This is a genomic window from Treponema ruminis (assembly GCF_014201975.1).
GTDB classification, from domain to species: Bacteria; Spirochaetota; Spirochaetia; order Treponematales; family Treponemataceae; genus Treponema_D; species Treponema_D ruminis.
On sequence record NZ_JACHFQ010000002.1, the window covers coordinates 115343 to 346028 of the forward strand.

The 230686-nt window shown below is 43.7% G+C and carries 182 protein-coding genes, 10 tRNA genes and 1 other RNA gene (2 of these 193 cut by a window edge); 85 read left to right on the top strand and 108 right to left on the bottom strand.

The features are described 5' to 3' along the window. Window positions 1–3545, bottom strand: partial view of an Ig-like domain-containing protein gene (locus tag HNP76_RS03020; protein ID WP_184657368.1) — the start only. Its footprint begins 10675 nt before the window's first position; only the first 3545 of its 14220 coding nucleotides appear in the window; it begins with the start codon at window positions 3543–3545; its stop codon lies off the left edge, out of view. A 420-nt stretch (window positions 3546–3965) separates the two neighbouring features. Here HNP76_RS03020 and HNP76_RS03025 point away from each other — a divergent pair, with 420 nt between their 5' ends. Further along, window positions 3966–4922: an Rpn family recombination-promoting nuclease/putative transposase gene (locus HNP76_RS03025; RefSeq protein WP_184657370.1), complete on the top strand. Its 957-nt coding sequence runs from the start codon at window positions 3966–3968 to the stop codon at window positions 4920–4922. A 380-nt stretch (window positions 4923–5302) separates the two neighbouring features. Next, the gene (locus HNP76_RS03030; protein WP_184657372.1) at window positions 5303–6283 is read left to right on the top strand and encodes an Rpn family recombination-promoting nuclease/putative transposase; all 981 of its coding nucleotides are present in this window, start codon (window positions 5303–5305) and stop codon (window positions 6281–6283) included. 194 nt (window positions 6284–6477) lie between these two features. Here the strand turns inward: HNP76_RS03030 and HNP76_RS03035 are convergent, their stop codons facing one another. Both HNP76_RS03035 and HNP76_RS03040 read right to left on the bottom strand, forming a co-directional pair. Next, complete coding sequence (locus tag HNP76_RS03035) at window positions 6478–18117, bottom strand: hypothetical protein (protein WP_184657374.1); 11640 nt, start codon at window positions 18115–18117, stop codon at window positions 6478–6480. A 94-nt stretch (window positions 18118–18211) separates the two neighbouring features. Continuing rightward, complete coding sequence (locus HNP76_RS03040) at window positions 18212–19240, bottom strand: NAD-dependent epimerase/dehydratase family protein (protein WP_306790372.1); 1029 nt, start codon at window positions 19238–19240, stop codon at window positions 18212–18214. 132 nt (window positions 19241–19372) lie between these two features. On the opposite strand from HNP76_RS03040, the gene HNP76_RS03045 reads away from it, so the two are divergent. The 4 genes from HNP76_RS03045 to HNP76_RS03060 are packed head-to-tail and all read left to right on the top strand — an operon-like array spanning window position 19373 to window position 23384. Then, window positions 19373–20557, top strand: a complete 1185-nt coding sequence (locus HNP76_RS03045; RefSeq protein WP_184657375.1) for a nucleotide sugar dehydrogenase — start codon at window positions 19373–19375, stop codon at window positions 20555–20557. A gap of 22 nt (window positions 20558–20579) precedes the next feature. Beyond that, a complete protein-coding gene (locus tag HNP76_RS03050) occupies window positions 20580–21593 on the top strand; it encodes a glycosyltransferase (RefSeq protein WP_184657377.1) in 1014 nt (337 codons plus the stop codon). A 42-nt stretch (window positions 21594–21635) separates the two neighbouring features. Next, window positions 21636–23147 carry an amino acid adenylation domain-containing protein gene (locus tag HNP76_RS03055; RefSeq protein ID WP_184657379.1) on the top strand — a complete coding sequence of 504 codons (1512 nt, stop codon included), beginning with the start codon at window positions 21636–21638 and terminating at the stop codon, window positions 23145–23147. 15 nt (window positions 23148–23162) lie between these two features. Further along, complete coding sequence (locus tag HNP76_RS03060; RefSeq protein ID WP_184657381.1) at window positions 23163–23384, top strand: phosphopantetheine-binding protein; 222 nt, start codon at window positions 23163–23165, stop codon at window positions 23382–23384. A 10-nt stretch (window positions 23385–23394) separates the two neighbouring features. Here HNP76_RS03060 and HNP76_RS03065 read toward each other — a convergent pair whose 3' ends face one another. Together HNP76_RS03065 and HNP76_RS03070 are read right to left on the bottom strand one after the other, a co-directional pair. After that, window positions 23395–24948 carry an MBOAT family O-acyltransferase gene (locus HNP76_RS03065; RefSeq protein ID WP_184657383.1) on the bottom strand — a complete coding sequence of 518 codons (1554 nt, stop codon included), beginning with the start codon at window positions 24946–24948 and terminating at the stop codon, window positions 23395–23397. Between the two features lie 14 nt (window positions 24949–24962). Then, window positions 24963–26282 (bottom strand): hypothetical protein, encoded by a 1320-nt coding sequence (locus HNP76_RS03070; RefSeq protein ID WP_184657385.1) that lies wholly within the window; start codon window positions 26280–26282, stop codon window positions 24963–24965. A 97-nt stretch (window positions 26283–26379) separates the two neighbouring features. On the opposite strand from HNP76_RS03070, the gene HNP76_RS03075 reads away from it, so the two are divergent. After that, window positions 26380–29076 (top strand): membrane protein insertase YidC, encoded by a 2697-nt coding sequence (locus HNP76_RS03075; protein ID WP_184657387.1) that lies wholly within the window; start codon window positions 26380–26382, stop codon window positions 29074–29076. A gap of 68 nt (window positions 29077–29144) precedes the next feature. Here HNP76_RS03075 and HNP76_RS03080 read toward each other — a convergent pair whose 3' ends face one another. Beyond that, window positions 29145–31856, bottom strand: a complete 2712-nt coding sequence (locus tag HNP76_RS03080) for a YidC/Oxa1 family membrane protein insertase (protein ID WP_184657389.1) — start codon at window positions 31854–31856, stop codon at window positions 29145–29147. Between the two features lie 161 nt (window positions 31857–32017). On the opposite strand from HNP76_RS03080, the gene HNP76_RS03085 reads away from it, so the two are divergent. From HNP76_RS03085 to HNP76_RS03160, 16 genes are read left to right on the top strand one after another with little or no spacing between them, the layout of a single operon-like run. Continuing rightward, window positions 32018–33220 carry a CDP-glycerol glycerophosphotransferase family protein gene (locus HNP76_RS03085; protein WP_184657391.1) on the top strand — a complete coding sequence of 401 codons (1203 nt, stop codon included), beginning with the start codon at window positions 32018–32020 and terminating at the stop codon, window positions 33218–33220. Further along, window positions 33217–34302, top strand: coding sequence for a pyridoxal-phosphate-dependent aminotransferase family protein (locus HNP76_RS03090; RefSeq protein WP_184657393.1), 1086 nt, complete (start codon window positions 33217–33219; stop codon window positions 34300–34302). The genes HNP76_RS03085 and HNP76_RS03090 overlap by 4 nt, the downstream gene beginning before the upstream one ends. Further along, window positions 34299–34760: an FAD synthase family protein gene (locus HNP76_RS03095; RefSeq protein ID WP_184657395.1), complete on the top strand. Its 462-nt coding sequence runs from the start codon at window positions 34299–34301 to the stop codon at window positions 34758–34760. The genes HNP76_RS03090 and HNP76_RS03095 overlap by 4 nt, the downstream gene beginning before the upstream one ends. Before the next feature lie 16 nt (window positions 34761–34776). Beyond that, the gene (locus HNP76_RS03100; protein ID WP_184657397.1) at window positions 34777–37482 is read left to right on the top strand and encodes a YidC/Oxa1 family membrane protein insertase; all 2706 of its coding nucleotides are present in this window, start codon (window positions 34777–34779) and stop codon (window positions 37480–37482) included. 1 nt (window position 37483) lies between these two features. Next, window positions 37484–40180, top strand: a complete 2697-nt coding sequence (locus tag HNP76_RS03105; RefSeq protein WP_184657399.1) for a YidC/Oxa1 family membrane protein insertase — start codon at window positions 37484–37486, stop codon at window positions 40178–40180. A 4-nt stretch (window positions 40181–40184) separates the two neighbouring features. Further along, window positions 40185–41447, top strand: a complete 1263-nt coding sequence (locus HNP76_RS03110; protein WP_184657401.1) for a CDP-glycerol glycerophosphotransferase family protein — start codon at window positions 40185–40187, stop codon at window positions 41445–41447. A 13-nt stretch (window positions 41448–41460) separates the two neighbouring features. Then, complete coding sequence (gene aepX / locus HNP76_RS03115; RefSeq protein ID WP_184657409.1) at window positions 41461–42762, top strand: phosphoenolpyruvate mutase; 1302 nt, start codon at window positions 41461–41463, stop codon at window positions 42760–42762. 9 nt (window positions 42763–42771) lie between these two features. Next, complete coding sequence (gene aepY / locus HNP76_RS03120; protein WP_184657411.1) at window positions 42772–43899, top strand: phosphonopyruvate decarboxylase; 1128 nt, start codon at window positions 42772–42774, stop codon at window positions 43897–43899. A gap of 12 nt (window positions 43900–43911) precedes the next feature. Beyond that, entirely contained in the window at window positions 43912–45759 is a 1848-nt protein-coding gene (locus HNP76_RS03125; protein WP_184657413.1) for a 2-aminoethylphosphonate aminotransferase, read from the top strand. A 3-nt stretch (window positions 45760–45762) separates the two neighbouring features. Beyond that, entirely contained in the window at window positions 45763–46845 is a 1083-nt protein-coding gene (locus HNP76_RS03130) for a glycosyltransferase family 4 protein (RefSeq protein ID WP_184657415.1), read from the top strand. Beyond that, window positions 46842–47978: a glycosyltransferase gene (locus tag HNP76_RS03135; RefSeq protein ID WP_184657417.1), complete on the top strand. Its 1137-nt coding sequence runs from the start codon at window positions 46842–46844 to the stop codon at window positions 47976–47978. The genes HNP76_RS03130 and HNP76_RS03135 overlap by 4 nt, the downstream gene beginning before the upstream one ends. Next, entirely contained in the window at window positions 47975–49054 is a 1080-nt protein-coding gene (locus HNP76_RS03140) for a glycosyltransferase family 4 protein (protein ID WP_184657418.1), read from the top strand. Before HNP76_RS03135 ends, HNP76_RS03140 begins: the two co-directional genes overlap by 4 nt. Window positions 49055–49112: 58 nt before the next feature. Further along, window positions 49113–50537, top strand: a complete 1425-nt coding sequence (gene wbaP / locus HNP76_RS03145) for an undecaprenyl-phosphate galactose phosphotransferase WbaP (protein WP_184657420.1) — start codon at window positions 49113–49115, stop codon at window positions 50535–50537. Between the two features lie 49 nt (window positions 50538–50586). After that, a complete protein-coding gene (locus tag HNP76_RS03150; RefSeq protein WP_184657422.1) occupies window positions 50587–52182 on the top strand; it encodes a BamA/TamA family outer membrane protein in 1596 nt (531 codons plus the stop codon). 24 nt (window positions 52183–52206) lie between these two features. Next, window positions 52207–53310, top strand: coding sequence for a flavodoxin-dependent (E)-4-hydroxy-3-methylbut-2-enyl-diphosphate synthase (gene ispG, locus HNP76_RS03155; RefSeq protein WP_184657424.1), 1104 nt, complete (start codon window positions 52207–52209; stop codon window positions 53308–53310). Window positions 53311–53332: 22 nt separating this feature from the next. Further along, window positions 53333–54430, top strand: coding sequence for a tetratricopeptide repeat protein (locus tag HNP76_RS03160; RefSeq protein WP_184657426.1), 1098 nt, complete (start codon window positions 53333–53335; stop codon window positions 54428–54430). 60 nt (window positions 54431–54490) lie between these two features. On the opposite strand, the gene rho is transcribed toward HNP76_RS03160, so the two are convergent. The 14 genes from rho to HNP76_RS03230 all read right to left on the bottom strand — a co-directional run bounded on the left by rho (window position 54491) and on the right by HNP76_RS03230 (window position 68683). After that, the gene (gene rho, locus HNP76_RS03165; RefSeq protein ID WP_184657428.1) at window positions 54491–56404 is read right to left on the bottom strand and encodes a transcription termination factor Rho; all 1914 of its coding nucleotides are present in this window, start codon (window positions 56402–56404) and stop codon (window positions 54491–54493) included. A 184-nt stretch (window positions 56405–56588) separates the two neighbouring features. Next, on the bottom strand, window positions 56589–57008 hold the full coding sequence (locus HNP76_RS03170; RefSeq protein ID WP_184657430.1) for a bactofilin family protein: 420 nt from the start codon (window positions 57006–57008) through the stop codon (window positions 56589–56591). Next, window positions 56995–58554, bottom strand: a complete 1560-nt coding sequence (lnt, locus tag HNP76_RS03175; protein WP_184657432.1) for an apolipoprotein N-acyltransferase — start codon at window positions 58552–58554, stop codon at window positions 56995–56997. The genes HNP76_RS03170 and lnt (HNP76_RS03175) overlap by 14 nt, the downstream gene beginning before the upstream one ends. Then, complete coding sequence (locus HNP76_RS03180; RefSeq protein ID WP_184657434.1) at window positions 58541–58852, bottom strand: HU family DNA-binding protein; 312 nt, start codon at window positions 58850–58852, stop codon at window positions 58541–58543. The genes lnt (HNP76_RS03175) and HNP76_RS03180 overlap by 14 nt, the downstream gene beginning before the upstream one ends. Before the next feature lie 101 nt (window positions 58853–58953). Beyond that, window positions 58954–59232 carry a 30S ribosomal protein S20 gene (gene rpsT, locus HNP76_RS03185; RefSeq protein ID WP_184657436.1) on the bottom strand — a complete coding sequence of 93 codons (279 nt, stop codon included), beginning with the start codon at window positions 59230–59232 and terminating at the stop codon, window positions 58954–58956. 79 nt (window positions 59233–59311) lie between these two features. Next, a tRNA-Glu gene (locus tag HNP76_RS03190) sits at window positions 59312–59383 on the bottom strand. A 120-nt stretch (window positions 59384–59503) separates the two neighbouring features. Then, a complete protein-coding gene (locus tag HNP76_RS03195; RefSeq protein WP_184657438.1) occupies window positions 59504–60883 on the bottom strand; it encodes a sigma-54-dependent transcriptional regulator in 1380 nt (459 codons plus the stop codon). Between the two features lie 2 nt (window positions 60884–60885). Next, window positions 60886–62130, bottom strand: a complete 1245-nt coding sequence (locus tag HNP76_RS03200) for a two-component system sensor histidine kinase NtrB (RefSeq protein ID WP_184657440.1) — start codon at window positions 62128–62130, stop codon at window positions 60886–60888. Between the two features lie 10 nt (window positions 62131–62140). Then, the gene (locus HNP76_RS03205; protein ID WP_184657442.1) at window positions 62141–63361 is read right to left on the bottom strand and encodes a DNA polymerase III delta subunit-related protein; all 1221 of its coding nucleotides are present in this window, start codon (window positions 63359–63361) and stop codon (window positions 62141–62143) included. Next, complete coding sequence (locus HNP76_RS03210) at window positions 63361–63843, bottom strand: CvpA family protein (RefSeq protein WP_184657444.1); 483 nt, start codon at window positions 63841–63843, stop codon at window positions 63361–63363. Before HNP76_RS03210 ends, HNP76_RS03205 begins: the two co-directional genes overlap by 1 nt. Then, window positions 63840–64985 carry an undecaprenyldiphospho-muramoylpentapeptide beta-N-acetylglucosaminyltransferase gene (gene murG / locus HNP76_RS03215; protein ID WP_184657446.1) on the bottom strand — a complete coding sequence of 382 codons (1146 nt, stop codon included), beginning with the start codon at window positions 64983–64985 and terminating at the stop codon, window positions 63840–63842. Before murG ends, HNP76_RS03210 begins: the two co-directional genes overlap by 4 nt. Window positions 64986–65077: 92 nt before the next feature. Next, the gene (locus HNP76_RS03220; RefSeq protein ID WP_184657447.1) at window positions 65078–66073 is read right to left on the bottom strand and encodes a hypothetical protein; all 996 of its coding nucleotides are present in this window, start codon (window positions 66071–66073) and stop codon (window positions 65078–65080) included. Between the two features lie 66 nt (window positions 66074–66139). Beyond that, on the bottom strand, window positions 66140–67603 hold the full coding sequence (murC, locus tag HNP76_RS03225; protein WP_184657449.1) for a UDP-N-acetylmuramate--L-alanine ligase: 1464 nt from the start codon (window positions 67601–67603) through the stop codon (window positions 66140–66142). 24 nt (window positions 67604–67627) lie between these two features. Next, window positions 67628–68683, bottom strand: a complete 1056-nt coding sequence (locus HNP76_RS03230) for a glycosyltransferase family 4 protein (RefSeq protein ID WP_184657451.1) — start codon at window positions 68681–68683, stop codon at window positions 67628–67630. A 167-nt stretch (window positions 68684–68850) separates the two neighbouring features. Between HNP76_RS03230 and HNP76_RS03235 the strand changes: the two genes are divergently transcribed. After that, window positions 68851–68923, top strand: a tRNA-Val gene (locus HNP76_RS03235). 7 nt (window positions 68924–68930) lie between these two features. After that, window positions 68931–69003 (top strand) — tRNA-Pro (locus tag HNP76_RS03240). Window positions 69004–69144: 141 nt separating this feature from the next. On the opposite strand, the gene HNP76_RS03245 is transcribed toward HNP76_RS03240, so the two are convergent. From HNP76_RS03245 to HNP76_RS03285, 9 genes are all read right to left on the bottom strand, one after another. Beyond that, window positions 69145–71598 carry a helicase C-terminal domain-containing protein gene (locus tag HNP76_RS03245; RefSeq protein ID WP_184657453.1) on the bottom strand — a complete coding sequence of 818 codons (2454 nt, stop codon included), beginning with the start codon at window positions 71596–71598 and terminating at the stop codon, window positions 69145–69147. 57 nt (window positions 71599–71655) lie between these two features. Next, complete coding sequence (locus HNP76_RS03250; RefSeq protein WP_184657455.1) at window positions 71656–72906, bottom strand: RelA/SpoT-related domain-containing protein; 1251 nt, start codon at window positions 72904–72906, stop codon at window positions 71656–71658. Window positions 72907–73020: 114 nt separating this feature from the next. Further along, window positions 73021–74160: a flagellar filament outer layer protein FlaA gene (locus HNP76_RS03255; RefSeq protein ID WP_184657457.1), complete on the bottom strand. Its 1140-nt coding sequence runs from the start codon at window positions 74158–74160 to the stop codon at window positions 73021–73023. A gap of 95 nt (window positions 74161–74255) precedes the next feature. After that, a complete protein-coding gene (locus tag HNP76_RS03260) occupies window positions 74256–74726 on the bottom strand; it encodes a GerMN domain-containing protein (RefSeq protein WP_184657459.1) in 471 nt (156 codons plus the stop codon). Between the two features lie 47 nt (window positions 74727–74773). After that, complete coding sequence (locus tag HNP76_RS03265) at window positions 74774–75805, bottom strand: N-acetylmuramoyl-L-alanine amidase (RefSeq protein ID WP_184657461.1); 1032 nt, start codon at window positions 75803–75805, stop codon at window positions 74774–74776. A 14-nt stretch (window positions 75806–75819) separates the two neighbouring features. Next, the gene (locus HNP76_RS03270; protein WP_184657463.1) at window positions 75820–77457 is read right to left on the bottom strand and encodes an ATP-grasp domain-containing protein; all 1638 of its coding nucleotides are present in this window, start codon (window positions 77455–77457) and stop codon (window positions 75820–75822) included. Further along, a complete protein-coding gene (locus tag HNP76_RS03275) occupies window positions 77457–79961 on the bottom strand; it encodes a cytidylyltransferase domain-containing protein (RefSeq protein ID WP_184657465.1) in 2505 nt (834 codons plus the stop codon). The genes HNP76_RS03270 and HNP76_RS03275 overlap by 1 nt, the downstream gene beginning before the upstream one ends. Further along, a complete protein-coding gene (locus tag HNP76_RS03280; protein WP_184657467.1) occupies window positions 79958–80914 on the bottom strand; it encodes a glycosyltransferase family protein in 957 nt (318 codons plus the stop codon). The genes HNP76_RS03275 and HNP76_RS03280 overlap by 4 nt, the downstream gene beginning before the upstream one ends. Then, window positions 80889–82511: a spiro-SPASM protein gene (locus HNP76_RS03285; protein ID WP_184657469.1), complete on the bottom strand. Its 1623-nt coding sequence runs from the start codon at window positions 82509–82511 to the stop codon at window positions 80889–80891. Before HNP76_RS03285 ends, HNP76_RS03280 begins: the two co-directional genes overlap by 26 nt. 73 nt (window positions 82512–82584) lie before the next feature. Between HNP76_RS03285 and HNP76_RS03290 the strand changes: the two genes are divergently transcribed. Next, window positions 82585–83841 (top strand): cysteine desulfurase family protein, encoded by a 1257-nt coding sequence (locus HNP76_RS03290; protein WP_184657471.1) that lies wholly within the window; start codon window positions 82585–82587, stop codon window positions 83839–83841. An 80-nt stretch (window positions 83842–83921) separates the two neighbouring features. Here the strand turns inward: HNP76_RS03290 and HNP76_RS03295 are convergent, their stop codons facing one another. The 3 genes from HNP76_RS03295 to HNP76_RS03305 all read right to left on the bottom strand — a co-directional run bounded on the left by HNP76_RS03295 (window position 83922) and on the right by HNP76_RS03305 (window position 87119). Continuing rightward, on the bottom strand, window positions 83922–84311 hold the full coding sequence (locus HNP76_RS03295) for a DUF3276 family protein (protein ID WP_184657473.1): 390 nt from the start codon (window positions 84309–84311) through the stop codon (window positions 83922–83924). A 90-nt stretch (window positions 84312–84401) separates the two neighbouring features. Beyond that, the gene (gene rnhB, locus HNP76_RS03300) at window positions 84402–85004 is read right to left on the bottom strand and encodes a ribonuclease HII (RefSeq protein ID WP_184657475.1); all 603 of its coding nucleotides are present in this window, start codon (window positions 85002–85004) and stop codon (window positions 84402–84404) included. 21 nt (window positions 85005–85025) lie between these two features. Next, window positions 85026–87119, bottom strand: coding sequence for a hypothetical protein (locus HNP76_RS03305; RefSeq protein WP_184657476.1), 2094 nt, complete (start codon window positions 87117–87119; stop codon window positions 85026–85028). Window positions 87120–87260: 141 nt separating this feature from the next. Between HNP76_RS03305 and HNP76_RS03310 the strand changes: the two genes are divergently transcribed. Together HNP76_RS03310 and HNP76_RS03315 are read left to right on the top strand one after the other, a co-directional pair. Continuing rightward, window positions 87261–88856 (top strand): FumA C-terminus/TtdB family hydratase beta subunit, encoded by a 1596-nt coding sequence (locus HNP76_RS03310; RefSeq protein WP_184657478.1) that lies wholly within the window; start codon window positions 87261–87263, stop codon window positions 88854–88856. Then, window positions 88840–89163, top strand: a complete 324-nt coding sequence (locus HNP76_RS03315; protein WP_184657480.1) for an Hpt domain-containing protein — start codon at window positions 88840–88842, stop codon at window positions 89161–89163. Before HNP76_RS03310 ends, HNP76_RS03315 begins: the two co-directional genes overlap by 17 nt. A gap of 65 nt (window positions 89164–89228) precedes the next feature. Here the strand turns inward: HNP76_RS03315 and HNP76_RS03320 are convergent, their stop codons facing one another. Next, entirely contained in the window at window positions 89229–89825 is a 597-nt protein-coding gene (locus tag HNP76_RS03320) for a phosphoribosyltransferase (RefSeq protein ID WP_184657482.1), read from the bottom strand. Window positions 89826–89880: 55 nt separating this feature from the next. After that, window positions 89881–90558, bottom strand: a complete 678-nt coding sequence (locus tag HNP76_RS03325) for a TatD family hydrolase (RefSeq protein ID WP_184657484.1) — start codon at window positions 90556–90558, stop codon at window positions 89881–89883. A 207-nt stretch (window positions 90559–90765) separates the two neighbouring features. Here HNP76_RS03325 and HNP76_RS03330 point away from each other — a divergent pair, with 207 nt between their 5' ends. Further along, the gene (locus tag HNP76_RS03330; protein ID WP_184657486.1) at window positions 90766–90984 is read left to right on the top strand and encodes a hypothetical protein; all 219 of its coding nucleotides are present in this window, start codon (window positions 90766–90768) and stop codon (window positions 90982–90984) included. Here HNP76_RS03330 and miaA read toward each other — a convergent pair. The 10 genes from miaA to HNP76_RS03380 form a co-directional block, all read right to left on the bottom strand. Next, window positions 90981–91937: a tRNA (adenosine(37)-N6)-dimethylallyltransferase MiaA gene (gene miaA / locus HNP76_RS03335; RefSeq protein ID WP_371733600.1), complete on the bottom strand. Its 957-nt coding sequence runs from the start codon at window positions 91935–91937 to the stop codon at window positions 90981–90983. The genes HNP76_RS03330 and miaA overlap by 4 nt on opposite strands. A 33-nt stretch (window positions 91938–91970) precedes the next feature. Beyond that, a complete protein-coding gene (locus HNP76_RS03340; protein WP_184657489.1) occupies window positions 91971–93215 on the bottom strand; it encodes a class I SAM-dependent rRNA methyltransferase in 1245 nt (414 codons plus the stop codon). Window positions 93216–93233: 18 nt separating this feature from the next. Continuing rightward, window positions 93234–95867: an endopeptidase La gene (gene lon / locus HNP76_RS03345; RefSeq protein ID WP_371733672.1), complete on the bottom strand. Its 2634-nt coding sequence runs from the start codon at window positions 95865–95867 to the stop codon at window positions 93234–93236. A gap of 168 nt (window positions 95868–96035) precedes the next feature. Further along, complete coding sequence (locus HNP76_RS03350) at window positions 96036–96746, bottom strand: tRNA 2-thiocytidine biosynthesis TtcA family protein (protein WP_184657493.1); 711 nt, start codon at window positions 96744–96746, stop codon at window positions 96036–96038. Between the two features lie 152 nt (window positions 96747–96898). Beyond that, a complete protein-coding gene (locus tag HNP76_RS03355) occupies window positions 96899–98572 on the bottom strand; it encodes a serine/threonine protein kinase (protein WP_184657495.1) in 1674 nt (557 codons plus the stop codon). A 103-nt stretch (window positions 98573–98675) separates the two neighbouring features. Next, window positions 98676–99644 (bottom strand): metallophosphoesterase, encoded by a 969-nt coding sequence (locus HNP76_RS03360; RefSeq protein WP_184657497.1) that lies wholly within the window; start codon window positions 99642–99644, stop codon window positions 98676–98678. A 57-nt stretch (window positions 99645–99701) separates the two neighbouring features. Beyond that, window positions 99702–100049 carry an FHA domain-containing protein gene (locus tag HNP76_RS03365; protein WP_184657499.1) on the bottom strand — a complete coding sequence of 116 codons (348 nt, stop codon included), beginning with the start codon at window positions 100047–100049 and terminating at the stop codon, window positions 99702–99704. Between the two features lie 43 nt (window positions 100050–100092). After that, the gene (locus tag HNP76_RS03370; RefSeq protein ID WP_184657501.1) at window positions 100093–101157 is read right to left on the bottom strand and encodes a PTS sugar transporter subunit IIC; all 1065 of its coding nucleotides are present in this window, start codon (window positions 101155–101157) and stop codon (window positions 100093–100095) included. 85 nt (window positions 101158–101242) lie between these two features. After that, window positions 101243–102244 (bottom strand): M23 family metallopeptidase, encoded by a 1002-nt coding sequence (locus HNP76_RS03375; protein ID WP_184657503.1) that lies wholly within the window; start codon window positions 102242–102244, stop codon window positions 101243–101245. 3 nt (window positions 102245–102247) lie between these two features. Beyond that, a complete protein-coding gene (locus HNP76_RS03380) occupies window positions 102248–103756 on the bottom strand; it encodes a CotH kinase family protein (protein ID WP_184657505.1) in 1509 nt (502 codons plus the stop codon). 95 nt (window positions 103757–103851) lie between these two features. On the opposite strand from HNP76_RS03380, the gene HNP76_RS03385 reads away from it, so the two are divergent. Further along, entirely contained in the window at window positions 103852–105837 is a 1986-nt protein-coding gene (locus HNP76_RS03385; RefSeq protein ID WP_184657507.1) for a glycosyl hydrolase 53 family protein, read from the top strand. Window positions 105838–106059: 222 nt separating this feature from the next. On the opposite strand, the gene HNP76_RS03390 is transcribed toward HNP76_RS03385, so the two are convergent. The 4 genes from HNP76_RS03390 to HNP76_RS03405 all read right to left on the bottom strand — a co-directional run bounded on the left by HNP76_RS03390 (window position 106060) and on the right by HNP76_RS03405 (window position 114563). Next, window positions 106060–108471, bottom strand: coding sequence for a glycoside hydrolase family 94 protein (locus HNP76_RS03390; protein WP_184657509.1), 2412 nt, complete (start codon window positions 108469–108471; stop codon window positions 106060–106062). Between the two features lie 235 nt (window positions 108472–108706). Then, window positions 108707–109891 carry a phosphotransferase gene (locus tag HNP76_RS03395; RefSeq protein WP_184657511.1) on the bottom strand — a complete coding sequence of 395 codons (1185 nt, stop codon included), beginning with the start codon at window positions 109889–109891 and terminating at the stop codon, window positions 108707–108709. A 40-nt stretch (window positions 109892–109931) separates the two neighbouring features. Continuing rightward, on the bottom strand, window positions 109932–111686 hold the full coding sequence (locus tag HNP76_RS03400) for a dicarboxylate/amino acid:cation symporter (protein ID WP_184657513.1): 1755 nt from the start codon (window positions 111684–111686) through the stop codon (window positions 109932–109934). A 54-nt stretch (window positions 111687–111740) separates the two neighbouring features. Continuing rightward, a complete protein-coding gene (locus HNP76_RS03405) occupies window positions 111741–114563 on the bottom strand; it encodes an SbcC/MukB-like Walker B domain-containing protein (protein WP_184657515.1) in 2823 nt (940 codons plus the stop codon). A gap of 94 nt (window positions 114564–114657) precedes the next feature. Here HNP76_RS03405 and HNP76_RS03410 point away from each other — a divergent pair, with 94 nt between their 5' ends. Beyond that, window positions 114658–115338 carry a YkgJ family cysteine cluster protein gene (locus HNP76_RS03410; RefSeq protein WP_184657517.1) on the top strand — a complete coding sequence of 227 codons (681 nt, stop codon included), beginning with the start codon at window positions 114658–114660 and terminating at the stop codon, window positions 115336–115338. On the opposite strand, the gene sbcD is transcribed toward HNP76_RS03410, so the two are convergent. The 5 genes from sbcD to HNP76_RS03435 are packed head-to-tail and all read right to left on the bottom strand — an operon-like array spanning window position 115335 to window position 121392. Next, window positions 115335–116621 carry an exonuclease subunit SbcD gene (gene sbcD, locus HNP76_RS03415; protein WP_184657519.1) on the bottom strand — a complete coding sequence of 429 codons (1287 nt, stop codon included), beginning with the start codon at window positions 116619–116621 and terminating at the stop codon, window positions 115335–115337. The genes HNP76_RS03410 and sbcD overlap by 4 nt on opposite strands. Window positions 116622–116624: 3 nt before the next feature. After that, entirely contained in the window at window positions 116625–118718 is a 2094-nt protein-coding gene (locus tag HNP76_RS03420; protein WP_184657521.1) for a hypothetical protein, read from the bottom strand. 36 nt (window positions 118719–118754) lie between these two features. After that, the gene (locus tag HNP76_RS03425) at window positions 118755–119429 is read right to left on the bottom strand and encodes a tetratricopeptide repeat protein (RefSeq protein WP_184657523.1); all 675 of its coding nucleotides are present in this window, start codon (window positions 119427–119429) and stop codon (window positions 118755–118757) included. A gap of 24 nt (window positions 119430–119453) precedes the next feature. Next, entirely contained in the window at window positions 119454–120224 is a 771-nt protein-coding gene (gene surE, locus HNP76_RS03430; RefSeq protein ID WP_184657525.1) for a 5'/3'-nucleotidase SurE, read from the bottom strand. After that, a complete protein-coding gene (locus tag HNP76_RS03435; RefSeq protein WP_184657527.1) occupies window positions 120214–121392 on the bottom strand; it encodes a galactokinase in 1179 nt (392 codons plus the stop codon). The genes surE and HNP76_RS03435 overlap by 11 nt, the downstream gene beginning before the upstream one ends. Before the next feature lie 66 nt (window positions 121393–121458). Here HNP76_RS03435 and lnt (HNP76_RS03440) point away from each other — a divergent pair, with 66 nt between their 5' ends. From lnt (HNP76_RS03440) to HNP76_RS03465, 6 genes are all read left to right on the top strand, one after another. Further along, a complete protein-coding gene (gene lnt, locus HNP76_RS03440) occupies window positions 121459–123282 on the top strand; it encodes an apolipoprotein N-acyltransferase (protein ID WP_184657529.1) in 1824 nt (607 codons plus the stop codon). A 35-nt stretch (window positions 123283–123317) separates the two neighbouring features. After that, entirely contained in the window at window positions 123318–123896 is a 579-nt protein-coding gene (locus HNP76_RS03445; RefSeq protein WP_184657531.1) for a biotin transporter BioY, read from the top strand. Between the two features lie 11 nt (window positions 123897–123907). Then, window positions 123908–124639: an energy-coupling factor ABC transporter ATP-binding protein gene (locus HNP76_RS03450; protein ID WP_184657533.1), complete on the top strand. Its 732-nt coding sequence runs from the start codon at window positions 123908–123910 to the stop codon at window positions 124637–124639. A gap of 6 nt (window positions 124640–124645) precedes the next feature. After that, window positions 124646–125332, top strand: coding sequence for a hypothetical protein (locus tag HNP76_RS03455; protein WP_184657535.1), 687 nt, complete (start codon window positions 124646–124648; stop codon window positions 125330–125332). Between the two features lie 20 nt (window positions 125333–125352). Continuing rightward, entirely contained in the window at window positions 125353–125856 is a 504-nt protein-coding gene (gene nrdR, locus HNP76_RS03460; RefSeq protein WP_184657537.1) for a transcriptional regulator NrdR, read from the top strand. Between the two features lie 71 nt (window positions 125857–125927). Continuing rightward, window positions 125928–126000, top strand: a tRNA-Met gene (locus tag HNP76_RS03465). A gap of 231 nt (window positions 126001–126231) precedes the next feature. Here the strand turns inward: HNP76_RS03465 and HNP76_RS14540 are convergent. The 5 genes from HNP76_RS14540 to HNP76_RS03490 form a co-directional block, all read right to left on the bottom strand. Then, window positions 126232–126594, bottom strand: coding sequence for an ATP-binding cassette domain-containing protein (locus tag HNP76_RS14540; RefSeq protein WP_184657539.1), 363 nt, complete (start codon window positions 126592–126594; stop codon window positions 126232–126234). A 197-nt stretch (window positions 126595–126791) separates the two neighbouring features. Beyond that, a complete protein-coding gene (locus HNP76_RS03475; RefSeq protein ID WP_184657541.1) occupies window positions 126792–127616 on the bottom strand; it encodes a cysteine ABC transporter substrate-binding protein in 825 nt (274 codons plus the stop codon). A 72-nt stretch (window positions 127617–127688) separates the two neighbouring features. Further along, complete coding sequence (locus HNP76_RS03480) at window positions 127689–128441, bottom strand: amino acid ABC transporter ATP-binding protein (RefSeq protein WP_184657543.1); 753 nt, start codon at window positions 128439–128441, stop codon at window positions 127689–127691. Window positions 128442–128533: 92 nt separating this feature from the next. Continuing rightward, a complete protein-coding gene (locus HNP76_RS03485; RefSeq protein ID WP_184657545.1) occupies window positions 128534–129229 on the bottom strand; it encodes an amino acid ABC transporter permease in 696 nt (231 codons plus the stop codon). Next, window positions 129207–129869 carry an amino acid ABC transporter permease gene (locus HNP76_RS03490; RefSeq protein WP_184657547.1) on the bottom strand — a complete coding sequence of 221 codons (663 nt, stop codon included), beginning with the start codon at window positions 129867–129869 and terminating at the stop codon, window positions 129207–129209. The genes HNP76_RS03485 and HNP76_RS03490 overlap by 23 nt, the downstream gene beginning before the upstream one ends. Before the next feature lie 243 nt (window positions 129870–130112). On the opposite strand from HNP76_RS03490, the gene HNP76_RS03495 reads away from it, so the two are divergent. Next, entirely contained in the window at window positions 130113–131327 is a 1215-nt protein-coding gene (locus HNP76_RS03495; protein WP_184657549.1) for a hypothetical protein, read from the top strand. Window positions 131328–131403: 76 nt separating this feature from the next. Here HNP76_RS03495 and HNP76_RS03500 read toward each other — a convergent pair whose 3' ends face one another. The 6 genes from HNP76_RS03500 to HNP76_RS03525 all read right to left on the bottom strand — a co-directional run bounded on the left by HNP76_RS03500 (window position 131404) and on the right by HNP76_RS03525 (window position 137107). Further along, window positions 131404–132306, bottom strand: coding sequence for a hypothetical protein (locus HNP76_RS03500; protein ID WP_184657551.1), 903 nt, complete (start codon window positions 132304–132306; stop codon window positions 131404–131406). A gap of 65 nt (window positions 132307–132371) precedes the next feature. Further along, complete coding sequence (locus tag HNP76_RS03505) at window positions 132372–133535, bottom strand: pyridoxal phosphate-dependent aminotransferase (protein ID WP_184657553.1); 1164 nt, start codon at window positions 133533–133535, stop codon at window positions 132372–132374. 8 nt (window positions 133536–133543) lie between these two features. Then, on the bottom strand, window positions 133544–134914 hold the full coding sequence (locus HNP76_RS03510) for an FAD-binding oxidoreductase (RefSeq protein ID WP_184657555.1): 1371 nt from the start codon (window positions 134912–134914) through the stop codon (window positions 133544–133546). Window positions 134915–134924: 10 nt separating this feature from the next. After that, complete coding sequence (locus tag HNP76_RS03515; RefSeq protein ID WP_184657557.1) at window positions 134925–135761, bottom strand: MetQ/NlpA family ABC transporter substrate-binding protein; 837 nt, start codon at window positions 135759–135761, stop codon at window positions 134925–134927. A gap of 9 nt (window positions 135762–135770) precedes the next feature. Further along, window positions 135771–136274 (bottom strand): peptide-methionine (S)-S-oxide reductase MsrA, encoded by a 504-nt coding sequence (gene msrA / locus HNP76_RS03520; protein WP_184657559.1) that lies wholly within the window; start codon window positions 136272–136274, stop codon window positions 135771–135773. An 8-nt stretch (window positions 136275–136282) separates the two neighbouring features. Beyond that, window positions 136283–137107 carry a MetQ/NlpA family ABC transporter substrate-binding protein gene (locus HNP76_RS03525; protein WP_184657561.1) on the bottom strand — a complete coding sequence of 275 codons (825 nt, stop codon included), beginning with the start codon at window positions 137105–137107 and terminating at the stop codon, window positions 136283–136285. Between the two features lie 202 nt (window positions 137108–137309). Here HNP76_RS03525 and HNP76_RS03530 point away from each other — a divergent pair, with 202 nt between their 5' ends. The 6 genes from HNP76_RS03530 to HNP76_RS03555 all read left to right on the top strand — a co-directional run bounded on the left by HNP76_RS03530 (window position 137310) and on the right by HNP76_RS03555 (window position 149299). Continuing rightward, on the top strand, window positions 137310–139049 hold the full coding sequence (locus HNP76_RS03530; protein WP_184657563.1) for a type I restriction-modification system subunit M: 1740 nt from the start codon (window positions 137310–137312) through the stop codon (window positions 139047–139049). A 184-nt stretch (window positions 139050–139233) separates the two neighbouring features. Next, a complete protein-coding gene (locus HNP76_RS03535; RefSeq protein WP_184657565.1) occupies window positions 139234–140463 on the top strand; it encodes a restriction endonuclease subunit S in 1230 nt (409 codons plus the stop codon). Window positions 140464–140482: 19 nt separating this feature from the next. Further along, window positions 140483–142177: a DUF262 domain-containing protein gene (locus tag HNP76_RS03540; protein ID WP_184657567.1), complete on the top strand. Its 1695-nt coding sequence runs from the start codon at window positions 140483–140485 to the stop codon at window positions 142175–142177. A gap of 91 nt (window positions 142178–142268) precedes the next feature. Next, the gene (locus HNP76_RS03545) at window positions 142269–144572 is read left to right on the top strand and encodes a KAP family P-loop NTPase fold protein (RefSeq protein ID WP_184657569.1); all 2304 of its coding nucleotides are present in this window, start codon (window positions 142269–142271) and stop codon (window positions 144570–144572) included. Between the two features lie 151 nt (window positions 144573–144723). Then, window positions 144724–146022, top strand: a complete 1299-nt coding sequence (locus HNP76_RS03550; RefSeq protein WP_184657571.1) for a Fic family protein — start codon at window positions 144724–144726, stop codon at window positions 146020–146022. 46 nt (window positions 146023–146068) lie between these two features. Further along, the gene (locus HNP76_RS03555; RefSeq protein ID WP_184657573.1) at window positions 146069–149299 is read left to right on the top strand and encodes a type I restriction endonuclease subunit R; all 3231 of its coding nucleotides are present in this window, start codon (window positions 146069–146071) and stop codon (window positions 149297–149299) included. 94 nt (window positions 149300–149393) lie between these two features. On the opposite strand, the gene HNP76_RS03560 is transcribed toward HNP76_RS03555, so the two are convergent. The 3 genes from HNP76_RS03560 to HNP76_RS03570 form a co-directional block, all read right to left on the bottom strand. Beyond that, window positions 149394–150356 (bottom strand): L-lactate dehydrogenase, encoded by a 963-nt coding sequence (locus HNP76_RS03560; protein WP_184657575.1) that lies wholly within the window; start codon window positions 150354–150356, stop codon window positions 149394–149396. 42 nt (window positions 150357–150398) lie between these two features. Then, window positions 150399–151079, bottom strand: a complete 681-nt coding sequence (locus HNP76_RS03565) for a methionine ABC transporter permease (RefSeq protein ID WP_184657577.1) — start codon at window positions 151077–151079, stop codon at window positions 150399–150401. Window positions 151080–151217: 138 nt separating this feature from the next. Next, window positions 151218–152312 carry a methionine ABC transporter ATP-binding protein gene (locus HNP76_RS03570; protein ID WP_184657579.1) on the bottom strand — a complete coding sequence of 365 codons (1095 nt, stop codon included), beginning with the start codon at window positions 152310–152312 and terminating at the stop codon, window positions 151218–151220. A gap of 136 nt (window positions 152313–152448) precedes the next feature. Here HNP76_RS03570 and HNP76_RS03575 point away from each other — a divergent pair, with 136 nt between their 5' ends. The 5 genes from HNP76_RS03575 (at window position 152449) to HNP76_RS03595 (ending at window position 156862) form a co-directional block, all read left to right on the top strand. Then, window positions 152449–153615, top strand: a complete 1167-nt coding sequence (locus HNP76_RS03575) for a M20 metallopeptidase family protein (protein ID WP_184657581.1) — start codon at window positions 152449–152451, stop codon at window positions 153613–153615. An 11-nt stretch (window positions 153616–153626) separates the two neighbouring features. Next, window positions 153627–154265: a TatD family nuclease-associated radical SAM protein gene (locus HNP76_RS03580; RefSeq protein WP_246462715.1), complete on the top strand. Its 639-nt coding sequence runs from the start codon at window positions 153627–153629 to the stop codon at window positions 154263–154265. A gap of 92 nt (window positions 154266–154357) precedes the next feature. Further along, on the top strand, window positions 154358–155311 hold the full coding sequence (argF, locus tag HNP76_RS03585) for an ornithine carbamoyltransferase (protein WP_184657583.1): 954 nt from the start codon (window positions 154358–154360) through the stop codon (window positions 155309–155311). Window positions 155312–155356: 45 nt separating this feature from the next. Continuing rightward, on the top strand, window positions 155357–155788 hold the full coding sequence (locus HNP76_RS03590) for a hypothetical protein (RefSeq protein ID WP_184657585.1): 432 nt from the start codon (window positions 155357–155359) through the stop codon (window positions 155786–155788). A gap of 93 nt (window positions 155789–155881) precedes the next feature. After that, window positions 155882–156862, top strand: a complete 981-nt coding sequence (locus HNP76_RS03595; RefSeq protein WP_184657587.1) for a DHH family phosphoesterase — start codon at window positions 155882–155884, stop codon at window positions 156860–156862. Here HNP76_RS03595 and HNP76_RS03600 read toward each other — a convergent pair. Beyond that, complete coding sequence (locus tag HNP76_RS03600; RefSeq protein WP_184657589.1) at window positions 156846–157214, bottom strand: hypothetical protein; 369 nt, start codon at window positions 157212–157214, stop codon at window positions 156846–156848. The two genes, HNP76_RS03595 and HNP76_RS03600, sit on opposite strands and share 17 nt — an antisense overlap. A 26-nt stretch (window positions 157215–157240) precedes the next feature. Between HNP76_RS03600 and HNP76_RS03605 the strand changes: the two genes are divergently transcribed. The 11 genes from HNP76_RS03605 (at window position 157241) to tsaB (ending at window position 167135) form a co-directional block, all read left to right on the top strand. Continuing rightward, window positions 157241–158224: a helix-turn-helix domain-containing protein gene (locus HNP76_RS03605; RefSeq protein ID WP_184657591.1), complete on the top strand. Its 984-nt coding sequence runs from the start codon at window positions 157241–157243 to the stop codon at window positions 158222–158224. Between the two features lie 48 nt (window positions 158225–158272). Next, window positions 158273–158908, top strand: a complete 636-nt coding sequence (gene rdgB / locus HNP76_RS03610) for an RdgB/HAM1 family non-canonical purine NTP pyrophosphatase (RefSeq protein ID WP_184657592.1) — start codon at window positions 158273–158275, stop codon at window positions 158906–158908. A gap of 234 nt (window positions 158909–159142) precedes the next feature. Further along, window positions 159143–160003, top strand: a complete 861-nt coding sequence (locus HNP76_RS03615; protein WP_184657594.1) for a flagellin N-terminal helical domain-containing protein — start codon at window positions 159143–159145, stop codon at window positions 160001–160003. Window positions 160004–160420: 417 nt separating this feature from the next. Further along, on the top strand, window positions 160421–161269 hold the full coding sequence (locus HNP76_RS03620) for a flagellin N-terminal helical domain-containing protein (RefSeq protein WP_184657596.1): 849 nt from the start codon (window positions 160421–160423) through the stop codon (window positions 161267–161269). A gap of 127 nt (window positions 161270–161396) precedes the next feature. Continuing rightward, window positions 161397–161780 (top strand): flagellar protein FlaG, encoded by a 384-nt coding sequence (locus tag HNP76_RS03625; protein WP_184657598.1) that lies wholly within the window; start codon window positions 161397–161399, stop codon window positions 161778–161780. Between the two features lie 33 nt (window positions 161781–161813). Further along, window positions 161814–163907, top strand: a complete 2094-nt coding sequence (gene fliD, locus HNP76_RS03630) for a flagellar filament capping protein FliD (protein WP_184657600.1) — start codon at window positions 161814–161816, stop codon at window positions 163905–163907. Between the two features lie 92 nt (window positions 163908–163999). After that, complete coding sequence (locus tag HNP76_RS03635; protein WP_184657602.1) at window positions 164000–164590, top strand: DUF8042 domain-containing protein; 591 nt, start codon at window positions 164000–164002, stop codon at window positions 164588–164590. Further along, entirely contained in the window at window positions 164591–165694 is a 1104-nt protein-coding gene (locus HNP76_RS03640; RefSeq protein WP_184657604.1) for a PilZ domain-containing protein, read from the top strand. 39 nt (window positions 165695–165733) lie between these two features. Further along, a complete protein-coding gene (locus HNP76_RS03645; RefSeq protein WP_184657606.1) occupies window positions 165734–166006 on the top strand; it encodes a hypothetical protein in 273 nt (90 codons plus the stop codon). Continuing rightward, a complete protein-coding gene (tsaE, locus tag HNP76_RS03650; protein WP_184657608.1) occupies window positions 165997–166437 on the top strand; it encodes a tRNA (adenosine(37)-N6)-threonylcarbamoyltransferase complex ATPase subunit type 1 TsaE in 441 nt (146 codons plus the stop codon). Before HNP76_RS03645 ends, tsaE begins: the two co-directional genes overlap by 10 nt. A 17-nt stretch (window positions 166438–166454) precedes the next feature. Then, window positions 166455–167135: a tRNA (adenosine(37)-N6)-threonylcarbamoyltransferase complex dimerization subunit type 1 TsaB gene (tsaB, locus tag HNP76_RS03655; RefSeq protein ID WP_184657610.1), complete on the top strand. Its 681-nt coding sequence runs from the start codon at window positions 166455–166457 to the stop codon at window positions 167133–167135. Here tsaB and csrA read toward each other — a convergent pair. The 10 genes from csrA to HNP76_RS03705 all read right to left on the bottom strand — a co-directional run bounded on the left by csrA (window position 167128) and on the right by HNP76_RS03705 (window position 176634). Continuing rightward, window positions 167128–167349 (bottom strand): carbon storage regulator CsrA, encoded by a 222-nt coding sequence (gene csrA / locus HNP76_RS03660; RefSeq protein WP_184657612.1) that lies wholly within the window; start codon window positions 167347–167349, stop codon window positions 167128–167130. The two genes, tsaB and csrA, sit on opposite strands and share 8 nt — an antisense overlap. After that, the gene (gene fliW / locus HNP76_RS03665) at window positions 167349–167792 is read right to left on the bottom strand and encodes a flagellar assembly protein FliW (protein WP_184657614.1); all 444 of its coding nucleotides are present in this window, start codon (window positions 167790–167792) and stop codon (window positions 167349–167351) included. The genes csrA and fliW overlap by 1 nt, the downstream gene beginning before the upstream one ends. 4 nt (window positions 167793–167796) lie before the next feature. Then, complete coding sequence (locus HNP76_RS03670) at window positions 167797–169044, bottom strand: flagellar hook-associated protein 3 (protein WP_184657616.1); 1248 nt, start codon at window positions 169042–169044, stop codon at window positions 167797–167799. 29 nt (window positions 169045–169073) lie between these two features. Further along, window positions 169074–170942 (bottom strand): flagellar hook-associated protein FlgK, encoded by a 1869-nt coding sequence (gene flgK, locus HNP76_RS03675; protein WP_184657618.1) that lies wholly within the window; start codon window positions 170940–170942, stop codon window positions 169074–169076. Between the two features lie 35 nt (window positions 170943–170977). Further along, window positions 170978–171451 carry a hypothetical protein gene (locus tag HNP76_RS03680; RefSeq protein WP_184657620.1) on the bottom strand — a complete coding sequence of 158 codons (474 nt, stop codon included), beginning with the start codon at window positions 171449–171451 and terminating at the stop codon, window positions 170978–170980. Between the two features lie 227 nt (window positions 171452–171678). Further along, the gene (gene eno, locus HNP76_RS03685) at window positions 171679–172998 is read right to left on the bottom strand and encodes a phosphopyruvate hydratase (protein ID WP_184657622.1); all 1320 of its coding nucleotides are present in this window, start codon (window positions 172996–172998) and stop codon (window positions 171679–171681) included. Between the two features lie 274 nt (window positions 172999–173272). Then, window positions 173273–173575, bottom strand: a complete 303-nt coding sequence (locus HNP76_RS03690) for an HMA2 domain-containing protein (RefSeq protein WP_184657624.1) — start codon at window positions 173573–173575, stop codon at window positions 173273–173275. A 9-nt stretch (window positions 173576–173584) separates the two neighbouring features. Further along, complete coding sequence (locus tag HNP76_RS03695; RefSeq protein WP_184657626.1) at window positions 173585–175672, bottom strand: heavy metal translocating P-type ATPase; 2088 nt, start codon at window positions 175670–175672, stop codon at window positions 173585–173587. A 3-nt stretch (window positions 175673–175675) separates the two neighbouring features. Further along, the gene (locus HNP76_RS03700; RefSeq protein ID WP_184657628.1) at window positions 175676–175912 is read right to left on the bottom strand and encodes a hypothetical protein; all 237 of its coding nucleotides are present in this window, start codon (window positions 175910–175912) and stop codon (window positions 175676–175678) included. A gap of 110 nt (window positions 175913–176022) precedes the next feature. Continuing rightward, on the bottom strand, window positions 176023–176634 hold the full coding sequence (locus tag HNP76_RS03705; RefSeq protein ID WP_184657630.1) for a TetR/AcrR family transcriptional regulator: 612 nt from the start codon (window positions 176632–176634) through the stop codon (window positions 176023–176025). Window positions 176635–176795: 161 nt separating this feature from the next. On the opposite strand from HNP76_RS03705, the gene HNP76_RS03710 reads away from it, so the two are divergent. The 6 genes from HNP76_RS03710 (at window position 176796) to HNP76_RS03735 (ending at window position 185871) form a co-directional block, all read left to right on the top strand. Beyond that, the gene (locus HNP76_RS03710) at window positions 176796–177794 is read left to right on the top strand and encodes an AraC family transcriptional regulator (RefSeq protein WP_184657631.1); all 999 of its coding nucleotides are present in this window, start codon (window positions 176796–176798) and stop codon (window positions 177792–177794) included. A gap of 133 nt (window positions 177795–177927) precedes the next feature. Then, window positions 177928–180264, top strand: a complete 2337-nt coding sequence (locus tag HNP76_RS03715) for an efflux RND transporter permease subunit (RefSeq protein WP_184657633.1) — start codon at window positions 177928–177930, stop codon at window positions 180262–180264. A 20-nt stretch (window positions 180265–180284) separates the two neighbouring features. Continuing rightward, window positions 180285–181085, top strand: a complete 801-nt coding sequence (locus HNP76_RS03720) for an outer membrane lipoprotein-sorting protein (RefSeq protein WP_184657635.1) — start codon at window positions 180285–180287, stop codon at window positions 181083–181085. Between the two features lie 38 nt (window positions 181086–181123). Next, on the top strand, window positions 181124–182236 hold the full coding sequence (locus tag HNP76_RS03725; RefSeq protein ID WP_184657637.1) for a DUF1302 domain-containing protein: 1113 nt from the start codon (window positions 181124–181126) through the stop codon (window positions 182234–182236). Between the two features lie 12 nt (window positions 182237–182248). Further along, window positions 182249–184036: an ABC transporter ATP-binding protein gene (locus HNP76_RS03730; RefSeq protein ID WP_184657639.1), complete on the top strand. Its 1788-nt coding sequence runs from the start codon at window positions 182249–182251 to the stop codon at window positions 184034–184036. After that, window positions 184036–185871 (top strand): ABC transporter ATP-binding protein, encoded by a 1836-nt coding sequence (locus HNP76_RS03735; RefSeq protein ID WP_184657641.1) that lies wholly within the window; start codon window positions 184036–184038, stop codon window positions 185869–185871. Before HNP76_RS03730 ends, HNP76_RS03735 begins: the two co-directional genes overlap by 1 nt. A 61-nt stretch (window positions 185872–185932) precedes the next feature. On the opposite strand, the gene HNP76_RS03740 is transcribed toward HNP76_RS03735, so the two are convergent. The 3 genes from HNP76_RS03740 to HNP76_RS03750 all read right to left on the bottom strand — a co-directional run bounded on the left by HNP76_RS03740 (window position 185933) and on the right by HNP76_RS03750 (window position 190613). Further along, window positions 185933–187165, bottom strand: a complete 1233-nt coding sequence (locus tag HNP76_RS03740) for a DUF1302 family protein (protein WP_184657643.1) — start codon at window positions 187163–187165, stop codon at window positions 185933–185935. Then, window positions 187162–187959 (bottom strand): outer membrane lipoprotein-sorting protein, encoded by a 798-nt coding sequence (locus tag HNP76_RS03745; RefSeq protein WP_184657645.1) that lies wholly within the window; start codon window positions 187957–187959, stop codon window positions 187162–187164. Before HNP76_RS03745 ends, HNP76_RS03740 begins: the two co-directional genes overlap by 4 nt. 245 nt (window positions 187960–188204) lie before the next feature. Continuing rightward, window positions 188205–190613 carry an efflux RND transporter permease subunit gene (locus HNP76_RS03750; protein WP_246462714.1) on the bottom strand — a complete coding sequence of 803 codons (2409 nt, stop codon included), beginning with the start codon at window positions 190611–190613 and terminating at the stop codon, window positions 188205–188207. 148 nt (window positions 190614–190761) lie between these two features. Between HNP76_RS03750 and HNP76_RS03755 the strand changes: the two genes are divergently transcribed. The 4 genes from HNP76_RS03755 (at window position 190762) to HNP76_RS03770 (ending at window position 194004) form a co-directional block, all read left to right on the top strand. Continuing rightward, entirely contained in the window at window positions 190762–191388 is a 627-nt protein-coding gene (locus HNP76_RS03755) for a TetR/AcrR family transcriptional regulator (protein ID WP_184657647.1), read from the top strand. Window positions 191389–191450: 62 nt separating this feature from the next. Then, window positions 191451–192866 carry a GGDEF domain-containing protein gene (locus HNP76_RS03760; protein WP_184657649.1) on the top strand — a complete coding sequence of 472 codons (1416 nt, stop codon included), beginning with the start codon at window positions 191451–191453 and terminating at the stop codon, window positions 192864–192866. A 152-nt stretch (window positions 192867–193018) separates the two neighbouring features. Further along, the gene (locus tag HNP76_RS03765) at window positions 193019–193600 is read left to right on the top strand and encodes a DUF3793 family protein (RefSeq protein WP_184657651.1); all 582 of its coding nucleotides are present in this window, start codon (window positions 193019–193021) and stop codon (window positions 193598–193600) included. Beyond that, window positions 193597–194004 carry a flavodoxin domain-containing protein gene (locus HNP76_RS03770; RefSeq protein WP_184657653.1) on the top strand — a complete coding sequence of 136 codons (408 nt, stop codon included), beginning with the start codon at window positions 193597–193599 and terminating at the stop codon, window positions 194002–194004. The genes HNP76_RS03765 and HNP76_RS03770 overlap by 4 nt, the downstream gene beginning before the upstream one ends. Before the next feature lie 98 nt (window positions 194005–194102). Here the strand turns inward: HNP76_RS03770 and HNP76_RS03775 are convergent, their stop codons facing one another. Next, window positions 194103–194888 (bottom strand): ZIP family metal transporter, encoded by a 786-nt coding sequence (locus HNP76_RS03775; protein WP_184657655.1) that lies wholly within the window; start codon window positions 194886–194888, stop codon window positions 194103–194105. 141 nt (window positions 194889–195029) lie between these two features. Here HNP76_RS03775 and HNP76_RS03780 point away from each other — a divergent pair. The 9 genes from HNP76_RS03780 to clpX all read left to right on the top strand — a co-directional run bounded on the left by HNP76_RS03780 (window position 195030) and on the right by clpX (window position 199125). Then, window positions 195030–195101: transfer RNA gene (locus HNP76_RS03780), tRNA-His, on the top strand. Between the two features lie 44 nt (window positions 195102–195145). Continuing rightward, window positions 195146–195219, top strand: a tRNA-Arg gene (locus HNP76_RS03785). A 19-nt stretch (window positions 195220–195238) separates the two neighbouring features. Beyond that, window positions 195239–195311: transfer RNA gene (locus tag HNP76_RS03790), tRNA-Lys, on the top strand. A gap of 60 nt (window positions 195312–195371) precedes the next feature. Beyond that, window positions 195372–195451: transfer RNA gene (locus HNP76_RS03795), tRNA-Leu, on the top strand. 21 nt (window positions 195452–195472) lie between these two features. After that, window positions 195473–195544, top strand: a tRNA-Gly gene (locus tag HNP76_RS03800). Between the two features lie 69 nt (window positions 195545–195613). Next, window positions 195614–195685 (top strand) — tRNA-Gly (locus HNP76_RS03805). A gap of 65 nt (window positions 195686–195750) precedes the next feature. Continuing rightward, on the top strand, window positions 195751–197118 hold the full coding sequence (gene tig / locus HNP76_RS03810) for a trigger factor (protein ID WP_184657657.1): 1368 nt from the start codon (window positions 195751–195753) through the stop codon (window positions 197116–197118). A gap of 124 nt (window positions 197119–197242) precedes the next feature. Next, window positions 197243–197866, top strand: a complete 624-nt coding sequence (clpP, locus tag HNP76_RS03815) for an ATP-dependent Clp endopeptidase proteolytic subunit ClpP (protein ID WP_215905861.1) — start codon at window positions 197243–197245, stop codon at window positions 197864–197866. Beyond that, window positions 197863–199125: an ATP-dependent Clp protease ATP-binding subunit ClpX gene (gene clpX, locus HNP76_RS03820; RefSeq protein ID WP_371733670.1), complete on the top strand. Its 1263-nt coding sequence runs from the start codon at window positions 197863–197865 to the stop codon at window positions 199123–199125. Before clpP ends, clpX begins: the two co-directional genes overlap by 4 nt. Before the next feature lie 35 nt (window positions 199126–199160). Here clpX and HNP76_RS03825 read toward each other — a convergent pair whose 3' ends face one another. After that, complete coding sequence (locus HNP76_RS03825; protein WP_184657661.1) at window positions 199161–200510, bottom strand: aminopeptidase; 1350 nt, start codon at window positions 200508–200510, stop codon at window positions 199161–199163. Between the two features lie 159 nt (window positions 200511–200669). Between HNP76_RS03825 and HNP76_RS03830 the strand changes: the two genes are divergently transcribed. Continuing rightward, entirely contained in the window at window positions 200670–200840 is a 171-nt protein-coding gene (locus HNP76_RS03830) for a hypothetical protein (protein WP_184657663.1), read from the top strand. A 17-nt stretch (window positions 200841–200857) separates the two neighbouring features. Here HNP76_RS03830 and HNP76_RS03835 read toward each other — a convergent pair whose 3' ends face one another. After that, entirely contained in the window at window positions 200858–202237 is a 1380-nt protein-coding gene (locus tag HNP76_RS03835) for a GGDEF domain-containing protein (RefSeq protein WP_184657665.1), read from the bottom strand. A gap of 81 nt (window positions 202238–202318) precedes the next feature. On the opposite strand from HNP76_RS03835, the gene HNP76_RS03840 reads away from it, so the two are divergent. After that, window positions 202319–203161 carry a glycoside hydrolase family 16 protein gene (locus HNP76_RS03840; protein ID WP_184657667.1) on the top strand — a complete coding sequence of 281 codons (843 nt, stop codon included), beginning with the start codon at window positions 202319–202321 and terminating at the stop codon, window positions 203159–203161. Between the two features lie 36 nt (window positions 203162–203197). Here HNP76_RS03840 and ssrA read toward each other — a convergent pair. The 5 genes from ssrA to HNP76_RS03865 form a co-directional block, all read right to left on the bottom strand. Then, window positions 203198–203580: a transfer-messenger RNA gene (gene ssrA / locus HNP76_RS03845) on the bottom strand. A 328-nt stretch (window positions 203581–203908) separates the two neighbouring features. Beyond that, complete coding sequence (ruvC, locus tag HNP76_RS03850) at window positions 203909–204406, bottom strand: crossover junction endodeoxyribonuclease RuvC (RefSeq protein WP_184657669.1); 498 nt, start codon at window positions 204404–204406, stop codon at window positions 203909–203911. 244 nt (window positions 204407–204650) lie between these two features. Continuing rightward, entirely contained in the window at window positions 204651–205394 is a 744-nt protein-coding gene (locus tag HNP76_RS03855; RefSeq protein WP_184657671.1) for a YebC/PmpR family DNA-binding transcriptional regulator, read from the bottom strand. An 83-nt stretch (window positions 205395–205477) separates the two neighbouring features. After that, window positions 205478–207745, bottom strand: a complete 2268-nt coding sequence (locus HNP76_RS03860) for a TIGR03545 family protein (RefSeq protein WP_184657673.1) — start codon at window positions 207743–207745, stop codon at window positions 205478–205480. Window position 207746: 1 nt separating this feature from the next. Continuing rightward, entirely contained in the window at window positions 207747–208259 is a 513-nt protein-coding gene (locus HNP76_RS03865; protein ID WP_184657675.1) for a TIGR03546 family protein, read from the bottom strand. Window positions 208260–208315: 56 nt separating this feature from the next. Here HNP76_RS03865 and HNP76_RS03870 point away from each other — a divergent pair, with 56 nt between their 5' ends. Both HNP76_RS03870 and HNP76_RS03875 read left to right on the top strand, forming a co-directional pair. Continuing rightward, window positions 208316–209410 (top strand): N-acetylneuraminate synthase family protein, encoded by a 1095-nt coding sequence (locus tag HNP76_RS03870; protein WP_184657677.1) that lies wholly within the window; start codon window positions 208316–208318, stop codon window positions 209408–209410. Further along, the gene (locus HNP76_RS03875; RefSeq protein WP_184657679.1) at window positions 209386–210525 is read left to right on the top strand and encodes a CapA family protein; all 1140 of its coding nucleotides are present in this window, start codon (window positions 209386–209388) and stop codon (window positions 210523–210525) included. The genes HNP76_RS03870 and HNP76_RS03875 overlap by 25 nt, the downstream gene beginning before the upstream one ends. A gap of 51 nt (window positions 210526–210576) precedes the next feature. On the opposite strand, the gene HNP76_RS03880 is transcribed toward HNP76_RS03875, so the two are convergent. The 14 genes from HNP76_RS03880 to HNP76_RS03945 all read right to left on the bottom strand — a co-directional run bounded on the left by HNP76_RS03880 (window position 210577) and on the right by HNP76_RS03945 (window position 220725). Next, a complete protein-coding gene (locus HNP76_RS03880; protein ID WP_184657681.1) occupies window positions 210577–211257 on the bottom strand; it encodes a helix-turn-helix domain-containing protein in 681 nt (226 codons plus the stop codon). Further along, window positions 211235–211912 (bottom strand): DUF3990 domain-containing protein, encoded by a 678-nt coding sequence (locus tag HNP76_RS03885; RefSeq protein ID WP_184657683.1) that lies wholly within the window; start codon window positions 211910–211912, stop codon window positions 211235–211237. The genes HNP76_RS03880 and HNP76_RS03885 overlap by 23 nt, the downstream gene beginning before the upstream one ends. A 637-nt stretch (window positions 211913–212549) precedes the next feature. Then, window positions 212550–213500, bottom strand: a complete 951-nt coding sequence (locus HNP76_RS03890) for a hypothetical protein (protein WP_184657685.1) — start codon at window positions 213498–213500, stop codon at window positions 212550–212552. 88 nt (window positions 213501–213588) lie between these two features. After that, window positions 213589–214542, bottom strand: a complete 954-nt coding sequence (locus HNP76_RS03895) for a hypothetical protein (RefSeq protein WP_184657687.1) — start codon at window positions 214540–214542, stop codon at window positions 213589–213591. A gap of 74 nt (window positions 214543–214616) precedes the next feature. Continuing rightward, on the bottom strand, window positions 214617–215909 hold the full coding sequence (locus tag HNP76_RS03900) for an ankyrin repeat domain-containing protein (protein ID WP_184657689.1): 1293 nt from the start codon (window positions 215907–215909) through the stop codon (window positions 214617–214619). Window positions 215910–215961: 52 nt separating this feature from the next. Then, complete coding sequence (locus tag HNP76_RS03905) at window positions 215962–216786, bottom strand: ADP-ribosylglycohydrolase family protein (protein ID WP_184657691.1); 825 nt, start codon at window positions 216784–216786, stop codon at window positions 215962–215964. Between the two features lie 50 nt (window positions 216787–216836). Beyond that, entirely contained in the window at window positions 216837–217019 is a 183-nt protein-coding gene (locus HNP76_RS03910; RefSeq protein ID WP_184657693.1) for a hypothetical protein, read from the bottom strand. A gap of 49 nt (window positions 217020–217068) precedes the next feature. Continuing rightward, on the bottom strand, window positions 217069–217446 hold the full coding sequence (locus tag HNP76_RS03915; protein WP_184657695.1) for a hypothetical protein: 378 nt from the start codon (window positions 217444–217446) through the stop codon (window positions 217069–217071). A gap of 92 nt (window positions 217447–217538) precedes the next feature. Then, complete coding sequence (locus HNP76_RS03920; protein WP_184657697.1) at window positions 217539–218723, bottom strand: ankyrin repeat domain-containing protein; 1185 nt, start codon at window positions 218721–218723, stop codon at window positions 217539–217541. A gap of 16 nt (window positions 218724–218739) precedes the next feature. After that, entirely contained in the window at window positions 218740–219096 is a 357-nt protein-coding gene (locus HNP76_RS03925; RefSeq protein WP_184657698.1) for a hypothetical protein, read from the bottom strand. Beyond that, the gene (locus HNP76_RS03930; protein ID WP_184657700.1) at window positions 219086–219283 is read right to left on the bottom strand and encodes an AC76 family protein; all 198 of its coding nucleotides are present in this window, start codon (window positions 219281–219283) and stop codon (window positions 219086–219088) included. Before HNP76_RS03930 ends, HNP76_RS03925 begins: the two co-directional genes overlap by 11 nt. Window positions 219284–219422: 139 nt before the next feature. Continuing rightward, window positions 219423–219854: a hypothetical protein gene (locus tag HNP76_RS03935; RefSeq protein WP_184657702.1), complete on the bottom strand. Its 432-nt coding sequence runs from the start codon at window positions 219852–219854 to the stop codon at window positions 219423–219425. After that, window positions 219854–220297 carry a hypothetical protein gene (locus HNP76_RS03940; protein WP_184657704.1) on the bottom strand — a complete coding sequence of 148 codons (444 nt, stop codon included), beginning with the start codon at window positions 220295–220297 and terminating at the stop codon, window positions 219854–219856. The genes HNP76_RS03935 and HNP76_RS03940 overlap by 1 nt, the downstream gene beginning before the upstream one ends. Before the next feature lie 254 nt (window positions 220298–220551). Next, window positions 220552–220725 (bottom strand): hypothetical protein, encoded by a 174-nt coding sequence (locus HNP76_RS03945; RefSeq protein WP_184657706.1) that lies wholly within the window; start codon window positions 220723–220725, stop codon window positions 220552–220554. A 106-nt stretch (window positions 220726–220831) separates the two neighbouring features. Here HNP76_RS03945 and HNP76_RS03950 point away from each other — a divergent pair, with 106 nt between their 5' ends. Beyond that, on the top strand, window positions 220832–221857 hold the full coding sequence (locus HNP76_RS03950; RefSeq protein WP_184657708.1) for a helix-turn-helix transcriptional regulator: 1026 nt from the start codon (window positions 220832–220834) through the stop codon (window positions 221855–221857). Window positions 221858–221863: 6 nt separating this feature from the next. On the opposite strand, the gene HNP76_RS03955 is transcribed toward HNP76_RS03950, so the two are convergent. Next, window positions 221864–222220, bottom strand: coding sequence for a DUF2442 domain-containing protein (locus HNP76_RS03955; RefSeq protein WP_184657710.1), 357 nt, complete (start codon window positions 222218–222220; stop codon window positions 221864–221866). A gap of 203 nt (window positions 222221–222423) precedes the next feature. On the opposite strand from HNP76_RS03955, the gene HNP76_RS03960 reads away from it, so the two are divergent. Then, the gene (locus tag HNP76_RS03960) at window positions 222424–225009 is read left to right on the top strand and encodes a helicase-related protein (RefSeq protein WP_221301049.1); all 2586 of its coding nucleotides are present in this window, start codon (window positions 222424–222426) and stop codon (window positions 225007–225009) included. Window positions 225010–225021: 12 nt separating this feature from the next. Here HNP76_RS03960 and HNP76_RS03965 read toward each other — a convergent pair whose 3' ends face one another. The 4 genes from HNP76_RS03965 to HNP76_RS03980 all read right to left on the bottom strand — a co-directional run. Then, window positions 225022–227061 carry a SpoIIE family protein phosphatase gene (locus HNP76_RS03965; RefSeq protein WP_184657712.1) on the bottom strand — a complete coding sequence of 680 codons (2040 nt, stop codon included), beginning with the start codon at window positions 227059–227061 and terminating at the stop codon, window positions 225022–225024. 20 nt (window positions 227062–227081) lie between these two features. After that, window positions 227082–228974 (bottom strand): DMT family transporter, encoded by a 1893-nt coding sequence (locus HNP76_RS03970; RefSeq protein ID WP_184657714.1) that lies wholly within the window; start codon window positions 228972–228974, stop codon window positions 227082–227084. Beyond that, on the bottom strand, window positions 228961–229896 hold the full coding sequence (locus HNP76_RS03975) for a DUF2156 domain-containing protein (RefSeq protein WP_184657716.1): 936 nt from the start codon (window positions 229894–229896) through the stop codon (window positions 228961–228963). Before HNP76_RS03975 ends, HNP76_RS03970 begins: the two co-directional genes overlap by 14 nt. A gap of 105 nt (window positions 229897–230001) precedes the next feature. Next, a protein-coding gene (locus HNP76_RS03980; protein WP_184657718.1) for a HEAT repeat domain-containing protein crosses the window boundary here: on the bottom strand, window positions 230002–230686 show its end. It continues 1016 nt past the right edge of the window; only the last 685 of its 1701 coding nucleotides appear in the window; the start codon falls outside the window, past its right edge — the gene reads right to left on this strand; the stop codon is at window positions 230002–230004.

Consider the following 230686-nt stretch of genomic DNA (forward strand, 5'->3'; position numbering starts at 1 on the left):
CACTTTGGCTCACCGTTTTCAACTTCTGTTGCATAAGCGTAGTAAAGTTCGCTTGTTCCTGTGCCCTGAATAAGTTCAGTAGTTTCGCCATTGACAACTGTCTTTTCATCACACCAGCTTCCGCTTACAAGATAGCGGTTTACCTTTACGCCTTCAATTTCCTTTACGTTGTAGTTTGAATTTGATTCAAGAATCTTTTTGCTACCGGTGAAGTTTTCGTCTTCATCTGGATTAAGTTTGATTGTCGGAGCCTCTTCATCGATTCCGAGGTTTGCGATGATTGTAGAGCTTTGTCCGTAGGCGTCAATTGATGTAATTTCAAGCTTGAAGTTAGTGCCTTCTTCCGGCATGGTGGCAATTTTACCAGTCCAGTTGTAGACTTCGTTTACAGGTGTTTCTTCGTCAATTACAGCATCTGTGAGTTCAACGAGAGGTGTTTTCTTTTTGTCACCGAGCTGGTAGATAAAGCCGGAAATTTTTGTTCCCTTCTTTGAGACAGTTCCCTTGACTCCGCCGTCAACGCCATTGCTTCTTGAGACAAAGGCTCCGTTCTGAGGATTAGAGAGGCTGAGGCTTGGAGCACCGGAATCCACCGCAATATAGAAGGGGCCGATTTCCTTGACTCCATACGGTTCGCTTGCGTCTGTCATTGCATCTGAGCGGATGAAGTCTCGTGCGAGGATTTTTACCTTGTAAACGCCTTCGTTTTCCGGGAGAGTGCAGTTGACTGAAGCCGAAGTTTTATTCGGTGTGGCCGTATAGAATGGGATTTCCCTGCCGTTTTCGTCTTTTTTGAAGTCTTTTCCATCTTCTGCGATGAAAATTTCATATTCAACTACAGAATCATCATCACTGAATGAAACAGAGAGCTTGTTGTTGTTTGTCGTTCCGAAAAGGTTGTGCTCATAGGTGAGGTTATTTTTGTTCAGGCCTTCGGTATCAACGCTCAGAGATTTTTGAGTTTCTCCATCTTTGTAAGAAAGTTCTGCGTTTCCGAGTGTGACTTTCGGGCGGTTTGTTTCCTGATAAATGTAGAAATCTTCGCCGTCATTGCTTTCGATTGAATTATATTCGCCAACGTTACCGACATTATCGATTGCGCGGAAGACGACACGGGCTTTTATCGGCTGATCTTTTGTAATTTTTCCTGTAGCAAGGAAGTAATTTGTGACAAGATCAGTGCGGATTTTTTTGTCGAGAGTACGGATTTTGCCCAATTCACCGTCAATTGAATTTTCTACGCCGAGTTTTGTATAGAATTCCTTAATTTCCCCGAGGACTGAGTATTTTTCATCAGAAAGATCGGCAGTCAAATCTTCACTTGCGCGGACGTCGTATGTTACATTTTCAAGATTGACTTCGTTGATGCTTCCCTGAATTAAGATTGAAGAGTTGATGAATGTGTAATTCTTATATTCTGAATCCTCGCCGAAGTATTCCTTGCCGTAAACAAGCGGAGAAACTGAAGTGATTTGTACGACCGGCTTTGTAGTATCAATATGAACGCTGCGTGACATTTCATAAGAAAGGGCTGAAGTGCCTGTTACCTTGATGTTGACGTTGTAGAGGTACATGAGGCCTTCACTTACCGCCATGATTTTCTGATAGGCTTCACCGCAAAGTGATGGGATGAAAGTCCAGATATTTGTATGACTTTCTTCGTCATAAACACAGCTCAAGCCGCCATCTTTTGTCCACTTATTATTTGCATCGCCCTTGATTGTAACCTGAATTGAGTCAGGAAGTTCCTTTCCAGAACTTTCATCAGAAACTGTGAGTGTGGCAGTGATTTCCCGCAAAGTCATTCCGGCATTGTTCTCTGTAGCCGTACCCGTAAATACGAGTTTGTCAGTCTCTGAGCCTTCGATATATTTTGAATTTGCGAAATATGCAAGGTCTTTTGGTGAAGTGAAGCTAGCGCTTGGCGGAACGGCAGAAACCGTACCGATGAAACCATAATTCTTTGTCTGAGAAAGCTTGATTCCGTCCTTATCACAGCCTGTTACAACGATTGCATAGTAAGCGTTGGCTTCAATGTAGTTGCTGGCAGGAAGTTCTGTTGAAAGGGTTACGGTTTTGTCAGACGGAGTTGGATCCTGAGAATTGTCGAGAAGGAGGTTCCAGCCGTCGATTACGCTAAGCTGGGCCTCGGCTTCTTTTTGAGCGGAAGAATCAGAAGATTCATTTGCATTTGCAAGGTCAATTTCAAGCTCGCTGACTTTTGTAACGAGATTTGCAATGCTCTTGTTGAGGGTATCTTTCGTGATGTGGGCTTTATCGGCATCAATAATCTTTTTGATGTAAACTTTGAGGCTCTTTGGATCGATGTTAACCTGGTCAAGACCGGCACTTACGATAATTGTAAGTGGCTGCTCACCCATGGCCTTGTTGGTGCCGGTTGCGATTGCAGTGCCAGCTTCGTTGTAATTGAGGTTAAAGCCCGAAATATTGTAAGTCGGGTCAGCATTTGGATTAAGGGAGAATGAAAGAGAATCATCTTCCATATTAGTGGTGTCTTTTGCGAATTTATTGAGCGCAGCCCGGACTTTTTCTACGGTAACGTCAGTAGCGATACCCTTACCCGCCAATGATGCGTCGGTAGCAGTTCCATTCAAGACTGAGCGGAAGTCGTTTGCAGAAAGACCGGCACCCTTCTTGGCACTCATGTAGTCCTCATAAATATCATCATAAAGATAAACGACAGAAGTTGAGTTGCCGCCTTCTACGCCTCCGTCGCCAGGATTTTTGTATTCCTTTGTAGAATCAGCAATTGTGATTGTGCAGGAATAGATTTTGTTGCCGGAAGCATCTGCATCACCGACATTATAAATATCATTGTAACGGGTATTTAACTCATCGATGCCGCCCTCAATATAGCGGGCGATGGTGACGCTTGTACCGCCAGTTGTGGAAATATCCTTTTCAGAATATGGCTCAGCAACGAGATTTCCATCTTTGTCGTAAATTGTAATGTCCATAGAAGCAATGCTGTGGTCGTCGGCGATTGTACCTTCAATGGCAAAGAGAGAACCGTATTTTGAAATGGAATTTTCTGAGAGGAAAGTTTTGCGGTTGACGCCAGGTTTAGTGATTACAAAAACAGGAGGCGTGTTGTCAATCTGGAACTGACGAGGAATTGTGCCGGATTTTCGGCCGCTCCTATCCCAGGCAGTTACTTCGAGCTTATAAATACCATCAGGAAGCTCAAAACCGGAATCAGTGGATTTATTGACTTCCATGCTCCATGTGAGGGAATCTTTAATATCAGCCAGCGATGTGCCGTAATCCTTGGTACTGCCATCTTTTTCAAGTTTTTTGACAGAAACCTCAATACGGGTAACGCCTTTATCATCGGAACAAGTTCCCGCAAAGACAAAAGAGCCTTTGACGTAAGCATCATCAGGAGGATATGAGATGGAGAGCTCCGGAGGAAGTGTATCAACGGTGGAACCAAGACCAGCGTCTTCACCGCAGGAAATAAAAGCGAATAAAGAAAGACTTGCCAATACACCTGCAAAAAGTTTTTCAAAAAAGAATCTTTTCATGTAATACTCCGATAAATATATTTTTATATTTATTAAGACAAAAATAGATTTTGCCTTGCCTATATTTACAATTTAATAGCCTTCAAATCCCCAAAAAATAAGAGATTTTAGAGCTTTTAAGATACTTTTTGAAAATTATAGTTATTCTTAAATTAAGTATAAACCCTACCTTAAAAAAAATCAATGTAAATTTAAGTTATTTTTAATTTAAAGGTCATAAGGTGCGAATGGGCCAGCAATCATCGACATCCATAAGGATGTGGCAGATTTTTTTGTAATTTTCTGACTTTTTTCACTCCGCATTGCCGAAAATCGATTTTTTTTGGAAATAAATATGTGTAGGAAAAAGAGAGATTCGTGTTCCGCTACAACACTACAATCTTTCTCCTGCGAAAAATTTATTTCCAAAAGAGGTAAAATATGACCTACCAGATTATTGTCGGTGACGAAATCAAAAAAGAAGCAGCCCAGGCCGTCGCCCAGGGACGACTGCTTAACCTTAAGAACGACATCGTGTTCAAGTCCTTTTTCTCGAAAGAGTGCAAGGAGTCAACCTACTGCAGGAACAAGATGCTTTCTTCTGTGATTGGTCGAAAAGTCAGAGAAACAAAAGTCCTGAATCCAGAACTGCTTCCGAGCAGAACAGACGGAAAGTTCCCGCGACTGGACATCCACTGCAAGCTGGAGGATGGTAGCGAGGTGGATGTGGAGATACAGAATTCAATGTATCAGGACGATCAGATCAAGCGGTCAATCTACTATGCGGCTACACTCACGCACAATTCCTTAAGTTCAGGCGAGCCTTACAGTTCCCTAGCCCACATCTACCAGATAATGTTCATGGATTTTAAGACAATCGAGGACAAAAAGCTCCATCACGCCTACACATTCAAGGAGCGGGACGACCACACCGAGTTGAGCGACATCGTACAGATTCATTACATAGAGCTTCCTAAAATCAAAGAGCTTTTTGACAAGGCGGCCTCAGAGTTGTCAGAACTCGAATTTTGGTCTATTCTGATAATGGCAGGAGAAAACGAGAAAGCAAGGCTTCTGCTCAATAAGCTTACCAAAATGCAGGAGGAAATGGACATGGCGGAAGCACTTTTGAATCAAATGAGCCGGGACCAGCAGGAATGGGAAAACCAGATCGGCTACGAGAGATTTGTCCATGACTGCATATCAAGAGAAAAGTACGCTTTCATGCAGGGCGAAAAGCAAGGAATCCAACAAGGTGAACGCATAAATGCACTTGCTAATGCAAAGAATCTGCTTTGTATGAATCTTGGAACTCCAGAACAAATTGCAAAGGCAGTTTCCCTGCCGCTGGAACAGGTGCTGGCGCTAAAAGATGAACTTTCAAAAGAATTACTGTAAATACACAATTTTATTGCAATGAATGAATTCTTTTATTGCTGTAAATTATCTCTTTTATTTCAATAAAGGAGATTGTTCATTGCCGTAAACGATTACTTTTATTGCAATAAACGACTTTATATACGGCAATAAAGATTTTCTTCTATTGCCGTCTTTTTGTTTGCAAAAGGTACGGCTACTATATAAAATCCACGTCGTAAACAAAAACTCCTCTAACCCACAAAAAATCTTTTGTAATTTTCTGACTTTTTTCACTCCGCATTGCCGAAAATGCATTTTTTTTGGAAATAAATATGTGTAGGAAAAAGAGAGATTCGTGTTCCACTACAACACTACAATCTTTCTCCTGCGAAAAATTTATTTCCAAAAGAGGTGAAAATATGACCTACCAGATTATTGTCGGTGACGAAATCAAAAAAGAAGCAGCCCAGGCCGTCGCTCAGGGCAGATTGCTTAACCTTAAGAACGATATCGTATTCAAATCCTTTTTTTCAAAAGAATGTAAGGAATCAACCTACTGCAGAAACAAAATGCTTTCCGCGGTGATTGGCCGCAAAGTCAGAGAAACAAAAGTCCTGAATCCAGAACTCTTGCCTAGCCGTACCGACGGAAAGTTCCCGCGACTGGACATCCACTGCAAGCTGGAGGATGGTAGCGAGGTGGATGTGGAGATACAGAATTCAATGTATCAGGACGACCAAATCAAGCGGTCAATCTACTATGCGGCTACCCTCACGCACAATTCCTTAAGTTCTGGCGAGCCTTACAGTTCTCTAGCCCACATCTACCAGATAATGTTCATGGACTTTAAGACCGTCGAGGACAAAAGATTGCATCATACGTACACATTTCGTGAAAGGAAAGACAACACCGAGCTGAGCGACATCGTGCAGATTCACTATATTGAGCTTCCAAAAATCAAAGAGCTTTTTAGCAAGCCGGCCTCAGAGTTGTCAGAACTCGAATTTTGGTCTATTCTGATAATGGCAGGAGAAAACGAGAAAGCAAGGCTTCTGCTCAATAAACTTACCAAGATGCAGGAGGAAATGGACATGGCAGAAGCGCTTTTAAACTCAATGAGCCGGGACCAGCAGGAATGGGAAAACCAGATCGGCTACGAGAGATTTGTCCATGACTGCATTTCCCGCGAGAAATACGCCTTCATGCAGGGCGAAAAGCAAGGGATTCAACAGGGATTACAACAAGGTGAACGCATAAATGCAATTTCTAATGCAAAAAATTTACTTAAATTAAACAAACTTTCAGCCGAAGAAATCGCATTATGCTGCTCATTGCCGTTGGATCAGATTCTTGTTCTAAAAGATGAACTTTCTCGGGAAACCGTGTCTTCTGCACAATAATCAACTACGCAATTAATGTCTGTCGCCGAAAAGACGGCGAATAAAAAGAAAACCCGCCACAAAATGTTTCGAACCTTTGTGACGGGCCTAACGCCTGAATAATCAGGCACCCACAATGGAGGCAAGACGCTGGACTGCGTGTTGCCTTTTCTTTTATATATCCTCCCTGCCGGGGTTGGCAAGGGGGATTTTTTTTACTGCAACTCGGCCTTTTCGAAGTATTGATCGGTCATGTAGCCGAGGATGACCTTGTTGGCGAATGTGCCGGCTGTTGGGACACCACCGGAAACGGTTGCATCGTTCGGGATGTTGGCGGTTGGGATTGTCATACATTCCCAGTTACCGGTGAACTTGTCGTTGACGGCACCGTTACCCAAGGTTGACTTTTCCTGCCAAGCAACCTTGATTGAGTTTGTGGTCTGGTTGGCAGACGTGTTGTAATAGTAGATATACGGAACGCTTCCCTTTACATTGATTGTGATGTTGGTACCGACAGAAAGATATGAATCTACTGTTACGACCTTAACTTTGCTTGTATTAAGTTTGCCATTCCTTTTAGCTTCATCATATTTTTCGATATACGCATATTTCAAGTCGCCGGTAGAACTCTTATAGTATGCAATATGAACACCGCCATCGCCGTCAACTGCGAGGTCAACATACCAGCCTGCATAATCTGAATCAATTACTACAGCGTTTGTCTGCCATGCAGTCTGAGCGGCAGTTGTTTCAGCATTAGGGGAGCCATTATTGAATGTTGTTTTAGCGATGTTTGCTGCCGTATTGTAAGAGAACACAAGCTGACGATTACTTGCATCGTACCAGGCAACTACAGCATCTCCATTACTTGCGTAACCGACAGCCGTGTAAGCACCACCTTTATAGGTTGTGCTGCTGGTTGCGATGAGGTGATAACCTGAAGCAGAAGAGGCATTTGTGCCTGAGTCAGTACCGTTGCCAGACAGATCGTTTGCAATACCACCGGTCATTTTGTCATTACGAGTATATGTGTACTCCTGAGAATAATAATTATAATCACGAGTATAGTATTCTGTTCCAGTTACTGTACCATAACGGAATTTCACATTGTTTGCACTGGCATCGTAGTAAGCCATATAGACTTTTGCAGAACTTGTATTTCCCGAGACAGTTAATTTTGGTCGCTGAACACGATTGATGTTGTATGTACCTGTATCATCATCGGTGTTTGAGATACCACCATAATGACTTAGTTCAAGACGACGCTTATTAGAACCATTATAATAATTGCCCGCTTTATAGCTATTATTATCCGTATTTCCATCAATGAGCTTACCTAACGCCCTTGAGAAAAATGTAAAACTTGTTGCGCTACCACTACTTGTATTTATTCGGTCTGTATTAGTTGCGACTCCATAAATGTTTCCGTCTGTGTCATAAGCAACATTCGTATTATGATATTTATTGTAACACATATCCAATGTCCTATCATCATTCTTATAAGTATTTGTTGAATCTTTATAATACTTATTAATTGCAAACAAGTTTGCTCCCTGGCCGTAGCTGATGTAGTAATTTCCGCTTGGGTCAAACTTCATCATCGGGCTGGTTACATTTGCACCGTGTCCGCTCATTATTGTATCGAACACACCTGTCGTCCACAAGTAAATCTTTACATCATCATTCAAGAGATTGTTTGTGATGCCGTTTGCCTGTGAGTTGTATGCCTTTGTATCATTGTCTGTAAAACTTGGGTCAACATTGTCATTGTTCAGGCTGACAACACCATTTACAGTTACTTTTAGAGAACCTTTTGTCGTTGCATTTGCCGCAGCAACTTTGATGTGTGAGCCAAGTTCAGACTTATCAAGAATCTCCTTGTCTTCTGTATCAGTTTCTACTGGTATAGAAACATCAAGGGCTGTTCCTGTTGTTGCACCATCAGGTGTGAATGTAACCGTTGTTTTTACAGTTTTGTTATTACCAACACCTGTTTCAGACTTATCCAAATTGAAGCCGAACAATCTGAAAGTCTCTGCCTTGTTCACCGAATAGCGTCCTGTTGCAGAGCGGGCGAATTCTTCACCGGCGTTATGAGAAAGTCTTGTGTACAGCTTCGTAATATATGGCACGACATCCATCTGATAAACCGGGACATGGTTCGTCTTTGCATCTGTCATACCAGAAGCCGGATAAGAGTTTGTCGATGTAGCATTTGCAGAAGTAAGGTTGCTCAAGTCTGTTGCAGTTACGGTGAGTTTTACATCTTTTGCGGCTACACCATTTATCTGCTCGGTGTCGATTGTAATCGTCCAGTAGATTTTGTGTCCTTTCTGGCTGAGATAGCAGGTGTCACCGTATTTGCGTGCATTAATTTCTTCGGTTGTGCTTGTCCGGCTGATAGTCCATTCATACTTACCACCCGCAGATACTGCACTTCCAGAGTTACCGCTCAAAGCAGACCAGCCTTCATTAGCAACATATGTCGCATCCGTTGAATTCGGGTTGTAAGTTGCCATTGGAACATTTGCAAAACCTGTGAATGCGGTTTCAGTTGTATTGCCATTTGTTGTTACCGGTCTTGAAAGAGTGAACTTAAGGTTTTGGAGTGTGTGGTCATCATAAGCCGTACCTGTGAATATGATTTTTCCTGAGACTTTCGGGTCACGGTCATATTCTGCGTTTTTATTGGCAGCGGTATTATTTGTAGAGTAAGTACTAGTTGTCATCCAGTCGCTTTCAAGTTCGATGTGACCGTTCGTCTTGCTGTTATTGTAAAGACTGTTATTTTCAGCAGAATCCCAGTAGAACGGATTGATTACAACATTTGGCGGAGTTGCATCCACCAAAGCAAGCGTAAGGTCAGAAATATGGAGTACACAGCTCTGGCTTGCACCTTCATCAGTTGAGTCCCAGAATGTGAACGAAGCATTTACACCTGTTAAGTTTCCGTTTTCAGCAGAAAGTGTTTCTGTAGAAGCAAGGCCTGCTACTTCTTCACTTGTCAAAGTAAAGCCTTTAAGACTTGTAGAAGTATTGCTGCTATGATATGAGACCGTTCCAATCTTATCACCAGCTCCAATCAAAGATGTAATAAGAGCGGCAGTTGTTGCGCTGACTTTTGCGTCTGCTGCTGCCAGAGTTCCCGCACCTGTACCAGAAGCAGGAACAGAATCTGTCGTAGCCGCATCTTTTTTGTAGACCATTGAGATGTCACCATTTCCACCTACGAATTCTGAGATTACGGCAAGTTTATCCTTAATCTGGAAAGCAGAGCCGAAATCCGCAGTTTTAATGCTCTGTTTTTCTTTAACTTCGGTGGTTGCTATGACACTTCTAGTCTGGACACCAGTTCCAACAGAGTATGCGTTATAAAGGTTGTAGCCCACAAATTCATCGGCAGCCCAGACATTATTTGAGTTCAAGTCTGTTCCAAGGAAGACTTTTGCAAGACGAGGAGCCCTGTTTTGAATGTTCATTGAGTAAGTTTTTCCGCTTACATTTCCTGCCGCATCAAATGCGAGGACAACAAGGGCACAAGGACCGTCAGGCATGTTGCTTGAATGGACTGTGGCTTCCCAAGAATAGCCGCTTGAAGAGTTACCTTTAACAGCTTCAGGCATTCCGTCGCCGTCGTCAGGAGAATCAGATTTGAATGTGAAATCTTTTCCAGTGCTGTTCTGAACACCCTCGCCGACAGTATTGTCAACAACCTGAGCATATGGGAAGTAGACTGTCGTGCTGGTTTCAGTTCTAACACCTGTGTCCGTATCGAATGTGACTTTTCCATTAGTAGTGTCAATATCATCAATTCTGCGGAGTACACCGCCAGCTTCGATTAAACCGCCTTTTCGGATATGGCTGTTACCAGTAATGTCTGCAGCAGCTGTCGGAGTGAAGGTATATCCGTCTGCACAAAGTTTACCAGCAACCTCTTTTGAATAAAGATGATATTCGGTACTTTCCTGAGTAAAGGTTCGGTCTGTAAGTCCTGAAATAGCCTCTTTTGAATCAGCCTCTCCAGTCGTAATCATAGGATCAAGTACTACAGGTTTTGTATAAGATCTTCCGTCTGTAGCGTTTGCACGTACATAGTAGAATACGAGCCGCTTGAATCCAGAACCGCTTTCAGTAGCCCTTCCACCGAGTGCATAAATATAGTCGTTATCTTCAACAGCATTAATCTTTACATCTTCTGCTTTATACTCAGCAAGATGATTTGCGGTTGCCGTCGAATCTGAGCCTTTGTAGACAGATTCTATTGTTGGGGCTGTATCGTCCCGGTTGAGATAGTAGACATTTTTGACAGTATTCTCGCCATCTGAAACAGAAACTGTATATGTTTCTGAACGTTCAACTTTAATGAAAAGATACTGTTCTTTTGCCTCATTTGTGTCGCCAGTAACAGTTGAAGCATAATAAGTCGGACTTGAATTCTTTCCTGTTACAGTCGTTTTTGTTGTATCAATGGAACTGTTATCCCTTACCTTGATTGCAAGGTACCAGTCGCCTTTGAGATACATATCGCCTTCATAAACATTTCTTGCCTTTATGTTATTTTCCGCAAGAATTGTAGAAGCAACACAACCTGAACTCGGCTGAGTCGTCTCAAACTGATACATTGTTGCAGTCTGGCTTGGAGCATCATTATCAATGTTGATATTGTACCAAGGAGTCCATGTACCAACCTTTCCCTCTTCATTTACAGCACAGGCACGGAATCTGATATATGTCAATTCATTATTAGCAGGCTTCATTTCCTCCTTGGCGTTAATTGTACAGCTCCATGCGGCAGTCTTTTCAGCCTTAATTCCCCACCAGTCTGCTACGCTTGAAGAATCAGCAAACTGGAAAGTTTTTCCTAAATTCGTCTCAGCAGCAGTTTTTTTATAAACTGTATAAACTTTCTGTCCGTTCTTCGTGAGGCTCTCAATATAGTCTTTTCCAGTCGTGTAGTTTATTGTCGTTGTTGAGCCACTTGTTGTAGCACTTCCTTTATCAATCTGAAGGTAAACAGCGGCCACAGTTGTCGTGCCAGAAGGAATGATTGCACTTCCAGAAATTCTAATTGAGCCAGAGAGAGTTACATGATTTTCTGTTTTACCAGCCGCATTTTTACCATAACTTGTTTCATTCGGATAGATGACTTCAGTCTTCGGTCTGTCTCCATCTGGATTATGCATAAACGTGAAGTCTTTTTTAATAGCGATATTTCCAAGCTTATCCTCCGCCATTACATAGAACGGTAAAGTGTACACTCCGTCAGCAATGTTTGAGCCGGCATAATTTGAATTATCATAAGCAATAAGTTCATTTGAGAGAGTAAACTGCCATGTACTTTCAGATTTACCTGCATCATAAGTGTTGTTCCAGAGAGACTTTCCAGAATCATCTACGAGAAGTGCAAGAGCGGTATCACTCGATCCAGCCTGATCTGTAGATGGAATAAGCCATGCTGTTTTTTCAGTTCCACTTTCTAAATCAATAGAAGTTCCAGAGAAACTGATTTTTCCGGTCAGTTCATCAGTTGATTTAGGAGAAGATATGTTAATGTTTGGCGGTGTGTTGTCAACATTGAATGTCGGTGTTGTATTTCCAGGCAAGTCAGACGTATCCATTGCAACAGCTGTACAAGAAACGCTTCCTGTAGCAAACTGTGAAATATCAACTACATCAGAAATCCATTCTGCAGGAGAATCTTTGCTTTTACCATCCTTTCCATTCCAATTTGAAGGTGTTGAAAGTTCAATTTCTTTTTTAGTTGAATCTGCTTTATTGATTCCACTAATCTTAAATTGCATGCTTGCAATTCCGTTTTCATCAAATGCCTGAACTATAAACCTTACATACTGTTTCTTGCTTCCACCGAGATAAACAGAACCGGAAAGTGACTCGTCGGCAACAGCTGTTCCGGATGCATCCGTAAGAACATTATTTCCAGCCGCATCAGAGAATACTCTTACCTTTGTAGAAGAAACGGTCGGAGCCGTTCCGTCTGACTTATAAGTAATGTATGAGGCATTTGAAACCTTATCCTCTGTCTTGAACTGGAAGTAAGGCTGAGCAAGAGCAGTTGATTTTTCACTGACTAATGTTGCATTTCCAGTATAGAAGACTTTATCAAAATTATCTTTTACATAGAAATAAATCTTTTTTTCTCCGTCGACTGTATCACTAGGTTCAAAAGTCCAGTCACCGCTTGAAACAGTCCATACTTTAAATGAACCAGTATTTCCAGAGACAGTTCCATCTTCAGCAAGAGTAATCGGAGAATCAGATACGATAAATTCCTTTACAACAGCAGTTGAAGAAGCATCATCATCTTTAATTGTACCGCTAATCTGGGCCTTTGTACCAAATTTGAGGATATAAACCGGAGCTGACGCTGTTCCAACATTTGAAAGATTATTAATCTGTACCTTCGGTCTGTCCGAATCCTGAGAGATGATTACGGTCTGTGCGTCTGAATAGCCTGTATTGCCTGACTTATCGACAGCAACGGCTCTGAGCTCGTATGTTCCGTCTTCAAGTGTTGTTGTGTCGAAATCTTTAACTTTGAATGTGTAGTTTCCGGAAAGATTGATTCCAGGAACTTCAGCCCATGCTGATTCGCCATCAGACTTTCTGTACTGGATTCCTGCGATTGCTGTTTCCGGCAGGACGTTTTCATCATTGATTGTACCTTCAAGTGAAATCTTGCCGTTGATTTGGCATCCTGGGATGTCAGTATCCCTGTCTGTCGGTGTCTTAAGTTCTACCGTTGGAACTTTGTTGTCGGCAATGATGCTTGCTACTCCGTAAGACTGTGAGTTACCGGCTCCGGCGTTATCTGTTACGGTGGCAGTTACAGAGAATGTCTGTGATGCTGTGTTTGCAGCAAGGCCAGCAAAAATCTTGTCATTTTTGAGGACTGCAGTCCAAGTCCAAGTCGATACGCCGTTTACAACAGTCTTTGAATCTATTGTGAGGGAACCATATGTTTCCGTATTTTCGAGAGTATCGCCAATATTGATTTTCTTGTTGTTTACAGAAATGACGATATCCCTTACTCCGGCAGCCGCGTCCGTTGCCTTTCCTTTGATTTCGGTTGTAGAGTTGGCTTTTCCGTTTGTATATTTTATTCCCAAATCATCGCCACTTGCCTCAGGAACCTGAGTATCGACATTGATTGATGCATTGAGATATTCTTTGTCTGCAATTACTGAATCAAGAGCAGCATTTCCGGCATTATCGACTGCAACGAGAATAAGATAGTTGATGCCTTCAGTAAATCCGGAAAGGACTGAATCATAGTTACTTTCGATTTCAGTGTAGTATTTTGTTTCACCCTTAGAATTTACGATAGATTCCGAGCTTTCGAGGAAATAGACTTTGTTTCCGGCTTCATCTGTCAGGTCTTTTCCATTTCCGTCCGCATCAAGAGTTCGCTCACCGATTTTTCCGTTATCAGATGTGAAGAATACCCGCTTTGTCTCGATTTTGTCTGCAGCCAGAGGTGCGAAATAGCCTGTATAGCCCAAATCATTGCTTTGACTGTAATTTGCAAGGAATGAGTTTGCATGTCCTTTGAGCGTATCGTAATCCAATGCAGAATTACTGCTGATGACCTTGTAGTAAATCATTGCAAGGCCGGTTCCGTCATCCTTGAAGTTGCCGCGGATTTTGATTGTGTTTGCGTTTCCGTAAGTGTTCTCAGAATATTTTCCGCCGACATCTTCATCTTTCGCAGGAACCCAGCTTGAATCAGAAGAAGAAATGTCATCATTGTTGTTTGAGCCTACTCGGAAATACAAATCCTTGTTTGACTTGTCCATTGCGTGCAGACCTTTCGGTGCAACAGTGTCTACAATAGTAGAAAGATTTGTAATCGAAGCAGTTCTGTCAGCCAAATCAGTAACAGTCAGGTCAAATTTCCATTCACCTTCGCTTTTGAGTGAAGCAGGATTTACTGTAATCGAGAAACTTCCTGATTTTCCGTCTTCTGTGCAGGTATCTGCAAGTGTATAACCGTGCTGGCCTGTTGTTACCTCAGCAAAGTCCGTCTCGCCGAATGGTTTGAAGAGAGCTTTTACTGCAAGTGTCTTTATGCCGTAAGAATCTTCGTAGCTTCCGGCAATTGTAAGAGTCTCGCCCTTCTTGACATATTTTGGAAGGTCGCCCGAAGTTTTTGTGATTTTCGGAGCGCCCAAATCGACTGAAATTCCAGAGTATACGACTGGATCAGTCACGTTTCCAGCGACGTCTTTACCCCAGATTTTGTATGCGAAATTGCCGCATTCTGTGAGAGGAATATAGATATTGAATGATGTTTCAGCTGTTGATTTTGCGGTTCCAGAAATTGGAAGTGGCACTTCTTTTGTTGTTTCACCAATTGTAACAGTTTCTGTTCCGTTCAAATAAATCCATTTTGGCTGGTTATTTTCAAGTTCCGTTGCGTAAGCACAGTAGAGTTCGCTTGTTCCTGTTCCCTGAACGGTGCGAGCCTCATCACCTGTACCCTCTTTGTATTCGTCACACCAGGTTCCGCTTACGAGATAGCGGTTTACCCCATCCTTTACACTGTAGTTTGGATTTGTCTCAATGATTCTTGCACCAGTCTTGACCTTTTCTTCTCCGTCAACGATTTCTCCATCAGCGTTAAGAGTGATTGTCGGTGCCGTTTCATCGATTCCAAGGTTTACTGTAACGATTGAATACTGACCGTAAATATCTGTTGCAGTGATTTCAAGCTTAAAGCTTTCGCCCTGTTCTTTTTCCGGCATTTTGTTGATTATGCCGCTCCAGTCGTACACTTCGTTTACGGCTTCTTTATTTATAACGACGGTTTCAAGATTAACCAGTGGCTTCTTCTCCTTGTCGCCAGACTTATAAACAAAGCCTGTGATTGTCGTTCCTTCGCGTTTTGAGACCGTTCCCTTTACGCCGCCGTCAATTCCGTTGGCGCGGGAAACAAATGTTCCGTTCTGTGGATTTGAAAGATTGAGGGTTGGAGCACCAGAGTCTACGGCAATAAGGAATGGCCCCACAGTCATGATGCCTGTAGGATTGTTCTGGTCAGTGTTGATTTCAGAGGCAATGAAGTCGCGGGCAACGACTTTTACCTTGTAGCCCCCTTCTTCCTCAGGGAGGACATAGTTAAGGGCTGCCGAAGTCTTTTTCGGAGTTTCAATCCTGTTTGCTTCAGCGGCGAATTCATCGTCCTCCTTGCAGATGAAAATTTCATAGCTTGCAATATAATCATCATCGCTGACGGAAATTGAAAGCTTGTTGTTGTTTGTAGTTCCGAAGAGGTTTGAATTTACATTGATGCCTGATTTTGCAGTAATTTTTGAGTCGGCGTTTCCAAGAGTAATCTTCGGTCTGTTGGTTTCCTGGTAAATTATCAAGTCTTTACCGTCATTGCTGTCGCTTGAAGAATAATTTCCTTCATTTCCGACGGTATCGATTGCCGTTACTACGATTTTAGCCTGGATAGGCTGATCTTTTTCGATTTTTTCTTTTGAGATGAAGAATTTTGTAATCAGTTCAGTGTCGATTTCCTGGTTAATCGTGTAGATTCTTCCGAGTGAACCGTTAATTTTGCCTTCCGTAAAGGTCTTCAATTCATTGAGGATTGAGTCTTCGGCAGTCAGAGTCTTTTCAAGGTCAGTGCTTGCCCAGATGTCGTATTTGACTTCAGTAAGGTTAGGCTCTTCGATGCTTCCCTTGAGTGAAACGCTTCCGTTGATATAGGTATTTTCGTCCCCTGCACCGAAATATTCAGCACCAGAAACGACTGGAGTAACAGAAGTGATTCTTACGACCGGTTTTGTGGTATCAATATGAACACTGCGGGTCATTTCATATGTAAGGGCTGAAGTACCTGTTACCTTGATATTAACGGTATACATGTACATGAGGCCTTCTGCTTCTGCCATGATTTTCTGATAGGCTTCACCGCAAAGTGACGGAATGAAAGTCCAGAGGTTTGTATGAGTCTGCTCATCATAAACACAGCTCAGGCCGCCGGCTTCTGTCCATTGATTATCTGAATCACCTGTTATTGTAATCTGAATTGAGCCAGGGACTTTCTGGCCAGTGCTTTCATCAGAAACTGTGAGTGTAGCCGTGATTTCACGCAAGGTCATTCCGGCATTGTTTTCTGTAGCCGTACCTGTAAATACAAGCTTGTCAGTCTCTGAGCCTTCGCTGTATTTTGAATTTGCGAAATATGAAAGTTCTTTTGGTGAAGTGAAGTTTGCGCTTGGCGGAACGGCAGAAACCGTACCCATGAAACCATAATTCTTTGTCTGAGAAAGTTTTACACCGTCCTTATCACAGCCAGTAACAACGATTGCATAGTAGGCGTTGGCTTCGATGTAGTTGCTGGCAGGAAGACTTGTTGAAAGAGTTACCGTTTTATCTGATGAACTCGTGTCCTTAGAATTGTCGAGAAGGAGCTTCCAGCCGTCAATTACGCTAAGCTGGGCCTCAGCTTCTTTTTGAGCATCTGAATTTGAAGATTCGACTGCATTTGACAAATTAATTTCAAGCTCGCTGACTTTTGTAACGAGATCTGCAATGCTATTGTTGAGGGCTTTTTTTGTGATGTGGGCCTTATCGGCATCAATAATCTTTTTGATGTAGACTTTAAGGCTCTTTGGATCGATGTTAACCTGGTCAAGACCTGCATTTACGATAATTGTAAGAGGCTGCTCGCCCATAGCCTTGTTGGTGCCGGCAGCGATTGCAGTGCCAGCTTCGTTGTAATTAAGGTTGAAGCCCGAAATAGCGTAAGTCGGGTCAGCATTTGGATTGAGTGAGAATGAAAGAGAGTTGTCTTCTATTTTAGTTGTATCTTTTGCGAAATTTGCAAGAGCCGTGCGGACCTGATTTACAGAAAAGTCTTTAAGGCCCTTACCCTTGATTGAATCATCGCTTGCAGTACCGTTAAGAACTGAGCGGAAGTCATTTACAGAAAGGCCGGCACCCTTCTTGGCACTCATGTAGTCTTCATAAACATCATCATAAAGATAGACGACAGAAGTTGAGTTGCCGCCTTCGCTTCCGCTGTCACCGGGATTTTTGTATTCCTTTGTAGAATCAGCAATTGTGATTGTGCAGGAATAGATTTTGTTGCCTGAAGAATCAGCATCCTCGCTGTAATCGTAGATTTCTTTGTAGCGTTTGTTAACTTCGTCCTGACCGTCGGCAATATAGCGGGCAATTGTAACGCTTGTTCCGCCTGTTGTAGAAATTTCCTGCTCAGAATATGGATCGGTTGAAACAAGATTTCCATTTTTATCATAGACTGTGACATCCATGGTAGCAATGCTGTGGTCATCGGCAATAGTACCGTCAATTGTGAAAAGAGAACCGTATTTAGAAAGGGAACCGTTTGAAACAAAAGCTTTTCGATCGACGCCCGGCTTTGTGATTACGAAGACAGGCGGAGTATTGTCGATGTCAAACTGGCGTGAACTTACGCCGGAAGACCTGCCGCTCTTATCGTAGGCAATCGCCTCAAACTGATATTTACCGTCCGGGAGATCAAATCCGGAATCATTTTCCTTGTTGACGGAAAGTTCCCATGTGAGTGAATTGTTTACGTTGGCAAGAGATTTTCCGTAACTCACACCTGTATCAAGGTTCTTTATTGACACCTCGACACGGGAAATACCTTTATCGTCGGAACATGTTCCCGCAAAGACAAAAGTGCCCTTAACAGCCGCAGCTGCAGGAGGATATTCAATAGAAAGTTTAGGAGCCTCAGTATCTACAGTAGAACCGAGACCGGCACTCTCGCCACAAGAAGCAAGGGCGAGCAAAACAAATGCAATAAAACCAGCAGCAAAAATTTCAGTAAATCTTTTCATGTCGCACTCCATATTCCATGATTTAAAGAGAAAAAACTTTATCTTTATATTATCGGCACTTTTTTAATTTTGTAGACTTTTTGTTATGATTACTTTAATGTTTGTTATAATAGCCCTTGTACCACGCTGCAAATTTTGCAAGGCCGTCGGATAACGGGGTGGCAGGCTTGAAGCCGAAATCACGCTGCAGGTCAGCGACATCAGCATAGGTCTGATAAACGTCACCCGGCTGCATTGGCAAGAGTTCTTTTTTGGCAGGCTCAGTGATGATTTCCTCTTTTAAGAGGCATTTTTCGAGGGTCTCAACGAAGTACATGAGGCTCTCCGGATTGTTGTTTCCGATGTTGTAGACTTTGTAAGGCGCTCCGTCCTCGGTTTCAGCTGGAGTTTTCTGCATTACATTGAGGATACCTGTTACGATGTCGTCAATGTAAGTAAAATCGCGGTACATGTCTCCCATGTTGTAAATCTGAATCGCCTCGCCTTTTACCAGTTTGTTGGTAAATTTAAAATATGCCATGTCCGGCCGGCCCATTGGTCCGTAAACGGTAAAGAAGCGCAGTCCGGTGCATGGAATTTTGTAGAGTTTGGCATAGGCATGGGCAAAAAGCTCATTTGATTTTTTGGTCGCAGCATAGAGGGAAACAGGATTATCGACCTTATCCTCGGTTGAATACGGAACTTTTTTGTTGGTGCCGTAAACGCTTGAAGAAGATGCATAGACCAGGTGCTCTACAGGATAATGCCGGCAGAGTTCCAGAATCGTGTAAAAGCCCAGCATATTTGAATGGATGTAGGCGTCAGGATTGTCGATTGAATAGCGGACGCCAGCCTGAGCCGCAAGGTTCACCACGACGGAGATTTTATTTTCTGAGAAGATTTTTTCCATCGCGCTTCTGTCGGCTATATCGGCCTTGATGAAAGCAAAACGCTCCCCAAAGGAAGAAAGCATTGAAAGACGCTCTTCTTTGAGGGAAATGTCGTAATAGTCAGTTATGCAGTCAACGCCGATGACACGACAGTTCTTTACGGACTCAAGGATTCGTTTTGTGAGAAAGCTACCGATAAAGCCTGCCGCACCAGTGACAAGCAAGGTCTTGTTTTCCAAATCAATGTTCTTCATATCCGCACATTATAGCATAAAAAGGAATCTCTTTCAATTTTCATCTTTTTCTTTTAAATTTAACATATTGCTGATTGTTGGAATTGACAGTAAAATAGAAAAAACTTAACTCTTGTGGAGAATTAAATCATCATGAAAATTGCAGTCGCAGGAACCGGATATGTAGGTCTTTCAAACGCCATTCTTCTTGCACAAAACAATGAAGTTTATGCCGTTGACATCATTCAGGAAAAGGTTGATTTAATCAACAGCAAAAAGTCTCCAATCATCGACAAGGAAATCGAAGAATATCTCGCCACTAAAAAACTCAACCTCACGGCAACCACAGATGCAGAGTCCGCATACAAGGACGCTGATTTCATCATCATATCGACTCCGACCAACTACGACCCGGAAAAAAACTATTTCGACACTTCAAGCGTTGAGGCCGTAGTTGAAATCGTAAAAAAGACAGGCTCAAATGCAACAGTTATCGTAAAATCAACAGTTCCGGTCGGCTATACAGAAAAACTCCGTGCCGAAACAGGCTATAAAAACATGCTCTTCTCGCCGGAATTTTTGCGCGAAGGCCATGCCCTCTACGATAACCTTTATCCCAGCCGTATCGTTGTAAGCTGGCCAAAGGATTCACCAGAGCTCAAGTCCAAGGCAGAAAAGTTCGCATCGCTTTTAAAAGAAGGTGCCATCAAAAAGGAAATCGAAGTTCTCTACCCCAACTGCACTGAAGCCGAGGCAATCAAGCTCTTTGCAAACACTTACCTCGCCCTGCGCGTAGCCTTCTTCAACGAACTTGACACCTATGCCGAAGTCCGCGGGCTTTCAACAAAATCAATAATCCAGGGAATCTGCCTTGACCCTCGAATCGGCGACTTCTACAACAATCCTTCCTTCGGATACGGCGGCTACTGTCTTCCAAAGGACACCAAGCAGCTTCTGGCAAACTACCGGGACGTTCCTCAAAATTTGATTCAGGCTATCGTCGAGTCAAACACAACCCGCAAAGATTTTATCGCCGACACAATCATCGCAAAGCATCCTAAAGCCGTAGGCGTCTACCGACTCACAATGAAGGCAAACAGCGACAATTTCCGCCAGAGTTCCATTCAGGGTGTAATGAAGCGCATCAAGGCCAAGGGAATTCCGGTCATCGTATACGAGCCCACCTACAAAGGCGAAGATTTCTTCAACTCAAAAGTCACAAAAGACCTGGAATCATTCAAAAAGGAATGTGATGTCATCATCGCAAACCGCTACAGCGAAGAACTTGCCGATGTAAAAGAAAAAATCTTCACACGAGACCTCTTCTCTAGAGATTAAAAATAAAAAAGGTGAAAACTGAATGAAATATGTTTATGTTTTAACATCCACACCAAAAGATTTGTACTACGAGCAGGCTTTGATGTCCGCTTACTCACTCAGAAAGACAAATCCTACGGCTCAGATTATCGTTCTTGTCGACAACAAGACCAACGCAAGCTTTACCGAAGAAAACAAGAGGACCGCCCTCAAAAAATACACCAGCCAGATCATCAGCATTGATTTTGCAGACGACGTGCCGAATGTAGACCGTTCCCGCCTCATCAAGACGGCAATTCCGGAATACGTTTCAGGTTCCTTCCTTTATATTGACTGCGACACGATTATCTGCGGCGATTTAAGCGAGATTGAAAAAGAAGAAGCTACAAGCGGCGGTGTTCTTGACGGTCACTGCATGCTCGACGAACACATCCACAAAAAATATTTTCTCGCCCGCGACAAAAAACTCGGCTTTTCAGGCACAAAAAAACTTGGCGCCAACATCAACGGCGGCCTGATTCTCGCAAAAGCCGAAACCGAAGAGCAGAAAGCCGAGACAAAGGAACTTTTCAAGCAATGGAACGAAATCTGGAAATACTCAGCCTATAAAAAGCACGACAAGCACGACCAGAGCGCCCTCAACGAAGCAAATTACCGCACCGGCTTAAAGATGAAATTCCTGGACGGAAAATGGAACTGCCAGCCAAGCCACGGCGGACTTGCTTTTTTAAAGGATGCAAAAATCATTCACTACTATTCAAGTGAGTTCTCTGGCAAAAACTACATTCCATATTATAAGCTTGCCGACAAAGCCCTTCAGGCCCGCATCAAGGAAGCCGGCGACATCCCCGAAGACATAAAAGCAATGATTGACCAGCCGAAATTCCAGTTCAATCCGGTACATTTAATCAACGACTCGCGGATTGTAAGCATAATGCAGTCACCGCTCACCTTCACCCTCGCAGACATCAAGTCTCACTGCCCGCCATTGTTCAATTGCATGGAAGCCATTGTTGGCGGACTGAGGGGACTTGCGAAAAAAGTCAAATTTTTTTAATTTGATTGAAGCAATAAAGGAGATTCACTAAAATACATATATATGACACGCTTAGTAACTGATTATCTTGACAACTCCGTAAAAAACTTTCCAAACAAAATTGCATTCGCAGATGAAAAACGCGAACTTACATTTAATCAACTTTATACTGAAAGCCGTAAAATCGCACAGGTGCTTATTGACCGCAATGTCTTCAAGTCTCCTGTCGTTGTTTACCTTGAAAAATCCGTTGAAGTAATTTCATGCTTTATGGGTGCGGCTTATTCAGGCAATTTCTACACTCCGATTGACGTCACAATGCCGGAAAGCCGTGTCTCAAAAATTATGGAAACGCTTGCGCCTTCTCTTATCATTACTGATTCAGCTCATCAGGATGCAGCAAAGGCTTTTGCCGGAAACACAGAAGTCCTGCTTTACGAAGAGATTCAGAAAGGAAACAGTTCTGACGAAGCAATTGCAAAAACACTTTCGCGTATTGTCGATACCGATGTCCTCTATATTCTTTTTACCTCTGGTTCTACGGGAACTCCAAAAGGCGTCATCATCAACCAGAAGGCTGTAATTGACTATGCCGAATGGGTAACTGAAACCTTTGACATTTCAAGCGAAACAGTTTTCGGCGAGCAGGCTCCATTCTACTTTGACAATTCAATTCTTGACATCTATCAGACGCTCAAAAATGCCGCTACATGCTATATCATTCCTCAGAAATTCTTCATGCTGCCTAAAAATCTTTTCGGCTTCCTTAACGAAAAAAAGGTCAACACGATTTTCTGGGTTCCTTCGGCTCTCTGCATCATGGCAAACCTCAAGGCTGTAGACAAATTCCCTGTTCCTACTCTGAAAAAGATTCTTTTCTGCGGCGAAGTCATGCCTAACAAGCAGCTCAACGTATGGCGAAAAAGCTATCCTGATGCACTTTATGCAAACCTTTATGGACCGACGGAAATCACCGATGTATGTGCATATTACATCGTTGACCGCAAATTTTCCGACGATGAAAGCCTCCCGATCGGATTCCCATGCAAAAATACAGACATCATCGTTCTTGATGAATCAGACAAGCTCGTTCCGCCGACTCTTGCAGACGTAAAGGGCGAGCTCTGTGTCCGAGGCACATGCAATTCACTCGGCTACTACAATAATCCAGAGAAAACAAAGGCGGCCTTCGTTCAGAATCCTCTGAATAAGGTTTACAGCGAAATCATATACCGCACCGGCGATGTAGTTCACTACAATGAGCGCGGTGAAATCATGTATGACTGCCGCAAGGATTTCCAGATTAAGCACATGGGGCACAGGATCGAACTTGGAGAAATCGAAACCGCAATCAGTGCAGTTGAAGGCGTTGAACAGAACTGCTGTCTTTATGACACAGAAAAAAGCAAAATCGTAATGTTCTACACAGGTTCGATAGAAGCTCAGTCCGTAGTCGACGCGATTAAAGAATCCGTTCCTGACTACATGATTCCAAATAAAAAAGTTAAGCTCGATAAAATGCCGATCAACCTGAACGGCAAAATTGACCGGGTTGAACTCAAAAAAATGCTTTAAATACAGGAGAAAAAAATGGATGAATTATTAGAAATCTTAAAGGAAGCAAAGCCGGAAGTTGATTTTTCTACAGAAAAGGCATTGATTGACAACGGTGTGCTCGACTCATTTGATGTCGTTCAGCTCGTAATGAAACTTAACGAAGAATTCGACATTGAAATCGGCGCAGAAGAAATCACTCCGGAAAACTTCAACTCCGCCGACTCAATCTGGGCAATGATTGAACGCCTTCAGTAAATCATGTCGTTTAATACTGCGCGTACATAAATCCTGTGTCGCCGGAACTGAAGCTGAGCGACAGGATTATCAGAATCAGAGGAACATAGTAGGCCGCCCAGCGGAAGGCTATGTTCTTTTTCTGAATCGACTCATAAACATCGATTTTATTTTCCTTCAGCAGGCTCACTATAAAAATAATCAGGGAGCCCAGAGTTATCAGCACGATATGGCTCTGAAAATCCGAAATGTTTCCAAGAATCTGATTTACATAATCCTTTGAGGCAAGCATCAGCGGATTTCCGAAATGAGTGAAAGTGTTTCTCAAATATGCAAATGCCTTAGGCACATCAACAATCCGGTCAAAGTACCAGCCGATGTTCACGATTATGAAAGTGCGGACAATCTGGAAAATGTGCCATCCCCTGCTCTTATCGTTTACATGAAGCTTTTCATTTATCTTTTCAAAAACAGGACTTAAAATGTCGCTCATGGCGATTACAAGACCGTTATACAGGCCCCAGACAAAGAAATGGAATTCCGGGCCGTGCCAGACGCCGACAAGAATGAATACAATGATGTTTGCGACACAGGCAGGCAAAGTCCGTCCGAAATGCTTTCCCAGGTGATTTGTAGCCCATTTGCTTAGATTCTGCATGATTTTAGTGAGGGCAAAAGGATAGAAAATATAGTCGCGCATCCAGCCGCCAAGGGTAATATGCCATCTCTGCCAGAAATTCGCAAGGCTTGTTGAAAAATACGGCTGCTTAAAGTTCTGCGGCAGCTTGATTCCGAAAAGCTCTGCAATACCCAAAACCAAGTCAGTTCCGCCAGAAAAATCCGCATACTGGTAAACGGAATACATGAGGATTCCGAGGACAAGAACGCAGCCCGGATAATTTGTGTAAACGCCGTCAAAAATCGTGCCGACATGTTTGACGAGAAGGTCTGCGACAAGATATTTTTTGAGCGAGCCGTAGAGAATCATCATGAAACCGTGCTTTATGTTCTCAAAATCGAAATTCCTTTCTTCACGGAACTGGAAGCCACTCTGATTGTAGCGGCAAATTGGTCCGAGAATAAGCTGCGGGAAGAAAGAGACGAATACAAAATACTTGAGGAAATTATGCTCACGCTCGTACTTTGAGTTGTAAATGTCCATGAAGTAGCCGATTGTGGAAAGCGTGTAGTATGAAATTCCGAGCGGAAGCAAAAGAGTCTTTGATCCGGCTAAAATTCGCCAGTATTTGAGGTAAAGAAGGATTCCAAGATTGAGGACGAGCATTGCTACAAGCACCAGACGCTTTTTTGACTGAACCCGCTTTTTCTCGATTTTGAAGTCATCTTTTGAAAGGTCCGCCTTTTTCGCCTTGAGGGCAGCATTCATGTCAGACACAATTTTGGCGCCAAAGAAGGTGATAAGGGAGCTTGCAAGGATAAAAATTATGTTGCCGATTCCGCTGTATGCATAAAAAACAGTGTTTGCCAGAAGAAGAATGCACCACTGGAATTTTTTAGGCACGAGATAATAAACAAAAAGAGAAATCAAAAGGAAAATTGCAAATGTAAACGAAAAGAAAGTCATATTATTCTCCAAAACTAGAATGAAGCGAAATTTTCCGAACAGTCGTTCTGTTTAATACCGTCCATGTAGCTGATCACTCGGATTTTTCCAGATTTTCCAGCAGGAAGCTCAACAGTAGTTTGACTTGAATTCTTTGCAAGGAGCATTTTCTCGCTTCCACAGACTGCGTAAACATCGTAAGTAATGCGATTTGAGGCTACATGATTTGCCAGGGGAATGATTTCCATTGATTTTTTGTCGTCGCTTGTAATCATGTAAAGGCCGAAGATTCTGTCAAGCTGAGCCGCCATTTTTTCGGCATAAGAAGAATAGAAATACTTTTCAAGGTTGTTTTCTTCAATATATTTGGCGGAGAAAAAGTCACAGAAACAATCAGTCCACTTATACACGCCTTTTTTGTTAAAATGATTGTCGTCATAATAGTCTGAATCAAGAGCAGAAAATAAATCCGGCCGTGCAAGGTTAAAGTCATAATATGTAAAACCACGCTCAGAAGTAAAATTCCTGCAGAAAGAATAATATTCATCGTAGTTTCCGCGCTCATTCAGGTAAAAATCAGAACAGGGCATTGAATAAAGAATCAGTTCGATGTCATTTTCCCGGCAAAGCTCTATGATTTTATCAACAGTGTTTTTCCAGTCGTCGGTAATTTTAGAAACTTGTATTATTCCTTCCTTAGAATAATTTGAAAAACCACCATTTATCACCTCATCCAGATCAAGAAGACACCCTTTACCCGAATATTCAGCGTCATCAGAGTGATATGTTCCCTTAAAATATTCACCGGCAATAAGAGATATTATTTTTTCTGCCAGTAAAGATGGATTTAATGTTATCAACTTGTCTTTTCCAATAGGCAAAAAAGAATTGAAATAATGTTTTGGAGAAGAACAGTTTAGTAGATAATCAATTTTGATAGAAAAATCCTTAATACGGCTTGCAACAATATATTCAGAAGTCAATCCAGTTCTTTCAAAAAAAGCTGGTGCACAAGTAATGGCAAAATCCAGTTCTAAAAAGACTTTTTCTATTTTATAAAGTTTCACAGCCTGCTTGAGAATCGCATAAGTTCCGTCAATTTTTTGAGAAGGCGTCCCTGTATTGAAAACGCTCTTTCCAAATTTTTGAGAAGCTATGTTTGCCTCAACTCCATGGGAAACATGAGAAGCACCACAAATAAGATAATCAATTTTTTCCTGCCTATAGAATTCATAAAAAAGCGAGCGGGCATAGGAATTCGCATCATCTTTTAGCAAAAAAGCCAGTGGAATCGTAAGAAGGAAGAAAATCACCGTAAAAGCAATAATCTTGAGCAGAACATGAATTTTTTTCATACTCATTACATAATAGAAGAAAAAGCTTTTACTTGCAAGGAATCACAGGGAAGCACGCGCAATTGAATAAAATCTGCAACACGATTATAATTTTTGCATGTTTACCGCATTGTACCAGATTATAATCCAGCCATTAGTTCTTCTTACAGAATTTTTTTACGAACTTATCTACGAATTTACAAACAATGAAGGCATCGCGGTTATCGGTTTAAGTTTTGTAGTTACGATTTTTACCCTGCCTCTTTACATGGTTGCCGAAGAATGGCAGGAAAAGGAAAGAAATATTCAGTCCAAATTAAAAAACGGAATTGAGCGTATAAAATCAACCTTCAAGGGTGACGAGCAGTACATGATAATGAATGCCTATTACAGGGAAAATCATTACCACCCTATTATGGCGCTGCGCTCATCTTTCAGTCTTTTAATCCAGATTCCATTTTTTATGGCAGCCTATAATTTCCTGTCTCATCTGGAACCATTAAAAGAATACTCTTTTCTGTTTATAAAAAGTTTCGGTCATCCCGATGCAACTTTTCAGCTGGCAGGATTTGCAATCAACGTTCTTCCAATTGCAATGACAATAATCAACTGCCTTGCAGGTGCGATATACTCAAAGGGACATCCACTATCCGAAAAAATCCAGATTTATGTCTGTGCCCTTGTATTTCTTGTTCTGCTTTATGATTCTCCGGCAGGACTTGTCGTTTACTGGACAATGAATAATATTCTTTCCCTTGTAAAGAATATCTTCTATAAATTAAAAAATCCCCGCCGCGTACTTTACGTCATTGCATGTATTTTTGCGGGAGTATGTCTTATAAGTTCCATCTTTATTTTAAAAGATACAAAAAAGATTTTCCGGCTTGCACTTGTTCTTTTTGCAATTTTCATTCCTCTTCTTCCACCTTTACTCAAAAAGCTGAATCATATTATTGAAGAGGGAGAAAAATCTGGAAAATTTATTTTTGCAAACATCCAGGATAAAACAAGGCTTTTGCTTTTTATTATTTCGGCTATTTCAATTGTCCTTCTTGCAGGTCTTGTAATTCCAACAATAATTATGGAAAGCGAACCGGAGCAATACTGTTTTGTAGACTCTTATAAATCACCATTCGTTTTTATTTTTACAGTCTTCTGTCAGGCACTGGGACTTTTTGTCTTCTGGCCGGCCTGTTTTTATGCCCTCTTTTCAAAAAAAGTAAAAACCGCATTTGCACTTATCTTTCCATGCATTGCAATACTCGGCATCATCAACTGTTTTGCCTTTTCCGGAGATTACGGACCTTTAAGCCCGGAACTGCTTTTTATGCAGCCTCAGTCTCTTGCCGTTTCTTTCAAGAAGGTTCTCTTTAACGGCGTCATTATGATTGCCTCTACAGCGCTTATTTTTATTTTGCTTTTCAAGCATACAAAAATCATTCAGTCTTTCTGCACAATTCTCTTACTCTCACTTGCAGCCGTTTCTGTAAAGAATATATTTTCAATTCAAACCGCATATTCAAAAATGGAGGCTCCCATTGTAAAAGAGACAATTGAGCCTGTTTTCCATCTTTCTAAAACAGGGAAAAACGTAATTGTTCTTATGCAGGACAGATGTTTTCTTCCTTTTGTTAATGTCTTTTTTGAAGAAAACCCTGAGTATTTAAAGGAATTTGACGGATTCACCTTCTACGCCAACACAATGTCACACGCACGCTTTACCATGCTTGGAACTCCGGGAATTTTTGGCGGTTATGACTATACTCCATGGGAAGTAAATCAGCGCACAGACAAAAGCTTACAGCAAAAACACAATGAAGCAATTCTTTCCATGCCGATTGTCTTTAATGAAAACGGCTGGAACACAACCGTTGCAGACATGCCCTACGAAAATTACCTGGAACAACCGGTTGAAAAAATGTATGAGGGCTACCCTTTTGTAAACCGCGTTATAACACACGGAACCTACTCTGATTTATGGTATAAACAGCACAACATGACAAAGGCCCCCTTCCTTAGCACTCAGATAAAACGAAACTTCGTATGGTTCAGTATATTCAAAATGGTGCCGCCTGTTCTCCGACAGGTTGTCTATCATGGTGAATACTGGCTTTCATGGAATGAATTTGATGACACGGCAAAATTCATAGACAATTACTCAGAAATTGATTATCTTCCTGAGCTTACGGATTTTACTTCTGACAAAAACGCCTTTCTTCTTCTGGATAACGAAGCTACGCATGAGCCGATGTTCCTTCAGGCACCTGATTACGTTCCTGTTCAGGACATTACAAATTATGGAAGCGGAAAATACGCAGATTACGACCAGTACCACACAATTGCAGGAGTCTTTAAACGGTTGCCAGACTTCTTTGATTATTTAAAAGAAAATGATGTTTACGACAACACAAAGATCATCATAGTTTCTGATCACGGCAAGGGATTTTACACAGGCGTTTTTGAAGACACTCCGGATGTTATGATCTGCAAAGACAATTACACTGCAACCTTAATGGTAAAGGATTTTAATTCCCGTGGTTCACTCAAAACAGATTATACTTTCATGACAAACGCTGACACTCCATATCTTGCAACAAAAGATGTAATTGACGGAGCAAAAAATCCGTTCACAAACAGTCCTTTTGAGGTAACTGACAAAAACAGTTATATGAAGATTGCAACAGCACCGGCAGAAAGTACCCGGATCAGACATCATACTCAATTCACAGTTGCTGATGACGAATGGTATACCGTAAAAGACAATATCTATGAAAAGAAGAACTGGGGAAGATTAAATATAAAGGAAAGCAAATAAGCAGAAATTGGCATAAAATATAATTCCACTTTTTTTTGCAATCAGTTATACTAAAAATACGTAGCATGCTATTTCAGCCTTCTCCAGTTATTCTCATCAAAGATGTTTTCTTTTACAGCCCAGCCTCCCTTTGAATCAAGGTCAAAGGTCTTGTTATTGTAGATTTTTGTCTGATTGTGCTGTACGGAGTAATAGGCATGGACTTCTCCATCTTTTTTCTGAGTGAATTCCCTGCCTGTAAATGGATTTATATTGCTTAAATCCAAGCCTTTCTTTGCGAGGAAAATTGTATCGGCATTCATCATGAAGTTTTCGTCAGTCTTTACGCTTCCGCGCTGGTCAAAATCCTTGAACATAAGCATTGCCGAAAAGAAAGCAGGAGCCTCATAATCAGCAAAATTCTTGAATTCTTCAAGGTGAATTCCACGACCGTGATCTGAAACGACAATGATTCTTGTGTTATCGTATGCATGGTTATCCTTCAGGTAATCAAGCCACTTGCCAATTGCTTTTATACAAAGGGCATTTACCCTGTAGTGAACCAGGTCTTTTGAATCCTTATAGTCATAGAGGGGTTTAATTTCTTCTTCTGAAATGAAACAATTTTCGCCCCAGTCAGGAGAATCCGCGTCAGGATGAGTGCCGTCATTTTCAATAAAAAGATAATTATTGTCAGCACTATCAAAATCCGTAAGCTCATTGAAAAAGTAGAGGGATGCATAGTGATTCTCAAAAGTCGTTTCGTTGACCGGATCCTTTACGACATTATAGAAATACATCCTTGCTTTTGGGTACATTGCCTGAATTATGCAGAAATTTCGTGACTGTTTTTTGCAGATTCTATCGATTTCACGCCCCTTTATGTTCATGGCCGCAATGTAATTTGCAGAATACTTTCCTGCAAGCTCAGAAACATTCATTTCCGGGTATTTTTTAAAAGCACTTAAATCAGTTTTGTCTGAATAATTTGGAAGCGGCGGGTCAGTTATCGTAACTTTCCAACCGGCATCCAAAAAGAGTTTCGGCATTACAAGACTTGCCTCATTGTGCTTTTCGCGAAGCAGCTCGTCTTTTCTTGCATTGATTTCTTCCGGGCTATACTCATAACCACCGAGCATTGCAGGACCTCCGGTCGTGGTAAAATCACCAAAACTGAGGGAATTTTTAAACCATGTGAAGCCTTCAAAAGATTTCTGCAAGTCAGAATACTGTGTCAAGATTTTAGGAATGAAGCTGTTGATTCCCCTGTCAAGGAAAATAACGACGACGTTCTTTTTACCGGAATCTTCTTTTGCAAGATGGAAGACCGGCTCAAGTTTTTTTGGCTTTCCGTCATTTTTCGCCGCAAGAAGATTTTCTTTATTGGCATTGTATGTTGAAATTATGATTTTTGATTTGTAGAGTCCAAGTGCACCTTCAGCAATGCAGACAATAACAATGGCAGAGACGACAAATGAACGTAACCGCTGATTTTTCAATAAGAAAAAGAGGCCTGCACAGAAAAGAGCCAGCAAAAGTGGGAGTATAGCGTAGAGAATGCTTTTATTTCTAAAGATTCCGTCATTCTCAAAGGCGAAAATCTGAGAAATATTGCCGTACTCGTATTCGAAAAGGTAGACATTTGCCAGGGCGGAAACAAAAAGAATGAAAAGTATTAGCGAAAGGAAATACTTTACCCTGTTACCAAACATCTTGTAAATTGCAGCAGGCCAGAAAACACAGAAACCGAGGAAAAAGGCAAGACAGCCGGAAACATAGTTGAAAGGAGAATCCGTCTGTCCCAGGCATGAAAACTCAATAGGGCTGGTAGCAATTACGCTTGAAGGAAGAAGGAATCCCATGAAAAGTGCGAGAGCCAGAGCCGAAGTAATAAAAATAGACCAATATGATTTTCGCGCACACTCGTCAATTTTATTGGACAAAGCAAGAAATTGTTTTTTAAGGACAGTCTTGCAGAGAAGAGGCACAAGCAGAAAAAGAATCAGGGCAGACCAGACAACCATGATATTTACAGCAGCGACACGTTTCTGGAATGAAATTGCAAGGCAAACAAGCAAAAGCATTAATGCGAAAATTCCATAGACGACTTTTGAGCCATATCCTGACTTTTGGAAAATATTCTTTGCAAGTGAAAAAAGATTATTGCAGATCCAGTAAATTACAAGACCGCTGGGAGAGTTATAGAGCAAGGCAAGAAAAACAAGGGAAAGTCCGTAAAGCTGTACAAGTTCCTTGCGAGGAGCCCCCCGAGAATAAATCATTGATGAAACGACATTTATAAGGGTCATTGTAATCGGAAGGATATTGATGAAAAATGAGCCAATCTTAAAGACATGATCAGGCTGACCAAGATTAAGGGTTAAAAATCCAAGATTAAGGTTTGCTGACTGCAAGATTTCGTTGTGAGAAAGATAACGGTAAGCTGCGATAAAGAAAGGAATCTCAATTAGGATTGAAAGCGAACTTCTCAAGGAATAGACGGGATGATAGTGATTTTCGGCATACATCGCCTGCATCATCATGAAGCGTTCGTCACCTTTGAAAGCAGATTTGATTCTGTCGGCCTGCTTCTGAAGCTTGAGCTGCACTCCCCGTTCCCTATCCTTGATTGAATCCGCAACTATATAAAGGGGAAGCGCAAGAAAATTTATAATCAGGCTCACACCTACAACGGCTCCAAGAACACCTATGAAAGGCATTTTATCGGTAACAAAAAGGAAAGACCACTCAACGACAGTCTCAATCGGACTGATAATCAAATCATACAAGAATGTGCCCATAACATTAATAAGAATATCGTAAATCAGATAAATGTGCAAAGAGTCAGTAACAATATTATAGAAACAAAGTGAAAAAGCTGAGTATTGAATTTTTTTTAATATAAGTATAAATTTGAAAGCAATTTATTATGCTTTTGTATATTGATCCAGGAACAGGAAGCATGTTGTTCTCAATCCTTATCGGACTTGCCATGACTTCCGTATTCGCAATTCGTGCACTTGTCATAAAAATCAAAACCACAATAAGTTTTGGAAAGCGAACAGAACTCGACAAATCAAAACTCGGAATTGTCATTTATTCTGATTCAAAACGCTACTGGAATGTATTTGCTCCAATTGCCCGTGAATTTGAAAAACGCAGGTTTCCGCTTACCTATTACACTCAAAGCGAAGACGATCCGGCCCTGTCAGAGAAGTTTGAATATGTAAAGACAGAATTCATCGGCGAAGGAAACCGAGCTTTTGCAAAGCTTAATTTCCTAAACGCGGACATCTGTCTTTCCACCACGCCCGGGCTTTCAGTCCTCCAATGGAAGCGCAGCAAGGCCTGCAAATATTACGTACACATTCCACACTCACTGGATGAGATGATGGGCTACCGCATGTTCGGACTTGATTACTACGACTCTGTTCTTCTGACAGGTGATTTTCAGGGAGAATATATACGAAGGCTTGAAGAAATGCGCAATCTTCCAGCTAAAGAACTCGTCACGGTCGGTTATCCGCCAATGGACGAGCAGAAAAATCGCTTGACTTCCTTGCAAAAGACAGAAGATTCTGAAATCACAATTCTCGTTGCTCCAAGCTGGGGAAAAGAGGCAATTCTTTCCAAATTCGGTTCAGATTTTCTTAAAGCCATTCAAAAGACTGGCTGGAAAATAATTGTCCGCCCTCATCCGCAGACCAGGACTAGTGAAAAAGAAATGCTGGATTCCCTGATGAAGGAATTCCCGGAAAGTGAAAATTTCAACTGGAATTTTGACAACGACAATTTTGACTGCATGAACAAGGCTTCAATTTTGATTACTGATTTCTCAGGAATTATTTTTGACTTTGCCCTTCTTTTTGACAAGCCTCTAATTTACGCAGATACAAAATTTGATCCTGGAATTTACGATGCAGCCTGGTTCAAAGACGAAAAACTCTGGCGCTTCAAAGTTCTTGAAAAAATCGGTCTTCCTTTAAAAGAAGATCAGTTTGATCAAATGAAATCTGTAATTAAAGAGGCATTAAAGGACTCTTCGCTCAAGGCAGGCCGTGACCAGGCAAGAAAAGAGGCATGGATGCACCCGGGCGAAAGCGCAAAATTAATCGCTGACTATTTGATTGAAAAAGAAAAATCTTTGGCAGAGGCTTCAAAATGATAAATTTCACAGTTGGCCCGGTTCAGATGGACGAAGAAACCAGAGAACTCGGAAAAGAACAGATACCATATTTTCGCACTCCAGAATTTTCTTCCATAATGAAAGAAAATGAAAGTCTTTTGTGTAAATTCTTTGACGCACCTGAAGGTTCACGCCTTGTATTTATGACCGGCTCGGGAACAGCTTCAATGGAAGGCGGTGTGATGAACTTCTTCAGCAAGGATGACAAAGTTCTCGTCGTAAATGGCGGAAGTTTCGGTCATCGCCTTGTTGAACTTTGCCAAATTCATGAGATTCCATTTACAGAAATAAAGTTAGACTACGGAAAGCCTTTAACAAAGGAGCATCTAGCTCAATTTGAAGGAAAGGGCTACACAGGATTTTTAGTCCAGCTGTGCGAGACTTCAACCGGTGTTCTCTACGATATGAATATGATCGGCGATTTCTGCCAGCGCAACGACATCTTCCTTTTTGTGGATGCTGTAAGCGGCTTCATGGCGGACTATTTTTCCATGAAGGAAATGCATGTAAACGCAGCAATAACAGGAAGCCAAAAAGCACTTGCCCTTCCGCCATCAATGAGCTTTACAGTCCTTGACAAAAAGGCGATTGAACGCTGCCAGAAAATAAATGTAAAGAGCCTCTATTTTAACTATCCTGCTTATTTAAAAGATGGCCAGCGCGGTCAGACTCCATTTACGCCAGCTGTCGGCACGCTTTTACAGCTCAACGAAAAACTCAAGCGCATCGAAGCAGGCGGCGGAATCAAAAATCAGAACAAACTTGCCCGGGAAAGAGCTAAGTATTTCAGATCTTCAATAAAAGACCTTCCATTCAAGCTTTTTTCAGACGAAAAGGATTCATCAAACTGTGTTACGGCCCTCTGCCCAACAAAAGAGGGCGTAAACGCACACAGAATTTTTGAAATCATAAAGGACGAATACAAAATCTGGATTTGTCCGAACGGCGGAGACATGGCAGAAAAGGTATTCCGTGTCGGACATATCGGCTCAATTTCAAACGAAGAGATTGACACTCTCACAGCAGCATTCAGGGATTTAGTCAAAAGGGGGCTCCTATGATAGCAGGTAAAACAGTAGTCTATACAAGCGGAACATTTGACATGCTCCACGCAAACCACATAAAAATGATTGAGTATGCCCGCTCCCTCGGTGACATTCTTATCGTTGGCGTAAACACTGACGAGCTTGTCGAAAGCTATAAGAGCCAGCCGATTATTCCTTTCGATGAGAGAATCGCGCTTGTAAAAGCCCTTAAGTACCCGGACATAGTTATTCCACAGCACTCACTTAATCATGCGGACAAGGTAAAAAAGCTGAACTTTGACGTTTTTGTCGTTGGAGATGACTGGGCCGGAAAATACGACTACCTAAAGGAACAGGGCGTTGACGTCGTCTATTTCCCTTACGGAGCCGGCATAAGCTCAACCAATTTAAAGCAACGCATATATGAGCGCTACGAAAAGTTGCAGCAGGAGGCCAACAGCCACTTTCCGAATGATGCAGACACAGGAAAATAATTTTTAGGGAAGCAAAATGCCTTTTACGACAATTCTTTATGACATAATTCTTTCTCCAATCACACAGATTATTGAAATCACTTACCGCGTATTCAATAAAATGTTCAACAATACTGGAATCGCGATTCTTGGTGTAAGTCTTGCGGTAACATTACTTTGTCTCCCCCTCTACATAATCGCAGAAAGCTGGCAGGAAACAGAACGCTCAATGCAAAAAAGAATGAGCTTCTGGGTAAGTCATATCAAAAAATCTTTCAAGGGTGACGAGCAGTACATGATGCTTAACACCTATTACCGTCAGAATCATTACCACCCCATTATGGCACTGCGCTCAAGCTTTGGCATTTTGATTCAGATTCCATTTTTCCTTGCGGCATACCACACACTCTCTGCCCTGCCGGATTTACAGGGAAGGGATTTTCTTTTCATAAAGGATATGGGAAAGGCTGACTCAGTTTTCACAATCGGAAGCTTCAGCGTAAACATTCTTCCGATTTTGATGACCATGATAAACTGTATTTCTGGTGCAATTTATTCGCGGGGACATGCCATAAAAGAAAAAATCCAGATTTATGGAATGGCTCTTGTTTTCCTCGTAGTTTTATATAATTCTCCGGCAGGCCTGGTTCTTTACTGGACCATGAACAACATCTTTTCTCTCGTAAAAAACATCTTTTACAAGATGAAAAATCCCCTCAAAATCCTTTATCTTTGCGCAGTCTCGGCTATCCTCCTGCTGGCATTTTTCATCCTCTTTTTGTATGATGGCGGTGCCAACCTCAAAAAACGGCTTGCGGCAGTATTCTTCCTTCTTTTCTGGATTCCTCTTCCCTATTATGTCCGCCTTATTATACATCTTTCTGAAAAGACTTTTTCTTCTATTTTTACCGACAAAAAATTGCGTTTTGCACTTTTTGCACTCAGTTCACTCGGCCTCTGTATTTTAACCGGTCTTGTACTTCCTTCCCAGCTTATAACAAGCTCAGTACAGGAATTCTCAAACATCGAAAATTACACAAGTCCGAACGCTTTTCTCCATTCATCATTCTGGATGAGTTTCGGCTTTTTCGTATTTTGGCCGGCCTGTATTTATTTTCTTTTCCAGAAAAGACTTCAAACCCTGATTGCATATTTCTTCTCAGCAGCATTTTTGGGGGCAATCGTAAATTCCTACATTTTTAACGGAAATTACGGCTCAATGGATGTAACCCTCCGCTTTATTGACGGCTTCGTAAATCCGTCAAAGATTTTCATGCTTCTTAACATCCTCTCCCTTGCGGCAATTTTGGTCCTGGTCATTTTCGTCATAAAAATCAAATTAACAAGATTCATGAATTTTGCCCTGCTTGCAACTCTTTCAGTCCTCATAGTGCTTTCATTCATCAACACCAGCAAAATATCAAGTGAATACAAGGCTTTTGCCGCTAGTCACACGCAAAGTACAAGCCAGACTGCAAAATTCTCCCTTTCAAAAACCCAGCCAAACATAGTTATATTTATGCTTGACCGTTTTGAATCTGCATTTATCGAGCCAATTCTTAAAGATCAGAAAAATCTTTCACAAAAACTCAACGGCTTTACATTTTACCCTAACTGTTTGAGTTTCAACGGTCATACCCTCATGGGTTCTCCAGGCCTGTACGGCGGTTTTGATTACACGCCTATGGAAATGAACAAAAGGAATTCCATCAAGCTCAAGGACAAGCACAACGAAGCCCTGATTTTGCTCCCAAAACTCTTGTGCCAGCAGGGTTTTTCTGCGACTGTATCAGATTTGTCATGGGCAAATTACAATTACATTGCCGACATGAATTTTATAAAGAATTTCCCGGCTTCAGAAAATCCAGGTCTGGAAAATTTAAAGGCAATTTCACTTTTCGGCCACTACACGGGCGATTTCAAAAGGGAAAAGCTTAAGGCTGGATTTGATTTGGCATCTTTGAGCCATGTCCTCAACCGAAATTTGTTCTGGGTTAGTATTTTCCGCCAAGTTCCAGCTATTTTACGGGCTGTCGTCTACTACAAGGGTACCTGGTGGGAAAATGGCGTCCAGGAAAATGCCGGCGACTTTGTAAACTGGTATTCAATTCTTTACTATTTGCCGGAAATCATGCAGGTCAATTCTGCAAAACCGACATTATCAATCCTCACGAATGAATGTACCCATGCCTTTGAAGACATTTCAATGTACTCAATCGAACCAGAATATCCATATTCAATAAATGATGACGGTTACAAGGTAAACACAGTCACCTTGATTCAAATCGCTGAATTTGCAGATTATCTCCGCTCTCAGGGAATCTACGACAATACTAAAATCATTGTGGTTTCTGACCACGGCATAGGCCGGGATATCGATAAATTTGAAAGTCCGTCATTCAACGGCTATCAAAAAGACCATTTAAATCCAGTGCTTCTGGTAAAGGATTTCAATTCTGATACAAATGGGATTGTAAAAATCGATGATAGATTTATGACAAATGCGGATGTCCCCTATCTTGCGCTCAAGGGAATTGTTGAAAATCCAGTAAACCCATTCACAAAAAATCCGATTGATGAAAATTATAAAAACGGTGGAATAATTGCCACAAAAGGTGATATATTTATGCCGTACCATTCAAAGAGTGAATATGAATTTACTCTCAGCGATGACGATTGGATTCATATAAAAGACAACATTTTTATCGATTCAAACTGGGAAAAATATACAAAACAGGATTAAAATGGCAAATTTTCTTTACACAATAATAATTTATCCGTTAATTCAGGTAATTGAGTTTTCTTTTTCTCTTTTCAACAGCGTTTTTAAGGAAGAAGGTATTTCCGTAATCGGAGTAAGTATCGCAGTATCCGTGCTCTGTCTTCCTCTTTACATCGTAGCAGAAGGCTGGCAGCAGGTTCAGCGCGACACGGAAAAACGGCTCGACAAGGGAATCAAGCGAATCAAGGAAACTTTCAAAGGCGATGAGCAATATATGATTCTTTCGGCTTTTTACAAAGAGAATCATTACCATCCACTTATGGCCTTGCGTTCTTCTTTCGGTCTTTTGATTCAAGTGCCCTTCTTTATGGCCGCCTATTCATTCCTTTCAAACCTTCCTGTTTTGCGGGGATATTCTTTCGGCTTTATCCGCGATATGGGAGCTGAGGACGCACTTTTTTCAATCGGCTCCTTCAAGGTAAATGTCCTCCCGATTGCGATGACCTTAATCAACATCATTGCAGGTGCAATTTATACAAAGGGCTTCAAATTCAAGGATAAACTCACAATTTACGGAATGGCCCTTGTTTTTCTTGTAATACTTTACAATTCTCCAAGCGGTCTCGTCCTTTACTGGACTATGAACAATGTTTTCTCGCTCGTAAAGAATGTTTTCTATAAAATCAAAAATCCAAAAAAGGTTCTTTACTTTATTCTTGCGGCAGCAGTTCTTTTCGTAGATTACTATGCGCTTTTCCACCACCACGGAATGCTGCACAAGCGCCTGATTCTTGTTTTTGCGGCAAGCATTTTGCTATTGACTCCTCTTGCCGTCAAATTCATGACCTATCTTTTGGACACAGTTTTCTCTCCGCTTACAGAGCACAAAAAGACAAGATTCAGCATCTTCCTCACATCTTCTCTTGCCCTTGCTTTCTTTGCGGGCTTCGTCCTTCCATCCCTTGTAATAAATTCTTCTCCGGTTGAATTTGCAAATATCGACACATACGGAAATCCTCTTTATTTCCTTTACAATTCCACGGTGCAGATGCTGGGTCTCCTTGTTTTCTGGCCGATTTGTATCTATTTTCTCTTTAATAAGCGGGTTCAAACAGCAATGGCACTTTTCTTTTCATCAATTCTCTTTGCCTGCCTGGTTGATGCCTTCTGTTTTGCAGGAGATTATGGTACCCTTTCCCGACTCATCACTTTTGACTCTCTTGTAACTTCAGTAACGCTTCCATATGCTCTCTTAAATACTGTCTCAGTTATTGCAGCACTTTTACTTCCTTTGATTCTTTTAAAATTCAAAAAGCAGAAAATCTTACAGACAGCGCTTTCAATAATTCTCATCGCTTCCCTTGGAATCACAGTGGTCAATTCAGTATCAATTAATTCTGAATATTCCGCCTACAAAAAAGAAATTGCCTCAAAAATCACGGAAGAAGAATCAATTTCGCCGGTTTATCATCTTTCCAAGAATGGCAAGAATGTAGTCCTTATTATGAGCGACCGTGCCGAAGGGGCATATTTCGAGCCTATTTTCGAAGAATTTCCGGAACTCAAAGAAAGTTTTTCCGGTTTTACATATTTCAAGAATACAATTTCCTTCAATCAGGGAACCCTTCTCGGTGCTCCAGCCCTTTATGGCGGCTATGAATACACGCCTTACGAAATCAACCAGCGCAGTAAAGAAAAACTCGTTGACAAACAAAATGAAGCCCTTCTTCTCCTGCCTAGAATTTTTACGGAGCAGGCAGATTTTAACGCAACCGTAACAGATTTGAGCTGGGCAAATTACAGCTGGATTCCAGATATGTCGATTACAAATCAGTATCCAAAAATCAAAGGCTTCAATGTCGAGCGAAAATACACCAGCCTCTGGGTCAAGGAAAATCCTGACAAAGTTAAGGCAAACATCACAAGCGAATCAATCAAGCGCAATCTCGTATGGTACTCACTTTTCAAATTCGTTCCATGCTTCATGCGTGACAGTGTTTATGATGACGGAGCCTGGTGGTCAAGCGATGAAAACACAAGTGACGTCATGGAATTCCTTGATTTTTACACAGCCCTTGCTTATCTTCCCCGCCTGACCGATTTTACAGGCAGCGGAAATCAATATTTCACTATCGTAAACGACACAACTCACTCAACTCAGGATTTGCAGGCCCCTGATTACGAACCTGCAATCACAATAACAGATACAGGCCCTATTCCATATTCAAGCATTTCCGGTAATATCGCCATGTTCAAAAAAGTCGCTTCATGGATTGATTATCTTAAGGCAAATGACTGCTATGACAATACAAGAATCATAATTGTCGCAGATCATGGAATCGGAAAGGACGCTCAAAAAGAAAAATATTTCACAGGCGACTGGGAAGATGATTACAATCCTGACCACAACTGGCCTCTCCTTATGTACAAGGATTTCGGAGCAAGCGGCCAGCCTGTCACAAACGAAGATTTTATGACAAATGCCGACGTTCCGAGCCTTCTTCTTGAAGGACTTGTCGAAAAGCCCAAAAATCCCTTCACCGGCAAGGAAATCAAAAAAATTCCTTCTAGTGAGAAAAAGGCAAGCGGAGTTGTCATTACACACAACTTCCTTCCAGGCATGAACGGACTTTACACATTCAGCGTTCCTGATTCAGACTGGTACACAGTCACAAATAATATTTTCGATAGCAAAAACTGGCAAAAAGGAGTAAAATAAAGCCATGAATACTATTCTTCCTTTGTACATCGATCCGGGTACAGGTTCGATGCTCTTTTCTATTTTGATTGGTGCGGCAGCTACCCTCTTTTTCTTGGGAAAAGCAGCCCTCCTCAAATTAAAAGTCTTTTTCTCCGGCAAAAAAGATGGCGGTGCCCAGCTTGATTCTTCATACAAGCCTTATGTCGTTTACAACGAAGGCAATCAGTACTGGAATACATTCAAACCTGTATGCGATGAATTTGAAGCAAGAAAAATCACTCTCACCTATTACACTTCATCAAAGACTGACCCTGTTTTCGAGCAGAACTATCAGTTCGTAAAGCCGGAATTCATCGGTGAGGGAAACGCCGCTTTTGCAAAACTCAACATGCTTTCAGCGGGCTTTGTACTCATGACAACTCCGGGCCTGCAGGTATATCAGCTTAAACGAAGCAAGCGTGTCGCTCATTACAGCCATGTCCTTCACATGCCGAACGATGCCACAACTTACCGTCTTTTCGGTCTTGATTTCTTTGATTCAGTCCTTCTCACAGGCGACTATCAAAAGACAGACATCCGCTTCCTTGAAAATCAGCGGGGAATCCCGGAAAAAGACCTGGTCACAGTCGGCTGTCCTTATCTTGACGTATACAAAGAAAATATTGCATCTATTCCTGGCGAAGAAAATCATCCTTTCACGGTTCTTGTCTCTCCAAGCTGGGGCGACGTCGGAATCCTCAAAAAGTACGGTGAAAAACTGCTTGATCCTCTTTCAAAAACAGGCTGGCGCATTATCGTCCGCCCTCATCCTCAGTCAAAAAAGAGCGAGGCCGACATGCTTGAGCGGCTTACCGAGCGCTACAAGGACAATCAGAACATCGTCTGGGATTACGAGCGGCAGAACATCTTCTCCCTCAAAAAGGCAGACATCATGATTTCAGACTTTTCAGGAATCATTTTTGACTACACATTCCTCTGTGATAAGCCTGTAATGTACGTCAATGCCGGAATGGATCTCCGTCCTTACGATGCATACGATTTGGGCGACAAGGAATTATGGCAGTATTCTGTCCTCCGCACATTCGGTACCGAATTGAAGGAAGAGCAGTTTGAAAATATAAAGGAAGTAATTCAGACAATGAGAGATTCAAAGGAGCTTGAGAAAGCCCGCCACGAAGCAAAGGCAACTGCATGGATGCACGAAGGCGAAGCCGGCAAGCGAATCGCTGACTATATGATTCAGACTCTTGAAAATCTGAGCAAAAAAGAAGAAAAGACAGCATAAATAGGAGAAAACTATGGCAAAAACAGTTTATCTTGGAATTACAGGTGACATCATTCACCCAGGAATCATCAATATTATCAACGAAGGAGCAAAACTCGGCGACCTTACAGTCGGTTTGCTCACAGACAGTGCAATCGTAAGCCACAAAAGACTTCCTTACCTCACATATGACCAGAGAAAACAGGTTGTTGAGAACATCAAGGGCGTTGCAAAAGTCGTTCCACAGGAAGACTGGAGCTATGTGCCAAACCTCAAGAAATACAAGCCTGACTTTATGATTCACGGCGATGACTGGAAGACAAACTACCTTTCAAAAATCCGCGAGGAATGTTTCGAAGTCGTAAAAGAATGGGGCGGTCAGATTGTCGAGATTCCATACACACAGGGAATCAATTCAACAGCCCTTGCTGAAAACGCATCTACAATCGGAACAACTCCGGACATCCGCCGTGCAACATTGCGCCGCCTCATCGCCGCAAAGCCGGTAGTCCGAATTCTTGAGGCTCATTCAGGTCTTTCAGGCCTTATCGCAGAACACGCACAGGTCACAAAGGAAGACGGAATCCATCAGTTTGACGGCATGTGGTCTTCATCCCTCACAGACTCAACTTCAAAGGGCAAGCCTGATATCGAAGCCGTAGACCTCACTACCCGCCTTCAGTCACTCACAGACATTCTTGAATGTACTACAAAACCAATCATCTATGACGGTGATACTGGCGACATTCCTGAGCATTTCGTTTTCACAGTCCGCACTTTGGAGAGAAACGGCGTTTCTGCTGTCATCATCGAGGACAAAAAAGGCCTTAAAAAGAACAGTCTCTTCGGAACTGAGGCAAAACAGGTTCTCGCCACAGAAGAAGAATTCTGCGAAAAAATCGCGGCAGGAAAAAAGGCCCAGGTTACAAAAGACTTCATGATTATCGCCCGCATCGAGGAAATCATCGCAGGCTACAGCGTTGACGAGGCAATTGCAAAGGCTTTTGCGGCAGTCAAAGCAGGCGCTGACGGCGTTATGATTCACTCAAAAGACAAGAGCGGCATGGACATCAAGGAATTCTGTGCAAAATTCCGTGCAGAATACAAGAACATTCCAATCGTACTTGTTCCTACAACATACAACCAGTTCACTGAAAAGGAACTCGGTGAATGGGGCGCAAACATCATCATTTACGCAAACCACATGCTCCGCGCAAGCTACCCTGCAATGTACAAATGTGCGGAAAAGATTCTTGAGGCAGAGCGCTCTCTCGAAGTAAACGACATGTGTATGCCGATCAAAGAAATTCTGGAACTCATTCCTGGAACAAAATAAGAGGAAATTATGATTAGACCATCTTTTTTTTATGATTTACTGATTAAAAACGGCACAGACTTTTTTGCAGGAGTGCCTGATTCTCTTCTCAAAAACTTTTGTGCCTATGTCACAGACAATGCGCCGGCCTCAAATCACATAATTTCTGCAAACGAAGGAAGCGCGACAGGTCTTGCAACCGGCTACCATCTTGCAACCGGCAAAATTCCTATGATTTACATGCAGAACTCAGGCGAAGGAAACATGGTAAATCCCCTTCTGTCTATTGCAGACCCGGATGTTTACTCAATTCCTATGCTTATCGTAATCGGATGGCGCGGTGAGCCTGGCGTTCACGACGAGCCTCAGCACGTCAAGCAGGGAAAAGTCACATGTGACCTTCTTGATGCCATGAAAGTTCCTTACGAAGTTTTGAGCGATAACGAAGCAGACTTGCCGGCCCAGTTTGAAAAGGCCTACAAATACATCAAGGAAAACAATGCCCAGTATGCATTTGTAATCCGCAATGGTACTTTCGACGAATACAAGCTTCAGAACAATATTCCGGTCGAAGGAAAAATGAGCCGTGAAGAAGCAATCGAAAAAATCATGCTCAGTGCAGACGACAAGACTGCATTCATATCAACAACAGGCATGATCAGCCGCGAACTTTACGAGCTGCGCGACAAGCACAATATGGCCCACGACCGCGACTTCCTTACAGTTGGCGGCATGGGACACGCAAGTCAGATTGCACTCGGAGTAGCCCTCCAGAAAAGAGACCGCCAGATTTACTGTCTCGACGGAGACGGTGCCTCAATCATGCAGATGGGCGGAATGGCTACAATCGGAAGCCGAAAACCTTCAAACTACGTTCACTTTGTCCTCAACAACGGAGCCCATGACTCAGTTGGTGGCCAGCCGACAGTCGGACGTGAAATCGACCTCTGTGTAATCGCAGAAGGATGCGGTTATGAAAACGTCGTGAAGGTAGAGACTCCAGAAGAACTCGATGCAGTTTTACATGATTCAGAAACCAAAGAAAAACTCACCTTTATCGAAGTTCTGGTTAAAAAAGGCGCCAGAAAAGATTTGGGACGGCCAAAGTCAACTCCACAGGAAAACAAAAAGGCTTTGATGGAATTCTTAAAAGACTAAAGGAAGTGCAAAATGATTAAACAGGCAGTAATTATGGCAGGGGGCCTGGGCTCTCGCTTTGGTAACAGAACACAGGCAATGCCGAAAGGCTTTATTGAGATTGACGGCCTTGCAATGGTCGAGCGTTCGGTTCAGAAGCTCATTGCAGCTGGAATCGAAGAAATCATCATTGGAACAGGTCATTGCTCAGAATTTTATGACGAGCTTGCAAAAAAATATCCGATCATCAAAACAGTCCGCAACGACAATTACGAAAATACCAGCAGCATGGGCACTCTCGAAGTCTGTGCTCCCCTCGTAAAGGAAAGCGCCCTTCTCCTTGAAAGCGACCTTCTCTACGATTCAATCGGTCTTTTCGTTCTTCAGAATGAAGAGCGTGACAACGTAATCCTTGCCAGCGGAAAAACAAACAGCGAGGACGAAGTTTACCTTGAATCTGATGAAGACGGCGTTATCTGCAACGTAACAAAGGACAAGGCAAGCGTAAAAAATCTTGCAGGCGAACTCGTAGGCATTTCAAAAGTAACTAAATCTTTCCTCAACAAGATGGTTGCTTACTACGACAAGACAAGAGCCGAAAATGCAAAAATCGACTACGAGACTGTTTTCTGCAGAATCGCACAGGATAAAGAAGGCGGAGAACCAATTTTCATCCGCAAAATCGAATACTACGCATGGACAGAAATCGACGACGAGGCAATGCTTGAAAGAGCAAAGACCCTCATTTATCCACGCATCAAGGAAAATGAATCGCTGCGCTCAGTCCGCCGTGAAGTTCTTTTGAATCCGGGGCCTTCAACAACAACTGACAGCGTAAAATACGCTCAGGTAGTCGCTGACATCTGTCCGCGCGAGCTCGAATTCGGAAAGCTCATGGAAGAAGTTGCGACAGGCCTCACGGAAGTCTGTGCAGATCCAAAAGACTACATCAGCGTTATGTTCGGCTGTTCAGGAACTGGAGCTGACGAGGCAATGGTTTCAAGCTGTGTTCCGCCAGACGGCAAGCTTCTCGTCGTTGACAACGGTTCCTACGGTGCCCGCCTTGCTAAAATCGCTTCCGTATATGGAATCGACATGGACGTTTTCAAGTCTTCTACATACGAGCCGATTGACCTTGAAGAGCTCGAAAAGCAGATGCAGTCAAAAAAATACACGACATTTGCAATCGTATACCACGAAACTACAACAGGTCTTCTCAATCCTCTTGAAAAAATCTGTCCGATGGCAAAAAAATACGGCATGACCACAATCTGTGACATCGTTTCAGCATACGGTGGAATGCCGATTGACCTGGGCAAGCTTGGAATTGACTTTGCCACAAGTACATCCAACAAGCACATCGGCGGCATGGCAGGAGTCGGCTTTGTAGTATGTAAGCGGGACGAGCTTTTGAAGCAGAAAGACTGGCCAATGCGTAACTACTACCTCAACCTTTACGACCAGTACAAATACTTCCTCGAAACAAAGCAGACTCGCTTTACACCACCAGTCCAGACTTTCTATGCCCTTCGTCAGGCAATCATCGAGACAAAAGTTGAGACTGTTGAAAAACGTTTCGAGCGTTTTACAGAATGCTGGGAGATTCTCGTCAAGGGGCTTAAAGACATCGGCCTGAAGATGCTGGTAAAGGAAGAATTCCAGAGCCACTTCATTACGGCAATTCTTATTCCTGAGACACCGAAATACAACTTCAACGAGCTGCACGACTATGCCCGCTCATTCGGATTCACGATTTACCCAGGAAAACTCGGCAACATCGACACATTCCGAATTGCGAACATGGGCGACATCAAACCGGAAGAAATGACTCACTTCATCTGCGTTCTCCGGGACTACATGCACTCAATCGGAGTTTGCTAAGACATGCCTAAGCATATCCTCATCAACGGAAATTTTCTCTGCCGCAACCTGACTGGAATTGAACGCTTCGCTTATGAAACCTGTCATTGTCTTGATGAACTTCTTTCGCAAGAAAATGCGGGCGACATTGAGCTTTCGATTCTAGTGCCGGCAAATGCTAAAGTAATTCCTGACTACAAGAATATTTCTATAATTCCGGCTCTGGCTCTAAAGAGTTTTCCGCGATGGGATTTGCTTTATTTTCCCAAAATTTGCAGGCGCTTTCATGCCGAGGGTTTGAATTTCAGCAATACTGCCCCCTTCGGCAGAAAGTGCGGCTATGCCTTTCTTCACGACATCTATGCATATGATTTTCCGGCCGATTTTACCTCATTCAAAGACAGGTTGATTCGGGCCTACAGCTGCTTTCACTATAAAAACATCGCAAAAAAGGCAAAAAAAATCCTTACGGTATCTGAATTCAGCAAAAAACAGATTCAAAAAGCATATAATGTTGAAGGAAATCGCATCAGCGTGATTCCCAACGGCTGGGATCATTTCAAATCAATCGAAGAAGACGATGGAATTTTCCAGAAATTCCCGGTCCTTACAGAAAAGCCCTTTTTCTTCACGCTCGGAAGCCTTCAAAAGCGAAAGAACCTCAAATGGATTGTTGAATACGCAAAAAATCATCCGGGCCAGACTTTCGCAATTTCAGGCAAGACAATCAGCGGCATGGAATCAGACCAGATCGAAAATCTGGCTTCCCTCAAAAACGTCGTCCTTCTGGGCTATGTCAGTGACGGAGAGGTCAAATCACTGATGAAAAAATGCCGGGCTTTTGTTTTTCCTTCTTATTACGAGGGATTCGGCATTCCGCCCCTTGAAGCGCTTTCAGCCGGGGCTCAGATAATTGTTGCAAATTCTGCCAGTCTCCCGGAAATTTATAAGAAAAGTGCGCATTACATAGCCTGGGATTCGACAAATTGTGATTTGAATGATATTCTTAATGAGCCTGTTGAAGATCCGGCTGCCGTTCTTTCAGAATACACTTACGAGAATGCGGCAAAAAGGCTCTTCGAAGTTCTAAAGGGAGGTTCAAAATGAAAAAAGTTGCGATTGTACATGACTGGCTGGTTAATTACGGCGGTGCAGAAAGGGTCGTCGAGGAACTTCTTAAAATTTATCCTGATGCAGACATTTTCACCCTGGTCTACGACGAAAAAAAGATGGGCAAAATCTTTCCAAAAGAAAAAGTCCACACATCATTCATGCAGAAGTGGCCCCGTGCAACAAAACTCTACACCAAATTCCTCTCTTTCATGCCAAAAGCCTTCGAATCTTTTGACCTTTCAAACTACAAGCTGGTAATCTGTTCATCATCATGCTGTGCAAAAGGCGTAATTACCCCACCCCTTGTTCCTCACGTTGCCTACATCCACACTCCCATGCGCTATGCCTGGGACAAGTATTTTGAATATAAATCACGCAGCGGCCGGCTCACACAATTTTTCATGGACAAATGGATGCCAAAAATCCGTCTCTGGGATTTTGTCTCAAGCCAGAGGGTCGACACTTTAATTGCAAACTCAAACTACATTTCGCGTCGAATCAAAAAATACTGGAACCGCGATTCAATCGTCATCTATCCTCCGGTAAACACAGACCGGCTCACACCAAACTACAAGCCTCACGAAGACTTTTTCGTAGTTTTCAGCCGTTTCGTTCCATATAAGCGCATTGACCTGGCAATCCAGGCCTGCGGCAACCTCAAAAAGAAGCTGGTCGTAATCGGAAGCGGCAGCCAGGAAAAATCCCTCAAAAAGCTGGCCGCAAGTTACCGGGATGTAGACATCACTTTCACAGGAAGAATAAGCGACAAGGAAGTCATGGACTATCTGCAGCGCTGCCGTGCCATGATTTTCTGTGCCGAAGAAGATTTCGGAATCATTCCAGTCGAAGCCCAGTGTTGCGGCCGCCCTGTAATCGCTTTCGGAAAAGGTGGTGCCCTGGAAACCGTCATCAACGGCAAGACCGGCACTTTCTTCAGCCATGCAACAGTAGATTCAGTCGAGCGTGCAATCAACCGCTTCGAAGAACTTGAAAAATCAGGTGCATTCGACACTGACTTCATCTCTCAGCATGCGAAAACTTTCTCAGCAGAGCGCTTCTCCCGCCAAATCAAAGAGGCAATCGACAATACAATCATGAAGCTCGATGAGGAGACCAGCAAAAAATGAGGATTGCGATAGACTGCCGCATGATCGGCTCAGGTGGAATCGGTTCTTTCATTTCCGAGCTTATTCCCTGCTTTCTCGAAGAAAATGAATGTCTTTTAATCGGCACTCACGAACAGTGCACCCCATTTCTCCGCCTGCAGAACGTTGAATTCTGTTATTGCGATGTAAAGCCCTTCTCACTCAAGGAAATTGCCAATTTTCCTGCGGACGTGCTCGAACAGATTCATCACTACGACTATTATTTTACGCCCTACTGCAATATTCCGGGCAAAATAGAACTTCCGATTTTTTCCGTTATTCACGACGTCGTTTTCCTCGATGTTAAGGGAATGACAGGCCTTTTGGGAAGGATAGCCCGCAAGCTCTTCTATAAAAGGGCGGTCAATTTCTCAAACGCCATTTTCACGGTCTCAGAATTCTCAAAAGAAAGGATTATTCATCACCTTCACTGCAAAAAAGATATCGAAGTTGTCTACAACGCAGCTCCAAAATACCTAAGAGAGCCCTTCGAAGGAGAAAAGCCTGCAAAAAAAGACCAGATTCTCTTCGTCGGAAACATTAAAAAGCACAAGGGGCTCAAAAGTCTGCTCGATGCATTTGAAAAGGCAAAAAAAAGCGACAAAGATTTTAAATCAAAGCTTGTTATCGTTGGAAACGCAGAAAATTTCCGTACCGGTGACGAAGAAACTGTCGCAAGGCTCAATGAACTTTCATCACAGGAAGGCTTCATCGAGTTCACGGGCCGCATTTCAAACGACCAGCTAAAATATGCCTATGCAGAATCAAAGTTTCTCGTCCAGCCTTCACTCTACGAGGGTTTCGGAATTCCGCCTCTTGAGGCAATGACCTGCGGCACCCCGGCCTTGATTTCAGACATTCCGGTTTTCAAAGAAATTTACTCAAATCTTCCGGTCACTTTCTTTAAAGCCGGCGACAGCGATGATTTGTGCGAAAAACTGCTTTCACTAAATAAATTCGAGCCAAAAGCCATCGATTTGTCCAAAGTCAGCGAACTTTATTCTTATAAGCGCTCTGCACAGATTATCTGCGATACCATGGCGAAATTCAAAAAATAATACAAAAGTAGACTTTTTTGACTTTTTCGTGTAAAATTATAGAATCTAATAGAAAGCTATGACAGACGAAGAGTTCAAAAAATATTTCAAGAAAAATTTCTGGCGCACAAGCTCATTCACATCCGGTGCAGCACTCATGGTCATCGACTGTATCGGAGTTATGCTCAGTATCGGTATCACTTTCTTCATCATCAATCTCATAAATCATTCATGGATTAATTTCCGCTCATTCGTTACTTATTGGGTCTATCTGCCGCCTACCATGGTTGTTTTTTATGCGGCCGGCCTTTATCCGGGCCTTGTTTATCCGCCTGCTGACGAAGTCAAAAAACTGGGACTCTGCTCTTTCTTTATTTTTGCAGGAATCGCCCTTTCAATCACGGTTGAGGATGTCGAAGACAAGCTTGCCATCGTCGTCGCATTGATTTGTGCGGCCCCGGTTGCCCTCATCCTTCTTCCTGCCGCAAGGGAATTTGCCCGCCATCTTTTTTCAAAAAACAACTGGTTCGGTGTTCCTGCCGTAATTTATGTTTCCGGCAATTCTGGTGACGTCATCATCGACCGTCTCATAAAGCGCAAGGACCTGGGTTACAAGCCCTGCCTCATAATTGACAGCAAATCATGGATTCCGGGCGAAAAAATGGGAATTCCCCTCTATCCGCCTTCAGAACAGACCTTCAACATGATAAAGTCCTTTGGCATCAAAGTCGCAATCCTCTGTGACTACGACCGGGACACCACCTACATAAATTCTTACTACCGCTACACGATTCAGATTCCTCGGCTCAACGATCTCTCAACAATATCGACTAACGTTCGAGATTTCGGCGGTATTCTGGGCTTCTCTTCAACCCACAACCTGACCAAGCCAATCAGCCTCTTCTGGAAAAGATGCATTGATTTGCTTCTTCTCCTGCTTTCGTCTCCAGTTACCATTCCAGTCCTTCTTTTGGTTTCACTTATCGTAAAAATCACCAGTCCCGGTCCGATTTTCTACGGCCACAAGCGAATCGGTAAAAACGGCAAGGAATTCAAGTGCTGGAAGTTCCGCTCAATGGTAATCGACGCTGACAAGCAGCTTGAAAAGATTCTGGCCGAAAATCCGGAAATGCGGGCTGAATGGGAAAAAGACCGCAAATTCACAAACGATCCGCGCGTCACAAAAATCGGCAAGATTTTACGCAAGACAAGCATCGATGAAATTCCTCAGTTCTTCAATATTTTCACAGGCGAAATGAGCTTTATCGGTCCCCGCCCTGTCACAGAGCCGGAGCTTGCAAAATACGGCAAAAAATCAGACTTCATCCTCTCCGTTCAGCCTGGCTTGAGCGGCATGTGGCAGATTTCAGGCCGCAGCGACACAGGTTATGAGGAGCGGGTCACTCTTGACTCTTACTACATTCAGAACTGGTCTGTCTGGCTCGACATTTGGATTATCATCAAGACAGTTTACGTTGTTTTGCGCGGTAAGGGTGCCTATTAAGTTGAATTTTTTCCTACGAACGCATTTTCTCATATTTATCTTATTCTTTTTGGCTTTTACGCTTTTTTCTGAGTCTTATCGGATTTCTGACGTTACTTACACCCTCGACAATACGCGGGAAATGGATTTGAGGCGGGTGGTTCCGGTCAACACAGAAAAGATTTTTGAGAGCAAGGAAGAGCTGGATTTCTATCTTACAGATTTGAAGCAGCGGCTCATGAATACAAGGGCCTTTCAGAATGTAGAAATTGTAAAGGGGGAAGTCTTCCCCTCGGCTACAATGGCTTCGCCATTTCCGCCTACCCCTTCTGCGGGGAGTTCCCTCCCCGCAACGCCCCAAAATGATGAAATAATTCCGGTCTCTCTTCAAATCCGGGCTCAGGATACAAAGCACCTGCTTATTTTGCCCTACCCCAAGTATGACTCCAATGACGGCCTGATATTCAAAATCAAGGTTAAGGATGTCAATTTTCTGGGCACGATGAATACCATGGACATAGGTGCCTTCGCCGGAATCAAGGAAGACATAAAAAGCGGCAAACAGAACCCGACTTTTGGAGCTGAATTCAAGTACAGCTATCCTTTTTACGTCGCCAATTTTTTTGCCAGCTGGAACAATAATTTTGATTTGCAATATACCCATGGCGTTAACGAGCTGGAATTTTATTCAGGTACAGGATTCACATTCGAGCGCCCCTACAAGCGTTTTTCTCTGGTTTTCGACCTGAGCGAGCATGCGAACCGGGATCTGGAATACGAAGATTTTGGAGACACCCAGTTTTTTACCAGCGACATGAAGATTTCACTTCCCGTAAAAGTTTTTGACATCGAAAACTGGGGCTTTGTTTTCTGGACTCCATTTACCGAAGGCAAAGTCAGCTACGACAAAGACAGAATCAGCATTAAAAACGATGACCTGGCAAGTCCTGTAATCTCAGCAGGACAATCCGTCTCCACAAAAAGAATAAACTGGTACGGCAATTTCCGCAGCGGAATTTCTGCAAGCGTCGGCCACACAATCGGCTGGGACTTCATGCAGGAAGAAATCGAGCCTACACTTTTTGCTGAAATTCAGGCCTTCAAAGGCTTTTCTTTCATGGGCATCAATACAAGATTTTCAGCCTTTGTCACAAAGTCAAGGCGTGATAAAATCGGAAAGCTGATCCGAGGTGCCCGGGACAAGCAGAACTACGTTAATATAGAAGAAATTGAGCTTAAGACAAAGAAATCCCTCAAAAGTCCCAGCGCCCTGGTCTTAAACCTCGACCTTCCGATTCACGTCATTACGACTCACTGGCTGGACTGGTCAGATTTCATCTTCGGTCAGGATTCATGGTTCAGCAGGACCTTTGCATGGACTGACAAATTCAATTTTGAGCTTCAGGTCTCTCCTTTTATTGACATAGCCCTGACCAAAAACGAAGTTACAGGCCGGCTTTTCTCCCCCAAAGACGGCTGGTATACCGGCGGCATAGAATTTCTGGCCTTTCCTGAGCGCTGGAAGGGAATCGTAATGAGGGGCAGCCTGGGAATTGACCTGGGAAGAGCCGTCATCGCAAAAAAATATCCGGAAAAAATCGACATGAGCTGGCGTGAGAACATAAAAAAATATGAAATATACGCAGGAATTGGTCTGCACTATTAATCAATTTATGCTATAATATCCGTTATGGAAAAGAAATTTTTAACTCCGCGCGAAGTTACAATCGGCGGTCATAACGGTATCGATAAAATCACAATCGGAGGCTCAGCTCCGGTCACAATTCAGACAATGTGGAAGGAAAGCATCATCGGTGTAAAAGATGATCCTGAGCGCCTGGAATCCATCCGAAACAGAATCGCCCAGATGAAAATGCTGGGCTGCGACATAATCCGCTTTGCCGTTCCAGACATGGAAAGCGCAGAAAGCTTCATCGAAATCTGTAAGTCAACTTCCATGCCATTGGTTGCGGACATTCATTTTGACTACCGCCTTGCATTAAAGTGCCTCGAAGGTCCTGTAGCCGCAATCCGAATCAATCCGGGCAACATTGGTTCCCGCGACCGGGTTGAAGCCGTCGTAAAGGGCTGTCGCGAAAAGGGAGTCGCAATCCGAATCGGCGTAAACTCAGGTTCCCTTCCCCATGACTTGCGTGAAAAGGTCGAAAAAGGCGAAATGAGCCGAGCTGTCGCCTTGAGTGAAACCGCTGCCAGAGAATGTGCGGTATTCAGCGAGCTTAATTTTGACCAGTTTGTAGTCAGCATGAAGGCAAGCTCAGTCCAGGAAACAATCGAAGCAAACGAAGACTTTGCATCAAAATACGACATTCCCCTTCATGTAGGCGTAACTGAGGCAGGTCCCCTCATCACTGGTGTCGTAAAGTCTACCCTTGCTTTCAGCCATCTTTTGCGTGAGGGAATCGGCTCTACAATCCGCGTTTCCCTTTCTTCAACACCGGAAAACGAGGTAATCACAGGACTTGAGATTCTGCGTGAATGCGGCAAAAGAAGCGGCGGAGTCACGCTGGTAAGCTGCCCCCGCTGCGGAAGACAGGGCTTTGACGTTCATGCATTCATGGACCGCTGGCAGAACAAACTCCTTTCAATGAAGAAAAACATCACCGTCGCCGTAATGGGCTGTGTCGTAAACGGTCCTGGCGAAGGAAAGCACGCTGACATCGGAATTGCAGGAGCCGGCGGAAAGGCAATTATCTTCAAAAAAGGTGAAATTATTCGAACGATTGATGAAAAAGATGCCGATAATGTATTTGAAGAAATGTTGAATGAAATTTAGCATTTAAGGAATTGGCATCTTTATGAAAAAAATAATTCTGTCACTTGTTTTGACTTTTGCATCTTTTGCAATCTTTTCTCAGGTTGTTCCCAAAAAGCCTGAGTCATCAGAATTCTCATGGCGCATTTTGCAGGACGCAAAGTTTGCCTATGACAAGGGTGATTTTGCAAAGGCAATGAATCTTGCAAACAAGGCAAAGGCAAACCGCGTGGCAGAAAGCGAATACGAGGTCTACATTCTTGATACAGCCCTCTCACCTCTTGCCGTCCGACGTGCAGGTGAAGATTTCGATGCCGTTCTTGAAGTCCTAAAAGAGCGAGACCAGAGCGAAGCAATCAGCATCATCAAACGATATCTGGAGCTTTACGGGCCAAAGACCTTCCAATATTCAGTCCACAAAATGGAAGACTGGGTAAAGGCAAAGCGCGTTTATCCTGAGGCAGATTTTTTAATCGGAAAGATTTACCGTCTGGAAGGTGAATATAAGACGGCCATTGATTTTTATGAAAAAGCCCGCCTCGAAAGCGATTTCCTTGATATTCCAGAGCAGCTTTTCGACATCCTTTATGAAATGGCAGACTTGATGAAGCATCAGGGTGAAAGCGAAAAATACAAGCAGTCACTTCTTTTGATTCTGGACAATGATCCAAATTACAAAGATACAGTCCTCAGAAAGGCAATGCTCAAAATCATCGATGCAAACAAGGCCGGCAACGTAGACAGATTCTTTGACTTGTTCCGGGTTTCTTCTCCAAAGACACTCAACGCCCTCTACAACATCAGCGTAATTTTTGAGGAAGAAAACGAAGCTGAAAATTCACTTTTTGCCTCAGCCTTGGGAACAGTAGAATCATTCAGCCACATACTGGCCTCAATTTCAGGCAGGGATGCCAATTATGAATTCTCTACCCTGGCCCTTTTCCTCAAAAAAATCGGTGAATACGAAGACATCTGCCAGTGGTGCGATCAGAATCACTTCTGGGACAATTTAATCGCCTTCTGCAAAAAAGTCTCGGCCCGCGGTGACATAATCTATGCAAACGCAATGCTTGACGTTCTGGCAGAAGCTTCATGCGACCCGTACACCCGCTCCGCAGCAAAAGCAAGCATAATCAGATAAAGAAAACTAAAGCCTGGCTCTCTCTCAGCCAGGCTTTATTTCTTTCTATTCTATAAAACTCTATAAAGCAGCACTTCCTGTGTTCATGTTGGTCAGGAAGGCTTCGTTGTTTCGGCTCTTCTTCATCTGCTCAAGGATAAGCTCTGTGATTTCCGCATCTTCCATAGGGTTGATGACTTTTCGCAAAACCCAGAGTTTCTGCAATGTAGCCTCGTCAAGCAAGAGCTCTTCCTTTCTGGTACCTGACTTTTTGATGTTGATTGCAGGGAAAAGACGGCGCTCTGCAAGGCGGCGGTCAAGGTCAATTTCTGAGTTACCAGTTCCCTTGAATTCCTCGAAGATAACCTCATCCATGCGGCTTCCTGTATCGATAAGGGCCGTAGAAATGATGGTGAGGGAACCGCCCTCTTCGATGTTTCGTGCTGCACCGAAGAATCGCTTTGGCTTATGGAGTGCGTTTGAATCAACACCACCGGAAAGAACTTTGCCTGATGTTGGAACGGTGACGTTGTATGCTCGCGCAAGACGTGTGATTGAGTCAAGAAGGATGACTACGTCGCGTTTGTGCTCGACAAGACGCTTTGCCTTTTCAAGAACCATTTCCGCAACCTGAACGTGGCGTGTAGCCTGCTCGTCGAATGTTGAGGAAATAACCTCGCCCTTGATTGCACGCTCCATGTCAGTAACTTCCTCAGGACGCTCGTCGATAAGAAGAACGATGAGGTAAACTTCAGGATTGTTTGCAGTGATTGCGTTTGCGACCTTCTGCAGGATTGTTGTCTTACCGGCTTTTGGAGGAGCAACGATGAGAAGACGCTGGCCCTTTCCGATTGGTGCAAACAAATCAATGATTCGTGTGCTGTATTCTGTAGAAATTGTCTCAAGAGTGAGCTTTTCTTTTGGATAAAGCGGAGTAAGGTTTTCAAAGGGAACGCGTGTCTGTGCAACGCGAGGCTCGTCGAAGTTTACGGTCATGATGCGAAGGAGAGCAAAGAAGCGCTCGCCCTCTTTTGGAGAACGTGTCTGACCGTAGATTGTATCGCCTGTCTTAAGGTTGAAGAGGCGGATCTGGCTCGGTGAAATGTAAATGTCATCAGGACCAGGAAGATAAGAGTTCTGTGGGCTTCGCAGGAATCCGTAGCCGTCCGGCAAAATCTCGAGGGAGCCAGAAGCGAAAATCAATCCGCCCCGCTCTGTATGTGACTTGAGGATTACGAAAATCAAGTCCTGCTTTTTCATTGCAGGAAGCTCTTCCTCAGGATATCCGTACTCAATTGCAAGGTTACGGAGTTCAGGCATGCTCATCTTTGTGAGGTCATTGATAAGAAGCTTTGGCTTTGACTCAAATTCCTCAGGATTTTCGATAATCTGTGCCTGGGCTGTTGCCTCATCGCGGGCTGCATTGCGGGCCGCAATACGCTCACGGTAACTCTGGCGGCGGTCAAAACGGCCCCGCTGATTGTTATAATTGTTGTCGCGGTTATTATTGTAATCGCCGCGATTGTTGTTGTTATTGTTGTAGTTTCGGTAATTGCGGTATGTACGCGGCTGATAGCCCTGGCCTTCCTGAGACTGCTGCTCACCGTTCTCGCTTGTCTCAGAAGCCTCTGCTGACTGCTGGCCTTCTTCTGGATTTGCTTCCTGATTTGTGTAGCTTTCTGTATTCTGATTTTCTTGATTTTGAGGAAGGGATGTTTCGTTTATTTCTGATGAATAGTCTGGAGTTGCAGATGCATAAGATTCAGGCTGTTTTTCTGAGGGTTCTTCTTCTGCCAGTGCCGGCTCTGTCTTTTCTGCTTTGATTGTAATTTTTCTTCGTCTTACGACTTTTGCGGGCTTTTCTTCTTCTGCCCCAGAATTTTCGGCCTGAGAAGGATTGGACTCAGCTGACTGCAAATCCAATTCTGGCTGAGGATTTGTCGCTGCAGGCTCTTCTGAAGCTGCGGCAGCACGGCGTCTTGAAATCAATGCCATTTGAAATTCTCCATGAGATTATATAAAAATGTATAAAAATAATGACAAAAAAACATGAATTTTAATTATTAAATTTTTAATTTTAAAAAGGAAATTTTCTAACAAAAAAAGATATTTCAGTCAAAAATTAGCAATACATTTATTAAATCACGAGTATAAAAAAAAGTCAATATTCTTCAAAAACTTATCTTGGATCGTCTGATTTAAGCAGCAATGCATTTTTGTACTCTTCGGAAGCGACAGAGAAAAGATTTGTCTCCGGCTCCTTTTCGAGCATAGAAATTTCACCTTCAAATTCAACATTTTCAGCGATGCGGATTCTGGCAGTTTTTACATCACCATGAACAAGGCTGCCATTGCACATTTCAACCCGCTCCTGGGCACAGATATCGCCTGTAACAGAGCCTGAAATAACAATGGAACTGGCAGTCATTTTTTCAACCTGACAAACAGCCCCTTTTTCAATTTCCAGATCACCTGTAGCACGGATTTCACCTTTAAATTTGCCTGTGATTACAAGGTTGTCAGTAAATTCAAGAACTCCGTCAAATTCTGTTTCCTGTCCAAAAACTGTAAGGTTCTTCTTCTGTTTATCTTCTGCCATAACACTTTACTTTAACAAATCCAGCGGATAAAATCAACAAGAAAATAAGGGTAAAAATCGTAATCGCCCAAATAAAGACATCCCCGATAATGATATACGGCGTCCGGGAATTTTTCTCAACTTCAATTTTTGCGCATAAAAATCCATCAATACCGCAGGGAATTTCCCCGGTCACTTTTCCCCTGGAATCTATTACGCATGTTTTTCCGTCAATCGTGCTTCTTATGAAGGGGGAAGAATATTCAGCCGCCCTGAAAACCGACATTGATAGATGCATCTTTCTTGCGGCCTCAGACGAAGCCCAGGCATCATCACTGATGTTTACAAAAAACTCTGCCCCCTTCTTTTTCATTTTGCGGATAAGCGGAGAAAATGAATCCTCGAAGCAAATCGGTGAGGCAAAATTCAGCTTTCCTATCTTGAAAATTTTGACTTCACTGCCCTTTTCAAACAAATCACAGTTCAAGTCAGACTTTAAGCCGTCGAAAAATTCAAAATCCAGAAAGGACGGCCAGTATTCAGTAAAGGGAACGAGAATGTTTTTATTGTAGACTTCAGCCCCGCTTTCTTTGGGAGAAAAATAAAGGGCTGAATTGTAAGTTTTTCGCCCATCTCTGTGATTGCTTCCAATCAGAAAGGCAGAATTTTTGCCGCTTATAAAAGAAAGCAGCTTTTCAGAAAGTTCATGCCGCCTTTTATCAGAAGGATTTTGGGCATGAAATAAAAAATCAGGCACGATTGCAGTTTCCGGCCAGACAATGAGTTCAGATTCAGGATTAGAAGCAAGGGCACGGTCAGTCAGCTTTTGAAGCAAAAGGGAATCTCTTTCATAGTCAGAAATATCACGGGAAGAAGACGAAGAGGCATTTTGAATCAGGGCTACAGAAAGGACTGAAGGATTTTTCCCCTGCGGAATAAGAAAGTCTGAGAGCCAGAAAATAAAGACTGCAAGGACCAGGGAAAGGCAGAGAGAAAATTTTTTGAGATTATTGCGGACATTTTTTTCAGAAATTATTTTTGCAAGCAGGGAATTTACAAGCAGAATCAAAAAAGAGACGCCCCAGACACCGAAAAGGGATGAAAATTTCAAAAAGGCAGGAATTTGCCACTGACTGTAGCCGATTACGCCGTATGAAAAGGCAAGAAAACCTTTAGTCCTAAGGAATTCAAGGGCAAGGACAGGAAAAATCCTAAGAATCCAAAGAGAAGAAGAAAATTTTTGAGGGCAATATTTTTGAAAAAAAGAAATCAAGAAAAGTGAGATTGAATTGTAAAAGGCAAAGATACAGGAAACAAATAATAAGGCAATAAGGCCGAACTGAGACAGCCAGGGACACAAAAAAAGACAGAAAAGGAATCCATGGAGGGCTCCAAAAAAGAATGAAGCCTTAAGCGCAAGCCTTGAAGCAAGGATAAAAAAAGGGATATAGGCTATCCAGGCAAAAAATGAACAACCGTCCTCAAAAAGAAAGGACGGCTGGCTCAAAAAAAGAAAAAAAAGGGAAATTAAAAGAAGAATGAAATCTAAAAGATTACTTCTTTTCAACAGGAATCTCCATAAGAGCCTTTTTAAGCTCCTGACCTGCTCTAAAAGCCGCAACATAATGTGGCTCTACAGAAAGGATTTCTCCGGTTTTTGGATTGCGGGCCTTTTCGCGGCCTTTTCTAAGGCGAGGCTCCAAAGTACCAAAACCACGAAGCTCAACAGTTGAACCATCTTTGAGAGCATTTTTAAATTCTTCTACGATGCTTTCAAAAACTTCATGTATCAATTTTTTCTCAACTTTTGTACTCTCATGAACTTTATCAACAATATCACTTTTTGTAACTTTACAAGCAGACATAAATACCAACCATAATAAAAAATTAAAAAAAAAAAAAACGCTATCTGAAGTGCATAACCTTATACAATCAGATAGCTTTAAGCAGTCAAATAGTAAGAAACTTAGTTTGCAGCTGCAAATGTTACATTGAAAAGTTTCTGCATACGTGACTTTTTGCGTGAAACAGCGTTGCGTTTGAGAACGCCCTTGCTGCGAGCAGAATCAAGTTTAGAAGACAAAAGGACAAGTTTCTCCTGAGCAAGTTTTGAGTCCTTTGCATGTACAGCTTCAATGAACTGTCGGACATAAGTGTGGCATTCGCTCTTGATAGCCTTGTTGTGCATGCGGCGAACTTCGCTCTGACGGAATCTTTTTTGTGCAGATGTCTGATTTCTTGCCATAAGAAAATCTCCCAATTATATATTCAATTCTAAATTATAAAAAAACCTTGCAAACGATTTTGTTGCAAGGTATAAGTATCATCTCCTAGCAGAATTGAACTGCTGTTGTCGGGATGAAAACCCGATGTCCTAACCACTAGACGAAGGAGACATCATTGCAACTCAGTAGCGAGCTGACTTTGATATATTACTAAATATGAAAAACTTAGTCAACAGTTTTGAACTAAATTTTTCGATTTTTTTTATTTTTTTTACCAGCTCATTCCCCCAATCATTCATCATTTTCACTTTCAGAATCTTCATTTTCCATGCCGTATTCCTGAAGCTTTCTGTGCAGGGTTTTCCGCCCTATTCCAAGCGTTTCGGCAGTCTTGCTCTTGTTGCCCTTGTTTGCGGCCAGGTTCTCCTGAATGATGATTTTCTCAGCCTCATCAAGAGTAATTCCAATCGGCAGGGAAATGCTCTCAACACCGCTTGCCTTGCTCACCGATGGCGGCAGGTCTTCAAGGGTAATCTCGCTGCCCCCTGCCATGACAACAGAGCTTTCAACGCAGTGCTGCAGCTCACGGATGTTGCCCGGCCAGTCATATTTATAAAGGGCGCTTCTGGCGTGATTGTCAAAGCCGGTGATATTCTTTCCGTTTTCTTCATTGTAGCGCTCAAGAAATGAATTCAGCAAAAGTGGAATATCATCCTTTCGCTCACGGAGAGGCGGCACTTCAATATGGATTCCGTTGAGGCGGAAATAGAGGTCTTCACGGAAACGACCGGCCTTTACTTCTTCCTCAAGATTTTTGTTGGTGGCGGCAATCACCCTGACGTCAACTTCGATAGGAGCCTCACCGCCTACCCGCTCGAATTTCTTTTCCTGAAGGACACGAAGGAGCTTAACCTGAACGCTCTGATTGATTTCACCGATTTCATCCAGGAAAATCGTTCCTCCATGCGCAAGTTCGAATTTTCCCTTGTGCATCGACTCTGCGTTCGTAAAGGCCCCCTTTTCATGGCCGAAAAGCTCGCTTTCAAGCAAGGTCTCGCTCAGGGAAGAACATACAACTGGAATAAAAGCCTTTTCGCTTCGAGAAGAGAGGTTGTGAATGGCATTGGCGACAACTTCCTTGCCTACACCGGTTTCGCCTGTTATAAGCACGGAAATTCGGGCATCAGCGACCTTTTTGACAAGGCTCATGACCTTCTGCATGGCCGCACTCTTTCCGATAACCATGTCGGTCTTTTTCTGAGTGGAAACCTGCTTCAAAAGCTCAGTGTGCTTGATTGAAAGCTCCCTGCCTTCAAGGGCCCGCTTAACGATTACCTCAAGCTGGGCAAGGTTGAGGGGCTTGGTCAGGAAGTCATAGGCTCCGTCCTGCATTGCCTTGACAGCCGCATCAATTGAGCCGTGGCCTGTAAGCACAATCACAGGTATTCCGGGCATTTTTGTGGTGACCTGGCGCAAAACTTCCTCGCCGGAAATCGAGCCAGGCATGCGCAAGTCCGTGATGACAAGATCAATGTCACCGTTAGCGATTAAGTCCAGGCCTTCCTTTCCGTTGGCGGCAATTTTTACATTGTAGCCGTCCATTTCAAAGTCAGCGGCAAGACCTTCGCGGATATTTTTTTCGTCATCGATAATAAGGATGGTGAATTTCATTTTTACTCTCCAGAAAGACCACAGTCCTTGAATTCAAGCAATTTTCGCTCCATCTGAGGAACCGGCAGGGAAATCGTAAAAGTCGTTCCCTCGCCCAATTCAGATGAAAGGGAGATGTCACCGGAAAATTCCTTGATGATTTTGTAGCTCATGGCCATTCCAAGTCCGGTTCCGTTTGATTTTGTGGTGAAATAAGGCTCAAAAACCCGGCTGCAAGTCTCTTCATCCATTCCGGTGCCGTCGTCCGCAAAAGTAAGGATATAGCGGTCACTTTCAATCCTGCTTTTTATGCTGATAGAGCCTTTGATCCGCTCCTCATCGTCATCAAATTTTTTGGAAATTGCAGAAATCGCGTTCTGGGAAAGATTTACGATTACTTCGCGGAAAAGCTTGGCGTCCAGCAAAAGGCGCACGTCACAGCCGCAGAGTTCAGACTGCAGCTTTATGTGCTTTTCGTTGAATTCCGGCATGAAAAAGGAAATGAAATCTTCGAGGATTTTATTTGGGTTCACGAGCTCCAGTTTGGCAGAAATAGGACGAACTGCCATCAAAAAATCCACGACGATTTTGTTGAGGCGCTCAATTTCCTGAGTTATGACATCAAGATAGTCCTCGGAATATTTTGGCGGAGGCAGCATTCCGTCCCCCTCACGCTTTTTACGCAGGGCCTTTTGCATGAGCTGAATGTGAATGGAAATGGCCCCCAAAGGATTTTTGATTTCATGGGCAACGCTTGCAGCCACATTCGTAAGCCCGGCCAGAGTTTCCATGCGGTGAAGAAGAACTTCCTGATTGCGTTTTTCGGTCACGTCGTCAATGCGGATAATCGAGCCGATAAGATTTTTGTTCTGATTCTGATTTTGGACAAGGGGTGTCACATAAAGGTCAAGGAAGCGGACTGAACCGCCTGTCGTGGCAACCGTAAACTCATTTGAAATATTTGTTTTGTCGGCCTCAAAGGCGTTCTGCAAAAAGCGGGCAATTTCCTCGTCATCAATGATGTTCCAGACCGGGGATTTTTCCTTAGCCTCTTCAGGATTACTCTTAAAAGGGAGATAGCGCTCAGCCGCCTTGTTTATTTTCATGAGGCAGAAATTTTCGTCAACGATTATAAGCCCGCTGGGCAGGCTCTGGAAGATGGAATTGAAAATTTCAGTCTGGGAATAGCAGTCTTCAACCAGCTGCTGAATTTGAAGTGGCGTGAGTTTATCAAGTTTTTGCGAAACACGACGTGAAAAATCAGTCATTTTTGCTTCCTCACAAATTTCTTCGGATACCTGCCAAGTCGCGTGAAAGTTTTTCAATCACAGCGGCAGGAGAAATATTGTAGACAGTGACAGAATTGTAGCTTTCCCGGCAGAATTCGGTGATTTTTGCACAGACTTCGGCCCTCTGGGCAGTCAGCTCGCTGCCCCTGGCCTCTTCCATAATTCCAACGAGGAAAATCTTAAGCAGGAAGCGGGGCTCAAAGCCGGAACATTCTTTAATCACTGAATCAGAAAGAGGAATCTGACCGCTAATAATATGACTAAAATAAGAGGAAGCGGCCTTTTTGATTTCAGCAGGCTTAACCGGAAGGAAAAGCTGCAGGTAATCGTTAATCAAAAGATTTTCTTCGCTTTCACGGGCATGGAAAACCCTCTGAACGACTTCCTTTTGCTGAATGGCACTACGCTCTGTAAAAGAGTAAGTCCTTACGCGGGAAAGAATTGTTGGCATTACGGCACCGCGGTTTGATGTCGTGAGGATAAAAACCATGTCCTCAGGCGGCTCTTCAAGAATCTTCAGCAGGGCGTTTCTTACGCTTTCAAGCATGCGCTCGGCATTTTCGATGATAAAAATCTTCTTGCCGGAAACAGACTTCATGTGGGCCCAAACCGAAGCCCGGCGAATCTGATTTATCGGAAGCGAATCGTACATAAAGGATGATTCGAGCTTGTCGCAGTTTTTTACGATTGAGTCACAGATTTTTTCGAGTTTGTCATTGTCAGGCAGGGGCTTTTCTGGATTAAGCTTTTCCATGTCTTCGTCAATCAAGGCAACAATGGGAGCGAGTTTAGAAAGCTTGTCGTCACCCTCCCAAAGAACCTGAGAAAAACGCATGGTAAGTTTTCGGACCGAGCGGATAAAAAGATAGCGCACGGCCGTAAGATAGCGGGAATTATCAAAGGATGCCTGTAAAAAAGCCTTTTTCGCAGCCAGAATTTCTAAAGAACAGTCACGGGGACCCGCCAAAAGCACATTTGTATTGGAAAGTTCCTTGTTTTTTTTGCAGGAAGGACATTCGCAGAGCCAGTGGCCACGCTGTCTGTAGTCGTTTTCACCAGAGCAGGAAAGAATTCTGGCGATTTCCAGCGCGCAGGTCAGCTTTCCGCTAGCAGCAGGACCGCTCAAAAGAATGGCACCCGGCAGACGGTTATTCAAAATGTCGTCTTTTAAAAGAGAAGAAGCGTTCTGATACAAAAGGTTGTCGAACATTAAACGAGCATCCCCCCGATATAGGAAATTGGAGCCTGCAGATAAGGAAGAAGGATTTTTGCCACAGTACTTTTTGAAAGCAGAGGACTAAGATTAAACCAAATCTGAGCTTTCATAAGAATCAGAATACAAGAGACAATCAAAACTCCTTCAATTGCGCCGAAAGCAAATCCCAGCACCCGGTCAAGGCTCTTCATGATTTCACCGGAGAAAATAGCCCCGACGATAATCTGGATTATTTTTACGACAAGGAAAGCCGTGATGAAGATCAGAATGAAGGCAAGGACAACGTCAACGGCAGGAATCTTGATGATTTTTGAGATATGAGGGGCCAGAAGTCCGCAGAAATAGAAGCCTGCGACAAGGCCTACAATAAGGGCAAGTTTTCCAAAAAGTTCCTGGATAAGACCGTGAATCATCGCAAGGAATGCAAAAGAGAATATAATAATTAAAAATACAATATCGATGAAAGTAAATGTCATTTTGCTCCTCCAAAAGCCTTTTCGTAGACAAGTTCGGCAATTTTTTCTGCAGGCCGCTTTCCATCCGAAAGAGATTTTGATGCAAGGGCCGCACTTTCACGGAAAGCTGAGTCAGACATTTTTTCAAGGGCTGATTTTAAATATGATTCTTCGGCATATTCACCCAAAAGAACGATTGCAGCTCCCCTTTCCTCAAAGTAATGGGCATTGTCAACCTGATCACCGCGAGTTCCGGAACCGCACAGAGGAATCAAGACCATCGGCTTACCCAAAACAGAGCACTCCCAGATTGAATTTGCACCAGCCCGGCTCAAAACTATGTCTGAAGCTGAAATAACATCGCTCATCTCTTTGTAAATGAAGGGATGAAGGAAGTAGCCCGGATGATTTTTGGGCATGATATCGGCATCTTTAGCGCCGCACTGATGAACCACGTTGAAACGCTGACAAAGCCAGTCTAAGTTCTGGGCAACAAGCTCGTTAATCTGGTGGGCACCAAGACTTCCGCCCAAAACAAGGAGAATCGGTTTTTCAGGATTGTAGTCCTCCCGCCCGCTGAAAAGGAATTTCTTGCCTTCCTCAGGATTTGTATTATAAAAAACAGGGCGGACAGGATTTCCGGTTACAATTGCCTTAGCCCGCTTGTCTTGAGCAAGATAAGACTTTGTCTCCTCATAGGAAACAAGAATATTCGAAGCAAATTTTGAATTAAGCCGTGTTGCAAGGCCAGGCGTAAAGTCACATTCATGAGTAAAGACCGGAATCCTCAGCAATTTTGCCGCAAGACATGGCGGAACACTGACAAATCCCCCCTTTGAGAAAAGGACGGCCGGCTTTAGCTTGAGCAAAGTGAAAAAAGACTTGACGAGACCGGCGAAAATCTTAAACAAATCGCTGAAATTTTTTAAAGAAAAATATCGCCGCAATTTACCGCTTGGAATTCCAACAAATTCGTCAACAGAAGCTGATTTTTCGACCAGATTCTTGTCCATTCCGCTCGAATTTCCGAGCCAGACAATTTTAATTTCCTGATTATTTTTTGATGCAAGGGAGCGAAGTTCGTCTGCAACAGCAAGGCCCGGGTAAATGTGACCGCCAGTTCCTCCGCCTGCAAAAACGAATGTATTTCTAGATTTTTTCATCATAATGTCCTATAAAAAAAGCCGTGCCAAAATCACAAAAGCAATTTCGACACGGTTCATTATGACACAGTTTTAATTTCTTTACAATGAAATTACAGTTTTGCGCGGAGGCTCAAAGCACCACTCCAGAGATTGTCATCCCCACCGACATGGCGCAAATCAGCACAAACGCTTGCAGTCAACTGAATAAGCATGAAGTTAAAGCCTACACCACCGTAAACCTGTGGCTGGAATCCACCGAAGCCGTCTGAAGAAGCGGTGCCGTCACCATTTAAAGCAGGAATACTTAATTTAGCAATTTTTGCAGCATCCTGAATTTTGCTAAGAGATTCCCCCTTATATTTCCAAGACCAGTCGTTGCTGTAGTTAGAAATTACACCGCGAAGGCCAATAAACGGAGTGAATCCGATTTTTACGACAGGAACATTAAGAGTCTTTGAAATCTGTACCTGTCCATACAAAGTCTTAACATCGTAATCAATATTTGTTTCTGCATCACTATTGCTTGCATTGAATGAACCAGAGTTCATGGAATAACCAACACCTACAGAAATTGCAGGAGTAATAAGTCCGTCTTCAAGAAGAGCATATCTTGCATCAACAGCAAAGGTAAGGAATTCTGCTGAAAATTTTGCATCCATTGGAATCATGCTGCTTACATCGAGGGTCATGAATGAAAAACCGATGTCAAACGGAAGGAATACACCTCCGATTCGAACATCAGCATTCAAGACAGGAAAGTAAAGATCTGATTTAACGCCGTCGATTCCAAGTGTATCAGCTGCATCTGCAAGGCCCTGTGTATTCAAATGTGTGAATCCAGTGTTAAAACCTACTGCAAAATGAGGCGGAACTGCCGGGAACACTTTACCGATAAAAGCCTCGGCATAGACATTCTGCTGAACGGCAGACTGTGGAACAGAAAAACCAAGACTGTCACCAAAATCATTAAGACCGTTACCGACAGTTTTCTGAAGAGAACCGTCTGCCAAACTTGTTGCAAGCTTACCATAATCAACTGCAAAGGTAAAAGAAACAGCACTTGCAAAAAGAATTGAAGCTGCTGCCAGTTTTTTCAAAAGTTTCATAGAAACCTCCATTTAAAAATAATTTAAGAAAACCATTTTTAACTTTTTTTGAATTATAACACAAATTTAAAGTTTTTCAAGAATGAGATTTCCAACTTTCCAGTTGTCACCAGCACCCATTGTAACAAAAACATATCCGTCCGGATATTCTGCCCCGCTCGGCTCAGAAAGGAATTTCAAGCCCAGTTCTGCCGCTTCGTCAAATTCCCCGGCATAATGCAGGTCTTTATGATACTTTTTTGCATGTTCAGCAAGGATTTCGCCTGTAACTTTTGCAGCAGAGGCATCTTCCCTTGCACTTCCGTAAATTTTATTGATGATAACCTTGTCCGCCGAGTCAAAACTTGAGGCAAATTCTTCAAGAAGGGCCGCAGTTCGGGTATAAGTATGGCTCATAAAATCAACAATTATCTTGTGTCCCTTATAAAATTCCTTAAATCCTGCAAGAGTCGTTTTAATGGCAGTAGGATGATGACCGTAATCGTCAATAAAAATCACGTCCTGACCAAGAGGACTTTTTGCACGGCCAACAATTTCACTTCGCCTTTTTCCACCGGCAAAGTTCTTGAGGCCAGCCTTTAACTCTTCGATATAATCAAGAGGATTTTTGCCATCCGTCTTTAAAAGCTCACATGACAGGGCAAGAGCCGCACAGGCGTTCCTAACGTTGTGATCGCCTGGAACACAGACAGCACACTCGCCCAACGATGAAACATTAAAATAATGAAGTCCCTTTTCTACCCGACCAAAAGTAAGCTTATAATCCCCTTCAGCATTCACGCCATAAGGAATTGCAATCAGGTCACTCCTCTTTTGAAGGGCAAGTTCGACAGTCTGGCAGGCACCTTTGTCATCGGCACAATAAATGACCTGTCCGCCCTCCGGCAGTTTGCAGATATAATCAACAAAGGCCGAACGGATATCTTCGTAAGTCGGATAATAATCCTGATGATCGCTTTCTACGCTGGTAAGGATAATCTTTTTGGGAGCAAAAGCCATAAAATGCCGCTGATATTCACAAGTCTCAGCAATAAAATAATCATGCCCCTTTGTCATTGTGCAGGAATCACCAAAACTTTTGATGATGGAACCGGCCAGAACCTGAGAAGAAAGCGGCAATTCCTTTAAAAGAGTGCCGCAAAGGCCTGTTGTAGTTGTTTTTCCATGAACGCCGCAAACACCGCATGAATAAGAAGCCTGACTTATCGCTCCCAAGGCCTCAGAATAAAGCATCATGGGAAGACCACGTTTTTTCGCTTCGATAAGATCAGGATTTTTTTCAATAGAATATGCACTTGAATAAATAACGAACTGAACAGAATCAGTGATATTGCCTTCATCAAAAGGCAGAGCTTTTATCCCAAGTTTTTCAAGAACTTCGTCAGTATAAAAACGCTCGCTGACATCACTTCCAGTAATTACAGCCCCACGCGCATGAAGAATTTCTACAAGCGCGACCATTCCGGTGCCCTTGATTCCAACGAAATGGAAATGAAGGCCAGAAAAAGAATTCGGCAACATAAAACTCATATATAAAAGTCCTATAATTAAAAATTAATGTTCTGCCTGAGGAGCGTCAGCCAAATGACCCGTATGTTTTAAGTTCACCATGCGATTAATATAATGCATCATGATGAAGAAAGCCCAGACCAGAGCAATACAAACACATAAAAGAATAACAGCATCTTTAGTTTTTGTCATTAAAAGAGTGGCGAGAGAAGCCATGCAGATAAAAAGCTGAATGATAAGAAGACAAATCGCCGTAGATGTTTTTGAAAGGCCTACGTTTACGAGTTTGTGATGGATGTGGGCACGATCCGCACTGAAAAAAGAACGGTGCTCCCTTGTTCGCCGCCACACAGCCGCAATAACGTCGGTAACAATAAGGAAAGCAATCAGCAATTTTGTATGCTCCATGCCACCCTGCAGAGGGAAAACAGGAATCATAGCGATAACAAAGCCCAGGGTCTGACTTCCGCCATCACCAAGGAAGATTTTTGCAGGAGGCTTGTTGTAAACGAGAAAGCCCAAAATTGATGCACAGATAATGATATAAGCAAAACCAACGACCTGTCCGCCAACAATCATAAAAATGCCGGCTGTAAGCAATGTGAGGAAAGACAAGCCGCCGCACAAAAGATCAAGGCCGTCAATAAGGTTATAAGCGTTGACAAGAAACAAAATCCAAAAGAAGGTTCCGCTTCGGGCAATAAACTGAGGAAGTTCAAGTCCCAAAAAAGTATTTATGTAAAGAGGACTGCAGGAAACAATGAGTGCAGAAATAATCTGAATGAGGAATTTGAATTTCGCCCTCAGATTCATAAAGTCATCAATAATTCCAAAAAGGAAAATAATCAGACCTGCAAAAAAAACGGGCTTTGCATGAGCAAATTCGAAATGAGAAAAATAAAAAAGATATAAAAATAAAGCAATAAGAAACGAAATAAAAATTCCTACGCCACCAAGACGCGGAATCTGCCCTTTATGAACTTTGCGAGGATCAACCTCATCATACCAATTGAATTTTTTGCACAAAGCAATAATCAATGGAGTCAGCACTAAACAAATCAAAAAGGCAATCAAAGAGCAGACGATCATACCTTCCCCCATTGGAACGATTCTATTAAAAAACTCTAACACAATTACTAAGTATTTTCAATTATTCCCCTAAAAAATTATTCGAAAAAAATTCGATTTTTTTTCATTTTTTTTACATTTACCTATTGCATAATTTTTTCATATTTGTTATATTATTTGAGCGTTGAGCAACAACGCAAGGGCAGTTAGCTCAGTTGGTAGAGCCCCTGGTTTACACCCAGGTTGTCGGGAGTTCGAGTCTCTCACTGCCCACTCTTTTCGGGATGTAGCGCAGCTGGTAGCGCGCTTGGTTTGGGACCAAGATGTCGCAGGTTCGAATCCTGTCATCCCGACTTTAAGACTTGCTAGAAATAGCGAGTCTTTTTTTTTATTTAAATTATATTGCAAAAAAAGCCGCCCAGGATTCGAAGCGGAATGAGCGCCGACCAGCGGGAGGAGTGCACAGGAGGTGCGCGACTGGAAGGCGAATCCTGTCACCTCACGCAATATTCTTCGATTCTATCAAGAATCTCATTTACAGGCCTATAGACAACTTCCGTCCTCGGCACGCTTTCCGTAAAGATTTTTCCGTATGATTTTTCAATGATACGCCTGTCCAGCGCAACCACCGCTCCCCTGTCGTCTCCCCTTCGGATAAGCCGTCCAAAACCCTGGCGGAATTTGATTACCGCATCAGGCACGCTCAGCTCCATGAAAGGAAAACCGCCACGCTTTGCAATCTGCTCGCTTCTGGCCGCAAAAACAGGGTCCCCGGGAACACCAAAAGGCAGCTTAACGATAATTACAAGCGAAAGTGACTGGCCTGGAACATCAACACCTTCCCAGAAAGAATCGGTAGCAAAAAGCACGCTTGAGACATCTTCCTTAAATTGAGACAAAAGCCGGAAACGGTCATCTTCCCCCTGCTTCAAAACATTTATTCCCAATGAACGGAGTCTTGTTCTTGCCGTATCACAGGCATGGCGCAGGGAATCATAAGCCGTAAAAAGCACGAGGGTCTTTCCTCCTGCCCGCTCTATCATCCTTACGATGACGTCCTCAATGCAGGACTGAAAATTTTCGTGGTCAGGGAAAGGAATATCGCTTGGAATTGCAAGAACCATATTCTCTGAATAAGGGAAAGGAGACGCAAATTCTCCGGTTTTTACGCGCTCTTTTTCGACAAAAGAGATTCCAACCCGTTTTTTCCAGAAATCAAAAGTCTTGCTGATGGTGATTGTAGCCGAAGTGCAGACAACGCTCTTCATCGGCTCGAAAACACCCTTATTCATCATGGGGGCTATATCCAGCGGAGTTTCGATATATTCATAATAAAAAGGATTCTCAACATTCTTTGCAATTGAGGGCGGAAGCCTCTTTGCCTGAATCCAAAAGACGCTCTCAGGGTGCTCTTCCCATGACACGAAATTCTGAGCCGTAGCGACCATGGCATCAAGACGACGAAGGACAGCCTTTGCCTCATAAATCACAGAATTATCCAGGTCATCCTCGCTTATGCCCGCAATGATTTCCCGCATGAGGCCGCTGACTGTCGCAAGATGATGCTGAAGAATCCTGACCTTTTCAATTATTTCAGTAAAACGAGGCAAAGTGCCCTGAAAAAGACGGAGGGTAAAATCCCGCCCCAAAACAAGAGCCGTATCGCTTTCCAGGGCTTCAATTGCAGCCTTAGTCTTTCCTATTTCATTTTCAACTTCAGCAGCCTTATCTTCAATCCTTGAAAGAGCGCTCAAGGTAAAAAGATATCCGGTAAAGCTCGACTTTCTCTGCCGGTAAAGAAGATTCAGTTGTTTTAAAATCCTGAAGCGATTGAGGGCATTCGAAAAGAAACTTGTCGCAGCATCCTCAATGCCGTGAGCCTCATCAAAAACAAGGCGCTTATATGGAGGAAGAACAGCCGTGTCATCATAGCCGGCGCCATTCATTCTGGATTCAATATCAGCGAAAAGCATGTGGTGGTTTACGATGAGAATGTTTGCATCAGCCGCCTCTTTGCGAACCTTCATGACAAAGCATTTCTCGCGGAATTTACACCTCATTCCCATGCAGGCGTCCGCCTCGGAATTGACCCGCTGCCAGAGATTTTCCGGAGGCATGAAACTCAAATCACTCCTGCTGCCCGTCTTGCTTTCCTTTGCCCAGGAATTGATTTTATCAAAAATTTCAGTCTCATCGCTGAATAAATCTCGCTCAGCTCCAAGTTCAGAAAGGCGGCGCAAACAGACATAATTCTGCCTGCCCTTCACGAGAATCGACTTCACCTTTCTTCCGATGATTTTCTCCGCAAGGGGGATGTCTTTTTCTGAAAGCTGCTGCTGAAGGTTTATCGTTCCAGTGGAAATTACAACCCGCTCCTTGTTGTTCAAAGCCCAGAGCATGGACGGAACCAGATATGCAAAAGATTTTCCGACACCGGTTCCAGCCTCAAAAACACCTATTGAATTATTGTTAAAACTTGAAGAGATTTCCTTGACAAGCTCTATTTGACTGGGCCTCTCCTCAAAATTTTCATAGATTTTTGCCAGATTTCCATTTTTTGAAAGGTAAAGAGAAGTTTCTTCGCAATCAAGTTTTTTCGTGACAGTCGGCTTTATCGGCTCCATCACGACATAAACTTCACTCACATCATTATTGACGATGTAGAATCCCTGGGCCTTTTCTGAAGCATCACTCGCGACCATCAGGTCCGCATCAGAAGGATGAAGATTTCCGCCCGGATGATTGTGAATCAAAACAGAAGCTACGCGGCTTTCAGCAAAATTAACAGGAACGGTATTTGAATTTCCACGGGCACAAGCCTTGACAGAAACAATTTTGCCGTCTGAGTCAATAATTCCAGTAAAAAAGACTTCGTTTCCGCCCGCTTCAAAAATTTCACGCCGCATTTTCTCGCGAACTTCAGGAGAAAACCTTCTGTTAATTTCCATGCAGACAGTTTAGCAAATTTCCGCCCCCTCCGCAAATTCCTTACGCGGGGTCGTTTGCTACATGTTCATGCCGAATTTTTTCATCAGGTTGGAATGGAGGGCTTCGGTTTCGGAATCATTTAAGCCCAGGGACTGAGCATTTGTTAAGTCTTTGAGGGCATTGTCAAAATCGCCCAGCTTATAATATGAAACAGCCCGGCGGAAGTGAGCATGAGACTGGTACTCGTTGATTTCAATTGATTCGGTGTAAGCCTTTATCGCTTCTTCGTGCTTGTTCATAATGCTCAAGACGATTCCAATATAGTAATATGAGCGATAGCCGTTTGAATCGTAGACAACACTCTGCCTGAAATCATCAAGAGAAGCCGTGTAATTGTTCTGGGCGAAGTATGCCATTCCGCGATGCTTATGAATTACGGCAAGGACTGGTGGCGGCGGAGTCGGCTCGGAAGCCAGGATTATGCTGTAAATTTCGACAGCCTTGTCCAGATCTCCGTGGTTATGGGCCTGAATAGCCTCAAGAATCATATCATCGATTGTGCCGTGAACGTATGGCGAAACCCTATTGATGTTCTTAGGCTCCAGATTTTCGATTTTTTTACCGCTGTTTGCAAGAGTAAGTTCGTCCGCCTTTTCATAGAAGGCAGCCCGTCGGGCCTCAACCTCACCCTGAAGTTTTTTCTGATAATCACGGATTTCCTGGAAGATAATGTCAGCCAAAGTGAGGCTGGCGTTCATTGATGCCAACTTGCGGCGGAGAGGCATATCAAAAGGAGTGAATTCTGATTTGTAGATAAGCTCATGCTCAACCTCTGCCCAGGCATCCTGCAAAATCGTTCGGATCTGGATTTCGCAGACCAGGCTCTCAGGCAAAGGAAGCTCGCACTTTTTGGGCATGCAGTCCTTTGGAATTGAGACAAGAACATGAACAGACTCGTAGCCGAATTCACGGAAACTCTGCTGGGCCCCCTTATACTCCACTTCCTTAACGACGAAATTGTTTTTTATCTGCTGCTCTACTTCACTCAAATCTTCAAGAAAAGCACAGATTACGCGGATACCCATCATATCCGTGAGTTCTACAAAATTATTTTTTTCTGCTTCTTCAGATTTGAGGCGCAAAACTTTTCGATAGTAACTGTTGAAAGATTTTACACGAGATTTATATGTTGGATTTGAAGCAAGTTTAATCGTCTTTTTAAGCTTTTCTTCTATCTTAGTCATAATTTCAGAAAGAATTGGCTTATACGACTCATAAGTTGCCTTGATATTATTTTTGCTCGGCAATGAATTAACAAAATTATCCATAAGATAATCTTAACATAATTTAATTTAAAATCAAGCAAATTATTTAAAGATAAAAAAACCGCCTGCCTTAGCAGACGGTTTCAAGCGTCAATTGTATCTAAATACTACTGAAACTTACTGAGCGTTAGCTGCCTGACCACCGTTAGACTGAGCGTTAGAAGCTCCGTCCTCAGAGAGTGAAGAAGTGAATGTCTCTTCAGTAGCCATCTTCTGTTTCTCGATGTAGCGGTTAACCTGTTTGTTACCGAATCGTGACATTTCGAGAGCCTGGCGAGCAGATTCTTTGCGTCCGATGATTCCCCAAAGGTCTTCATCAGCAATGTCGCGCTCTGATGTGAGGTTAGCTTTATCGAAGATGATTTTTACGTCTTTGAAGTATCCGATGAAGTCATCACCAACGTGAGCTGCATCACGGCAAACCTGGAAGCCTTCGAATTTTACGAATGGCTCGCCACGTGGGTAGATTGGATATACACGGATTTCACGAGTGCGAACTTCTGAAATGTACTCTGGGTTGTTCCATTCAAGAGTTTTCCATCCGTCGAAACCGAGGTAACCCATGAAGTAGCGGCGTGTAACATTGTCTGTGTCGCCAAGAAGAACATAGAGAGCGTGTGGGAAGTTCATACCCATTGTTGTAACAGCAATCTTTTTGAGAGTGCCAACGTTCTTTACGAGACCGTAAGCAGGAGAAGCTTTGTCTGATGGATCATCAGCTTCGAACAACCATTTTGGTCCTGATGACTCGCCGCCTTCTGAAGACTCTGCCTTCTGGCGCTCGCCATTGTCATCTGCCTGTGAATATGGCTCATAAGCAGGAATTGAGAACGGTGGAACGATTTTAGCGTTTGAGTTGTATGCACCTGTTGGGAAAACAACACGAACACCCATTACGTCTGAACCAGCGAATGGCTGTTTTGAGTTGCTGCTAACTGGAGCAGGCTTAACCTGTGACTGAGCCAGGCTGCTTACGCTGCGTGCTGAGCTGTTGAGAACAACTTCCCACTGGTCGAGAGCGAGAGAAGATTTCATAAGATCCTTCTGCTCTGCGCTGAAAGATGCACCAGCTGCTGTAGCGTAATCCATAATAGTACGCTTGTTCTGGTTCTCCTTTTTCTCACCGTCATAGTCCTGTGGATAAACGGCGATGTCTGCTTTAAGCGTTGTGAAATCGATGAGAGTTCTTTCCTCTGCGAAAGAAGAAAGTCCAACGAGTGTCATCAATGCTGCCGATAAAACTAAAGTTTTCTTCATTTTTGAAGCTCCTTTTTACTCAATTGATGTAGCCTTGTATATTCTACAGTATCTTATATCTAAGACGTTTTGTCAACAAAAATTTAAATCGATTTTCAGTCAGCTATAAAATTTCCGTCGATAAAAAGTTCTATAGATTTGATGCCTGTAAAATTCTTTTTGATGTTTTTTTTGAGCATGGCGGCCCCTTTATCACAGGGAACGGCTCCATTGCCCTGGAGTGCGGCTTCCTTTGAAAGCCCTACATATAGCGTTTTATCGCGCTGAAAACAATATTCGACCCTTGTTCCAAGAGTGAAAAGAGGTCGGCCGCGATAAAATGACGGGCCAAGGACAAGTTCATCCACATACTGGCAGACCTTTCCCTGAACCGGCTTGGAAGCAAGATAACGGACTTCGGTTTTATTGCGTTTGGAACCGGCAAGAGGATACTCAAAGCTCCGTCTGTTCGTACCGAAATGTGAAAAAAACTGAATGGAAATACAGATTAATACAGCGATTCCCAAAGCTGCTGAAAGTGAGCTTTTATGTTTTTTGATTAGGCTCAGAATGTTTTTAATGTTCATAAATTCCTGAAAAAATCCAATGCGCCAGGGATTGCAGGGGCGCCCGGCTAATGGTTTGTAAATCCTCGTGAACGCTCAAAATGCGTCACGAATGCGGACAAGCCATTATATATTCCAAGCGACATTTTTTGCAAGTAAGAATTATCGGCAAGAAGGGCCGCCTCTTTTTCGTTTGAAAGGAATCCGACCTCAATCAGAACGGCTGGCATGTTTGAATTCTTTACGACGAACCACTCCTCTGCCTTGATTCCGCGGGGGCTTGAAAGATTTCCGACCTGAGCCGCAATTCCGTCCATGATGAATTTTGCAATGAGGATACTTTCGGTGGTGTACTCTTCTTCCATCATGGAATTCATTACATTGAAAAGATTTTTGTCAACGTCGCCGGTCTTTTCGAGGACAGTGCGACGGTAACCAGGTGAAAGATACCAGACCTCGTAGCCGCTGGCCTTTTTGTCCAGGGAAGAATTTACATGCACTGACACATAAAGAACTGCTTCCTTGTCGGCAAGCTTTACGCCGTTAGCAATTTCGGTCCGCTCTGCAAGGGAGAGGAATTTATCGGTATTGCGGGTCATGAGGATTTTTTTGTCGGGATAGGCGGCCTTGAGGCGGGAATAAAGCATTTTTCCAACTGCCAGGTTTACGTCCTTTTCCTTGACCGTGATGCTCTTTCCCTTGATTTTATGGGTCATCATAGCGCCAGGGTCTTTTCCGCCGTGGCCGGGGTCAATCAGAATTGCACCGATTTTGAAACCGTTGCTTTCGGCCGTTTCAGTCTTGAAAAGCTTGTTTGCGCTGTCCAAAAAGCCCTTGGTTACATACAAAACTCCGTCCCTTACGACAGGTGCGTCAGTGAGGGCAAGTTTTTTATAGTCCTGAAGGACAAAGCCGTCTCCAGCCCTGAATGAAATTTGATGGCCGTTTTTTTCTAGAAGTCCGGTTCCGCTCAGGGAATCCCAGTAAACGGCAGCTCCAAGCTTTTCTGACTCGGAAATCAAATCCAGGCCCGCAGACTGAGAATAGATGCGGCTGAGCAGAGAAATCATTGTTAACAAAAGAATTACAAGTCGTTTCATAGTTCTGTAAACTGCTATTTATTAATATTGTCGGCTACATAAAGCGCGCCCTGAATGCCGCCACGCAAAATGGCGCTCCAGAAGATTTTTCCGTCAAGTTCGGCGTGATCAGGGCAGATTTCGTCGAATTTTTCCAGGGTCTTCCTGAGAGTGCAGTGGTTCCAGTCTTTCAGGGAATCTGCCAGCGGAATCAAAGTCTCAGGGAGATAATCGATTGTTTTCTGACCGGCAGGGATTTTTGTCCCCTCGCCTACGCTCTGTGACGTTACCTCATTTGGGCAGAAGGTAAAGGCTGACGGCGGGAAGCCCTTTTCATCGCTCTCGCACTCGCCTTTCAGGAATTTTTCGGTTTCAGGATTTTTTGGCTCAAGGCGCAATGTAATGGAAGAAACCGCTTCTTCCGCACTTTTATATGCCTGCTCACTGTTAATTCCAACAGCGATAATGTTTCCGCATTTTTCGACATTGTTTCGCGGGAAGTCAACTTTGTCGCCCTCTTTGACTCGGGGAAGTAAATCACGCACTCCGTAAATCTGCTTAACTTCGTCCAGACCGTAGATTTTTGAGACCTTGCCAGGAATTGAAAGCCATGCCCTCTCCGCGCTCACCAAAGTTGACGAGATTTCATAAAGTTCAAAGGGCTGTTCCTTGCCTTTTACGCTCTCGTGAGGCTGCCAGGGAAGGGAAACGCGATTTGAAAGAAGATAGTCCGGTTCCTGACCAAGTGCGATTTTCATTGCCTCTTCAGTCAGGTTCATTCCGCTTGAATAAGGGAAAGTCCAGCCTGACATGTAGCCGCCTGAAAGCCGGGCAGCGATTTCACCAATCATAGGGCCGTTTTTTGTATATTTGATGTCGGCCTTGGCTACTCCGCAAGTGAGGCCCAAAGCCTTGATTCCCAGCGCAAAGGTTGCGATAAGTTCGTTCTTGATTTTTGAATCCACACGCGAAGGAAGGGAATGTCCCATCTCGATGAAATATGGCGGATAGAAGATGTGGCGGTCAGCGAATCCCGTGATTGTCAGCGTACCATTGTAGACAACTGAATCGATTGAAAATTCAGCTCCTTCCATGTAATCCTCAAAAATTGCTCGGCCAGTGCGGGAATTTTTGATTGCGGTTGAGACTGCCTTTTGGAATTCATCATTATTGCGGACCAGACGGCAGCCACGGCCACCCATGTTGTCGCAGGGCTTTACTACCTTGGGGAGTTCCGTTTCGCCAGATTCAAGGGACTTCTTTACATTTTCAAAAGAAGAAGAGTCAATTTCAGAAAATTTCGGGCTTGGAACGCCTGACTTTTCAAAACAGGCCCTCATTCTTGCCTTGTCGCTGGCATTAAGGGCGGCTTCAAAAGCGTGGGCAGGAAGGCCCAGTTTTTCTGCAACATAGGAAACGCTTGCCGAAAAATCAGTTCCGGCTGTGAAAACGCCTTTTAGCTCGCCTTTTTTATTCAATTTTCCTGCAAGTTCCAAAAGAGCTTCGCGGTCTTTTAGGTCTACCGGGTAAAATTCATCAGCAAGGGGAACGGCTACTGCATTTTTGTTGGCATCAACGACAACAGCCTTGTAACCAAGATGTTTTGCTCCCAGAATGGCAGGCTTTTGCATAAGTCCTGCACCAAGAATCAAGATTTTTTTTGTTTCAAACATCAGAATATCTCCCGCTCTTTTTTACAATAAACTTCGAATGTGTCTCCCAGCCCGAAGAAATGGCTTGCACCTGAATAGAGGGCGAATTTGAGGCTAGTTGATTTCTGGCCCCTTAAGTTTGGGAAGCGCTCCGGGTGATGGCCGGTTGAGACGATTTTGCAGACTTTAAATCCGTATTTTTTGAGGATTGATGCGGCCCTTCCCGGCTCCCAGAGGGTAAAATGGTCTGTCGGAGAATTCTGGAAGAAGCTTTGAGTGTTGAATCTGCCGGAAACTCCGCTTGCAGACGGTGTTGAGAAGGCAAAAATTCCCCCGTTTTTAAGGATTTTTGAAACTCCCTTGAGGACGCTGTCCAAATCCTGGAAATGCTCGATTACATACCACATCGTTACAGCATCGAAATTCTTGACTCCGAATTCATCAGCCGGGTCAAATTCCGGGAATTTGGCGGTTGTTGCAGGATAATGTAATGTGTTCTGAACGTAATCAACGGCTTCTTTTGAGATGTCGGTGCCGAAAACCTGCCAGCCTGCATCATTTGCGGCATCAAGATAGGGACCGAAGGCACAGCCGATGTCCAGAACTGCAGGGGTGACGGCCTTGTGGTTGGCCCGGTAAAGCATATCGACCACGCTGGTGCGGCGGACGCACTGTTTTTTGATGTTCTTGAAGTCGTCGAGGTAAGTTTTTCCGTACTGTTTTTTGTAGTCCTCGAAGAAATATGAGGAATTGTAGTTTTTCTCGGTAGCGTGAGTCCAGCTCATGTATAGCATTCCGCATGATTTACAGCGGCGGAAAGTGTGCAGAGTCGTGCGGGCGACAATAGGATTTTCGACAGATGAAGATTCGTCACGGCAGACAGGGCAAGAAAAGCGTTTGCCGTTTGCAAGCATTTTTACAAAGTCACCCAGGGATTTTTTGCCGGCTCCCTCTTTTAAAAATGGAGAATCAGGATAAAGGGCTTTTACGTTTTTCAAAAGTTCAGCCGCATTTTCAGCGTTAATCTGACCTTGTGGCAGGCAGGCGAATCCGTATTTTTGAGCAAGATTGACATGAAGCTGGGTCGTGCCAAGCAAGATTACGCCACATCCGGCGGCAAGAGCCTCAAAGGCCGTGAATCCGTAGTGAGTTACGACAACATCGTAGCCGGAAAGCTGTTCCTTTAAGTTGTGGACAGGCTGAATGAATTTTATTTTCTTACGCAAGTCTTCGTCGGTCACGCGAAGGGCTGATTCTTCGGGATTCTGAACGATTGCGGTGATTTTCTTTCCGTTTGAAGCAAAGGCGATTGAAGACGGAAGAACCAGGTCCGCCGGGTCTTCTCCGCCGACTGTGACGAGAATTGACTTGATTTCATCGAAATTTTCAGGCTTTTTCTCGCTGCGCTTGTGCTCCGGAAGAGAGACAAATGAAGGATCTGAAATATTTGCAGGTCGCGCAAGGCCATACGAAGGAATTATGTCCAGAAGACAGTCGCAAAGGTCTGCGTTCAAAGAACCTTCGTCAATCGCAATAACAGGGGCTGCTTTTGAAAGGCTTAAGGCAAGCTCGCGGTCCAGGGTAAAGGCATCTGTCACGATAAGCTCGTATTCCTTTTTTTCTGGCAGGCGGCTTACAAGTTGCTCGTCCTTTAAGCCGTTCTTTTTTGCATCCTCGATAAGCTCGTCTTTTTCTTCAAGGCCTGCGTCTTCAGGAATATAGACATTGGCTCCGGTTTCAAGGGCAATTTTGAGGCAGCGGCGCAAATGACCTGTTCCCTTGCCTTTTTTTACGCAGGGAACTGTGAGAATCGGCTTGTAAAGTGAAGGATTTTCCAGGGCAGAAAGAATCTGCTCGGTTGTATAAGCTTCCTCCACGGGATTTTTTTCTGTTTTTTCGCCCGAAATGATTTTTACGATTGACTCTGCCCTCTTGTAATCGGCATTTGTATCAATCGTCGTGCGCAAATTCGGGAAATTCCATTGCTCAGGAGCTGGAATGAAAAGAGATTTAAATTTATCCGGATGATTGTAGAGGCTTGGCCCTACATGCTCATGGTCATACTGAAGGTTTGTCAGGGCACGGGCTTTGAGCAGGGAAGCCGCCTTGAACATTTCAATTCCGCTGCCGTGAGGAAGTCCTGTGTATGTGATGTAGTCAAAATCCTGGTAGGCAGAACGTTTTTCAAATTCATCGACCAGAGACTGGGCTGCCTCATAAAAAAGGAAGGGATTGTCACAAGTGGCACGAAGCACGACATCAGCCTTACTTTCTTCTATAAGATTGCAATAGCGGGCAAGAACGTCTTCGAGAGGTCCCTTAAAAATCTTGAATCCGTTCCGCTCACAGACAGGCTTTAATTCCTCAAAGGAAGCTTCGTCAGTGGCGACATAATAATCATCGGCCTTAACCTTTTTCATGGCGGCAAGGGTCCAGTCAAGGACAGTTTTTCCGCCCAAAGGAAGGAGAGCTTTTCTGCTCAAGCGAGTTGATGAAAGTCTGCATTGTGCTGCTATAATTGTCATTTATTTCCCCAGTTCTCGACCAAATCGAGAGCATCCCTTTTGAATCTGAATTTGTTTTCCCTAACCCATTCCCTGGCTTCCTGGAAGCGGGCTTTTGCCTCAAAAAAACCGCATGATGAGCTTCCCCAGAATGCAAAGAAAGAAGATTTTGGAATAGCACCGTGATCCTGATAAAAACGCGGCACAAGATTTTTTAAATAGAATCTGTTTGAGAACTGGCTTGCACCCGTCTCCAAAACAGGAACTTCATTGCAGTAAGAAAGGCTGAATGCCGTGGAAAAAGTGATTTTCTCACCCCAAAGCCATGAACGGAAGGCAAAATCAAGGTTCTGCCAGTAATCCGAAAGAATCGTGTAATCATAGCCGCCCAAATCGATGAATTTCTTGCGGTGGTAAAGGCCTATATAGTCAAATGGAAAAAGATTGGGACTTCCGTCAGAAACGACAGAAGTTGAAATCACATTGAGGGAAGCCTTTCTGATTGAAGGAGAAAAAAGAACGGGAAAAGAAAAATTATCTCTTCCCAAAAGACGGGGCGTAATGCAGAAAGTGCCTGATTCTGTGAGTTTTGAAGCTAAAGTGGGTGTGAGGATGTCCTTTGAAAAGTCAATAGAATCGCGAAGGACGAGAACGTATTCTGAAGAAGCCTCTCCCACCCCTATGTTGATTAAGTCGCCCTCTGTCGTATTTTCCTGCGGGATAATGACTTTGACGAAGGGAAACTTGCGGGAAAAATCCTCAATGCTGTAATTTTCACTGTCGGCCTCAATCGAAATGATTTCAGCGAAGCCGCAGCGCATGAGGTTTTCAATCATTTTTGAACGGAAGCTAGACCAGCCCTTGTTTATGATGATGGCGGAAATATTCATCTTTATGTTGGGAACGCTTTCCTTTCCGCCGAGAACAGTCATGCTGATAAAATGCTCATTAAAAATTAAAGGTATAGGATTCATCACAGATTCCGCATTTATTATCGGCAGATTTACCGTCACTCTTTTCTGAATTAAGTTCGTCCACTAAAAGAAGATGCTCCTTGAGGACCTGAGAGAATTTTTCCCAGACAGCTTCGATTCCATGGGTCAGGACATTGCCCGCATTCTGCTCAAAAGCAAGCTGAAAGCAGAAAGGCACACTTCCATCGGCCAGAATCGTCATGTCACGGCGAAGATGCCAGCAGGGAAGCCGGTTCACAGGCGAAAGGTCTGCTGACTTGAGGTCTGGCAGAGACGAGCAGTAAGAATTGTATTTCTGGATGATGAGCTGACCTTTTGAAGGACTTTCCTTTTCTTTCCAGAAGCGGTAAAAAGACTCAAGCTGATTTTCGTTGGTCTTCATCCGCATGAACTGGGGGTAAACATGGCCCTCAAAGTGATTTTCGAGCAGAGGAATTGAAGCAAGGGCCTTTTCAAAGTCTGAATCCGGACAATTGTGAAGGCCGGCATACATGAATTTTTCGACCGAATCAATGTAAATAATCCAGTTGACTTCGGCATTCTTTGATTTTGCGGCTTCTGAGATTTTTGATGCAAGTTCCTGGTTTACAAGAAGGCCGTCCGTCTCAATCAAAAGAGGAATTTTGTGGCTCTGGTCGTTTTGATTTATGACTTCAAGGGCGAAATTCAAAAATTCAGGATTTAAAAGCGGCTCACCGAAAGCTGAAAGGGAAATTACCGCGCTTTCAGAAAAATCTTTGATTTGACTGAGGATTTTCTGGAAGTCTGAGAAATCCATGAAATCTTTTGAAGCAGGATTTTTACCGGCGGCTTCCAAAGAATAGCAATATTTGTGATTGTATTTTGAAGAAATCTGAATGTTGTAGAAAGCCGGAAGGGTCTGCATTACGCGAGGTGATTTTGCAGCCAGATTTGATAGGGCGTAGGCATCGGAAAAATCGATTTTCTGGCCCTGAGCCTCGTCGTAAAGATTTTTGCAGGCAAGGAAGTTGATTTTGCTTGATGATTCAAAATTGAAACGAAGCAGGCGGTAGTCAAGATCGGAAATCAAAGTTTCAATTTCAAAGGAATTGATGTCCCCGCGCATGACGGAGAAAACCGCCTCCCTGTCCATGGCCTTATCGCCCTCTGCCTTTAAGCTCGTCTTGCAGAGTTCTGAAAGGATTGAAGCCGTGCCGGACTCGATAAGCTCAGGGGCAAATCCATAAGGAAAACCGTCGGCAAAGGTGTACTCAGCGGAATATTTTGAATGCATTTCGATAAGGTCTGAAGTGAGCTTTTCGTTTAAAAAAGGAGTGTCAGCCCAGGAAATGATTGCGCTCTCAGCCTCGTATTTTTTGAGTGAGGAAGAAATTTCTGAAATGAAAAGTGATTTTGTCCATGAATCGTGGGAGAGGCTTTCGATTTTGGGATTTTTCGAGATAATTGAAGAAAGCTCACCGGAAACAGGAGACGAGTCTTTCAAAAAAAGAATAATTTTATCACTGAAATTTGAAGCCCAGTTCAAAACACGTTCGAAAGCAGACTCCGAACCAAAAACTTTTTCAAAAGCGTGGGATGTCAAATCACCACCGTACAAAACCACTAAATTTTTCATTATCAATAGTATAGCACTTTTAAAATTAAATGTACATATTTCAAATTTTCCAGATTTTTTATATTATTTCTGCATGGATTTTGAACATTACTTTGACTGGGCAGCAACAGCCCCATCTGACGAAAAAATACTTCGCGAATCTCTGGAAATCGCACTTCAATATGACGGAAACCCTTCCGCAACCCATAAAATCGGAGCTTCCGCACGAAAAATTCTTGAGGAAGCCAGGGAATCTTGTGCAAAGACTTTGGGCGTAAGCAAAAACCAGGTTATTTTCACATCCGGCGGAACTGAAAGCGACCACATTCCCCTTCTTTCTATTTTGAACTCGCCCAAAAAAGGCAGGATTATTCTGAGTGCAATCGAGCACCCGGCTTTGAGGGAAGAATGTGCCATGCTCAAAAAACAGGGCTTTGAAGTCGTAAGCGTAAATCCTGACAAAAACGGCTTTGTCACAGCTGACTCAATCCTTGAAAACCTCACTCCGGACACACTTTTTGTCACGGTTATGGCCGTAAATAACGAGACAGGCTGCGTTCAGCCGGTTTGCGAGATTGCAGACGCGATTACAAAATGGGCTAACGGCAAAAAAAAGCCTCACTTCCACGTAGACTGCGTTCAGGCGGCAGGAAAAATCCCCCTCGACCTTTCGCACAAGGGAATTGACTCGGCAGCCCTGAGCGCTCATAAGATTTCAGGCCCGCGAGGAATCGGCATTCTCTACCTTTCCAAGCCTGTAAATTCATTTTTAGTCGGTGGCGGTCAGGAGCAGAACATAAGAAGCGGCACGGAAAACCTTTTCGGAGCCGTGGCATTCGCAAAGTGCCTTGAAAAATTTTTCATCAAAAAGAATGTTTTAAGGCCAAGCCAGATAATTCAAATCTCAAACAAAAATTTTGGCTCGCTTTCTGAAATGGAAATGGTCATAGAAAAAGAACGTCATGCATTCAATCGTTTTGAAAAGCAGAAAGAATGGACAGTTGATTTCTTAAAGAAACTCAAAAGCCTTGAAAAATGCCGGCTCGTCCCTGCCCTTCGCGAAGATTTTTCAGAAGATGCTCAATCTCATTTCAGCCCATGGGTCGTTCAGGCGGCATTCCTTGGAATTCCAGGAAACGTGATGGTGCGTGCGCTTGACGCAAAAGGCTTCTGCATCTCAACAGGAAGCGCATGTTCCGCAAAAAAACAAAGCCGTCCGATCCTAGCCGCGATGAACGCCAGCCGTGAGATTCAGGACAGCGCCGTAAGATTCAGCTTCGGCCCGGCCACAACAAAAAAGGCAATGGACGAGCTTTTCGAAGCAGTAAAGGATATTGTAAGCGAATTCTAGTCTGAACGGTTCAGGCACAGCCTTCACCGAGACTCGCTCAAAAGTCGTCTCACGACTTTTGCCGGCTGCGCCGTCGCTCCCTATTTCTTAGACTTGATGTGGATTACTTTGCCTGTGCGCTTGATTCCGTCGTCTTTCTTTTCTTCGCCCTTCTTGCGGTAGACCTTTTTGTCAGAGCCGCCGAGAGCATATTTTGCTTCCTTGGCAGCTTTGATTTCTGCACGGCGTTTTGCGCGTTCCTTGCGCTCTTTTTCGATGAATTTGAGGGAGTCGTCAAGACCAGCGAGAACCTTCTGCATGTCCTCGGCAAAGATTGAAATCTGGTGGCGGTCGAAATCAGCACCGTCGCCCTTCTTGCTCTCTACAATCTGTAAAAATACATCACCGGCACGATTTTCCTTGACGTTGAAAAAATACGAGCGGTTGTCCAACAAAACCTGAGTAGTAAAAAGTTCTCCGCGGATGCTCATTTTGACCCTTCCTTAAAAATGTGAATAGAATTTATGGACGAAAGCGTCCTTTCGCATTTTATAACATATCTTGCGGTTTTGTGCAATAGCTTAAAACTTAAATGTCTTCCGCTGGATTGGACTCATGCCGATTTCGCGGCAAATTGCTTTGTGGGCGGGTGTCGGATAGCCCTTGTGCTTTGCATATCCGTACTGGGGATAAAGCCTGTCGAATTCCATCATCATCTTGTCACGCTCGACTTTTGCAATGATGCTGGCCGCCATAACCTCAGGGTATTTTCCGTCGGCCTTTGGCTCACAACGGCAGGCACACGGGACCTGGGGGCAGCTTGTACCGTCTGTGATTGCAGAAATCATTGAATCAAGATTTGCCTCGTCAAAATCAATTTTCTGAGAACGAAGCCAGTCCGGGAGCTTTGCCCTCATCATCTGGTAAGCTATGCTCATGGCGTACATGCTGGCACGAAGAATATTCATCTGATCGATTGTCTCGTGGTCAACGATTCCAAGGCCCCAGCAGGCTTTTTCCATAATCACCTTTTCGGCGGACTCACGCTTTTTTTCAGAAAGTTTTTTTGAGTCATTCAGCATTTCAAAAGGAAAATCTTTGGGCAAAATAACGCAGCCTGCAGTCACAGGCCCGGCCAATGGCCCCCTTCCTGCCTCATCAAATCCACAAATCAGTTCAATCATTTTATTCCTCAGTAAAAATTTTTAAAAGCCCTTCGAAATGTTATTCTTGTCTTCAATAATTAGACATTTTTCGTCAGTCCAGACGGGCTTGATTCCCCTTGCATCACGGTCAAAATCGGCGCTGTACTTGTTGCCGGAAAGCCTTAAATTGCTGCCGCCCGCTTCAAGAATGCGCCCCAAATGAGAAATCACCTTGCAGTCGCAGGAATTGAGGGTAAAAGTGCCTCCCTTCAAGCTGAAATTGACAGCCGTATCCGCAATCGAAGAAACATGGCTTTCATTAAGAGTGATTTTTGAATTCACGGCCGAAATGCCACAGGCGTAAACGGAACTTTGAACCGTAAGCCCGGAATTTTTGAAAGTGACGATTGAAGCTTCAGAAGAAATCAGCGTTCCCGAAGAAGCGAAATTGCCGAGCAGCTCACAGTCCTCGAAAGTAGCGGCAGATTTTTCCAGCAGCAGAAAGCGCAGGTCGGATTCCTGGGAATTTTCGATGTCCTTTTGAATCACGCAGTTCTGAACTTCAAGGCTCGCGTCCTTTACCATTATGCAGGAAGAAGGAGGAAGGACAAAACGGGCGTCGGACATGCCGGTGAAGGAACAGTTTGATGAAATCACGGACATTCCCTTGGGCAAGTTCACGCTGCCGCTCACAAAGAAATGCACGAATTTGCCATGATTTATGACTTCCAAGGCCTGTTCAAAAGAATTATATGGATGCAGGCGGCTTCCATCAGCGGCAAAATTTGGGGCTGCAGCATCAAGAAAGTAATTGTACTCATCGATTATGACTTTATAGCTGGTAATTTCACTCACGTTTCCGGCCTTGTCCTCGGCATAGGCAAAAGCCTTGTAGCAGACGGCCTTTTCAATACCGGCCCTAAGCTCAATAGGCTGAAATTTGTAAAGGAAATATTCACCCGGCTTTATGTAGTCAAATTCTGAATTATTGTCCAGATAAGATGCTGAATTGACGTTGAAAGGCCCAAGAATATTGAGGAAAATCTTTGCTCCTTCCTCGGCATCAACTTTAAGCTGAACATCGTGGCGGGCATATTCACCGGGCTCACTGGCTATGATTTTTGGAGGAAGGGGCGGCTGACGGTCAATCTCATAGGGAACGGAAATATTTCCCTGATAGACACCATCGCAATAAAAGGAAAAAATGGCCGTGGCCTTTACATAATCGCCTTCAAAAGTGTCAAAAGTGAGGCTGGTATAGAGGCCTTTGTCAGCATGAGAATCGCCGCTTGCTCCGCTCGAAAGAACTGACATCCGATAGCGCAAGTCACCGTCAATTATGAAGGCAAGAGCCTTGTCAAAATCCTCGGTCTGAACGGAAGGCTTGGGAGGCAAAAGGAAAGACTGAATCGGATTGCCTGCTTTGTAAGCAACATCCTGCCAGTAAACGACATGGGGCTTACTGCGGTCAAGTTTTACTGACTCTTTTGAAGCAGACCACATGCCGTCATCAATGGACCAGATGAGGTTATGACCTGTAAAAGTGAAATCAGACCAGTCGGAAATACTAAAAGGAACAGAGGTCTGGGAAAAACTGCCAGCGCTGCCAGGCGAAAGAAAAATTATAAAGCGCCACTGCTGATTTCCGTCAGTAACCGTGCAGGGAATGTAGCGGGAAAGCTTGTTGTCAGCAGAGACAGAAAGAGTGCCGCCTGAGAGCTTGGGTTTTTCGCCATCGCCGATTGAGAACTGAAGGGACTTTGGCACGTTGATGATATTTTCACTCGTACAAAGAAGGACGTTTTCAAGGCTGACCCGGTCAATGAATTTTTTTTCGAAAGTATCGTTGGCAAAGGGGTTGGATTCGCTGACTGTGTAATCAATCCGGTACTGCTCTTTTTCGTTTCCCTTCACGACGGCAATATAAAGGGAAACAGAACCGCTCATGTCGATTAAAACCGGTCCGTCGTAGGCAAAGCCAAAAGCCAGCGGATTTGTACTGGTATATGAATAAAAAGCCTCTGCACCGTCACTCAAATCAAGAATCAAACTCTGCTTGTTGGCAAAAGAACCTTGAACCGGAGAAATGACCCGCTCACAGAATGCGCAAAGAGAAAGAAATGACAGAAAAAAAAGCAAAAACAGTTTTTTCATAAGCAGCACTTTTTACAGTTAAATAGTAAATGAAAACAGCCGGATTTTCAACCTAAATCAATGCTGGACTCAGGGAAGAAATCGTGAAAGAGGTTATGGCTTAACAATGACAGATAGCTGATTTTCTGCTATAGTTTTCTCATGAAAAAAACAGTCTTCCCTATCGATTTTGATTTTATTCCAAACGAAGCTTCACTTTCAAAAGCCGCAGAAAAGTCATTCGCCCGGCTTTCATTCACTTTTACAGAAGAACATCTTGAAGGGCTGATAAAGGCCGCTCTCTCACCGGATGCAAGCGAAAATGACCGCTATGTCTCTGCCTGCATGCTCAAAAATGCCCTAGTCGCCTCTCAGGGAACCTTTCCCCTCTGCCAGGACACTGGAATCGCAAATGTCTTCGGCTGGAAAAAGGGCAAGTTTTCAACAGAAAATTTACACGAAGAAATCACGGCCGGGATTAAAAAAATCTACGACGAGCGGAAACTGCGTTTTTCTACCACTGTTCCGGATTCTTTTTACGAAGAACACGATCCCAAAAACAATCTTCCAGCCCAAATTTCAATTTTTGACTCGGAAGGCTCTCTTGCACCTCTTCCAAGCTTTGTAAAGGATTCGCCAAAAGATTCCCTCAGCTTTGTTTTCTGCGCAAAAGGCGGCGGTTCATCGAACAAAACCAGCTTCATTCAGGGAACAAAGGCCTTCCTCAACAAAGAACGCTTTTCAAAATTGATGAAGGAAGAACTTGAGCACTTTGGAACCAGTGCCTGCCCGCCCTACACAATCGCAATCGTCGCAGGCGGCTTAAGCCCGGAGCAGAACCTTCTCACGTTAAAGCTCGCCTCAATGGGTGCCTACGACGGCATGACCTATGAGGCAAATGAATACGGCTTCCGCGACCGGGAACTTGAAGAACTTGCAATGAAAATCGCCTCAGAAAGCGGATACGGCGCACAGTTCGGCGGCAGTCAGTTTGCCTTGAGCGCGGTTGTAGTCCGCCTGCCACGGCACGGAGCCAGCTGCCCAATTTCTTTTGGAGTCTCTTGCTCGGCACACAGGAACTTAAAGGCTGTCCTCACAAAAGAAGGTCTTTATATAGAAAAAACTGTCGCAAATCCGGCAGAACTTAAAGGATTTAGCGAGGCAGTAAAATTCGCTGAAAAAAATACGGGCTCAGGAAAAGCTGACAGTGAAAAGCAGATTACAAGCTCCGGCGACATAAAATCAATCCTTTCTTCACTTGGAAACGCAAAACCTGGCGAAAGAATCCTGCTTTCCGGAAAGATTCTCGTTGCCCGCGACGCCGCACACGCACGCTGGCAGAAGCTCATTGACTCTGGAAAGGCCCTGCCTGAATACTGCACGAAATACCCCATCTGTTACGCAGGTCCTGCCCGCACTCCTGAAGGAAAGGTCATCGGAAGCTTTGGCCCTACTACAGCCGGAAGAATGGACGTTTACGCAGAAAGCCTCATGAGCCGGGGAGCCGCCCTCGTCACTCTTGCAAAAGGCAACCGCAGCAAGAACTGGACTGACTCATGCAAAAAATACGGAGCCTTCTATCTTGGAACTCCGGGCGGAATTGCGGCCTTGATTGCAAGCGAATACATAAAGTCACAGGAAATTCTTGATTATGAGGATCTGGGAATGGAAGCCGTTCGCCTAGTTGAAGTCGAAAACCTGCCATGTTTCGTAATCACAAACAAAGACGGAGAAGATTTCTATGAAAATCTACGATAGGCAGTCAGCCCTTGAGCTTGTTGACAATGACGAGGATTTGCTTTCGATTCTTGTCGATTCATTTTTAACGGAAAACAAGTTTGAAAGGCCAGTCCTTGAGAATCTGATTGCATGCGGCAAAATGACTGAGGCGGCAAGCTATGTCCACGCCACAAAGGGGGCCGCCCGCCAGCTCTGCATGGAAAAGCTCAAGGCAAGCGGTCAGGCCCTGGAAGACGTGCTCCGAGGAAAGACAGGCGGGGACATTCCGGCTCTTATAAATCAGATGTTTTCTGATTATGAAGAAGCTCATTCAGTTATAAAATAAGAAAATTGACAAAAAAATTGGCTGCCCCAAATGAAGTGCACTTCAAAAAGGACAGCCTTTTTTTATTACAGGAACTCGCCCAAAACAGCGCGGAGTTCTTCATCCTGCTTGTAGTAATTCTGTTCCAGTTCTTCTTTGGAAAGGCCTACAAGCTCGTGACTGCAGTAGTGAATCCAGCGGTCGTCGCTAGGAGAATTGATGTCGAATTTGCGGCACCAGTAATCAGGCTTAATAGGAAGAGTTTCCTTGCAAGTGAAATTTTTGTAATCGTGAACAACGACTTTAATGTCCTCGCGGGGAACGCCCTTTTCCAAAAGCACTTCGACAAGGAAATTGAGGGTGCGGCCAGAATCATAGATGTCGTCAACCAGAAGGATTTTGTCGCCCTGACGGAGATAATCCGGAGAGTAAGTCCAGCCGTCAATGCGGATGGCATCGTGTGAATGAACATCGCTATAGGAACGTGCAACTACTGCGGCATAAAGGACAGGCTTACGGCCTTTGAGGGCAAGCTTGAAATACTCGCTGATAACGTTTGCCATGTAAGCACCGCCACGAAGCGACGTGTAAATGATGTCCGGGATAAAACCGTCATGGTAGATTTTTGAGGCAAGTTTGAGCGCGTCATTGCGCACAGTCTCATAAGGTAAAAATTCTTTCATAAGAACCTCGTTGTGTTATTTTCAAATACAATAGTAAATGAAAACAACTGGATTTTCAAGCAAAATAAGACTGGAAGGCACGCGTGAAATTTTCCTCAATGACAGCTGCCAGCTCTTCCATGCTGATTCCACGGATTTCTGAGGCAGCACGGTAGACCCGCTCGATTTCCTGGGGGCTGGTGAATTCTTCGTCTTTTAAAGTCTGATAGGGTGCGTCTGTTTCAAAAAGCAGGTTTTCAACCGGGAGATTTTTTACGCAGTCAATCGCGCTTTTTTTTCCGTTTAAAAGAGGCTTTCCGAATGAAAAAAAAGCGTTAAGTCCGTGATTTTTGAGAGATTCGGCTTCACGCAAGGTACCCGGAAAAGAATGAAAGATGACTGCCGGGACTTTTTTAAGTTCACGCGAATAAGTAAAGATTTTTTCAATTGATTTCCTCAAATGAAGGACAAGGGGAAGCTTGTATTTTTGAGCAAGGTCAAGCTGGCTTTCAAAGGCTATTTCCTGCTCTCTGGCGGTAGATTTAAAGTCCGGAGTAAAAAAGTCAAAGCCGCACTCTCCTATCGCGACGATTTTTTTTGATTCTAAAAGGGATTCAAGGTAAGCAAGGTCTGAAGAAAAATCTTTTTCCATGTAAGAAGAATTTACGGCCTGGGGATGGATTCCGAAAGAAGCGAGGCTTTCGCCAGTAAGAAAGTCAAAATCCTCCTTGCTATGACAGGACGAGACTGCCATGTATTTTTTTTCTTGAGAGAAACTGAAAAAGGCGTTACACTTAGAAAGGTGAAGGTGGGAATCACAAAAAGTCATTTTTCTTCAAAAAAAGCTAAAATCTGATTCTAGTATACCGAAAATAATATTGTATTGGGAAGAAGGCATCTCAAAAAGACCTTCTTCAGAAAAAAAAGTTTATCCAGTTTTGGATTTAATGGGAGAAAAACTATGGGAACTTATACACTTAAAAGCATCGGAAGCAATTCAGACTACATGACAGTCGTTCGCGAAATGGATGACGGATATGTTGTCCGCATCGTACGAGACAAAGACGGCTATGATGACGTTACAACTGACTACATCAGCAAGGCTCTTTTTGAAAGCTGCGTACGCACAGGATACCTCACAAAAGTAGCAGAAGCTGAAAAAATGGTTGCAAACGCCTAAAGGGATTCAACAAGCTGGCATGCGGCATTGAACCGTTCTTCAACGGACATGACCTGCGGTAGCCAGTGGATTTGGATGCCTTTCTTTTCCATGCAGCGGAACCAGGTTTCCTGGCGCTTGGCGAACTGACCGATTGCAATCTGGAGAAGTTCGCGCATTTCTTCTTTTGATTTATATTTACCCTGGAGATAGTCGCTTACAAAGCGGTATTCGAGTCCCAGGGCTTCAAGGCGGGGCCATTCGGCTCCGTTTTCGTTTTTATGGGCGTGAAGGTTTTCAACTTCCTCGATTAAGCCCTCTTCCATGCGGTCTGCCAGGCGTTTTGCGATTCGGGAGCGGACAAGAGTGCGGTCAAGCGTGGTTCCGATTACAAGGGGATTGACTTCGGGGCGGGATGCACGGAGCTTTTCGCGCGCAAGAGTGCACTCCTCGCTCACGTTAAAGCGGTTTATGAGGATTGACTTTATCATTCGCTCCTTGTCACCGAATTCTGAGGTGTTGTGGAGCTTTTCTTTTTCGGCGGTGAGGATTGCCTCAAGTTCCTTTTCGCTTTTTGTCTCAAGCTCAGCGCGCTCGCCAGGCTTTTCTACGAAAGGAATCATGTCGTAGTGATGAAGGATTGAGTCAACGTACATGCCGGTTCCGCCAACGCAGATTGGAAGCTTTCCCCGGCTTGTGATGTCGGCAAAGGCCTTGTAAAAATCTTCCTGAAAGTCAAAAAGATTGTACTCGCGCTTTAAGTCGCACACATCGATGAGGTGATATGGAATCTGTTTGCCGTTTAAAGTGTAGTCGGCCAGATCCTTTCCGGAGCCTATGTCCAGGCCCTTGTAAACCTGACGGGAATCTGCGCTTATAATCTCGCCATTATATTTATCTGCGAGACGTACTCCGATGGCTGTCTTTCCGACGGCGGTTGGCCCGATTACAAAAATACAGTTAAACTTATTCACGAACAATCCTTTTCAACTTTCCGTTTTCATTTTTTAATTTACACGGCAAACCGCACACTTAAGGTATTCTGATTTTGGATAGCCCAAAAGAACCGGATGATCCGGGCCGGCTCCGAATTTTGCAAGAACCTGAACGCGTTTTTTGGAGTCCTCGGCGGCCTTCATGACCATGCCGTAGAAGTGCTCTGAGTCGAAAAAGTATGAGCATGAGCAGGTGACGAGAATTCCGTTCGGATTCAAAAGGCGCATGGCACGGAGGTTGATTTCCTTGTAGCCGCCGTAAGCCTTTTCGATGTTCTTTGCTGTTTTTGTGAATGCAGGAGGATCAAGAACGATTAAATCGAACTTTTCTCCCGATTTTTCGTATTCTTTAAGAAGGTCAAATACATCGGCACAGACGGCCTTCATTTTGCCCTCGGCTTTGTTGAGGGAAATGTTTTTATTTACAAGCTCCACTGCCTCAGGTGAAATGTCTACGGAAATTACTTCCTTTGCCCCGCCCTTCACTGCGTTGAGGCCGAAAGCACCAGTGTGGGTGAATGTGTCGAGCACGCGCTTTCCCTTGCAGAGGGAGCCTACATAGCGGCGGTTGTCCTTCTGGTCGAGGAAGTAGCCTGTCTTCTGGCCGTTTGCAAGGTCAACTTCGATTAAAACGTCGTTTTCACAGATTGTGATTTTTTCGTCGCGGACTTCGCCGTCCCAGCATGAGCGCAGGGAAAGGCCTTCCTTTTCACGGCCCGGTGCATCGCTTTTTTCGTAAACTCCGTATGGCTTGATGATTTTTCGGAGGGCGTGCATGATTTCCTTGCGGAAAACTTCCGAGCTCAATGTTGAGAACTGAACTACGAGATAGACATTTTTGTTCACGTCAACATAGCGTTCAACGATGAGGCCAGGAATAAAATCAGCCTCGCCGTAAATGAGGCGGTAAGAATCGCTTTCTTTATAGTGAAGTTTTCGAAGCTCGAATGCAGACAGAATCTTCTGCGTGTAAAAAGCCTGCGGATCTGCCATGATCTGGTCTGCGTGCTCGCTTCCAATCATGCGGACTGTGATTTTTGACTTTTTGTTGATTACACCTGTTCCCAAAAATCCACCGGCATTTGCGAAAACTTCGACTACGCTTCCGTCTTCAACAAGAGAGTCTGCAAGTGAAGTCTGCTTTACAGTGCCCTCTGAATCAAATTTTACGTGTGAAATCTCGTTGTCAAAAACCCAGGGAAAGCCCTGCTTGAGTTCTTCTTCTTCCTTTTTATTCAAAAATACTCGTGTAAACATAAAATCCTCTGTGTCGAATTAAAATCCGTAGTCAGCTTCTTCCGTTTTTTTGACCGGTGACTGGAAAATCTGCTTCATTACTTCCATTGCATGGCGTACCGGGATAAAGGTGATTCCCTTCTTTACGTGGTCAGGAATGTCGTCCAGGTCGCGCTCGTTGGCTTTTGGAATGAAGATTGTCTTGATTCCGTTTCGCTTTGCGGCAACAGTCTTTTCACGAAGGCCGCCGATAGGCATTACAGCTCCGGTCAGGTCAAGCTCGCCTGTCATTGCCACGTTCGGCTTAATCGGGCGGTTTGTGATGAGTGACATGAGGGTTGTAGCCATCGTGATTCCGGCAGAAGGTCCGTCCTTTGGAGTTGCCCCCTCAGGAATGTGCAGGTGAATCGTGTTGCGCTCAAACCAGCTCGGATTCTTTATTTTGTGTTCGATAGCATACTGTTTTACCCAGTTCATTGCAATCTGGGCAGATTCCTTCATTACGTCGCCCATCTGACCTGTGAGCTGAAGTCCGCCCTTGTCGTTCTGGAATGAAATGCTTTCGATAAGCAGGGTGTCGCCGCCCATGCTGGTCCATGCAAGACCGATTGCTGTTCCCGGCTTTTCTGCCTTTTTGATTTCGCTTTCGTCAAAGACAGGCTTTCCGAGATACTTGTCCAAATCAGGAGCATCGATTACGAAAGTTTCTTTTTTGAGTGAGCCGATTTCTTCGTCAGTGATTGATTTTGTAACGGCTCCGAGTTTTTTGCTTTCAGGTGCGATTCCAGTAAGAATCTGGGTAATCAGCTTGCGGTGGATTTTGTCGATGCACTTTTCGTAGTGGCGGACACCTGCCTCGCGGGCATATTCCTCTGCAATACGCAAAAGAGCTTCCTTTGTATATTTTACCTGAGACTTTGAAAGACCGTTCTTTACGAGGTTTTTCGGAACAAGGTATTTTTTTGCAATCTCAAGCTTTTCCTGATCGATGTAGCCCGCAAGTGAAATGATTTCGGCGCGGTCCAAAAGAGGCTCAGGAATTTTATCGAGAGTGTTTGCCGTGAGGATAAAGAATACGTTTGAAACGTCGAAAGGCAGGTCAAGGTATGAGTCACGGAAAGAAACATTCTGCTCAGGGTCAAGGACTTCGAGCAAAGCCGATGCCGGGTCTCCGCCAGAGTAGCTTGAGCCCATCTTGTCGACTTCGTCAATCAGGAAGACCGGAGACTTAGTTTTGGCAATTTTGAGTCCCTGAAGGATTTTTCCAGGCATTGCGCCGACATAAGTGCGCCTGTGTCCCTTGATTTCAGCTTCGTCACGCATGCCGCCTACTGAGAAGCGGTAGAAAGGCTTGTTCATTGCCTCTGCGATTGAGTGGCCGATTGAAGTTTTTCCGACACCAGGAGGGCCGACAAGAATCATGATTGAGCCCTTGTTGTCGTTCTTGAGCTTGCGGACGGCAAGATATTCCATGATTCGCTTTTTGACGTCATCGAGGCCGTAGTGGTCGCGCTCAAGGATTTTTGCGGCACGAACCAGATCGTAGTTTTCTTTTGACTCATCCTTCCACGGCAAGGTGCAGATGAGCTCAAGATAATTACGAGAGACGAAATATTCGGAAGAACTCGGGTCCATGAGCTTGAACTTTTCAAGCTCGTTCTCAACTGCCTCAAGGATTTCTCCCTCGAATTCAAAGTCAGCGATTCGGGCCTTGAACTTCTGATAGTCAGAGCCGTCCTCGCCCACTCCAAGCTCGTCCTGAATCATCTTCATTTCTTCGCGGAGGAAGTATTCGCGCTGATTCTTTTCAAAATTTTCGTTGAGTTCGTTCTGAATCTTCTTTTGAATGCGAAGCAAATCCTGGTCTTTTTTGATGTAGACCAAAACCTGCTCCATTCGGGCACGGACATTCGTTTCCTCAAGAACTTTCTGCTGCTCGGCCTTTTCAACGTTCAAAACAGAAGCCACGAAATCCGCGATTTTTCCAGGATTGTCGATGTTGACCATGTTGAGGCGCATTTCCTCGCTGAAAAGAGGATTGTTCTCGCTGATTTCCTTCATTTCGCTGATGAGGGCGCGCGTGAGGGCTTTAACCTCGAATGTATCGAATTCTTCGTCTTCAAGATATTCGACTGCGGCAACAATCGGGCCTGAAGCGTTCAGAGTCTTTCGGATTTTGAATCGCTTAATAGAAGAAATAAATATGTTGAGACCGCCGTCCGGCAGATTGATTTTGCGGACAATGCGGGCTACAGTTCCGACTGTGTACAAGTCCTTGATTGTCGGAGCCTTGTCGCCGTCTTTTGGGTCATCATCCTTGAGCATGACAAGACCGATAAAGCCGTCGCCATCGTAGGCACTTTCAATAGTCTTTGTGTCATCGCCGGAATTAATCATAATCGGCGTGAAAATGCCAGGGAACATGGGGTGGCCGGACATCGGAATAATGTTCAGTTTTGGTGGCAGGAAATCCTCAATCGGGAGAATCTGGGCATCCTCACCCAAATCCTTGACAGAGACCTTTTTTGTGCGTTTTCCACTTTTCTTTGGAGAATCCGAATTTTCAGCTTCAGCCTTTTTAACATCATCCGAAGATTCAGCCTCAGCTTTTTTAACATCATCAGAATCAGGCAAATCATCAAGATTTACATCAACATCAAAATTATCTTTCATAAAATCCTTAAAAGCCTTCTTAGCGTTATCTATATTTTCACTGCCCTCGCCGCCTTTTTTGTTCTCAGCAGCATCATTGAGTTCAGTTTCCTCATTATTTGAGTCGTCATGTTTGTTCATATTATAAATATAATGGAAAGAAAGCCTATCGGCAACAAAAAGCTTTATTTACGGCAGGTACTCTTTGTTGATGTTCCTCAGGGCGTCAAGCATGCGCTCCTTTGCACGGCGGTCGCCTTTTGTCAGTGCTTCTAGCCTTGCCCTTGCATCCTTGCGGCCGGAGTTGTCCTGGTACATGCAGGTACAGGTGGTGCTGATGTAGCCTGACTGGGCGGCATGTTCCTTTATGGCATTGACGTCTGCGTAACAGAGGGGGCGGATAATTGAAAGAGGATATTTCGTATAGTTGAGGCGGGGCGGCATGGTTGAAAGCTCGCCCTTGCGCAGCATGTTCATCAGAAGAGTCTCAAGAATGTCGTCAAGGTGGTGACCGAGGGCGATTTTATTGTAGCCGTTGTTCACCGCAAAATGAACAAGCTCATTGCGGCGTTGCTGGGAACACCAGTAACAGCTCATCTTAAAGCCTTCCTTAACGCGGTTTTCTACATCAACGAAATAATTGAGGGTTTCAACGTTCCATTCACGCATCTGCTCGCGAAGACGGGGACTCATCGTGCAGGCCTCAAAATCAGTCTCAATGTGAATCGCGGTAAATGTAAAGTCAGCGTCCTTTCGCTTTGCGCGGTTTGCAAAATATTCCACGAGAGCCGTAGAATCCTTTCCGCCGGAAGCACCGATTAGGATTTTGTCTCCCGGCTCAATCATCTTGTAATCGTATACGGCTTTATCGATAATACTGAATAGTTTTGGCTGTCCCATAATGGCAACAAGTGTAGCAAAATAATGGGGCTTTGTGGAGTGGGAAGAGCTTACTTTTCAAGCCCCGCGTTTTTCGACATCCATGTCGTGACGACTCGCTTCGCGATTCGCGGATTCTTCGGCTTAAGCCCGCATCCGTGCGGGAACCAGCTTTATTTTTCCAATCCGGCGTTTACAAACAATGTGTCCTGGTACCAGTCGATTATCATGCTGAATTCCTTGAGCTTGTAGCCTTTGCATTCAGCGTGGATTTTCATTACCTTGCCGCTGACCAGTTCTTTGGGCGGAACCTGACTGAAGGGCACATACCTTCCATTATAAAGGACGGTGAATTCAGTCTTGTTCGTGAGGATGTCGCCTGTCTCGGCATCAAAAGCACGGGTCTGAACCGTGACCTGGCGGTTTGTCCTTTGCAGATTGTCGAAATTGAGGTTGGCTGGCTCACCGTTTACGGCAAAGCTGGACCACATGACATAAGAACCGATTAAAACCTTGACTCGGTAGAGGCCGTCCTTGAGGTAAACAGGCTTAATCGTGAGGTATTTTATGTTCTGGGCAGAAGACGTTGAAATTCTCTTTCCGCTCTTGCTTCTCGTAACGATTCCCTCGCTGGTCTTGAAATCACGACGGCTGCCCTGCACTTCCGGTAAATCAGGATCGCTTTCGTCAAAGAAATATGCCTTGACCGGGATGTCCATTCCGTAGATGTTGTTCTGAACGCCCGCGACCGGAGTCACAAGATTTAAAGTGACCGGCTTATACCAGGGACTTAAAATCGATGCGTGGAAAATGCCAGCGTTCCAGGCATACATTCCTATCGAAAGCAGGGCCACGGCTGTAAAGGCGTAGCTCGTAATCTTTACACCCAGCCGGCTCTTCTTTTCAAATTCAGGGATTACGAACTGATTTTTTGAAAGGATAATCTGGGCAAGTGAGATGCGGATTGTGTGAGTGTCATAGTCGCGCAGATAATGCTTGATGATTTTTATGACTGAATCAATCGACTTGTAGCGCTTTTCAGGATTGCCCTTGAGCATTTTCTTAATCATGCGGCAAATCACAGGCGGAATCGAACGGTCAATTTTGCGGGGATTGATGTATTTTCCCTTGCGGATTTTCTGCAGATTTTCTTCGCTGATTGTGGAGTCAAAAGGCTTGCTTCCAGTAAGCATTTCGTAGAGCATTACACCCATAGAATAGATGTCAGCACGGTTATCGACCGAGCGAGAATCCATAATCTGCTCAGGACTCATGTAGGCAGGAGTTCCCAGAGTAACGCCTGTCTGGGTCACATCGCCTGCAACCTTTGAGACGATTCTGTCTGATTTTGTGACGGCAATTTCTTCGATTTCATCACTTGCGGCAATTCCAAAGTCAGCAAGCTTAACTTCGGCCCGGCGGCTGATCAAAATGTTGCCCGGCTTGATGTCACGGTGAACGATTCCACGCGCATGAGCAAATTTGAGCGCGTAGCAGGCATCCAAAAACACGAGAAGCGACAGTTCCGTTCCGAGCGACACCTGTTTTTCAATAACCTGGGCGAGAGAAAGTCCGTCAACGAATTCTTCTACTATATAATGGCTGTTTCCCTCAACGAAATAATCAAAAAGATGGACGATATAGGGGCTCTGCATGTCGAGAAGAATCTGAGCCTCCCGCTTAAAGCGTTCGCGGATTGTGGCATTTCCCTTAATCGTGAGTTTTTTAAGGATGACCATGCGCTTTAAGGTCGGATGCACGCCCTTGTAGACAGCCCCCATGCCGCCCTTTGCGACAAGGCCCATAATGCGATACTTTCCGATCATCTGAGGAACATTTTCTGCCATAAAAAACTCCTTTAATATAAAAGGGAGAAGTCTCTCCCTACGCGCCCACTTTGTTGGTCGCTACCCACTCTCCTAAGGGGCAAGCCCCTTAAAATCCCAGTCACTAGCCAACGACCACAATATCTGTTTCAGGATTAAATTTTCGTCCTGGAACCACGACCGCTACCTGTTCAATTTCGGGATTGTGAATCTGAACCAGCCTTCCGTTCTGCCTCAAAGCGTATTTTCCAAGAACAGGCCTGTGCCCGGAAAAATACCAGGCCCCCTTACGGCTCGGCTCAGGCAAAAGCTCTTCAAAAAGATGGGCAACGCTTCCTTCCCTGGCGGCATCATTTGCAGTCCACGTCAGTGCAAAAGTAACGAAAGAGCCGCTTTTGTGGTAATCAATAATTTCCTGACGGCTGAAAAAATCCGCAGGCTCCGCATGACTTACGACGCAGCCTGAAAAAGCGGCGCAGATGGGAAGACTTTTTTCAAAATAAGAAATCTCATGAAGGATAAGGTCGTCGTAATAATGCTGAAGGAAATCAGAGACCAAGTTTCCCTCGTCACAGAATTTGCGGAAAGGCACATTACCGTACTTGCTGCGGTGGTCTTCGTTCAAAACATTTTCATGGTTGCCCTTGAGAATGTGGAAATGACCTGCAAAAGCCGATTTTAATGAAAGAATCATTTCCAGAAGCGAAAGGTTTTCCCGCATTTCAAGCTTCATCGGCTCGTTTACGAGGTTGCCCGCCATCGATTCAACAAAAGCCTGCTTCCACCTTTCCCTGCCCCGGTTTTCAGAGTGAAAAATGTCTCCCACGCAGCAGATGATGATTTGACCGGCTTCCAGAAGCTCAAGCACGGTCTTTGAGCCGCACTTAAAGTCAAGGATATCAAGCAGGAATTTTCCCCGGCCGTGCAAATCAGGAACAACTAGAAGAGGAAGATTTTTATAGTCCCCCGAAGTAAAATCAAGCAGTCCGCCCGCCCTTTTTTCTGAATCAAGAGGCCTGTAATCAGCATTTTCGCCCTCAAGAGTGGAAATTCCACTTTCAAGAAGGGAAAGCAAGTCTTCATGGGAAGGCAAGTCAGGAGAATCTAAGTAGGACTGAAGATTTTGGCGGAGACTAGACAAAAAGAATCCTTACGACATTACTAAAGTTGTTGCGCCTACTGTGATTTTGTCGCCCGGATTGAGCTTGACGTACTTATCAGCAGGAATCCGATGACCGTTAAGGAAAGTGCCGTTAGTGCTTTTTTCGTCTTTGAGGAAGTATGCGTCACGGATTTTCTGAATCGTGGCATGGAAACGGCTCGCAAGCTTGTTGTCAATTACGATTGAGCACTCAGGTGAGCGGCCGATTGTCATTTTTGCCACAAGACTGATTCTTTTCTGATTGAACATTAAATAAGAGACAGGTGCGCCTTCTGCCACCTTCTCAAGATGCTGCCCGATTGGGCTTGAAGTTGCGATAGTTGTATCATTTGCCATAATTGGAGATTATAACACGATTTCCAAATTATGGCAAAATTTACTACTGAAGAGTCAAATCACCTTCCTTTATCCAGCCCATTTTGCGCAGCATGTTTCCAAAAGCCCAGCTCAAAAGGCCCGGCAATACGAAGCAGACTAAAATCAGGCCCAGCCAGTCGAATGTTGTCGGAGAAATTGCTGAGGCTCCGTGCTTCAAGGCGGCTTCAGAAGGAGAGAACCAGCCTGCGATAACGCCAATCTGACCTACAAGACCGCATGTACCCATTCCTGAAGAAACTGCGGCTCCGTTCATTTCCAGCTTGAAAAGACAGGTTGCAATCGGACCTGTGATTGCAGAGGCAAGTGTCGGCGGAATCCAGATTTTAGGATTTTTTACGATGTTAGGCATCTGGAGCATTGAAGTTCCAAGTCCCTGAGAAAGAATGCCGCCCCAGCCGTTCTCGCGGAAAGAAAGGACTGCAAATCCGACCATCTGGGCAGAACATCCTGCAACGGCAGCTCCGCCAGCAAGGCCTACAAGACCGAGGGCGGCACAGATTGCTGCTGAAGAAATTGGAAGTGTAAGTACGATTCCGACTAAAACAGAAATGATGATTCCCATTACGAAAGGATGAAGTTTTGTAGCCCAGACGATGATGTTTCCGATTGAGCTTGCTGCCATTCCGATGTATTTTGCAAAAAGTACCGTGAGAAGGGCTCCGGCAAGAATTGTGACCAGAGGAGTGACGATGATGTCGACCTTTGTTTTCTTGCTTACAAAAGAACCGCATTCAGCGGCAATAACGGCGATTACGAGGACAGCAAGAGGACCACCTGCCCCGCCTGTGACATTTGCCGCACTTCCGACTGCTACAAGTGAAAAAAGAACGAGGGCCGGAAGCTGCATTGCAAAGCCGATGCCTACAGCCATAGCCGCACCGACGACATGACCGTCAGTTGCAAAATTTCCTGCGCTGACTAAAAATTCAAAAATAGGATTGCTGCCCAGGCGCAAAAGCTGCTGCCCCAAAGTCTTGATGATTGTACCGATCAAAAGGGAAGCGAAAAGTCCCTGAGCCATACCACTGAGGGCGTCGATAAGATAACGCTTAACGAATCTGTTCATAAAATCTCCTGTGAGTAAAAAAAATGTAACTTAAAAACAGAAATTGTGCTACTATTTTTTTGAAAATTGAAGGAAAGACAGAAGCTTATTCCTGTACAGAGAAGGCAAAATCCTCTGTCATAAAATCAGGGTTTATTGCTTCCATATTGAGGCGGATTTCCCAGTGCAGATGGGGGCCTGTTGCAAGTCCTGTCGCTCCTGAAAGGCCAAGGAGCTCCCCCTTTTCAACCATCTGCCCCAGCTGGACATCAAGCTGGCTCATGTGATAGTAAAGTGAATAAAGGCCCGGAAGATGCTCGATGCAGACGCTCCAGCCGGTCGTGATTCTGTCCTCTGCCATGACCACCTTGCCACGACCACAGGAACGCACTTCGCTCCCACTTGGAACGCCGTAATCAATTCCGTAGTGAAGGCTTGTGGAACTTTTTCCGTTTGAATAGGCAAAAACCCGCCTGTCACCAAAGAAAGAAGTCCGCCGGGTAGCTGGTGTGGGAGGCGCAAAGGAAGAAGTCTCGTAAACCGCATCATAATTTTTAGTATCAAGAATTGCGTTCAGTCTTTTTATCTGCTCCATCCGCTCGCTTGAAGTGTTTGTCCTGATTTTTGTATTTGATGCATTAAGGGGAATAGTCTCGGAAATAAATTCCTTTTCACAGATTTTAAATGGAATTTCCACCACGCCCCTTCTTTCAAAGGCGACGAATTCGATTTTTGCCACATAATCACCTAACTTTGCCCAGGTTGAAAGTGGAGATGCAGTAAGAAGGACAGACTTCACATGCTTTTTCTCAACATTTTTTTCAATATTATAGAATTTTGATTTTGCCGTCGCTTTTTCCTCCAATTTTCCTTCATCAAGAAGACGGTATACTTCAAGATTTCCGGCTTCAATAAAGTTCGCCTTAAATTTTTTGATGAATTTTTTCTTGTAAGTCTCAAATTCAAGGCGAAGAAAGACAGGATCTCCCGGCTGAAGGTTCTGCCTGTAAAAAGCCGTGAAGGTAAAATCCTCGTATTCAATCCGCTTTGACTCTGAAAAAGCGAAAAGAGGAAGTAAAAGCAAAAAAAGGACGGCGAATTTCTTCATAATCTACAACCAGAGCCTGTCCAGCTCTTCAAAGCGTTTTGAAAGCCAGTCTTTTAGATAGGCCTGGGCTTCCGCCTGATTTTTGCATGAGACCGAAGCCTGACACAACTCAAAGGCACCGTTTTTATCCTTTCCGATGTTGTTCCAGCGTTCAGTGTTGTGACGGAAATTCTCAGAATATGCCAGCTGAGCCGCATCAATAAAATCAAGCACCTTGCCGGAAACATTCTGCTTATGGGCAAGGGTCCACTTATGGCGGACAAGTTTCTGGAACCAGTCACAGTTGATGAAAATCATCATCCATGGATTGCCGGTTCCTTCCTTCTGGTGGTTGACATCCCAGCTGACGGCTCCGGCATAGATTCCTTTTGAGTCCGCGCAGAAATTCTTGTTGCCCAAGGCCGAGTCAAAATCCCAGGGAGCCTCAAATTTGAGCTTTTTCGCGCCGCTTTCAGAAAAATCAATGTCCATGTAGAAGCTGGACCAGAACAAATCCGGGTCGCAGGCAAGCTCGCACAAAATGTAGGTGTTCACAAGTGAAGGAATATCGATGTACCTTGAGACGCAGTCATAACTGTTTTTGATTCCGACAGCTTCCCTCAAAGCCGTAAAGTCCTCGTTGAATTCAAAATATTTCTTGTTATAAACCGCCTCGTAGCAAATCTTCCACAAATTGTTCATGAAAGAAGCGATGAAAACCTTTTGCTCAGGAGAAGTAATGTCGCTTTTGATCGTATAGCCCTTGTTCAGCATTAGGCTGATTTTCTTTCCGTTAATGTCCAGAATTTCGCCCAGATAGTCGATTTCAAAATTCTCTTCCTCGGAAAAATAATAGCCGTCAAACTCAATCAGATAGCCTATGTCAGAGCCCTTGTAATCTTTTTTGGCCTCGGCAATATCGATTCTTCCCTTTTTGACCTGCTGCTGCTCGGCGAGAAGATAGACTCCCCAATATTCTGAATTGACGTAGACTTCAACCAGACTGAAATCACTGGTGTAATCCGCTGAAAGAAGCTTGCTTGCATAAAAGGCAGTGGCATCACGCAGCTGGGACCAGTCTTTGTAGGTTGCAAGCAAAACCCAGTCCTTGAATTCCTTTCCGCCGTTAAGACCAAGCAGATTCTGCTTTTTGTCAAATTTGATGCGGAGGGGCTTTTTGTCGTAGGAAGTCGTCCAGTTTCCCCGGACTTTGACTTTTGCCTCAAGATTTTCAAGAGAATGCTCACCCTCACCATCGGCAAGGCTTATCGTGCATTTTTCGTACCAGGGTGTGGGATTTGGAACTTCGGGCATCCAGTGAAGCATCTGCTCCTTTACGGCAGCTGAAATCGGCTGGGTAACGAAGTCGTTCTTTTTGGACTCAGAATTTATTTGAATCACCGGCATTTTTCTGCTGATTTTGGGTGAATAATCACTTACATAGTCGAGCGCAGCATCTGATTTTACAGAATGACAGGCTGAAAGCAAAAAAATCGGTAAAAGAATAATCGAATACAAAATATTTTTTTTCATAGAGAAGATTATAGCAGACTTTACTTTATTGACAAGCAGAAATTCTGTGCTATAATGACAAATGCGCAACCGATTGCGCAAACTCTGGAGGTTTTATGAAAAAGTCATCGCTAAAAGATTCAGTCCTTTTTACCTGCTCCCTGCTCTCTTCAATCCTTTTTGTAAGCTGCAGCAATGCAGAAAATGGGAATTCTCTCTTTCCATTGCCGGAAAGTCGTCAGGAATCTTCTATATATTTGGATCCAATTGAAAATATCCCCAATGATTTTATCCGGGGAATGGACGCTTCCTCAGTCCTCGTAGAAGAAAAAAGCGGCGTCAAATACTACAATTTCGCCGGCGAAGAAGAAGACGTTTTTAAAACCCTCGCTGAATCAGGCGTAAACTACATCCGTCTCCGCGTATGGAATGATCCCTATGACTCAAATGGCAGGGGCTACGGTGGCGGCAACAATGACCTTGCGACTGCAATCGAACTTGGAAAAAGGGCCACAAAATACGGCATGAAGGTTTTCATCGACTTCCACTACTCTGATTTCTGGGCTGACCCAAAACGCCAGCTTGCTCCAAAGGCCTGGAAGAATCTTGATATCGACAAAAAGGCAAAAGCCCTCGAAGACTTCACAAAAGAAAGCCTGACCAAAATCATCAAGGAAGGCGTTAACGTGGGCATGGTTCAGATTGGCAATGAAATCAACTTCGGCCTTGCGGGTGAGACTAAAATCATCAATATCATGAAGCTTCTCCGCTCAGCAAGCGGGGCCGTCCGCCAGGTTTCAAAAAAACTGAAAAAAGACATTAAAATCGCCGTTCATTACACTCAAATCATGGATTCAGAAGGAATCGACAGAACAGCCGCAACTCTTGCAAACATGAAGGTAGATTATGATGTCTTCGGCCTTTCATATTATCCCTTCTGGCACGGCTCTTATCAGAACATGCAGAAAGTCGTCAAAAATCTCCGCGAAAAATACAATAAAATGGTCATAATCGCAGAAACTTCTTACTGCTACACTTCAGAAGACGGCGACGGATTCGGCAACAGCATTTCAGGCAAGGGAGACACGGTTCCGGGCTATCCTGCCACAGTTCAGGGACAGGCCTGGATTATCCGTGACGTTTGCGAAAAATCTTTTGAAGCCGGAGCAAGCGGTGTCTTTTACTGGGAAGGAGTCTGGATTCCGGTCGGAAAATGTGACCGCGAGGCAAATACCCCGATCTGGGAAAAATACGGCAGCGGCTGGGCTACAAGCTACTCAAAAGACTATGACCCCGAAGACGCAGGACTCTACTACGGCGGCTGTTCATGGGACAATCAGGCTCTTTTCGACTTTGAAGGCCACCCTCTTCCATCTCTGAACGTTTTCAAATACCTCAGATACGGCTCAAGCGCTCCCCTCAGAGTCGATGACGTTCCAGACCTTTATACCTCATGCAACGTGGGCTCACAGATTTCACTCCCTGAAAAGGTTCCTGTAATTTACAACGACCGCTCAAAAAATACTGAAGTCAGCGTAGAATGGAATAAAGGCGAGCTAGAATCAATCGATACAAAGCAGGAAGGTGACTACACAATCACGGGAAAACTTGAGGACGGAAGCGAAGCAAAAATCCACGTTAGCATAAAAATGCTGAATTTCGTAAAAAATCCAAGTTTTGAGGAAGAAGACACTTCTGTCTGGAAAATCGACTTTGCAGGCGAAAAGAATCCGGCTGACTTCCAGAAAAAGGCAGATGATGCTCACTCAGGCGACACTTCCCTTCACTTCTGGGCGGCAGACAATTTTGCCTTTACGGTTGAACAGAAAGTTACCGGCCTCGAAAACGGAAGCTACCGTCTTTTCCTTTATGCCCAGGGCGGCGATGCCAAAAAAGAATCTACAATGGAATTGTATGCAAAGACAAAGGACGGCGAGCAGAAAGAAAGCTTTATGGTGACGGGCTGGAAGGACTGGAAAAAGCCGACAATACAAAACATAAAAGTCACCGACGGTACCCTTACTTTTGGAGTCCGCACAAAGCTGAACGCAAAAGCGTGGGGAACATTTGATGACTTTACGCTGAACCGAATTGGTGATTAGGATTTATCTGATAAAACAAAAAAACGGGCTTCCAGTCGTGAAAACGGCTTATCGAAACCGCAGGCTAGCCTGCTACACGCTGTTTGTGCTTGTAACTATATACATTTGCCGCTTGCGCGGCAGCACAAACAGAGTGTTTTCGTAAGCCGTTTCACTCCTTAACGCCCGTTTTTTGCTTTTACCGGCTGAGGTTAATCACCGAGCCGGTTGCTTTACATAATATTACATTACCAACTTAACTTCTGTTACGGCGGTGAGTTTGCTCTCTGGGACGTAGTTGTCACTGAGCTTCTCGCCGTTAACGTAGAACTCTGTAAATCCGCTTTCCTTTCCGTTCGGGTTCTCAACAGTAATCTTGAGTTTTTTGCCGCGGAAAGTCTTTTCGATTGAGAAGCCCTTCCAATCAGACGGAATAGAAGGAGCGATACGCAAGCCGCCGAAGTCAGGGCGCATACCCATGATACCTTCTACACAGCCTACCATTACAGTTGAAGCTGTACCTGTAAGCCAGTGAACGTGTGAGCGGCCGAAGTGAGGACTTGCCTTTCCTTCTGTGAACTGACCGTAGCAGTATGGCTCAAGAACGCGGACTTCAGCCTTTTCGTTCTGTACTGAAGGAGCATTTTCCATGAAATACTGGAATGCTGCCTTTCCGTGACCGCTCAAAGCTTCTGCAAGGATGATCCATCCCTGACTCTGAGAGAAGATACCAGCGTTCTCTTTTACGCCTGCATTGTAGATTACCGCAAGAGCGCCTTCGAATGCGTGTGAGTGGTATGGTGGATCCATGAGGACTGCACCGTACTCTGTGTTGAGCTGCTTCTGAACAGAAGCGAGTGCCTTTTCGGCCTGCTCTTTTGAAGCAAAGCCAGAAATGACTGACCAGCTCTGTGGGTTAAGCCACATGTTTGCCTCTGGGTCACCTTTTTTACCGATTGTCTCGCCAGCCTCTGTAAAGCCGCGGATGAAGCGGTCTTCGTTCCAGCAGAGGTCGTTGAGGAGTTTTTTGAACTCAGCCTGTTTTTTGTCGATGAAAGCAAGGTATTCTGTATCTTTTTTGTACTCTGCGAAGTGGCGGATTACGCTCATTGCATAGTAGTACTGGAAAGCTACGAAAGAAGACTCGCCGTTTTTGCCCAGGCGGAGACAGTCGTTCCAGTCAGCGTAAAGACCTGCCGGCAAGCCGTGAGGGCCTAAGCGCTCCATTGAGAAGTTGATTGCACGCTTGAGGTGCTCGTAAACAGTTCCTGAATCCTTGTTTGCGAAAGGAATTACTTCGTCGATGAAAGCGAGGTTTCCTGTCTCAGAAATGTATTTGAATACTGTCGGGAAGAGCCAGAGTGCATCGTCTGCACGGTAAGCCGGATGCCCAGTTTCCTTTACGTAAGAAGCGTCATCAGGAGTGTCTTCGTGACCAGCATTGTGTGTGAATTTTACCAGTGGCAAGCCGCCGCCGTTGTCAACCTGAGCTGAAAGCATGAAGCGGATTTTTTCAACAGCCATCTCAGGAGCAAGATGGATTACGCCCTGAATGTCCTGAACTGTGTCGCGGTAGCCGTATCCGTTGCGGAGACCACAATAGATGAATGAAGCGGCGCGTGACCAGATGAATGTCATGAAACAGTTGTAAGCGTTCCATGTGTTGATCATTGTGTTGAATTCTTTGCTTGGTGTGTTGACCTGGAAGTTCTCGAACTTGCCGTGCCACCATTTTTTGAGCTCGACAACTTCGTTTTCACAAGTTTTCTCGACATCTGCGTAAGAATCGATGATTTTGCCTGCTTCTGCAGTGTATTTCATGCCAACGATGAATGCGATTGATTTTTCTTCGCCAGCCTTGAGTTCGATTACAGTTGAGATTGCGCCACAAGAGTTCTCGTTGTAAGAAAGATGGTTACCCAAGTCGCCCTTCTCTACTCCGATTGGGTTTGCGTATGAGTGGTAGCGGCCGATGAATTCTTCCTTGTCACCGCAGTATGAAGCTACTGGATTTCCTGCCAAGCCAAGTACGCGCTCTGTAACGTTCTTTTCGTCAACTTTCTTGTCTTTTTCGATGTCGGCGAGGTTTCCGTGAACCTGATGAACGACACGGTTCTTGTCAAAATATGTGCGGCCGATGAAGAGAGAATACTGGAGGTTTACCTGATCCTGCTCATAGTTTGAGTTGTTTGTGAACTCAGCATAGCCTGTGATTGTGAGCTTGCGTGTCTTTGAAGATGTGTTCTTGAGCTTGAGCTTCCATACTTCATAAGACTGGTTAAGAGGAACGTAATAAAGTGCCTCAGAATGAATGTCAGAATAGTCAGCGAGCATACGTGTGTATGCTGTACCGTGGCGGCACTCGCTCTTGTAGTCCTTCAAGTCCTTTCCGACCGGCTGCCAAGAAGCAGACCAGAAATCCTTGCTTTCGTTGTCGCGGATGTAAATATAGCGGCCAGGCTGATCAAAATTATTGAAAACATAGCGCAAGATTCGGCCGTTCGCACCAGATTTTGCAAAGCTGTATCCACCAGCATTGTTAGAGATTACGGCACCATATTCCGGTGAACCAAGATAATTTGCCCATGGAGCTGGTGTGTCAGGGCGTGTAATAACATACTCACGAGCTTCATCATCGAAAAAACCGTATTTCATCAAATTCTCCTTTCGCGGCCTCTTTTTTAGAACGCTTTTTTTATTGAATTTTCATAATTATATGGACAATTTTTGCGCAAATAGTAACATTATCTTTGAAAAAATATCAAAATAACGCACTTTTCATACATAAAACCGTCCATATTTACGAAAAGGTTGTAGTAACTTATAGATTATAACACAAAGAATAGAGTTTTGTTAAGATAAATTTTATAAGCTTGCCCTGCTTTAAAAATTACCAGTCCAGCGATGAGGCAGTACGAATTGAAGGCAAGAGCTTTTTTCGGACTACATTTTCGACAACCATAGGAATATATTCCGGCGCATAATTAGACCTTCGTGCTCCATGATATGAGGCAAGCATGTTTGCATACGGCATTATTTCCATAATTTTTTTCTGAATCTCAGACGGGTCGCTTATTTCAAAGTATGTTGAAATCATTGATTCGAGCATTGCCTTGGCATTTTCAAGAGGGAATCCCAGCAGACGGTATTTTTCGTAATCGGGCATAGGAGAATTCGGAAGATAAATATAAGCAAGAAGGAGACCGGCAAGGTCAAAGACAGGATGACCGACGGCTGCATCTCCAATGTCAATCAGAACGAATTCATCATTCTGAACCATGACATTCTTTGAGTTGAAGTCACCGTGAAGGAATATGTTTTTATCTGGAATTGAATTGATAAAAGATACGATTTCTGCATTTTCCTCAGGGGTTACAAAGGGCTTCATTCGCTCAGCCCATTCAAGAAATTCTTTTTTGCGGTTAGGAAATGAATCATCCTTTACTTCGATTTTATGAAGCTGCTTTAGAAGGCTGGCACTTTTTCTTCCCATTTCCTGGACGCGCTCAGGCTCAGAATCGATAACCTGTGCAACAGTCCTTGCATTCAAAAGTTCAAAAACAGCACCTGTACACTCACCGCACTTTACGACATCATAAGAAATTGCGGTCGGAACGCCAAGAAGAAAAGCCTTTTGAGCCGTATCACGCTCCTGCTGCACCATCTCAGGCGAAACGCTCGGAAGATAAAGCTTTACGATTGTTTCCTCATCAATTCTGTAGACTTTACCGTAGCCGCCTGAACCAATCATCTCACAGCCATCAACAGAAATTTCGCGCATAACTTTATGCACGTCAAAGATATTGGTAAATCCCGTAGTCTCGAAAATCTCGTAAATTTCTTTTGAAGTATTTACAATCCTTATTTTTTTGCCTGAAGATTTCGACGTCTTCAAAAGAACGCGAAGACCTGTACTGGAAATGTATTCAAGAGCAGCGGCATCAAATTCAGGAGTAAGGCCTGTGTTTACCTCACAGATTTCGAAAATTTTCTTTTCTATTTCAGCAGAATTGTTTGTGTTAATTCTTCCTTCAAGAAAGATTTTGATTTTTCCATTTTCAACAGATGATTTCATAAAGCCCCCTTCTCTCAATTTTTACCTAAAACTTTTGCAATTATTCTGAATATAAAGATTCATCCAGCTCGTTTTCACTCTTTGCAACAACAACACATGTAGCAATGTCTCCGTTTACATTTAATGATGTCTGTAAACGGTCAACGATATTCCAAATTCCAACAACAAAACCAAGGGCACCAACAGGAATACCGCCTGCAACAAGCAATGTTGCAACAACTACAAGTCCTGAATTAGGAACACCAGGCGCTCCAATCGCAAGCAAGAGTGTCAGCACTCCAATTTTAACGCAAGTACCAAAATCAAGCTCAATGCCACACATACGCGCAAGCAGTATAACCGTAAGAATTACGCTCATCGCTATACCGTTCATGTTTATGCTGGCTCCCAATGGAATGGAAAATGAAGCAATCTTATTAGACACACCAAGTTTTTTCTTACAGAAGTCAATAGTCAGAGGAATACATGCACTGGAACTCGGTATCATAAAAGGTGTAAGCATGTAAACACACGCCTTTCGGATATAGGCAAGAGGAGAAATCCGGCCGAAAATAATGATAATCGCAGAGTAAAGCAGAAGCAGAGCTATTCCGCCGATAATGATTAAAATCAGATATTTTGCAAGGACAGCAAGCGTTGCCAAATCATATGAGAAGACAAGAAGTGCCATTGCGGCAAAAGCAACCGTCGGCATAAAGGAAATAATCATTTCCATCATTTTGAGCATCAAAGAATTTGCTTCGTCAAAGATGCTTCTAAGAGCCGCAGTTTTATCACCAAGAGCCGAAAGAGCAAGACCTGTGAGTACGGCAATAAAGATAACCTGAAGCATATTGCCTTCGAGTATCGGGGAAAGCATATTGCGAGGAATAATACCAAGCAAAAGCGAACTGACCGAAACATCAGCTGACTGCTGCATACCTTCCGGCAGTGCGGCAAGATTTTCAGGCAAAGACGGAACTGAGCCGCTGAAAAATAAAAATGAAATTCCAAAACCTATTAAAATTGAAATCACCGTTGTCACAAGGTAAGAAGCAAGTACCTTACCGCCGATTCGCCCGATTTCACTTCCACCAGACAATTTTGAAAGACCGGATGAAAGCGAGAAGAACACAAGCGGTGCAAGCAAAAGTGAAATAGCATTCAAAAAGAGACTCTGCACTGTAGAAAGCACGCCGCCAGCAATAAAAGATGCGACTCCGGCTGGCAAAAATTTCATTCCAAATCCACAGGCAATACCAATCAGCATTGCGGTAAAGGTTATGTACATAGAATGAGAAGTTGCACGATGAACACGGACAAGAACAACATTCCGGCCGTTTCTGCGGCTGTAGCCCAAATTTAGTTTGTGGGCACGGAAAATAAGGTCGCGGAGGTAATCTTCACTTTCTGTATTCCAGCTTTCTACAGATTCAAAAGGATTGTAGGCTTCTCCGCGTGCAGAAAGTGAAATGCTTACATCACCGAAAAAGTGCCTTACACGGAGACTGACAGCCTGCCCGGCATTTTCATGCAGACGGACTACAATTTCTTCAATAAGGAGAAGCGCATAAGTAACTTCACGCTTATTTGCCTTCATTGAAGTAAGCAGGGTGCGGATTTTTTCACACTGCTCACTGATGCTTTCCCGCGTCAGCGTGAACTCACAGTCATCACGAAGGCACCTTATGTGCCAAAGCAAAAAACCGAATGCAATAAATGCAAGGATAATAACAGCCCAGGTAATTCCGAAATTCAAAATCTGAGAGCCAGTAGCAGTTAAGTCCGAAAAAAGAGAATCAAGTAAATCTTCCATGAAATAGATTATAGCACGGTTTTCAATTCTTTTTCAATTTAAATTAATATTTTTTTAAGATTTTATTCCGCTTCCAATCAGCACGCTGTGGCCGAGAGCTAAAGGCTTAACTTCTATTTTCTGCTCGATTTCGTTAATCACGTCCTGAACATGAGTGATGATTCCAAGCATTTTTCCCTGCTTCTGAAGATTTTTAAGGGCGTTGATTGCCTCAGTCAAAAGCTCGCCGCTCAAAGTTCCGAATCCTTCATCAAGGAAAAGCGAATCCACGCGAACGTTCCGGCTGGCAAATTCAGAAATTGCAAGCGCAAAGGAAAGACTGACCAAAAATTTCTCACCACCGCTTAAATTTGAGACCGAACGGGGCTTTTCAAAATAAATATCCTGAATCTCAAATTCAAGCGAGGCTGCCTCTTTCTGCAGGACACGGTACCTTTTTGTGATTCCGAAAAGATTTTTGTTTGCAAGGGCAAGAAGTGAATTGAAGGCAAGGCTCTGAACAAATACCGACAAATCCGCTCCCTCGCGGGTTCCGGCCCACTTATTCATCTGCTCCCAGGTTCCGTACTCCTCCTGAAGTTTTTGGCAGTCAGCAAGGATTTTCTTTGCCCTCTCCTTGTTCTGTTCGTTGGCCTGAAGTCTTGTCTTGAGGTCAATCAGTTTTTCATTCAAATCTTTTTTCTCAAGGAGAAGCTCATTTCTTTTTGCGAGGATTTCTTCCTTATTAATAAGATTTTTTGAATCAGATTTTTCAAGAAGATTAGCAAGTTCCGCCTCTTTTTCTGAAAGGAGTTGCTCAAGCTGGGATTTTTTTGCAAGAAGGGCAGCCTTTTCTTCCTTCGCCTCATTCTGATCCTTCTCCGCCCTTTCAAAGTTCTTTCTCAGGGCCAGGATTTTCTGATTCTTCTGACTTTCTTCCTGGTCGACATTTTTCGAGCCGAAAAGTGCTGTCCTCTCATCCAAAAGTTTTTGAAGAAGGTTTTTCTCTCCCTCGAATTCAGCAGCCGCCTTTTCAAGATTTTCTTTTTGAGAAGCAAGATTTTCCTGAACGGCATTTTTTTCTGCGATTCTGGCTGATTTTTCGGTGTTGAAGTTTTTTTGCTGCTCGGTCTTTTGATTCCAGGCCTGAAAGCGAAGCCTTAGCTCTGCAAGGACTGACTCAAAATTCTCTTCGGTGGCGATTTTCTGCCAGATTGAAAGGGTTTCATTTATTTCATCAAGGATTTTCTGACAGTTTTCTTTTTGAGAAGAATGATTTTCTCCGGCATTTTTGATTTCAGCTTCAAGGGAAGTGATTTTTTCGCCAAGCGCATTGATTTTTGAGCTGATTTCCTCACGCTTTTTGGTGAGATTCGAGCTTTCACGGGCGATTTGAAGTGCCTTTTCAGAGCCGAGTATTTCCTGGGTCTCAGCAGGATTTTCACCCCCATCGCAATTTTCCCCTGAATGATAAAGGCTTCCGCAGACAGGACAGGGATTTCCATCTTTGAGCTGAGTTTGAAGGATTTTGGCGATAAAAAGGGCATCGGAAGCGACAAAAGATTTTATCGTTTCGTCTATTTTTTCAAGCTCAAGGGCTCCTTCCTCTTTTTGCAGGCTGACTTTTGAAAGTTCTTCTTCGAGGAAAGTTTTTTGCCTTTGGAAAGATGCAGCCGAATCTTTTGCCTGATTAAATGAATTCTTTAGGGCTGCGATTTTTGCCGCCGCCTCGGAGATTTTCGCATCATTTTCGTTCTCAGAAAGATATTTTTCGACTTCAGAAAGGGATTTTTCAAGGCCGGAGATTTTTTCTTCAAGGAAAGCAATTTTTTTCTCGCTTTCAGAAAGGGCGTTTGAAGCCGAATTCTTTCGATTTTCTGATTCAGTGAAAGTTTTTTGCGCGGAAGTGATTTTTACGTCCAGCTCACGGACTTTCTTCCATAATATCTGCTGATTTTCAAAATCCTTCTGCTGGCCTTCAAGCTCATCTTTTAAACTTGCCGCATTTTCCTGAGCCAGAGAAAGTTTTTTATCAGATTCCGTGAGCCCCGAGGAAATATTTTCGCCCTCTTTTTTGAGTTTTTCTATTTCCTCAAAAAATGAAAGCTCCTTTTCCAGTCTGGAAAGATTTTTTTCGCTTTCTGAAAGGGACTTTTCAATCTGAACTTCTGATTCCGCCGCCTTTTTTTCATCTTCTCCGCTCAGAATCAGGCTTTCGATTTCTTCCTTCTGACTCTTTGCAAACTGGAAATTCTTTTTGATTTCACTGAATTTTTCCGCAATTTTCTTGCCGATTGCCCGGTAGCGTTCAGTTCCGGTCAGTTTTTCAAGGATTTCTGCCCTCTCCCTGGCATTGCTTTCCAAAAAAGCACTGAACTCGCCCTGGGCAAGCATGATTGAGCGGCAGAACTGCTTGTAATCAAGCTGGATTATTTTCTGAGTCTCTTTTTCAAAATTTATTCCGCCGCTTCCGGAAGCAACGACTTCTTCCTGTGAGGAAAAAAGTTCGCCCAAATCAGATTTTTCACCGTCAATTTTCGTGATTTTAAAAGAAGTCTTCTGTAAATTTCCCTGAGCTTTTCCGCCTGCCCGCCTCTGCTCAAATTCAGAAAGAAAAAGCCCCTTTTTGCAGGAATAAGTCACGCTGGCCCGGCAGAAGCCTGTTCCCCGGGTCATGATTTCGTTTCCGCCCTCGCCGTTGTTGATTGCTTCCAGGCGGGGCGTTCGTCCGTAAAGGGCAAGGGTAATAGCATCAAGCAGGGTGGTTTTTCCGCTGCCTGTAGGTCCGTGAATCACAAAAATGTCGTGGTTTTTCGCATAATCCGGGTGTGTAAAATCAATTGACCATTTTCCTTTTAAAGAATTGAGGTTTTCAAATTCAAGTTTTGTGATCCGCATGGGAAAATTATAGCAAAAAATCCCTGGAAAAAACACTTAAAATTTTCGTAAATATCTTGAAAAAATCCCCCCGCATAAGCTATTCTTTTCCATCATGACACAAATCCCCAATATTTTGAAAAAACTTGAGGGAACTTCTGTTTACAGCACACTTTTGAGCATCGAAAGCTCCTACGAACGAATTGAAGCCGAACAAGGCGACTGGTACAAAAAAAGTAATTTTAACTGCCCCTCAGGCTGCGGCTCATGCTGCCACGGTTTTGAACCGGACATTCTCGAAGGTGAAGCCCTTTACATGGCAGCCTGGCTTTTGGAAAATCAGGAATTTACAGCAAGAAAAATCGCAGAAGGAGAATTTCCCTTCTCACACGAAGACGGAACCTGCCGCCTTTTTAAAAGCGACTCCCCCTTTCACTGCTCGATTTACGGAGGCAGGCCTTTTATATGCAGGCTTTTTGGCGCATCAAGCTTCCGCTCACGCACTGGCGAAAAAGTCTGGCGGCCCTGCAAATTTTACCCGGAAGATTATCTTTTAAAGCACAATCCGCCCCTTCAAAAAAGGCAGTATTCTGAGTCTGAAACCGAGATTGTAATCGGAGCTGTTCCGCCATTGATGAGCGACATGACCGGAGACGCAAGCTCTTCATCAAACGGCGAGACATTTTTGATTCACGAGATTTTGCCCCAGATGATTCAAAGGCTTTTGTGGCTGATTGACATGAACGACAACGGAAACGACAATCCAAACGGAACGCCATCCCCGGCTGCAGCTTAATCGGCCATCTTCATGAATAAAGGAAGGAATTTCTCAATAGCGGCCTTTCCTTCCTCGCTTTCGGCTGAGAGTCCTGATTTTGAAAGAATCAGCTGGGTAAATATTTCCCTGTCGTCGAGATTTTTGACTTCAGAAGCCTCAAAATTTTCAAGGGAAGAAGAAAGGATTTTCTCAGAATCAGCGATTTTCCAGCTGACCACGCTTACATTTTCAGGAAGAGCCTTGATTGCATCAGCAAGATAATCCTGAGCGCTTACGCCGAGTTCCCTCTTGTAGCAGACTTCGATATAAATAGGCTTTTTTCCTTCGGCTTTTTCAGATTTTGAATTTTTTGAGAATTTCTCAAGCTCTTTTTTGATTTCAGCCAAAGTTCCGCTAATTCTTCTATAAAGATAAGTTTTTGGAGTCTCGATTTTTTCTACATTAAGGCTTGCTTCCCCAGCTTTTTCGACATCCACGCAAAGGACATGATGAGGCAGAGAGGCTTCGTCAAAGCCCATCACAAAAGGAGAGCCTGAATAGCGGATTGCAGGATTTTTTGCCACCATCGAAGAATAATGAATGTGACCCAGGGCTACATAATCAACTGGCGGAAAGACAGAAGCCGGCACGTTTCCCAGAGTGCCCAGAACATCAAGGACTTTCATGCCGTCATCGCACTTTTCACTGGATTTTTTACTGGAAAGGCGTCCTTCCAGATCAGCGGCGTACAGGTGCCCGGTCGCAATCACAGGAAGGGGCCGGCCAGCCCTTAATTTTTCGGCTTCCTCAAAGGCCAAAGTATATATTTTTTGATATACTTTTGTATATAAATCCCCGTCAGAACATTTTTCAGATTCAGAAAGAAGATTTCTAAGCTCCACTTCGCGAACAAAAGGAAGGGCCATGCAGATTCCACAAGCCTTTCCCTCTGAATCATTAAGCTCAAAGCAGATCTGTGAAGGAAGAAGATTATTAATGGAGCCGACCACGCGGATATTGAGCACTTCAAGCAGTTCCCTTGCGCTGTCCAGCATGGGAGCCGAATCATGATTTCCGCCGATAATAATCACATTTTTGCAGCAGGAATCGACAAGAGAAGCAAGGAAGGTGTAATAAAGCCGCCTTGCCTCAAGACTGGGATTTGCAGTGTCAAAAATATCGCCCGCAATTACAAGGGTGGCGGCATTTTTTTCGGCTATAAGGTTTTTGAGCCAGCGAAGGAAAGCCTCAGCCTCCCCCCGCCTGTCAATTTCGTGCATCTGATTTCCAAGATGCCAGTCAGCAGTGTGAATGAATTTCATAAATTATTGCAATGGAGCGAAATAGCCAGTCTCGTCGCGGCCGCTTCGGTTCATGATGAAGGCCTCAAGCTCAACCGGCAGGTATCTCTGACCAAAATCAGTTGCAAGGCTTGATTCATAAGAAAGAACGTAAATACCGCTAGGAATATTGATGATGTCCTCGACAATGCCAGCCAGGCCCTCGTCACGATAGACATAGTAAGCACCGCCCTCAGTGTGGTCGCAGATGAAGTTGAGTTCAGCTTCGGCCGCTCCCTGAGAAAGAAGGAGATTGACGAAAGAAATCGCATTGTTGTTGAGGTAAGCAGTCAAATCGCTTAATCCGTATTTATCAAATGCACCCTGAGTAACCCGTCCGTCACCGATGTAGACAATCGTGCTTTTTTTGGCAGCGTTAATCAATGCATTTGAGCACATGCGGATAGCCACATCAAGGGCAACTCTTGAAGAAGCAGGATTTTTGAGGTTCTTGAGCTTAAAGTTTGCAGCGCCAGAAGGAGCACCTTCATATTCAATCAGAGGAACTTCGCCTGCACTTACGATTCTGAGGGTACCGCGGTTTTTCATTGCGCCAGCCAGCTCCTTGACGGCGTTCTCCATGCTTTCCTCGTATCGTGAAGATGAAAGAGAGCGGTCAATCAAAAGAGTGATGTCAGCATAATCGTTTGCGTAGGCAGCGCCCTCAAGCTTGTAATTCTTTACAGGAGCCTTATTTTCGGTGACGAAGAAATTATTTTCCTTGAGGCCGACAAGACTCTGGCGGGAACGGTTCTCAACCTTGACTTCAAGCGTAATTTTCGGGAAGGAATCAGAAACAACGCGCTCAATCTGAACGAAAAGGCCGCCGACAAGTTCGGAAAGCTTAGCCATAACAAAGACTTCATTTGAAGAGAAGTCTGTGACGAGGATGTTTCCGTTGATGTCAGGAACAGCGCTGGTAAGGCGTGAAGGAGCGTTGCCCGAAGAAAGGTTTTCGAAAAGGGCCCCCGTGTCAGTGTCGATTGAGTAGACCTTATTTTTATCACATGTAACGAGATAGCGGCCCCATCTCTTCATTGACTCAGGCTTTTTGAAAGTCTTGTTCTTGCAGAGAAGACCAAGATAGTTGCCAGAAACATCAAAGCGGTATACGGCACCCGTGAGGCAGTCAGCTACAAAAACATTGTTCTCGTAAATTGCGATTCCGGTTGGTCCCTTAAGCCCCGGAAAATCATCGCTCTTTGTTCCAAAGAAGAAAAGAGGATTTCCCTCGGCGTCAAAAACGTCAACACGGCTATTTCCAAAATCACTTACATAGATATTTCCGTCTGAATCCTCGGCCATGTACTGGGGACCGACCATTTTACCCACAGATGCACCTTTTTCACCGATGAATTTGATGAAGCTTCCCTTTGAATCCAAAAGGCTGAGCCTGTCACCGGCGAATTCACTGACAAGAAGGTTGCCGTTGTGCAATCTGATTAAATCCATAGGGCGGTCAAATCCGTTGAAGTAACCGCCGTTTCTGTCAATTACCAGACCATTGAGGTCGATTTTGAGAAGTTCATTTGAGCCGTAAGAAAGAACCCACATGGTTCCGTCATTGTTAGGCAGGACTGAAACCGGCTGGCTGAAAACAAAGTTGCCATCAGGATTTTTGCCTGCATAGCTGCCAGATTCTGTATAGCGGACAGGTTTTTCCAGAGCGGCTCCGGCAAGAAGACGCCTGTCACGGACGATTTCAATACGGTTCTGCAAAAGAAGGCCGCCATAGCCCTCGCCAGCCGCATACTGCCAGTGCTCCAGGGCTGCCCCCTCAACGCCTGAGCGGTAATAGGCCTTTCCAAGCCAGTCAAGGATTACATTTTCTTCAGGGAGATATGAAAGGGCCTTTTCAAACTGAAGGATTGAGTCATTAAAGGCTCCGCGGTAATAAGCCTGAACACCCCGGCGGAATTCCTGCTCGGCAAAGCCTGATGCTGCCGTGCGGGCACCGATGGAAGAACGTTCAGTAGCCCCCTGGCTTTTTAATGCCCCGCTCTGCTGGGAAAAAGCAGGAAGGGCTGCCAAAGAAATGAGAAAAACCGTAATCAAGGACTTAACTTTATTAATTTTCATTTTTTTATTTTCCGTTTTCAATTTCCAAGTTTCCGTTTAATTTTCCTGTGCGATTCTCAAATGCTCGGCAATTTCTTCGTTATTGGGAAGTTTTTCCTGAGCCTGATTGAGATACTTGAAAGCATCGTTCATGAGGCCTAACTTGAGGTAAACCCAGCCCACGCTGTCCATGCAGGCCGCAGAATCAGGTCTCTTGTCCAGGGCACGCTTACAGAAAGAAAGTGCCTTAGTGAGATCCCGGTTTTCGCAGGCAAGGACATAGCCCATTCCGTTGAGGGCCGTAGGATTATCAGGTTCAAGCTCAATGGCCTTTTTGTAGAATTCCAGGGATCTTTCAACATCATCCTGCTTCCATGCCACATAAGCGAGAGAAGTATAAACCGAAGCCGGCTTGTAACCAGACTCCAGCAGCTTATTCAGCTCGAACTCCGCAAGTTTTTTACGGCCGCTGTTGGCATAAATTACAGCAAGCACATACCTGCACTGCAAGACGCGCTCAAGCTCAAGCCCGCCCGTAACAACCTGCTCCAGATACAAAAGGGCATCATCATAATGCTCAAGCTTGGCATAGCACAAACCAATGTAGTAAGCCAGCTCAATATTGTTTATTTCAGAATCTTCCGGTAAAGAAAGGAAAAAAGCGAGGGCACCATTAAAGTCGCCCTTGTGATACATGGAGATTCCTTCGTTGAGAATATTGTTATCAGCCATACGCCCTCCCGCGAAAAGCCAATCTTAGAATTTAAATTTAACGCTTTGCCCCGCCCTTTTTAACACCGGCTCGGCATAAATCAGCGAAACTGCAATCTTTCCGCTGCGTGCAATATTATAATCAGAATCGGCCTCGCCTGTCACCGACAGTCCGTCACTTGTACAATGCCCCGAAAATAAATCTTCACCCTCAGATTTTATCGAAACTTTGTCACCGTAATCACGGATGCATCCAGAAGCAAAAGCCGCTTCTTTATAACTATCGGCAGAAGTAGCATTGAGACTTACAAAAACCTCACCGTCACACAGAGAAATAAGCTCATCAAGGTTATTTGCCGTAAAATCAGCCAGAGGCTTGAAATTGAAGCCCTCGTCGCCAATTTCGTAATCAAGATATTTTGACTCCAGGCTGACTGCAATCCCCGGAACTCCCATGAGGACAGCCTGACGGGCAGCCGCACAGGTGCCAGAATAGACTACGTCGGTTCCCATGTTGGGCCCGGAATTTATTCCGGAAACGACTGCATCAAACTGAACTCCGAACAAGGGAGACTTAAAGGCTGTAATTACGCAATCAGCAGGCATTCCTGAGCAGGCATAGAGGCCCTCTCCGAACTTTTGAATGGAAAGCCCCTTACCCATGGTGATTTTGCTAGACACGGCTGACCTGTTTGAATCAGGAGCAAGCACGTAAACCTCAGCCACTTTTTTCAGTGACTCGACAAGAACTTGAAGTCCCCTGCCATTGATTCCGTCATCATTAGTAACAAGAACTTTTTTGAGTTTATGAGACAATGCTGACTCCCTTCGCAGGCTCTACGATATGGCTTGAAGTTCGGAATCCGAAGATTTTCGTGAATTCTGAAAGCTTGCTGTTGAATTCCGGAACATCCTTTTCGTCGAGGATTGCGTACAGACAGCGGCCGAAGCCCTTTCCCGTGATGCGGCCACAATTGAATGGATTACGGGAATCATCGTTGTTGGGGTTAATCTCAGAAAGACGCTTTAATACCCAGTCAATCTCAGGACAAGAGATTTCGTATTCATCGCGCATGTTTTCATGACTGTGGTTGACTGCCCGCGCGAATTTGCCGAATGAGCCTTTATCAAGACCGTCCCAGGCATCAAGCACATACTGATGTTCCTTGATTATGCTGTTGAGCTTTTTGTGAATCATCTCCGGGGCAATCGAAAGGACAAGGTTGACTTCATGAGGATTTTCCTCGTAGCGCCAGCCGCCCTTTACATAAGACTTGCGGTCCTTTAACTCACCCAAAAGAAGGGCGCTTTCCGGCTCCCGGATGATTTCTTCGTTCCATATGTTTACGCGCGGAACTTTTGTATCAACAAGGATGATTTTTTTCTCTGGATAGTCAAAAGGAAGAAGCTGACAGGATTTAGTGGCATGGTCCGTGAGGACAAGAGATTTTTCGTCGGAATGGATGGCTGCAAGAATGTCTGAAAGGTAATGATTTGAATTAAGGAAGCGAAGGTTGCCCCTTGCCATTGCCTGAAGAATCTGAGGCTCATCGCACTTCAGGTTTTGCAGCTCGTTGATGGCATAGGCTGAACCGACCTTCATGGCCGTGTTGATTCCGAAGCCGGCAGACGGCAGAATGTCCGAATAAATCGTGAAATTCATGCCCTTTATTTCAAATCCGCCGGAAGTGAAACCGTAAATCATGGCCTTTATGGAATTTGCCCAGCGGTCTTCCTTGCGATATTTCATTCCCAGCATGGAAATTTTTTTGCGGTCCTTGAGCTGCGGAAAATAGAAATGGAAGGCAGCGTCGTCACGGAAAGAAACCGCGACATAGACAGGAAGGTTAACGCCCATCGAAAGCGTTTTATCACGGAAGAACCAAGAGTGCTCACCAATCAAATGAAATCTTCCGGGCGTGCAGACTACAACATCCGGAAACTGACCATATTCAGACTTATGAATATCTTTTACAAGATCCATAGAATCCCCCACCGCTTATTTCAATCAATTGCTTTTTTAAATGCAACTTAATAAAATGATAACACAATGTCTCGAATTTTACAAATTTTTTGTACGCTTCTTTCAACACTACTCATAGCCCTGGCCATTCCAAACGAGTTCCTCAAATTCGGCTCTCCACTTATCGGGCTTTTCGCGCTTTATCCCTTCTATATAGTCTTGGCCAGCTGTAAAAGCGTCAAAGAGACATTCATCCTCTGTTTCATTCACGGTTCGGTCGCCCACCTTCTCTCAAGCTTCTGGCTGGGCAATTTCCACGGCTTTGCAATTTTTACCCTGGGCGCCTCTGACCTGGGCACAGGCTTTTTCGAGGGCTTCTTCTCCCTGGCCTTTTATTTTCCGATTCTTTTCGCAAGCAGATTCCAAAAGCTTCAGTCATCCTCAGCCAGCTTTCATTTCGAAGTTCCTTTCCGGATTTTCTGGTTCTCTTCAATCTATGTAATCTGGGAATACTGCAAGTCAACCGGCTTCCTTGCCTATCCATGGGGCACAATCTCCATGACGGCATACGAATGGCCCCTAATCACTCAAATCGCTGACATCACCGGCGTGTACGGAGTTACCTTCCTTTTCGCCCTCTTTTCTGCAATTCTCGGCGAAGGCACCCTTTTACTCGGTAAAATCTCAAATTCATCAGACGGAAGAAATATCTTCGATTCATACAGAAAAAGCTGCTTGACGGCAGCAATTTTATTCGGCCTGACAATTATTTACGGGGCCTACCGTCTTGCGACTCAAAGTTCCCCGGTCAAAACCATGAACACAATCCTGGTCCAGCAAAACCGCAATCCTAAGCGTGAAAACGAAGAGGAAGACATCCTGCTGGCCCAAAGGCTGACCCAGGAAAAGCTTGATGAATACACAAATTCCGGCGAAACTTGCGATCTCGTCGTATGGAGCGAGGCCGTCCTTCTCAAGAGGTTTCCTGCCGCTGAACTCTACTACAGGTTCATTCCGTCAGAAAAACCCCTGATTGAATTCATTAGCGAAAACAAAACCCCTTTCATAATCGGTGGCCCGGAAGTTTTCGACAACGAAAAGCACGAATACGGCAATTCAGCCCTTCTCTTTAATCAGAAGGGAAAGCTCTCTGGCTCATACACAAAAATGCACCTTGTTCCTTTCGCCGAGCTGATTCCATTCAGAAAGTACGAGCCAGCACGAAAATTAATCAAAAAAATGATAGGCTTCTCCTACGGCTGGACTCCGGGTAAAAAACTAGTCCTCTTTGAAATTCCACTCAAAAATTCAATCGAGCCGGAAAAAGATTTCAAGATTTACTCGCTGGCAGAGCATCCCAAAGCCAGCAAGGAAAAAACTGCCTTTATTTCCACTCCAATCTGCTTTGATGATTCGGCTCACGAAGTCTGCCGGGGCCTGTACTTGTGCGGAAGCGAAGTTTTCGTAAACATCACGAATGATTCATGGTCAAAGAAAGAATCTTCTGAAATCCAGCATTTTGTCGTGGCCCACTACCGCTCAATCGAATACAGAACGACAACAATCCGCTCGGCAAACGCAGGCTACACATGCGTAATCGACCCGACCGGCAAAATCCTTGCAGAGCTGCCTCTTTTTGAGGAAGGAGCCCTTTCATACAAGGTTCCGATTTATGAGCGCAAGATGACAATTTACGCCCTCTACGGTGACTGGCTTCCATGGAGCCTTATTTTCCTCGCTTTCGCATATATTTTCCTGGCTGCAAGGCAAAAACACCAAGAAGAAGTCCAGCTCTCTCACATCAAAGTTACCCTTCTTCCTCACTCACTCGAATGGTATGAGCTTTGGGATTCAGTCTGCGAAAACTACGACAGGATTTTTGCTATTGACTGGAGCAACTGGAATCTATAAAATTGTTAACATCTAAAAATTTAAGAGGTTAACAATTGAAATCACGAAAATATGTATTCACGGCTCTTTTTGCAGCCCTCATCTCAATAGGCTGTGTAATCGCAATTCCACTTCCGGGCGGAGTTCCAATCACAGTACAGAACCTTTTCTGCATTCTTGCAGGCGGAATCTTAGGAACTTTCTACGGAGCCTTTTCAGTCTTTATCTGGATGATTCTTGGAGCGGTCGGAATTCCGGTATTCGCAAACGCCCACGGAGGACTTGCAATCATTTTAGGACCAACCGGCGGCTACATGTGGGGCTATGCCCTTGGCTCCCTCTTTCTGGGCTTGGCTCTCGGAAAGCCAAAATTCGGCGAAAAGAAAAAGGACGTGAAATTCATCATTAAAATCGCCCTCCTTTCACTGATTGCCTATGCCCTGGTCTATCTTCCGGGAATTCCATGGTTCATGCATGTAATGGCAGGCAAGGGAAAGCCTCAGACCTTCCAGAGCGCCCTCAAACTCACTTTCATTCCCTTTATTCCGGGCGATTTAATCAAATGGGCAGTCACGATCCCCCTGATCAGAGCCCTCAGACCGGTTGCAGCCAGATACCTCAACAGCGAGGAATAAAATTGGAAAGTATGGAAAAAGCCGTAAAACTTGAAGGCGTAACAAAACGCTTTCTCTCCACTTCAGACTCCCAGTATTCTGAGGCCCTAACGGACATTTCTTTTGAAGTTGCCAAAGGAAGCCTTACAATCGTTGCAGGAGCCAATGGCAGCGGAAAAAGCGTCCTCATGAAGCTTATTTCAGGCCTCATGAAGCCAAGCGAAGGAAAGATTTTTACCTCATCGAAGCCGGGCCTTGTCTTTCAGGAAGCAGGCACTCAGATTTTGGGCGATACTCCGAGGGAAGACGTGGCCGTGGGGCTTAAGAACATCAAAAAGCCTAAAAAAGAAATCCCGGCCCTGGTTGAAGCAGCCCTCAAAAATGTCCGCCTGTGCGAAAAAGCCGATTTTCCGGCAGAATTTCTTTCGGGCGGAGAAAAACGACGGCTTGCAGTTGCATCGATTCTTGCCATGGAGCGTGACATAATCATTTTTGACGAGCCTTACGCAAACCTGGACTATCCGGCTGTCCTCGATGTGAACAATCTCCTTTCCCAGCTTCACTCAGCAGGAAAGACAGTGATTCTCCTCACCCACGAACTTGAAAAATGCCTGGGGCTGGCTGACCACTTTTTGGTTCTGCAAAAGGGAAAGCTGGTCTTTGACGGAAAAGCCGGGGAAGCCCTAAAACTTCCGCTGGAAAAATGGTCAATCCGAAATCCCCTGGTCCGCTACGAGAACCTGAGCGATTTGATCTGGAGATAGTTTTTTATGGATAACGCAGCCTTCTTTCATTATAAAACGCAGAAAACTTTTCTCCATAAAGTCCCGCCCGCCCTCAAGATTCTTCTGATTCTCCTGCTTGCCCTGGCCGCTTTTTATCTTCCGGTCAAAATCTGCCTTATTTGCTATCCCATTCTGATTCTTTTTTCGGCAATCTTTTTACACTTCCGGCCTTCTGAAGTCTTTTCTGACCAGAAACCAATTCTGGCCTATATTTTTCTTCTCTACTTTGCAGGACTGATTCTGAACCTTTCACTTCATTTTTCAAATATTTCCTATCCGGCCCAAAGCTGGGAGCAAGTCTTCAGGGATTTTCACAAGGTCTTTATTCCAAACCTGACTTATCTGCCCCTTCTCGCCCATCTTGCCCTGTCACTTGAAATCACTTCGATTTTTTACAGGACGACCAGCCGGGGTCAGTTCAAGGATGGATTTGCCGCAATCGAAAGCTTCATCACTCGAAAGGACAGCACTCCGCTTTCTGACACTCTGGCCCTAGCCTTGGCTTTTATCCCAAGGATTTCAACTTTCTGGAAGAGGCTGGAACTTGCATGGCTGTCACGCGGGGGCAAAAAGTCCATCAGAAAAGCCATTTTTCTCTTTCCCAAACTTTTTCATGCCGCAATGAGGGAAGGATACGAAAAGAGCCTTGCAATTCAGAATAGAAGTTTGTAAAGTTTAATAAGAGGTAAAAAATGAGATGTCCATATTGCGGAAGCCTTGACGACAAGGTTCTTGAATCCAGAACAATGGCCAACGGTGAGTCAATCCGCCGTCGCCGTGAATGTGTCAGCTGCGGATTTAGGTTCACAAGCTACGAGCGAATTGAAGAAAAGCCTTTTATGGTGGTAAAGCGGGACGGACGCCGCCAGCCCTATGACAGGACAAAGCTTGAAAAGGGAATCGAGCGGGCCCTGGAAAAGCGCCCTGTCTCTTATGATACAAAAGAAAACATCCTCAACGATATTGAAGATCAGGCAATCATGAAGGGCCGTACCAACCGGGAAATCGCCACATCTGAGCTTGGTGAAATCGTACTGGAACGCCTCTACGAAACTGACAAGGTTGCCTATATCCGCTTTGCCTCGGTCTACCGCCACTTCGAGAATTTAGACGAATTCATCAAGGAAGCAAGGAAAATCAAAAAGGATAAAAGCTCAGAGCTTTCCAAGGCCGAAAAAGCCGAAGAAAAAAAATAAAAAAAATGCAGATTTTTTGTGTTTTCCTATTGACACAAAAGTATATTCTGCGTACAATAGATACATCTTTTGGGGGCATAGTCCAGCTGGTAGAACACCGGACTCATATTCCGTATGTCATAGGTTCAAGTCCTATTGCCCCTAACATTTGCAAACCCACGCTAGATGATAGCGTGGGTTTCTTTTTTTGTACGACATAATCTTTACGGACTTGAACCTACGGTTCTGCGCGGTTCGAGCACAGCTCTCACCGAGACTCACTAAAAACTTGCCTCGCAAGTTTTTGCGGCTCCGCCGCCGTTCGCTACCTATTGCCCCTAACATTTGCAAACCCACGCTAGATGATAGCGTGGGTTTTTTGTACGACATATTTTTTTAGTAATTCCATTTGATTAGGTGTTTTTTGGTTATGTCGATTAGTGTATTTAGACAGGTTACTACTAGGCCTATGAAAATTATTCCGGCTATTGCTTTGGTGTAGTTGGCGTAGTTTAGGGAATAGCGGACGTAGTAGCCCATTCCGCTGTCGGCGTCGAGAGGTTCAGTATTCGGGCTGAGTTTTTTATATTCTGCCGTCTCATAAACGGTTTTCTTATTTTCATCCTCGCGCCAGAGTTTAAGGAGAAGAGCCTGAAGGTTCTCACGGATTTTAGCATCCAAGGCACCGAAAGGCTCGTCCATAAGAAGGATTTCAGGGTTGCAGGCCATTGCACGCGCGATTGCAACACGCTGCTGCATTCCTCCCGAAAGCTCAGGCCTCGTAAGTCGTCTTCTCCGATTCATAGACCAGGCCAAGATTTTTAATTTCTATTAGACTTAAAGGAAAAAGATATTGCTGGAATGAAAGTGATTTTAGGAAGCCGGGAGATAAAAAAAGGACGCAGTTCGATTTACGACTTGCGTCCTGTAAGTAAGATTTCAGTTTTCTGTGAAGATTAGAGCTGGCCGCCCTCAACTACGAGAGAGTCTGCGTCTGAGTTAGGACCGTAAACGGCTCGCAAAGTTGCCTCGTAATCAGCGTGGAAGAATTTTTCGTTGCCGAGTTTTTTGATTTCTTCGTTGAGCCAGTTCAAAAGTGAAGAGTTTCCTTTTGTTACTGCCGGAGCGATTGTGTCGAGTGAACCAAGGGATTCAATTCCGACTGAGAAGCCAGGATTTTCGATTGCCCATGCGAGGACTTCTGTGTTGTCTGTAGAAAGACCTGCACCGCGTCCGTCAAGCAAAGCGTTGTATGCTTCTGAATACTGGTCGAATTTCAAAAGATTTACCTGAGGATAGTTTTCTGTGAAGAAAGTCTCGGCTGTTGTTCCTTTTGAAACAATCAAAGTCTTGCCGTTCAAGTCTTCCGGCTTTTTGATAAGGTCTTTGTCGTTTGAAACAACGCCCAAGGCACACTTCATGTAAGGAAGTGCGAAATCAACTTTTTCTGCGCGGGCCGGAGTAACAGTGAAGTTTGCCAGAACAAGGTCAACTTTTCCAGTCTCAAGAACCTCAACGCGGGCAGCAGCCTCAACAGGAACATACTTTACCTTTACGCCAAGGTCTTTTGCGATTCGCTCAGCGAAGTAAACGTCGTAACCCTGATACTTGCCGTACTCGTCAACATAGCCAAAAGGTTTTTTGTCAGAGAAAACGGCAATTTTGATTGTCTTGCTTTTTTTAATCTGCTCTACAGTGCGGAATTTTGGTTTTGCAAATGCAGAAACAGCCGTAAGTGCAACAAGTGAAGCTGCGATAAGTGTCTTAACTGATTTTTTCATATAATCACCTCGTTTTTGAAGATGATTAGTTATACCACCTCATTACCTACCATGTCAATGGGTAATAATAGGTTACTTCCTTCTTGCCTCAAACTCGAAGTTGCTCAAAAACTTCTTTGCGCGCTCGGTTTTCGGGTTTGTCCAGAATTCTTCCGGCGTTGCGATTTCCACGATTTCACCGCCGTCCATGAAGACAATTTTGTCTGCAACTGCGCGGGCAAACTGCATCTGGTGAGTTACAATCAGCATAGTTTTTCCGTCGTTGGCAAGATTCATCATAACGTCTAAGACTTCGCGCACAATTTCCGGGTCGAGGGCGGCAGTTACCTCGTCAAAAAGCATTACTTCCGGGTGCAGGCAGAGCATTCGAACGATTGCAACGCGCTGTTTCTGTCCGCCTGAAAGCTCTCGCGGGTAAGCGTTCTTTTTGTCTGCAAGTCCGACCCGCTCAAGCCACATTTCGGCTTCTTTTTCGACTTCCTTCATATCGAGGTTAAGTTCATGGGCGTGCTTTGGACCAAGAAGAAGGTTTTTCATCACATTGAGGTGAGGGAAAAGATCGTAGCTCTGGAAGACCATGCCGATTTTCTGGCGGATTAAGTGCATGTCCTTGCTGCGGTTTGAAATAACTTCACCGTCAAGCTTGATTTCTCCGTCCTGAATCGTCTCAAGGCCGTTGATACAGCGGAGCAAGGTTGATTTTCCGCAGCCGGAAGGACCGAGCACAACGATTACGTCGCCCTTCTCAACATTGAGGGAGATTCCCTTGAGGATTTCATTTTCACCGAAAGATTTGTGTATGTCTTTAATTTCCAATAATGGCATTTGTTTTCTCCTTTAGCAGGTGTTGCGGGCGGCGTTTGAGCCCGCAGAGGGGGTAGCGACCAACGAAGTGGGCGCGAGGGGGAGCCCTCCCCCTACAATTTATGCTCCAGTTTTTTTGCGCCCAGGTTCAAAAACCAGCAGACGAAAAAGTACATCATGAAAATCACGAAGTAGACCGCTATGCTGGCCGTCGGAACCGTGAGGCGGTTGGCCTCGATAATCTGCTGTCCGATTTTTACGACCTCGATTACTCCGACGAAAACCACCAGCGATGTCGTTTTTATCATTCGGGTAATCAGGTTCATCGAAAGCGGAATCAGGCTGCGGAGGCTCTGTGGAATTATTATGTAGAAAAAGACCTGCCTCTCTGTAAGTCCGATTGCCCGGCCGCTTTCATACTGATGCTTTGGAACGCTTTCAAGGGAGCCGCGCACAAGGTCGCCCATTTCGGCCGTTCCCCAGAGGGTAAAGACCAGAATGCTTGCCGCTTCTCCGCTGAGCGAAATGTCAAAGGCACGGGTGAGACCGTAATATGCCATGAAAAGAAGGACCATCTGCGGCATGATTCGCATGACTTCAAGGTAGACTTTGCAGAGGGCTTTAATCACACGGTTTTTGACCGTCATCAGCATTCCAAAAAGGATCCCCAGGACTACAGAAAAAGCGACTGAAACAAGGGCAATCCAGACAGTGACCCAGAGTCCGCCCAAAAGACGGATGAAATTCGTGCCCTTGGTGAGCACGCTGAATGCTGAAATTACGGCGTTAGCGGTTTCCGAACTGAGCATAACGCAGCCTCCTTTCGGCAAAAGATGCAATCACTGAAATTGGAAGAAGCAGAAAAAAATATGAGACACAGAGCAAAGTGAGCGCTTCGTCAGTTTTGTAGTAGAGGCCGATCAAATCCTTGGCGACATACATCAAGTCTGCAAGGGCGACTGCTGAAAAGACCGAAGTTTCCTTGATTAAGAACATGACGTTTGCACAGAAGCCCGGAACTGAAACGGAAATTGCCTGGGGCAAGATAACGTACTGAGTGACCTGGCGGGAAGTAAGGCCTATGCACTGGGCGCTTTCGACCTGAATTTTTGAGACCGATTCAAGAGCCGAGCGGAAAGTTTCTTCCATGTAGGAGCCACCCAGAAAAGTAAGGCCGATGATTGCACACTGAACCGAAGAAAGCTTGATTCCCATTCGCGGAAAGGCAAAATAAAGGAAAAAAAGCTGAATCAAAAGCGGAGTGTTACGGGAAAGTTCGATATAAGCGCCGACAATGCGCTGTAAGACCGGAATTTTAAAGTATTTTATGAGGGCACAGACTAAGCCCAGCAAAAACGATAGAAGAATCCCCGCAAGGGCAAGCTGAAATGTAAGCAAGGCCGCCTCTGCGTACATGGGAATAACTTTTTGAATAAACGCAAAATCCATATATGCCTAGCATTATAGTAGTTTTTGGGGAAAATGGGAACTCATAGCCAAAACCTTTAACGCCAATAGAAAACTTATATTAGGCACGCGTCAGATTTTTCGGTAAAACATAGTGCGACAGTAGGAATTGCAGCAAACTACTGAAAAAGGCACTGTTCTCCTCCTTATTCAGTGCCTTTCCTAAAAAGCACAAATTCTTCGCATGAAGAGTTAAATATATAAAAAAAAAACAGGAGCTAAAAAATGAAAAAAATCATTAAACCAATTGCAGGGGCATCAGTCCTTGCGCTCGCACTCACCTCTGCAACGGCAGAACTTAAAATCAAAAATCAGGCAAGAATCCGAACAAGTGCCTTGACTTATTCAAAACCTGTAGAAGGTGATGAATCTACGACTTTGTGGAACCTGAAGAACTCAAGTGCCGCCGACTATCTTGATTTTTATGCATCAAATGAATATGCCGGTGTTACAGTTGAGTCAGTAATTGATGCCGGAAACAAGGCAAAAAGTGGAGCAATCACATTCGATACATATTACGGCTGGATTAATTACGGTGACTTAAAATTCAGTTTCGGAGATTACGACAACCGTTTTACAAACCGTTACAACGTTACGGCAACAGAAGCCGGCCTTCTTGATTCGGACATTGCAAAATACGGAGTTTCAAACAAACTTTCATATGGTCTTAAAACAGATTCAACAGGAAAAAGCTCAATTTCAAAATCAGGCAAGACATGGCTCTATGACTTTGGAAACACGGCACAGATTGCAGGCGGTGAAAACCTTGCATTGCTCGCAGACTATACACTTCCTGAAGTTGCAGGAGGAAAACTTGTCCTGACAGCAGGCTTGCTTGAATCTGAATATGATAAAACTGAAAAAAGAAATCAGCAGGCAGGTTATGTTTTTGAAGCCGCATGGAAAGGTGAAAGCACAAGTCTTGATGTGATTTTCAAGAATCCTGAGAACAACGCTTATGGCGGAGCAGCATATCTTTCAATCAAACCGGCAGATGGAATTAATGCAGTCCTGGGATTCACAGGCGGCGCTCAGAAAGACGTTATCGACCTTGCATATGCAGTTGACGGAAGATTCCAGTATGCAGCAGACGCAATCAAGGCAACTTTCGTTGCAAAATTCTCTTCAATCAAACCTAAAGGTGCCGACAAAGCCGAAACAGGATTGGAATTCGGAACTGAAGTTTCTTATACTGTAAGTGACACAATTCTTGTAGCCCTTGATGCACGGCTTGATTACACCGACCTCGACAACAACGACAAGTCAAATCTCGGAGAAAACACAGTCACAATTTCACCAAGAGCAAAGTTCAGCGCAGGCCCTGCAGCAGCAATTACAACAGCAGTTGAGTTTACCCAGGCTCTCAACACAAGCGATGATTACAAAGCTGCGACAAAGACAGACGTAAAAATCCCGGTAATCTTCCGGGTTAAACTGTAAGCGGTTGAATTGAATTAAAAAAGTGTCATGGGGCTGTCCTTAAAGTTGAAAATTTTCAGCGAAGGGGCAGCCTTTTTCATTTTAAAACACTACTGTTCAAGATAAGCGTAAGAAGTGACAGAACTGAGATTCCTGCAAATACCTGAAGGGGATAAAAGACGACGGCTTCTTCTGGAATCAGCATTGCAAGAACTGACATGGCAGCGGCAGGCGGAAATGGGAATGAAAAAAGTTTGACCAGTCCCAAAACCATAGCTCCGGCAAGGAGAACCGCAAGAGTCAGAGGAAAGCCCAGAGTGATTGAAATAAAATAGCGGCTGAGGCTTCCTGCCAGGGCACAGAGAGTGACCAATAAAATGACTGCGAAAAATCTTTTGGCTGCGGGACTGTTTTTGTTGCACAGCTCAGTGAAAGCGACTAAAAGCGGCGGTGCGATGCAGAATTTCACGCCAAACCTGAGGGCTATGACAGAAATAAGGGCTACAAAAATCGTGCGGAAGGCAAAAGCTGCAAAAAATTCTTTTGGATTGTAATTTACAGGCTCGTAAGCGTTTTTTTCCTTGATTTTCAGTTTTTCAAGAGTCAGGCTGAGAAGAATTACAAGAAGCGTGAGGGAAAAAGCCGCTATCAGGTAGACCGGACTTTTTGTTTGAATCAAAATCGGCAGGGCAATTGCCGAAATCATTGGGGCGAAAGAAGTCTTTGAGAAGAAGAGGACAAGCTGACCGATTATAAATCCCAGTGAAAATTGAATCCAGAGAGGAAAAGGAGCAAAAAGGACAATCAAAAGGCCGAAAAGTGCGCATATCGAAATAGACGCGAGCATTTTAAGGTAATTAGTCCGCCAGACAAGACGCGGAGCAAGAAAGCATCCTGCGCAAAGAGCCGCAACTTCCGGGAATATGACTTCCCTTTCTCCAAGAACTTCCGAAGCGGCAATCATAACGAAGAGCACAAAAAACATGAAGAAGCTTTTCATGCCTTCATTATATCAAAGTGACGAAGAATTTGAAAATCGTGGGCTGGGAGTTTCCCTTTATGCCCCTATTTTTTAATTTTCTTTCTGATGTCAGAAAGCCTGTTCAGAGCTTCGTTCAGAGTTTCGTCCTTTTTGGCAAAATGCAGGCGGACGTAGCGGTTTTCGCTCTCCTTGAAGAAAGAAGAGCCTGGAACTGAGCCGACTCCGACATCGCGGGCAAGGACTTCTGCAAATTCCAAATCTGATTCATAGCCGAACTCGGAAATATCAATCAGAATGTAGTAAGCACCTTCCGGAACCGTGTGATTCAAGCCGATTGAGTCTAAGCCGCGAAGGAAAAGGTCACGCTTGCTGGTGTATTTTTCCTGCAGGCATGAGTAATAGTCGTCGCCGAATTTTAAGCCCGTGACTGCCGCTTCCTGTAAGGGTGCTGCGGCTCCGACGGTCAGAAAATCGTGTACTTTTTTGATTCTCTCCGTGATTTCAGGATTTGCCTGAGTGTAGCCGAGACGCCAGCCTGTGATTGAGTATGTTTTTGAAAGTGAGTTGCATGTAATCGTGCGCTCTTTCATACCCGGAAGAGAAGCCATGTAGGTGTGGACGTTCGGCTTGTAGAGGATGTGCTCGTAAACTTCATCTGTGATTACGAAGGTGTCGTATTTTTTTGCAAGAGTTGCGATTGTCTCAAGTTCCTCGCGGGTGAAAACCTTTCCGCAAGGATTTGACGGATTGCAGACGATGATTGCCTTTGGCCTCTGCTTAAAAGCATCCTCAAGGACAGCCTCGTCAAAGCGGAAGGTCGGCGGAATAAGAGGAACATAAATCGGGTCTGCCCCGCTCAGAATCGTGTCGGCTCCGTAATTTTCATAGAAAGGAGAAAAGACGATTACCTTGTCGCCGGGATTCGTAACGCTCATCATGGCAGCCATCATGGCCTCGGTTGAACCACAGGTAACGACAAGCTCTTCATTCGGATTTACAGAAACGCCCGAAAAATGCTGGATTTTTGCGGCAAGTGCCTCACGGAAATTCTGTGCTCCCCAGGTGATTGCGTACTGGTGAAAGTCTTCCTTTGTGACCTGGGCAAGCCTTTCAAGAATTTCGCGCGGAGGCTCAAAATCAGGGAAGCCCTGCGAAAGATTCACTGCTCCGTACTGATTTGAAATGCGTGTCATGCGGCGGATAACAGAATCTGTGAAATTTGCGGTTCGACTTGATAATGCTGGCATATTTTCCTCTATTTTACATAGCTGATTTTAGGATTCAGGATTCCCTGCGGGTCAAAGGCGAGTTTCACGCTGTTCATAAGCGCAACATTTTCGGCAGGTGTTTCTTTGAAGAAGAAATCCCGCTTGCTCACGCCAAGACCGTGCTCGCCTGAAATCAGTCCGCCAAGATTATGTGCCTTTGCGTAGAGTTTTTCAAGATTTGCGTGGAGTTCACTCTCCCACTCTGCATCACTTCGACTTCCGCGCACTACGCAAAGGTGGACATTTCCGTCGCCAGCATGACCGAAGCTTATCATCTGCATTCCGCTCTGTCTTTCAAGCTCGTTTACGAACTCGACGAAATCGGGGATTTTGGAAATCGGCACGACAATATCAAGCGGTTCCTGCTCGCTCACGGCTTCCACCGCCTTTACAAGACAGCCCCGGATGCGCCAGACATTCTGTGCCAGAGCCGCGTCATCAAGGGAAATGATTTTTTCTGCGGAAGACTTGAGCACTTCTCCAAGTTTTGCAAAGGCTGAGTCAATTTCTTCTTTGCTGCCGTCGAAAGTGAGCAAAAGATAGGCTTCGCTTTCAAGCGGGAATTTGATTTTCAAAAAATCCTCGCCAAGCTTTACGACCTTTCTTTCGATGAACTCCAGTGCCGTCGGATTGAGGTTTGCCTTGAGGATTTTTGGAACGGCTTCGATTCCAGCTTTTAGCGATCCAAAGCCGGCCAGAAGGCTCAATGATTTTTCAGGCTTTCCGATCAGGCGGAGAAGACATTTTGTGATTATGGCAAGAGTTCCCTCCGAACCGATTACGACGTCCTTCAAATCAAGGCCTGTCGTGTCCTTGCGGTTTTTGCTTCCGACCGTAATGACAGTGCCGTCTGCTTTTACAAGCTCCAGGGCCATGACATAGTTTCGGGTGACTCCGTATTTGACTGCCCTCATGCCCCCGGCGTTTGTGGAAATATTTCCGCCTATTGAAGCCCGCTTTTCGCCCGGATCAGGCGGATAAAAAAGCCCCTCGCCTTCCACATATTTCTGAAAATCCTCAAGAATGACTCCCGGTTCAACCCAGGCGGTAAAGTTCTCCTTATCAAGTTCAAGAACTTTGTTCATCAAGGAAAAGTCGATGATGATTGCTCCGTCGTGTGGAACAGTAGAGCCGACAAGATTCGTGCCCGCCCCGCGCGGAGTGAGAGGAATCCTGTTTTCATAGGCGAACTTTGCGACCGCACTTACCTCCTCTGTGGAAACCGGGAAGACAAGAGCCGAAGCCGAGCCTTTTTTGCGACCGAGCGTGTCGGAAAGGTATTTGGCTTCGATTGAAGGAGCAAAAACAAGACGATTTTTATCAGAAATAATGTTTGAAAGTTCGGTTATGTCTGCCATTTTTTTATTCTTATTTGTAGTTTTTCAGTTCGTCAATGTCCCAGCCTACAGGTCTGAGAGCACCAGTGAATTTTTTCTCAAGAACTTTTGCAGTTGCTTCTTTCTGAAATTCTTTTGCGATTTCATCAAATAGTTTCACACGATTTTTATCACTCAAATCAGAAGTTCGTGCCGCAATCAGGTTCCAGTAAGGAGTGTCAGGGTGAAGTTCTGTTGCAATTGCAAGTTTTGGGTCAATTCCAAAATCAAGCGCATAATTTCCGTTGATAACTGCTGCTGTAACATCAACCAGAGCGGATGGAATCAGGTTGGAAGCCAGCTGCTTGAATTTTACGCCAGTCGGAATAGATTCAATATCATCAAGAGTAGGATTAAATCCTGCATTTTCTTTTAATTTGATGATTCCTACCGAATCCAAAAGTTTGAGTGCACGGCCTTCGTTTGTAGCTTCGTTCGGAATAGCTATGATATCGCCTTCTTTGAGTTCGCTTACGGATTTAATTTTTACGGAAAAAACTTTAAGAGGTGCATAGATTGTGTTTGCAACCCGCTGAAGATGATAACCGTGACTTTTTACTTCAGATTCAAAGAATACACGGCTAAGGCAGGCATGTAAATCAATCTCCCCGTCTTCAAGAGCACGGCTTGGAGCAACATAATCTGAAAACTGAACGAGCTTAACGTTAATTCCTTTTTTTGCAAGATTCTTAATAGCCGGTTCCCAGACATCATCATACATTGCGCCTGTTACACCGATTTTTACGACCTGCTTTGACTTTTTAGCAGCTCCATAAACTGATGCGAATGCAAAACCAGCGAGCAGAACTGCCGCAATAATTTTTTTCATAACGGTCTCCTATTTTTTTAACTTTTTGTATAGGCTGAACATCACCGGATTAATATGGCAATATCCGCCGGGATTTTTCTCAAGATATTTTTGGTGGTATTCTTCCGCCGTGTAGAAATTATTCAAAGGAAGAACTTCCACGGCAAGTTTCTGACCGATTTTCTTTTCCTGTTCTGAAACTACCTTTTCGATTGAAGGAAGCAATTCCGAATCTTCATAGTAAATTCCGGTTCTGTACTGTATTCCTTCATCCTCTCCCTGTTTGTTCACAGAGAGAGGGTCAATAATCAGAAAGTAGTATTCAAGAAGTTTTTCGATGGAAATCAATTTCTCATCAAAATCAATTTTGACGGTTTCTGCATGCCCGCTGTTGTGATGCTTAACATCCTCATAGCTCGGATTTTCTGTATTTCCGTTAGCATATCCTGTGACAGTTTTTCTAACACCGTCAAACTGATCAAAAAACTTCTGCGTACCCCAAAAACATCCTGCGGCAAGATAAATAGTTTTCATTCTGAATCCTAGAACTCGTCTATGTCCCAGCCTTCTTTGATGAAGTAGCCGCCGAAGTCCTTGTTGAAGACTTTTTCTGTCTCGGCTGTCTGGAAAGCTTTTACGACTTTCTTGAAGATTTCGACTTTTGCGCTGTCCTGAAGGTCTTTGCCGCGGGCTGCGATGAGGTTCCAGTAGGCTTTTTCTGAGACCGATGTGTCCTTGAAGATTGCTGACTCGGTTTTGATTCCGAAGTCGAGGGCGTAGTTTCCGTTTACGATTGCAGCGTCAACATCCTTGAGGGCGGCCGGAATTGTGTTTGCCGCAAGTTCCTTGATTACGATGCCGCTCTTGTTTTCTGCGATGTCATTTACTGTCGGATTGAAGCCTGCGTCTGATTTGAGGGTGATGAGACCTGCTGCAGCCAGAACTTTGATTGCGCGTCCGCCGTTTGTAACATCGTTCGGGATTGCGACGATTGAGCCTGATTTAAGTTCTGAAACTGACTTTACTTTGACTGAGTAAAGGTTGAGAGGGATGATGAATGTGTTTCCGATGAGTTTTACATCGTATTTGTGGTTGTCGATTTCGTTCTGGAGGAAGATTCGGTGCTGGAAAGCGTTCAAATCGATTTCGCCGTTTGAAAGAGCGTTGTTCGGTGTAACATAGTCAGAGAACTGGACGAACTTGAGGTCGATTCCCTGCTTTTTTAGTAGCTTCTGAGCAGGTGCCCACAAGTCCTCATAGATTGAACCAACGACGCCCAATTTGACGACGGTGTTCTTCTTTTTAGCCGCGAAAACTGATGTGAGAGCGACTGCTCCGATTAAAACTGCTGCGATAATTTTTTTCATATTTGACTCCTTAATGTTTTGTATTCCCTATTAGGTTAGTAGGTTTTAAGATGATATTGTTATAATGATATTTACCTAGTTAGTCAATGGGTAATAATAAAAAAAATGTGATTTTTCAGAGTGAAGAAGTTCAAAATAACGCCTATATTTGACGAGTGAATGTTGATATAATGGAATATAATTAAAAGTGCAGGATACATAAATGACCGACTCAGAACTCAAAACCCTAAAAGACAACCTCTGGCACGCAGCAGATGTACTTCGTGCCAGCGCCCACTTAGCAGCAAATAAATACGGACAGCCAATTTTAGGCTTAATCTTTTTGCGCTACGCAGACATTCTTTACAAACAGCACAAAGCAGAAATTGAAGCCGAATACAATAAATCAAAAGGCACACGAGCCGAAAAATCCATAAAAGAAATCTCTATCAAATACTGCGGTTTTTACCTTCCGCCAGAAGCTTATTACACAACAATCAACGACGCGCCAGATGACGCAAACAAAGCAACCCTCGTAAAAAAGGCGATGGAAGCCATAGAACGCGAAAACGAAAAAATGGACGGCGTTCTTCCAAAAGAAGTATACGGCCAGCTCGTGCCGGAAGAAGAGCCTGAACTCCTTTCCAACATCATGCGCATCTTTATGGATATTCCGGAAAACATCAGCGTAGACCTCTTTGGCGAAATCTACGAATTCTTCCTCGGCGAATTTGCCCTTCAGGAAGGAAAAGACGGCGGAACCTTCTATACACCTGCAACCGTAGTCCGCTACATGGTAGAAGTTCTCCAGCCGCAAAATGGCGAAAAGAAAATCTTAGACCCGGCCTGTGGTTCCGGCGGTATGTTTGTTCAGGCAGCCCGCTTTATGCACCGCCACAACAAATCTTCTGATGAAGTAATGAAGTTCCGCTGCTACGGCGTAGAAAAAGAACCCGACACCGTAAAGCTTGCAAAAATGAATCTTCTTTTGAACAACGTCCGCGGCGAAATCGTAGAAGCAAACTCCTTCTATTCAGACCCACACAATGCAGTAGGCAACTTTGATTACGTAATGGCAAATCCGCCATTCAACGTAGACGAAGTTGTGTATGACAAAGTAAAAGACGACCCGCGCTTTAATATCTACGGAGTTCCAAAGAACAAATCCAAAACAGCCAAAAAAGGCAGCGACAAAAAAGAAACAGTTCCAAATGCAAACTACCTCTGGATAAGTTATTTTGCAAGCTCACTCAATGCTACAGGAAAAGCAGCCCTTGTTATGGCAAACTCCGCAAGCGATGCCGGCGGTTCAGAACTTGAAATCCGCAAAAAGATGATAGAAGAAGGAATTATCAGCCAGATGGTAACCCTTCCAAGCAATATGTTTTCTTCCGTTACGCTTCCTGCAACCCTCTGGTTCTTCGACAAACAGAAAACCCAGGACGAGCAGAAGAAAGACAAAATCCTTTTTATAGATGCCCGCTCTATCTTTACCCAGGTAGACCGTGCCCACAGAAAATTCAGCGACGAGCAGATAAAAAATCTGGGAATCATCACCCGCCTCTACAATGGCGACACCCAGGCCTTTAAAGACCTCATAGCAGAATACACCGCCGCCCTTAAAGCAGCCCCTCAAGCAAGCGACGACAAAGAAGTAAAAACAAAAAACTACTGGCAGACTCAGATAGACTGGCTTAATGAACGCTTTCCAAACGGCACCTACACCGATGTAATAGGCCTCTGCAAAGCCGCCAGCATAGAAGGCGAAGACGGCATCCGCGACCAGGATTATTCCCTCAATGCCGGCCGCTACGTCGGAGTTGTAATCGAAGACGATGGCATGACCGAAGCTGAGTTCAAAGCCAAAATGCTGGGCCTCAACACCGAGCTTGGTGACTTAAGCAAAGAAGCCGCAACTCTCGAAAAACAGATTGCAGATAATTTGAAGGAGTTGATTAGTTAGGGCGTTCCCGCCGCTTTGCGTCGGTCGGGCTTTCCGGGGTTCCGTACGCTGCGCTACCTCCATTCTCGCTTCGCGAGAACGGCTGCACCGCCCCTACAATCCCTAACGCGTGAAAGCTCGCAAGAGGGCAAAAAAACTTGTCATCCCGAACTTGTTTCGGGATCTATAAAAGAGAATTAGGAAAATGGAAACACGAACTTACACATTAAAAGACATTTCTCTAAATATTTGTGATGGAGTACATAATACAGTCATTGATGATGAAAATGGAGACTGTTTATTATTGAGTGCAAAAAATATTCAATGTGGAAGAATTGTTTTTGATGAAAATACAGATAGAAAAATAAATCGTGAATTATGTAATAAATTAAAAAAACGAACAAAATTATCAAAAAATGATATTGCAATAACAACAGTTGGAGCAAATGTTGGAGACTTAGCAATAGTTGGTGATGGTTCTGAAAATTATGAATTTCAAAGAAGTGTAGGAATAATAAAAGCCAATACAAAAATTGCAGATCCTATATTTCTTTTTTACTTGCTGGGAACAAATTCATTTAATTATTATTTCCATGTAATTGCAACGGGGTCAGCACAACCTTGCTTGTTTTTAGGAACTTTAAATAAAATAAAGGTTCAACTTCCCCCTATCCCCACCCAACAAAAAATCGCCTCAATACTATCAGCCTACGACAACCTCATACAAAACTACAAAAAGCAGATAGAAGCCCTGCAAACCGCCGCAAGCGAACTCTACAAAGAATGGTTCGTCCGCTTCCGCTTCCCCGGCTGGCAAACCACCGAGTTTGAAAATGGAATTCCAGAGGGGTGGAAGGTAGAAAGAATTGGAAATGTTGGTGAAGTAATTGGTGGAGGAACACCTTCAACAGAAAATGAAGAATATTGGGATGGTGATATTCCTTGGCTCTCTCCTGTTGATTTATCTGATAATACAAATGTTTATGTCAGTCGAGGATCAAAAAATATAACTGAATTAGGTTTGAAAAAATCAAGTGCAAAAATGATGCCTAAAGATACTGTTTTACTTTCATCACGGGCACCTGTCGGTTATGTTGCATTAGCCAAAAATCCGATATGTACAAATCAAGGATTCAAAAGCGTTGTTTGTAATACATCTGTGATTCAACCAATATATTTATATTATTACTTCAGAATGAATAAAAACTATTTGCAGAGCATAGCAAGTGGAGCAACTTTTCCTGAATTATCTGGTTCAATGATGAAAAAAATAAAAGTTCTTCTTCCGCCAGAAAAAGTACAACAACAGTTTTCAGAAAGGGCAAATTCTTTTATTGCAAAAGCAGAACTCCTTTCCGAACAAATCACCAACCTGACACAACAGCGTAACTTGTTGTTACCTAGATTGATGAGTGGTAAACTTGAATTAAAATAATTAAAAGGGAAGAAAAAAAATGAGTTACTTTGCAGAACAAAAAACAATAAGAGAGTTATTAACATCTCAGTTATATCGTATTCCAAGAAATCAAAGAAAATATGTTTGGAATCATGATAATTGGGAAGATTTGTTTTCTGATTTAGAGTTTGCAACTTCAAATAACACAAACCATTTTATAGGAAGTATTGTTTTATTAAAAGAAAAAGAAAAAGTTGATGGTTTGTCAAAATTTACTGTTATTGATGGACAACAACGATTATTCACAATTACAATCTTTTTATCAGCATTACTATTTATAATGAAAAAAAACAACTTGGAATCAGATTATTATGGAACTGAAAAATATATTGCAACAAAGGATGATAAGAATAATTCACACCATATTTTTTATTCATCCTATCATTTAGGATTAGATAAAATAATAAGCGCAATTCAGACCATACCTTTTGGTGAAGTTCCTACGCTATCTTCGTTCTTAAAAATTTATATCACAGATAAGAAAAAAGATAAAAATATCGAAGAAGCATTTGAATACTATGTACAAAAAATTGAAGAATTTATAACTAAACAAAATGGTGAAACTGGAAAGATAACAGTATTGAGAGATTCTATCATAAATACAGAATATGTACGTATTGAAGCTACAACAGAAGAAGATTCTTATACTATCTTTGAAATTCTGAATGCTCGAGGTCAAAATTTAGCCGATCATGAGTTATTAAAAAATTATGTCATGCGTTATATCAGGCCAATTGAAAAAGTTGATGAAGTAAAACAAGAATGGGAAGATATGGAAAAACTTCTTGGCGCAGGAATTAATAAATATCTCTTACACTATCTAATCCATAGATACAAAATAAATGATAATGACAGGAAGGATGCATATAAAGCAATAAAAACATATGTAAAGGCAAATAATGTAGAAGCATTTTTTAGTGACTTTATTCAGAAGTCTGTTTATTATTCAAAACTATATAATCCACTTTTAGTTGATTCTGAAGGAAATCAAATTTGTTCACCTGAGGAGTATTCAATTTTTAAATTCTTTAAATCAAAAAGACAGGAACAATTTAGACCAGTAATTCTTAGTTTAATGCACCAATTAGATTTAGAAAAAATAACAAACGAACAATATAAAGAAGCTATAACATTTATAAAACAGTTTTTTATTTGTTATACACTTATCGGAAAAGAGAAATCAAATACTATAACATCTGTTATTTCTGAATATGCTTATAAATTAGAAAGAAATTTTGATGATGGGGCATTATCTAAATTTTATGAAAGTTTTAAAAAACGAATTCCTAATAAAGAATGGTTTAAGAAAGCCTTTTCTACAATAGGTTATTCAAATCATTTTAAATTTTATAAAGATCCTAAGGAAACCGAGAAAGCAAAACTTGTATTGGAAATATATGAAGAATATTTAGGAAATAAAAATATGCCAGCAGAATATACTATTGAACATATTTTACCAGATTCTGATGGAGAACAAAATTCAAATATAGGAAATTTATTACCTCTAGAAAAGGATTTAAATGAACGGTGTGATAACTTGCCATTAAAGCAAAAAATACCTATTTACAAGGAATCTGAATTCAAGAGTGTAAAAAGATTCGTGAAATCATATGAAGGCAGGGAAGAAAATTTTAATGTTCTAAATAGGATGTCACATTTAGCTGATGATTTTTATAAGATGATTAATTCATAGCATTGATGAATAATAAACACCATGGAAACAATTATCTTTGATAATAAGAGTTGGAATATTTAATAAAGAAATTATATATAGAGAGAACGTGATGACTGAACGGATATTATCAGACGAAGCAATCAATACTTTTGAAGATGATTTATTAAATCGTAAGAGCTTTGTTGAAAATCTTTCTTCTTCTCTACTTTCATGGAATGATAAAAAATCATTAGTTATTGGCCTTTTTGGAAAATGGGGCTCTGGTAAAACTTCCATTATAAATTTATTAGAGAAACAGTTGTCTTCCGAAAAAGAAAAAAAATCATCAAAAGATAAGAAGAAATCTCCAATCGTAATTAATTTTAATCCTTGGGGATATTCTGAAACAGAAGATTTATTAGAACCATTTATACGACAGATTCAAGCAACATTAAAAGGACCTGATAAGATAAAAGGCTTTGGAAAGAAATTAGAGTTATATTTGAATTTAATCAAATTAACTCCTACAAAACAATCGATGCTTACATTCTGGTCAGCGATAACAATGGTCTTGTCTTTTGTAGGAATAAGCTTGCCTCAATTGTTTCCAGATTTTTGTAAAGAAATAAAAGAGCTTTCAAAATGGATATCACCAATAACACTAATAGTTTCCTTTATTATTATAGTATGTAATATCGTTCTTTCTGTTATTAAGATTCGAAATGAAAATTTAGATGAATCTGTTTCAAAAATCAAAAAAGATATTGGTAATATTTTAGAGAAAGAAAATAGAAAACTAATCATCATTATGGATGACATTGACAGATTATCATCACAAGAAATAAAACAGCTTTTTAGAATTGTACGTTCTAATGCTGATTTTCCAAACACAATATACTTGCTTTCCTTTGATAGAGAAATTGTCGAAAAAAGTTTGGATATTCAAAATAGAATCGATGGTAGAGAATACTTGGAAAAGATTATTAATATTGAATATGATTTGCCTTCAATTCCATCATCTACATTAAGTAGAATTTTAATGGACGAATTGAAAAATATTGCCCAGGATTTTACAGAAGAACAGAATTCAATTTTCGGAATAGAAAATACAAAATGGGCTTATGTATATAATTCGATAGTCTCAAATCTTACAACTATTCGTGAAATCAAAAGATATGTAAATGCCGTTAAATTCAAATTATCACAGTTTATTAATAAAGGCGTTTTAGAAATCAATCTTATAGATTTTCTAGCTATTGAGTTTATTCGTTTGAAATTCCCAGAGTATTATGATTTTATCAGAGATAATAAACTATGGTTTATTACTTCTAAAGAAAATCTAGAATATAAGATTCCAAACAAAAAAGAAAGATATGATAAATGGTTTTCCGAAAGTTTTAATGAATCATATACAGAAAATGATAAAGATTGTTTAGATTGCATTTTAGCTCAAATCTTTCCAGCTATTAGGTATTGTTCAAAAGATGTATCTAGTATTCTGGCGCCAACTTCGTATTATAATAATGATAAATATTGTTCCATTGCTTCAGAAAAATATTTTGATGTGTATTTTAATCATGTGCCAGGCATTCCTAAGAATGATTGCTCAAACTATGATGTACAGTTAATTAAATCATTATCTGATAATTATGATGAACTAATTAAAATATTTAGGAAATACATCAGCGACGGAAAAGCTTTGTCTTTATTAAAATTATTGGAAAGTAATTCTCTGTCAGGTTCATTTATTGAGGAAAAGAATTTTATCCCATATTTTTCAGCTTTATTTGATGTTGCAGAAGACCTGCCTGATGGAAATGAGTTCTGGGGGTTTGGTAGTGATACAACTGTTTTTAGAATTTATTATTTCTTAATAAAAGAAAAGAGTAAGGAGCAGAATTCAGAATTGTTGAAAAAACTTCTTACTGCTACAAAAGATATCTGTATGTTTATTCATATTCTCTATATGGATAAAGAATGTATAGAAAAGAAGAATTATCAGCAAATGATAACAACAGAAGAATCATATAATGAATTAAACCTCTTGCTATTACAAAAAATCAAAGATCATCAAGATTCTTTAATAAATAGTAAATTTTATACTAGAATTTGTTTTTATTGGAATACACAAGACACCGAGTCTTTCAAAAAATATGCAAGTAAAAAAGTGGAAACAGATAATGAATTCTTAACTATTGTTGATAAAATGGTTTATATCGCAAAATCAAGCACAGGAAATCAGGTTTTTGAAAATGAGAGATTTAATTATAATGCACTTATATTATTTTGTGATTTAGAAGATGCTAAGACCAGAATAGAATCAATAATCAATTTGAATGATGAACTATATAAGCGCCATAAAAAAGGATGTGATCTTTTTATTCGATTTTATGAATATCGAAATAATGATTTTATTCCACCAACTATAAATTAAGATAAAATATAACACCTTTCTATTTCGCAAAATTAAAAAATGATTGATTTTGCGAAATAGAACTCATGAAACAAGGGAAAATAGGGGAAATTAGAAGAAAATTTCCCCTATTTTTCTTGCCAACACGACGAAGCTATGTTATAGTTAAACTATGATTGAAAATCCACCAAAATCAGATTTTAATCCTGAAGCAGCTGTTTCTCTAATAATCAATCCCGAGTATCGAAGCTATTTCAGAAAGGTAGACGAAAACTATTACTATTGGGATAAGGTAAAATATAATTCCCCAAAAGGAATAGACCCAAAAGATTTTTGGGCAGCAATAAAATTATCTCGCATGTCTAGTGTAGTTTCGTTTGGTAAATATATTTTCAAATACAAGATAAATGATTTTATGCAGAAATACCTTCACGATTTTGACATGAACTTTGGAGGTACTTTATCTTCTGATAATCTGATATCTGGAAAAACAAAACACTATTATTTGCTTAGTTCAATTATGGAAGAAGCAATCGCATCCAGCCAGATGGAAGGTGCATCTACAACTCGAAAGGTTGCTAAGGAAATGCTTCGTAAGCAAAAAAAACCTAAAGATTCAAGTCAGCAAATGATATTGAATAATTATAAAACAATTCGATTTCTTTCTGAAAATAAAAATGAACCTTTAACCAAAGAGCTGTTATTAGAAATACATAGACAGATAACAGAAAAAACTTTGGAAAATCCAGAAGAAGAAGGCAAATTCAGAAACAGCAATGATATAGTCGTTTCAAATAATATAACTGGCGAAGTAGCTCATAATCCTCCAGACTACAACGAAATTGAAACGGTCTTAAATGATTTATGCGATTTTGCAAATACAGATGAAACTTTCATACATCCAATTATAAAGGCGATAATTATTCACTTTGTAATTTCTTTTTTACACCCTTTTACTGATGGAAATGGACGAACGGCTCGTTCGCTTTTTTATTGGTATATGCTTAAGAAGGGGTATTGGCTTACAGAATTTTTATCGATTTCAAGAATCATATATGCTTCAAAAGATAAATATGAAAAAGTCTTTTTGTATACTGAGCATGATGATTATGATTTAGGATATTTTATAAATTATAATCTTGTAGTGTTGAATAAGGCATTTATAGAATTAACTAAATACCTTGAACGAAAAGCTAAAGAGCAGGCCGCCTTGTTTGAATTCAAAACAATAATAGGTATTAACGAACGGCAGGCTCAAATCATTAAAATTGCAACTGAAAAACCAAGTACAATATTTATCAGTAAAGACTTGCAGACAGAATTGGGAGTTTCAGTTAAGACGATTAGATCTGATTTAGAAGGACTTGTTCAAATGGGATTATTAAAAACTTATCCGTTAAATCAGCGTCTTGTTGGATATCTTAGAGCAGAAGATTTTGAAGATAAAATAAGGGAAATTAGAGGAAATTAGAGGAAAATTTCCCCTATTTTATTTACAAAGTTGCGGAGTGATATTTATGGCAAATTACATTACCGAAGATGATATTGAAGTTTCTCTTATAAATATTCTTAAAAGCGATGAGCTTGCGTATAACTTCATCCAGTGCGATTCAAATCCAAACCATAAGGCAGATCTGAACGATGGAACTTGTCGTACTTCTAAAAAGCAATGTGTTTTGCCAGAGCAGATAAAAACTGCTCTTTACAAAATCAATACAAATATTCCTACTGAGAATATTGATTCCGTAATTCGGGAACTATGCCGTGACTTTACCGGCACTGACATGGTAAAAACCAATTACGATAATTACAATCTGATTCGTAACGGTAAAAAGGTTGATTTCAAAAAAGACGGTAAGCAAACTTTTGATTTTGTTAAACTCATTGATTTTGAAAATCCTCAAAACAATATTTTTACTGCCGTTTCTCAGATGTGGATTCAGGGTCAGTATTATTGGCGGCGTCCTGATGTTATTATTTTTGTAAACGGACTTCCTCTTGTTTTTGTTGAACTTAAAAATGCTATCATCAAAATAGAAGAAGCCTATAATAAAAATCTTACGGACTACAAAAAAGATATTCCAAATCTTTTTGCCTTTAATCAGATTTGTGTTTTGAGCAACGGTTTGGAAACCCGACTTGGCGCCTGGAATTCAGATTTTGAGTTTTTCTTTGAATGGCTAAAGGTTGAAAGCGAAAATGAAAAGCCAAACCGCAAGGATATAAAAGCGCGAGGTGTTTCCATTGAATACTTTGCCCGCGGTCTTTGTAAAAAAGAACATCTGATTGATTACATTGAAAATTTTATTTTGTTCCAAAATCAAAAAGTCAAAATAATTGCAAAGAACCACCAGTTCCTCGGTGTAAATAATCTTATGCGAAATGTTGAACGCCGGGAAGATCTTAAAGGAAAGCTTGGTGTCTTCTGGCATACTCAAGGCTCCGGTAAGTCATATTCCATGGTTTTCTTTGCAAGAAAATGTGCTCGTAAATTAAAGGGAAACTTTACTTTCTTTATTGTTACGGATCGAACAGACCTTGATACTCAGATTTACAAAAACTTTGTTCGCACAGAAGTTATCGGTAATAAAGAAGAATGTCAGCCTAAAAACTCAGAACAGCTCCGCGAATATCTTAAGAGCAACAAGAAATTCATTTTCTCTATGATTCATAAATTTCGTTATGACAAAGGAAAGAAATATCCTGTTCTTAGCGAACGCAACGACATTTTTGTTTTGATTGATGAAGCGCATCGTACTCAGTACAAAGATCTTGCGGAAAACATGCACACCGCTTTGCCAAATGCAAATTTCATAGCTTTTACAGGAACTCCACTGCTTGGTTCAAAACGCCTGACAAATCAGTGGTTTGGAGATTATGTTTCCGAATACAATTTTGCACAGTCTGTTGAAGATGGAAGTACAGTTCCTTTGTTCTATAGTCGCCGTGTGCCTGAAGTCGGTCTTACAAATAACTTCCTTGATGATGATATTGTAGACATTATTGAAGATGAAAATCTAAATGAAGAAGAAATCAAAAAGCTGGAAGATTCCGGCAGCAAGATAATTGAAGTTCTTAAACGCGATGAACGTCTTGATAAAATTGCTCAAGATATTGCTCATCATTTTCCTCGTCGAGGCTTTCTTGGAAAGGGAATGGTTGTTTCTGTAGATAAGTTTACAGCTGTAAAAATGTACGACAAGGTTCAGCATTACTGGGATTTGGAAAAGAAAAAGTTGATGATTGACCGTAGTAATGCTAAGACTAAAGAAGAACGTGACGAAATCAAAGCTCGCCTTGATTACATGAATAATGTAGAAATGGCGGTAATAATTTCTGAAGACGCAGACGAAGAAAAGAAGTTTGCAGAACAGGGATTAAATATAAAACCTCATCGTGACAAGATGAATAAGATTGTTGACGGAGTAGATATTGAAGACCGATTCAAAGATAAAAATGATCCGTTGCAGCTTGTTTTTGTTTGCGCAATGTGGCTTACAGGTTTTGATGTTCCAAATCTTTCTACTCTCTATCTTGATAAACCTATGAAAGGCCATACTCTCATGCAGGCAATTGCACGTGCAAACCGTGTTTATCCGGGTAAAACAAGCGGTATCATTGTCGATTATGTAAATGTCTTTAAGTATATGCAGCAGGCCCTTACCGATTATGCAACCGGCGATGACGGAGATGAGTTCCCTGCTAAAAATATTGATTATCTTCTTGAATTAATCGGGCAGAGTATTAATGAAGCAGATGAGTTTTTAAGCGAACTTAATATCAGTCTTGAAGAAATCAATAAGCTTCCCGATGACTTGGAAAAACTTGAAGCCTTGCGAAATGCGCTGGAAATTATTTACCAGAAAGACGAAGGTAAAGAAAAGTTCCGCGTTATTACAAATACAATGCTTAATCTTTACGAAGCAAGCAAACCTGAGATTTTCGAGATGGGCTGGCAGAATGAAAAGTTTAAGCCACTCAAATATCTGAATGATTTGATGAACAACATTGTTGATGATGAAAAGCTGGATCGTGCAAAGATGAGAATGCAGTCTCTGCTTGATACATCGGTAAGTTCTGAAAAGCCAGAAGACACAAGTGACCCGGACGGCAAAAAATCTTCTAATTATCTTATTCACGAATTTAAGGTAATTGACCTTTCTAAAGTTGATATAGAAGAACTTAGAAAAGAAATCCATAAAGCTCAGTACAAAGCAATTGAAATTGATGACATGAAAGCGTTTATTCAGAAGATGCTACAGATTATGATTAACAAAAACTGCGAGCGAATAAAGTTCAGTGAACGCTTCAAAAACATCATAGACCAATACAATGCCGGCGGCAGTGAAAACGAAGATTATTACGAACAACTCTTACAGCTTATCGAAGACATGAAAAACGAAGATAAGCGTGCTGAAACTGAAGGCCTTACCGAAGAAGAACTGGAAATGTTTGATTTGCTCATAAAAGGACGAAAACTCACAAAAGAAGAGGAGCAGAAAGTAAAGCTAGCCGCAAAAAATCTTTATAAGAAACTCACAGAAGAAAAACAGAATCTTTTTGTTGTTGATTGGTATAAAGATGAACAAGCTTCAACAACAGTAAAAGATGCAATAATTTCTTCGCTTGATGCGGATCTGCCGCAGAGTTTTGACAAGGAAGCCTTTGATTCAAAAATTAATCTGCTCCTTAATCATTTTGTGGATATGTCAGTGCAGCATTACGGCTGGTTAGGAGAGGCGGCGTAAGCGGCTACACTCGAAGTAAAGATTTTGAACTGCATTTGGAAAAATTAGGGGAAATTAAGAAAAAATAGAGGAAAATTTCCCTTGTTTTTCTTCCCTATATCCCCAAAGCTCTCTTGTAGTTTTCCGACATGCTCTTAACACTCGCGTCAAATTTCGCCTTCTCCCCTTCCGTCAGCTTAAGCTCAATCACTTCTGCCACGCCCTCGTTGTTGAGCCGGCAGGGAACGCTTGCAAAGACATCGGTGTAGCCGTATTCGCCCTGGAGAAGGGTTGAGACCGGAAGGATTCTGTTTTCGTCGCAGAAAATCGCCTGAACCACATTTGCGATACTGGCTCCGATTCCAAATTCCGTGCTTCCCTTGCCGCCCAGGATTATCCAGCCCGCTTTTTTGGCTGTTTGGGCAATTTCGTCTAGGTTGAGCTTTCCAAAACGCTCCGGCTGCTCCTTAATCAGCTCAAGAAGGGGCTTTCCTGCCACAGTCACAAGGCTCCAGGGCACGAACTGAGTTTCTCCGTGCTCGCTCAAAGCATAGGCGTTGATTGATTTCTGGTCGTAGCCTGTCGCCTCTGCAATTGCACGGCGGACTCTTGCGCTGTCCAAAGTCGTCGAGGTTGAAAGAATCCTCCTGGGGTTCCAGTTCAGTTTTTCCTGAATGTAATGGGCTACGACGTCAGCCGGATTCGAAATGTTTATGATGATTCCGTCAAATCCGCTCGCCTTGATTTTCGGCACGATGTCCTTCAAAATCTCAACGGTCGCTCCCAGAGTCTGCTGCCTGTCGTTCTGACCTGCCGCCATGTCAGGTAAAGGACCTGCCGCAACAATCAGAATGTCCGCATCCTTTATGTCAGAATAATTTCCAGCCCGGACGGTCGCATGATGGCTCAGGTAAGTCGATGAGTCATACAAGTCCAGTGCCTGAGCCGCCGCCTTTTTTTCATCAATATCGATATAAACGATTTCTTCAGCCAGTCCCTGCGAAATCAAAGCATATCCGCCATGACTTCCGACATGCCCCGCCCCAATAATTCCAATTTTCCGTCTATTAATCGCCATAAAGTCCCCCTTAAAAACTCCTAACTCCTAATTCCTAACTTTTTAATGTCTGTTCTTCCTGACAATCCGGTTTCCGCCCGTCTGAATCAAGTTGACCACAATCACAAGCACGACAATCGTAAGCCATGTGACATCAAGCTGATTCCTGTCGTGACCGTACATAATCGCGTAGTTTCCAAGACCGCCAGCACCAACGGCACCAGCCATAGCAGTAAGACCAATCAGGCTCACGAGCGTAATGGTCGTTCCCCGAACCAGAGGCCCCACGCTTTCACGAAGATAGACGCGGAAAATAATGTCAAATGGGCTCAATCCCATGCTTTCTGCCGCCTCAATCAGACCACCGTCAACTTCGGCAAGTGCAGTCTCAACCTGACGGCTGAAAAATGGCACGCATCCGAAAACCAGAGGCACAATCGCACCCCGCACGCCAATCGCCGTTCCCATCAGAAGCCGCGAAAGGGGCATGACGCCGGTCAGCAAAATGATGAAAGGAATCGAGCGGAAAAGGTTAATCAGCTTGTCCAGAATCTGATAAACCACCCTGTTTTCAAGAATGCCCCCCTTTTTAGTCACGGTAATCGTAATTCCAATCAGCAGTCCCAGCACAAAACTAATCGAGCCGGACCAGAGCACCATGACGAGCGTCTCCAGAAATCCGTTAAAAAATCTCTCCGGGTGCTTAGCCACATTCGGCAAAATCGTCTCAATAAAATCAATCATAAAATCCTCCAAAATTTAGGGGGAAAGTCTTCCCCCTGTGTCACACTTCGTTGTGCCACACCCCCATCTACAGGGGCTACGCCCCCGTACCCCCAAAATATCTTCCGCGGTTCGAGCACAGCTCTCACCGAGACTCGTCTAAAAACTTGTCTCACAAGTTTTTTCGCCTTCGGCGACCGACTCCCTACCTCTCTTCAAAACTTCCACCCCGACGCCCTGCTGGGCTATGTGTCCGAGTGCGCGATCAATCACCGGCTTCTGACCGCTGACAATCGCGACCGTGCCGCCAATCGGTGCGTCCTGAACGATTTCAACATCCGCAAAAATGATGTTTATCGTGATTTCGTAGAGCCGCGACATGGCGGAAATAATCGGCTCGGAAACATTTTTCTCGATGAATGTAAAGCGGACCAGAACTTCGTCCTCGCCAAGATTTACTACAGGCGAATTTTCTTCAATCAGCTTTTCGATTTTCGTCAGGCTCGAAGTCGAACGGATAAAGCGGCGGGTCACTTCATGCTTTGCGCGGGCGAAAATGTCAAAAACTTCGCCCTGCTCAACGACCTTGCCGTTTTCCATGACTGCAACCTTGTCACAAATCTCTTTGATAACTTCCATCTGGTGGGTGATGATTACGATTGTAAGCCCCAGTTCCTTGTTGAGCCGTTTCAAAAGTGCAAGAATTGAGCGTGTCGTTGTCGGATCAAGAGCACTCGTAGCCTCGTCACACAAAAGAATGTCCGGATTGTTCGCAAGGGCGCGGGCAATTGCAACACGCTGCTTCTGACCGCCAGAAAGCTGGCTCGGAAAATCCTTTGCCTTGCCCTCAATTTCAACCAGCTTCAAAAGTTCCTTTACGCGCTCAGAAATCTCAGTCTTTGAAAGTCCTGATTTTTTGAGCGGAAAAGCAACATTTGCCTCAACGGTGCGGCTTTTCATCAGGTTGAAGTGCTGGAAAATCATTCCGATTTTTTTGCGCTCCTCGCGAAGCTCCCTTGCCGAAAGCGAAAGAAAATCCTTGCCGCGTACAGTCACGCTGCCCGAAGTCGGACGGCCGAGCAGGTTTATAGCCCGCACAAGCGTAGACTTACCCGCCCCCGAATAGCCGATGATTCCAAAAATCTCGCCCTTCTTAACCGAAAGCGAAACGTCATCAACCGCCGTAAAAACCCCGTCCTCAGTCTGAAAGGTCTTAGATATGTTTTTTAACTCAATAATACTGTCTTCTGCCATATAATACCTACTAATATACTAGGTTATAAACCTATTTGCCTATTTAGTCAATATGTAGGGAGCGAGCGCGTAGTAGCTATGTGATACCCATTGACTCAATAGGTATCACATAGTACCCTTGCAGCGGAGTTTAAATATGACAATCTTAGAAGAAGCCCTTGCCCTCAAACCTTACATGGTCGAGCTGCGGAATCATTTTCATTCTCACCCCGAACTTGCGCTCAATGAGTTCAACACTTGCAAATATATAGAAGAAAAACTTACTGAAATCGGGCTTTCATTTAAAAGAGTTTCCGCAACTAATGTCATCGCGGAGCTTGACTCAGGCATTCCCGGGAAAACGCTTCTTCTCCGTGCGGACATTGACGCCCTTCCGATTCAGGAAGAAAACGACGTTCCCTACAAAAGTCAGAATCCTGGAATAATGCACGCCTGCGGTCACGACGGCCACACGGCTTCCCTTTTGGGAGCCGCAAAAATCCTTTCAGCCCACAAAAATGACTTTAAAGGCAAGATAATTTTTGCTTTTCAGGCAGCAGAGGAAATCGGAAACGGCGCGCGGGACATAATCAATTCCGGTCTTTTGGACAATGTTAACCGCACTTTCGCGATTCACTTTCAGTCAGGTCTTGAAGCCGGAAAGTTTGCAATCAAAAGCGGGAGCGACATGGCAAGCTGCGACAGGCTTAAAATCACAATCCACGGAAAATCAAGCCACATCACATATCCAGAAATGGGTGCGGACTCCCTTTTTGTGGGCGCTCTGATTGCTTCCCAGCTGCAGACCGTCGTTTCAAGGCTTATTTCACCGGTTGAAGGCGGCTTAATCGGAATCGGAAGCTTTCACTCAGGCACGACCTACAACATAATTCCGTCAGAAGCCGTTCTGGAAGGAACAATCAGGGCTTTTTCAAAAGAATCAAGAAAAAAACTCGCCGATGCAGTTCGTAAAATCGCTGCAAATATCGCGGATGAATACGGAGCAAAAGCCGATGTTGAAATCGAAGACATTTCCGACCCGCTCATAAATCCTGCCGAAACCGTGGCAGAAGTCATCGAGTCAGCAAAGAAAATCGTTCCGACCGAAAACATAATCACAAACATCGAAAAACGCTTCATGGCGGACAATTTCGCAGACTTTTCACGCAAAGCACCCGGAACCTACGTTCACGCAGGCTCAAGCGACGGCGAGGCGACAAGTTTTCCTCATCACAATGAGCATTTTGACCTTGCCCAAGACAGCTATCACTACGCCGCAGCCCTTGCCGTGCAGTACGCGCTGGATTTTCTGACCAGAGAATAACGGAGAAAAACATGAAAAAAGGCATGACAATCATTTATCCTGAGTATAACGGACTTTACATCAACCTCACAAACCGCTGCCCCTGCGCCTGTACCTTCTGCATCAGACAGAGAGCAAGCGGAGCGGAATTCGACAATGTTGAGACTCTCTGGCTTGAAAGGGAACCGACCGCCCGGGAAGTAATCGAAGCAATCAAGGCCGAATCAAAGACCGAGCGCTTCAAGTCTTACAAGGAATTTGTTTTCTGCGGATACGGAGAGCCGACCGAAGCCCTCGACGTCCTTCTTGAAGTCGCCGCCTTTCTCAAGGAAAATTTCACCCTCCCGGTCAGAATCAACACGAACGGACTTGGAAATCTCGTCAACAAAAAAGACATAGTTCCCCTTCTCGCTGGCAAAATCGACGCCATTTCAATCAGCCTGAACTCAAGCAATCCTGAAATCTACGAAAAGACTGTCCGCCCGGTTTTCAAGGAAAAAGCCTTCCCGGAAATGCTCAAATTTGCCCAAGAAGCAGGAAAAGTCATTCCCAAAGTAATCATGAGCACGGTCGAAACGACAATCACAAAGGAAGATGAGGAAGAATGCAGCCGCCTTTGCCAGAAACTCGGCGTAAGTCACAGAATCCGGAAATTCATTGATTTGAAGTGATATTATTGAAGGAAAAAATCGGTCAGCGCGGTCCGGCAGATACTTTTCATAGAAACAGTTGACCAAAAATTATCTTAATTATAGAATACTATATGATTCAAGCAGAAAAATTTGACTCACCATTCAAGGGGCGCTCGCTCCTCACATGGCTTGATTATGAGCCGGAGGAAATCTTACAGTTCCTCGATTATGCATTTTTGGTTAAAAAACAGGCCCATGCCGGCGAAGTCCACCAGCGTTTCCTGGGCAAAACAATAGCACTCATTTTCGAAAAACGTTCAACACGTACACGCTCTTCATTTGAGACAGCTTTTGGAGAGGAAGGCGGTCATCCTGTCTTCATGTCAACTCAGGACATTCAGCTGGGCGGCAAGGAAAGCGTCAAGGACACAGCCCGCGTTCTCGGCCGCATGTTCAGCGCAATTGAATTCCGTGGCTTCAAGCAGGAGCATGTAAAGCAGCTGGCAGAATTCTCCGGAGTTCCGGTAATCAACGGCCTCACAGACGACTACCATCCTACCCAGGCCCTTGCCGACATCATGACCCTCAAAGAAAATTTCGGAAAACTCAAGGGATTAAAATGGGCTTTCTGTGGTGACGGACGCAATAACGTTGCCCGCTCCCTCATGATTATCTCGGCAAAACTGGGAATCGATTTCGCAATTTATTCGCCAAAAGAGCTTTTCCCGCCAAAAGACATTCAGGAAATCTGTGCTCCAATCGCTGCAAAAAGCGGCGCAAAAATTGAAATTTCAAGTGAAATTTCAGTTGTAAAAAACGCAGATTGCCTTTATACTGATGTATGGGTCTCAATGGGCGAAGAATCGCTCAAAGAGGAACGAACAAAGCTTCTTTCACCGTATCAGGTAAACAAAGATTTGATGGCGGCCACAGGCAAAAGCAGCACTATTTTCATGCATTGTCTTCCAGCGGTCATCGGTCAGGAAGTTACCGAGGATGTATTCGAAAGCCCTGCAAGCAAGGTGTGGGACGAAGCCGAAAACCGCAAGCATACTATCAAGGCTATTATGCTCGCGCTCATCTAGGCGAATCAAGCAAAAAGACTGCTACTAAAGTCAAAGGAGATTTATATGAAGAAGTTGTTCATTTTGTCAGCATTGCTCTGCGTGGGTGTTTTGTTCTCTGCTACAGCAAAAGAAAAGGCAGACTACAAATACGAGTATCAGGAGTCAACCGTAACATACCACAATGTTCAGGTTTACAAGGTTCTTGACCACAAAGACGCTTTCATCGTTATGTACGCAAAGGGACATCGCGACGTCGGCACAGTTACTCTTCCAAAGAAGTGGTATTCAAGCGCAGCACGCACAGACACAAAGCTTAGTTTCCGTGCATTGCCAAAAGGAATGAATTCTTACATGACAGTCATCAAACGTGACGGTTCATTCGAGCGTGTTCTTCTCACTCTTCCAGTTTCTCGTGCAGCACCAGTTTGGGGGGTTGCAGACAGCACTGTAAAAGTTGATGACGCAGATAAAGACTCTCTTGAAATCGTTTACTAATCAATAAATTTTTATGTCAAAGGGCTGTTTAATGAAGTTTTCTTCATGAGGGCAGCCCTTATTTTTTTAAATTTTTCAATACTGGAGATTCAAATGCAGATTATTTCTGATGAAAAAATCAATGAATTCAAAAATTTTCTTGGCAGTCATGATTTTTTTTATGTAATTTCACACAAAGACCCTGACGGAGACGCAATTTTCAGTTCCCTCGGCATGAAGGATATTCTCGAAGCAAAAGGACTTTCCTACCAGCTTCTTTCGGCAGGTCCTTTCAAAAGACCGGAAATCCGCAGTAAGGCAAAATTCTTCTCAAACCAGATGATTTTTCTTTCTGAGCCTGAGCGTAAAAAGGCAGGACTCATAATCCTCGACTGTTCTGAAATGGAACGCCTTGGAGAAATTGACGGCGACCTCAAAAATCTGGACACCTTTACAATCGATCACCACAAAACGGCTGCCGCAAGTGAAAACTGCATCATCGATTCCACTTCTCCTGCCACAGCGGCACTCATCCAGCAGATTTACGAAAAACTTCTCGGAAAGCTCCCCAAGCAGACGGCTGAAAATCTTTTCTTCGGCCTTTCTACCGATACAGGCTATTTCCGCTTCTTAAACACAGACTCAGCAGAAGTCTTCAGACAGGCGGCCCGGCTGGTAGAATCCGGAGCAGATCCAAGAAAAACTTACGATGAAATGACAGGCGGCAAACCCTACTCTACCCGCAAGCTCCTCGGAATCATGCTCGACCGCGTTGAAAGACGCTACAACAACAAGCTTGCAGTCACTTACGAAACAATGGAAGATACAAAAAAATGGGGTCAGGAAGGCCGTGATTCAGACGCACTCTACTCCCTCCTGCTTTCAGTTGACGGAGTTGAGGCAGTATTATTCGTCCGCCAGGATACAGAACTCACCTGCACCTGCGGCTTCCGTTCCCGGGATAAAATCGACGTAAGCGCAATCGCAGCGAAATTCGGCGGCGGCGGCCACAAAAATGCAGCCGGTCTCAGCATCGACGGAAAAATCCCAGACGTACTTGAGAAAATCTGCGCGGAATTCAAAAAAGTAATGTAAATCCGACAGAAATCCTTAAAAACGTGATCGTTTTTCGGTCACGTTTTTTTATTTTCTGGGAGATTTCATTTTTTTTATTGGCGGATTTTGTTTTTCTGGATTCGGTTGGCTTTTGGTTGGATTCTGTTATTTTTAGTTGGATTTCGTTGTTTTTAGTTGTTTTCCGTTGTTTTTGGTTGTTTTTTGCTGGATTCCGGTGGCTTTTGGTTGGATTTCGTTGTTTTTTATTGTTTTCTGTTGGTTTTAGTTGTTTTTCGTTGGTTTTGACTGGCTTTTGTTGTTTTTTGTTGTTTTTTCTGCCCCTTTCCCCAGTTTTTCCCCCATTTTCGCTGATTAAAAAGTTGGCACGCATATTGCTTAGTAATTTCCGGAGGCAATATGCAAAAGATAAAAATTGAAAAATTACCAGAGGCTGTAAAAGACAAAGTCATTTCAAAAGAGGAAGCCGCAAAAATCATATGGGAAGACATTTATACCCGCCCGCACCAGTATGGTCTCAGCTATTTTTCCGAGGACCAGAAAAGCGACCTTCTTCTTGGAATCCACAAGAAATTTGAAAATCTCTTTGACAAATTCGTGCCAGGAAGCGTTCCTTTCAAATCCTACCTGATTGGATTTATCGCGAAATACAAGGCTCATTTCCTTAGATTACAGGCAATTAACTGTCTTGAAAAGAAATGTATCTCCACCTATCTCATAGCAAACGAGGAAGTTGAAAGTCAGAAATATTCCGTTGAAGCAGAATACGAAAGTGATTTCCCGGAAACAGAGCAAAACAGAACTTTAACCGACATTACAGAGCAAAAAGGTCTGACTCAGGAAGAAAAAAATAAAAAAATCGCAGACTTAACGACTCTGGTCCTGCTCATGAAAGCCTGCAAGGACATAGACGACGACTCAATCAAATCAGTAAGCAGTTTTACCGGCGTAGACAAGTCATTACTTTACAACAAAATAGAAGAATTAAAAAGCTCAATGGAAAGAAAATCAGAATTATATCAGCTAAGAATCAAAAGGAGAAACAATTCATATTTCTTTCACCGCAAGTATCTTCAGGCAATGATTTCACCAATATACAAGGAAAACGGCCGCCAATCCTTAAGGGAACGCTACGAAAAACAGACGAAAAAATGGCACAAATACAACACTAACCTTTCAGTCCACTCAAACACTCCGTCAAACGAAGAAATTGCAAGGGTCCTCGGAATCAAGCCACGAATGGTATCCTTCTATATAAACCACGTCCGGAAAGATAAAATCAGGGACAGGATTAAAAATATGATGAAGAAGGAAGATGAAAGCGGGGAGAATACAGAGGCCGGAAAAAAAGAAGAAAAAGAATTCATAGACGAGGAAAGTTGATTTCTGTATGATTTATAAGACTTTAATTCAAAAAAAAGGAAATATGATATGAGCAAAAAAATCTTGTACCTCGCCTCAGGAAACAAACATAAACGCCAGGAAATGCAGCAGATTCTTCCGGACTACGAAATCCGCATTCCAAGTGACGACGGAATTGAATTTGATCCGGTTGAAGACGGAAAATCTTTCTACGAAAACAGCCTGATTAAGGCACGGGCCCTCTGGGAACTGGTTAAAAAGCCCGTAATCGCAGACGATTCTGGAATCTGTGTAGACGCCCTCAATGGAGAGCCGGGAATTTTCACATCACGCTACGCAGGACCTGACTTCATGCACGGAAAACCGGACGGAAGCAAAATCACTCAGGACGAGCAGAACAGATTTTTGATTCAGCAGCTCAACGACACAGGCTCAAAAGACCGCAGCTGCCACTACACTTGTGCCATGGTCCTTCTATTGAACAAGGACAGATTCTTCGTAGCTCAGGAAACTTTTGAAGGTGAGCTTATTGCTTCAATCGAAGAGCAGGCTGGAAGCGGCGGTTTCGGCTACGACCCTATCGTCTGGCTCCCACAGTATCAGAAAACAGTCGCAGAAATTTCTGCTGATGAAAAAAATAAAATCTCCCACCGCGGAAAGGCAGTCCGCGCCATCGCACAAATTCTGAAATCACTCGACCTTTAAATTTAAAACTTTAGAAAAAAAGTTTAAAAAAAATCAAATTTTTTCCTAAAGTTTCTAATGACCATAGCCGATACTTATAAAGACGAGTTACGCCCAGAAAAGCTTCGTAGAAGAAAATCTAGGTGAACAAGTCACGAAAAAGGAGACGGATGTAGCCTTGTAATACTGAAGTTTCCTTTTTCAAACAGGCCGAAAAGGATTTTGGCTTGAAACACATTTCCACGGAGGAAAACTATGGTCATTAACCACAACATGTCCGCTATGTTCGCTGACAGACAGCTCGGCGTAACAGGTCTCGGTCTTTCAAAAGACATGGAGAAACTCTCTTCAGGCGAAAGAATCAATCGCGCAGGTGACGACGCTTCAGGACTCGCAGTATCTGAGAAGATGCGCAGCCAGATTCGTGGTCTCAACCAGGCTTCACAGAACGCTTCAAACGGAATCAGCTTCATCCAGGTAACAGAAGGTTACTTGCAGGAAACAACTGACATCATGCAGCGTATCCGCGAACTTGCAGTTCAGTCTGCCAACGGTATCTATTCGGATGAAGACCGCATGCAGATCCAGGTAGAAGTTTCACAGCTTGTTGCAGAGGTTGATCGCATTGCTTCACAGGCACAGTTCAACGGCATGAACATGCTCACAGGACGCTTCGCTCAGAGTGCAGGCGAGAATGCAGTTACTTCATCTATGTGGTTCCACATCGGAGCTAACATGGACCAGAGAATGCAGGTTTACATTGGTACAATGACAGCATCAGCCCTCGGAATCCGTGAGGCAGCTGGTGAAGGCATTTTAAGCATCCAGACTCCAGAAGATGCAAACCGCTCAATCGGTACTATCGATGAAGCTCTCAAAAAGATCAACAAACAGCGCGCTGACCTCGGTGGCTATCAGAACCGCATGGAATATGCAGTTAAAGGTCTCGACGTTGCTTCTGAAAATCTTCAGGCTTCAGAATCACGCATCCGTGACACAGATATGGCTGCACAGATGGTCGAATTCACAAAGAATGAGATCCTCCAGCAGGCAGGAACTGCTATGCTCGCTCAGGCTAATACTCAGTCACAGACAGTCTTGTCTTTGCTCCGATAGTTCGATATAATAAATTCTTGAAAGGGTTAGTTTAAGGCTCTTTCAAGAATTTAAATTTCGCGGTGTTTTTTGCAAATTTCTCTTTATTTTCATCAAACATCACGTTACAATGTATCTATCAGGAATCAGGGGATTTGTGATTTTCCCCTGCTCTCCTTTAAAACATCAGCAATGATGTTGCCATTTTGGCATGAATTTAGACATGCCGTAGTTCTTTGAAAATTGTTCTCTATGCTTTCTGTGACAGCGTAAGCAGATGTTGAATCTTGTCGTAAGGCAAGTTGATTTCAATATCAACTCCCGCTGTACGAGGTCTAAATCACTTTCGGGGGCGCAAAAACCGAAAGCAGCCTGCACAGACTGGGACATACGACACGATGTTGTATCTGTCTTTTTTTTATCATGGAGGACACAAATATGGTAATTAATCACAACATGAGTTCTTTGTATGCTAACCGCACTTTGGGCGTTTCTAACGACCAGATGATGGGAAACATCGAGAAACTCAGTTCAGGTCAGCGCATTAACAAAGCTGGCGACGACGCTTCAGGATTGGCAGTATCTGAGAAGATGCGCAGCCAGATCCGCGGATTGAACCAGGCTAACCGAAACATCCAGAATGGTGTTTCATTTATCCAGGCTACAGAAGGATACTTGCAGGAAACTACAGACATCCTCCAGAGAATCCGTGAGCTCGCAGTACAGTCAGCTAACGGTATCTATTCTGACGAAGACCGCATGCAGATTCAGGTAGAAGTTTCACAGCTTGTTGCCGAAGTTGATCGCATTGCTTCACAGGCTCAGTTCAACGGAATGAACATGCTCACAGGTAGCTTCTCTCAGAATTCAGACCGAATTATGCAGTTCCAGATCGGAGCTAATGTTGACCAGAACGAACGTGTATATATCGGCACAATGACTGCTCAGTCACTCGGCCTCAAAGGCGCTCAGGGTTCTGAGGAAGGCATTGGAATCTCTACTCCAGACACAGCTAACATGGCAATTGCTGCTGTTGACGAAGCTCTCAAGAATGTTTCTAAACAGCGTGCAGATCTTGGTGCATACCAGAACCGCTTTGAAATGGCTGCAAATGGCGTAAATGTTGCTGCCGAGAACCTTCAGGCTGCTGAGTCACGCATCCGTGACACAGACATGGCTTCTGAAATGGTTGAATACACAAAGAACCAGATTCTTACACAGTCTGGAACAGCTATGCTCGCACAGGCAAACAGCCAGTCACAGAACGTATTGGCTTTGCTCCGCTAGTTCATAGCACACAATAAAATCGCTTGGATTACGGTCAAAAGAGACTTCTGGATGTTGTCTTTTCGTATGAAAAGCGTAAGAGGAAGAGGTGCGCCCCTTTTCCTCTTTATTTCAGGAGGAACAGCCCATGAATACAATTAATTCAGTCGGGCAGAATTTGGCAATGGATGGCCACTTCAAGTATAACTCCGGAGCAGCAACAGCTGTAAAACCCACTGCTTCACTCAAGCCGGTGGACGTTCCAATGGCAGACGCTGCCCAAGTGGTACAAAACATTACAAATAATCTTGCCCAGGTCAAGGAAGATGCCAAACAACTCCAGCGATTGTCTGATGTCGTTATGGGGCGAAAAGTCCAGTTCAACGTCAATCAGGAATTAAATCAAGTTGTTGTTTCTATCGTTGACCCGTCAACAGATAAAGTCATCAAGGAGATTCCATCCGCAGACTTGCAGAAACTAAAGGTCAGGATACGGAAGACCATCGGTCTTTTGTTTGATGAGATGATTTAATTTTGGTTTTCTGTAATCTGAGGGGATATTACTATGGCTGAAATTGCGATACCTGGAGTCAGCGATAAATATAAAACAAACGATTATATTGACGCGCTGATGAAAAAAGAGCGTATTCCTCTCACTCGTGAGCAGGAATCGCTTGACAGGTACAAAGAACAGCAAGGCGCATGGCGCGGCATGAACCAGAAAATGTCGGCACTGCGTGACAGCACAAAAACACTCTACTCTTTTGAAAATCCCTTTAATAATAAGCTCGCAAATTCATCTGACGAACGTGCGATAACAGCGGATCCAGGCAGAGAGGCGTCTCTGGAATCATTTAAAGTCGATGTCATTCAGGAAGCTACCGCTGACCGTTTTTTATCAGGCGAACTCGATAAAAATTCAAAAGTTCCCAAGGGCACATATACATTTGAAGTCGGTGAAAAGAAAATTTCTTTCAACTGGAAGGGCGGAAAAGTCACAGATTTCGTAAATTCCCTCAACAAACGCGGCTCAAACACACTCAAGGCTTCACTGGTCGGTGTAAGCAACGGAAAATCCGCACTCTCAATCGAATCATTAAAAACCGGCGAGGACAACCTTCTTGTCTTTAAGGATGATGCCCTCACATACGCCCTCGAAAACAAAATAATTGAAAAAAGCAAAAAAGACGTGACTACTTTCGGAGAGTCAATCACAGAATTTGAAAATCCCATTGACGAGGAGTCTCTCGCCAATCCAAAAATACCAGAAGTTGAGCAGAAGGGCATGCCCCCGCTCACAAAAACCTTCGTTGAATTCGACAAGGACACAGGAAAGCTTGTAGTTCCGCCAAGAAGCGGCTTTACGCTCAACATTCCAGAAGAATTCCTTGAAACCAAAAGCGAAGTCTTTGAATTCAGCTATTCAACCCAGCAGGTCGAGGATTTAACCGAAGAACTCAACATCAAGCGCACTACACGCCCGGAATTACCCGAAGCTGGAGACGCTACATTTGAAACAATCACGGTTCTCAACGAACAAAGCGAGACAGACCTGCCTCCGGTTCCGCTGGACCCCCTCACTCCTATTTCCGGCCACGAAGATTTTTACGTCCACAACAAGGACGGAAGCGAAGTCCAGATTCCTACGGCAGGCTTACGAATCGACGAGGAAAGCGGCGAAAAGACAGTCGCCCTCCCCCTTAAAAATTATCCGGATCTTGAAAGCATTGTCGTCCGCAACCGCAACACAGGCACACAGATCAACATTTCTCAGTTCTCAACTTACGATGAAAAAAAGAATCTGGGTTATGCGCCGGTAAATCCAAGTTCAGTTGCCCAGGATGCAATCATAAAATACGAGGGCATCACGATTACCCGCCCTACAAATAAAATCGATGACGTCGTTCCCCATGTCACACTCAACGTAAAGGCGCCCACAAAGGAAACGGCTACGATTGACATAACCAGCGACAAGGAAAGCGCCAAAAATTCTCTGATTGAATTCGTCGGCCGCTACAATCAGGTTCTCGCCGAAATGACCATTCTGAGCGAAAACAAGCCTGAGGTCATCGAGGAACTTGACTATCTTTCAGACGCCGAAAAGGAAGAGGCAGAAAAAAAACTGGGCATGTTCCAGAACGACTTCTCCCTCACAAATGGAAAGTCTTCGCTCAGGGCAATTACCACAGCCAACTACAGATGGTCAGACGAAGCTACAATCACCATGCTCAACCAGATTGGCATTTCAAGCAGGGCTTCAGGCAGCACAGGCGGCTATGTCGCAGGTCAGATGCGCGGCTATCTTGAAATCGACGAGAAAAAGCTTGACTCAGCCCTCGACGAGCATATCGACGAAATCAAAAACCTCTTCGGCTACGATTCTGACGGGGACTTGGTCGTGGACTCAGGCATCGGCTATGCGATTGATAAGCAGCTGACAAGCTGGGTTCAGTCAGGCGGCATAATCGCAAGCAAAAACAGCGGAATCGACACCAAAATCAAGGCATCCGAAGCAAATATCCGCCGTCTTGAAGGTCAGCTCAGCTCAAAAGAAGCAAAATTACGCAATAAATACGGTCAGATGGAAGGCACCCTCAATAACCTCAACGCCCAGTCATCGACAATCAAAAGTTTCGCAAACGGCGGAAAAGCTGAATAAACAAATTCCTGAAAAGTGCCGAAAATATATATTATCGACAAGCCGAGATTATCATGCTATAATAGTAGGAATCGGAAGAGTAAGGATTTTTTATGGAATTTTATGTCAACAACGAAAAACTTGATATTGTTCTCGAAAACGAAAAGACGGTCGGTGACGTATTAAAATCTTTCGAAGCCGAGTGCGCCAAAAATGACGCCACCACAATTCATATCGTCCTCAACGGTAAAAACATCGGAGCGGGCGAATTCGAGTCAATCTTTCAGGAAGCTCTCACCGACAGCACCAAACTTGAACTTACAATCATCACAAAAGGCGAAATTCTTTCATCTTTCCAGGCTCAAAAATTAGAATGTGAGTCACTTTCAAACGAACTGCTAGAACTTTCTGTAAAACTGCAGGGCGGCAAAGACAAGGAAGCAACAGTCCTTATCTCAAAGCTGGCTGATTTTATCGAAAGCTTCTGCCACACGGCAACACTCTCTGCCCTTTTCCAGGACATATACCAGAAACTCACTATCGATGGCAAAAACATCAACGAGTTTTTTCAGGACTTCTCAGGAATCCTCAACGATTTCGAGCAGGCAATCGCATCAAAGGACACAGTCCTCATGGGCGACCTTGCAGAATACGAAATCAGCCCGAGACTTCTTTCAATCGCAAACACAATCAAGGAGCTATAAATGAACAATCTTTCGATTATTCCTCTTCAGACAGGCTCTCCCCTTCAAGCCAGGCTTGACGTAAATGTTTTTTCAATAATCATCATATTGGTCGCAATTATTTTTGTGGTCGGAATCATATATGCAGTCTCAAAGGTCTTTACAAACTACCTCAATTCTCCGGCTTATCTTGAAAAAAAGAAGAACCGCCCCACTTCCGTAAAAGACTTGAACGAGCTTTCCAACCACTGTTCGCTTGTAAAAGAGGAAAAGGACGTTCTCACCTTAATCTGCAGAAACCACAAGACACCTAACATCAAGTACATCGTGCGCGATTACAACACAATGTACGCTCTTTTTAAGGAACAGTTCCAGATTTTCGACCGGGGTAACGATGAAGTCAGCAAGACTCATCTTTTCAGCCTGCAGAAAAAGGTCTTCAAGGTATTCCGCCAGCAGGCCCTCATGAAAAACTCAAAGAACATTTCTGTTGAGACAATCTTTACCCTCACAGTGGCAAAGGGCTTCCATCACAAGCTCAAGCTCACTGAAAACAATTCCGAGGCCATGATTCTTTCCCTGCCTCCATCAATCAAAAAGGAAGAGCTGCCAAAATCGCTTGAAAAGGTCAACTTCATTTTCGAGCTTGAAGACGGCACTCCATATAACGTTGAGACACGAGTTGTCCGCTATCAGGAAGGAAAAGACGGCGAAAACCAGATGGTTGTCGTTCATTCAGACAAGGTTTCTCCTCTCCAGAAGCGAGAACAGGCCCGCGCCGAGCTCAATCTTCCATGCAAATTCCATTCGGTCAAGGTTGCGGTCGAAGGAAGCGGCAAAAAAGAAAAAATCAATTACATTCCTTCAGAAAAAGCTTACGAGGGAATTCTTGAGGATATTTCGACAGGTGGTTGCCGTCTTATCGCTACACTGCCAATCAAAGCAGAACAGCACATTTTTATCGATGGTCCGTTTAACGCAAAGCAAAATGATCAGGCAGTTGGAACGATTGTCCGCACCACAAAGCGAAGTGATGGCATTTACATTCTTCACATTAAGTTCATTAAGATTGATGTGAAAGTCACTAACAGAATCCAGGCAATGGTCTACAAGTTTGATGAATAATCAACTTGACGGATTGCATTTTATAGGTTACTTTAAGATATGCAGGTTTTGGAACTTAATCAGATTGTACCTGACCCAAGCTACATTTATTACCGCCGAAATTACGCGGCTGTAGCCAAGTTGCAGATGCTTTCTAAAACAATTGACATTAAAATCTCTTTCACGATTGAGACAGGACCTCTGGGTGACAAGATGCTCTATGTAGACATCGACCCAGGTGAGGATATCGACTACCCTCTCATTCCAGTAAAATCAGCTCTTAAAACATATATTCTAAAAGCCGATGACGAAGGTGTGCTTCCGTGTCCTTAACATTCCATACATCTTCTGCCGAAGAGACAATTGAACTTGGGAAGAAAATCGGCTCTCTTCTCAAAAAGGGCGACATCATCGCCATGCAGGGAACTCTTGCGGCAGGCAAAACGACAATCACTAAGGGCATTGCCAAGGCTCTTGGCGTAAATGACGAAATCACAAGTCCAACTTTCTGTCTCATTTCCGAATACGAAGGCAAAATGCCCCTCTATCACATGGACGTTTACCGTCTTGAAGGCGGCGAAGACTTCATCAATCTTGGCGTTGAGGATTTAATGTACGGAAACGGAGTCTCGCTCATCGAATGGAGCGAAAAAGTTATGGACGAACTTCCAAAAAAGACTATAATTCTCAGGATAGAACCTGTTGAGGGCACTACAGAGCGAAACATCACTCTTGAAAACTGGCCTCACGGGGAAATCAACTAATTTTTTTCGGGATAAAAATGAAAGCTCTTGTAATTGACGCGGCCGCATCATGCATGCACATCGCCGCAAAAAACGATGATTTTAAAGCAAGCATTTCTCTTGATTTGGGACAAAAGCAGTCTCAGAAACTTCTTCCTTCAATCGACTACATTCTCTCTCAGGTTGAGCTCAAGGCTTCTGAACTTGAATACACTGCCCTTACTTCTGGTCCGGGTACATTCACAGGCCTCCGCCTCGCTTTCTCAGCCCTCAAGGCAATCGAGCTTGCAAACAATGTTCCTGTCTACGGAATTCCAACCCTGGAAGCCTACGCATATCCCTACACTTCTTTTGAAGGTCAGGTCGTAAGCGTAATCGACGCCAAAAAAGACCAGTTCTTCGCTTGTGTTTACGAAAACGGCAAGACTGTAATGGAAGCGGCTGACACAAGCGCAGAATTCGTTGCATCAAAACTCGACAAGTCAAAAAAGATTCTTCTCGCAGGTCCTGATGCAGCTCTTTTCGCTGAGGAACTTAAAAAGATTTCTTCTGACTTCAATCTTATCGTCTACCCGTCACAGCCATGCCCGACAGACTCGCTTTTTGCAATCGCAGAATCTATGATTGAGCAAAAAAAAGAGCCGCTCGCAGACTACGACGGCCCTGTTTACCTCAGAAAATCCGAGGCTGAAATAAAGCTGGAACAATCAGCTAACTAAGAAGATTTGCCAGTGCGTCCAGGGCTGTTGAACCCAATGCGGCTTCACGGTTCTGGCGCTGGATGTCATCATAAACTTCCTGGCGGAAGACCTTTACGTTTTTTGGCGCATCGACACCGATTTTTACCTGATCGCCTGAGATTCCGATAATCTGAATAGAAATATCGTTACCGATTTTGATTTTCTCATCAACTTTTCTTGACAATATCAGCATTATTTTGCCCCCCTCGCTTTGAGAGCCTTGATGATATTGTATTTTGTCGTCCACTTTGTGTCGGCAAGAATAATCTGAAGGGCAAGATTGTTTTTCTTGTTGATTACGACAGGTCCCTGAAGGTTTGCAGTTACAGGTCCGCCATCGCTTGGAACAGTGACGATTGCCCAGACGATTACGTCAGCGGCTGACTCAACGTCAATTTCCGAGAGAGTCTTGTCGTCAACATCAAGCTCGTAATTTTCTGCAATTATGAAAGGGTCTACGATAAGAAAGGCAAGTCCTGACTCATCAAGAGACTGCATCCAGTAGAAAGGCTTGTATTCCGATTCTATCAGTGCGTATTTGTGAAAATCTTCAAATCCAAGGACACCGTTAGGAAATTCGATGATGTTCTTTTCATCGACCGTAACGGTTCCCATAGTTTTAGTCTTAACTTCCATGATTTTACCTCATATAGTTCAGCAATGTTGAAGAATACATTTTGCCGGCTGTTGAAAGGGTTGCGTTCTGTGTGTATTCCAGCATTTTTTCGTCCGTGATTGCCTTGGTCAAGTCCAAGTCCCCTTCACGGGAAATCTGACCTGTAACGTTGAGGGCAACTGCTGAATTTCGGGTCATGTCGTTCTGAAGGCGCTCATACTCGCTTCCAGATTTTGCAACTCGGGTAACGAGGGTGTTGATTCCGGCATCAAGGCTTGCAAGAACGCGTCCGCCGATTGCTTCTCCGTCACCTGCAAACATTGCGTCACGAAGGGCGATTACTGTATCGAAAAGAGAGCCGCCTGAAACACGGACTGAATCTCCGATATTGTAAGGAGGATGCTGGCTTGAATCCTTGATGATTCCAAGTTCGTTCAAGGCTGAGCCTGAGACGTCCTCGAGCCAGAGCTGGCGTGCATCAGTTGTAGTAAGGTTGAGGCCGTGGGTAATGGGGTCCAGGGAAGCCTTTACAGCTGCCCCGCTCGCATTGATTTTTGAAACAAGGGAATAAACATTGTCGCCTGTCTCAACGACGATTTTCTGACCGTCAACTGAAATCACTGAATCATTCTGAGCCTGCCATTCGCGGGCATCACGTCCGCCGAAAAGGCGCTGGTTTTCAGCCCAGAAAATGCGGTTTCCTGCAGATTCAACGGCAATGTATTTGTTTTCATCAACTTCGACAAGATTCTGGTCAATTGTTCCGTTGTAGTGAACGGCTGAAATCAAAGGAACTGTCGAGCCTTCAATTGCGCCCATGTCAACGTCAAAGGCGCGGATATTTGAATTGGTTCCCGCAAAAAGGGAATTTCCGTCCGGAGAGACAGCATTTGCGTTCTGAATCAGTTCGCCCAAAAGCTCGTTAACCTCTACAGCCATGTTGCGCATGTCTTCCTTTGTGTAAACACCGTTTGCGCCGGTAACTGCAAGCTCACGAACCCGCTGCATGATTTCAAGTGAATTGGTCATGTAGCCCTCGCGGTAAAGGTATTGGTCGCTCAAAGTTGTAGCGTTTTTCTCAAAATTGTTTACGCGTGTAAGGTAAGACTGATATTTTACAAGGTGGCCTGCAGCAATAGGATCATCGCGCAGGGAAGAAATGCGTGACTGGGTGCCAATCTGATGGTCAATCTTGGCACGCTTCACTTCCTGTCTGCGGAGATTATACTGTGTCTGGTTATTGTTCAGCTGTGAACTGATTCTTGTCGGCATAACTTAATCCTCCATGATTAGTTTAAGATTTATACACCAAGTCTGTTGATTACAGTGTCGAGCATCTGGTCGATTACTGAAACGAACTTTGCAGCTGCATTGTAGCCGTGCTGGAATTTGATGATTTCAGCAAGTTCTTCGTCGATGTTTACGCCAGAGATTGAATCACGCAGGTTACGAAGGTCGTCCATGATTGCGTTCTGGCTCAGCATGTTCATCTCAGCCTGCTCGCCCTTCAAACCGACGTTTGTAACGGAATTAGCAAAGTAGTCGTCGAAAGTGCGGTCTTTTCCAATCATTACGTTTGTATTGCGGATTGAGGCAATTTCTACGGCTGCGCGGGCGTCACCAATCATCGATTTGCCCTGATTGTTCGGATATGCAGCTGCAACGCTCAAAACGTCGCCTTTGACTGCATCGTTTACTGCAATGTATCCTGCTGGATTCAAAACAGGAGCTACTGCAAATTCACCGCGGAGGGAATTGACTGCATCTGCCTGGGCAAAATCATACGCATTCTCTGCCCCGCTTCCCTGAAGGATTCCAGAGTAAGAAGCCAGGAACATTCCAGAATCCTCAACGTGGCGGATTACGAAATCAGGATTTTCCATTGCGCTTGAAGTTGTTGCCTTCAATACAAGGCGGTTTTCACGGTCAAGATAAGCCTTAACCTCGCCGTCTGAATCATTGATTCTTGCAACTACTTCTTCGATTGTATCTGTAGCGTGGTAAGGAACATTTACGTTTCCGCTCTTTCCTGAGAAAGTCATTGTTCCTTCAAGCCCGACTTTTTCCTGTGGATTGAGGGCGTTTGTTCCAGTGAATCTGAAAATGTATGAGTGATCGTCAACTCCGTCACCGTTGCGGTCGTAATTTCCGTTTACGCTTGTTACGAAAGGATGCTGAACGAAGAAATCAAGGCCTGTAACGTTGTTCATGCCGATTCCGTTACGGTGAACGTCGTTTACAAGGTCAGCAAAGTTCATTGTGACTGTATTGAGGGTCTGAACTTCATTGCGGATGTCAACGTCGCGCAATTCAATCAAGGCACCCAAAGTACCGCCTGAAACCTGAACTGTATTTTTTGTGTCAGACCAGATTACGCGGCTGTAGCCGTTGTTGTCAGTCATCGGCTCAACTTCAAAATTGCGTGCTACATGTCCCTGAACAAGGATGTTTCCCTCAAGGTGAATCATGAATTCATCGTTGTCGCGTGTATCTGTCGTGATGTTTGCAAGACCAGAAAGTTTTTCAACGAGCAGGTCGCGGCGGTCAAGAAGGTCGTTTGGATTGTCGCCCATTGCCTTTACCTTGACGATTTCGCCATTGATTTCAGCAATCTGCTTTGTGATTGTGTTGATCTGCTTTACTGTAGCTTCGATGTCGCCGTTAATCAGGTTTCCGATGCCGCTCAAAGCCGTGTATCGCTGCTGGATGCTTTCGGCAAGAGTCTCACCGCGTGTAACGACAGCCTGGCGGGCAGCCTGACTTTCAGGATAAACAGAAAGTTCCTGCCAGCTCTGCCAGTATTTATCCATATTGGTGCGGATTGAGATTTCATCAGGCTCATTGTAAACCTGCTCAATCATCGTGTAGTATTTTTCTCGTGTAGTCCAGTAAGTTTCCTGATTTGACTGGGCAACGATTCTCTGGTCAAGGAGTTCGTCGCGGAGGCGGTTGATTGATTCAACAGAGCTTCCCTGTCCGACCTGTCCCGGGCGCTCTTCGCGTGTCAAATCCGGGCGGTAAAGAGGGTCAAAAGTCTTAATCTGAACGCGCTGTCGTGAATATCCCTCTGTATCGGCGTTGGAAATATTGTGACCGGCCGTATTGATCTGTGTCGAGTGAGCCATGAGGCTTCTTTTACCAATCTCAATCGCTGCGAATGAATTTGCCATTTTTCACATCTCCTCTATATAAATGCTGTTTTTACCTATATCATCTGGTTGAGGACTACACTGCTCAACTCAGGCTTTACAATCTGCCCCTTGCTTGAATACAGGACATTCCTTCTCTGAGGAACAACCGAATCAAACACGCCCTGCAGGAATTTGCGAGTGGTGGCAATGTATTCATTAAGAACCTTATTTTCCACCTTTGATTTCTGCAGCTTTCCCCTAACCTCGCTCAAAACCGGCGAGATTTCGACGTCGCTTGCCATATCGATGTTGGCGCTCAAGGCAGTACGCTTTTCCTCAAGCTCCACGAACTGGTCGCTCAAAGTCTGGAGATTATCAACATTTCTGTTCAGAGCATCCCAGTCCTTATCGCGCACGCAGTTATGAAGAAGCGTCTGCTGCTCCAGAATTTTATCCAGAAGAGCGCTTTCTTCCTGCATTACAGAAACAAGGTTCTCTTTATGTGCAATAATTTCAGAATCACCGTTCTGCTCAATCTTTTCTTCCATGGAAATCCCCAAATAGATTTATTCTCTTTGATTATCGGAATCTGAAAAAATTTTATTAGAATTAATTGAATTTTCAGGGAGGGAATTTTTTACGGGGAAGCTGAAGGTGCCGGTACTGATTTTAAGGGAAGACGAAAAAGCCTGCCGGGGAGAAAGATTGTGTAAATCCTAAAAAAAGCGGATTCTTCCCGGCAGGCTGTAATGAGTTGTGCTGTTAGAGATAAAAGTTATCTGAGTTTCTTATAACCGTAAACTGCAGTATCTCCAAGCTCTTCTTCGATTCGGATAAGCTGGTTGTACTTTGCCATGCGGTCTGTGCGGCTCATGGAACCAGTCTTGATCTGTCCTGAGTTTGTTGCAACTGCGATATCGGCAATTGTTGTATCTTCTGTTTCGCCTGAGCGGTGTGAAGTTACAGTTGTGTAGCCGTGGCGGTGAGCCATTTCGATTGCTTCGAGAGTCTCTGTGAGGGATCCAATCTGATTTACCTTGATAAGGATGGCGTTTCCTGCTCCCATCTTGATTCCCTTTTCGAGGAATTTTACGTTCGTTACAAAGAGGTCGTCGCCTACGAGCTGGCAGCGGTCACCGATTTTTGCAGTGAGCTTTTTCCAACCTTCCCAGTCGTTTTCGTCCAGGCCGTCTTCGATTGAGTCAATCGGATATTTTGTAATCAGCTCTTCAAGGTAAGCAATCTGCTCGTCGTCAGAAAGGCATTTTCCGTTCGGATCTTTTGGTGTTCCGTTAGAAAGTTCCTTGTAGTTGTAGAAGAATTTTCCGTCTTTCTCTACGCTGAACTCAGAAGCGGCACAGTCCATTGCGATTTTTATGTCTTCACCAGGTTTGTAGCCTGCGTCTTTAATTGCCTGAACGATTGAATCGAGCGCGTCATTGATTCCGTTGAATTTTGGAGCGAATCCGCCCTCATCGCCAACAGCCGTTGAAAGTCCGCGACCTTTGAGTAATTTTGCAAGAGCATGGAAAACTTCTGCTCCCATTCTGATTGCTTCTTTTTCTGATTTTGCACCGACCGGGCGGATCATGAATTCCTGGAAGGCAATCGGGGCATCTGAGTGAGCGCCGCCGTTGATGATGTTCATCATTGGAACAGGAAGAACGTGTGCGTTGGCTCCGCCGATATAGCGGTAAAGAGGAATATTGAGTGCTTTTGCGGCTGCCTGAGCGGTTGCAAGTGAGACTCCAAGAATTGCGTTAGCACCCAGCTTTGATTTTGTAGGAGTTCCGTCAAGGGCGAGCATTTTCATGTCGATTGCGCGCTGTTCAAAAACATTGTCGCCTTTGAGGGCTGGGGCGATGATTTTATTTACGTTTTCAACGGCTTTAAGAACGCCCTTTCCGCCGTAGCGAGATTTGTCTCCGTCGCGAAGTTCAAGAGCCTCGTTTTCGCCTGTAGAAGCTCCACTTGGAACTGCGGCACGGCCGAGAACGCCGTTTTCAAGAATTACATCCACTTCGACAGTTGGATTTCCGCGTGAATCGATAATTTCACGGCCGACAACATTGCTGATTGCAAGTTTATTCAACATTTTTAAACCTCCAGAAATTTCAAAAAACATGCAAGCCTGCCGTCATTAATTTTTACACTGCAGAAGTGGTTTTGTGAAAATCATGGTCCGGCAAAACTTGCATTTGTATCACAATGTGGCTAGTATTGTGATAGTTAGCAATAACTAACCACAGTTAATCTACAATTTTTTTTGGGTGATGTCAATCGGGAAAAGAAGATTTAGTTAATTTTGGTTATATATTGCTAACCTTTTTAATATTTCTATAATATCATTATTAAAAAAAGTAAGGCGCCTAAAAGACTTCTTCCAGTTCATTGAGCATCGAAAGAATTTTCTTGCGGCTTTCGTCTTTACCGTCAAAATGCTGGGCTTCCTTTGCAAGGTTTGCGAAAAACTCTTGCATTGGAAGAAGTTTCTTCACCGGCACTTTTTCGGGGTAATATTCAATCAGAACGCTTCCTGTAAGAAAATTATTCTCAATGTTTTTGATGGCATCACTTTTCTGAAGGATTGAGCGTGCTTTTTCAACCAAATCCGCTTCCTTGAAAATTGGTGCCCTTAGCCGAACACGGCCAGGAAAAAAACTTGTAATCATAAAATCGTCCTAATCTAGAATATTTTCCATTGCCTTCACACTGATTCCGACTGTAACCGAATTGTGAAGGATTGCGGCAAGCTGTGGTGAAATCAAGCCGAACACACCGAGCAGAAGTAAAGCAGAATTTACTTCTATTATAAAGGCATTGTTTTGGTTGATTTTTTGAATCAGTCCTTGTGCCAGCATACGCGTTGTTGCCACATTGTTCAAACCGCCTTCGGTCAGTACTATGTCAGCCGTGTCACTTGCGATTGACGAACTTCCTTCGATCGCAATTCCTACGTCCGCCGCACTCAAAGCCGGAGCATCGTTAATTCCGTCACCGAGCATGATTACCTTTCCTGCTTTCTTTTCCTTTTCTATCAGGCGGACTTTATCTTCGGGCAAAGCCTGCGAATAATATCCGTCAAGGCCTGCACTTTCAGCGATTTTTTTTGCAGCTCCCTCAGTGTCACCTGTAATCATCACACAGCGGAGGATTCCAGTCTTTTTCAGGTTTTCGATGACTTCACGGGCTTCAGGCCGCATAGGATCTCCGACTGCAAGAACGCCGGCAAGTTCTCCATCGTATGAAAGGTACAGAAGAGACTGTCCGGACTTTGCGGATTCCTGCTGAATCTGCGTAACTTTATCGTCAAACGAAATTTTTTCGTCATCAAAGATAAAATGCGCGCTTCCAATCCTGACCTTTTTATCGTTCAAAGTCGATGCGATTCCGTGCGCAACAATATACTCGACTTTTGTGTGATTTTCCGGATGGAAAAGACCTTTTTCTTCGGCATGGGCAACGACGGCACGACCGAGTGGATGCGGAAAATGCTCTTCAAGGCAGGCCGCAGTCTGCAAGACAAAATCCTCGCCAAAATCTTTCATCGCATAGATTTTTTCAACTTTCGGGTTTGCGTATGTGAGCGTACCGGTTTTGTCAAAAATGATTGTTGTCGCTTCAGCTGCTTCTTCAAGATACTTTCCGCCCTTTACGCTGATTCCTCGTCCTGCGGCTTCTTTCATGGCTGAAAGAACTGCAATCGGTGCGGCAAGTTTCATTGCACACGAATAATCGACCATCAGCGTTGACATGGTCTTTGTGAGGTTTCTTGTGAAAAGCCATGTAAGACCGGCAAGGGCAAAATTAAGCGGAACGATTTTTTCTGCAAGATTTTCTGAGCGTCGCTGAACATTTGCCTTGAGATTCTGTGAGTTGTCAATCATCTGAATGATGTTTTGAACTTTTGTATCCCGGCCTGTAGAACGCGTTCTGATTACAAGTTCCCCTTCGCTTAAAATCGTTCCTGCAAAAACACCACTTCCAGCCTTTTTTTCAACGGGAAGCGACTCTCCCGTGATGCTTGCCTGATTGACCATTCCTTCGCCATTTTCAACAGTCCCGTCACATGGAATCATGCTGCCTTCACGGACAATGACCAGATCGTCTTTTTTGAGGGCTTCGGCAGGAATTGTTTTTTCTTCTCCGTCCTCAAGAATATGCACGGGTTCGTCTGAAATCAGGAGTTTGTGTGCAAGATTTCCGTAAGAAACACGCTTTGTGACTTCCTCAATTTCCTCACCAAGAGTCAAAAGCATGGAGATTGAGCTTGCCGTATTTGTGTTTCCAGTGAAAGCCGCCGTTGTAAGGGCTGTGGCATCAAGCATCTGCGTGCTGAAAATCTTTCCATGTCTGAAGCACATTCCAAAAGCAGAACCAAGACGTGGAATAATATTCATGAAAAGCATAAAACGCCTGAGCGGGATTGGGAGCAGTTTTTTTGCAAAATGATTTATCATCGTGCTAACAAAAATGCTCATTATGCTTTCGGTAATCGGAATTTGTGCTACGGCTTCAAGCAGTTTCTCGTCCTCAAGATATTTAGGACCAAGAGCTTTAAAAAGATTTTCGATTTCTGCCTGTGAAATTACGGATAAATCAAACAGAATAAGATAGGAGCCGATGTTCGTGTTCACGGAAATGTCTGTGATTCCTTCCTGAACAGCGATAAGGCTTTGTGCGAGGATTGCCTGCCGGGGAGAAATTTCATGCAAATTGTAATGAATGCGGATTCTCCCAGGCAAGGCATGATGAATTGTGACTGTCACGGATTATGCCTTTGCTTGCTCAGCCTTTTTCTGGTTGTTGTATTTTGCCTCGGCAACGATGTCCTGCGCATCTTCTTTTACAGATTCAGCGAAAGCACATGCATCATCCTTAAGCTGAAGGCCTTTTCCGACTACAGCAGCACAGGCTTTTTTGAAAGCCGGATTTTTTACCAATGCAACAGCAGCAACACCAGCCGCAACACCAACACCAAAGGCAACCCATTTGTTTGAAAATGCCATGATTTTGACCTCGAAATAAAAGATATAGCAGTGTTATATAACATTGTTATATAACACTGCTATTGTAATAAATGAAGCTTTATCAGTCAATAAAAATCAATAATCTGGATTTAATTAAGTTTCAGCACGCACTGCCAGCCAGCTTCGTAAAAGTCATGAAGTTCTTCGGCACATTTTTTCCCTTTTTCAAAGGGAATGTCGTGGACGATAAGCTCGAAAAGTGCGGAATATTCACCGGAAATAATCGTATGTTCAAGAGTGGGGTCGAATGCAAAAGGCTTGTAGCCTTGATGTTCCATTTCCATATAAAAAACATGAGTGATTTCAATTTCAACTTCGACAAGTTCATGAATGAAATTTTCAAATTCAGTTCCTTCACTCGCATTTAAAATCAGGCGGAAGGCTTCTTTGTGTTCCCAGGCATATTCGTAAATGTGAACCATCCCGTGTTTAGAATAGGAAGCCATATTATCAGCCCATTCGTTTTTGGGAATTGCCATGAATTTTGCAACCTCAGCCTTAAAGAAACTCAAAATGTAATCCGCGTGAGTTTTTACCAGAGCCGAAAAAAGTTCTTCCTTGCTTTTGTAATAGCCATAAAATGCGCCAGTTGTTACACCTGCCTTTTTAACGATTTCTCGAAGGGATGCACCCCGGAAACCTTTTTCCAAAAATTCAGCCGCCGCTATCTCATGGATTTTTTGCAAAGTATTTTCTGCCATAAGGGAAATTATAGGACATGAATTTAATCTTGACAACAATTTAACGGAAGCTAAAGGTTTTAGACCATTCTTCTTCTTGACAAAGATATAACAGTGTTATAAATAATAATTGTTAGTCTTTTCTAACTTATATAAACAAAGTATTACAAGCTAATAAACTTATGAACGTCAATAAAAAAATCATTCTAGGCGGAAAAGAAGTCAGTCTTCGCATCGATGACATTGAAGGAAAAAATACTTTTCCTGAATTCTTAGGCTCAATCAACATCGATTCAAAAAAAGAACGCGAAAATATCCTCTACCGAAGCTGGAACATCCAGTTTTCAAAAAGCATTGATGCCGAAGAAGTTGACAATTGCGGAAATGACGAAGTGCAGATTATGTTCAACATCAATCAGGACATAAGCTGGTACGTTCATAACAAGCAGAAAGGAAATGAACTTGCCAGGCCTGTCGAGGAAATCAAAATGTCAAGCGGGGAAGTCTGCGTTTTCAGGAACAACGACTATCACACAGGAATGAATTATTCGGCGAACACGAATTTCAAATTCAAAAGCATGCAGATGCCGACTTCCTTTTTCAGGCAGCTTCTTTCAAAATACTTTTCTGACAAAGACATTCACGAGCTTGAAAGCCAGTTCTTAACCCATGTAACAAAAACAGCGATAACAGGCGAAATGTACAGAATTCTTTCTGAAATAGACACTTCCGAGCGATTTAAGGAATACGAGGGAGTCTATCTTGAAGGAAAAATGATTGAACTTACAGCTCTTGTGCTTTACGGCATCGCCTACAACAAAACTGAGAAGATAAAGCGTAAATCTCTTCCGAACAAAAATGACATCGAGCGGATTGAAGCCTTACGGGAAAACATTCAAAGAAAACCGTCCCAGGATTATGATGCAGAGTCCGTAGCCCAGGAACTTGGAATGAGCATAAGCAAGCTGAACCGCAATTTCCGCACTCTTTACGGCACTTCCCTTCACGCCTATGTCCAGGAAAAAAGGCTTGAATACGCGGCCCACCTTATAAAAGAACACAATTTTTCAGTCTCTGAGGCGGCGGTTAAATCAGGCTACAACAACATGAGTCATTTTGCAGTCGCATTCTCAAAGCAATTCGGCATTCTGCCAAAAGATTTTTCAAAACAGCAGGACTAGTCCCCCACATAAAATGAGCGAAAACCGTTAAAAATATGTCGGCTTTTGGTAGAGGGGAAGGAAGGAAAGAAGTAGATTTTTATAGTTAGCAAATTCTAACAAATGTTAAAAAATACTTCTTTAGGGGGATTTTATGAAAGTTTCTAAAATCAACATATTCTTCCGTAGGCTTGGAGAAGCACAGATTCGCTGGAGGTGGCTCTGCCTTGCCGTCCTTTTTGCCGTAACGATAGTCTGTCTTTCAGGAATGAGGAAATTCCGTTCCGAAAGCAACAATCAGGACTGGATTGTAAACGGCAGTGACATTCAGGTAAATTCCGACCACTTCAAGGAAATCTTCGGAAATGACGAGTACGTTCTTGTTCTCGTTCAGGCAGAGGATGTCTTTGCACATGACCTTCTTTCAATGATAAGCCGTCTCGGTGACAAACTCGAAAGTCAGGTTCCCTTTGCAGACAAGGTTACATCCCTCACAACAGTTTCGATTCCAATCGGAACTGAGGGCGGTCTTGAAGTAAAAAGCCCTTTTGACGACGGGATTCCTTCTGATTCTGAAGAACTTTCGCGGATTAAGTCATTCATAATGAGCCGTGAATCAATCGTAAACAACCTCGTTTCTGATGATGCGAAGGAAACCTGGGTAATTTTAAAGCTTCACCCCTTCAATAACGAAAGCGAAGATGTCGTAACTGTCGGTCATGCGGCGGAAAAAGTTATCATGAGCGAAGAATTCCAGAGTGGAGAATGGAGTTTAAAGCCAATCGGAAGTGCATACACCACTGCCGAGAAAATGGATACCGTCGGTCATGATTTTTCAATCCGAATCATGCTCGGATTTTTAACAATGCTCATCTGTTTAATTATTTTTGTGCGTTCATTCAGGGGCGTTATCGTTCCTTTCATCGCGACAATGTTCGGAATCGGCTCAGTATTTGGCTTTACGGCGCTTCTCAACATTCCTGCCGACTCTGACGTAATGTCGCTTCCGGTTCTTCTGGGAATGGCTCTTTCAATCGGCTATGCCCTTCACTACATCAATGCCTTCAAGCTGCACTTCCGCCGAACCGGTAAGCGCAAGGAATCCGTAATCTGCGCGGTCGAAGAATCCGGCTGGCCGGTTCTCTTTACTGTCATTACGACCGTAGTTTCTCTTCTTTCCTTTATGTTCGCCTGCATCCGTCCTATGGTCTGGCTGGGAGCTGTTTCCGCGGCAGTAGTTTTCATGGTCTACATTTACGTCGTCGTCCTGATTCCGATTTTCATGAGTTTCGGCAAGGACAGGAAACCTGGTAAAGCCCTGCCCAGCCAGTCAACAAAAGCCGACAGAATCTTTGAAAAGTTCGGCAGCCACATCGTCAAGAGAAGTCCGCTTGTCGCCATTCTTTCCTTTGTCGTGATTGCAGTCTGCATTCCGGGACTTTTGAAAATGGAAGTCAATATGGATTACCTTAAATTCATGGGAAACAAGGTTCCATTCGTACACAGGATTGAAGAAATTCTGGAGACAAAAATCGGAAACCTCTACAGCTACGACGTGATGATTGAATTTGAAGAAGAAGACGCGTTTAAAGATCCGAAAAACATGCTGGCCCTTGATGAGCTTGAAGGGGAACTGGGAAAGCTTCAGATGACAAAAATTTCAGGCGGAAAGCCCCGCGTAAAGTCAATTACGAGAATGGTCAAGGAAATGTACCGCGTTCTAAATGAGGATAAGGCTGAATTCTACACGATTCCAAATGACCGCGACATGCTCACACAGCTTCTTTTCTTCTACGAGATTTCAGATTCAAGTTCCCTTTATGACGATTTGACTGAAACCTACAATGCAGCTCACGTTCATGTTGAAATTTCAGATTACAACGCAAACATCATTGTGGACGACATAGAAAAAGCTGAGGCAAGCGCAAAAAGGCTTTTCCCGGATGCAAAGGTCGCGGTAGTCGGTACGGTTGCAGAAAATGCGGCGATGAACAGCACGATTGTTACCAGCGAGCTTAAATCTTTCGGTTCTTCTTTCGTGATGATTGCCATCCTGCTCATAATCGTCTTTGCAAGTCTTCGCGGCGGCCTGATTGCGATGATTCCAAACCTTGCTCCTGTCCTTCTGATTGGAGCCGTCATGGGTTACGCAAAAATGCCTCTTGATGAAGTCACTATGATGATTATGCCAATGATTCTTGGAATCGCGGTCGATGATACGATTCACTTTTCAAACCACATCAAGTACAAGCTTGAGGGCGGAAAGACTTATTCGCAAGCACTTGCAGAAACTTTCCGTGAAATCGGCAAGACCATGGGAACAACGACCTTTATTCTTTGCGCAATGTTCCTCATGTACTGCTTCAGCCCGATTACGGCTATGTTCAGAATCGGCCTGCTTTCAATCGTAGGTCTCGGTTCTGCCCTGATTGCCGACTACACCCTCACACCAGCTTTAATCTGCATAACAAAACCGTTTGGAAAGAAATAAATGTAATGGAGGTAAAAAAGATGAAAAAAAGTTTAATTACAAAGTTTGCAAGTGCACTTCTTCTGGTTGCTGGAAGCCTCTGCATCGCCGAGGAACTTACAGGCTACGAAATCGCAAGACGCGCTGACTCTGTTGACGAGGGAAAAACTTCGTCCTACACAGCTACGATGACCCTCACGAACAAAAAGGGAGCCACACGCACACGGGAAATCTTCATGCGCTCAAAAGATTACGGCAACGTAAAGAAAAACGTGATTGTATTTACAATGCCAAAGGATGTTTCCGGGGTCGCATACCTTTCATTTGACTATCCTGACGGTGAAGACGGGGTTAAGCCAGATTCAGACAACTGGCTTTACATGCCTGCGATGAAAAAGGTCCGCCGGATTTCAGGAAGCAGCAAGGACGATGACTTCATGGGCTCAGACTTCACCTACTCCGACATGGGCGACCGCGGCCTTACAAAAGACACATTCAACCTGCTCGGCTCGGAAACTGTCGATGGTTTTGACTGCTGGAAAGTCGAATTCATCGCAAAGGACAAGTCAGAAAAAACACAGAGGCGAATTCTCTGGTTCAGAAAGGACAACTACAAGACCGTCAAGGGTGAATACTACGACAGGCAGAACGTCCTCACCAGAGAACTCACCTGCTCTGGCATAAAGCAAATCGACGGAATCTGGACTACAGAAAAAATGTTCATGAAAAACGTCATTACAGCTCATTCCACCCTGCTCGAAATGAAGGACACTAAATACAACATGAGTCTGGACGACAATTTGTTCACGGTCAACACGATTGAGAGGGGAAATTTGAGATAGAAGTCGAACCTGCCTCAGGCAATCCACAGGGATTAATTATGAAAGCAAAAAAAGTTATATCCGTTATTTTTCAATTTTTAATTTTCATTTTTCCATTTTCCGCCCTCGACTACTCCCCGGAAGGAAGCATTGAAAGCCTCTGGGCTGCCGGACTTCCGAATGCACACGACAATGCAGGAAAATTCCTCGTCGGAAATATAACAGCCTCAGGCTCTCTTAAAGTCTACGGCGAGGAAAGTACGGCATTCGTCGACGGTGAAGTCACAAGCGATGCGCTTAAAGACAATGAGCTGTCCTTCAAGCTCAGGGAAGCATGGGCGGATTACGACGATGGCTTTTGGGCTTTGCGGGCTGGAAGGCAGATTAACGCATGGGGAAAGGCTGACGGTCTTCAGGTGGCGGACATTCTCTGCCCCAAGGACAATTCAGTTCTGATTGCAAGCGAATATGCTGATTCAAGACTTGGAATCGATGCAATCCGTCTCAGTCTTAAAGGAGAGAACCTTGTCTGCGATGCTTACTGGATTCCGATTTCCCAGGTTGCAAAAAATGCCGAAGCCTCGCTTGAGCACAGCGAAGCAGCTGTCCGGCTGGCCTCATATTTTCCATTCGCGGATTTTTCAATCTACGGATTTTATGGCTATGACCGCCAGCCCCTTCCAATTCTTTCCGATAGCAGCAAAAAAATTGCAATGGTGGGAGCGGACACGGCTATTCCTGTTAAGGAAATCGTCCTCCGTGCAGAAGGAGCATTCTTTCCAGAACGATATTCCCAAAAAAATCAGCTTGTCGCGCTCGCAGGCTTTGACTGGAATTCTTCGCTAATAACGATAACTGCCCAGTATTACATGGACTATCTTACAGGCGATTTGGAAAACTTCGGACGGAAAGCATATCTTCATCAGGCAAGTCTGAGCCTTTCAAAATCCTTCCTGCAGGATACGCTCAAATTTTCATTTTCAGGTCTGCTGGGACTTAATGATTTTGACAGCATGCTCTCCTTCAAGGGCGAGTACAGCATTACAGACCAGCTCTGCCTGACTTTAGGCTCGGACATTTTCATGAAGGGACCAGACAAAGACAAGAATGGCTTTTACGGTGCCTACCAGGATTTCAGTTCAGCATACATAAAAGCAGAATTTAAATTTTAAAAGGAGAATAAAATGGCAGAAAAAAAACGTACAAACCAAAAAAAATCCCTTCTATCGTGGATTTTTACCTTTGCGGGCGAAAAAAAGCCCATGTACTGGGCAAGCGTCTTCTTTGCAGTCCTCTGCGTTGCATGCGCCCTCGCACCTTACGTCATCATCGCGGATATCGTAAGAAAGCTTCTTGAGGGAGTTCGTGACTGGAATGTCTACCTTCGTGAAGCCGGAATTACCGCCGCATTCTGGGTGGGAAACGCTGTCTTCCACATGATTTCTACGACTCTGAGCCATGTCGCAACCTTCAACCTGCTTGCAAACATCAGGAAAAAGCTCTGCGACAAGCTTGCCCGCGTTCCTCTCGGAGCCGTCCTCGACCTTCCTTCGGGCACCCTCAAAAACATCCTTATCGAGCGCATCGACAGCATGGAGACGACTTTAGCCCACATCGTCCCGGAATGGACCAGCAATCTTCTGCTGCCCCTCGTGATGTTCGTCTATCTTTTCCACATCGACGCCCGCATGGGATTTGCCTCGCTGATTACCCTTCCAATCGGCATGATTGCTTCCTGCTTCATGATGCGAAACATGACTGAACGTTTTCAGAACGCAATCGACAAAACAAAAATCCTGAATGACACGGCGGTCGAATACATCAACGGAATCGAAGTCATCAAAGCATTCGGAAAATCAAAGTCATCTTACGAAAAATTCGTCGTGGCAGCAAAAGAAGGCTCTGACTGTTATGTTGAATGGATGCGCGACTGCATCTGGCCTTTCACAATCGCCTTTGTAATCGCCCCTTCTACACTTCTCGCAGTCCTTCCAATCGGCGGATATTTCTTCCTGACCGGAAGCCTTTCTGCCGTAAACTTCATCACAATCATCATCCTTTCGATGAGCGTTATTCAGCCCCTTCTTGTAGTCTATTCTTACCACGATGACATCGCAAAAGCCGGGGTAATTTTCGGTGAGGTCGGCGGAATCCTCTACATGAAGGAACTTGAGCGCCCGGAAAGCGACAGGAAAAAGCCAGGCGACAACTCAATCGAACTCAAAGACGTGAGATTCAGCTACCACAAAAACATTGAGGGAGAAAGCAAAAAAGAAATTTTGCACGGCATAAATCTTTCACTTCCTTCAGGCTCTTACACAGCCCTTGTCGGCCCCAGCGGCAGCGGAAAGTCAACGATTGCCCGTCTTATTGCTTCTCTCTGGGACACAGATTCAGGCTCAGTCGAAATCGGCGGCATAAATATCCGCGACCTTTCACTCGAAGAATACAACCGCCGGGTCGCATACGTCAGCCAGGATAACTTCCTCTTTGACCTGAGCGTGCGGGAAAACATCCGTCTCGGAAAACCGGAAGCAACGGACAAAGAAGTCGAAGAAATCGCCAGAAAAAGCGGCTGCTATGACTTCATCATGAGCCTTGAAAAGGGCTTTGACACAATCGTCGGTGGAAGCGGAGCACATTTGAGCGGCGGTGAGCGGCAGAGAATCGCAATTGCCCGGGCAATGATGAAAAACGCCCCGATTGTAATTCTTGACGAGGCAACGGCTTACACAGATCCTGAAAACGAGGCAATAATCCAGGAAGGAGTCGCTCATCTTGTAAAAGGAAAGACTCTGATTGTAATCGCCCACAAGCTTTCGACAATTCAGGATGCGGACAAAATCGTCGTCATAAAGGACGGTCTTGTTGATTCAGAAGGAAAACACGAAGAACTTCTCGCAAAGGGCGGACTTTACAAATCAATGTGGGAAGCACACATTTCATCAAAAGACAGTGGGGAGGCAGCATAATGTTTGAAATTTTACAAAGATTCTTTAATTTCTGCGACAAAGAAAATCGCCGCAAATTTCACCTTGCAATGATAATCGGCGTAGTCAATTCATTTTTCATGGCACTGAGGATTGCCGCCGTTGCCGTAATGATTTCTGGAATAATCAGAAGCCTAAAGGACGGAGTTCCATTCACGGCAAACACAATATGGCTTTCGCTCGGAATCATGTCATTCAGCCTGCTCGGTGCAATCATAACAAAAAAGAACATGAGCATGTGGCAGACCGAAGGCGGCTACAGGACGGCCGCGAACAAACGCATAGAAATCGCCGAACATCTGCGCTACATTCCCATGGGCTACTTCAACGAAAACTCGCTGGGACAGATTACATCAGTCACCACAAACACTATGGAGCTTTTGGGAGACGTTGCCACCAGAGCCGTAATGCTCGTAATGCAGGGACTTTTAGACTCAGCCCTCATCATCGCCATGATTTTCTTCTTCGACTGGCGGATTGCCCTGATTGCCCTTGCAGGCTTTGCCCTTTTCCAGTTCGTAAACATTTTCATGCGCCTTTCAGTCCGCTCTATTTCGGTTCAAAAAGACAAGGCTGACACGGCACAGGTTTCAAAAATCCTCGAATACATTCAGGGAATCGCCGAAGTCCGCGCCTACAACATCACGGGTCCGCGCCGCACCGAACTCAACGCCATAATCGACCACTGCAAGAGAACATTCATCAAAATGGAACTGCACTGTATCCCCTTTGCCTGCATCCAGAGCATAATCGCAAAGCTTGCGGGAGTTGCAATAATGATTGCTTCGATTTTCTTTTATTTGAACGGCACCATGCTCCTTTCAAACTGCGCCGTAATGCTGATTTGTTCCTTCATGCTTTTTGGCGCAATGGAATCTGGCGGCAACTATTCGGCACTCCTTCGCGTAATCGACATAGCGGTAAAAAAAGCAGAAGCAATTCTCAATGTTCCGATGATGAGTATAGATGGTAGCGAGCGGCCTGTGGAACAGGCAAAAACAGTCCAGTGGACTGTTTTTAGCGAGTCTCCGAGCAGCTATGCTGCGAAGGCGGAAGTGAGCAAGGAGACAGAGAGCGTCCTGAATCTTTCTGCATCAAACATTTCCTTTGCCTACGACAAAAAGAAAATCATCGACGGCGTTTCGCTTACAATTCCTGAAAAGAGCACGACAGCAATCGTGGGGCCTTCTGGCGGTGGAAAGACAACACTCTGTCACCTTCTTGCCCGCTTCTGGGACGTTGATTCAGGCGAAGTCACGCTTGCAGGAAAAAATATCCGCGATTACGACATGGACAACCTGATGGTAAACTTCAGCTTCGTATTCCAGAATGTCTACCTCTTCCACGATACAATCGCAAACAACATCCGCTTTGGCGAGCCTGATGCCCCGATGGAAAAAGTCATCGAAGCCGCAAAAAAAGCTTGCTGCCACGAATTCATTTCGGCTCTTCCCAACGGCTACGACACAGTTATTGGCGAAGGTGGAGCAAGCCTTTCTGGCGGCGAAAAGCAGCGAATCTCAATCGCCCGCGCAATCATGAAAGACGCTCCGATTATCATCCTCGATGAAGCAACGGCAAATGTTGACCCTGAGAACGAGCGCGATTTAATGGAAGCCGTTCGTGAACTTACCCGCGAAAAAACGGTAATCATGATTGCACACCGGCTCAAAACAGTCCGCAACGCTGACCAGATTATCGTAATCGACAAAGGCAAAATCGCTGAGCAGGGAAAGCACGACGAGCTTATAAAAATGAACGGAATCTACGCACGATTCATAGATTCACGAAAGAAAGCTGTCAGCTGGAAACTGTAAAAATTAAAAAAAAATCCAGAGTCTTTTTTAAGGCTCTGGATTGACTCCGATTTGTTCCCATCTAAAAACTGAATTTACATCTTACATAGCCCGTACTCAAATCCTTGTATGAGCCGTACTGGCCGTCCCGGTCAGGGCCTGGGATAAAGACATAGGCTCCGCCAGAAAGATTTATCTGGTCTGAAAGGCTGTATGTTACAACAGGTTTTATAAAGCTGTCAAAATCGTTCAGACCGAGGACTCCGCTAAGGCTTAATTCAAGAGTGTCTGCCAGAAGTTTTTTTGACACGCTCAAAGTCGCTCCATGCTGCAAGGCTTTTTCCCTCTCAAGATTTTCAAGCTCTCCAAAAACGTAATCGCAGTAATACTGGGCGGTAAAAGTCCAGCCCTCAGGCATCCAGTCGAGACCAGCAAGTGCTGAAATTTCATTGCGCTGAAGGGAGCTTTCAATTGAAGCGGAAGAAAGTGTTTCTGCAGAAAACATTTTTTCTTCTATAATAGAGTTGCTTGATTTTTGAAAATGCCTTTCCGGGAAGAAAGCCGCTTCCATGCGGAGAACGGTCTCTTTGATTGGAATTGCGGCGTCCATTCCCAGCATTGCCATGTCCTTATACTCGCCGGTCACATTCACGCCCTCTGCTGACATCGTGTAATTCAAAAATGGCATATCGTCTCTTCCGTAAAATCCGTAGAGCGAAAAATCCAGGACTGAAAAATATCCCGAAAACTTTAAGCCGAATTCGCCCTTCGACATTTTAGACTCAGGCTTTTCAAATTTTGCGCCGGAAAGCTTAGCCGGTGTAAAAAAAGGAATCCAGTATGCGTCAGCCGTAAACTGATTTCCATTTACAGAAAAACGAAGAGCGTCAATTGCAAGCTTTTCATTTGTCGTCATGACGGCAAGGCTTGAAAGGTCTTTCGGACAGATTACGTTTGTAATGTCGATTCCGTCAGCCTTACCCCATGCAGTCTTCTGCCGCCCGACCCGAAGACCTAAAGAATCCGAAGTGTAGTCCAGCCAGCATTCAGAAAGCGAGAAATCCTCAGAATCTTCAATCGAGTCGTATCTTGCCGAGCCTTCAACAAGAGCAGAACTCTTTCCAAAATAGGAATCAATTTTCCCGGTAAAGGAAGTTTCGCCCAAAGTCATGCGGCCTCTGGCAGTGTCCTTGTCAGTCCAGGGGGCACCCGCCCCCCAGAGAGTTTCAAGAGTTCCGGAGAATTTTACTTCCTGTGAGATTGCACAGTGGAAACCAAAAAGTAAAAAAATGGCTGATAAAATTAATTTCTTCATCTGATTCTGCCTTTTTCAAGTGCGGCTACAGTAAGCATTGAGTCGTCAATATCACCGCCGTCGTAAACGATGTTTGATGTCTCAAAAAGTGACCAGGTGCCGCTCTGAACGTTTTCCATTTTCATTCTCTGGGCGGTTGTAAAGCCCTTGATTGTCGTAAAATCTGTACAGGTCAAAAGGCGGTGAAGCTGGTTCTGTCGGTCAAAAAGCTCGCATTTTCTGAGGATGAAGTCAGATTTTGCGATGTAAGAAATGTAGCGCGGGTCTTTTTCACTTTTGTCCTTAGCGATGCACTCGACCTTGTAACATTCCGTTCCCTCCACGCTCTCTTCGCCCAAAAGGTTGTATTCGTAATCGTTCAGGCTGCGCTCTCCCATGTCGCGGTAGGTGAAGTCGGTTCCCATGAAGCTTCCGTCACTTTCTGAGCCGCTTGAAGCGATTCGCCGGGTCTTTTTCATTGCAGGCATATAGAGCCAGTTGTCAGAATCTTTTTTGTTGCCGTTTGCATCTTCCTCGTACTCAAACATGAGGTAGCCTGTGCCAGAAACGTCTTTCGGCGTTACAAAGACGATGACTTCTTTTTTGACGTCGCCGTAATCCTTGCTTTTCATGATGACTTCACGTTTTCTGTCCGAGCCTTTCTTCGAGTGAATCGTAAGAGTCGCAGTTGAAGATGCTGTTACAGGCTCAGGAATTTCGTCAGCTTTTTTCATAATCTCGTAACCCGTAAGTGACTGTGCAAAAAGTCCTGCTCCCATAAGAATTGATGTGAATGCAAAAAATACTTTCTTCATAATGAATCTCCTTTCAAAGTTATTGGGCGGGGGAAGTCTCCCCCTCGCTCCAAAGCCCTCGCTTCGCTCCGGTCTTTTTCGCTACCCCTTCTCCTAAGGGGCAAGCCCCTTAAAATCTCCACAGTGGTTTGCGGTTCAGGCATAGCCTTCACCGAGACTCGCCTAGAAACTCGTCTCACGAGTTTCTTCGCCAAAGGCGACCGGCTCCCTTCCGCGCTCGAAGCACAGCTTCGAACGAGACTCGCCTAAAATCTTGTCTCACAAGATTTTTCGCTTTCAGCGACCGGCTCCCTACCCGCAACGCCCGCTTCTTTATCGAATGGCTTTGTGATGTATAAGAGCACCGGCGTAATCGTGTAGTCCGCAATCAGTGCGCTTCCAAGGCCGACTACCGAAAGCCAGCCGATGTTCACCAGAACGTTCATCGTGCTTGTAAGGAAAATCGCGAACATGGCGCAGAGGATAATTGTCGTCATTATCATCGTCTTTCCGATCTCGCGGTAAGAATTTTCAATCGCGCTGCGGTAATTTCCGGTAAGCTCAAAGTGATACTTAATGTGGTTTGTAAAGTGAATCGTGTCGTCAACGGCAATTCCAAGAATCATCGGCATGATCATAGCCGTAATCATGTCCAGATTGACTCCTGCATAGCCCATGATTCCGCCAATCAGCACAATCGGCACCACATTCGGAATCATTGCGATAAATCCTGTCCTGAGCGATGTGAAGGCAAGAACAAGGAGAACGAGGATTATAATCAGCGACGTTCCAATCGATTTGATTGAACCGCGCACAAGTTTTCCGTTCATCTGGGCATACTGAACGACCTGACCTACAACGCCGGCATTCTGTGCGTCCGGGAAGAGCTCTGCAACCCATCTTTTAACTTCTGCAAGATTCTTTACGATTTCTTCTCCGTCGTAACCCGAAAGCTCAATCTGTAAATATGCCGCCCTGAAGTCATTGCTGATGTAGTCATACAGGTCCGTTCCGCCCGAGATTTCATAGAGGAACATAATCTGAGTCACCAAATCCTGGTCGTCTGGAATGACATAGGCTTCAGGATTGTCTTCGTTCAGAGTGCGGTTCATTTCCTTTACGATTTTTGTGACCGAAGAAACACGCGGCTTTCCGTTTGAGATTTTAGTCTGGCTCAAAGTTCCGATTCTCTCTGCAAGAATATCCATGTTCTTCAGCACCCGGGGATTTTTAATCGCATCCTCGTCAGAGTATTCAATCAGGACCTCATACTCGTACTGGCTTCCGAGCTGGCTCCTTGTGATTTCAAGAAGTCGCTTGATGTAAGGAGTGCGCTCGCCCATCATGTCCGAGTAATTCATGTTTACCTTGATTTTGAAAATTCCCGGAATGACGGCGGCCGCAAGCAAAACTGTAGCAATCACGGTAATCCATTTTTTGTTGAGGATTGATTTTCCCATCGCCTCAACACGCAAATCCGATTTCGTAGCCCCTTCCGAATCAGCAAAAGCTGGATCCGGTTCCTTGTCCTTTCCGAAACTGTAGAGTACAGGAAGAAGGATTATGATGTAGGCAAAAACTGCAAAAACCGTAGCGGCTGTAATTCCGCCAACCCAGCGCATCGGCTTGATTCCGGCTGCAAGGAAGGAAAGCATACCCGCCATGGTCGTGATTACCGTAAAGAAGAGAGCCCAGCCTGAATCACGAACTCCCATCACGATTGATTCCTTTCGCCTGCCGGTTTTTCGGAAGTACATCTTAAAGCTGTTGATGTAGTGAACCGAATATCCGACCGCAAGAGCCATTGAAAGAAGCACGGTAATCATGATCATCGAGTTGTTGCCCTTGATTCCAAGCCAGCCTGAAAATCCGAGCGTTGTCGTAAGCGCTCCGACTGTTGAAATCGAAGGAACGACAATTCCGCGAAGGGAGCGGATAAAAATTATAAGGCAGACCAGCATTACAAGAAATCCCAGGGAAATGCGGGTTGCAAGCTGATTCATCGTTACGGCTTCTTCCTCGAATTCCGTGTAGCTCATGCCGGCCGGGCGGATTTCCCATTTATCTGACTTATACTTGGGGTCGTTGAAAATCTTCATGGCAGGCGGTGCGATTTTTTGCATCGCATCGGTAAGGTTTTCCGAATACTGCTCAAGGTTCACGATAAGCCAGGTTTCAGTCGCATCGGCACTTACAAGCGTATTTACGAGCGACTCTCGGCTTAAAATAAAGGCCTTTTTTTGGGCAAGCTCAGCCGCGTCCTCTGGCACTCCGTCTTTAAAAGGACTTGTAACCTCAAAGCCCTCTTCCGTACCGATCGGAATTGAAAGCTCCATAAGGCTCGTGATGCTTCCCGCATAGGGAACATTCTGCAAGAGCTCGTCTCCAAGCTCGTCAATCATCTGAAGGACTTCCGGGTCAAAAACGTCATCCGCCTTGATGTGGGCAAGAAGGCTGTCTGTCGAGCCAAAAATGTCTTCAAAATGATCCTGATTCTGCTTTGTGGTCTCCCAGTCGTCAAACCAGTCTTCCTCGCCGTTGTCAAGCTTGAGGCGGCCAAGGCCCATGCTTCCGACAACAGTAACGACAATCAGACAGATAAGAAAAGCCCAGCGGTGCCTTACTTCAAAGCGTCCGAACTTTTCAAACCAGTCGTTAATCTTTTTTACTTTCATAAAAAGCTCCTTTTTACGATAACACTGTTACCAATTTCTGATAACAACGTTATCTTAACGATAACACTGTTATCTTGTCAATAGATTTTGATAACATTGTTATCATTTTTCATTGACAAAGCCCTCTTTTTATCGCAAACTATTTCTCATGGCAGATTCTTCAAGCGAAACAAAAAAGAAGCTTCTCGAAAGCGCAAAAAAGGAATTCCTCGAAAAAGGCTTTACAGGAGCCTCCCTGCGCACGATTGCCGCAAATGCAGGAGTCACGACAGGAGCCATGTACCGCCACTTCAAGGACAAGGACGCTTTTTTCTGCGCCCTTGTAGACGATGCCATCGAAGCAACTAAAAAAGTTATAATGCTTGCCGATCCCAAAAATCACGAAAACCTCACTCCCGATCAAATGCAGGAGCACATAGAATCTGAGAGAAAGTCAACCAGAGACTTCCTCGACTACATGTACGAAAATTTTGACGCCTTCACCCTTCTCCTAAGAAAGTCAGCAGGCAGCACTCACGAGCATTTTCAGGAAAACATCTGCGAGCTGTATACAAAAAACTGCGAGAAGACTTTTGCCTGGATGTACGAGCAGAAAATCACCACAAAAAAACTTTCGCCAATGACACTTCACTTTATGGCTTCAACAGTGATCAACGCTTTCTGTGACATCGTCCTCCACAACATGCCCCAAAAAGAAGCTCAGGAGTACATCGCTGACCTCATGGAATTTACAAGTTCCGGCGCCTACAAGCTGCTGGGTATCAAAACTGAATAAATTTTATTGCTGAATCAGCCTTTATAATTTATAATTATTTAAAGGTTTCAGCAGCTATGGAAATGACGGTAGACTTATTTGACAGCATCATCAACACTTCACAGGACTGTGTATTCTGGAAAGACAAAAACAGGCGCTTTCTCGGCGTCAATCAGGCTTTTCTTGATTATTACGGATTCGAATCGGCAGACGTCTTAATCGGCAAAAACGATGAAGAAATGGGCTGGCATTCCGATCCGGATCCCTACATGCAGGATGAGCTTCGTGTCCTTGCCGGCAAAACTACCTACAAAGTACATGGAAAATGCTTCATAAAAGGCGAAGAAAGGGACATCATAGCCTCAAAACGCCCCCTGTATAACGGTGACGAAATCGTCGGCCTTGTAGGGAGCTTTACCGACATCACAGACGTAATCCGCGGCAAAGAAAAGAACGACGGATCCCAGGTCCTTTACACAATCGACAAGCTCAGGAAATACAGCTTTTTCGATAAAATCATCGACGAAATCAGCCTGGACCAGATTCTTGACCCCCTCACAGGTATCTTAAACCGCTCATACGCCCTCAAGTTCGTCCGCTCCCTCATCGCAAAAAAGACTCCCTTTACATTTTCAATCATCGATCTGGACAATTTCAAATTCATCAACGACACTTACGGCCACACGGCGGGCGACAAAGTTCTGGCAACCGTTTCAAAAAGCCTGGCCGAAGTCACGGACGGCTTTGCCCTCGCAGGAAGGTTCGGCGGTGACGAACTTCTCCTTATCGACTTAAAAAACATCACCACAAAAGACAAAATCAACTTTTTTGAAAGAGTCTACGGCTCGTCAAACACCCTGCGCAAAGAAATTTTCTTTGAAAACGGCTCCGCCTTTGTTACCGGAACATCGGGCTGCGCTTCATTCCCGGAAGATTCAGACAATTTCTCCCACTTATTCGGCCTCATCGATAAAATGCTCTACCTGGGCAAGAACCTGGGCCGCAACTGCTATAAGGTTTATGAGGAAGAAAAGCACAAATACGTTGAAATCCGCAAAATAGCCAAAAACGGCATATTCAAGAACATGTACAAATTAAGGACCGGCATAGAATCCGAAAAAGGCTTTGAAAACAAGCTGTCAAAAGTCGTGCCGCAAATTTGCGAAATCTTACAGGTTGCAGACCTCTACTACGTTGATTCCCAAGGAAAAATGCATGGCGTTCTGGACAAAAACTTCACCGGCGATGCATCCGATTTATCCAACATCATGGAAGAAGACTTGTTTTCCCAGGGCTCCCTGGACTTAATAAAGGCCCATTCCCCAAAATTCCACAAGGTTCTTTCCAAAAACGGCTTTGAATCCGTCTTAATTTCCCGCATCCGAAAAGAGGACAAAGTCAAAGGCTATCTGGTCTGTGCCGTAGACCGCAGCCTCAGAATCTGGCAGGAAAATGAGTGCGCTGTACTTTATTATCTTGCAGGTCTTTTAGCCGATTAAAAAAAAATCAAAAAAGTTATTGACACAAAACTCTAATTAGCATAAACTAACTATGAAAGTTAGTCATATCTAACTCTTTTAGTACCTCTTGGCGGAGCAAGGCCTTTTGACATTTTCTTGCCTTGCTCCGTCTTTTTTTTTGGAGTTTCCAAATGGGTTTCGATGAGACAATCATTCACTGTGCTTCCCCTGCACTCTGCGGAATAAAGCCCGCCTGTCTTTTTTCGCTGCCGGACCAAAAATACGCCGACGGCTCAGAAAAGATGCATCAATGGCAGAACCTCTTTTCAAAAGAAAAAAGATATTTCGTACCGGTCAAAAAAAGTGACGGCAGGTTCCTCTTCTTCGTTTACGACAAAATCCTTCTTGAAAAAATGCTCAGAAATCCCAAAAACCGCGCCTACCTTGCCTCAAAAGGCTACCAGGTCGAAAAGGGACTGGAATTCGTCCTTGCAGAGCTCTTTCACAGGCTGGCCGCAAACGAGTCTTTTCCCCATGAAGTCGGTCTTTTTCTGGGCTATCCCCTCGAAGACGTAGTCGGCTTTGAAAGGCACGGAGCCCAGGATTTTAAGTATTCGGGAATCTGGAAGGTCTACGGCGACAAGGAAAGTGCAATCCAGAGGATGAAACTCTACAAAAACTGCACTGAAACATGCATGAAATTACTTGCCTCGGGACTTTCGGTTCCGCTGGCAACAAAAAAATATAAGAGCCAAAAAGGAGGCATAAAATGAAAGCAGCTATTGTTTACGCAACAACGACAGAAAACACTGAAAGGCTGGCTGGTGCGGCTTTGGAAGGAGCCAGGGCAGCAGGCTATGAGGCAAGCATTGCAACGGCAGATAGTGCAGATGCATCAGAAACACTTTCGGCAGACTTGATTCTTCTGGGAAGTCCGGCCATGGGAGCAGAACAGCTCGAGGACTCAATGGAAAGCTTTTTCTCAGAAATTGAAGGAAGCCTGAGCGGCAAAAAAGTCGGTCTCTTCGGCTCATACGACTGGGGCGACGGCCAGTGGCTTTCAGACTGGGAAGAAAGGGTCAAAAATGCGGGCGCAGACTTTGCAGGAAGCGTAAAATCCCAGCTTTCTCCAGATGAAGAGGCCCTTGAAGCCGTAAAGAAACTGGCAGGAAAATAAAAATTTAAGAGGGGAAAGCCTTCCCCTGCGCACGCACTTTGTTGCGTGCTACCCCTTCTCCTAGGGGCCAAGCCCCCTAAAACCCCCGCAAGACAGTCTTAGCCCAGCGCTACGTCAAGAACCATCATCAGCGCAAAGCCCAGCGCAAAACCAATCGTGCAGATATCAGTCTTTTCGTCACGGCTTGCCTCAGGCAGAAGTTCCTCAACAACTACATAAACCATGGCTCCGGCCGCAAAAGAAAGAAGATAAGGCAAGAATGGCAGAATCAGCGAAGTGAGCAGAATCGTAACCAGGGCCGCAAGAGGCTCCACCGCTCCTGAAAGGGTGCCGTAGCAGAATGACTTGAACTTGCTGTTTCCTTCCGAGCGAAGGGGCATGGAAATAATGGCTCCTTCCGGGAAATTCTGAATTGCGATTCCGATTGCAAGGGCAAGGGCATCAGCCGAAGAAAGGGCGCCTCCGTTCAAAAAACTTGCAAAAACGACGCCGACCGCCATTCCCTCAGGAATATTATGGAGGGTAACGGCAAAAACAAGCATCATGGTGCGGCTTATTTTATTTACCCCCGCTTTTGGACCTTCAGGATTTTTTGCCATCGCGTGCAGGTGAGGCGTGATTTTATCGAGCAGGAAAAGGAAAGCAACGCCGAGTGAAAATCCGACCAGGGCCGGCAAAAATGCAAGACGTCCCATGGGCTCCGACATGTCCATGGCAGGAATAAGAAGAGACCAGACGGAAGCGGCAATCATTACACCCGCCGCAAATCCCAGCAGGGCACGCTGAATGCCGTCCCTCATCTGACGCTGCATGAAAAATACCATGCCAGACCCCAGCATAGTTCCCAAAAAAGGAATCAAAAGGCCTAAAACAGTTATATTCATATGAAAAGTATAACATATTTTAAGATTTCTTGACAGTCACTGACGTAATTTTGATTTTTTTATAATTTTTTTTGATTTTTCGCTTCTAACCGCTTGACCATTATAAGCCCTTCTGATATAGTATCAAACATCAGTTACATGGTGCCTGTAGTTCAGTGGTAGAGCGTCAGATTGTGGATCTGATTGTCGTGGGTTCGAGCCCCATCAGGCACCCAATCTGCTCTAGGCTTTGAGTCAAAGGCAGCATTAACCAAAATGCGTTCGTAGCTCAATTGGATAGAGTAACGGACTTCGAATCCGTAGGTTGCACGTTCGATCCGTGTCGGACGCATATTTTTAACTGATTATTCGGGCGACTAGCTCAGTTGGTAGAGCAACAGACTCTTAATCTGTGGGTCCGGGGTTCGAGCCCCCGGTCGCTCATTTCAAGCACAAGCTTGAAGAGAATCGGAATTGCGGCACTTTGCCTATGCCGAGTTTAACGCGAGAGTGGTGAAATTGGCATACACGCTAGACTTAGGATCTAGTGCTTCGGCGTAAGGGTTCAAGTCCCTTCTCTCGCATAACTTTTAGTTATGATTTTTGCGGAAATAGCGCAGTGGTAGCGCGTCACCTTGCCAAGGTGGATGTCGCGGGTTCGAATCCCGTTTTCCGCTCTAACTGTTCAGCAGAATTGCTGAAGCGAACAGTTTATTGCAATAAAACAGATGCAAATTAATTTTTTTGCGGAAATAGCGCAGTGGTAGCGCGTCACCTTGCCAAGGTGGATGTCGCGGGTTCGAATCCCGTTTTCCGCTCTAACTTGGGCGATTTAGATTTCATCTGAATCGCTTTTTTTATTTCAACATTTAAGGGGACTAGTGTGAAAGTCACAAAAGAAATCGAAAAATTGGAGCATTCAGCAGCAAAACTCACCGTTACAGTTGCAAAAAAGGATGTTGCCGACAGCTACAACGAAACAATCAGCAAATATGTAAAGCAGGTTCAGATTCCTGGCTTCCGCAAAGGTCATGTTCCAGCTTCTGTTCTTGAGAGAAAATATGGCGAGCAGATTAAAATGGAAGCAGCCAGCGATCTCATCGACAAATCACTCAACGAAATCTTCTCTGACGAAAAGGAATTGGAGAACCGCCCTCTTCCTTACGCACAGCCAGTTCTCGAGAAAATGCCAGAATTCGACACATCAAAAGACTTCGTATATACAGTAACTTATGATGTATTCCCAAAGGTAGACCTCAAGGGCTTCGACTTCAAGTCAGTAACAATCAAAGAGCCACAGGTAACAGTTGGCGATGCAGAGCTTAACGAAGAGCTCAAAGGCATCCAGGAGCGCAACGCTGTTGTTATCGACAAAAAAGATGACGAGAAAGCAGAAAAAGACAACATCCTCACAATTTCTATCGTAGAGAAAGACGAGAATGGTGCTGAAATCGCTTCAACAAAACGCGAGGAATTCACTTTCACTCTCGGAACAGCTGAGAATGTTTACAAAATTGACGACGACCTCATCGGAATGAAGAAAGGCGAGTCAAAAGAAGTTTCTAAAACTTATGACAAAGACGAAAAAGATGCAGAGCTTGCAGGCAAAACAAAGAAATATTCTGTAACTGTTAAACAGATTAAAGTCCGCAACCTCCCTGCTCTTGACGACGAGCTTGCACAGGATGTAAACGAGAAGTTCAAGACTCTCGACGACCTCAAAAAGGACATCATGCGCAATCTTGAAAACGCAAAGACAAACAAAATCAACGAAATCAAAACAAACGACTTGCTCTCACAGCTTGTTGAGAAGAACCCGTTTGAAATTCCTGCAAGCATGCTCAACGCAGAGCTTGACGGCCGCTGGAGAATGATGGCTCAGCAGTTCCAGACAACACCAGAGGAACTCGACAAAATGATCACAGCTTCAGGCCAGAAAAAGGAAGACATGCTCAAGGAATGGACTGGCGACGCAGAGAAAATGCTCAAGAGCAGAATCATCGTTGACAACCTCCTCAAAGAGCGAAACATTTCTGTTACTCCAGAGGAAATCGAGTCTGAGTATCAGAAAATCGCTGATGCTAACGGAATCACAGTTGACGAAGTTAAACAGCACTATGCTGATCCTCGTGCAAAAGAATACCTTATTGACGAGGCAAAAGAGCAGAAGCTTTACAAAGAGATTTTTGCTGAGGCAAAAGTTTCAAAAGGTGACAAGGTATCATTCAAAGACTTGTTCAACTTGAAATAATAGCGAAGATTTTCTAAAAATCTCCGATTTAAAGCGGAATGTTCCAAATTTTTTTCGGAAACATTCCGTTTTTTTTTGGATTTTTTTGAAAAATTCATTATATTTATATAAAGGATTTTTTATAATGAACGAACAGATGAACAATTACATGCCTAGCGTTATCGAGCGAAGTGGAAACGGCGAGCGATTTTATGACATTTATTCACGACTTTTAAAAGACCGCATCATTTTCGTTGACGGCGAAATCAACGACTTAAACGCGGACTTGGTCGTAGCACAGATTCTCTTCCTGGAGTCAGAAAACCCGGATAAAGACATCAGCATTTACATCAACTCTCCTGGCGGAAGCGTTACAGCTGGTCTCGCAATCTATGACGCCATGCAGTACGTCAAATGCGACATTCAGACAATCTGTATCGGTCAGGCAGCCAGCATGGGAGCAATTTTGCTTGCAGGCGGCACAAAAGGCAAACGATTCGCCCTTCCCTCTTGCCGTGTAATGATTCATCAGCCACGCGGCGGTGTTCAGGGACAGGAAAGCGACATCGCAGTTCAGGCCAAAGAAATCATCCGCCTCAAAAAGCTTTCAATCAAATATCTTGCAGAAAAATGCGGTAAGTCAGAAGACGAAGTCGCAAAAGACATGGAAAGAGATTTCTTCATGAGCGCAGAAGACGCACTTAAATACGGAATCGTAGACAAAGTAATGCCTTCTCGTGTTGAGTCAACTTCAAGGGAGGCCAAATAATGCGTGGTTTTCGTAGCGACGTACAGTACTGTTCATTCTGCGGCAAGCCGGGTGACGAAAAGCGTCATCTTGTAGCGGCACCGTCAAACAACATTTTCATCTGCGACAAATGTATCGCCGTCTGCCAGGGAATCGTCTCTCAGAAAGAAAAATCAGTCGATCCAATCGACATGACTGAAGTTCCTTCTCCAAAAGAATTCAAGGCTTACCTCGACGAATATGTAATCGGTCAGGAATATGCAAAAAAGGCACTCTCAGTTGCGGTTTACAATCACTACAAGAGAATGTCAAAACTCGATGTCATCAAAACAGATGACGACGTTAAAATCGAAAAGTCAAACGTTCTTTTGATCGGGCCAACTGGTTCAGGAAAGACTTTGCTTGCAAAAACACTGGCAGAAAAGCTCAAGGTTCCTTTTGCAATCGCAGACGCCACAACTTTGACTGAGGCAGGCTATGTTGGTGAAGACGTAGAAAACGTCCTCCTCAAGCTCATTAACGCTGCAGACGGAAACATCCCTGCAGCAGAGCGCGGAATCATCTTCATCGACGAGATTGATAAAATCGGCCGCAAGAGCGAGAACACTTCAATCACACGAGATGTCTCTGGCGAAGGCGTTCAGCAGGCCCTTCTCAAAATCATCGAAGGTACACAGGCTTCCGTTCCTCCACAGGGCGGCCGCAAGCATCCTAACCAGGAAATGCTTCAGATTGATACATCGAACATCCTCTTCATTTTGGGTGGTGCTTTCGTAGGTCTGGACAAAATCATCGAGCAGCGAATTGCGGCTCACTCACTCGGCTTCGGCTCAAACGTAGGCACAATGGACGAGACTCAGCGCATGGAGCTCTTGAACCAGTGTACTCCGGACGACCTGGTAAAATTCGGAATCATTCCTGAGCTTATCGGTCGTATGCCAATTTCCGTAGCCCTCAAGGAGCTCACAAAGGCTGACCTCACACGAATCCTTACAGAGCCAAAGAACGCAATCACAAAGCAGTTCAAGGCTTCATTCGAAATGGACGACCTGGACCTGGACTTCACGGCTGAGGCCCTCGATGAAATCGCCGAAACTGCAATCAAGCAGAAAACCGGTGCCCGAGGACTTCGCTCAATCGTAGAAAAACTGCTCATGGACTTGATGTACGAAGCTCCAAGCATCAAAGGCAAAAAGCACCTCACCGTTACGAAAGATATCGTAGTCGGCAAGGTCAAGCCGGACTTGGAACAGCTTAAAATCGAGCAGCAGCCAGCATAAAAGAAAAATCCCGCAATCTGCGGGATTTTTTTATTTTATTCCAATGTCAAAAATGCCTTGTAGGCTTCATAGGCCTGTTCTATATCTTCTTTTGAGGTAATTTCCCATGGGGCGTGCATTGAAAGGACTGAAACGCCTGCATCAAGCACGTTCATTCCGTATTTTGCGGCCAGATATGCGATTGTTCCGCCGCCGCCCTGATCTACCTTGCCAAGCTCAGCCATCTGATATTTTACATTTGCCTTGTCGAGAAGACCGCGCAATCTTGCGATGAATTCAGGATTCGCATCGCTTGCCCCGCTCTTTCCCCGACTTCCAGTGTATTTGTTGAAGACGATTCCACCAGAAAGGAAGCTGGCATTTGCCTTATCGAATAAATCTGAGTTCATTGGGTCAAAAGCAGCGTTTACGTCGCTTGAAAGCATGTTGCAGGCAGCAAGACAGCGGCGCAAAGACAAATCAGAGTATCCTTCCGGCAGACGTGCGATTACTTCAGCCAGAGCGTTCTCAAAGAAGTGGCTTCCCATGCCTGTGGCACCGACAGAGCCGATTTCTTCCTTGTCGACACAAAGGCAGCAGCTTGTTCTTTTGCCGGAATCAGCCTCAAGAACTGCCCTAATCGAAGTATAGGCGCATGAACGGTCATCCTGTCCGTAGGCAAGAATCAGAGAGCGGTCAAATCCCAGATCGCGGGCTGCTCCCGCCGGAACGATTTCAAGCTCAGCCGAACCGAAATCCTCTTCCTCGATTCCGTATTTTTCCTTGATGATAGCAAGAATTGCTTTTTTTGCAGAAGGCTTGTCCTTTTTGTCGGAATTTTCATCATCCTTTTTTGAAGGGATTCCGCTGCCGCAAATCAAATCCAGGCTTTCACCGGAAATAAAATCGCTGGCAACTTCCTTCATCTGCTTCTGAGCCAGGTGAGGAAGAATATCTGAAATGCAGAAAACTGGATCTTCGGCGCTCTCACCTACGCATACGTTCACGCTTGAGCCGTCTTTTTTGCAGACAATTCCGTGAATTGCAAGAGGAAGAGTGACCCACTGGTATTTTTTGATTCCACCGTAGTAATGAGTGTTGAGGTAGACCAAAAAATCATTTTCGTAAAGGGGATTCTGCTTGACGTCAAGGCGGGGTGAATCTATGTGGGCACCCAGAATGTTCATGCCCTTTTCGATTGAATCAGAACCGACCACAAAAAGGGCGATGGCCTTGTTCATCTTCTGTACAAAAACCTTGTCACCGGCTTTTAGGGACTGGCATTCAGAAATATCCTTAAAACCTGCGGCCTGAGCAAGGGAAATAATCTGGGCAACGCACTCGCGCTCAGTCTTACCCTTATCCAAAAAAGCTTTATAATCATTAATAAGTCTTTCGTTTTTCATGCGAATATTATAGAAGAAAGCCAGCTTTTTTGAAAGTAAAAAATTGACAAGTCAATGAATAGTAGTTATAATTAGCCTATAAAGTATATCTGCCCCTGATATAAACCACACCGTTTGCCCACCTTCCACTTGAAAGTCAGACAAAAAGGAGAATAGCTTATGTCATCGACAAATGAAGAAATCAAAGTACCAGAGAACCTTGAGCAGGAGTGCTTCACAATCTACAGCGGTGTCCTCACCCACTCCAAAAAACAGACGCTCAAAAAGTTGATTCGTCACGCATATCTCGCTGGAACAAAGCACGAAAAATCAAAAATCAAAGCAAACTAAAGTAAATCTCTTAAATTTTACCTTCTTGCTTTATCAGGATGCTCCTCATAGAATTTATTCTTGTCTGCATACATTGCTTCATCGGCAAGGTGCATGGCAAGACGTAAATTCTCGCCCTTTTCGTCCCAATGAGAGCCTATTGCAAAGCAAACCTCACAGCCATAGCTGGCCTTTTTACGGATTTCCTCGACCTTACGCTCGAACTGCTCCTTTGCACAGTCCGGGGTTATCACGACAAATTCATCACCGCCTGCACGGTAAATTTCATCTTTATCAAAAACCTCGCTAAGCAAGTTTCCGGCTTTTTTGAGCAGGGCATCACCTGCAATGTGGCCGCCAGTATCATTCGCCTGCTTGAGTCCGTTTAAGTCAGCAAAGATGACACCAAATGGAGCCGGAACCTTTCGCTCGCCGCTTACGAACAAATCAACACGATAGTTCATGGAATTTCGGTTACGCAAGCCAGTGAGCAGGTCAACATTGCTCATGAATTCGAGGCGTTCCATAAGATTATTGTTGGCAACTTCGGCGGAAATAAAGAATGAAACCAGTTCGATAACTTCTTTTATTTCAATAAGGCGGTCAGTATTAAAATTAGTAACAAACCAATAGCCGAGGATTTTGTCCATGCGGCAGAGGGGAACCAGAATCAGGCTCTTGACATCGGCGGCACGCAAAGATTTTGCCCAGAGGGGATTGATTTTCTCAAGTTCATCCATATCGTGCTCATCTTTTACAATAATATTGTCACGGTCTTTAACGGTATCCTTCCATGAAAAAATTACCTGATGAGTAAGCTGCTCCTTGAAATCTTCAATTTTGGCACAGTCATTACGGAATTTGGCACAGAGGATTGCTGATTTATCTCGCTCTTCGTCGACAAGTACGATACTGCTGCAGAAAGAATCGGTTTTTTCCTGAATGTCGCAGTTTACGGCACTCATACAGCTGCAGAACTCGTTGGACTGGCGGAGTTTAATACAGGTTTTTATGACAAAGGTTGCAGAATCCATGGATACGTCTGAAAGTGCGTCGGCCTCAGGTCCTTTTGTAAATTCAAAAAAGAACATGAAATAGTGGATGTTTCCCTGGTCAAGATTTCTTGAAAGGGGGATATAGGTGCCGTCAGTCCAGACGCCCATTGATTTAGTGTCAACATAAGCATGAAGATGCTGCTTGTGAACTGCACAACGATAGCAAAAATCCTCAAATTTGGACTCTTTGGGGATAAGCTCATAATAAATCATATCGTCATGATAGCCCTCGCCCATAATTTTGCGATACATGGAATTTGCACGAACAATACGAATATCACCATAACGTCCTTCGCCCTTATCTTCAACGGAGAGAACAGCGGCCGCCATTTCATACGAATCAACAATAGATTGAAAATCCATAAATCTATTTTAAGTCTGTTTTCATTATTTTGCAATGATATTTTTCTTTATAAATTTGCATTTCTAGCTTATAATTTAGGAATGAAAATTAATAAGTCTATTATCTCAAACAGCAGAAAACTTTCCCTGTTTGCAAGTACAATTGCATTGTCACTTTTTTTTACAGCCTGCGAAGAAAAGGCTCAGGACCTCAGACCCGATTACGTCAAGGAAAACATGAGTCTTGTCTGGTCAGATGAATTTGACGGAACAAGCGAAGAACCGAACCCGGAAAACTGGGACTACAACACAGGCGGACACGGCTGGGGCAACGGAGAACGGCAGAATTATACAAAAGACCGCTCAAATTCCTTCGTAAATAATGGCACCCTCAAAATCGTCGCTCACAAAAATGACAGCGGCAAGTGGACCAGCGCCCGCCTCATGTCAAGCTTCAAGCAGAGCTTCACATACGGCTACATTGAATTCCGAGCAAAACTTCCTGTTGAAAAAGGCTCATGGCCAGCCCTCTGGATGATGCCTCAGTTCTCAGCATACGGCAACTGGCCCCGCAGCGGTGAAATTGACGTAATGGAATACGCCACAAACACCTGGGGCAAAAAGACTTACGGCACAGTACACTGCAAGGCCGGGTCAGGCGGAAACGCAGTCAACAGCGACTACATAGAAATTCCAAACGTCACCAAATGGCACACTTATGCCGTTCTCTGGCAGGAAGATTCAATTCAGTGGTACTATGACGGCAAATTCCTTACGGAATACAAAAATCCCCACAACGAAAACGAGCCTTGGGCAGCATGGCCTTTCGACAAGCCCTTCTACATCATCATGAACGTTGCAATGGGTGGCACTCTTGGCGGCGACATTCCAGGCAATCTTGAAAAATGCCAGATGGAAGTCGACTACGTAAGGGTTTATCAGTAAAAGCATAAAAAAAGCCGCCTGAGATTTCTCAAGCGGCTCTGGAGATGGGGGGAATTGAACCCCCGTCCGAAAGTGGAAGCCAAATACATCTACATGTTTAGTTATGCGAGGTGGTTGTCGGGAGCAGGTAGCAGCATAACAAGCGTCTCCTCCGTATTCTGAGTAAAAGTCCCATGCGCACCCCAAAAATTACGCACAGCAAGTCCCTGTTTGTGACGGAAGTAATGAAGTTAGGAACAGCACCCCACTAGTTCCGGCTCAAGCGCAATTAAGCAGCGAGAGCTTCTGCGAAAGAAGCCTCTTCGACTTCTTCTTCTTTTCTTTCGAAAATTGCAGTTATTGTTTTCTCAGTTTAGGGAACCTTGACTCCCACATGCAGTAAGTGCCTTGATCACAATCGTCGAAACCGGTGCACCCCCGATGTTTAATTCCATGAGTAAATATACTGATGAATGAGTGCAAAGTCAAGGAAAAAAAAGATAAAAAAAATTTAAAAATTCTGAAAAAAAAACTTGCATTATTGGAAAAGTATGTTATTATTAAATTGTAGTGAGGAGCGAGATGAGGACGCACACCGGCTGCACGAAAGGAGGCGTAATGCAATTTCCGACAAAAAGATCTGACTCCTCAGGGGTCTTGTAATTACATTCACTCCACCTGCGGAAAAGCAGGGATTCATTAATTGCCCTTCGATTTAGCGAAGACTGGCAAACTATAAACCGCCAAAAGCTGGCGGTTTTCTTTTTTTTAAACAAGATAATTCATCTGTGAAGTAGAAAAGACATGGGTAATGGCAGCCGCAAGGGCATCCGCAGCATGATCTGGCTTGGGCTCAGTCTCAAGATTCAAAAGGATTTTTACATACTGCTCAACGGTCTTTTTGTCAGCAGTCTTGGTGCCGGTAACTGAATATTTAATCTGATTGGGCCGGTACATGCTCAGGGGAAGAGCCTGCTGGGCAAGGCACATTGTAACCACACCCTTCGCCTCAGAAACGGACATGGCGCTTGAAACGTTGCGGGCAAAATAAAGCTCTTCCATGGCAGCCTGCTCAGGCTTGAATTCCATGAGAACGGCGACCAAACGATTGTAAATTTCAAGCAGGCGGGTGCCGTGCTCCTCATTTGACGGAGTTTCAATCACGCCATAGCTTACGAGTCGAATATTGTTTCCAATTGCATCGATTACGCCGAAGCCTGTATGAGCCAGCCCCGGGTCGATGCCAATTACACGCCGTTTTTGCATCTTTTTTTATAGAATAACTGTCTGTTCAAAAACAGGCTCCCAGCGGGAACATGCCACTAGACTCCACGGTTGTGCGTATTTAGAAATTGGACTCGCTTCGCTCGCCCGCACAAAGTGGAGTCGTGTCATAACCCCGCTTCCGCCTGTTTTTACATTCACTGGCATTATATAAAAAAAGCTACAAAAATCTAACATAGAATTTTGTAGCTTTTATAGAAATTATTCTTACAAAGAATTAAATATCTTAAGCCTCTGGATCGAAGTCGTCTGGATACTCTACTGTTGTCCAAACGTTCTGAACATCGTCGTCCTCTTCGAGACGGTCGATGAGTTTCTGAACTTTTGCAGCTGTGTCTTTGTCAACTGCTGTGTAAGCCTGTGGAACCATGGCAACTTCAGCTGAGAGTGAAGTCCATCCTTTTGGCTCGAGGGCTTCAACAACTGCTGTGAAGTCGTTTGGAGCTGTTGTAACAGTGATGACTCCGTCTTCGTTAACGATATCTTCTGCACCAGCTTCGAGAGCTGCTTCCATTACTTCTTCTTCTGAAACTGCTTCAGCATCATACTCGATGACACCTTTGCGGTCGAACATGCGGCTTACAGAACCAGAAGTTCCCAAGTTTCCGCCTGTTTTGTTGAAAATGTTGCGTACGTTTGCAGCAGCGCGGTTGTGGTTGTCTGTAAGAACCTCAACGAGAACTGCTACGCCACCTGCAGCGTATCCTTCGTAAACCAATTCTTCGAAAGTGCCGCCACCGAGCTCACCAGTACCCTTTTTGATTGCTCGCTCGATGTTGTCTTTTGGCATTGATGCAGCGCGTGCTTTTACGATTGCTGCACGGAGACGTGGGTTAGCGTTTGGATCTCCGCCGCCCATGCTTGCTGCGATAGAAATTTCCTTAATCAACTTTGTGAACAATGCGCCGCGTTTTGCGTCTGCTGCGCCCTTTGCATGTTTAATGGTCGACCATTTATTATGTCCAGACATGGAACACTCCTAATAATAAGATTACAAAATAGAATAATAAAGAATATCACAAATAAAAAATCGTGTAAATATCCTATAATTCTTTACTTCTTAAAGCCTTTGAGAAGATTCCCTGCGGCCTTGCCGGCAGCCTTACCTGCCCCGCTGTTGCCCAAAGCTTCCTCGGCTTTTTTGACGGCTTCTTCCTTGGCCTTCTGTTCGGCTTCCTGCTTTTTCTTGTCTATCTCAGCTTTTGCAGCTCCCTTAAGCTGATTTGTAAGCTCAGACTTTTTGGATTCAAGCTGCTTGTTGAGTTCATCGCTGATGGACTTTGAATCCTTGAGCTTTTCAACAATGTCATTGAAGTCACCGTACTTTGAAGTAAAGCCAGCCGTGTATGTATTGAGTTCTTCGGTAACTTTTGTAATCGCGTCAGTCTTGATTGAATCAAATTCCTTTGAGGCAATCGACTTGAGGGATTCCATGATGATTTTTTCTGCGTCACTTGAAATTCCAAGGCTTATTCCCTTTGCCTCACTGTAAGCAGTGTCTGCCTTTACCGTCATGTGGTCTACGGAAGCAAGGGCTCCTGAATAGATTCTGTCAGCAAAATCAGGAGAAATTGGCTTTGCCGTGATTGAAACAGGATTCAGGGCAAATTCGCCGCCTGCCGTAAAGCTAAAGTCAGAATCAGCGGTAAATTTAGCATCAATTGAAGTTGTTCCAGAGAATGAAGGAATGCCTGGCTTGTCAGCAAAAGAAGACATGTCAAGCTTTACAGGGAAATTATCGCTTGAATAAGTGCCGGAAATCAAAGGAGCTGAGCTGTCACTTCTGGCATCAACCGTAAATCCTGCCTTGTGGACCCTGGAAGAAAGGCTTACAGAGCCAGTAGCAACCAAAGGCTTTCCGACCTTGTCCATGTCGTTTGAAATATTTGTTACCCGCAAATCAATTCCATTTCCGCTTCCGTGAAGGTTTTCAATGAGAAGCTTTGGAACACGGTCCTTGCGCCAGTAAACGTTTCGGCCGCCAGAACGCTTTAATTCCTTTTTTTTGGCTTTTTTCGCTTCTTTTTTGGCCTTGTCCTCTTTTGAATCAGAAGACTTCATCGAATTTGCATATGAAACGGCTTTTTTGACATACGGATAGTATTTTCCAAGCATTGAATATGCGAATTCATCAAATACACCGGAAAGGACGTTTTTTGCATTATCAAGAGAGAGATCCGGAATCTGGGACTTGATAAGCTCACGGTCACTTTTGATTGCCACTTCGATTTTCTTTTCTATAGAAGAGACCTTCTTTTTATCCTTTTCGGCTGCGGAAACAGTTGAGTCAACGTCGGACTTGATTTTTTTGCCGGTCTCAATTGCCTTCTGTATGTTCTCGACAGCGTCCTTTATTTCCTGGGGAGTCTTGAGGCTTGATGGATCTAGTTTTGCAAGTTTTTCAGAACTTGTCCTGAAATTTTCGACGTCTGACTGAATTTCAGCTGGTTTTGACTGCCATTTTTCAATCATTGCCTGGATTTCAGCCTCGGCTTCCTCAGCGGCCTTTTTAGTCTTGATGTTGCCCTGAATGTTTGCGATTAAAGCCTGCGGGTCATACTGGGCAAGCAATGCCGTGACGGAATCTTTTGAATCAGAAAGAGTCTTGCCGCTTTTTTCCTTGAGGGCCGCATAAAAGGCAGAATCTTCGACCTCTTCCTTTTTAACCTTTTCCTTTTTGACCTTGGCAGGAAGCTCGCCGCTTGTCTTTCGATCAGTGTTTACAGCCAGGCCTGTGATTTCAACATTCTGGGCGTTGAATTTTGCACGGAGCAGCTGGGTGAGATTGAAATCAAGGTCAAGCTTGTCAAACTGGAAGATATTTTTCATAGGATTGCTTGAGCTTGCCTGGGCCAGGTTGCGGACAGTCAGCTGCATGCCGAAAATTTCAACATTGACTGAGCCTATGTCACATTTTGCACCGAAAACTCCCTGCATTGAAGAGCGGATTGCCATTTTTGCGACAGGATTTTTGAATACTGTGACGGCGACAAGGATGGCAAGAAGGACTGAAGCGACCGCAATAAAGGGAGCCGCCTTAAAACGCCCCTTGTTCTTTTTGATGTTCTTTACGAGGACCTTGAGGCTCTTAATCTGAGCCTTTGTATACTGGCTTTCACGGGGAACCCTAAGCAGCTCCTTTTTGCCCTTCTGATATTTTTCGGAGAACATGGACTGGACCAGCTGACGATCTTCGGGAATGTAGATTTTTTTGAGTATTTTATCGAGTTTTTGCTCTTTATATGATTTTTTGAGCATGCCCGGAAGTTTTTTTGCCGGATACATTTTTGCAGGCTTTTTAGTCTTTTCTTTTTTTTCCATTTTACTCATCTCCTACAAGACTTACGATTTTGCCGAGCAAAGGAAGTTTTGCGACGACCTTGGTGATTTTTGTCCTGCGCATGAAAGCCGTGATGTATTTACGCCACAAAAAGACGAAGAGGCGGCCGATAAAATAAGCCGGAATGTAAAAAGCAAGGCCGCAGAGGAATGAGCCCATGACGACAGAGTTATTGAATTTGGTGAAGGCGACAAAAGGGACTTCAAAAAGAGTGGCAAAGAAATCTGACAAAGCCGGAATCGTAAGGAAAGCATAACCAACTGAATCAAAAAGACCGTCCAGGCTGGGCGCAATGGCAGAAGCCAGCAGAGTCATGAGAAGATACATGGGCTTGTTGATCCTGATAAAAAGGATGAAGATAAAAAACAGATACCAGAGGACATTATTCTTTGGCATGAGCCCCAGAAGGATACCGCACGAAAAAGCATGCGCGATTTCACCCGGATTGACATTTGCATTCAGGGCTTTAAATAATTTTGCAATAGCTTTAATCATATTTTTATTGTACCACACAAAATCTTTATGGTAAAATAAAAAAAGGTTGGCAAAAGATGAAAATTATTGCAGAAATAGGAACATCGCATGGCGGTGATTTAGAAAAGGCAAAAAAACTTATTGACTGCGCCTCAGAAAGCGGTGCGGACTACATAAAATTTCAGTGGGTCTATGCTGATGAAATCCTTCACCCGCTGACAGGATTCGTAAACCTTCCGACAGGCAAAATCCCCCTTTACGACAGATTCCGTGAGCTTGAAGTAAAGCCGGAGTTTTTTGAGGAATGCCAGAAATACACGCACGAAAAGGGCGCGAAATTCCTCTGCTCTCCTTTCGGCCTCCGTTCTCTTGAAGAGCTTCTTGCAATCAAGCCGGATGCAGTCAAAATCGCCTCCCCTGAGCTCAACCACATTCCCCTTCTCAAAAAACTTGCCGAATATCGAAAGAAAAACGACATTCAGGTAATCATTTCATCGGGAGTCTCAAAACTCAGTGACATTGAGGAAGCAATTTCAATTCTGGGGCGCGAAAACATCACCCTCCTTCACTGCATCACAAGCTACCCTGCCCCCGAAGAAGAATACAACTTAAAACTGATTCCAAACCTTTCAGCAATTTTCGGTCTTCCATGCGGAGTAAGCGACCATTCCTTAGACCCGGTCTTAGTTCCTTCAATTGCGGCAGCTCTCGGAGGTGCGATGATAGAAAAGCACATCACGCTGTCAAAGCTCACAGACGGACTCGACGACCCGGTTGCCCTCGAAGGCGAGCAGTTTGCCCTCATGAGCCATTGCATCCACCAGTGCGAGGCGGCCTTCCGTCAGTACGGCGAAGGAGCAAAATCTTACATTCTAAAGCAGCTTGAAAGCGAGTACGGAGAGCGGGTTCAGAAAATTCTTGGCGACGGAGTAAAAAAACTTGCCAAAGCCGAAGAAGCAAATTACGGCAGGACCAACCGCAGCCTGCACTTCATGCGGGCGATGAAAGAGGGAGAGCGCATTAATATAGAAGATATCGGCGTTTTAAGGACGGAAAAAGTCCTTTCAGTCGGTCTTCACCCCCGCCACCTCGAAGATGTAATCGGCAAAAAAGTCACGCGGAATGTAGAAAACGGAGCAGGAGTTCAATGGGAAGATTTAACGCAGGAATAGCATTTTCAATTATCCTCACAACTCTTTTTCTCTCCTGCGGCACAACAAATAAAGTCACAGAAGCGCAGAATGACGAGCTGGCCCAGGACATGACCATTGAATCCGAGCTTAGCCTTGTCTTCGCTGGTGACATCATGGCACACGCCCCAAATTACAAGATCAAGGATTTTGACAGAATCTGGCGCGACATTAGCCCGCTGGTCTCTTCAGGCGACTTAAGCTTTGCAAACGTTGAGGCTCCGGTGGCGGATTCACTTCCCTGGAGCACTTACCCCCAGTTCAACATGCACACAGAATACGTCGAGGCGGCAATCAAGGCAGGATTCAACGTATTCTCGCTTGCAAACAACCACACCAACGACCAATATCTTGAGGGAATCAAGGCGACAAAAAAATACTTCGACTCCCGCAAAGGTATTTACGCATGCGGCCTCAAGGATAAGTCCGGAGATCCGCTCTCATACAAAATCATCGAAAAAAAGGGCTGGAGGGTTCTTTTTGTCGCAATAACTGAAATCCTCAACCGAAACGACTTCGCATCTTACATCGACTACTACCCTTCCACAGAAAAAAAACGCAGCCAGTTAATAGAAGAACTTAAAAAACTGAGGCAGGAATCAAAATGCGACCTTTTTGTCCTCTCGGTTCACACGGACGAACCAGAATACATAATCAAAGTCACCGAAAACCACAAAAAATTCTTCCGCCAGATTATCGAAGAATGCAGGGCTGACATCATCTGGGCAAACCACCCTCACGTCGTAAAGATTTTTGAGGAAACCGAGCAGAAAGCCTTCATCATGTACGCAAACGGAAACACGATTTCAGCCCAAAGGACAAATCCTCAGTTTGAAGCCCCGGAAACAGCCCGGGACTACACAGGCGAAGGACTGATTATAAAAATGAAGGCCGGAAAAACAAAATCCGGCAAGGTGATTCTGGGAAGCTACGAGCCCCACCTGATTACGACCTACATCACGCCAAGCTGGCAGTTTGTGGTAAAGGAGCTGAACGAAGACTTCATCAGCACGCTCGACAGGGCCGAAGTCACAAACTGGTCAAAATATCTGCGCGAACGAAAAAAACTCATGGAAAAAGTGCTGGCTGGAGAATAATTTTACCACGAGATTTGCAGGATTTAAAGGATAATTTAATAAAAAATCAAATCACTGACTAAGATCCAGTTCCATCACATCATAAAAATTGCACCGCAAAGCCCTTGCAAGGTCATTTATGGCCTGACCGCTTGCCCGGTTTATATCTTTTGCCCCGCTTTCATATTGCTGCAAAGTCCTGATGTTCACGCCTGAAAGTTCAGCAAGTTCCTTTTGAGTTAGCCCCGAAAGTTTCCGCAGCCTGTGAAGGTTGGTCTTCCGCTCCTGAGATTTTTCATTGATAATGTCATTCATAACATCAAGGAATTTCTCTTCGGGAGCTTCATGCAGAGGATGATACATTTCTACGATTTGAGAAAAAGGAAGGTATTCCCGGATTTTTGAAAAGGAAAGCTGTGTATTCCACTGATAAAAGGCAAGAATCCAGCCAGCCCAATATTCCGGCGTGCGGTCAAAACAATAATAGTCTTCAAATGAAGAAAAAGGCTTACCGTCAATCTTTGCTTCATAGCCTACCCGGTCAAAAACGGTGAGCGCAAGTTCCGTTCCAGAAGATCCGCAGATAAAAAGCGGCGAACCATTTTCAATCTGGGAAGCTACCTTTGAGGCAATGAAAAAGTCATAAAATGAATCAGCAGAAAGGCTACATCCATTAACGGCAAAATCAACAGCAAAGCCCATGTTCTTCATGACATTTGACAAATAGAATTTATCGTAAGCGCGGATCACCATTTTTTACCTCCTGCAAAATAATGTCACGGATAAAAAGACCTGAAATATCAGCATTTTCCAAAGACTTTTTATAATCTTCCTTTGCCTTCTCCATGCGTTTTGAGCGTAGAGCATAATAGCGACGGCCTTCAGCAAGCTCATATCCCTTGAACTCAATCAAATCAAAAGCCTTTTGACTTTTTAAGACAAACTGCTCACCGAGTTTACCAAGCCTCATGGCATTTGCCAGCTGTGAATAGGAAATCTGATTAGACAAAAAAGCCCTTGCAAATGAAAAATATGAATCATCAGCCCTATAGCCCCTTATGCAGTCAAAAGCGGAAAGGTCTGGGAGGAAATTATTTTTAAGATAGGACATTCCCTGCCTCATGACAGGCGTATCAAGGTCAAAGCGCCGGTTGCATACAAGAATCGCAAGCCAGTTGAGCGTAGAAAATTCAGGAGCCTGCAAGTCCAAAATGCGAAGGTCAGCAGTTTCAAGCTCATAGCAGTTTGAAAAACCGTCATCAAGTGACGGACAGGCCCATTCCTTGGCAAGCTCAATGTTCTGCGTGCAGTAAAAACCTGAGCCATAATCATTATAGGCCTTACCCGCCCCCAAAAGCGGCTTAGAGATAATTTTCTGCGAACCATGATATAAAGTAATCCTCGGCATATATATAAGGTACTTCTATAGAAGTACTTTTGTCAAGGATGCGGGGAAATTAATCCATCCATATGCCGAATGCAAGGGTTCCTGACATTCCAAAAATTGAATTGTAGGAAATATCCGTGCGAAAGGAAAAAGACGAAAGAAGAATCCTTACACCACCGTCAAGGTCTTTAAAATACGTTTGCCCTGATGATTCTTGCATTTTGAGTGACAGAATTGAAAATTTATGATAGAATATCCTGTACATGGACAGAAGAAATTCTGTCTATAATCCCTTAAAGGCCGCAGAGAAAATCCACTCAATCTAAGCGTGTCATTCTCCCTAACTAGATTATTAATACACTCTACCTAGATTGAAAGCATACTCTAGCTAGATTATGCTCCCTGTACAGTAGTGTAATCAGTCCATTTACTGACTGTTAACGACTCCTTTACAGCTATGCCATTATCCCTGTACTGTAAGTATACGACACGTTTATAGCCAGTCTACAGACCGTAACACGACTAGTTAATATTCTCAGCAGGGACAGGCAAGAAGGGGATAAGGCATTTCTACCGCAAAGCGGACAAGTCAGGGTTCAGCAATACACAAACGACAAATACAAGTAGTGTCGTTCCCAAGTCACGGGAACATCTTCTTTTATCTTAATGTCACGCCTGCCGCAATCGTTCCAGAAGTTCCGATAATTGTGTTGTAAGAAAGGTCAGCACGAAAACAGAATGAAGAAATCGGAATTCGGATGCCACCGTTAACTTTCCATGCAAAATCAATGTTTTCAACGTCGAAGGAATTATTCCATTTGACTCCGAGCGTGCCACCAAAATACGGCTGAAAAAAATCGAAAACCCCGTAGCCCCAGTCAAATCCCAAAAGAAAGGCTTCGATTTTTTCCCCTTCAGTATAGTCCTTAAAGTAATCAACAGCAAAAATTGCGAAAATATCCCCGGCATCAGCAAAAGTCTCCGAGCTGAACTCAATGCCGTATTTTTCAGCTTCAGAAGAAGAGCCTTTTTCAAGACTTCCTGTATATCCAAAACAAATATAGCCCTTCAATGAAGACGATGACCGTGTTGAGTATGACGATTGATATGTGTAAGAATTTTCGTTTGGCGGGCTGGTTGTTTTCCATGAGAATCTAACCCTGTTTCCTTCTGAAAGCCAGCGTTCGGTCTCACCGTAATAATTGAAGTCCCGGTTATACCTGCCTTCAGGCCAGACTTCGCACATAAGATATTGATTCGGGTTCGGTGCCCAAGTCTCAACTTCGATGATATTGTAATTTTCGTCACGGATTCCGGCAAAAAGATGATTCATTACATCCCCGTTGTGGTTTCGGATAAGTTCACAGCGGTATGCTTCCTCGGGAAAATTGTAATCCCAGGTCAGCTTGAAAATGCAGGAATAATCGATGCAGTTGATTTTTCCGTCGCCGTTATAATCGTAGACATTTAATTGAGATTCCTGAAGCGTGCTGAGGATTTTTTCGTTCATGCGCGGGGAAATCTGTCTTCGGCTGGTTATGAGATTTCCGGCAAAAAGCTTTGAAATCAGACAGACAAAGCATAAAACGACAAGATTTTTCTTTTTCATAGGCTTCTCCTCATACCGCTAAAATCCGCAGTATGAAGAGAATTTACCGCATGTAGATTCCCAAGTCACGGGAATGAAGATGGAGAGGTTAATATTTTAAATCTTTTTTTAACCATTTTTTGAAGCAAATTTTACTTCTACTATCCATAAATAAGTCATCATCATAGTTAATTTGAATATCAATTAATTCAGGTTTATCAGTTCTAACAAGGATCTTTTCTTCTTGAATTGAATTGGCTGGAATAAAAAAAGCGTATAGTGTTCTATTATCTATGTCATTTAAAATCAGCCACCAATCATTGTAAATATAATTAACAGATGGATTTGCCCAATATTTATATACGCCAGAATTCTCAGATGAAAATGTTATTTGGCCACTAACCGGAACCCCTCCACTTCTAAGGATTTGAATTGCTTGATTTTTGGATATTTTAACTATACTGTTCTTTGTGGTCATGGATTTTGAAATATCTTTTTTTATTGGATTTGCAATAAAAACTCTTTTAGAATGATTTTCAAAAACTTCCCTTTTTATACCCAAAATTGATTCATAATCAGCATTGTGTTCTCTTAATCGATTTTGAATAAAATCGTATTCATTTTTACAAAGTTCTTTTATTTCATCAATATTTTTAACTTTATTAAAATATCCAGATTCTTTCTGAAAATTTCTAATTTTTTGAATTCTTTTTTCTTTTTCTTCGTCAGTGCCCTTTGTTTCAAATCTTATAAAATCTTCAAATGATTTTGCTGCTTTTGCAGAATTTGTTGTTCTTGTCGTAACAATTATATTCCCATATAAATTTAATCCTACAGATTCTCTGTTATGAGGAATTAAATGGTCTAAAACCCATTTTCCGTTTTCATATTCTACAGAAATATCTTCACCTGTATATGGACATTTATAATCAAAGTATTCTAGGGTTCGTTTTAACTCTTCTTTTGAAAAACCTCCAAGTAGATCACTTATATCACTAAGCATACATCTTACAAAAATATTTGCTGCATCACCTAGATTTGTTCTTTTTACTGTACCTGCCATTTGTATCTCCTGTTGAAAATAGAGTAATCTATAATTATGTTTATCTATCCATAAAACATAAAATTTAAATGCCTTTATAATATTTTTATCAATATTTCTTTTGCCATGCGCTTTACATCCTTAGAATCTAATCCAATTTCATTTGTGTTCAACCTCGTATCATCCATAAGTAAAACCTGTTTTAACCATAATTCATGAAATGATAAACTGTTTCTATAATTTGATTTTCTTGATGGCCATGTTGAAACCCGTTCCCAGTTTCGATGAGAATAATCAATATTCTCGAAATAAGAGTATGAAACAAACCATGTTGCTCCCATTTTATTAAGAATACTACTATCGCTAAAATTTAACAAATAGCCATTAGGTACTTCATTAGCAAAAAATAAATTTATTTGAATCAGTTCTTCATTTTTTATGGAAATTATTGTATCATTACTTTCACTATTATAAAACTTGACAAAAAGTTGTAAATCATTTTTGTCAAACTTACAATTATATATTTTATTAAAAGCATCTTGAAGTTCTTTTATTTTTATCGATTTTGCCCGATATTCTGCAAAAGTCTGTAATATGAATTTTTCTATTTCTTTATTGCTTGGGAATATCAGAATAAAATGCTCATCAATAAGTTTAAGAATTCTATCAGTATGCGAAGAGTTATATTTATTTATATAATTCTTCAAATCTGATTCATCTATTTCATATCCATATTTCTGTGGAAATATATTAAAAATTTCAGATATTTCAATATAATCTCCAGTATTGTTTAAACAATGCATGGATTGTATAATATAATTAATTCTATTTAAGTTTACCAAACTTTGAATTGGTTTGTCTTTAAGGAAAAAATCATTTTTTCTAAATATCCAAGTTTTAACCGCTATATCGAAAGCTGACATTCTTTGACTATCAATAGAATCTATGTTTGCACCTTCTAAAATAAGTATTTCCCCAATATCTCTAGAATCATTTAATGCCGCCAACATTAAAGCCGTTCTTCCATTATTATCTTTGATATTTACATTAGCACCATTCGAGATTAAAAGTTTTGCACTATGTGTGGCTTTTGCAATAATCGCACACATTAATGCAGTTTCGCCTTCATCATTTTGAATATCTAATTCAGCTCCAAGTTCTATTAAAAGTCTTACAGTCTTGTCATTATCACCATGTAATGTTGCAAGCATTAACGCAGTCCAACCATCACTATCTTTTATATTTACATTAATCCCCTTATTAACAAGTTGTCTAATAACATCTTTGTTTCCAGATTTTACAGCATCAAAAAATTTCTTTTCATTTAAAGCCAGTTCAATCTTAGTGAGTTTTTGATTTTTTTCTTTTAAAAATTCAGCAATAGTCATTATATTATTCTACCCCCAAATTTCCCAAAAAACAAATTTTCCGCTCCTTTCTTCACACCAAAACATCCACCTCATACACTCTCTTCCTTGCTACCGCCTCAAAATCTCGTATCACCTCATGCATATCGTCTTTCGTAAACTCCATTGTTTTCTCTTTGAAAAACTCCGGTATTCCAAAATACGCTTCCGCAATACTGCCGGCAATTGCAGCAATCGTGTCGCTGTCGCCGCCTAAGGAAACCGCATTTCTAATAACATCTTCAAAACTCTCTCCATCCAAAAAGGCAGCAATTGCCTGAGGGCAGGTTCCCTGACAGCTTGAATCAAAGCAATATGACGGATGAATCTCGTCACAGGTCTTTGAAAGGTCATATTTGAATTTCTTTTGGATATAATCTTTTATCTCTTTTCTGCTCGCTCCAGTTCTGGCAAGATAAATTGCTGATGCAACTGATTCTGCCCCTTTTATTCCTTCTTTGTGATTGTGAGTTACTTCGGCAGACCAGCGGGAAACTTCACGAGTTCTTTCAAGGCTGTCGAAAAGCCATCCTGTAGAACTTACACGCATTGCGGCTCCGTTTCCAAAGCTTTTATAAGGACGATAACTCTTTTTGCCCAGCCATTTTTTGAACATCTTGCCATAACCGGCAGCAGGATATTTTTCTACCCAAAGACGAATTCTTTCTATTATAGAAAGCTTCATTTCCTTTTTACCAGCGTCTAATCCTGCTTTTAAAATGCCGTCGCATACAGCAAGCGTCATGACCGTATCGTCTGTGAAATGAGGTCTATTACCAAAAAGAGGAAATTCTTTTGATTTATTAATCATGGATTCAAAAGGCTGCCCAATAATATCTCCAATAATTGCTCCGTACATAGATTCTTCCTTATTCTCCCAGCATAAACAAGTCAATGGTATCGCAGATGTCACATGATTTCTTTTGAACGTGACTTCTTGACCTGCTTCTTATCCTCCTTCAGTTCATCGACAAACTTGCTGTTTCTGAATCCCTGCCAGAACTCGGGGTTCAGCAATACACAAACGACAAATACAAGCAGTGGCATACCGACACAAAAAAATACAATCCAAAAAATGATTTCTCTATCCATATAATATTCTCCTGTAACAATCATCTTTTATATTTAGATTTGTAGAATTCTACGAATTAATATACAGGTCTGCCATAAAACCGAAGAACAGACCAACTATAAGCATGGACGCCACCATAAGAAAGAAGAGCCTGATATAGGAAATCACAAACCTCTTGTGTGACATCCATTGATCAGGATTAGCAGAGTATTTCGCGTAGTATGTAGCGATATAAGAATCCAACCGCAACTGGTCATATTCCGACATCTGAGCTATACAGTTCTGGTACTTCTTATTAGCTGGACAAGAATTGCATTCACTCTTCGAACAGCGTTTGAACTGTAATCTGCACATGCAGGCCGCCTGTCCTTTTGCCAGTTCACGCACAGCAAGATCATTAAATGTCTCCTCTCTTGTGACTAACCGAATCTCGTCATCTTCTTTCATAACGCCTCCTTGCAGAAAGATTTTGCAGTCCTCTGCTTTACGATACAGAATATAAAGCAGTATCATTCCCAAGTCACGGGAATGGAAAAACTTCAGGCGTTTTCTGAAAATTCTAGGATTTCCATAATCTCTGATGGGAGTTCGTGCATTCTGGCATAATCCAGAGCCGAAAATCCGTCTTTATCCCGCATTTTTTTATCAGCACCGTTACCAATGAGAAGCTTTACAAATTCCAGTTTTTTCAAGATTATTGCCCTCATCAACGGTGTAATCCCCCACCTGTTTGGCTCATTCAGGTCAGCTCCAGCATCAATAAGGATTTTTACGATGTCGGGAAAATTTTCTGTTATTGCGACGGTCAGGATAGGTTCTTGATTAAAACCGATTTTAGAATTTATATTGTGTCCTTCCTTGATTAACTTCAATAAAGATTTTTTCTGATTACAGAGGACAGTGAGGTTAATTTTTTTATAAAAATCAATTGCAATGAAATCTGCTTCATCTTTTGAACATAACTTGCATTTTTCATCTTTTCTTGCAGTAACAATAATTGCATTCTTCCCTGCTGTTATATTTTCGTAAATTCCATCAGTCTCTTTTTCCTCAAACAGTTCTTCATTAATAAATAACTCACCCCAAAAAGGTTGAATTTTCTTCCCGGGAATTTCTTTTTTGCAGATAAAAACACCTTTAATATGATTTTTATCCCAAAATTCCGAGTAAGTCCGTAATCCGATTTTATTCCAGGAGCATATTTCCATGCTTTTTTCTTCAGAATCAAACCATTCACGCTCATCAGGTTTCCCGATTATCATAATCAAGTCCTTAAGCCTAAAAAAGGGTTTAAGAAGGTGCCCGTGAATTTTTACGCCAAATCTTGAAACACGAATAATGTTATTAAATGCATCTTTATTTCTATTGATTTCATGAAAATAAGCAATATAAAGATCAACCGCAGCAGAAGAATTACCTGGAGAAATGTCATTTCCTTCTGAGCTGGCAAAAAGTTTTGCAGAAAAGTTTGAGTGATAAAAAATCTTCTTTCCCAATGAGAAGGCGATTTGTTTTGCATAAGCCATTTCATGCCGCATGCAGATGCAAGTTACAATCGGGGCAGAATCTGTCTCCACGCAATATTTCAATCCAATAAGCCTATGAATTCCCTTGTCATCAGCAACAAGAAAATCTGATTTCTTTATTTTTTCGTACAAATTGCTTTGAATGGCTGCCGGTATCGTACAGAGTCTCTGAGTAAAATAAAGGAAATTTTTATTCATATACGCAAGATATTATTCAGCCCCCCATCATGGCAAGTGGAAGAACAAGTAAGACAAATGAAAGTAATGCGATGACACACCATTTGATTGTATTCAGGCACAGTCCTCTGTAAGTCATCCATTTCTGGGGACTTACGCTGTCACGGATGTAGTTTTCTGAAATGTACTTTGCAAGCCGTTGCTTGTCATAGTCAGACATTTGTCTGTAACAATTGTTATATTGTTTATTTATTGAACAGGTATTGCAGTCTTCCTTTTTGCACCGCCCGAATTGTATGCTGCAAATGCAAGCCGACCGCCCCTCTGCAAGTTCACGAACCGCAAGATCATTGAAAGTCTCTTGCCTTGTTACAATATTAAGTTCATTTTTCATGACTATCCCCCCATGGTTCGATGAGATTCATTTCGTGCTTTGAGTTTTTCCGCTGCTCGTTTTTCAAGTCATCAATAAATTTCGCATTACGGAATCCCTGCCAGAAATACGGGTTAAGCACAATAACGAAAACGACAAAAGCAATGAGCAATGCCAGTAAAAAAGCGAGTGTTTCCTCGTCCAACATTTCGGTCCTCCTTGCGGGAAAAAATTGATTTTTCCGCTTTATGAAGTACACTATAAAGCAAGGATATTCCCAATGCACGGGAATGAGGATTATTTTTGGGAAGAAGAGAGAGATTAATTGAAAATGAGGTTAATAAAATTTACCAAGGGATTATTTTACCATCATCACAGTAAAGAGGATATGTTATCCCATGTTCAAACTTTATAGTATCAGGCAGTTTTGCACCAATCAACTTTTTTGATTCTGGAGATTTTGAAATATCCTCTCCTTCAAAAGCATATCTATTTAAGAAACTTTTATTCTTCAATACAGGTTCTTCATTTTTTATTTCTAGCTCAGAAACTTTCTGCCATCCCTTTGCATTTAGTTTCGCAACTACTACGATGCATTTGTTTTCATCTACTCCAACAATAAAGTCTACCGCATTTGCTTTTGCTACATTTGGAATTTCCCAATATTTACAAACACAATCCAACAGACTTTTTCGCCAAGGTTTTTCTGACACTACTTCATTGAGAGAATTTTTGATATAACAAATAAGAATCTTTTTTCCAGTTAAATCTACAAACATTATTTTTTCCCGTTAGAATTTATATTATACAGCAGTTTTCCATTTCTATAATCTTCTGGGCTAAGTCTCTTCTTAGAGTCAAATTCTGCTTTGTAGTCTTCTACATCCCATTCCCACGCTTCTTGAATTTCATATTCTTTGTTATATAAAATCCAAATCAATTTATCCCAATCGTAGTTTGTTGCTTTAGGGACTTTTGTAACAAAACTTCCCGGTTTGCCACTTGGGCGATTCGCCTTTACTTGATATTTTGTTCCATTAAAAATGAAATCAAAACCTTTATTGACAGCAGTTTTATCCTGCATGTATTCAGAATATTCATCTTCCGCCATTCCGACCAACATTGCAGCATCATATTCTGAAAGCGAACTTGTAATTTGCGGTGCAACTCCAAATTTATTCTGCCATTCCAATACTACTTCTATAAGTTTTTTTCGCAACATATTTAGTCCTATATTATTCTATTCCAGATTCAATTAATTATCAAACTCAAAGAGAATATTATCAACATTACATTCTCTACCCCCCCCTATCTTATTGCTTCACCCCGGCTTCTCTAAGCCATATATATGTTTCGTTTTCAATATTAAATTTGGGGTCATAAGAAGAGTCCCAATTATCTTCCATTGTATACCTATATGGATTCCAGCACCATGGCTCAACATAAACATCTTCATTCAGACTATCACGGACCCGATTAAATAAATATTGTTTTTACAACTCGTTTATCAAGTTCGTATCTATTATTGTATTTCGAAAGAGTAGTCCTTGGCTTTTCACAAAAAGCACTGGCAATGCCTATAAGATTAATAAATAGTAAAGCTAAATGAATACGCATTTCTTTTACCAAGCTCTTCCTAAACTTCTTCATGTTTTGCCTCCTCTTGCAGAAAAAAATTGCATTTTACGTTTTATACGTTAAACTATAATTCAGAGCGATTCCCAATGCACGGGAATGAATTAAGGAGTACGCAGGCATGGCAGTAGACTTCACCGAAAAGGCAAAACGGTATCAGGCAATTGACGAAATCATCGCTTCTGGGCGGAAACTAAAATGGAGGGAAATCATCTCCGAGCTTGGCGAGAAATACGGAATCAATACCAGCCGAACTTCCTTCTTCCGAGACATTAAGGAACTTCAGGAAAAGTACGCCGTTCCAATCGACACGGATTTTGAAACTAACGGATATTTCTACACCGACCCAAAGTATCGCCTTCCCCGCTTCTACACGGACGAAAACGCCGCAAAAGCCGCAAAACTGATTAAAACGCTGATGGATATGGTCAAGGGAAATCCCCTTTACAAGGAAGCTCAGGAAGTTTTTGAATCACTTTCGATTGAAAACCACGACCTGACACTTGAGAACATCCGAATCAAAAAGAATCCCGAAAATGACAGGATTATTTTCGTAGGCGCCCCCAACAAGGAAGTTCCGGCTCAAATCTGGCGGCTTCTGGACAAGGCTTTGCATGAAAACCGCGTGATAACTTTTGACTATCAGTCGCTCACGGACAGCGAACCACATTTCCGTCGCGTTCAGCCCTGGCAGCTCATTTTTGACAACGGAAACTGGAATCTTCACGCTTTTGACGTGATAAAGCAGGGCCGCCGCCGCTACACTCTGAGCGAAATCAAAAACCTCAAGCTGACGGACGAAATCTTCACGTTACCCAAGGACTACGATTTCAGAAAAATGACTCTGGGCTCCTTCGGCTGCATGTGCCACGACACAAAGCTCGACTTCAAGATTCACCTTCACGGTTATGCCGCCCGCTATGCCAAAAACAGAATCTGGGGCGAAAATCAGAAAGTCACAGCCGACAGTGAAAATCCGGGAAAGGAAGGAGAAGGAATCATACTGAGCTTCAAAAGTAATCAGTTATTTTCTATAGAGAGGTGGGTCTGGCAGTGGGCGGACGAAGCATGGCCTCTTGAGCCAAAAGAACTGGTCGACGACTGGAAAGGAAGGCTCGAAAGGGTGAATGCGCTTGAAAAAAGATGAAAAGCGTCACTGACCTGTCACAGGAAGGCTTTCAACATAGCAGACATCAGGGGACAAATCCACCTTGTTGTTCCAGTTTGTTTCGCTGTCAATTTGGGGATTTTTATCCCAGCAAACGCAGTGGTCAGAGTCAATATAAACCCGCTTGAAATCATCGAAATTTGAAAATTGCTCAAAAACAGTGTCCTTTTTCAAGAATGGCTTCATGTCGAAAATTCGTTTTTCACCATTGTCAAATGAAAGCAGAAGTGAAAAATCATGTTTTGGCTGGACAGAAAGGATTTTTTTCCTGCCACTTGCGAAATATTCCGCCATTTTTGAGTCAAAACCTTTTGAAAGATAGTATTCTACTGATTTAGGCATGATTATCGTAACGGATCGATTGAGAACAAGTCCTGCTTTACTGCGATTATACCACCATTTATAAAAACTCGCTATAGAAAGATAAACATGGCAGTAGAGTTAACCGGAAAGAAAAAAACGATATCAGTCAATTGACGAAATCATTACTTCGGGGGGAAAACTCAAACATTGTAAATCCCGCATTTTTCATCTATAATAAATTTATGTCTATTGACTACAAAAAATTACCGGTCTACGAACAGAAAGAAAAGATACTCGAATGTTTGCGCGAAAATCAGGTCATTGTCGTGCAGTCGCCTACAGGAAGTGGAAAGACCACGCAGATTCCTGTCATTTTGCATGAGGCGGGATATAGCGAAAACGGTGTGATTGCCGTTACCCAGCCGCGACGAATTGCAGCCCTCAGCGTTTCAGAATTCATTGCAAAGCAGCTCAACACTTCTTATCCGGGGCTTGTCGGATATAAAATGCGTTTTGAGGATAAAACCGACGTCACCACTAAAATCAAAATCATGACGGACGGAATTCTCCTTCAGGAAATGAAGCTTGACCCGTGGATGACAAAATATTCGGTCATCATGGTCGATGAGGCTCACGAACGAAGCCTCAACATCGATTTCGTACTGGGGCTTTTAAAGCGCGTACTTGCTGCCCGCCCGGATTTCAAAGTCATCGTTTCAAGCGCAACCATGAACGCCGAGGCTTTTTCCGCCTATTTCGGCAACTGCCCTATCGTCACGATAGACACTCAGACTTTCCCGGTCACCATGGTTTACGATCCGCCCCTCAAAGGTCAGAGCACGACCACGGCGACCGCGACAGGATGCGAATACCTTCTTTCCAAAATCGAAAAGACTATCGACCGCGTCCTTGACAATCATGAGGACGGAGACATTCTGGTCTTCCTTCCGGGCGAAAAAATCATCAAGGACTGCGCAAAACGCCTTCAGTTCTCGGATTTTCATTCCAAAATCCACATCGTGCCCCTTTACGGTCGTCTTCCGAAAGAAGAGCAGGAACGCGTTTTTGACCCTGCCCCCTTCGGCAAAAAGAAGGTCGTTCTCTCAACTAACATCGCGGAAACTTCCGTAACTATCAACGGAATCACAACCGTAATCGACTCAGGCCTTGCCAAGCTTAATTTTTACAGCCCAAAGACTTTCACTTCAAGCCTCAACGAAACTCCGGTCTCAAAGGCAAGCTCAAACCAGAGGCGGGGGCGTGCTGGACGAACCCAGCCGGGCACCTGTTACCGACTCTACAGCCGCAAGGATTTTGACACCCGACCGGAATACACAACCGAAGAAATTTACCGGACTGACTTGAGCGAAGTCGTGCTCCGCATGAGCGAGCTTGGAATCACGGATTTTGACACATTTGACTTCATCTCAGCTCCTCAAAAAGAAGACATTCTTGGAGCCGTCGAAACCTTAAACCAGATGGGCGCCCTCAACGAAGACCACACCCTTTCATCAATCGGAAAGCTCATGGTTGAATTTCCGCTGGAACCGCGCGTAAGCCGAATCCTTGTCGAAAGCATCATGCGCTACCCGGAAGTTCTTGAAGAAACCGTAATCGCGGCCGCCTTCATGAGCACCCACTCGCCTTTCATCCTTCCTCCAGGAGAAGAAACTGATGCCCGAAAAGCCCACCACGCTTTCCGTGACATTCAGGGCGACTTCGTAAGCTATGTTAAGCTTTTCCGCACATATCAGTCGATGAAAAATCCTGTCCGCTTCTGCCAGAACAACTACCTCGACGAGCGTGTCATGGCTGAAATCGCGAACATCAAGCAGCAGCTCGAAGAAGAAATCGGGAACTTGGGCATTCCAATCGGAAGCGGCGGAAGCATGGACGACTACCTCTGCTGTATCGCAAGCGGCATGATTCAGTTCGTCTGCGTTCGTGAGGGAAAGGAAAATTACCGCTCACTTACAGCCGACCACATTTCAATTCATCCGGGCTCATCGATGTTCCGCACCGACCCGCTTTTCATCGTGGCTGGAGAAATCGTCCGCACAAGCCGTACTTTTGCTATGAGCGTCTCTCCACTCACAAAATCGCTTCTCTCAAAAATCTCACCGGACCTCGAAGCAAAACTCGGGGCAATCCGAAGCAAAAAAGGCAGAAGCCTCACTGGAAATCTGGAATACAAGGGCTCTACATTCGCAGCCGTCAAGGGAAAATTGCTCGGCCGGGATGACGGTCACTTCGGCGGCCGCAAAGCCAAAGAAAAGAACGACAATGAAATCGTCATCGGAGGCGAAATTTTTGAAATCGAAAAGCAGAAGGGAAAGAAAATCCTTATCCTGCCCTACAATAAATTCAAGAGTGCGATTCAAAAAGAAAGCGACGAGAACAAAATGGCCGTCTACGCCCAGATCCGCTCGAAAATCCTCATGCACGGAGCAGGCTTGTTGAACGGAGAAAAGCTGGAACTTGCCTGCAAGGTCGTAAAAAACCTCAACCTGAATCCAATCACCGAAAAAGACTGGTGCAAGCGCAATTTTGACATCCACGAAGAAGGAATGGCAGACAGGCTGATTGAGGATTTGAACAAAATCTTGAGAATCACCATGTCCAAAAAGACAAAGGAATACGCTTTCCTCGCACTCTTTACGGACGGAAGGGGCACTTACTGGTTCAAGATGAGCCGTGGATTTGCCACAGCCCTCAACGAAAGCCTTTCAAGCCTTGAAACTCTTGTTGATGAAAACATTGATTTTTCTGTCGACGGAAAAGAGAGAATCAACTCAGTCTACAGACTTTTGAATTCTCTCTACGACTAAAATCAATATTTTCTAGACAGACATCCGCTTTTTGTATTCCAGGCAGAGCATCGTAATGTCATCGAACTGAGGTGCCTCCCCGACAAAAGCGTCGATGTCTTCCTTTACGGCTTTAAGAAGCTGGTTTGCAGGAATGCCACCAGTTTTGTTCAATATGGCATCAAGCCTCTCGTCTCCGTAAAGCTGTTTATTTGCATCAGTTGCCTCAGTTACGCCGTCCGTATACTGGAAGACCTTGTCGCCAGGCTCAAGAATGATGCTGCCAGACTTGTACTTCATGTCTTCCATTCCAGCAAGGACGAAAGCAGACGGAATTTTATGCATTGTATACTTGCCGTCATGGAAAATGTAAGGAGGCTCATGACCAGCGTTTACATAGCGGAATTCACCTGTCACCATATCGAGAATGCCCATGAAGGCGGTTATGAAAAGCCCCTCACCGTTTGATTCACACAGAAGGTTGTTTACGGTCATGAATACATCAGCAGGATCTACCCCAGGAGAGGTATGGTCTTTTATGAGGGTCTTACCGATTACCATGAAGAGAGCCGCAGGAATTCCCTTGCCAGAAACATCAGCCATGACTATTGCAATGTGGCGGTCATCAACCATGAAGAAATCGTAGAAGTCACCGCCAACTTCCTTAGCAGGATTCATCGAAGCAAAAATGTCGATTTCTTCCCTGTCCGGGAAAGGCGGGAAAATAATCGGCAGCATGCTTGACTGGATGTGAGTCGCAACGCTGAGCTCAGCTCCGATACGCTCCTTTTCAGCTGTGGCAGCCGTCAAATCAGAAATATATTGCTTGAGTGCCAGGGACATCGCATTTACGCCGGAAGCAACGTCACCGATTTCATCGTTTTCAAAAACGCGGGCACGCCGGTCAAGATTGCCCTGGCTGATTACCTTTACGTCATTCACAAGCGCTTCAAGAGGATGAGTGATTGTAAGCGAGAAGGCACGGATTTTCATTGAGACAATAGTAATAATCATCAGAAGGATGACAACAAAGAGAATTATGGCGTATAAAATCGAACGGCTCATGGAATGTACAGACTCAAGCACAATTTCCTGAGGCACGCAGAGACAGAATTCCCAGCCGGTGCTTTCAACAGGGGCATAGGCATAGTAAACGCCGTTTGAAGAAAGAGTCACTCCCCTTTCCCTGTCATAGAATTTTGAGCGAAGGTTCTCATCAAGATTTTTGATGTCAAAAGCTTCTTTTATGGCATCATCCGGCACGATTAAATTTCCCTTACGGTCAATCAGAAAGGCCGTGATGCTGCTTTCATTCTCCATGCTTACAGTTGCCTTGTAAAGGTCAGAAATGAGGATGTCCATACAGACGACACCAGCGAATTTATCGGAAGCATCATAAAATGGAGAAGCACAGCTTATCATGAGTCCGCGTCCGAAAGAATCTTCATATACATCGGTAAAGCAGACCTTTCCGCTTTCCTTGGCAAGCTTATACCATGAAGCATCTATATAATTGTAGTAACATTCAGTCTCGCCCTCTTCCGGAACGGCACCGTCAGAAAAAGCGTCAAAGGCTACCATGAAGCCTTTTTCTGTGCCAGCATAGATTGACATTATCGTCTCATTGCTTGCAGTGATTACCGGACGATAGACCTGCTCAAGATTTCCAAGAAGATAAAGCTCATCCTTAAAGTCAGACACTTTGTAATCTTTTGAAAGAAGCGTACGCTGAAGGGCATAAATTCCTGCATTATCGGCAGACGGAACCGGTACCGGGTGAGGCCGGTAATCTTCAGGATGCAGATAAAGAGAGTGGATATAGCTTGCAAAATGACCTATATCACCGGAAAACTTTTTAAGTTCTGACTCAGCAAAACTTGTCCTCTGCCTTGCAGTCTCGTCAAGGTTAGTCACAGTCTGCTTAATCAAAGTATTCCTTGCAAGGCGCTTAATCTGGATCATTGTCACCGTACCGACCAAGCTTGTCACAATAAGCGCAAGAATTGCTATCCTAAGCACCATCTTAAGAATCTTCTGCCGTATCGGATTTCTGGTATTTTCTTTTGAATTCATAAAGTTTTCTCCTTTTATGTCTATATTACGATATGAATATGAGTCATATGCTCACGTTTCTTGTAGTATGCAGAGACTCTCAGGGCCCGATGCCTCAGCAGCTTGAGGCTTGCAATATCAAGCATATCCTCGTCTTTTTCCAGGCGGAAAGGATTGTAGAATTCCCCGCTGTAAGTAATGCGAAGTGAAATTGAGCTGCCGTACTTAACGACAAGATATAAAACCGCATCAGGCAGGGCTTTCTTTACGCGGAGAAAAAGCTCCTCAATACATCCTTCCATCTCAAATATTCGCCTCTGGGGAATACCACAATAGCTCGCAGTCTCCTCAATCTTCTCGTTGCAATAGGCAAGGGTCTGGTCACTGTCTGCGGCATCCTTTTCATTCATGCCGGAAATAATACAGGCTAAATCAGGCATGACAAGATACCAGACAGGAATTACATTCTCAACGCAGAGAGTGCTTCCAAAGATAATGCACAAAGGCACGCCCAGCAGAAGCCCCAGAATCAAATAAGAGCAGAAGACCTGCATGAATATGCTTGAATCAGAAATAAGGGAGGCAATAATTGCACTTAAAAAAGAGAGCAGGACAAGGGAAAGGCTGTAGACAAGGTGACTTCTCCAAGTCTTAAAAGTGACAGTGTGGCCAACCGAAGCATTGAAAACATGCCATGCAAGCCACATTCCCGAAGCGATAAGAAAATTACAGAGAATTTCTGCAAGGGCCGTAGAGAGAGCAACTCCCAATATAATGGAAGAAAGCAGGCTTCCGATTGCAGTACCCAAAGCCCCATACAGTCCCCAGAGCACGCCCACAAGGGGAGGAAGAAAATTCTTTAGGCCGACGATTGAACTGTACTGTAAGAATCCTGCCTTCTGCACCATAAAATCAAGCATGACATAGACAAGGGCAACCATAAGCGATACCCGCATCCAGCGCATGAAGGAAGTCTTTGTCCCGGAAAGAGAAAGCTGACTCAAAAATCCAAGAGAATTCTTCATCTTTGTAAATACAGACGAAAAAGCTTTCTGAACGGAAGAGTCCGCCGCAAGAACTCCAGCTATCATGAATCCGGCGGCAATAATATGGCCTATGGTAATTTCCTCAGCCTTGGTACTAAAGACAAGGGCAAGAACCGGCGACATGAACATGGTCATGATGATTTCAGTAGAAAAAATAAGTGAGGTCTCCAAAGCCGAGACATAGCGCATTGCATAGAGCTGCACGATGGTATATATGCCGCGGATAAAGAAACTTATGTATATGGCGCAAACCCAGAAAGAAGGTTCGGTCGGAAGAGCAAAAGTCTTTCCGAAAAAGAGAACCTGAACAATCCAGCATCCCAGTGAAATAAGCAGGGAGAAAAATACCTGGCCCATCGCAATGATTGAAGGGTTTGAAGTTGAAGAATAGCGTCCCATGCTCAGTATATAAAGGGCAAAGGCAATGTCTGCGAGAATGAGATACAAGGTTCCCATGTTGAGAAGCCCTTTAAAATCAGCATCCATCATTAAAAAAAGACCGATGAGGACGAGGAAGATTCCAGGAAAGGTCCGCCAGTCAGGTTTTTCACGGAAGAGAATCAGTCCAAGGGGCGGAACGAAGGCAAAATATGCAGAAAGCAGGCAGGAACATACAGTAGCGCCGACTTTTGATGACCCCAGTACCAGAAAGACATTGAAGGCCACAAGCTCCAGGGAAAGGATGAATGACTGAAAAACCTGCTTTTTATCAATACGGAAAAGCTCACCGAAGAAAAAAAGCAGCATGATTATGAAGCCGATTGCGTTGGTGACGGTAAGATATGCAAACTGAGATACGGATTCCGGCACGCCCGCGATAAAGGCATACTGAATTGAACAAAAGAAAGTTATTATAAAAAGCGATACGCTGGCCTCAAGCTTGTTCATCGGCGTTAATTTCCTTTACAAAATATTTATTCAGCAAGTGGTCAGGCCTGTAAGAAAGCTTCATCTGCCTTAAACCGGGATCTCCCAAATCTTCCTCAAGATTCACCCATTTAGCACTTTTTCCGCATAATTCAGCGTAAGAGCGGTACAAAAATGGACTGACATAAACACAGGATTTGTCAGATTTTAAAATCATGGCATTGTAAGTCTGGCTGTCCAGCTTCATGCCGTAAATAAAGCCCTTGAGCTCCCCGTCAATAAAGAGCACAAGTCCTTCCATTCCAAGCTCATTCCAATATTTAAGTGATTTTTCGATGGCCCTATGCTCGCACATAAGTTGAGTCCTGTTATCGTCAGTCACTTTTGTTTTGAGCCATGTTTCAGACAGGCTGAGCATTTGTGAAAAATAAGCCGGTGAAACATTCTCTAAATTCCAGCGGTCCTTATAGGTATCAAGGAATTTGCGCACATGCTTTCTGCGGTCATGATATTCCCCGCCCTGCATTGCCGCAAACTTCTCGCAATCATATATGTATTCTGCCACGTCACGGCTTTCTGTAATCGAAAGAGACTCGGAATAGTTTTCTGCAATGAAATCCTTCGCCCTTTCAGTTATTGTTTCAAACCTTACTTTTGCACCATGAGAATGAGCGTCCTCAATGAGGCAATCCACGGCCCGGCGCAGGCTTTCAGTTTTTTCCATATTTCCAAGCGGGAAAAGATATATACGTTCATTACTTGTACAGCGTTTTTCGCGCAGTATGAAAAGGAAGTCATCTTTTAAGGCAAATTTATCACCGTATTTTTCTGACATGCAGAATGAAGAAACGAATGAATGCTGGCATGAACCTTCGCCATAGGCAAAAAAATAATCGTCAAGAAAGTTCTTTTTATCCAAAGAAAACGGTTGAAAATCCAACATGAAAATCTCTCAAATTTTATACTTCATTTAAGATTATACCGTATGCGGATTAAAAAACAAGAGTTCTTTAAGATTTTTTTATGTTAGAGGATTCAAAAAACAGGCTTATTCCACGTCGCCCAAGCCGGCGCCGTTCTTTTTGGCTTTTTTGGCATCTTCGGCGGCCTTGCGTTCGGCTTCCTTCTGCTCGCTCTGCTTTTCAAGGTCACGGCCAAGCAGTCTGGCAGCCTTGATTGCAAGCTGATTTTTGTTTTTGGCAGTCAGGTCAGCCTTGTCGGCAAGCTCGTTGACGGCTTCGTTACAGTTTGAGTAGCGTCCTTTTGCCCAGATGTCGAGGCCTGTTCCGATTGTAGAAGTGTCCTTGTGCTTGAGGAATTCAAGTGCTATGTCGGCAAAGGCAGGATTTTCGTATTTTGCCATTTCCTTTCCGAGTGCGTAACGGAGCTGCTTCCGTTTGTCGTCCTTTACAGTCTCCTTGCAGAGCTCGACGATTTCATTGGCTCCCCGCCCCTCTTCAAGAAGGACTTTGGCAACCCTGGCCCTCTGAGGATCAGGAACTTTTTTTTCTGTAATCTGGGAAAGAAGATATTCATTTCCCTTTGAGGTGTTGAGTTTTGCAAGACAGTCGAGGCAGTCATTCTTTACGGCCTGAACCGGGTCATTTTTTGCCCGGTAAATCAGGTATTCGTCGGCTTCCTTGACGTCATTTTCCTTTATCGCGATGATTGATTCCTGGCGGACCTTGTAATGGCTGTCCTTCAGGCCCTGAATCAAGATTTCATTGGCTTCG

Coding starts and splice junctions, on each gene's coding strand:
- HNP76_RS03025 (WP_184657370.1), top strand. CDS start 3,966: ATGACCTACCAGATTATTGTCGGTGACGAAATCAAAAAAGAAGCAGCC.
- HNP76_RS03030 (WP_184657372.1), top strand. CDS start 5,303: ATGACCTACCAGATTATTGTCGGTGACGAAATCAAAAAAGAAGCAGCC.
- HNP76_RS03035 (WP_184657374.1), bottom strand. CDS start 18,117: ATGAAAAGATTTACTGAAATTTTTGCTGCTGGTTTTATTGCATTTGTT.
- HNP76_RS03040 (WP_306790372.1), bottom strand. CDS start 19,240: ATGAAGAACATTGATTTGGAAAACAAGACCTTGCTTGTCACTGGTGCG.
- HNP76_RS03045 (WP_184657375.1), top strand. CDS start 19,373: ATGAAAATTGCAGTCGCAGGAACCGGATATGTAGGTCTTTCAAACGCC.
- HNP76_RS03050 (WP_184657377.1), top strand. CDS start 20,580: ATGAAATATGTTTATGTTTTAACATCCACACCAAAAGATTTGTACTAC.
- HNP76_RS03055 (WP_184657379.1), top strand. CDS start 21,636: ATGACACGCTTAGTAACTGATTATCTTGACAACTCCGTAAAAAACTTT.
- HNP76_RS03060 (WP_184657381.1), top strand. CDS start 23,163: ATGGATGAATTATTAGAAATCTTAAAGGAAGCAAAGCCGGAAGTTGAT.
- HNP76_RS03065 (WP_184657383.1), bottom strand. CDS start 24,948: ATGACTTTCTTTTCGTTTACATTTGCAATTTTCCTTTTGATTTCTCTT.
- HNP76_RS03070 (WP_184657385.1), bottom strand. CDS start 26,282: ATGAAAAAAATTCATGTTCTGCTCAAGATTATTGCTTTTACGGTGATT.
- HNP76_RS03075 (WP_184657387.1), top strand. CDS start 26,380: ATGTTTACCGCATTGTACCAGATTATAATCCAGCCATTAGTTCTTCTT.
- HNP76_RS03080 (WP_184657389.1), bottom strand. CDS start 31,856: ATGGGCACATTCTTGTATGATTTGATTATCAGTCCGATTGAGACTGTC.
- HNP76_RS03085 (WP_184657391.1), top strand. CDS start 32,018: ATGTTGTTCTCAATCCTTATCGGACTTGCCATGACTTCCGTATTCGCA.
- HNP76_RS03090 (WP_184657393.1), top strand. CDS start 33,217: ATGATAAATTTCACAGTTGGCCCGGTTCAGATGGACGAAGAAACCAGA.
- HNP76_RS03095 (WP_184657395.1), top strand. CDS start 34,299: ATGATAGCAGGTAAAACAGTAGTCTATACAAGCGGAACATTTGACATG.
- HNP76_RS03100 (WP_184657397.1), top strand. CDS start 34,777: ATGCCTTTTACGACAATTCTTTATGACATAATTCTTTCTCCAATCACA.
- HNP76_RS03105 (WP_184657399.1), top strand. CDS start 37,484: ATGGCAAATTTTCTTTACACAATAATAATTTATCCGTTAATTCAGGTA.
- HNP76_RS03110 (WP_184657401.1), top strand. CDS start 40,185: ATGAATACTATTCTTCCTTTGTACATCGATCCGGGTACAGGTTCGATG.
- aepX (WP_184657409.1), top strand. CDS start 41,461: ATGGCAAAAACAGTTTATCTTGGAATTACAGGTGACATCATTCACCCA.
- aepY (WP_184657411.1), top strand. CDS start 42,772: ATGATTAGACCATCTTTTTTTTATGATTTACTGATTAAAAACGGCACA.
- HNP76_RS03125 (WP_184657413.1), top strand. CDS start 43,912: ATGATTAAACAGGCAGTAATTATGGCAGGGGGCCTGGGCTCTCGCTTT.
- HNP76_RS03130 (WP_184657415.1), top strand. CDS start 45,763: ATGCCTAAGCATATCCTCATCAACGGAAATTTTCTCTGCCGCAACCTG.
- HNP76_RS03135 (WP_184657417.1), top strand. CDS start 46,842: ATGAAAAAAGTTGCGATTGTACATGACTGGCTGGTTAATTACGGCGGT.
- HNP76_RS03140 (WP_184657418.1), top strand. CDS start 47,975: ATGAGGATTGCGATAGACTGCCGCATGATCGGCTCAGGTGGAATCGGT.
- wbaP (WP_184657420.1), top strand. CDS start 49,113: ATGACAGACGAAGAGTTCAAAAAATATTTCAAGAAAAATTTCTGGCGC.
- ispG (WP_184657424.1), top strand. CDS start 52,207: ATGGAAAAGAAATTTTTAACTCCGCGCGAAGTTACAATCGGCGGTCAT.
- HNP76_RS03160 (WP_184657426.1), top strand. CDS start 53,333: ATGAAAAAAATAATTCTGTCACTTGTTTTGACTTTTGCATCTTTTGCA.
- rho (WP_184657428.1), bottom strand. CDS start 56,404: ATGGCATTGATTTCAAGACGCCGTGCTGCCGCAGCTTCAGAAGAGCCT.
- HNP76_RS03170 (WP_184657430.1), bottom strand. CDS start 57,008: ATGGCAGAAGATAAACAGAAGAAGAACCTTACAGTTTTTGGACAGGAA.
- HNP76_RS03180 (WP_184657434.1), bottom strand. CDS start 58,852: ATGTCTGCTTGTAAAGTTACAAAAAGTGATATTGTTGATAAAGTTCAT.
- rpsT (WP_184657436.1), bottom strand. CDS start 59,232: ATGGCAAGAAATCAGACATCTGCACAAAAAAGATTCCGTCAGAGCGAA.
- HNP76_RS03195 (WP_184657438.1), bottom strand. CDS start 60,883: ATGAAATTCACCATCCTTATTATCGATGACGAAAAAAATATCCGCGAA.
- HNP76_RS03200 (WP_184657440.1), bottom strand. CDS start 62,130: ATGACTGATTTTTCACGTCGTGTTTCGCAAAAACTTGATAAACTCACG.
- HNP76_RS03205 (WP_184657442.1), bottom strand. CDS start 63,361: ATGTTCGACAACCTTTTGTATCAGAACGCTTCTTCTCTTTTAAAAGAC.
- HNP76_RS03210 (WP_184657444.1), bottom strand. CDS start 63,843: ATGACATTTACTTTCATCGATATTGTATTTTTAATTATTATATTCTCT.
- murG (WP_184657446.1), bottom strand. CDS start 64,985: ATGAAAAAATCTAGAAATACATTCGTTTTTGCAGGCGGAGGAACTGGC.
- HNP76_RS03220 (WP_184657447.1), bottom strand. CDS start 66,073: ATGAAACTTTTGAAAAAACTGGCAGCAGCTTCAATTCTTTTTGCAAGT.
- murC (WP_184657449.1), bottom strand. CDS start 67,603: ATGAGTTTTATGTTGCCGAATTCTTTTTCTGGCCTTCATTTCCATTTC.
- HNP76_RS03230 (WP_184657451.1), bottom strand. CDS start 68,683: ATGGGGGAAGGTATGATCGTCTGCTCTTTGATTGCCTTTTTGATTTGT.
- HNP76_RS03245 (WP_184657453.1), bottom strand. CDS start 71,598: ATGGAAATTAACAGAAGGTTTTCTCCTGAAGTTCGCGAGAAAATGCGG.
- HNP76_RS03250 (WP_184657455.1), bottom strand. CDS start 72,906: ATGGATAATTTTGTTAATTCATTGCCGAGCAAAAATAATATCAAGGCA.
- HNP76_RS03255 (WP_184657457.1), bottom strand. CDS start 74,160: ATGAAGAAAACTTTAGTTTTATCGGCAGCATTGATGACACTCGTTGGA.
- HNP76_RS03260 (WP_184657459.1), bottom strand. CDS start 74,726: ATGAACATTAAAAACATTCTGAGCCTAATCAAAAAACATAAAAGCTCA.
- HNP76_RS03265 (WP_184657461.1), bottom strand. CDS start 75,805: ATGAAACGACTTGTAATTCTTTTGTTAACAATGATTTCTCTGCTCAGC.
- HNP76_RS03270 (WP_184657463.1), bottom strand. CDS start 77,457: ATGTTTGAAACAAAAAAAATCTTGATTCTTGGTGCAGGACTTATGCAA.
- HNP76_RS03275 (WP_184657465.1), bottom strand. CDS start 79,961: ATGACAATTATAGCAGCACAATGCAGACTTTCATCAACTCGCTTGAGC.
- HNP76_RS03280 (WP_184657467.1), bottom strand. CDS start 80,914: ATGAATCCTATACCTTTAATTTTTAATGAGCATTTTATCAGCATGACT.
- HNP76_RS03285 (WP_184657469.1), bottom strand. CDS start 82,511: ATGAAAAATTTAGTGGTTTTGTACGGTGGTGATTTGACATCCCACGCT.
- HNP76_RS03290 (WP_184657471.1), top strand. CDS start 82,585: ATGGATTTTGAACATTACTTTGACTGGGCAGCAACAGCCCCATCTGAC.
- HNP76_RS03295 (WP_184657473.1), bottom strand. CDS start 84,311: ATGAGCATCCGCGGAGAACTTTTTACTACTCAGGTTTTGTTGGACAAC.
- rnhB (WP_184657475.1), bottom strand. CDS start 85,004: ATGATTGAACTGATTTGTGGATTTGATGAGGCAGGAAGGGGGCCATTG.
- HNP76_RS03305 (WP_184657476.1), bottom strand. CDS start 87,119: ATGAAAAAACTGTTTTTGCTTTTTTTTCTGTCATTTCTTTCTCTTTGC.
- HNP76_RS03310 (WP_184657478.1), top strand. CDS start 87,261: ATGAAAAAAACAGTCTTCCCTATCGATTTTGATTTTATTCCAAACGAA.
- HNP76_RS03315 (WP_184657480.1), top strand. CDS start 88,840: ATGAAAATCTACGATAGGCAGTCAGCCCTTGAGCTTGTTGACAATGAC.
- HNP76_RS03320 (WP_184657482.1), bottom strand. CDS start 89,825: ATGAAAGAATTTTTACCTTATGAGACTGTGCGCAATGACGCGCTCAAA.
- HNP76_RS03325 (WP_184657484.1), bottom strand. CDS start 90,558: ATGGCAGTCTCGTCCTGTCATAGCAAGGAGGATTTTGACTTTCTTACT.
- HNP76_RS03330 (WP_184657486.1), top strand. CDS start 90,766: ATGGGAACTTATACACTTAAAAGCATCGGAAGCAATTCAGACTACATG.
- HNP76_RS03340 (WP_184657489.1), bottom strand. CDS start 93,215: ATGTTTACACGAGTATTTTTGAATAAAAAGGAAGAAGAAGAACTCAAG.
- lon (WP_371733672.1), bottom strand. CDS start 95,867: ATGAAAGATAATTTTGATGTTGATGTAAATCTTGATGATTTGCCTGAT.
- HNP76_RS03350 (WP_184657493.1), bottom strand. CDS start 96,746: ATGGGACAGCCAAAACTATTCAGTATTATCGATAAAGCCGTATACGAT.
- HNP76_RS03355 (WP_184657495.1), bottom strand. CDS start 98,572: ATGGCAGAAAATGTTCCTCAGATGATCGGAAAGTATCGCATTATGGGC.
- HNP76_RS03365 (WP_184657499.1), bottom strand. CDS start 100,049: ATGGCAAATGATACAACTATCGCAACTTCAAGCCCAATCGGGCAGCAT.
- HNP76_RS03370 (WP_184657501.1), bottom strand. CDS start 101,157: ATGAACAGATTCGTTAAGCGTTATCTTATCGACGCCCTCAGTGGTATG.
- HNP76_RS03375 (WP_184657503.1), bottom strand. CDS start 102,244: ATGAAGAAATTCGCCGTCCTTTTTTTGCTTTTACTTCCTCTTTTCGCT.
- HNP76_RS03380 (WP_184657505.1), bottom strand. CDS start 103,756: ATGAAAAAAAATATTTTGTATTCGATTATTCTTTTACCGATTTTTTTG.
- HNP76_RS03385 (WP_184657507.1), top strand. CDS start 103,852: ATGAAAAAGTCATCGCTAAAAGATTCAGTCCTTTTTACCTGCTCCCTG.
- HNP76_RS03390 (WP_184657509.1), bottom strand. CDS start 108,471: ATGAAATACGGTTTTTTCGATGATGAAGCTCGTGAGTATGTTATTACA.
- HNP76_RS03395 (WP_184657511.1), bottom strand. CDS start 109,891: ATGAAATCATCTGTTGAAAATGGAAAAATCAAAATCTTTCTTGAAGGA.
- HNP76_RS03400 (WP_184657513.1), bottom strand. CDS start 111,686: ATGGAAGATTTACTTGATTCTCTTTTTTCGGACTTAACTGCTACTGGC.
- HNP76_RS03405 (WP_184657515.1), bottom strand. CDS start 114,563: ATGCGGATCACAAAACTTGAATTTGAAAACCTCAATTCTTTAAAAGGA.
- HNP76_RS03410 (WP_184657517.1), top strand. CDS start 114,658: ATGACACAAATCCCCAATATTTTGAAAAAACTTGAGGGAACTTCTGTT.
- sbcD (WP_184657519.1), bottom strand. CDS start 116,621: ATGAAATTCATTCACACTGCTGACTGGCATCTTGGAAATCAGATGCAC.
- HNP76_RS03420 (WP_184657521.1), bottom strand. CDS start 118,718: ATGAAAATTAATAAAGTTAAGTCCTTGATTACGGTTTTTCTCATTTCT.
- HNP76_RS03425 (WP_184657523.1), bottom strand. CDS start 119,429: ATGGCTGATAACAATATTCTCAACGAAGGAATCTCCATGTATCACAAG.
- HNP76_RS03435 (WP_184657527.1), bottom strand. CDS start 121,392: ATGGATCTTGTAAAAGATATTCATAAGTCTGAATATGGTCAGTTTCCG.
- lnt (WP_184657529.1), top strand. CDS start 121,459: ATGTCTCGAATTTTACAAATTTTTTGTACGCTTCTTTCAACACTACTC.
- HNP76_RS03450 (WP_184657533.1), top strand. CDS start 123,908: ATGGAAAAAGCCGTAAAACTTGAAGGCGTAACAAAACGCTTTCTCTCC.
- HNP76_RS03455 (WP_184657535.1), top strand. CDS start 124,646: ATGGATAACGCAGCCTTCTTTCATTATAAAACGCAGAAAACTTTTCTC.
- nrdR (WP_184657537.1), top strand. CDS start 125,353: ATGAGATGTCCATATTGCGGAAGCCTTGACGACAAGGTTCTTGAATCC.
- HNP76_RS14540 (WP_184657539.1), bottom strand. CDS start 126,594: ATGCAGCAGCGTGTTGCAATCGCGCGTGCAATGGCCTGCAACCCTGAA.
- HNP76_RS03475 (WP_184657541.1), bottom strand. CDS start 127,616: ATGAAAAAATCAGTTAAGACACTTATCGCAGCTTCACTTGTTGCACTT.
- HNP76_RS03480 (WP_184657543.1), bottom strand. CDS start 128,441: ATGCCATTATTGGAAATTAAAGACATACACAAATCTTTCGGTGAAAAT.
- HNP76_RS03485 (WP_184657545.1), bottom strand. CDS start 129,229: ATGCTCAGTTCGGAAACCGCTAACGCCGTAATTTCAGCATTCAGCGTG.
- HNP76_RS03490 (WP_184657547.1), bottom strand. CDS start 129,869: ATGGATTTTGCGTTTATTCAAAAAGTTATTCCCATGTACGCAGAGGCG.
- HNP76_RS03495 (WP_184657549.1), top strand. CDS start 130,113: ATGAAAAAAATCATTAAACCAATTGCAGGGGCATCAGTCCTTGCGCTC.
- HNP76_RS03500 (WP_184657551.1), bottom strand. CDS start 132,306: ATGAAAAGCTTCTTCATGTTTTTTGTGCTCTTCGTTATGATTGCCGCT.
- HNP76_RS03505 (WP_184657553.1), bottom strand. CDS start 133,535: ATGCCAGCATTATCAAGTCGAACCGCAAATTTCACAGATTCTGTTATC.
- HNP76_RS03510 (WP_184657555.1), bottom strand. CDS start 134,914: ATGGCAGACATAACCGAACTTTCAAACATTATTTCTGATAAAAATCGT.
- HNP76_RS03515 (WP_184657557.1), bottom strand. CDS start 135,761: ATGAAAAAAATTATTGCGGCAGTTCTGCTCGCTGGTTTTGCATTCGCA.
- msrA (WP_184657559.1), bottom strand. CDS start 136,274: ATGAAAACTATTTATCTTGCCGCAGGATGTTTTTGGGGTACGCAGAAG.
- HNP76_RS03525 (WP_184657561.1), bottom strand. CDS start 137,107: ATGAAAAAAATTATCGCAGCAGTTTTAATCGGAGCAGTCGCTCTCACA.
- HNP76_RS03530 (WP_184657563.1), top strand. CDS start 137,310: ATGACCGACTCAGAACTCAAAACCCTAAAAGACAACCTCTGGCACGCA.
- HNP76_RS03535 (WP_184657565.1), top strand. CDS start 139,234: ATGGAAACACGAACTTACACATTAAAAGACATTTCTCTAAATATTTGT.
- HNP76_RS03540 (WP_184657567.1), top strand. CDS start 140,483: ATGAGTTACTTTGCAGAACAAAAAACAATAAGAGAGTTATTAACATCT.
- HNP76_RS03545 (WP_184657569.1), top strand. CDS start 142,269: ATGACTGAACGGATATTATCAGACGAAGCAATCAATACTTTTGAAGAT.
- HNP76_RS03550 (WP_184657571.1), top strand. CDS start 144,724: ATGATTGAAAATCCACCAAAATCAGATTTTAATCCTGAAGCAGCTGTT.
- HNP76_RS03555 (WP_184657573.1), top strand. CDS start 146,069: ATGGCAAATTACATTACCGAAGATGATATTGAAGTTTCTCTTATAAAT.
- HNP76_RS03560 (WP_184657575.1), bottom strand. CDS start 150,356: ATGGCGATTAATAGACGGAAAATTGGAATTATTGGGGCGGGGCATGTC.
- HNP76_RS03565 (WP_184657577.1), bottom strand. CDS start 151,079: ATGATTGATTTTATTGAGACGATTTTGCCGAATGTGGCTAAGCACCCG.
- HNP76_RS03570 (WP_184657579.1), bottom strand. CDS start 152,312: ATGGCAGAAGACAGTATTATTGAGTTAAAAAACATATCTAAGACCTTT.
- HNP76_RS03575 (WP_184657581.1), top strand. CDS start 152,449: ATGACAATCTTAGAAGAAGCCCTTGCCCTCAAACCTTACATGGTCGAG.
- HNP76_RS03580 (WP_246462715.1), top strand. CDS start 153,627: ATGAAAAAAGGCATGACAATCATTTATCCTGAGTATAACGGACTTTAC.
- argF (WP_184657583.1), top strand. CDS start 154,358: ATGATTCAAGCAGAAAAATTTGACTCACCATTCAAGGGGCGCTCGCTC.
- HNP76_RS03590 (WP_184657585.1), top strand. CDS start 155,357: ATGAAGAAGTTGTTCATTTTGTCAGCATTGCTCTGCGTGGGTGTTTTG.
- HNP76_RS03595 (WP_184657587.1), top strand. CDS start 155,882: ATGCAGATTATTTCTGATGAAAAAATCAATGAATTCAAAAATTTTCTT.
- HNP76_RS03600 (WP_184657589.1), bottom strand. CDS start 157,214: ATGCGTGCCAACTTTTTAATCAGCGAAAATGGGGGAAAAACTGGGGAA.
- HNP76_RS03605 (WP_184657591.1), top strand. CDS start 157,241: ATGCAAAAGATAAAAATTGAAAAATTACCAGAGGCTGTAAAAGACAAA.
- rdgB (WP_184657592.1), top strand. CDS start 158,273: ATGAGCAAAAAAATCTTGTACCTCGCCTCAGGAAACAAACATAAACGC.
- HNP76_RS03615 (WP_184657594.1), top strand. CDS start 159,143: ATGGTCATTAACCACAACATGTCCGCTATGTTCGCTGACAGACAGCTC.
- HNP76_RS03620 (WP_184657596.1), top strand. CDS start 160,421: ATGGTAATTAATCACAACATGAGTTCTTTGTATGCTAACCGCACTTTG.
- HNP76_RS03625 (WP_184657598.1), top strand. CDS start 161,397: ATGAATACAATTAATTCAGTCGGGCAGAATTTGGCAATGGATGGCCAC.
- fliD (WP_184657600.1), top strand. CDS start 161,814: ATGGCTGAAATTGCGATACCTGGAGTCAGCGATAAATATAAAACAAAC.
- HNP76_RS03635 (WP_184657602.1), top strand. CDS start 164,000: ATGGAATTTTATGTCAACAACGAAAAACTTGATATTGTTCTCGAAAAC.
- HNP76_RS03640 (WP_184657604.1), top strand. CDS start 164,591: ATGAACAATCTTTCGATTATTCCTCTTCAGACAGGCTCTCCCCTTCAA.
- HNP76_RS03645 (WP_184657606.1), top strand. CDS start 165,734: ATGCAGGTTTTGGAACTTAATCAGATTGTACCTGACCCAAGCTACATT.
- tsaB (WP_184657610.1), top strand. CDS start 166,455: ATGAAAGCTCTTGTAATTGACGCGGCCGCATCATGCATGCACATCGCC.
- csrA (WP_184657612.1), bottom strand. CDS start 167,349: ATGCTGATATTGTCAAGAAAAGTTGATGAGAAAATCAAAATCGGTAAC.
- fliW (WP_184657614.1), bottom strand. CDS start 167,792: ATGGAAGTTAAGACTAAAACTATGGGAACCGTTACGGTCGATGAAAAG.
- HNP76_RS03670 (WP_184657616.1), bottom strand. CDS start 169,044: ATGCCGACAAGAATCAGTTCACAGCTGAACAATAACCAGACACAGTAT.
- flgK (WP_184657618.1), bottom strand. CDS start 170,942: ATGGCAAATTCATTCGCAGCGATTGAGATTGGTAAAAGAAGCCTCATG.
- HNP76_RS03680 (WP_184657620.1), bottom strand. CDS start 171,451: ATGGAAGAAAAGATTGAGCAGAACGGTGATTCTGAAATTATTGCACAT.
- eno (WP_184657622.1), bottom strand. CDS start 172,998: ATGTTGAATAAACTTGCAATCAGCAATGTTGTCGGCCGTGAAATTATC.
- HNP76_RS03690 (WP_184657624.1), bottom strand. CDS start 173,575: ATGATTACAAGTTTTTTTCCTGGCCGTGTTCGGCTAAGGGCACCAATT.
- HNP76_RS03700 (WP_184657628.1), bottom strand. CDS start 175,912: ATGGCATTTTCAAACAAATGGGTTGCCTTTGGTGTTGGTGTTGCGGCT.
- HNP76_RS03705 (WP_184657630.1), bottom strand. CDS start 176,634: ATGGCAGAAAATACTTTGCAAAAAATCCATGAGATAGCGGCGGCTGAA.
- HNP76_RS03710 (WP_184657631.1), top strand. CDS start 176,796: ATGAACGTCAATAAAAAAATCATTCTAGGCGGAAAAGAAGTCAGTCTT.
- HNP76_RS03715 (WP_184657633.1), top strand. CDS start 177,928: ATGAAAGTTTCTAAAATCAACATATTCTTCCGTAGGCTTGGAGAAGCA.
- HNP76_RS03720 (WP_184657635.1), top strand. CDS start 180,285: ATGAAAAAAAGTTTAATTACAAAGTTTGCAAGTGCACTTCTTCTGGTT.
- HNP76_RS03725 (WP_184657637.1), top strand. CDS start 181,124: ATGAAAGCAAAAAAAGTTATATCCGTTATTTTTCAATTTTTAATTTTC.
- HNP76_RS03730 (WP_184657639.1), top strand. CDS start 182,249: ATGGCAGAAAAAAAACGTACAAACCAAAAAAAATCCCTTCTATCGTGG.
- HNP76_RS03735 (WP_184657641.1), top strand. CDS start 184,036: ATGTTTGAAATTTTACAAAGATTCTTTAATTTCTGCGACAAAGAAAAT.
- HNP76_RS03740 (WP_184657643.1), bottom strand. CDS start 187,165: ATGAAGAAATTAATTTTATCAGCCATTTTTTTACTTTTTGGTTTCCAC.
- HNP76_RS03745 (WP_184657645.1), bottom strand. CDS start 187,959: ATGAAGAAAGTATTTTTTGCATTCACATCAATTCTTATGGGAGCAGGA.
- HNP76_RS03750 (WP_246462714.1), bottom strand. CDS start 190,613: ATGAAAGTAAAAAAGATTAACGACTGGTTTGAAAAGTTCGGACGCTTT.
- HNP76_RS03755 (WP_184657647.1), top strand. CDS start 190,762: ATGGCAGATTCTTCAAGCGAAACAAAAAAGAAGCTTCTCGAAAGCGCA.
- HNP76_RS03760 (WP_184657649.1), top strand. CDS start 191,451: ATGACGGTAGACTTATTTGACAGCATCATCAACACTTCACAGGACTGT.
- HNP76_RS03765 (WP_184657651.1), top strand. CDS start 193,019: ATGGGTTTCGATGAGACAATCATTCACTGTGCTTCCCCTGCACTCTGC.
- HNP76_RS03770 (WP_184657653.1), top strand. CDS start 193,597: ATGAAAGCAGCTATTGTTTACGCAACAACGACAGAAAACACTGAAAGG.
- HNP76_RS03775 (WP_184657655.1), bottom strand. CDS start 194,888: ATGAATATAACTGTTTTAGGCCTTTTGATTCCTTTTTTGGGAACTATG.
- clpP (WP_215905861.1), top strand. CDS start 197,243: ATGAACGAACAGATGAACAATTACATGCCTAGCGTTATCGAGCGAAGT.
- HNP76_RS03825 (WP_184657661.1), bottom strand. CDS start 200,510: ATGAAAAACGAAAGACTTATTAATGATTATAAAGCTTTTTTGGATAAG.
- HNP76_RS03830 (WP_184657663.1), top strand. CDS start 200,670: ATGTCATCGACAAATGAAGAAATCAAAGTACCAGAGAACCTTGAGCAG.
- HNP76_RS03835 (WP_184657665.1), bottom strand. CDS start 202,237: ATGGATTTTCAATCTATTGTTGATTCGTATGAAATGGCGGCCGCTGTT.
- HNP76_RS03840 (WP_184657667.1), top strand. CDS start 202,319: ATGAAAATTAATAAGTCTATTATCTCAAACAGCAGAAAACTTTCCCTG.
- ruvC (WP_184657669.1), bottom strand. CDS start 204,406: ATGCAAAAACGGCGTGTAATTGGCATCGACCCGGGGCTGGCTCATACA.
- HNP76_RS03855 (WP_184657671.1), bottom strand. CDS start 205,394: ATGTCTGGACATAATAAATGGTCGACCATTAAACATGCAAAGGGCGCA.
- HNP76_RS03860 (WP_184657673.1), bottom strand. CDS start 207,745: ATGGAAAAAAAAGAAAAGACTAAAAAGCCTGCAAAAATGTATCCGGCA.
- HNP76_RS03865 (WP_184657675.1), bottom strand. CDS start 208,259: ATGATTAAAGCTATTGCAAAATTATTTAAAGCCCTGAATGCAAATGTC.
- HNP76_RS03870 (WP_184657677.1), top strand. CDS start 208,316: ATGAAAATTATTGCAGAAATAGGAACATCGCATGGCGGTGATTTAGAA.
- HNP76_RS03875 (WP_184657679.1), top strand. CDS start 209,386: ATGGGAAGATTTAACGCAGGAATAGCATTTTCAATTATCCTCACAACT.
- HNP76_RS03880 (WP_184657681.1), bottom strand. CDS start 211,257: ATGGTGATCCGCGCTTACGATAAATTCTATTTGTCAAATGTCATGAAG.
- HNP76_RS03885 (WP_184657683.1), bottom strand. CDS start 211,912: ATGCCGAGGATTACTTTATATCATGGTTCGCAGAAAATTATCTCTAAG.
- HNP76_RS03890 (WP_184657685.1), bottom strand. CDS start 213,500: ATGAAAAAGAAAAATCTTGTCGTTTTATGCTTTGTCTGTCTGATTTCA.
- HNP76_RS03895 (WP_184657687.1), bottom strand. CDS start 214,542: ATGGCAGGTACAGTAAAAAGAACAAATCTAGGTGATGCAGCAAATATT.
- HNP76_RS03900 (WP_184657689.1), bottom strand. CDS start 215,909: ATGACTATTGCTGAATTTTTAAAAGAAAAAAATCAAAAACTCACTAAG.
- HNP76_RS03905 (WP_184657691.1), bottom strand. CDS start 216,786: ATGTACGGAGCAATTATTGGAGATATTATTGGGCAGCCTTTTGAATCC.
- HNP76_RS03910 (WP_184657693.1), bottom strand. CDS start 217,019: ATGGATAGAGAAATCATTTTTTGGATTGTATTTTTTTGTGTCGGTATG.
- HNP76_RS03915 (WP_184657695.1), bottom strand. CDS start 217,446: ATGAAAGAAGATGACGAGATTCGGTTAGTCACAAGAGAGGAGACATTT.
- HNP76_RS03920 (WP_184657697.1), bottom strand. CDS start 218,723: ATGAATAAAAATTTCCTTTATTTTACTCAGAGACTCTGTACGATACCG.
- HNP76_RS03925 (WP_184657698.1), bottom strand. CDS start 219,096: ATGAAAAATGAACTTAATATTGTAACAAGGCAAGAGACTTTCAATGAT.
- HNP76_RS03930 (WP_184657700.1), bottom strand. CDS start 219,283: ATGTTGGACGAGGAAACACTCGCTTTTTTACTGGCATTGCTCATTGCT.
- HNP76_RS03935 (WP_184657702.1), bottom strand. CDS start 219,854: ATGTTTGTAGATTTAACTGGAAAAAAGATTCTTATTTGTTATATCAAA.
- HNP76_RS03940 (WP_184657704.1), bottom strand. CDS start 220,297: ATGTTGCGAAAAAAACTTATAGAAGTAGTATTGGAATGGCAGAATAAA.
- HNP76_RS03945 (WP_184657706.1), bottom strand. CDS start 220,725: ATGAAGAAGTTTAGGAAGAGCTTGGTAAAAGAAATGCGTATTCATTTA.
- HNP76_RS03950 (WP_184657708.1), top strand. CDS start 220,832: ATGGCAGTAGACTTCACCGAAAAGGCAAAACGGTATCAGGCAATTGAC.
- HNP76_RS03955 (WP_184657710.1), bottom strand. CDS start 222,220: ATGCCTAAATCAGTAGAATACTATCTTTCAAAAGGTTTTGACTCAAAA.
- HNP76_RS03960 (WP_221301049.1), top strand. CDS start 222,424: ATGTCTATTGACTACAAAAAATTACCGGTCTACGAACAGAAAGAAAAG.
- HNP76_RS03965 (WP_184657712.1), bottom strand. CDS start 227,061: ATGAATTCAAAAGAAAATACCAGAAATCCGATACGGCAGAAGATTCTT.
- HNP76_RS03970 (WP_184657714.1), bottom strand. CDS start 228,974: ATGAACAAGCTTGAGGCCAGCGTATCGCTTTTTATAATAACTTTCTTT.
- HNP76_RS03975 (WP_184657716.1), bottom strand. CDS start 229,896: ATGTTGGATTTTCAACCGTTTTCTTTGGATAAAAAGAACTTTCTTGAC.